The sequence below is a fragment of the Chromohalobacter sp. 48-RD10 genome (assembly GCF_029889785.1).
Classification (GTDB): Bacteria; Pseudomonadota; Gammaproteobacteria; order Pseudomonadales; family Halomonadaceae; genus Chromohalobacter.
Genome location: NZ_JARANX010000007.1, coordinates 1 through 176412, shown reverse-complemented (window position 1 = coordinate 176412; position 176412 = coordinate 1). Strand labels below are relative to the sequence as shown.

The 176412-nt window shown below is 60.1% G+C and carries 156 protein-coding genes, 1 tRNA gene and 5 pseudogenes; 98 read left to right on the top strand and 64 right to left on the bottom strand.

The features are described 5' to 3' along the window. Positions 1–396: 396 nt before the first annotated feature. Genes bcsC through bcsR form a run of 6 tightly spaced genes read right to left on the bottom strand, consistent with a single transcriptional unit; the run spans position 397 to position 10788 of the window. Positions 397–3921, bottom strand: coding sequence for a cellulose synthase complex outer membrane protein BcsC (gene bcsC, locus OP496_RS10290; protein ID WP_280563535.1), 3525 nt, complete (start codon positions 3919–3921; stop codon positions 397–399). Beyond that, complete coding sequence (gene bcsZ, locus OP496_RS10285) at positions 3918–5018, bottom strand: cellulose synthase complex periplasmic endoglucanase BcsZ (RefSeq protein ID WP_280563534.1); 1101 nt, start codon at positions 5016–5018, stop codon at positions 3918–3920. The genes bcsC and bcsZ overlap by 4 nt, the downstream gene beginning before the upstream one ends. 2 nt (positions 5019–5020) lie before the next feature. Beyond that, a complete protein-coding gene (gene bcsB / locus OP496_RS10280; protein ID WP_280563533.1) occupies positions 5021–7261 on the bottom strand; it encodes a cellulose biosynthesis cyclic di-GMP-binding regulatory protein BcsB in 2241 nt (746 codons plus the stop codon). A gap of 31 nt (positions 7262–7292) precedes the next feature. Further along, a complete protein-coding gene (gene bcsA / locus OP496_RS10275) occupies positions 7293–9863 on the bottom strand; it encodes a UDP-forming cellulose synthase catalytic subunit (protein WP_280563532.1) in 2571 nt (856 codons plus the stop codon). Next, positions 9860–10588: a cellulose biosynthesis protein BcsQ gene (gene bcsQ, locus OP496_RS10270; protein WP_280563531.1), complete on the bottom strand. Its 729-nt coding sequence runs from the start codon at positions 10586–10588 to the stop codon at positions 9860–9862. Before bcsQ ends, bcsA begins: the two co-directional genes overlap by 4 nt. After that, the gene (gene bcsR, locus OP496_RS10265; RefSeq protein ID WP_280563530.1) at positions 10585–10788 is read right to left on the bottom strand and encodes a cellulose biosynthesis protein BcsR; all 204 of its coding nucleotides are present in this window, start codon (positions 10786–10788) and stop codon (positions 10585–10587) included. The genes bcsQ and bcsR overlap by 4 nt, the downstream gene beginning before the upstream one ends. Before the next feature lie 172 nt (positions 10789–10960). Here bcsR and bcsE point away from each other — a divergent pair, with 172 nt between their 5' ends. From bcsE to OP496_RS10240, 5 genes and pseudogenes are all read left to right on the top strand, one after another. Beyond that, the gene (gene bcsE / locus OP496_RS10260) at positions 10961–12553 is read left to right on the top strand and encodes a cellulose biosynthesis protein BcsE (protein WP_280563529.1); all 1593 of its coding nucleotides are present in this window, start codon (positions 10961–10963) and stop codon (positions 12551–12553) included. 8 nt (positions 12554–12561) lie between these two features. Beyond that, a complete protein-coding gene (locus tag OP496_RS10255) occupies positions 12562–12729 on the top strand; it encodes a hypothetical protein (RefSeq protein ID WP_280563528.1) in 168 nt (55 codons plus the stop codon). Next, positions 12729–14381: a cellulose biosynthesis protein BcsG gene (bcsG, locus tag OP496_RS10250; protein ID WP_280563527.1), complete on the top strand. Its 1653-nt coding sequence runs from the start codon at positions 12729–12731 to the stop codon at positions 14379–14381. Before OP496_RS10255 ends, bcsG begins: the two co-directional genes overlap by 1 nt. Before the next feature lie 251 nt (positions 14382–14632). Next, the gene (locus OP496_RS10245; RefSeq protein WP_280563526.1) at positions 14633–16621 is read left to right on the top strand and encodes a diguanylate cyclase; all 1989 of its coding nucleotides are present in this window, start codon (positions 14633–14635) and stop codon (positions 16619–16621) included. A gap of 81 nt (positions 16622–16702) precedes the next feature. Beyond that, positions 16703–17356, top strand: a pseudogene (locus tag OP496_RS10240) (IS30 family transposase); the annotation flags it as partial. A gap of 292 nt (positions 17357–17648) precedes the next feature. Here the strand turns inward: OP496_RS10240 and OP496_RS10235 are convergent. Then, positions 17649–18209, bottom strand: a pseudogene (locus tag OP496_RS10235) (transposase); the annotation flags it as partial. 247 nt (positions 18210–18456) lie between these two features. Here OP496_RS10235 and OP496_RS10230 point away from each other — a divergent pair. Beyond that, the gene (locus OP496_RS10230; protein WP_280563525.1) at positions 18457–19713 is read left to right on the top strand and encodes an ISL3 family transposase; all 1257 of its coding nucleotides are present in this window, start codon (positions 18457–18459) and stop codon (positions 19711–19713) included. 257 nt (positions 19714–19970) lie between these two features. Here the strand turns inward: OP496_RS10230 and OP496_RS10225 are convergent. Further along, a pseudogene (locus tag OP496_RS10225) lies at positions 19971–20140 on the bottom strand (JAB domain-containing protein); the annotation flags it as partial. 1832 nt (positions 20141–21972) lie between these two features. Between OP496_RS10225 and OP496_RS10220 the strand changes: the two are divergent. Together OP496_RS10220 and OP496_RS10215 are read left to right on the top strand one after the other, a co-directional pair. Then, positions 21973–23073, top strand: coding sequence for a hypothetical protein (locus tag OP496_RS10220; RefSeq protein WP_280563524.1), 1101 nt, complete (start codon positions 21973–21975; stop codon positions 23071–23073). 61 nt (positions 23074–23134) lie between these two features. Further along, positions 23135–24763, top strand: coding sequence for a hypothetical protein (locus OP496_RS10215; RefSeq protein WP_280563523.1), 1629 nt, complete (start codon positions 23135–23137; stop codon positions 24761–24763). 421 nt (positions 24764–25184) lie between these two features. On the opposite strand, the gene radC is transcribed toward OP496_RS10215, so the two are convergent. The 7 genes from radC to OP496_RS10180 all read right to left on the bottom strand — a co-directional run bounded on the left by radC (position 25185) and on the right by OP496_RS10180 (position 30545). Next, on the bottom strand, positions 25185–25682 hold the full coding sequence (gene radC / locus OP496_RS10210; protein WP_280563522.1) for a DNA repair protein RadC: 498 nt from the start codon (positions 25680–25682) through the stop codon (positions 25185–25187). An 11-nt stretch (positions 25683–25693) separates the two neighbouring features. Next, positions 25694–26305, bottom strand: coding sequence for a lambda exonuclease family protein (locus OP496_RS10205; RefSeq protein WP_280563521.1), 612 nt, complete (start codon positions 26303–26305; stop codon positions 25694–25696). Between the two features lie 58 nt (positions 26306–26363). Then, positions 26364–27101 (bottom strand): ERF family protein, encoded by a 738-nt coding sequence (locus tag OP496_RS10200; protein WP_280563520.1) that lies wholly within the window; start codon positions 27099–27101, stop codon positions 26364–26366. 11 nt (positions 27102–27112) lie between these two features. Then, a complete protein-coding gene (locus OP496_RS10195) occupies positions 27113–27298 on the bottom strand; it encodes a hypothetical protein (RefSeq protein WP_280563519.1) in 186 nt (61 codons plus the stop codon). Between the two features lie 112 nt (positions 27299–27410). Then, positions 27411–28379, bottom strand: a complete 969-nt coding sequence (locus OP496_RS10190) for a DUF932 domain-containing protein (protein WP_280563518.1) — start codon at positions 28377–28379, stop codon at positions 27411–27413. A 64-nt stretch (positions 28380–28443) separates the two neighbouring features. Next, on the bottom strand, positions 28444–28761 hold the full coding sequence (locus tag OP496_RS10185; RefSeq protein ID WP_280563517.1) for a hypothetical protein: 318 nt from the start codon (positions 28759–28761) through the stop codon (positions 28444–28446). A gap of 149 nt (positions 28762–28910) precedes the next feature. After that, the gene (locus OP496_RS10180) at positions 28911–30545 is read right to left on the bottom strand and encodes a YfjI family protein (protein ID WP_280563516.1); all 1635 of its coding nucleotides are present in this window, start codon (positions 30543–30545) and stop codon (positions 28911–28913) included. Between the two features lie 429 nt (positions 30546–30974). Here OP496_RS10180 and OP496_RS10175 point away from each other — a divergent pair, with 429 nt between their 5' ends. The 6 genes and pseudogenes from OP496_RS10175 to OP496_RS10150 form a co-directional block, all read left to right on the top strand. Then, complete coding sequence (locus OP496_RS10175; RefSeq protein ID WP_348521325.1) at positions 30975–31184, top strand: AlpA family transcriptional regulator; 210 nt, start codon at positions 30975–30977, stop codon at positions 31182–31184. A gap of 342 nt (positions 31185–31526) precedes the next feature. Continuing rightward, positions 31527–32609, top strand: a complete 1083-nt coding sequence (locus OP496_RS10170) for an inovirus-type Gp2 protein (protein WP_280563515.1) — start codon at positions 31527–31529, stop codon at positions 32607–32609. A 257-nt stretch (positions 32610–32866) separates the two neighbouring features. Next, positions 32867–33076 (top strand): hypothetical protein, encoded by a 210-nt coding sequence (locus tag OP496_RS10165; RefSeq protein ID WP_280563514.1) that lies wholly within the window; start codon positions 32867–32869, stop codon positions 33074–33076. Next, positions 33073–33429 (top strand): IS66 family insertion sequence element accessory protein TnpB, encoded by a 357-nt coding sequence (gene tnpB / locus OP496_RS10160; RefSeq protein ID WP_280563513.1) that lies wholly within the window; start codon positions 33073–33075, stop codon positions 33427–33429. The genes OP496_RS10165 and tnpB overlap by 4 nt, the downstream gene beginning before the upstream one ends. A gap of 44 nt (positions 33430–33473) precedes the next feature. Further along, on the top strand, positions 33474–35084 hold the full coding sequence (locus tag OP496_RS10155; RefSeq protein ID WP_280563512.1) for an IS66 family transposase: 1611 nt from the start codon (positions 33474–33476) through the stop codon (positions 35082–35084). Between the two features lie 26 nt (positions 35085–35110). Beyond that, positions 35111–35998, top strand: a pseudogene (locus OP496_RS10150) (IS3 family transposase); the annotation flags it as partial. Positions 35999–36012: 14 nt separating this feature from the next. Here OP496_RS10150 and OP496_RS10145 read toward each other — a convergent pair. From OP496_RS10145 to OP496_RS10130, 4 genes are all read right to left on the bottom strand, one after another. Continuing rightward, positions 36013–36783, bottom strand: a complete 771-nt coding sequence (locus tag OP496_RS10145; RefSeq protein WP_280563511.1) for a site-specific integrase — start codon at positions 36781–36783, stop codon at positions 36013–36015. Between the two features lie 156 nt (positions 36784–36939). Then, positions 36940–37016 (bottom strand) — tRNA-Arg (locus OP496_RS10140). Between the two features lie 33 nt (positions 37017–37049). Beyond that, a complete protein-coding gene (locus tag OP496_RS10135; RefSeq protein ID WP_280563510.1) occupies positions 37050–37373 on the bottom strand; it encodes an EAL domain-containing protein in 324 nt (107 codons plus the stop codon). Then, positions 37351–37683 (bottom strand): hypothetical protein, encoded by a 333-nt coding sequence (locus tag OP496_RS10130; protein ID WP_280563509.1) that lies wholly within the window; start codon positions 37681–37683, stop codon positions 37351–37353. Before OP496_RS10130 ends, OP496_RS10135 begins: the two co-directional genes overlap by 23 nt. 258 nt (positions 37684–37941) lie before the next feature. Between OP496_RS10130 and OP496_RS10125 the strand changes: the two genes are divergently transcribed. Together OP496_RS10125 and OP496_RS10120 are read left to right on the top strand one after the other, a co-directional pair. Further along, positions 37942–38718, top strand: coding sequence for a methyltransferase domain-containing protein (locus OP496_RS10125; RefSeq protein ID WP_280563508.1), 777 nt, complete (start codon positions 37942–37944; stop codon positions 38716–38718). After that, positions 38715–39710: a class I SAM-dependent methyltransferase gene (locus tag OP496_RS10120; protein WP_280563507.1), complete on the top strand. Its 996-nt coding sequence runs from the start codon at positions 38715–38717 to the stop codon at positions 39708–39710. The genes OP496_RS10125 and OP496_RS10120 overlap by 4 nt, the downstream gene beginning before the upstream one ends. Before the next feature lie 19 nt (positions 39711–39729). On the opposite strand, the gene greB is transcribed toward OP496_RS10120, so the two are convergent. Continuing rightward, positions 39730–40269, bottom strand: a complete 540-nt coding sequence (gene greB, locus OP496_RS10115) for a transcription elongation factor GreB (protein WP_280563506.1) — start codon at positions 40267–40269, stop codon at positions 39730–39732. Positions 40270–40607: 338 nt separating this feature from the next. Here greB and OP496_RS10110 point away from each other — a divergent pair, with 338 nt between their 5' ends. The 7 genes from OP496_RS10110 (at position 40608) to OP496_RS10080 (ending at position 48515) form a co-directional block, all read left to right on the top strand. Further along, positions 40608–41237, top strand: a complete 630-nt coding sequence (locus OP496_RS10110; RefSeq protein WP_280563505.1) for an NUDIX domain-containing protein — start codon at positions 40608–40610, stop codon at positions 41235–41237. 3 nt (positions 41238–41240) lie between these two features. Beyond that, positions 41241–41687, top strand: a complete 447-nt coding sequence (locus OP496_RS10105) for a DUF1249 domain-containing protein (RefSeq protein WP_280563504.1) — start codon at positions 41241–41243, stop codon at positions 41685–41687. Then, positions 41687–42415: a metallophosphoesterase gene (locus OP496_RS10100; protein ID WP_280563538.1), complete on the top strand. Its 729-nt coding sequence runs from the start codon at positions 41687–41689 to the stop codon at positions 42413–42415. The genes OP496_RS10105 and OP496_RS10100 overlap by 1 nt, the downstream gene beginning before the upstream one ends. A 396-nt stretch (positions 42416–42811) precedes the next feature. Then, complete coding sequence (gene cysD / locus OP496_RS10095) at positions 42812–43729, top strand: sulfate adenylyltransferase subunit CysD (RefSeq protein WP_280563503.1); 918 nt, start codon at positions 42812–42814, stop codon at positions 43727–43729. Continuing rightward, positions 43729–45171 (top strand): sulfate adenylyltransferase subunit CysN, encoded by a 1443-nt coding sequence (cysN, locus tag OP496_RS10090; RefSeq protein WP_280563502.1) that lies wholly within the window; start codon positions 43729–43731, stop codon positions 45169–45171. Before cysD ends, cysN begins: the two co-directional genes overlap by 1 nt. A 181-nt stretch (positions 45172–45352) precedes the next feature. Next, the gene (gene epsC, locus OP496_RS10085; RefSeq protein ID WP_280563501.1) at positions 45353–46264 is read left to right on the top strand and encodes a serine O-acetyltransferase EpsC; all 912 of its coding nucleotides are present in this window, start codon (positions 45353–45355) and stop codon (positions 46262–46264) included. 154 nt (positions 46265–46418) lie between these two features. Beyond that, the gene (locus tag OP496_RS10080; RefSeq protein WP_280563500.1) at positions 46419–48515 is read left to right on the top strand and encodes an LTA synthase family protein; all 2097 of its coding nucleotides are present in this window, start codon (positions 46419–46421) and stop codon (positions 48513–48515) included. A 2-nt stretch (positions 48516–48517) separates the two neighbouring features. Here OP496_RS10080 and OP496_RS10075 read toward each other — a convergent pair whose 3' ends face one another. The 3 genes from OP496_RS10075 to cmoA form a co-directional block, all read right to left on the bottom strand. Beyond that, the gene (locus tag OP496_RS10075) at positions 48518–49306 is read right to left on the bottom strand and encodes an ATP-binding cassette domain-containing protein (RefSeq protein WP_280563499.1); all 789 of its coding nucleotides are present in this window, start codon (positions 49304–49306) and stop codon (positions 48518–48520) included. 63 nt (positions 49307–49369) lie between these two features. Continuing rightward, positions 49370–50374: a tRNA 5-methoxyuridine(34)/uridine 5-oxyacetic acid(34) synthase CmoB gene (gene cmoB, locus OP496_RS10070; RefSeq protein WP_280563498.1), complete on the bottom strand. Its 1005-nt coding sequence runs from the start codon at positions 50372–50374 to the stop codon at positions 49370–49372. Then, complete coding sequence (cmoA, locus tag OP496_RS10065; protein ID WP_280563497.1) at positions 50367–51110, bottom strand: carboxy-S-adenosyl-L-methionine synthase CmoA; 744 nt, start codon at positions 51108–51110, stop codon at positions 50367–50369. The genes cmoB and cmoA overlap by 8 nt, the downstream gene beginning before the upstream one ends. A gap of 117 nt (positions 51111–51227) precedes the next feature. Here cmoA and pgi point away from each other — a divergent pair, with 117 nt between their 5' ends. From pgi to OP496_RS10010, 11 genes are all read left to right on the top strand, one after another. Then, complete coding sequence (gene pgi / locus OP496_RS10060; RefSeq protein ID WP_280563496.1) at positions 51228–52907, top strand: glucose-6-phosphate isomerase; 1680 nt, start codon at positions 51228–51230, stop codon at positions 52905–52907. Between the two features lie 28 nt (positions 52908–52935). Next, positions 52936–53613, top strand: a complete 678-nt coding sequence (locus tag OP496_RS10055) for a YqiA/YcfP family alpha/beta fold hydrolase (protein WP_280563495.1) — start codon at positions 52936–52938, stop codon at positions 53611–53613. A 10-nt stretch (positions 53614–53623) separates the two neighbouring features. Continuing rightward, positions 53624–55504: a DNA topoisomerase IV subunit B gene (gene parE, locus OP496_RS10050; RefSeq protein WP_280563494.1), complete on the top strand. Its 1881-nt coding sequence runs from the start codon at positions 53624–53626 to the stop codon at positions 55502–55504. A 189-nt stretch (positions 55505–55693) separates the two neighbouring features. Continuing rightward, the gene (parC, locus tag OP496_RS10045) at positions 55694–57952 is read left to right on the top strand and encodes a DNA topoisomerase IV subunit A (RefSeq protein WP_280563493.1); all 2259 of its coding nucleotides are present in this window, start codon (positions 55694–55696) and stop codon (positions 57950–57952) included. A 15-nt stretch (positions 57953–57967) separates the two neighbouring features. Further along, a complete protein-coding gene (serB, locus tag OP496_RS10040) occupies positions 57968–59191 on the top strand; it encodes a phosphoserine phosphatase SerB (protein WP_280563492.1) in 1224 nt (407 codons plus the stop codon). Positions 59192–59309: 118 nt separating this feature from the next. Continuing rightward, on the top strand, positions 59310–61022 hold the full coding sequence (locus OP496_RS10035) for an HD domain-containing phosphohydrolase (protein WP_280563491.1): 1713 nt from the start codon (positions 59310–59312) through the stop codon (positions 61020–61022). Between the two features lie 79 nt (positions 61023–61101). Next, positions 61102–62145: a M4 family metallopeptidase gene (locus tag OP496_RS10030; protein WP_280563490.1), complete on the top strand. Its 1044-nt coding sequence runs from the start codon at positions 61102–61104 to the stop codon at positions 62143–62145. Then, a complete protein-coding gene (locus OP496_RS10025) occupies positions 62142–62492 on the top strand; it encodes a protealysin inhibitor emfourin (RefSeq protein ID WP_280563489.1) in 351 nt (116 codons plus the stop codon). The genes OP496_RS10030 and OP496_RS10025 overlap by 4 nt, the downstream gene beginning before the upstream one ends. Positions 62493–62866: 374 nt before the next feature. Then, on the top strand, positions 62867–64582 hold the full coding sequence (gene leuA / locus OP496_RS10020) for a 2-isopropylmalate synthase (protein WP_280563488.1): 1716 nt from the start codon (positions 62867–62869) through the stop codon (positions 64580–64582). 7 nt (positions 64583–64589) lie between these two features. Further along, positions 64590–65051, top strand: a complete 462-nt coding sequence (locus OP496_RS10015) for a DUF3465 domain-containing protein (protein WP_280563487.1) — start codon at positions 64590–64592, stop codon at positions 65049–65051. Positions 65052–65127: 76 nt separating this feature from the next. Next, positions 65128–65718, top strand: coding sequence for a DUF4202 domain-containing protein (locus OP496_RS10010; RefSeq protein WP_280563486.1), 591 nt, complete (start codon positions 65128–65130; stop codon positions 65716–65718). Between the two features lie 65 nt (positions 65719–65783). Here the strand turns inward: OP496_RS10010 and epmB are convergent, their stop codons facing one another. After that, positions 65784–66854, bottom strand: a complete 1071-nt coding sequence (epmB, locus tag OP496_RS10005; RefSeq protein ID WP_280563485.1) for an EF-P beta-lysylation protein EpmB — start codon at positions 66852–66854, stop codon at positions 65784–65786. 110 nt (positions 66855–66964) lie between these two features. On the opposite strand from epmB, the gene efp reads away from it, so the two are divergent. After that, positions 66965–67531 (top strand): elongation factor P, encoded by a 567-nt coding sequence (gene efp / locus OP496_RS10000; RefSeq protein WP_280563484.1) that lies wholly within the window; start codon positions 66965–66967, stop codon positions 67529–67531. A 186-nt stretch (positions 67532–67717) separates the two neighbouring features. After that, positions 67718–68686 (top strand): EF-P lysine aminoacylase EpmA, encoded by a 969-nt coding sequence (epmA, locus tag OP496_RS09995; RefSeq protein ID WP_280563483.1) that lies wholly within the window; start codon positions 67718–67720, stop codon positions 68684–68686. Positions 68687–68767: 81 nt separating this feature from the next. On the opposite strand, the gene asd (OP496_RS09990) is transcribed toward epmA, so the two are convergent. Both asd (OP496_RS09990) and OP496_RS09985 read right to left on the bottom strand, forming a co-directional pair. Further along, positions 68768–69604 carry an archaetidylserine decarboxylase gene (asd, locus tag OP496_RS09990; protein ID WP_280563537.1) on the bottom strand — a complete coding sequence of 279 codons (837 nt, stop codon included), beginning with the start codon at positions 69602–69604 and terminating at the stop codon, positions 68768–68770. 180 nt (positions 69605–69784) lie between these two features. Then, positions 69785–70615, bottom strand: coding sequence for a sulfurtransferase (locus OP496_RS09985; RefSeq protein ID WP_280563482.1), 831 nt, complete (start codon positions 70613–70615; stop codon positions 69785–69787). A 181-nt stretch (positions 70616–70796) separates the two neighbouring features. Between OP496_RS09985 and OP496_RS09980 the strand changes: the two genes are divergently transcribed. The 4 genes from OP496_RS09980 to pepN all read left to right on the top strand — a co-directional run bounded on the left by OP496_RS09980 (position 70797) and on the right by pepN (position 76266). After that, the gene (locus OP496_RS09980; RefSeq protein WP_280563481.1) at positions 70797–72131 is read left to right on the top strand and encodes an NCS2 family permease; all 1335 of its coding nucleotides are present in this window, start codon (positions 70797–70799) and stop codon (positions 72129–72131) included. 175 nt (positions 72132–72306) lie between these two features. Next, on the top strand, positions 72307–72792 hold the full coding sequence (locus tag OP496_RS09975) for a YajQ family cyclic di-GMP-binding protein (RefSeq protein ID WP_280563480.1): 486 nt from the start codon (positions 72307–72309) through the stop codon (positions 72790–72792). Between the two features lie 256 nt (positions 72793–73048). After that, positions 73049–73483: a YbaN family protein gene (locus OP496_RS09970; RefSeq protein ID WP_280563479.1), complete on the top strand. Its 435-nt coding sequence runs from the start codon at positions 73049–73051 to the stop codon at positions 73481–73483. 143 nt (positions 73484–73626) lie between these two features. Then, complete coding sequence (pepN, locus tag OP496_RS09965) at positions 73627–76266, top strand: aminopeptidase N (protein WP_280563478.1); 2640 nt, start codon at positions 73627–73629, stop codon at positions 76264–76266. A gap of 100 nt (positions 76267–76366) precedes the next feature. Here pepN and OP496_RS09960 read toward each other — a convergent pair whose 3' ends face one another. Beyond that, the gene (locus OP496_RS09960; protein ID WP_280563477.1) at positions 76367–76660 is read right to left on the bottom strand and encodes a hypothetical protein; all 294 of its coding nucleotides are present in this window, start codon (positions 76658–76660) and stop codon (positions 76367–76369) included. Between the two features lie 261 nt (positions 76661–76921). Between OP496_RS09960 and OP496_RS09955 the strand changes: the two genes are divergently transcribed. Next, positions 76922–77125, top strand: a complete 204-nt coding sequence (locus OP496_RS09955; protein WP_280563476.1) for a putative motility protein — start codon at positions 76922–76924, stop codon at positions 77123–77125. A 53-nt stretch (positions 77126–77178) separates the two neighbouring features. Here the strand turns inward: OP496_RS09955 and OP496_RS09950 are convergent, their stop codons facing one another. The 3 genes from OP496_RS09950 to OP496_RS09940 form a co-directional block, all read right to left on the bottom strand. Continuing rightward, entirely contained in the window at positions 77179–77790 is a 612-nt protein-coding gene (locus tag OP496_RS09950; RefSeq protein ID WP_280563475.1) for a hypothetical protein, read from the bottom strand. 45 nt (positions 77791–77835) lie between these two features. After that, positions 77836–78606, bottom strand: a complete 771-nt coding sequence (locus OP496_RS09945) for an HpcH/HpaI aldolase/citrate lyase family protein (RefSeq protein WP_280563474.1) — start codon at positions 78604–78606, stop codon at positions 77836–77838. A 94-nt stretch (positions 78607–78700) separates the two neighbouring features. Further along, positions 78701–79210, bottom strand: coding sequence for an Lrp/AsnC family transcriptional regulator (locus tag OP496_RS09940; RefSeq protein ID WP_280563473.1), 510 nt, complete (start codon positions 79208–79210; stop codon positions 78701–78703). Positions 79211–79353: 143 nt separating this feature from the next. Here OP496_RS09940 and OP496_RS09935 point away from each other — a divergent pair, with 143 nt between their 5' ends. After that, on the top strand, positions 79354–81045 hold the full coding sequence (locus OP496_RS09935; RefSeq protein WP_280563472.1) for a 2-isopropylmalate synthase: 1692 nt from the start codon (positions 79354–79356) through the stop codon (positions 81043–81045). Between the two features lie 67 nt (positions 81046–81112). On the opposite strand, the gene OP496_RS09930 is transcribed toward OP496_RS09935, so the two are convergent. Next, on the bottom strand, positions 81113–82093 hold the full coding sequence (locus tag OP496_RS09930) for a tripartite tricarboxylate transporter substrate binding protein (protein WP_280563471.1): 981 nt from the start codon (positions 82091–82093) through the stop codon (positions 81113–81115). Between the two features lie 247 nt (positions 82094–82340). Further along, complete coding sequence (locus OP496_RS09925; protein WP_280563470.1) at positions 82341–83177, bottom strand: formate/nitrite transporter family protein; 837 nt, start codon at positions 83175–83177, stop codon at positions 82341–82343. A gap of 109 nt (positions 83178–83286) precedes the next feature. Between OP496_RS09925 and OP496_RS09920 the strand changes: the two genes are divergently transcribed. Beyond that, positions 83287–83982 carry an MgtC/SapB family protein gene (locus OP496_RS09920; protein WP_280563469.1) on the top strand — a complete coding sequence of 232 codons (696 nt, stop codon included), beginning with the start codon at positions 83287–83289 and terminating at the stop codon, positions 83980–83982. Positions 83983–84037: 55 nt separating this feature from the next. On the opposite strand, the gene OP496_RS09915 is transcribed toward OP496_RS09920, so the two are convergent. Together OP496_RS09915 and OP496_RS09910 are read right to left on the bottom strand one after the other, a co-directional pair. After that, positions 84038–84604, bottom strand: coding sequence for a FlgO family outer membrane protein (locus OP496_RS09915; RefSeq protein WP_280563468.1), 567 nt, complete (start codon positions 84602–84604; stop codon positions 84038–84040). Between the two features lie 14 nt (positions 84605–84618). After that, positions 84619–85290 carry a hypothetical protein gene (locus OP496_RS09910; RefSeq protein WP_280563467.1) on the bottom strand — a complete coding sequence of 224 codons (672 nt, stop codon included), beginning with the start codon at positions 85288–85290 and terminating at the stop codon, positions 84619–84621. A 229-nt stretch (positions 85291–85519) separates the two neighbouring features. Between OP496_RS09910 and OP496_RS09905 the strand changes: the two genes are divergently transcribed. From OP496_RS09905 to OP496_RS09885, 5 genes are all read left to right on the top strand, one after another. Continuing rightward, positions 85520–86689, top strand: a complete 1170-nt coding sequence (locus tag OP496_RS09905) for a multidrug effflux MFS transporter (RefSeq protein ID WP_280563466.1) — start codon at positions 85520–85522, stop codon at positions 86687–86689. A 59-nt stretch (positions 86690–86748) separates the two neighbouring features. Beyond that, positions 86749–87039: a YciI family protein gene (locus OP496_RS09900; RefSeq protein WP_280563465.1), complete on the top strand. Its 291-nt coding sequence runs from the start codon at positions 86749–86751 to the stop codon at positions 87037–87039. A 72-nt stretch (positions 87040–87111) separates the two neighbouring features. After that, complete coding sequence (gene yegS / locus OP496_RS09895) at positions 87112–88059, top strand: lipid kinase YegS (protein ID WP_280563464.1); 948 nt, start codon at positions 87112–87114, stop codon at positions 88057–88059. A gap of 135 nt (positions 88060–88194) precedes the next feature. Next, positions 88195–88641 carry a nucleoside deaminase gene (locus OP496_RS09890; RefSeq protein WP_280563463.1) on the top strand — a complete coding sequence of 149 codons (447 nt, stop codon included), beginning with the start codon at positions 88195–88197 and terminating at the stop codon, positions 88639–88641. Positions 88642–88671: 30 nt separating this feature from the next. Next, entirely contained in the window at positions 88672–89172 is a 501-nt protein-coding gene (locus OP496_RS09885) for a hypothetical protein (RefSeq protein ID WP_280563462.1), read from the top strand. Positions 89173–89311: 139 nt separating this feature from the next. Here OP496_RS09885 and OP496_RS09880 read toward each other — a convergent pair whose 3' ends face one another. Then, the gene (locus OP496_RS09880; RefSeq protein ID WP_040242353.1) at positions 89312–89518 is read right to left on the bottom strand and encodes a cold-shock protein; all 207 of its coding nucleotides are present in this window, start codon (positions 89516–89518) and stop codon (positions 89312–89314) included. A 465-nt stretch (positions 89519–89983) separates the two neighbouring features. Here OP496_RS09880 and OP496_RS09875 point away from each other — a divergent pair, with 465 nt between their 5' ends. From OP496_RS09875 to OP496_RS09865, 3 genes are all read left to right on the top strand, one after another. Continuing rightward, positions 89984–90406 (top strand): TM2 domain-containing protein, encoded by a 423-nt coding sequence (locus OP496_RS09875; protein ID WP_280563461.1) that lies wholly within the window; start codon positions 89984–89986, stop codon positions 90404–90406. 63 nt (positions 90407–90469) lie between these two features. Beyond that, positions 90470–91045, top strand: coding sequence for an exopolysaccharide biosynthesis protein (locus OP496_RS09870; protein ID WP_280563460.1), 576 nt, complete (start codon positions 90470–90472; stop codon positions 91043–91045). Positions 91046–91112: 67 nt separating this feature from the next. After that, positions 91113–91754, top strand: a complete 642-nt coding sequence (locus OP496_RS09865) for a LysE family translocator (protein WP_280563459.1) — start codon at positions 91113–91115, stop codon at positions 91752–91754. Between the two features lie 57 nt (positions 91755–91811). Here OP496_RS09865 and OP496_RS09860 read toward each other — a convergent pair whose 3' ends face one another. Beyond that, entirely contained in the window at positions 91812–93797 is a 1986-nt protein-coding gene (locus OP496_RS09860) for a transglycosylase SLT domain-containing protein (RefSeq protein WP_280563458.1), read from the bottom strand. A 138-nt stretch (positions 93798–93935) separates the two neighbouring features. On the opposite strand from OP496_RS09860, the gene OP496_RS09855 reads away from it, so the two are divergent. The 25 genes from OP496_RS09855 (at position 93936) to OP496_RS09735 (ending at position 123473) form a co-directional block, all read left to right on the top strand. Continuing rightward, entirely contained in the window at positions 93936–94268 is a 333-nt protein-coding gene (locus tag OP496_RS09855; protein ID WP_280563457.1) for a YkvA family protein, read from the top strand. Positions 94269–94420: 152 nt separating this feature from the next. Continuing rightward, entirely contained in the window at positions 94421–96319 is a 1899-nt protein-coding gene (gene htpG, locus OP496_RS09850) for a molecular chaperone HtpG (RefSeq protein ID WP_280563456.1), read from the top strand. 130 nt (positions 96320–96449) lie between these two features. Then, positions 96450–97289 carry a protein bax gene (locus OP496_RS09845; protein WP_280563455.1) on the top strand — a complete coding sequence of 280 codons (840 nt, stop codon included), beginning with the start codon at positions 96450–96452 and terminating at the stop codon, positions 97287–97289. Between the two features lie 100 nt (positions 97290–97389). Beyond that, on the top strand, positions 97390–98874 hold the full coding sequence (locus OP496_RS09840) for a protein adenylyltransferase SelO family protein (RefSeq protein ID WP_280563454.1): 1485 nt from the start codon (positions 97390–97392) through the stop codon (positions 98872–98874). Positions 98875–99462: 588 nt separating this feature from the next. Next, positions 99463–101034, top strand: coding sequence for a Re/Si-specific NAD(P)(+) transhydrogenase subunit alpha (locus OP496_RS09835; protein ID WP_280563453.1), 1572 nt, complete (start codon positions 99463–99465; stop codon positions 101032–101034). A gap of 18 nt (positions 101035–101052) precedes the next feature. Then, entirely contained in the window at positions 101053–102495 is a 1443-nt protein-coding gene (locus OP496_RS09830) for an NAD(P)(+) transhydrogenase (Re/Si-specific) subunit beta (RefSeq protein ID WP_280563452.1), read from the top strand. 150 nt (positions 102496–102645) lie between these two features. After that, the gene (locus OP496_RS09825; protein ID WP_280563451.1) at positions 102646–103716 is read left to right on the top strand and encodes an NAD(P)H-dependent glycerol-3-phosphate dehydrogenase; all 1071 of its coding nucleotides are present in this window, start codon (positions 102646–102648) and stop codon (positions 103714–103716) included. Positions 103717–103718: 2 nt separating this feature from the next. Then, positions 103719–104204: a phosphohistidine phosphatase SixA gene (gene sixA / locus OP496_RS09820; RefSeq protein ID WP_280563450.1), complete on the top strand. Its 486-nt coding sequence runs from the start codon at positions 103719–103721 to the stop codon at positions 104202–104204. Positions 104205–104217: 13 nt separating this feature from the next. After that, positions 104218–104526 carry an antibiotic biosynthesis monooxygenase gene (locus tag OP496_RS09815; protein ID WP_280563449.1) on the top strand — a complete coding sequence of 103 codons (309 nt, stop codon included), beginning with the start codon at positions 104218–104220 and terminating at the stop codon, positions 104524–104526. Positions 104527–104744: 218 nt separating this feature from the next. Then, positions 104745–105662, top strand: coding sequence for a 5-dehydro-4-deoxyglucarate dehydratase (gene kdgD, locus OP496_RS09810; protein WP_280563448.1), 918 nt, complete (start codon positions 104745–104747; stop codon positions 105660–105662). Between the two features lie 54 nt (positions 105663–105716). Then, positions 105717–106763, top strand: coding sequence for an ABC transporter substrate-binding protein (locus tag OP496_RS09805; protein ID WP_280563447.1), 1047 nt, complete (start codon positions 105717–105719; stop codon positions 106761–106763). Between the two features lie 104 nt (positions 106764–106867). Beyond that, the gene (locus tag OP496_RS09800) at positions 106868–107311 is read left to right on the top strand and encodes a tripartite tricarboxylate transporter TctB family protein (RefSeq protein ID WP_280563446.1); all 444 of its coding nucleotides are present in this window, start codon (positions 106868–106870) and stop codon (positions 107309–107311) included. 12 nt (positions 107312–107323) lie between these two features. Continuing rightward, positions 107324–108835 carry a tripartite tricarboxylate transporter permease gene (locus tag OP496_RS09795; RefSeq protein ID WP_280563445.1) on the top strand — a complete coding sequence of 504 codons (1512 nt, stop codon included), beginning with the start codon at positions 107324–107326 and terminating at the stop codon, positions 108833–108835. A 34-nt stretch (positions 108836–108869) separates the two neighbouring features. Beyond that, positions 108870–110438 carry a galactarate dehydratase gene (garD, locus tag OP496_RS09790; protein ID WP_280563444.1) on the top strand — a complete coding sequence of 523 codons (1569 nt, stop codon included), beginning with the start codon at positions 108870–108872 and terminating at the stop codon, positions 110436–110438. Between the two features lie 32 nt (positions 110439–110470). Continuing rightward, complete coding sequence (locus tag OP496_RS09785; protein WP_280563443.1) at positions 110471–111796, top strand: enolase C-terminal domain-like protein; 1326 nt, start codon at positions 110471–110473, stop codon at positions 111794–111796. Between the two features lie 63 nt (positions 111797–111859). After that, positions 111860–113437, top strand: coding sequence for an aldehyde dehydrogenase (NADP(+)) (locus tag OP496_RS09780; protein WP_280563442.1), 1578 nt, complete (start codon positions 111860–111862; stop codon positions 113435–113437). 211 nt (positions 113438–113648) lie between these two features. After that, the gene (locus OP496_RS09775) at positions 113649–115238 is read left to right on the top strand and encodes an ABC-F family ATPase (protein WP_280563441.1); all 1590 of its coding nucleotides are present in this window, start codon (positions 113649–113651) and stop codon (positions 115236–115238) included. 403 nt (positions 115239–115641) lie between these two features. Continuing rightward, positions 115642–116652 (top strand): TRAP transporter substrate-binding protein, encoded by a 1011-nt coding sequence (locus OP496_RS09770; protein ID WP_280563440.1) that lies wholly within the window; start codon positions 115642–115644, stop codon positions 116650–116652. Positions 116653–116771: 119 nt separating this feature from the next. Further along, on the top strand, positions 116772–117251 hold the full coding sequence (locus OP496_RS09765; protein WP_280563439.1) for a TRAP transporter small permease: 480 nt from the start codon (positions 116772–116774) through the stop codon (positions 117249–117251). A gap of 4 nt (positions 117252–117255) precedes the next feature. Further along, a complete protein-coding gene (locus tag OP496_RS09760; RefSeq protein WP_280563438.1) occupies positions 117256–118536 on the top strand; it encodes a TRAP transporter large permease in 1281 nt (426 codons plus the stop codon). Positions 118537–118587: 51 nt separating this feature from the next. Continuing rightward, complete coding sequence (locus tag OP496_RS09755) at positions 118588–119724, top strand: mandelate racemase/muconate lactonizing enzyme family protein (RefSeq protein ID WP_280563437.1); 1137 nt, start codon at positions 118588–118590, stop codon at positions 119722–119724. 2 nt (positions 119725–119726) lie between these two features. After that, positions 119727–120590 carry an amidohydrolase family protein gene (locus OP496_RS09750; protein WP_280563436.1) on the top strand — a complete coding sequence of 288 codons (864 nt, stop codon included), beginning with the start codon at positions 119727–119729 and terminating at the stop codon, positions 120588–120590. Between the two features lie 91 nt (positions 120591–120681). Further along, positions 120682–121482, top strand: coding sequence for an NAD(P)-dependent oxidoreductase (locus tag OP496_RS09745; protein ID WP_280563435.1), 801 nt, complete (start codon positions 120682–120684; stop codon positions 121480–121482). A 39-nt stretch (positions 121483–121521) separates the two neighbouring features. Then, positions 121522–122550: an Ldh family oxidoreductase gene (locus OP496_RS09740; RefSeq protein WP_280563434.1), complete on the top strand. Its 1029-nt coding sequence runs from the start codon at positions 121522–121524 to the stop codon at positions 122548–122550. Between the two features lie 200 nt (positions 122551–122750). Then, complete coding sequence (locus OP496_RS09735) at positions 122751–123473, top strand: FadR/GntR family transcriptional regulator (protein WP_280563433.1); 723 nt, start codon at positions 122751–122753, stop codon at positions 123471–123473. Positions 123474–123545: 72 nt separating this feature from the next. On the opposite strand, the gene OP496_RS09730 is transcribed toward OP496_RS09735, so the two are convergent. Together OP496_RS09730 and OP496_RS09725 are read right to left on the bottom strand one after the other, a co-directional pair. After that, positions 123546–124073 carry a YgjV family protein gene (locus tag OP496_RS09730; RefSeq protein WP_280563432.1) on the bottom strand — a complete coding sequence of 176 codons (528 nt, stop codon included), beginning with the start codon at positions 124071–124073 and terminating at the stop codon, positions 123546–123548. Between the two features lie 103 nt (positions 124074–124176). Next, the gene (locus OP496_RS09725) at positions 124177–125124 is read right to left on the bottom strand and encodes an AEC family transporter (protein WP_280563431.1); all 948 of its coding nucleotides are present in this window, start codon (positions 125122–125124) and stop codon (positions 124177–124179) included. Positions 125125–125399: 275 nt separating this feature from the next. Here OP496_RS09725 and OP496_RS09720 point away from each other — a divergent pair, with 275 nt between their 5' ends. Together OP496_RS09720 and OP496_RS09715 are read left to right on the top strand one after the other, a co-directional pair. Then, positions 125400–126284 (top strand): alpha/beta hydrolase, encoded by an 885-nt coding sequence (locus OP496_RS09720; RefSeq protein ID WP_280563430.1) that lies wholly within the window; start codon positions 125400–125402, stop codon positions 126282–126284. A gap of 14 nt (positions 126285–126298) precedes the next feature. Continuing rightward, positions 126299–126418, top strand: a pseudogene (locus tag OP496_RS09715) (patatin); the annotation flags it as partial. Positions 126419–126435: 17 nt separating this feature from the next. Here the strand turns inward: OP496_RS09715 and OP496_RS09710 are convergent. Continuing rightward, positions 126436–127026, bottom strand: coding sequence for a Smr/MutS family protein (locus tag OP496_RS09710; RefSeq protein WP_280563429.1), 591 nt, complete (start codon positions 127024–127026; stop codon positions 126436–126438). A 128-nt stretch (positions 127027–127154) separates the two neighbouring features. On the opposite strand from OP496_RS09710, the gene prmB reads away from it, so the two are divergent. Together prmB and aroC are read left to right on the top strand one after the other, a co-directional pair. Continuing rightward, entirely contained in the window at positions 127155–128108 is a 954-nt protein-coding gene (prmB, locus tag OP496_RS09705; protein ID WP_280563428.1) for a 50S ribosomal protein L3 N(5)-glutamine methyltransferase, read from the top strand. A gap of 17 nt (positions 128109–128125) precedes the next feature. Further along, positions 128126–129211: a chorismate synthase gene (gene aroC / locus OP496_RS09700; protein WP_280563427.1), complete on the top strand. Its 1086-nt coding sequence runs from the start codon at positions 128126–128128 to the stop codon at positions 129209–129211. Positions 129212–129311: 100 nt separating this feature from the next. Here aroC and OP496_RS09695 read toward each other — a convergent pair whose 3' ends face one another. The 9 genes from OP496_RS09695 to OP496_RS09655 all read right to left on the bottom strand — a co-directional run bounded on the left by OP496_RS09695 (position 129312) and on the right by OP496_RS09655 (position 139357). Next, entirely contained in the window at positions 129312–130325 is a 1014-nt protein-coding gene (locus OP496_RS09695; RefSeq protein ID WP_280563426.1) for a GlxA family transcriptional regulator, read from the bottom strand. Continuing rightward, entirely contained in the window at positions 130318–131052 is a 735-nt protein-coding gene (locus OP496_RS09690; protein WP_280563425.1) for a class II aldolase and adducin N-terminal domain-containing protein, read from the bottom strand. The genes OP496_RS09695 and OP496_RS09690 overlap by 8 nt, the downstream gene beginning before the upstream one ends. 35 nt (positions 131053–131087) lie before the next feature. Continuing rightward, positions 131088–132587: an aldehyde dehydrogenase gene (locus tag OP496_RS09685; protein ID WP_280563424.1), complete on the bottom strand. Its 1500-nt coding sequence runs from the start codon at positions 132585–132587 to the stop codon at positions 131088–131090. 51 nt (positions 132588–132638) lie between these two features. Further along, entirely contained in the window at positions 132639–133592 is a 954-nt protein-coding gene (locus tag OP496_RS09680) for a PDR/VanB family oxidoreductase (RefSeq protein WP_280563423.1), read from the bottom strand. A gap of 12 nt (positions 133593–133604) precedes the next feature. Further along, on the bottom strand, positions 133605–135269 hold the full coding sequence (locus tag OP496_RS09675) for a choline dehydrogenase (protein WP_280563422.1): 1665 nt from the start codon (positions 135267–135269) through the stop codon (positions 133605–133607). Between the two features lie 29 nt (positions 135270–135298). After that, complete coding sequence (locus OP496_RS09670) at positions 135299–136258, bottom strand: ABC transporter substrate-binding protein (RefSeq protein ID WP_280563421.1); 960 nt, start codon at positions 136256–136258, stop codon at positions 135299–135301. Between the two features lie 61 nt (positions 136259–136319). Beyond that, entirely contained in the window at positions 136320–137087 is a 768-nt protein-coding gene (locus OP496_RS09665; protein WP_280563420.1) for an SDR family NAD(P)-dependent oxidoreductase, read from the bottom strand. After that, positions 137084–138250, bottom strand: coding sequence for an aromatic ring-hydroxylating dioxygenase subunit alpha (locus OP496_RS09660; protein WP_280563419.1), 1167 nt, complete (start codon positions 138248–138250; stop codon positions 137084–137086). Before OP496_RS09660 ends, OP496_RS09665 begins: the two co-directional genes overlap by 4 nt. Before the next feature lie 210 nt (positions 138251–138460). After that, positions 138461–139357, bottom strand: coding sequence for a LysR family transcriptional regulator (locus tag OP496_RS09655; RefSeq protein WP_280563418.1), 897 nt, complete (start codon positions 139355–139357; stop codon positions 138461–138463). Positions 139358–139579: 222 nt separating this feature from the next. Here OP496_RS09655 and leuC point away from each other — a divergent pair, with 222 nt between their 5' ends. From leuC to asd (OP496_RS09635), 4 genes are all read left to right on the top strand, one after another. Continuing rightward, positions 139580–141043 (top strand): 3-isopropylmalate dehydratase large subunit, encoded by a 1464-nt coding sequence (gene leuC, locus OP496_RS09650; RefSeq protein WP_280563417.1) that lies wholly within the window; start codon positions 139580–139582, stop codon positions 141041–141043. A 2-nt stretch (positions 141044–141045) separates the two neighbouring features. Further along, positions 141046–141693, top strand: a complete 648-nt coding sequence (gene leuD, locus OP496_RS09645) for a 3-isopropylmalate dehydratase small subunit (protein ID WP_280563416.1) — start codon at positions 141046–141048, stop codon at positions 141691–141693. A 177-nt stretch (positions 141694–141870) separates the two neighbouring features. Further along, positions 141871–142950, top strand: a complete 1080-nt coding sequence (leuB, locus tag OP496_RS09640) for a 3-isopropylmalate dehydrogenase (protein WP_280563414.1) — start codon at positions 141871–141873, stop codon at positions 142948–142950. Between the two features lie 56 nt (positions 142951–143006). Beyond that, positions 143007–144122 (top strand): aspartate-semialdehyde dehydrogenase, encoded by a 1116-nt coding sequence (gene asd, locus OP496_RS09635; RefSeq protein WP_280563412.1) that lies wholly within the window; start codon positions 143007–143009, stop codon positions 144120–144122. Between the two features lie 136 nt (positions 144123–144258). Here the strand turns inward: asd (OP496_RS09635) and OP496_RS09630 are convergent, their stop codons facing one another. The 7 genes from OP496_RS09630 to OP496_RS09600 form a co-directional block, all read right to left on the bottom strand. Continuing rightward, on the bottom strand, positions 144259–144684 hold the full coding sequence (locus tag OP496_RS09630) for a GNAT family N-acetyltransferase (RefSeq protein ID WP_280563410.1): 426 nt from the start codon (positions 144682–144684) through the stop codon (positions 144259–144261). After that, positions 144677–145870: a cupin domain-containing protein gene (locus OP496_RS09625; RefSeq protein ID WP_280563408.1), complete on the bottom strand. Its 1194-nt coding sequence runs from the start codon at positions 145868–145870 to the stop codon at positions 144677–144679. The genes OP496_RS09630 and OP496_RS09625 overlap by 8 nt, the downstream gene beginning before the upstream one ends. 182 nt (positions 145871–146052) lie before the next feature. Then, positions 146053–147417: an adenylosuccinate lyase gene (gene purB, locus OP496_RS09620; protein ID WP_280563407.1), complete on the bottom strand. Its 1365-nt coding sequence runs from the start codon at positions 147415–147417 to the stop codon at positions 146053–146055. A 46-nt stretch (positions 147418–147463) separates the two neighbouring features. Then, positions 147464–148108 (bottom strand): high frequency lysogenization protein HflD, encoded by a 645-nt coding sequence (gene hflD, locus OP496_RS09615; RefSeq protein WP_280563405.1) that lies wholly within the window; start codon positions 148106–148108, stop codon positions 147464–147466. Then, a complete protein-coding gene (mnmA, locus tag OP496_RS09610) occupies positions 148105–149259 on the bottom strand; it encodes a tRNA 2-thiouridine(34) synthase MnmA (RefSeq protein ID WP_280563404.1) in 1155 nt (384 codons plus the stop codon). The genes hflD and mnmA overlap by 4 nt, the downstream gene beginning before the upstream one ends. A gap of 85 nt (positions 149260–149344) precedes the next feature. Beyond that, positions 149345–149794 carry an NUDIX hydrolase gene (locus OP496_RS09605; protein ID WP_280563403.1) on the bottom strand — a complete coding sequence of 150 codons (450 nt, stop codon included), beginning with the start codon at positions 149792–149794 and terminating at the stop codon, positions 149345–149347. Next, positions 149791–150384 carry a pseudouridine synthase gene (locus OP496_RS09600; RefSeq protein ID WP_280563402.1) on the bottom strand — a complete coding sequence of 198 codons (594 nt, stop codon included), beginning with the start codon at positions 150382–150384 and terminating at the stop codon, positions 149791–149793. The genes OP496_RS09605 and OP496_RS09600 overlap by 4 nt, the downstream gene beginning before the upstream one ends. A 285-nt stretch (positions 150385–150669) precedes the next feature. Between OP496_RS09600 and clpS the strand changes: the two genes are divergently transcribed. Both clpS and clpA read left to right on the top strand, forming a co-directional pair. Continuing rightward, complete coding sequence (gene clpS, locus OP496_RS09595; RefSeq protein ID WP_280563401.1) at positions 150670–151005, top strand: ATP-dependent Clp protease adapter ClpS; 336 nt, start codon at positions 150670–150672, stop codon at positions 151003–151005. Between the two features lie 111 nt (positions 151006–151116). After that, positions 151117–153378 carry an ATP-dependent Clp protease ATP-binding subunit ClpA gene (gene clpA, locus OP496_RS09590; RefSeq protein WP_280563400.1) on the top strand — a complete coding sequence of 754 codons (2262 nt, stop codon included), beginning with the start codon at positions 151117–151119 and terminating at the stop codon, positions 153376–153378. Positions 153379–153497: 119 nt separating this feature from the next. Here clpA and infA read toward each other — a convergent pair whose 3' ends face one another. The 3 genes from infA to aat all read right to left on the bottom strand — a co-directional run bounded on the left by infA (position 153498) and on the right by aat (position 155369). Continuing rightward, positions 153498–153716 (bottom strand): translation initiation factor IF-1, encoded by a 219-nt coding sequence (gene infA / locus OP496_RS09585; protein ID WP_011507732.1) that lies wholly within the window; start codon positions 153714–153716, stop codon positions 153498–153500. A 175-nt stretch (positions 153717–153891) separates the two neighbouring features. After that, positions 153892–154647, bottom strand: coding sequence for an arginyltransferase (locus OP496_RS09580; RefSeq protein ID WP_280563399.1), 756 nt, complete (start codon positions 154645–154647; stop codon positions 153892–153894). Further along, positions 154644–155369: a leucyl/phenylalanyl-tRNA--protein transferase gene (aat, locus tag OP496_RS09575; protein ID WP_280563397.1), complete on the bottom strand. Its 726-nt coding sequence runs from the start codon at positions 155367–155369 to the stop codon at positions 154644–154646. The genes OP496_RS09580 and aat overlap by 4 nt, the downstream gene beginning before the upstream one ends. Before the next feature lie 367 nt (positions 155370–155736). Here aat and OP496_RS09570 point away from each other — a divergent pair, with 367 nt between their 5' ends. From OP496_RS09570 to OP496_RS09560, 3 genes are all read left to right on the top strand, one after another. Next, positions 155737–158901 carry a DNA translocase FtsK gene (locus OP496_RS09570; RefSeq protein ID WP_280563536.1) on the top strand — a complete coding sequence of 1055 codons (3165 nt, stop codon included), beginning with the start codon at positions 155737–155739 and terminating at the stop codon, positions 158899–158901. Positions 158902–159027: 126 nt separating this feature from the next. After that, entirely contained in the window at positions 159028–159660 is a 633-nt protein-coding gene (gene lolA / locus OP496_RS09565) for an outer membrane lipoprotein chaperone LolA (RefSeq protein WP_280563396.1), read from the top strand. A 111-nt stretch (positions 159661–159771) separates the two neighbouring features. Then, positions 159772–160077, top strand: coding sequence for an MTH1187 family thiamine-binding protein (locus OP496_RS09560; protein WP_280563395.1), 306 nt, complete (start codon positions 159772–159774; stop codon positions 160075–160077). 20 nt (positions 160078–160097) lie between these two features. On the opposite strand, the gene OP496_RS09555 is transcribed toward OP496_RS09560, so the two are convergent. Beyond that, positions 160098–161006: a LysR family transcriptional regulator ArgP gene (locus OP496_RS09555; protein WP_280563394.1), complete on the bottom strand. Its 909-nt coding sequence runs from the start codon at positions 161004–161006 to the stop codon at positions 160098–160100. A 107-nt stretch (positions 161007–161113) separates the two neighbouring features. Between OP496_RS09555 and OP496_RS09550 the strand changes: the two genes are divergently transcribed. The 3 genes from OP496_RS09550 to OP496_RS09540 all read left to right on the top strand — a co-directional run bounded on the left by OP496_RS09550 (position 161114) and on the right by OP496_RS09540 (position 164902). After that, on the top strand, positions 161114–161725 hold the full coding sequence (locus OP496_RS09550; protein ID WP_280563393.1) for a LysE/ArgO family amino acid transporter: 612 nt from the start codon (positions 161114–161116) through the stop codon (positions 161723–161725). 125 nt (positions 161726–161850) lie between these two features. Further along, positions 161851–163662, top strand: coding sequence for an acyl-CoA dehydrogenase C-terminal domain-containing protein (locus OP496_RS09545; protein WP_280563392.1), 1812 nt, complete (start codon positions 161851–161853; stop codon positions 163660–163662). A gap of 148 nt (positions 163663–163810) precedes the next feature. After that, the gene (locus OP496_RS09540; protein WP_280563391.1) at positions 163811–164902 is read left to right on the top strand and encodes an AI-2E family transporter; all 1092 of its coding nucleotides are present in this window, start codon (positions 163811–163813) and stop codon (positions 164900–164902) included. Positions 164903–164989: 87 nt separating this feature from the next. Here OP496_RS09540 and trxA read toward each other — a convergent pair whose 3' ends face one another. Beyond that, positions 164990–165313 carry a thioredoxin gene (gene trxA, locus OP496_RS09535; RefSeq protein ID WP_280563390.1) on the bottom strand — a complete coding sequence of 108 codons (324 nt, stop codon included), beginning with the start codon at positions 165311–165313 and terminating at the stop codon, positions 164990–164992. A 259-nt stretch (positions 165314–165572) separates the two neighbouring features. On the opposite strand from trxA, the gene cysB reads away from it, so the two are divergent. Next, positions 165573–166544: an HTH-type transcriptional regulator CysB gene (cysB, locus tag OP496_RS09530; RefSeq protein ID WP_178999988.1), complete on the top strand. Its 972-nt coding sequence runs from the start codon at positions 165573–165575 to the stop codon at positions 166542–166544. Positions 166545–166641: 97 nt separating this feature from the next. On the opposite strand, the gene OP496_RS09525 is transcribed toward cysB, so the two are convergent. The 4 genes from OP496_RS09525 to pabB all read right to left on the bottom strand — a co-directional run bounded on the left by OP496_RS09525 (position 166642) and on the right by pabB (position 170657). Continuing rightward, positions 166642–167262, bottom strand: coding sequence for a phosphoadenosine phosphosulfate reductase family protein (locus OP496_RS09525; protein WP_280563389.1), 621 nt, complete (start codon positions 167260–167262; stop codon positions 166642–166644). A 166-nt stretch (positions 167263–167428) separates the two neighbouring features. After that, complete coding sequence (locus OP496_RS09520) at positions 167429–168211, bottom strand: ABC transporter ATP-binding protein (RefSeq protein WP_280563388.1); 783 nt, start codon at positions 168209–168211, stop codon at positions 167429–167431. Continuing rightward, positions 168208–169266, bottom strand: coding sequence for an iron ABC transporter permease (locus tag OP496_RS09515; protein ID WP_280563387.1), 1059 nt, complete (start codon positions 169264–169266; stop codon positions 168208–168210). The genes OP496_RS09520 and OP496_RS09515 overlap by 4 nt, the downstream gene beginning before the upstream one ends. An 8-nt stretch (positions 169267–169274) precedes the next feature. Further along, on the bottom strand, positions 169275–170657 hold the full coding sequence (gene pabB, locus OP496_RS09510) for an aminodeoxychorismate synthase component I (RefSeq protein WP_280563386.1): 1383 nt from the start codon (positions 170655–170657) through the stop codon (positions 169275–169277). Positions 170658–170784: 127 nt separating this feature from the next. Between pabB and OP496_RS09505 the strand changes: the two genes are divergently transcribed. The 5 genes from OP496_RS09505 to prpD all read left to right on the top strand — a co-directional run bounded on the left by OP496_RS09505 (position 170785) and on the right by prpD (position 176168). Next, positions 170785–171627: an alpha/beta hydrolase gene (locus OP496_RS09505; protein WP_280563385.1), complete on the top strand. Its 843-nt coding sequence runs from the start codon at positions 170785–170787 to the stop codon at positions 171625–171627. Positions 171628–171790: 163 nt separating this feature from the next. Beyond that, positions 171791–172567, top strand: coding sequence for a GntR family transcriptional regulator (locus tag OP496_RS09500; protein WP_280563384.1), 777 nt, complete (start codon positions 171791–171793; stop codon positions 172565–172567). Continuing rightward, positions 172564–173445 carry a methylisocitrate lyase gene (prpB, locus tag OP496_RS09495; RefSeq protein WP_280563383.1) on the top strand — a complete coding sequence of 294 codons (882 nt, stop codon included), beginning with the start codon at positions 172564–172566 and terminating at the stop codon, positions 173443–173445. The genes OP496_RS09500 and prpB overlap by 4 nt, the downstream gene beginning before the upstream one ends. A gap of 70 nt (positions 173446–173515) precedes the next feature. Next, positions 173516–174643: a 2-methylcitrate synthase gene (prpC, locus tag OP496_RS09490; RefSeq protein WP_280563382.1), complete on the top strand. Its 1128-nt coding sequence runs from the start codon at positions 173516–173518 to the stop codon at positions 174641–174643. 40 nt (positions 174644–174683) lie between these two features. Then, positions 174684–176168 carry a 2-methylcitrate dehydratase gene (gene prpD, locus OP496_RS09485; RefSeq protein ID WP_280563381.1) on the top strand — a complete coding sequence of 495 codons (1485 nt, stop codon included), beginning with the start codon at positions 174684–174686 and terminating at the stop codon, positions 176166–176168. Positions 176169–176412: the final 244 nt, after the last annotated feature.

Below are 176412 nucleotides of genomic sequence, written 5' to 3'. Positions count from 1 at the left end.
TGGCGGCGGCGGTATCCAGGTGAGGGGCTGAGGTTTGTGGTGAACATCAGCTTATCCGGATTTACCGCCGTCTCTCTATCCTGTCTGTTTCACGCTAATCTGCGAAGAACCCGAAAATTTGGCGCAACAGCTATGCCCGAATTGCGCGGTGAGCCGTCATGAGGTCGACATCCCTTTCGATATACGCGAGCGGCTTGAGCGTGTCGGCATGCTTGAGCACGCGCGATTCCGGAAGCCCGATGGATGCTCGCGATGTGATTACCAGGGACCCGACATGAGATCATCTCGTGCGATTCAAGGCGGCAACGTTCTGTTGCTGCCCTCTATGCTTGTACTTCGGGGTGGAACTCTGGAATTCAAATAGCATCCGAATACGATCCTGCGACACAGGTGGGACTAGTCGAAGCTGGCATAGGGCTTGAGCACGTCGGGCGGCATCGCCAGATCGCCTTGCCAGGCACCGAAACTGTAGCGCAGCGACAGGTTGAAGCTATTGGGCGCGTAGTCCTCGGCCTGTTGCAAACCGACGGCGAGCCCGGCGATCCAGTGATCGGCGAGACGACGCTCGAGACGTCCACTCAGCGAGAAACCGAAACCGCCGCCGCTGCCGCCGCCAAGGGTGGCGCTGGCATCGGGCAATCCGGCCACCTCGGCGCCGCCCAGCGGGTAGCGTGCACTGTCGTCGCTGTCGGTACACGACTGCGAGACCGCCGCGTCGAGCTGCCATGACCAGTCGCCGGTGCGTTGGGTATAGCTCACCGGCAGCGACAGCGAGAAGTAGCGCTGCGGGCTGTAGTAGCCTCCTTGACCCAGCGAATAACCGCCGAGTTCGCGGCGGTAGTGCATTGCCAGGCTGCTGATGCCGACGCTGAGGCGGCGGTGCTCATTGTTGACCAATTTGTGGTAAACCCCGCCCATCAGTTGTACCCGGGTATTGTCGGGGACGTTCTTGCCGTCGAGATGGTGCACTCCGAGGTTAGACCACACGCCGTTGGGTCCGCCCTGGTCATAGCCCAGCCCCAGCGATGCGCCGGTGGCCCGGATGCCGCCCCAGGTCGTTCCGCTGCGCGGGTCCCTGGCACCGGCGAAGGCCAGCAGCGAATCGTCGAGCGCGCGCCGTGACATCGTGACGGTCAGCCACAGTGGCCCGGCATCCCCTGAATACTGCACACCGCCGGTCCAGTCCTCGACCGCGAAACCCAGCGGTGTCGTGCCGATGTCCATCCGCCAGGTCTCGTCGTACCAACCCAGGCCAATGCTGACGCCGTTGTCTTGCTGGTGTAAGTCACCAGTGCAGCCGACTACCGCACAGGTGCCGAAAGTCTCACGGGTCAGGCCATCGGCATCGCGCGTGAGGCGTCCGGCGTCGAGACTGACACGGTCGAGCCTCAGGAAGCCGCGTCCGCCGTTGATCGGCGTATTGACCTCGAACATGTCGGTCGTGGTCGTCAGCGACGAGACGCCGTCGGTGCCGCTGTCGTTGTCGACCTGTCGTGCTGCCCGGACTCGGGTGTCGAGCGACTGGTAAAGCGTTGCCGATTCACTGCGCAGGCTACCGGTCAACCAGTCGTCATCGGTTCGGCTGCGGGTGGCGCGGGTGAATTCAGCGTCGTCGGTGAGCGCTGCGGAGTCGGCGATGCCGGCGGCGACCATGCCGTGGCGATAGCGGCCCAGAGCCTTTTGAGGATGATCATCGGCACGTGCGATGCGCGCCGCGTCGCGCCAGGTCTGAGCATCTTCGGTGGCAGCCGGTTGCGCAAGTGTCGCGGCGACCAAGGCCTCGGCACGAGTCGTGTCTCCCATCTGCAGCCAAGTATTGGCGGCACGACGGCGGGCGGCTATGGCATCGGTCGGCAGTTCGAGGCGGCTGAGAAGCAGGCGAGCCCGGGTCTTATCACCACTGGCTAGAGTGGCCTCAGCGAGCCCCAGATGTGCCTGAAGGTTATCTGGCTCCAGCTTCAGAGCACGCTGATAGTGCCGTTCGGCGGCATCCGACTGGCCATCGGCCAATGCCCAGTCGCCGAGTTGTAGGCTGATCTCGGCGTTTGCCGGCTGGGCCTCGAGCAGGGCGCGCGCCGTTGCAGGGTCGCCATCGGCACGCAGTGACGAAGCCCGTGCCAGCAGTTGGCGGCGCTCGAGACGTGTGGCAAGTGCACGCATGTCAGCGTCGCGCTGGGCGGCGGGGATTTGCCCCAGGCTTTTGAGGGCAGCTTGGTCGCGGTCATCACTGGCAAGATACAGTGCCTGAGCATAGTGGCCCTGGGCGCGTGCTGCGGGATCGTCGAGGTCGCCGAGGCGTCTCAGCAGATCGGCGAGAGCGGCATCGGCCTGCGACGGGTGACCGGCCTGGAGCAGGGCCTGGGCCAGCGAGTAGGTCAGCCAGACGTCGGTGGGGGTCAACGCTCGGGCGGCAGTATAGCGTTCGGCGGCCTGGGGCCATTGCCCGGCATCGGCGAAGCGCTGGCCATCGGCGCTGAGCTGGGCGACGCGCAGTTGTCGGCGGGTGTCGGCGAGCGCGTGTTGCTGAGCAGAGGATAGCGTGGCGATGAAGTCGAGCGCGCGCTGCGGAGATCGCTCGGTATACAGCGCGGTCAGGCGTTCCAGTGCCCGGTTGTCGTCGCCGGAAATACGCCGTGCATGTTGGTAGGCCTGTTCAGCGGAGAGCGTGTCGCCACGGCGCCGAGCGACGTCGCCAAGCCCCAGCCAGGCATCGGGCGAGTCGGGCTGCAGACGTGCGGCCTGGCGGTAGTTCTGTTCGGCGTGTCGGAGGTGGCCGTCAGTCAGCGCTGAATCGCCGCGACGCACCTGCGTCCAGTACCGGGCGGTGTCGATCAGAGTCTGCCACTTGTCGCCGCTGAAGCCACTCTTGTCGTTGGCCCGGGCGCGCTGGAAAAGCGCCAGTGCCTGTTCGTGGCGGCCTTGGCGCAGGCGAATGATGCCCAGCGCACTAAGCAGTTCGGCGTCATCGGGATAGGCCTTCAGGGCGTGTTCTATATCGGCTTCACCGCTGACGCCTTGCGCCTCGGAGAAGTGCGCCAGGCCGCGTTGGCGGGCCTGATAGGCGGGGTTGGCGAGTAACTGGCGCTGATGTGACAGGGCTTGTCGCGCTTCGTCGGCATAGTCGGTGTCCCCGAAGACGTCAAGGAAGTGTCGCCAAGCGGTGACGCTGGCCTGAGTTGCCGGCCGGCCTCGCAGCGCATCCAGCCAGATGCGCGCACTCGTCTGGCGGGTGCCCGGCAGCCTGGCGAGTTGAGCCAACCGATCGAAGGCGGCCTCGTCGCGTCCTGCGTCGAGCTGCAACTGGGCCAGGGCAAACCCTAGCTCGGGACTTTGGGGGTAGCGCTTGTCGAGCGCATCGAGCTGATGAATCGCGCGTGACTGGCCATCGGGTAGTCGGGCGACGAGCTGCCAGTATTCCAGCGCCAGGGGCAGCGTCGGCAGGCCATCGGCGAACAGCTTGTCGTAGCTCTTCTTGGCCTTTTCGAGATGCCCGGTGGTGGCCAGCAGCCGGGCTTGGCTCAGGGTCTGGCGCTTTTCTGGTTGGGTCAGCGATAAATTGAGCCGCGCCAAGCGGTACGCACGACTGTCGGGCGCCAGTTCGGCGAGTCGCTGAACGAGTTGAGTGGCGCGCTGGTGGTCACCGTCGCGCAGTGCGCGGCGTACCCGGGCTTCGAGCACCTTGGGGCTGTCGGGGGCGATGGCCTCTAACTTGTCGAGCGCCTCGTCGACCAGCGACTCGTCCTGGCGAGCCTCGCCGAGGCGTACTCGCTGCAGCAACCCGTCGCGCGGCGAGACGGCCTGGCGGACGTCAGGTCGCGACGTTGTTGTCTGCTCGGGCGCCGAGGCGGCGAATGATGGTGGTGCCACGCTGGCCAGCAACACGCAGACGGACAGCAAGCCGAAGTGACGTGTCAGGTTCATGGCGACTCCCATGCCGGCTCCAAACGGCCATCTGCGGCAAACCGATAACGCCCCTCGTCCCAGCCGCGACCGAACAGCATCAGAGTTTGCGAGTAATAGGCGTTGGTTGCCGGCGGGTCGGCAGCCAGGCGCTGACGCTGTGCCTCGGCCAGTGGCGCCTCAGCGTTCGACGAGGCCACCAGGAACGGGAGCAGAGCGGCCGAGAAGCCCACGTTGCCGTGTCCCGCTGCCTCGCCGCTCAGGGCATCGACCCGCTCGGGAACACCGTGGCGGCGGACGATTTCACGCATCGGCGCGAAATGCTTCAGCAAAGCTTGGCGCCGATCGGCGCCGTCGGCGAGCATGCCCAACCACAGGTAGACGCGGATCGCGTCGTAGTCGCCCTGGCTGCCGTGCTTGGGGTCGGGATTCCAGGCGCTGCCGGGGGACCACTGTGTCCAGTCGGGGGCCAGACCCAGGGGGGAACTGTTGATCAACAGTCGTGGCGCATTAGCCGCCACCTCGGGCCAGGGGGCGCCCAGCTCGCTCAGGCGTGTCAGCAGCTGTGGCGGCAGGTAGCTGGGATTGATGCGCCATGCATCGTCGGCGACGAAGCCCTCTCGACCGGGTAGTAGCAGTTTGCCGAAACCGGGCAATGTGGTTACCTCGGCGTCGGCGATGCGTGCAGCCAGGCGGATACCGAGTACGCGATAGTCGCGACGCTGCCACAACCTACCGGCCTCGAGCAGCGTATAGGCAAGCCACAGATCGGCATCTGCGGCGCTGTTGGCGTCGAGCACGTTCCAGTCGCCATTTTCCCGGCGCCCCCACAGCCAGCTCGGCAGGATGACTCCGAGATCGCCCTTAGCCAGGTTGTTCTGGGTCCAGTCAAGCAGCTGCTGGAAGGTGTCTCGGTCGTCGGCGACCAAGGAGAAGAACAGTGCGTAGCTTTGGCCCTCGGAGGTGGTGATGTGGCGTGGGTCGGAGCGGTCGATGACGCGCCCATTGTCGCTGATCAGGGTGTCACGAAAACGTTCCCAGGCCGGCCATTGGACGTCGTCCGCGACGGCGACATCCGTGAACAGAACCAGTCCTAGAAGAAGTCCGGAAAACAGCATGCTCACTCCTCGTCGTCGCGTAGCCGCCGTGCGCTGAGTCGACGCAGGATCCGCCACAGCAGGAAAGCGACGATTAGTACCGCGAGTCCGGCGGTGGCGGCTATTAGCCAAGGGTGCCGCGAGAGCTGGTAGCGCAGCCAGGTGGTCCATGGCAAGTGGCCGACATAATAGCGCTCGCCGACAGCGTTGCTGGTAATGCCACTGTCGCGAATTACTGCCACCGAACCACTGATCTGGTCGAGCGCCGACGGCTTGGTCAAGGTGCGGTTGAGTAGCCGCTGCCCGGCGGGCTTGGCAGCGAGAAGGGCGACCACGCTGCGCTGGTCGTAGAACGGTGACTGCATCTCGAGCAAGGCGGCAAGCGGCCCATGGGCACTGACCGCCACCTGGCGATCAGCGGGAACGGCGCTGTCATCGAGTTTATCGTGTTGCGCCTTGATCTCGGCGTCGCGACTGGCCAAGCGCAGGCGACTGTTGGCTTCCGGCCCCAGCGCCATCACCGGCTGGCGCTTTTTCAGCGACTCGGGTAGCGAACCGAAGGCGAGGATATCGGCATCGACCTCACTAGCCTGCTGCCAGTCGTCGGTCAGCCGCATGGCGACACCGGGGTAGCCGGTCTGTGCGCCGATGCGGCCGAGCGTGTCGAATAGAGAGGAGAACTGTTCGGCGGACGGTGAAGGCGGCATCACCACCAATGTCTGGGACAGGTCGGCGAGCCGGCTGAAGGGGAAGCTTGCCGTGGCGAAGGTGCTTAGCGCAGGCATCTTCAGATAGTGCGAGTAACCCGAGAAATCGAGGGTCGAGGACTTATCGATGGTGGCACGATTGGGCACCCGGTTGATGGTGATGCACTTGTTGGATTCGCCGTCACCGACGCGGTTGGTGTAGTTGAAGGCGAAGCTCAGGCGATTGATGGCGCCCAGTCGCAGTGCCGGAATGGCGACCTTGCTGTCGCTGCCAAGCCAGTTCTGAAGGATCGGCACCTCGAGGCCGTCCGGGTTGCCGCTGCCCTCCTGGCTGAGCGGGAACGAGCGTAGGAACCCGCCGTTGATAGAAACGTCGAGCCGTGACCCCTTCTCGGTGGCTGGTGGCGTGTAGCGGTAGCCGAGTTCGAGATCGACCAGGTCGCCCTCCCAGACGAACAGATCGGGCGGTATGCGCAGAGTGGTCTCTATCGGATCCAGTTTCTCGCCTTCGACCTGTAGTTGATCGGGATATTCGACCAGTTCATCGAAGCTCACTGGACGGTTGGTGGGCACCCATTTCGGGGCGTCGTAGGGCTGGCGCGGCTTGAGCGGGTCGATCTCGTCGATCTGGGCGCTCTGGCCGCGCAGCAGCACGTCTCCCAGCGCCAGAGCGCGGGCCGCCTTGACCAGATCGTCGTCGTTGCGGCCGAGGATCAGTAGCAGCTTGGCGTAGGGGGTCTCGGGGTGACTGATGACCTCGATGGTCGGGCCGTCGACCGGCGGATAGTCGGCGAGAAAATTCGGCCGAGCATCATTGGTAGCCAGCACCACGGCATGCTGACGCGGCGGCAGCTCGAAGGTCACCGGGAAATGCTGGCCGCGCCAGTCGGCAAGGCTGCCGAACCACGAGGCAACGATGCCGCCGGCGCGCTGCATGGCGAGGTCGGGAGACTCGGGCAGCACGAACGGCAGATCCAGGGCATTGTCGTCGCGCGCATCGAAAAACGGCTTGGGCAGGCGCTCCAGCGAGTTGGCCAACGGCAGCGCCTGTTCGGTGAGTTCGAGGTGGCTGGTATCGCCAATGTCCAGCCAGATGCTGGTGTGCACCGGGTTCTCGCAGATGTTCTTGTAATGGCCGACCAGCGACAGGCGCAGGCGGTTATAGTCTCGAATCAGTCGCGAGTCGAGCGATACTCGGGCATGCTGCGGCTTGCCATTGTCGGGCTCGATGCTGACTACACCGACCACGTCGTCGTTGAGGTAGACCTTGAGCTGGGAAACGTCGTCGAGCAAGGCCGGCGACGGCGTATAGTGCAGGTCAAGTACGGCACGAGTGACCAATCGATCGCTGCGTACACCGAAGTCGATGCGCTGCGTTGCCTCCAGGCCGGTCAACTCGATCGGGCCTTGGGTCAACTGGGACAGTGGTAGGTTGCGGTGCGTGATCGGCGGCTCAACGTCGTCGGACGTCGTCGTGGCAGTCGCCGCAACGCTTGCCTGAATCCAGCCGGTCAGCATGATCAATAGTGGTAACGATACAAGCCAACGTATGCTCATCTAAACGCGATCCTTTATCAGTTGATAATGCTCAGGCCTGCCGTATCTCGCGGCGCGGCACGAACGAGCCCAGCCAGGTAAGTGGCGCGCGCAGCCTCAGTGGGGCGTGCAGCAACAGACGCCGGTAGCCTTCCATGCCGAGCGAGAGGATGTCGGTGAAGCTCTGCATGGGGCGATCCTCGGGAACACTGTCCCGCCACAGCGTCCAAGTATCGGCCCGGGCGAAGGTGGACTGGATATAGTCGAGGTGTTCGGGGAACGACATTGTTTCCAGTTCAAGGCCGGTGCGAGCACCATTGACGTTGATCACGCGAGCCTCGAATGCCTGTTCGCGAGTCCCGCGAGACAGCAGCAATGACACTTTTTGGCCGATGGTCAGCAGCCCGGCGCAGGGCAGGCTCAGGCCGACCCCGCCCTCGGCGTAGTCGTGCAGGGTGCAAGGATAGGTGTGGCCATCGGCGAGCTCGAGAGCTGCGGGTAGGGCCACCTCGACGCGATGGCGGCGACGTACCTGCCGCGCCTCGGCGGCCACGGCCACGGCGCCGCCGAGAATGATCAGGTTGTAGAGCGTCCAGGCCAGACTGACCAGCACGGTGGGTAACTCGTCGAATGGGCCCGTGTAGAGACGCCAGGCGGCGGCCACCACCCCGGTCACATTGAGGGTGATGAGCAGCAGATAAGGGCGCGATATGGTCCAATCGAAGTAGTTCTCGCCGATCAGCCCGCCCTTGGCCGTAACGTTGAACTTGCCCTTGCGTGGATTGAGCAGTGCCGCTGTTGTTGGACGGGCAATGTACCAGGCGAGTACCGCCTCGTAGACTTCATTCCAAAAGCTGTGTCGATAGCGGCCCTGGATGCGTGAGTTGGTGATGCCGGAGTGCAGCATGTGCGGGACCACGTAGAGCAGGATGGCCACCGCCGGCGCGTAGATGATGTAGGCGTGTAGCAGTAGAAAGGCCAGCGGTGCCGTGAGGAAGATCAATCGAGGCACGCCGGCCAGGAAGTGCAGCATGGCATTGAGATAGCAAAACCGCTGGGCCAGGTTCAGACCGGGTCCTGTGAGCGGGTTGTCGAGACGGAAAATCTGGGCCATGCCGCGCGCCCAGCGAATGCGCTGACCGATGTGTGCCGATAGGCTCTCGGTGGCCAGGCCCGCCGCCTGGGGCAGGCGCAGATAGGCTGAGGTAAAACCATGCCGGTGCAGACGCAGCGATGTGTGAGCGTCCTCGGTAACAGTATCCACGGCGAAGCCGCCGATCGCCTCGAGCGCCGTGCGGCGCAGCACGGCGCACGAACCGCAGAAGAAGCTGGCGTTCCACAGATCGTTGCCGTCCTGTATCAGGCCATAGAACAGCGTGTTCTCGTTGGGCATGCGCCGAAAGCGGTCCAGGTTGCGTTCGAAGGGGTCGGGCGAAAAGAAGTGGTGTGGGGTCTGGATCAGGCCCAGCCGAGGGTCCTTGAGCAACCAGCCCACGGTCATCTGTAGGAACGAGCGCTGAGGGACGTGGTCGCAGTCGAAGATCGCCACGCACTCGGCGTCGGTGACGGTCAGCGCATGGTTCAGGTTGCCTGCCTTGGCGTGACGATTGTCGTCGCGGGTAATGTAGCCGATGCCCACCGACTCGGCGAATTGCCGGAATGCCGGGCGGCGACCGTCGTCGAGCAGGTGGACGCGTAGCTTGTCGTGCGGCCAGTCGATACCCAGCGCGGCCAGCACCGTGGGTCGCACCACGCCCAGCGATTCGTCGTAAGTGGGAATCATCAGATCGACGGTCGGCCATCGTGACAGGTCGTCGGGCAGCGGGGCTGGTGATCGATTGAGCGGCCAGATCGTCTGCACATAGCCGAGCAGCAAGGTCAGCCAGGTATAAGTCTCGGCGCAGAGCAGCAACAGGCCACAGGTGACGTCGAGTGGATCGTTCCAATTGAGTGTCGAAGTATAGCGCCACCACAGGTAACGGCACGATACCGTCACCGAGAGCACAATCAGGGTCAGCGTCGTCAGGCGTCCCGGAACGCGCTGTATCAGCAGGGCGATACCTGCCAGCAACGCCGCAAAAATCGCTTGGGCGCCCAGCGTAAAGGGTTGGGTAATGACCAGTGCCATCATCAGACCGGCCAGCGAGCCCATGGTCCATAATGGCCAAGTGGCGTGAATGGTGGCCGGAATAGGGTCGCGTGATCTGATATCGACGCGCTGCGTCAGGCTGGCGAGGCGTCGTCGCCAGGCGGACAGGGCTGGTAGCGCATGTCGGCGGCGCGTCTCGGCGTATTGCGGCGTGGCGTCATGCTTTTGGGGGGTTGGGCGTCTGTTTGAGCTTTGACGTCGCGGATGCAGCAGTATCAGCCACAGGGTCTGGATCAGATAGCGCAGTGGGTCAGCGATACCCGGACGACGCCGCTGAAGATGACGCAAGGTCGGTGCCAGGCGCAGCAGTAGCCGTTGCCAGGCCGGCCCTTCAAAACGCAACAGCGCCCAGCCCAGCAACCACAGCGTACAGTAGAGCAGGGCGGTAACCGGCCCGGCGCGCCGGCGTTGACGCAAGTCGTGATAATGGTGACGCAGTCCGTCGAGAGCTAGCGGCTTGAGCAGCAGACTCATCCCATCGCTCCGCGTGCCAGCAGCCAGGCGGCCAGGCGCTGTACGTCACGCGCCGCCAGACTGTCGCTGCGGTGACCGACCACGCTGCGCTTGTGGGCCAGCGCTTCGAACATCGCTTCATCCTGGTGGATCGTGCAGGGTACTAGCCAGTCGGCATATTGATGCTGCCAAGCCGCCAGCAAGTCGTTCTGCAACAAGCTGCGCGGCGTGAAACGGTTGACCAGCAAGTACTCATTGTCGTCCGGCTCACGACTGGCGAGCAGGGCATGGCAAGCGGCGTCGCAGTGGGTCACGGTCAGCCAGGTTGGAGCCAGACGGCGCATCTCTTGCTGATGCACCGAACAGGCGGACGGTACATCGACCAGTACCCAGTCGTAACGATGCGGGTCCAGCTCGGCCAACCGATGGCCCCAGAGCGAGAATGTTCCCAGCCGGTCACGTTCCCGGGCTTCGATGACTTCCGCGCCTTGCCCATAGGGCAAAAACGTCAGACGTTCACCGAGGGCAAAGGCCATCTCGTGCCAGACAGCTCCCGCCGCCTCGGCGGTCGCCCAGCCGTTGTTGTTTCGCCATGGGTGGTTGAAGTGCAGGCGCAACTGATTGCGTGGATCGAGATCGATGCACAATACGTTAAGCCCCGCCTGGGTGAGCGCTTCGGCCAGCGCGGCGAGCAGGGAAGTGGACCCCGTGCCGCCGCGCAGCCCCTGCAGGGCAAGCACGTTCACGCGTCGATCTCCGAGCCGGCGTTGGCCAGCTCGCTCAACAGCGGCCAACGCTCGAGGTTAGTGGCGAGACGTTCCTGCTGATGAATGTTGCGATAGGGAAAGTCGCCGAGTCCGGCATTGTCGATCAGGGTGCGGACATCATCGTCGTGTGCGGGAGCAGTAACGAGATGACGAGTGGAAGTGTGATCTGGAATCGACATTTGACTGCAGCTATTCCTGTGGCCAAGAGGTATGTGTTGGGCACATCGACCTGTTTTTGAAGTACGTTATTGGCAGTATAGTGACTGTTAGATACTGTCTTTTTACATAAATTCATCATATTGTCACCATTTTGCCAAGGAATGTTGCGCTGATGAAGTGCGAGGGGATGCAATGACGCCGCCGACTGACCGGCGACGCCACTTCTCATTGGATGTCGCGGGGCTGTGCTCGGAACTTTCGGTACTTCGCTGTCCGGGGCAGTACGTGCTGCTCGCCGATCGCGAAACCCATCTACAGCGTTTGGCCGCAGGACTATTGGCCGGCCTCGAGGCCGACGACCGGGCCGACTGGATCGTTATGGGAGACGATGGACGGCAGCCCCCAGGCCTGGAAGATCCGGCACGCGGTCCGGGCCGGCTGACGCTGTGGTCGCTCTCCGACAGCGCGCCGCGCGTTGCTCTGACTAGCCTGTCTGACGAGTTGGATCGCCGCTGGCGGCGTCGTCATGGCCCGCGGCTGGTTATGGTCAAGTTGCCGGCGAGCGCTCTCGCGTCGCTACAGGAGGCGCCGCTGGCAGCGTGGCTGCAGCGTTGGCAGAGCTGGTGCCGCAAACGCGAGGTCTGCCTGGTGCTGCTCGTGCATGGGTTGCGTAGCCTGGCCCTGCGTGGCCGCCTGCAGCCGCATAACGACGTACTCGATGGCTTGGCGCATCTCCAGCCTGTGGGCGAGACGGCGCGTTACCTGGTGGTGCACTGGCGCAGCGACCTGCGTGCCTGCGGTGGCCAAGATATGAGTCTGGCGGCGCAGGGTATTGGTTGGCGGCTGCTACAGGTGGCCAGGCATGAGACCGTCGGTGGCGGCGATGAACATATCTACTTCGTGCAGCGAGCGGCGCTTGAGGAGGCCACATTGCCTAGCGAGCACTGGCAGGCCTTCGACGATCCGCACGAGGTGGTCGCGCGGGCGGTCGACGCCCAGGCGGCGACGGTGATCCTGGCACTGGAGCGTGCCGGGCAGGTCGAAATGGTGGCGAGCCAGATGCATCGCCTACGCCTGCAACGCGGCGGCACCATCAAGTTGGTGGTTCGCGAGATGGTCCCTTGCCTGCGCTATCGCGACGAGCGTCTATTGGCCCTCAGCGGCGTCAATCTGGTGGTCGGCCACAACATATCGTTCGCACGTTTCCTGAGCCGTATCGACGGTATCCAGGGGCAGCGCTTCGTGCGGGCTATCGATCACGATTTTACTGCGGTGCTCGCCGCGCTTCGGCCGTTGCCGACTGGCGGCGTGGTTTCGCCGGCTGTGTTCGTCGAGCAGATCGAGGATTGGCTGGCGGGGGACTCGGCCGAGTCGGTGTCGAGTCTGTTGGTAGTATTACGGCCGGCCGGTGGCTTGTCCGCGACTCAGGCACTGGCCCAGTGCCGACTCACGCGACAGGGTGACATGGTCACGCTCATCGAGTCTCGCTTATATCTGTTCCTGTTCGGCTGCCGTCTGACTGATCTCGACATTGCCCTGACGCGGCTGTTCGGAGTCGCCGACAGTGCATTGTTCTCCAGTCGTCAGGTCTTCGACCAGCGAGAGACCATAGCTCTGGAACAACGTCAGATGGTCGACCAGGGCTGGGACTCGCAGACTCAGGCGCCTGCCGAACTGAATGACAAAGCACACCCGGTTTCCGACCAGACTCTGTCGGGAGCAGCGCCGTTGGCACCACGTGCAGTGTCGCTGGCATTGATATCACAGGCTGAGGGCGCGACATGAACCAGGACATGGCATTACTGCTCGGATTGGTGGGCCTACTCGCGGGGCTGCTTGCGGGACTGGGAGGGCGATCGATATGGCATTGGGGGCGGCGCATCCTCAATCGGCGGCCGCGTTATCTGGTTCGTCTCGGCGTGCGTCGGCGCCGGACGGTGGACAAGGATGTATCTGACTAATGAGTCGCATCGAAACCTCGTTGCTCGAGGCTCCGGGACGTGTTAGTGCATGGCGCGGCTTGGGGGCGTGGAATCTGTATTTCATCATCAAGCTGGTGCTCTACTGGCGCGGAGCGATCGGATTCGACGTGCTGGCGAACCTGGTGTTTGCCGCTTTTCTGTTGATGCCACTGCCGCCGCTGTGGCTGCATCGATTGCGTCATGTCGTCGCTATTCCCATCAGCGTGGCGCTGTTCTATTACGATACCTGGCTGCCGCCCTTCGAGCGGCTGCTGGCGCAGTCCTCGCAGGTGGCGGCGCTAAGTACCGATTACCTACTGGACCTGGCCGAGCGAGTGATCGACTGGCAGTGGATTGGCGTGTTCTTCGTTCTCGCCGTGGGCTATGGCTTCATTGCCCCTTGGGTACGAGTCACGGTGCCGGTGGTGATCGCGCTGATCTGGTTGGCCGTGGCACCTTTGTTACCGTCCGTCGTCATCTCTTCGCCGCGGCCGGCGACGACCACGACGCCAAGCGTCGCCGAGAGCGGCGCGGCCAAGGTTGCCAGTAAGCCGGTAGCAACGCCGGCACCCATCGAGGAGAACAGCGACGAGGCGCTCGATAGCAAGCTCACTGCCTTCTATGACAGTGAGCGCAAGCGCCAGACTACCTTTTCGCCGCGCCCCGCAGGCGCAGCCCCCTTCGACCTGCTGGTCATCAATATCTGTTCGCTGTCCTGGGACGACATGACCGAAGTGGGGCTGACGGATCATCCCCTTTTCGACTACCTCGACGCGATCTTCGACAACTTCAACTCGGCAACCTCATATAGCGGCCCCGCAGGTATTCGGTTTCTCCAAGCCAGTTGTGGGCAACGCCCTCACAAGGCGATCTATGGCGAAGTGCCGGCCCAGTGTCACCTGTTCGAGAATCTCGCCAGACTTGGGTTCGGCGAAAAGCTGATGCTCAACCACGACGGCAGTTTCGACAATTACCTCGACGAGCTGCAGCAGGAAGGCAATCTCGACGTGCCCAAGATGTCTCAGGCCGGTTTACAGCCGGTGCTGAAGGCCTTCGACGATTCGCCAATCTATTCCGACAGCGACGTGCTCGCGCGATGGGCGGAGCGGGACGCCGCCGATACGCCGAGTGCGACCTTCTACAACACCATTACGCTGCATGACGGTAATCGCTACACCGGCCAGCGCAGTGCTGCCGATTACAAGCCGCGTTTAGAAGCGCTTTTCGACCAGGTGCTGACCTTCCTCAAGCAACTCGACCGGCAGGGCCGTCACGTTGCGGTGCTGGTTCAGGCGGCACATGGTGCGGCGTTGCGGGGCGACAAGATGCAGTTCTCCGGTATGCGTGAGATTCCCAGCCCATCCATCACCCATGTTCCGGTAGGGTTGAAACTGACCGGCATGGCTCAGTCCCACGAAGGTTCACCGCTGCATGTCAGCGAGCCGACCAGCTATCTTGCGGTCTCCGAACTGGTCTCACGATTGGTGGCAGACGATATTTTCAACGCCCGCGAGGTCGATTGGCAGGGGCTGTTCGACGACCTACCGACCACCCAGCCGATCTCCGAAAACGAGGGGGTGGTAGTGATGCCTTATCAGGACGTGCCCTATGTGCGTCTCAAGGGTGATGGTTGGATGCCCTACCCGCAATGAGTGGGGTGTGGGCCAGCCGACAATCTGGGTAAGCGGGCTCGAGCGCGCGTGCGCGAGCTGGTCGAACAGAATCACTCGGGACCTGACACGTATGCGAGGAAAACAACGTCGCGCAAAGGGGAGCGAGGGGCGCGGGGTTTGCTCGCTGGAGCCGCTGGGATACGCTTGTCGCCCACCACTAAATAATGACATGGACCTGGCGATACGTGATGCGAAGATGGCCAAATCGCACGAGACGATTATGCAAGGCATTGCTACCCAAAACACTGTTGGGGCGTTTGGTCCTCGGTATCGGCGTGGGCTGGAGTGTGTTGGTCATCGCCATCCTGTGGGTGTCGCTGCGTGGCGGTAGCGGTCTCGCCGAGGAGATCAATCGGGCGCACCTGAATTACGAAGCCTCGCTGATCGCGCGCGATATTCAGCAATCCATTTCGTTGCGACTCGATACGCTTAAAACCATTGCTTCCTCGCAAGCGGGGGCTTTGCAGGGCGATGTACCGCTGACCGAAGATAGCGACGACGACGTGCAGGCGCGCTTGAGCGACCACACGGCGCTGCTGGAGCTGTTCGATTCGGCATTCGTCGTCGATGCCGAGGGAGATGTCATGGGCTTCACGCCGTCGCTGCCGGGCGCCGTGGGCCTGAATGTGGCTGACCGTGAGTATTTTCGCTTCGTTCGCGAAGAAGGGCGCCCCTTCTTGGGTCGCCCGATCATCAGTAAACTTTATGATAGTCGACCGCTGGTGGTGATGGGGGTGCCGCTGACGGATGCGCAGGGCCGTTTCGAAGGCATGCTGGGCGGCGTGGTCAATCTGCGTGACGGGCGCTTCTTCCTCGATCTGCGCAGCCTGCGCATCGGAAAGCAGGGCTATGCGGTGTTGATGACCAGTGATGGCACGGTGCTCAGCCATCCCGATAGTTCCCTGATCATGCAGCATGTCCCTGCCACGCTGGAGAGTCCCGTACTCGATCAGGCACTGGATGGCTGGCAGGGCACCGGTACCGGTCGTCTCAATGACGGCGAACCGGCGTTGATGAGTTATCACCAGGTCTGGGAACCGGACTGGGTGGTGGGTGTCTTTCTGCCGCGAAGTCAAACACGCCAACCGATCATCGATTATGTGCGTCGCCAGTGGTGGGTGGCGGTGATCGTGGTGCTGTCGATGCTGCCCATGTTGTGGTGGCTGTTGCGCCTGGAGCTTTCACCGCTACGGCACCTGGCGCGTCAGATCGCGCAGGTGGGGCAAGGGGATATCCCGCGTATTTCCCTGGATACTTCGTTGGAAGAGTTGCAGCGCATCGCGCAGACCTTCAATAGCGTGGAGTATGAGCGCAATCGCGAGCGCGCGGAGCGACGCAGCCGCCAGGCCTATCTCGATGCAGTGTTGAGTTCGTCGCCATTGTCGATGTTTCTGGCCGATCTCGAGGGCCGAATCAGCTACGTCAACCCGGCCCTTGAAACCTTGACGGGATTGTCGGCGGTGTCGTTCAAGCATCGCGCCTGGTTGCGTCGTTTGCATCCCGAGGATCGTCCGGTGCTGTTTGCGCTGTGGCGCGATGTGGTAAACGGCGGCGATGGACTGTATCGTCAGTTGCGCTTTGAGTGTGGCAATGCGGGCATGATGTGGCTGGAGCTGTATACCAGTCAGGTGATGAACGGCGAGCAACCGCAAGGTGTGGTGGGATTCGTCAAGGACATTACGCATCTGCGCGCACAGCAGAAGCGCCAGCTCTGGGAAGCCGAGCACGATCCGCTGACCAGGCTTCTCAATCGGCGCGGTTTCGAGCGACGCCTAGAGGAGACCTATGGGCGTTTCCGCGAACATGGCGAAATGGCATCGTTGATTCTCTTCGATCTGGACAGTTTCAAGCCGATCAACGACGAGGGTGGTCACGCCTTAGGGGATGACATGCTGCGTGCGATTGCCCGCTGTCTGGAAGGGTGCGTGCGTCGCGACGACCACCTGGCGCGCCTGGGCGGCGATGAATTTGCCATCCTGTTACCCGGCTGCGGCAACCCACAAGCCATGCGCATCGCCGAGGAGGTCCGCCAAGCAGTAAGCGAGTTGTCGATACTGCGCAAGGGTGAGCACTACTGTGTCACCGCGAGCCTGGGGGTTTCATGCCTGGGCGTCGATGACGTTGATGCACAGGCGATGGTGAAACGCGCCGATGCCGCGAGTTATGACGCCAAGGCTCAGGGCAAGAACCGCATGATGAACGACGCGCGTTGCGAATGACGCCGCGCCCCGTACGCAACACGGAAGAGGAACGATGATGAAGCACGATACCTTGATGTTGGGCGTGGGCATGGCCGTCTAGCCGATCGGCGATGGGGAACAAGCTGGTGCCCAGAGCAAATCACCCGTCGACTGCGGATCGAATTTTCGGACGATGAGAATCTCTCACGAGGCGATCTATCAAGCACTCTACATTCAAGGCCGTGGCGCTCTGCGTCGCGAGTTTTCCGCGTGTCTGCGGCACCGGCCGAGCGTTACGAGTTCCACGCACCAGGAGACAGCAACGGGGCAAACTCTTTATCTCTCCTGAGGTCATGATCAGCCAGCGCCCGGCGGAAGTTGCAGATCGTGCTATCCCCGGTCACTGAGAGGAGGACCTGATCATCGGCCTGAACAGCTCTGCGATTGGCACCTTGGCTGAATGCACGAGCCGGTTCACGCTAATGCTGCACTTGCCGCCTATGCTTGATCATGGCTGTGGTACCGAGTCAAAAACGGACCAGCATTAGCCGGTCATGGGGCCGAAGCCGTTCGCGATGCCATCGCCGCGAAGGTTGCAACGCTCCCCGAGCAACTGCGCAAAACGCTGACTTGGATCAGGTGGCGGAACTGACCCAACACGCACAGCTACGGATTGCTACAGGCCTGGCGATCTACTTTTGTGACCCGCGAAGCCTTTGGCAGCGGGGAACGAACGAGACTACCAATGGACTGATCCGTCAGTACTTGCCCAAACAGGCCGTGTCAAAACGGAAAACTGCCTAGCTGGGTTGTCGGAGAACGGACCCGCTTCATTCGGTTGGGTTTCTTTGGGGTATTGCGGCGGTCAATCAACAGCCGATAGACTGCCCAGCCCTCAGGCCGGCATCGCTTTCAACCGAGCTTTTAGCGCTTCGGTGCCGATGTGGTTCATCAACCGTTTCAGGTTGTAGGCCAGCACGGCTAAACTGATTACTCTTCGCCCTTTTCTGAAGCCTCTGACCAGCAAACGGCGGCGTTGGTCATGATGAGGCTTATCACGATGAGCCTCATCATGGTCAGCTTCATCGAGCTCATTTAGCCAGGCATCAATGCGCTCGTTTAGCCGCTGTTCATCACGTTTTAAGTCCTCAGACTTGACGACTCGTTTCTTGCTGGCGACTGCACCAAATTTGCTGCCATCGATGGCAACCTCACGGCTTCCTAGCCAGCCAGCATCACGACAGAAGCGGATGAAGTGCCGGCAGAGTTGACGAAAGGCTTGAGGATGCTTGCGTCGAAACTCAGCAATCGTCTTGAAGTCTGGGGTCAGCCGGTTGAGCAACCACATCAGCTCGATGTTGCGCTGGCACTCGCGTTCCAGACGACGCGACGAGCGGATCTGTTGAAGGTATCCATAAAGGTAGAGACGCAGCATGTCAGCAGGATGGTAACCCGGACGTCCGGTTGCCGCCGGCTGAGCACGTTCGAAGCCCAGGGCGTCGAGGTCGAGAGAATCGACGTACAGATCGATGACGCGGATGAGATGATCGTCGGGAATCAGTTCATCGAGAGATGGTGGTAGCAGATCAATCTGCTCGCGCGAATCGCCCGTGATGTAGCGTGCCATGATAGAAACTGCCGATCAGGAATGCCTGAAGGCAGTGTGCCAGCCTGAACAGTGTTTTGACACGGCCTGGATATAGCGACAACTTGTGTCGTACAGCAGGCCTATTTGACTCCCAAGTCGCATTACTGCATTGAGAAAAGGTCGCCATACACAAACGAAGGAAAAATAAGGCTCTTCGTCGTTGGGTGTGGAATTCGCCCCCTGAACTGGGCCAGGATATGACCTCCACGACGACAGGAGGCATGGCATGGACGGCACCCAGATTCTGACCCTCGGCCTGGGCCTTGAAGCGCCTTGGGTTCTCAAGGACCAGCACCTGGATACCGCCGTGTCGCCCCACCGCCTGGACCTCTATGTCGAGGCCGAGCGGGGCAGCCTCTACCCCTGCCCGGAGTGCGGCGAGGCCTGCCCGGCCCACGACTTCGCCGATAGAACCTGGCGGCATTTGAATTTCTTCCAGCACCACTGTTACCTGCATGCGCGGGTGCCTCGCGCCAAGTGCCCCGAGCATGGCGTCAAGCGCATCGAGGTGCCCTGGGCTCGGCCCGGTAGCGACTTCACGCTGCTGTTCGAGCAGGCGGCCATGTCGCTGGTCAAGGAGATGCCGGTGCTGGCCGTCTCCCGGCAGTGGGCGATCGCTGACAAGCGCCTGTGGCGCATCGTGCACCACTATGTGGGACGCATGTTGGGGGAGTTGGATCTATCCAGCGTGGCGACTGTCGGCGTGGACGAGACCGCGTCCCGGCGGGGTCAGCGTTACGTCACCGTGTTCCTCGACATGCAACGCAAGCAGGAGCCGGTGCTTTTCGCCGTGCCGGGCCATGGCAAGGACACCCTCAAGGCCTTCAGCGACTTCCTGGCAGCGCATGGCGGCGATGCGGGCAATGTGGTTGAGGTCGTCTGCGACATGTCCCAAGCCTTCCTGAGCGGCGTGTCTAAGCACCTTCCCAATGCCGAGGTGACGGTCGACTGGTTCCACATCGTGCAGACCTTCACCAAGGCGTTGGACGAGGTCCGCAAGAAGGAGCGCCGTGAGAAGAGGCATCCCAAGGCGCTGCGCTGGGCAGTGCTGAAAAGCCTGGATAGCGGCAACCTGACGGCCAAGCAGCTCACCGCGCTTCAGGAGCTGGTGAGTGATCGAAGTGCGACCGCTGATGCCTGGATCATCAAGGAGAAGCTACGCTGGATCCGACAGGCGTCGACGCCGCGTGCCGCCCGGTGGCGCGTTACAAACTACCTCAAGGTCATGCGAGAAGCGGTCGTCGGTCAGCCCCTGCTCAAGCCAATGGCGAAGGCCCTGACGACCCTGGAGCGGCATGCGGAGCAGGTGGTGAGGCGCTGGCTCTCGGGGCTGACCAACGCGCGCCTGGAAGGCATGAACGGTCTGTTCCAGGCTGCCCGGTCACGCGCACGCGGCTACCGTAACGAGACCAACTTCATCGCCATGATCTACCTGATCGGCAGCCCGGTAGGCCACTTGCTTGATCAGGCCAAATCCACATGAAGTGACGAAGAACCAATTGAGTCACCCTACTGACGATAGCTGCACTATCGCTGTCGTGATCCAGACTCTCGGAAAGGTGTCCACACAAAAATAAGCAAGGATTAAATGATCGCTCTGCCCGCTGAGCAGACCTCAAGTATGTAGCAGCGAACGCCCGCTTCTGGCCGTCAACAGCCAGTTCTTCAAAAAATAAATGATGCCGCGAATACCCGGTGCTGCCCCATTGGGGCAGCACCGGCTTATGTCGCGCATCGCGGTCACAGATACCCCAGCTCCGCAAAGGACGCACATCCTTCGCTCCCGACCACGACATGATCGATCACCCGGATCTCCACCAGTCCCAGCGCTTCCTTCAGTCGTTGGGTAATGCGCCGGTCGGCATCGCTGGGTGCACGTCGCCCGAGGGGTGGTTGTGGACCAGAATGACGCCCAGGCTAGGGCTTGCTTGACCACTACAGCTCGACGCGTCGACTGCAGTTCGTGTTCGAAACGCTGCCCACACTCGAGGGAATGACGATCCCGGCGTCCTACTGCCTTGGCAGTGGAAGGACACGCTGCTCGTCTCACTCTCGCCGGAACTGGTGGGCTTGAGCCGCTTACAATAGCCTCACGTCTTCGGGGCTTTGCCGATAGCCGAAGGCGCCGCCGCGGATGTGGTTGTTGAGAGCGAAGTCGTGTACTTCCCGCTAGGTGGTCTCGCTGAGGGTAGCCTCCTTGATACGGCGCAGGGCGAACAAGCGAATGTCGGTGTAGTCGTTCACCGTGGCCACCAAGTAGGTCATGTTGTGGCGACTTACCAAGTCCCTGCGGGTGCAGAATGAAACGTGTGTCCACCTCTGCGCTGCGAAATAGATAAGGCACATCGAGGGCGCGATGCTCCAGCAGCGCCTGCGCCACCGTCTGCCAAGTGGCTGCCTCCAGCGGAGCGGGGCAGCAGCGACTTGCCGTTGGGGATGGCCCGTATACGCCGGGCCCACTGGCTCAGGCCATTTGCCTCCAAGCCGTTGAGCAGATGTCGGGCATCGCGGAACTGGGTTATCCAGAGCTGGTTGGGTGCAGTTGAAGTCACGATCGAAGTACCAGTGATAAGGCTTCTGGCTGTCGTCGCACCCTAGCGGAAAGTGCAGCGTCCCTTTGCATCGAGCGGGTATCGAGATGGAATCCGTGCTCATGCAGTTTTTCCAGTAGTACTGGTGTGTTTATCCGGCTTGGGCTGCGCGGGATCAGCTGTAGTAGGGCACGGTAGTGGAACATGGTCTTGCGTATCTCGGACATAAACGCTTCTTGTCGCCAAGTCGGGGCTGAGGCACCAACCTAAGGAAAAGCTCGCAAAAGAATCATCTACGCATCAGTACTAGGCAGCCACCGGGTCGGGCAACCAGGGAGGCCGAGATAGTCTCGTACCACGTAGTGAATGCGTTGACACCAAGCTCGATCAAGATACTGCACCTCCTTGGCGCTCGGAGACACTTCGCGTCATGCATGCTGGAAACAATACCGAACCGCCGGCCAGCGGGAAGCCGGATCAGCAGCAATTGAGCGTTCACGGCATGGTCGCAGGTTCAGGTGCCAACGATGCTCGTCACGGTGCTGCATGGGGTGATAGTTCCCGGCGCTGGCGTGCCAAACCAGATGAACCTGAACGAAGCGATGCGTTGTGTCATCTAGGTCGGCACTCCAGTCCGGGGCCACCAGCAGGCGAACGCCATCGGTGGTCGCTGTCATCACTTCGCCGGGCGCAGCCTCAAAATGGAAGCCCTCGACGAGGTCGGCAGTGCCAGGGTACTGGGTTCACCAAGTCCCGGTGGTCGTCTTCCCTTTGCCCCAATACTTTGGTCCGACAGGGGCTAGCCGTCTTACTGCTGGTCATGGGCTCGAGTGCTTCTGTCGTCCTTATCATGATCAGATCTTTGGCTCGTCTTATGGTGGCAACCAGGCTCGTGTCGTTGATCGACAATAGGCGTTGCATGTCATGCAAAGGATTTGGGCAGGGAAACATGCCAAGCTGCGACACGGTTTGTCGTACCAGTAATTCACTCTCATTATGACGATAAAGCAGGATTGAGAGCCTGTCTTGAGGAAACATGACTCAAGGATCATCGCTCCCGGACGATATACATAGCGATGCATTTCGATCACGACGGGTAGCTGGAATATCTAGTGTGATTCATGTTCTTTATCGATATACTCTAATATAGATTGAGGTCCGTGCTGCAAAGGAGGCGAGAGCTTCCACAGCTAATCAATAAGGAGATTTTTATGCCACTTCCCTTTGTCCTTGCCGGAGCAGCCTTGGCTAGTGCCGCCTACGGCGCGAAAAAAGGTTACGACGGCTATCAGAGCCACTCGGAAGCCGACGCGATCGTTGCGAGTGCCCAGCAGCGTTATGACGAAAAACGAGAAGTGTTTGATGCGCAGGAGAGCACGGCCACGGGGGCGCTCGAAGCTTTGGGGAAAAAAGAGCTCAAGATCGGCCAGAGGCTCGGTGAGTTCAAGGTTTTGGCAGACAAACTTCAGCAGCAGTTAAATGAGGGCCGCAAGAACAAGCTGGAAGTCAATATTCCCAAGCATAAGCTCCAAGAAATTGAGGAGTATAGCTACACGGCCGTTGGTGTACTGGGAACAGTTGCAGGGGCCGGCACCGCTGGCGCTGCTGCCGGGTTTGCAGTCTATGGTGGCGTCATGGCTCTGGGCGCTGCTTCAACGGGCACTGCGATATCATCTCTGGCAGGGGCTGCCGCCACCAACGCTACCCTGGCTGCCATTGGTGGTGGCTCTCTAGCAACGGGCGGCATGGGCATGGCCGGTGGAACGGCAATCCTCGGGGCCGCAGTAGCCGGTCCTGTATTGGCCATTGCAGGCAGGGCTTACAATAGCCATGGCGAAGAAGCGCTCAGAAACGCTCGCAAGGCCGACGAAGAAGTCAATGAAGCCATCGAGAAGCTGGAGCGTGCCATTGAGCATCTTGGTCAGACAACAGTCTATGTGTGTAGGATCCAAAGAACACTTGTGTCCCTCGATGACCAATTTACTTTGTATTTTGACCATCTTAAGGAAATCGACGGTCACCTGCAGTATATAAAAAGCCATAATCTCGATGTGGCGCAGGAATTGGGCAAGCTCAATGATGAGATTATGCGGATCATTGAAAATGGCTATGCGTTGGCAACCATTCTGGTTGATCTGATCTCTACTCCGATCTTCAAAGTTAAAGTTGTCGATGGCGAAGTAGCCATGGATGAAAATGGTGTGCCTGTGATGGAGACTGACACAGAAGGCTCCATGATACTCAACGATAGAGCACTGGATCATCAGCTTGAAAAAGCGACGTCCAGTGCGGAACACGTCAAGACAGCTTGATGTGACCGGGGGAGCGAAAGCTCCCCACTGTTCACTTTCCTTGTTTTCCATGAGTCTCCTTATGCACGCTTCAGCGCAAGATTTCAACTGGGCCAAAGAGCTCGAAAAAACCGTCGTCAACAGTTTGGTGACGAGTTTTGGTATGGACTTCCTCTTGTTTGAGGACAAACAAGGCGGTGACGTTGATACCATTCATAACGTGCGCAATGGAGTTTGGGCCACTGACAGAGAAAAGCAGCGCTATCAAAATCGAGAAAAGTATAACAGCGGCCTGTACCATAAGGACGCTAGGTTTAAAGAGACTGGGAGGGCTGACAAGCTACGGCATCAGGCAGGGGGGCTTTACGACACTTACCGAAATACCACTATGGAGCCGGGAGAAAAGCGTAATCTCGACCATGTAATCAGTGCCCAAGAAGTTCATAATGATCCGGGGCGCATCTTGGCTGAGGTGGATGGGGTTAAACTGGCCAATCAGGATAGCAACCTCCAATCCACGCAGGAAACGGTCAACAAGTCGAAAAACGCGACCCCTATCAATGCATATCTTGGGAAGCTACCGAAGATCATAGAGCGGAAGGAAGAAAAGCGGGACAGGGATATCCGCCGGCTGAAAAGTATGCCAAAAAATACCCCCGAGGAGCGACACAAAGCTCAAAAACTTGAAGACGGGATTCGCAAGAACGAAAATGCGATCAAGGAGCTAAAGTCCATTGACTCCGAGGAGATGCGGAAAAGGGATGCGGAAGCAAGGAAGCCTTACGAGGAGCAGGTAAGTTACAGCTATTACACCAGCAGCAAGTTTTTGAAGCAGAACGCTAAGACATCAAGTGTGGCAGGGTTGAAGATGGGCACCCGCCAAATGTTGGGGCTGATCATGGCTGAGGTCTGGTTCGAGCTGCGCGAGCAGGTCCCGGCCCTGCTGGAGAAGAGCAGAGAACAGTTCGATTTTTCATCATTTATTGACAGTATCAACAAGACACTGAAAGGTATCTGGAAAAGGGTAAAGGCGCGCTTCAAGGACTTTCTTACGACCTTCAAGGATGGCGTCTTCGGAGGCGTATTGGCCAGCTTCACAACCACGCTCTTCAATATTTTTGCTACAACGCAGCGCATGGCGGTAAAAATCATCCGAGAGGTCTGGGGGCAGTTGGTTAAGGCCATTAAGTTACTTATTTTTAACCCCGACCAGTTGGGGTTTGTCGATTTGTGTAAGGCTGTCGTCTCTGTGCTTTCCATTGGGACTGCTACGGCGGTAGGGTCGGTGGCCTATACTCAACTATTGCCGATATGCAATTTTCCGCTGGGTGCTGAGCTGGCGGCTTTCGGAAGCGCGCTTGTAACCGGCGTCGTCACTTTAGGGCTGAGCTACTTCATGCTCCATAGTGGTATAGCGAAAAAAGTATGGGCGTTCATTGAGTCAATTATGCCGCATGCCGACGCGGTCGCGAAGTTCCAGGCCATTAATGCCGATCTGGATCAGTACCTTATGGAACTTGGCCAGATGGAATTTAATCTTGATACAGATGAGCTGGAAGAGTTATCGCAGCAGTTAGTAGCTTGTAACGATGAAATTCAGCGGGGCACGCTTCTACAAGTCGAAGTGGATAAAAGGGGGGTAGAGTTGCCTTACGAGATGGGAAGCTCCGAGAGTACGCGAAAATGGTTGGCGTCATGCATCACGGGGTAAACAAGTTCCCATGCACCCAGTGTGGACTGTGTTGCCAGCATGTCTACTTGTCGGATGAGACCCAGCCCCTTGATCGGGGCGATGGTACTTGCAAGCATTACAATGATGTCGATAAAAGCTGTACTATTTACGCTGATCGACCAGATATTTGTCGGGTCGATCGGCAGTATGAGTTAAACTATGCTGACCAATACAGTTGGCATGAGTTTGTCGATTTGAATTTTCAGGTATGCAATCTTTTGTGGGAAGCATCTGAAGATTAGATTTTCTAGCGAAATAAAAAAAATTTGGGCCGATGACGATGTTACCAGAGATTGCTCTGTCAACATCTAGATGTCGGTAGAAAATTGTAAAAGCTGCTTGCTCGTCAAGCCGGTGCCACCCCAGCGGGGTGGCACCGGCGTTATGTCGTGACGCGCTGTCACAGATAGCCCAGCTCCGCAAAGGATTCACATCCCTCGCTTCCGACGACCACATGATCAATCACCCGTATTTCCACTAGCCCCAGCGCTTCCTTGAGCCGCTGGGTGATGCGCCGGTCGGCGTCGCTGGGTGCAGCATCGCCCGAAGGATGATTGTGGACCAGAATGACGGCGGCGGCGTTGCAGGTCAGGGCTTGCTTGACTACTTCGCGGGGATAGACGCTGGCCGAATCGATCGTACCGCGAAAGAGCTCCTCGAAGCGGATGACGCGATGCTGGCTGTCCAGCAGCAGGGCGCTGAACACCTCGTGCTCATAGTCTTGCATCAGTACCTGGAGATACTCGAAGGCCGAGGCTGGCTGGTTGATCTTGCGCCCTTTGGCCAGTCGGCGCCGGGCGAGTCGTTTGGCGATCTGCAGCAGCTCGCCTTCGGTCACCGCCTCGGTGACGTGATAGGTGCCGGCGACTTCGCCGGCAATCAATTTACGGTGGGTCATGGTGTCTCTCCTCAGGCCGCCATCACCAGCGCCATGCGGCGCTCCAGTTCTTCGTGGAAGGCGTCGACCCGCTCGGCGATGGTGCGGATCATCGCCTCGTCCCGATAGGCGCGTTTCACGAACAGCGGCATCCCCGGCCAATAGCTGACGAAATCGATCCACTCCCGTTCACTGACCCACAGGCCGCCCTGGCATTGGGCGACATGTTCCGGGGGCAGCTCACCGGCCAGCAGCAACTCGATCTGGTACTTGGGCAGCTTGGTCTTGATTTCGGCGAGACCGTTGCGGTCCACCAGGCAGTCGGGCGAGTAGCCGACGCCGTGATTGAGGATGATGCCGACCTGCTTCAGGTGCGGCAGCCCCGTCGCCTCGTGGTAGAGCTCGCGGGCCACCGGCTCCAGTGCGTGGCCGCGTTGGGTGTGGGCATTGCCCTGGAAGGCATCGGAGGGCTCGCCGGTGATGCGCTCACCGATCAACTGATGCATGTAGCTCAGTGCCCCGCTGCCAAGGCCTCCCGGCCCCTTGCCCTTGACCAGCAATGTCTTCAGCTCGGACATGGTGACGATGCCGAGACGTGCGGCATGCCATTCGGGCGTGCCCTGGTCCAATGTCAGGATCTGCATGACGATCTCCTTGTTCGATGACGCGGCATAGACCGCGAGGGGCGTCCCTCGCGGCCGGTCAGTGAGGTTGTGAGTAGGGCTGGGCTCGCTTCTGCAGGGATGCGCGCAACTTGTCGAAATCACTGCGCGGCACCTGCTCGGCATCGCCATACTTGCCGACGAACCACTCCTGGGTAGCCGTCGGGCAGGCGCCCATCAGTTGCCTGATCTGGCCCGCCTGCAACGCGGTCACGCGCGTCACCGAGACGGCGGCATGTCCATTGTCGTCCTGGCCCCGGGTCGTGATGTTGAGCAAGGCACAGAGCACATAGCGTTTGCCATAGCTGGTCGACGAACCGAAGGCCTGGACGGCGTTCTTGTTGCCGCTGACGTCCGCCGGTAGCAGCATGCTGGTCTCTTCCCGGTGGCCGTCCTGGTGCATCAGCACGCCGGTGACCTGAATCGCACGCTCCTGGGTCTGGATACGGAAGCTCACCGCGAAGCCGTGCTTCTGCATGATCGGGCGCACGGTATCGACGATGTCCTCCAGCGTGGCGTAGTGGCCGTTGTTTCCCTGGCCACGTTCGGCGATGCTCGGCAGTTCGGTCTGCATGGCCGCCATGGCGGCGCTGTAGGCCATGAGCGCCTGGCGATCCAGCACGCGTTCCTGCATCTGCAGCAGACGCTCCATCTTGTCGATATCGACGTCGGGATTGAGGGCAGCCCGCTCGATCACCTGAATGATCGCGGTGCTGTCCTGATCGGACTGAGCCACCGGCGTCTGACCGTTGGCATTGGGCTTGATGGGGGTTGCCATGACAGCCTCCGTTAGCGATAGCGATTGATGACATCATCGAGCTGGTCGGCAGGGACCGGTTCCAGGGACACGGCCACGCGGTAGAGACGGCCCTCGGCCAGCACGTGGGTGTCCGTCGTGTGTTCCCTGGCCTTCAACAGTTGACGCGTCAACCGAGTCAGGACGCGGTAGGTCTCGGACGTCATGCGGGGTTGCATTGATACCTCCAGAAACAGCGACGCCCGGCCTGAAAAGGGCCGGGCGCACTGTCGTGATGGAAATGAATGGGGCTGTGTGACGTGCCGCCGGTGTCGTAGCGCTCGCGGCCGATCAGGCCACCAGCGCAAGCGCGGACTCCAGCGCCTTGTCCTTGAGGTGGGCTCCCTGGCCGAACCACGCAGAGTCCATGCGGTAGTCGTTGCTGCGGGCGCGCTTCTCGTGATCGACGTACTCGGTGACCGCGTTGAGCAGGCCCCAGGCGGTGCCTTGCGTCGTGCACAGTTGCGAGCCACGCCCTTCGCCCTGGTAAAGCTTCTGGACACGATTGAGGGCGCGGACATTGGGCAGCTTAGAAGGGTCGTCCAGTGGGCCGTCGGTATTGCAGATGACCGACTGGAAATACGTCTGGGCTTCCGCCTGGCTAACCTTGCGCTCGGCCAGGGTCTTCATGCGAACCATGAAGTCGTCCCACTGCGAGACCGAGAGGCCCAGCTGTTGCTTGACCAACTGAGGACGGAACTCGGTGCTGTGGGGCACCTTCACGCCTTGCGACATGCCATCCACAGCAATGGACAGAGTGTTGTTGCAGACCACCCGTACCGAGGTCGGCATAGCGACGGTGGCCAGGGAGCCGTCACACGACGTAGCCAGCAGCAGGTAGTCGTTGATCTGATCCTGCCCCTTTAAGGCACCGCCCAGCCCGCTGCGGGCCAGGGCCCAGAACTTGCGACCGCCCTTGAGCACGCCGGCGGTCTCGAGCTCATAGCCCGCGTATTCCGTGAGGTCGCGGTAGAACGCCAGGACCTCCTCCGGCTGCACCACCTTGTAGCGCTGAGACACCACCGACAGCGGGGCCTGAGTGTCGGAACGGTAGAGCACCTTCTGCTCGGGGAAGGAATGGATGCTGCCTAGATGTGATGCCGAGTCGGCAATGAAACGCACCGGCGATGCCTCGATGTGCCAGTCCATGCCGGCCTGCTGCCGCCAGACGTCCAGCGGTTGATGGCGGGACAGCTGCTGCCCCAGACCATGCCAGGGGGTATCGCCGACGTAAGCCATGTGCTCGATTTGATGGGCCATGAGAAAGCTCCTGAACGAAAAAAAGCCGGCAGAGCGCCGGCGGGTGAAGGGGGAAAGAACAGTGTCAGTCCAGCACGCGGAAGGTGTGGCCACAGCCCAGACAGAGCCAGGGGGACCCTTCGCCGGGGGGCAATAGATGACGAACCATCTGGTTGCCGGCCGCAGCACCGGCGATACCACCGGAGGCGCCGGCAATGACCGCACTCGCCACGCGACTGAGCGGCAGGTGCGGCGACGGCACCGTCGGCACTCTGACGGCGTAAAGCGATCCATAGACGCTCTTGAGACTGCCGGCCAGCGCACCGGCAGCGATGCCGAGCTTGCGGGCCGTCTCGAGATTGATGAGGTGCTGTGAATGACAGCGCATGCAAGGTGGGGCCATATCACGACTCCTGTGGCGGTGAAGAAAGCCCGGGGAGGGCTTGGCTCACAGGAGTGATATGGATCTGAAATTTATTTATTTCAGGCGGCTGTTTTTAACTATGCGACACGCCTAATTTTAATTATTTTTCCGTCATGTTTTATTATTTATTAATGATTTTTTGCATACTTTTCAGGGACGGTAAGTGTAGGAATGTATCTTCCGCTACCTACCGGTGATTTTAGTTCATGTTGCTCCCATAGAGGGAGCTCGCTGATTGTATATTCCTCACCATTCCTGATCTCAGGCTCGAACGTTGTCCAGACTTTCATTTTGAACTCATACTCGCCTCCATGATGACTTGGACACCTAAGGTGTCCAAGCTGTTCCAGCATATCAAAAGCCATTTGCCTTGAATCGGTATCTCTTAACATTCCTGCTCCTCGTTGTTGAATCAACGATTTTTTGAACATAAATCCGTCGTAATTTAATGTCGCTAGTTTTTGTATGTCTTGCACCAATAAATTGGTTAGCTTAACCACTTCGGGTTCTGGAGATACGTTGTCAAGATATTGTTGAGAATATTTACGGCCAAGTCTGTAGGCGTACTCAATTGTTTCAGAGGTGACGTCTCCTTCATAACCTTCGAAGGTGTGAATAACTCCCGCAATTCTGCTTATGTTATCCATAAGCTTAGATGCATGCTCTTGTTCATGATAATAAATGCCTCCTTTTGACATTTGTTTTTCGATCAAATCAAACTTTTTCTTCCATGTGTTTTTTGCTTTTGAGCTGAGTTTTAACGTGTATCGCTTTTCTTGTTTTTCAAAGAGATCCACCGAACGAGATATAAGCTCATTAGCTCTCGCGTAAAATTTCGATTTTATTTCGTCAGGAACAGGGGGCATGTCACCTGTACGTTTCCCTGCCATTTCTTTTGGCTTTACGACGAGAAATCGTGATAGAAAGCCATTACCATGTGCTTCATAACCCTTTTTCTTTAAAAATTTCTCTATAGCAACCGGTTGTAACATCAATAAAACGGTTAACCTTGGTTGGTGTAGAGTGAAGCTGGGCGTGCTGGATCGGTCTACTGAAAATGAAGATCCAGTCCAGAGAGAGTTGAAAAGAGACTGGTCCCTAAATGTAGGTCCGTTTAGTAAATCTCCAGCGTCACTGGAAGCCAAGCATGCAATTGGTAATTTCTTGTACAGGCTTTGAGCTAATGCACCTGGTGTTGCATCTTCGTAATATACTTTTATGTCGCGTGGTGGGCATGGTTCTTGCGATTTTAATAAGAGCAGCTGATTTTCAATATTTTTAATCTCTAGGTCATCCGATTTTCCACGGAATGCCTTGTCCAAAGAATTTTCAAGTGCCCTTTCCTTTATCCTCCAATTTTTATATAAACGGGTATTGGCGCTTTCCTGAGATTCTGCGTCTCTCTCCTTCTGGATTTGAAAATCTAGTAATGGTTGGGAAAACCATGAGTCAACAGCACTTTTACGCTCTCCGCCTTTAGCGATGGTTAAAGTCATCAAAGAAGTAGGTACTTGTTTTCCATTAGGAAACTCTATGTCGACTAGGCCTTGGCAGGCAGTGGCCATTACACTTAGCGCCGATGTTCGAGCCATTTCATCAGCGACCTCAATTGATTTAGATACTTCAATTACAGTTGATTCGAATATAGAGCCTTCTTTATAGCGCGGCCAGGCGGAAGCATTGTTCACATCCAGGATTGATAGTCTGTCACTTGGAGGAAGGGGCGTTGTGTCAGTGCTGTCATCTACAAAGTCGCTCATCATCTAATCTCCCCGGTTGCTAACGATGCTAAATTTAGCAGGTTTAGCAGCGATGTGTAGTGAATTGTTTTTATCATAACAACAAGTATGAGGATTAAATTATTAGATGTTATAGGAAATCAATGAACTCGTTTGGACCTTGTGGGACTATATGTATCCATTATTTTTTTTAATAATACGGTGTGTTGGCCCTTTGGTTGCTTTGTGGGATGGATCCATTACCGTTATGGCGATGCCCTGACAGTGGTACGTAGAGTCTGATTCCTGCTGTTAGGTACCGGTATGGCATTTTTCTGATAAGGGCAGAAGACCGACTAACGTCAAAACAGCCGCAGTGTGTCTTGAGATCCACATGTAGCCTAACATCTGTTAACAGGTGCAAGCTTTGGATGCCTTTGCCATCCTTGCCTCGTCGAATTCACGAGGAGCCTGATGATGAGCAACCAAGTCCTTATCAAATTGAAAAGCGTAATGCAGAAGACTGGGCTTTCTAGGTCAAGCGTCTACAATAAGCTAGATCCTAAATCGCCGTACTATGATCCAGAATTTCCTCGCCAAGTTAAGCTAGGTCGTGTGTCGGTTGCTTGGGTGGAATCAGAGGTAGATACGTGGATTGATTCTATAATAGAAAATCGCAAGTGATGAAAAATAAGCTTGTTATTAATCGGTGCTGGGGTTGGCATTCTGAGTGCTATGCATGTCTGATATCTCGCTTTGAGAATCTAGGATAGTGTTTTATGATACTAACTTTTTATGCCTTTCTGTATTTTGTAGGTTGCTTATGTTGCTGTCTGCAAGGTTTTGACTTCCATGAGCTCTATTTAATTATGGAGTATATGTTATTAGAATATTAGAATTAGAAGGTTAGAAGTGTTAGGGGTACTTAGGGGTACTTAGGGGTACTTAGGGATGGTAAGTTATGAAGATATGGTTTGATAGAGTCTTCATCCTAAAAGAGTTGCAGCCTGGCTGCAAGAGGTGCCTATGAGAGTTTCTAAAGAAGAAGAGAGAGTGTCTCAAGAATGGCCAGAATGCGAGCTTCTCATTGACGATGTTTCTGATGAAAGTAGGAGTGTCTTTAATGAAGAAGTTGTTGCTTACTTCAAGGAGGTGAAAGCGGTAGTGGCACGTTTGCTTGAGGTAGATGAGGTGCCATTTGAGGTTCATAGAGGAAAGGGTGGCACATTGTACGTTAGGTCATCCAGTTTGTCTGGAAAAAAGTTGATTGAAATTATAATTAAAAAGAATAGTTACGGATTCAAGGAGGAGATGTTTTTCAATAGCCACCCCTATGTTGAGGCATTCAATACTGCTTGGAGGGAGTTGAGGTTAGAGGCCTTTGGAGATTACGATCCTGATGATCAAAAGGATAAGCTTGACTCTGCTGTGGCCAAGATCCGTGGAGTAATGCAAGGTGAGCAGATGAAGCGGTATTTACACAAGATGGGTAATGCAAAAAGAGGGCGCAAGAGAGGTGCTAAGAGACTTATTCATTCTCTGATGGATAAATATGCTCGGTTAGAGGTTGTTCGGCTGGATCTAAGCTACCGTAAGGGGAAATATGTAGATATTGTTGATTTTATAGGTGCACTATCAGATGTTAAAAAAGATTGGGGTATGTTTCGCCAAGATATGAATGATGGGGTTATCGCTCCCGGTGTTGTAGGGTATCTGGCTAAGTTAGAGTATGGTTTATTAAGTGGATTTCATTTTCATGTTGTGGTACTCTTCGATGGGTCAAGGCATCGTGAGGATATTATCCTGGCTAAGATGCTAGGTGAATACTGGAAAAATCAAGTAGTGTTGAATAGTGAAGGTAGGTATTATAATTGCAATCGACATAAACATGAATATCGATATTTGGGTATCGGTACGCTGAACTATTATGACAATACGAAAAAAGAGTATTTGGTGAATATGGTAATTGGGTACATGACCAAGACGGACTATGTGATGGCTTCAGAAGCTCCCGGCGAGAGGAGCTGGTTTCGCTCGGCTCATAAAGTTCCCGAGGTGGTTGAACGTAGAGGCAGGCCAAGGAAGTTTAATACTACTCGGAAAGATTGATTGTCTCATAATCTGGCTTTATTTTATTGCTGATTCTTCTGGCAGTATTTTCAGGGATGATCCCTTCACTGTCGAGGTCGGCTAGAATGCTGCTAGCATTATGTGGGTTGCTTTTTTTATGGGAAATGTAGTCGTCATGATATTCTTTGCATTTCTCGTTTAGATATATTAACTTTGGTAAGCGGTCCACAAAACCCATCTTCTTGAGCTGAGCCGGATTCTGCAAACTGGTGCCCTCTGATGAAGAGGAGAACACCATGAACGAGCTGACGACCACGCAGGCCTACTGGCTGGGCCATCTGTTTCATGCTTCGTCCCGGCAATTGGCCTTGAGCGCCTATGCCGAGGAGCAAGGCCTCGATCTGGCCGCACTGCTGGCTTGGGAGCAGCGCCTGGCGGTGCAGAATATACCCGTGCCGCCACGTCATCGGCCGATGCGTTTCGTCGCTGTTGAGGTGGCTTCATGATCCGGCCGGATACCGGACTGCGCGTCTACCTCTGCCGCGAGCCGGTCGATATGCGTAAGCAAATCGATGGTCTGGCACTGCTGGTTCAGGAGGCCATGGAACTCAACCCGTTCGAAGCGGCGGTGTTCGTGTTCGGCAACCGCCAACGCGACAAGGTGAAGTTGCTGTTCTGGGAGCGCAACGGCTTCGTGGTCTGGTACAAGCGCCTGGAACGCGAACGCTTCAAGTGGCCCGACCGGGTAGCAGGCGATACGGTCACGCTCTCAGGCCAGGAGTTGAACTGGCTGCTCGATGGTTATGATCTGAATGTCATGCAGCCTCATCAGGTGCTGGATTTTCAGTCGGTGGGGTAGCCTTTTGACTCCCCTTATGCCGCCGAATTCGGTAAAATAGTGGTATGACTTCTTCGGCCTCCCCCGCTTCTGCCACCGTCTCTCAGCTGCAGAAACAAGTGCGTTCTCAGCAGGAAGAGATTGCGCGTCTTCATCAAGTGATGGAGAAGAAAGAGGCCCAGTGGGAAGCCACCAAGCAATCGCTATTCGAGCAATTTCGGCTGGCCATCGAGCGTCAATTCGGCCCCTCCACCGAGAAGTATCGCATCGAGCAAGGGGATCTTCTCATCAACGAAGCCGAAGCGGCGGTCGATGAGGAAGATGCCTCGACCGATGAGGCGTTCTCGGCCGATGCATCCTCCGCTGAAGACGCCGAGACGGCCTCTCGTCAACCGGCCCAGCGCCGCACCCGCGGCGGTCGCATTGCCTTACCGCCGGAACTTCCGCGCGTCGAGGTCGTCCACGAGCTTCCCGAGGAGGCCCGCCATTGCGCCGAAGACGACACCGCGCTCAAGGTCATCGGCGCGGAGGTCAGCGAGGAGCTCCACGTCGTGCCAGCGCGCATCGAAGTGATTCGTCATGTGCGACACAAATATGCCTGCCCAAGCTGCGAAGACGGCGTACAGATCGCCCCGGCGCCGGCCAAGTTACTGCCCAAAAGCAATGCCAGCGCCACGCTGCTGGCGTACGTAGCCACCGCCAAATATCAGGATGCGCTACCGCTCTACCGGCAGAACCAGATCTTCGCTCGCCATGGCGTCGAGATCCCGCGCAACACCCTGGCGCGCTGGATGGTCCAGGCCGGTGAACGACTCACACCGCTGATCGAAGCGCTACGCCAGCACCTGCTTCAAGCGCCGTTGATTCACATGGATGAAACGACGCTACAGGTCAATCAAGAAGCCGACCGAGCAGCGAATTCAACGTCCTACATGTGGCTACAGCGCGGGGGGCCGCCAGGTCAACAGATCGTGCTGTTCGACTATGATGCCAGCCGCGCCGGGCGGGTACCCGTGCGCCTGCTGGGGGACTATGCCGGTCGTTTGATCACCGATGGCTACGAAGGCTATGCCGAGGTGGTGCGCCGTAACGGCATCCCTCATGCCGGCTGCTGGGCGCACGCGCGACGTAAATTCGTCGAAGCGCAAAAGGCCCAGCCCAAGGGCAAGACCGGCAAGGCTGACTGGGCGATCAACCAGATCCGCAAGCTCTACGCCGTGGAGAAGCAAGCCCAAGGCATGACGCCCGAGGCTCGGCAAGCGCTGCGGGACCATAAGAGCCGCCCCTTGATTCAGCAGTTGCGGACGTGGCTCGACAAGTCAGTCAACCAGGTACTCCCCAAGAGCGCCCTGGGCAAAGCGCTGCACTACCTGGACGGTCAGTGGGGCCGTCTGACGCGTTTCCTCGACGACGGTCTGATCCCGCTGGACAACAACCCGGCCGAAAACGCCATCCGGCCCTTCGTGGTGGGGCGCAAGAACTGGCTCTTCAGCCACACGCCGCGCGGCGCCCACGCCAGTGCAGCCATCTACAGTCTGATCGAAACGGCCAAGGTCAACGGCCTCTCACCCTACGAGTACCTGCAGTTCGTGTTCGACACCCTGCCGACGCTCGCTGAAGATGACGACCTCGATGCGCTGATGCCCTGGCATTGGAAAGAGACGCTGCCGCTCTGAGTTAGTGGGGTTCGTGGATCGCTTACCTTCGCCAAGAACCAAAAGTGAAGCGCTACAACTTTATACATGAGCACAGTGGCCGGTTTTCCGTAACCCGGATGGCGTCTGTGCTCGGGGTGTCGCGAAGTGGGTATTACACATGGCAGAAGACGCGCTTGCAGTCCAGCCAATTGGAGCAGGCTCGGAAAAGGCTTGATCGCCGCGTGAAAGAAGCGTTTTGCCAGGGTAAGCAGCGCGACGGGGCTCGTCGTATCCAAGCCACGCTGGCCGCTGACGGATATCGGTATGATGTCAAAACGGTTGGGGCCAGCATGCGACGCCAGGCGCTGGTGCTCAAGGCCGCCCGCAAGTTTGTCGCCACCACAGACAGCGATCATCACTTGCCTGTGGCGCCCAACTTGCTGGAGCAGGACTTTGAAGCGACCGCCCCAAACCAGAAGTGGGCTGGCGACATCACGCACCTGATGAGCTCCGAAGGCTGGCTGTATCTGGCCGTCATCATTGACCTGTATTCGCGCTCTGTCATCGGCTGGTCCATGAACACCAGAATGACGGCAGATCTGGTCTGTGACGCGCTGGAGATGGCACTGTGGCGACGCAATTTCCCCGCCGGAGTGATCTGCCACAGCGACCGGGGAAGCCAATACTGTTCCCATGCCTATCAGGATCGGTTGCGAACCCACCAGCTGCGTCAAAGTATGAGCCGTAAAGGCAATTGCTGGGATAATGCCTACGTGGAAAGCTTCTTCCATTCAATGAAAATCGAAGCGATTCACTACGAGCCAATAATGAACCGGGATCAGCTTCGCCAACAGGTGTTCGAATATATTGAAGTTGATTACAACCGCCGTCGACGTCACAGTGCTTTGGGCTATGTGAGTCCCATGGACTACGAGCTCAAAACCAGTGCTTAACCGAGTGTCCGTTTTCAGCGGGGCAGATCACCACGACGGTAGGCCGCTTCTACCTTGTTCTCGATAGTATGGACAAGCGCCCTTTCCGCGACGTCACGCGGATAGCTGGTAACCTCGCCCGTCCAGTCACGAAAGCTAGAGCGAAAGCCATGAGGGACGTAGTTGCCTGGCTTTCCTTCTGGACCATAGCCCATTCCTCGCATCAATTGCAGCATGGCCATGTTCGAGAGAGGGCGGGCATAGCGAGTCCCGGGAAAGACGTACGGATTGCCTTTGACCTGTGGAAGCAGTAACACCAGCTTCATCGCTTGCTTGGATAACGGTACGCGGTGCTGACGACGCATTTTCATGCGGTCAGCTGGAATAGTCCAGGTCTCGTTCTCGAGGTCGAACTCTGACCACTCCGCGCGCAGTACTTCCGAAGTGCGTGTCGCCGTGAGGATTAGGAACTGCAGTGCCTTAGAGGAAATGCTGGTATATCCCTGGAGGGTAGCCATAAAGACTGCCACCTCATCATAAGGCATAGCTGGGTGGTGACTGACGTTTTTAACGCGCGATGGTTTGGCCAGCAGCATATCGAGGTGACCGCGCCAGCGGGCAGGATTTACTGGATCTCGGTAACTGTGCGCAGCAGCATAGTCGAGGACGTTCTCGATACGCCCCTGTACCCGCTTGGCCGTCTCGGTTTTGCTGGTCCAGATCGGCGATAGGATCTTCAGGACGTCCTGAGTGGTGACCTGGTCCACCGGCATGGAGCCGAGCACCGGTCGAGCGTAGGTCTTCAAGGTGCTGAACCTGCTGGTCACTTGCGGTGCACCAGAGAGGTAACGCTCATCGTGAAGTAGGTCTACTCAGCAATCTTGTTGGGGTCGCTGTTGGGGTCGGAAGCGATTTTGAAGGGGTCTTGAAGCTCGGGGTGGGTGATAAATTGTTGATTTTAATGGTGCCCCCATCAGGATTCGAACCTGAGGCCTTCCCCTTAGGAGGGGGACGCTCTATCCAGCTGAGCTATAGGGGCTAAGCGGGGCGGGTAGTATAAGCGTCCCGGGGCTCAGGATAAACCCATGTCGCAGCCCATATGGCGCAGTACATCGAGCTGATCGGGCGTTTCGACGCCCTCGGCGAGCACGATGCGTTGCATGGCATGTGCCATGTCGATGATACCGCTGACGAAACGACGCTGTTGCGGACGCTTGACGAGATGGCGAATGGCTTCCGGGTCGATCTTGACGATATCGATGGGAAGCTGGCTTGCGTATGTCAGCGATGAGACGCCGGAGCCGAAGTCGTCGAAGGCGATCTGGGCGCCGAGTCGTCGTGCGTGCTGGAGTTGGTTGTAGGCCAGGTCGATGTCATGGAATTGGGCTGTTTCCATGACCTCCACATTGAGGAACGGCGAGGGCATGGCGCTTGCGTGCCTGCACCATGTCCTCTGCGAGCTGACCGGATTCCACCTGATCGCGCGTGACGTTGATGCTTACGGTGACCGCCATGTGGCAGGCTTGAAAGCGTTGAGCGGTGCGCGCGGCCTGGTGGACGAGCCAGGTGCTATAGGCACGCTCCAGCGAGGAATGATTGACGAATATCAAGGGATAGCCGGGCTGCTCACCATCGGCAATCGTGAGTGCGATGCCTGATACTTCCAGCAACTCGGTCAGCGACGGAGGCAAGGTATGTGGGGCCAAGGTCTCGTGTCCTCTACGACGTCCACGCGAAGGCGTGGAAATGGCGCTATTTCACCGGCCACCGGCCGAAGCGCGATCAAGTGGCGTCATGCATATCGGGCCGACGCTATGCTTTATGCGTGAATGCCCCACGTGGTCTGGGCTGGAGGCATACGGACAGTAGCGCTAGACTACTCCTTTTTTACATTCCAGTGCCAGGCTTTGGACGGAAAAGTGTCTTCATTCGCCGACATTTTAAGCGGACTGGATGCGTAGGGGATGTCATTGGTCAACAGCGACCGGATTTTCGACGGCTTGGCCGACAAGTTTGAACGTAGCCTCTACGGGACGCCGCGAGGTGCAATTCGTCTAGCGGTGCTGGGGCATGTGTTACCGAGCGAATTGCCCACCGATGGCCGGCCCGCATTGGATGTGGGCGCCGGCCTGGGCCAAATGAGCATATGGCTGGCGCAGTGTGGCCATACGGTCACCATGGTCGAACCCTCGCGGGACATGCGCGAACGTGCCATCGCGGGCATGGGCGATCTGGCTGTCACGTCCGTCGATGCCACCTGGCAGACGCTGCCCGAACGTGCGCCGGGGCCGTGGGGGCTGATCGTGTGCCACGCGGTTCTGGAATGGTTGGCGGCGCCACAGGCCGCTTTCGCACAACTCGCCACACTGCTGGCGCCGGGGGGCTATCTGTCGCTGATGGTCTTCAACCGCGATGCATTGCGGTTCTCCAACGTGATCAAGGGCAACCTGGACAAGGCGCTCGATGATCGGCTGGAAGGGCTCGGGAAACGCCAGCGTCTGACGCCGATCTCGCCGCTCACTGATGCCCAGATACGCGCATGGAGTATGGCGGAAGGCTTGTCGATCGAGGCGGTGACGGGCGTGCGTATCTTTCACGACTACCTTCTGGAACGCCACCCTGCGCCGGAGCAGCTCGAGAAGGTAATCGAACTCGAACGTCGTTACTGCCAGCAGGAGCCGCACTGGCGTCTGGGACGTTATCTGCATTACACCCTGTACAAACCGGAGATCGTGTCATGAGTGCGGAGACGCCTCCTTGCCAGTTGCTTGCCCGTCAGTCTCACGACTATCGCGATTGGCTGTGGGTCGCGCCGCCTCGCGATGCCTGGTTGGAAACGACCGGTGGTAGCGTGTGGAGTGCGGATGCGGCGGTTTGTCAGGCTTGGCGAGTTCGAGGATACCGGGTTTACGATGGTCTCGCGCCGGTGCTGGAAGCGCCGGTCACGGGTGCCGTATTGTTCTGGCCCAAGACGCATGCGTTAGGCGAGTGGTGGTTGCTGGCGCTGTGCGCGGTGTTGCCCGAAGGCACGTCGCTGCAGGTTGTCGGCGAACATCAAGGTGGCGTCAAGCGTGTGCTCAAATCGCTGGCCGCGCTGGGGCTTGGTTGCCGCAAGGTGGATAGCGCGCGGCGTTGCACATTGTATGCTACGCGCACCGCACCGCTGTCGTTGTCGCCGGAGGCAGCCTGGACCACGTTCGAAGCTGCGGGACTCAGCGTGACGAGCCATCCCGGTGTGTTTGGCCACGGCAAACTCGACGACGGCACGCGCTTGTTGCTCGAGACACTGCCCGGTGCCCTCGGCGACACGGCGGGGCGTCACCTGCTCGATATGGGGTCTGGTGACGGCATTCTCGCTGCCTGGCTCAGCGTACGCGGCGCAAGCGTCTCGGCGGTGGATCTCAACGCCTTCGCGGTGGCCGCGACGCGTCGCACGCTAGAGGCCAATCGCGTGGCGGGGGAGGCCTGGCAGAGCGATGTCTACAGCGAAGTGACGGGAAAATTCGACGCCATCGTCAGTAACCCGCCTTTTCATCAGGAGCGTGCCATCGATTATGGCCCGGCGGCACGTTTGATACGCGAGGCGCCTGACAAGTTGGTACGAGGTGGCAGCCTGATCCTGGTGGCCAACACCTTCCTGCCATATCCCCGCTTGCTGGAAGAAGCCTTCGGTGACTTCACGGTCCTCGCCGATGATCGGCGGTTCAGGGTATACCGTGCCATCAAGCGCTAGGTGACTTTCAGAAAATGACCTAGCTCTCAGGATCGGCGTAGGCGATATCCGTGATCACGTAGGTGGTGTCGCCGGCGGGGGCGTTGACGGTGACGTCTTCGTCTAGCCCTTTGCCGAGCAAGGCCCGGGCGAGTGGAGCGTCGATACTGACCCAATGCTTGTCGGTGTCGGTTTCGTCGTGGCCAACGATGCGGATCGCCAGTTCCTCGCCGTGTTCATCCTCGAGCGTGACATAGGCACCGAAGTATACCCGCGAGGTATCGGCGGGCAGGCGGTCGACGACCTGCACCTCATCCAGGCGTTTGCCGAGATAGCGGATACGCGCGATGACGCGATTGAGCTCTTTCTTATTATAGGTGTAGTCGGCATTTTCGCTGCGGTCCCCCTGGGCGGCGGCTTCGCCGACCTTGGTGGAAAGCGCGGGGCGTTTGACGCGGGACAGATGCTCATGGATGCCCTTGAGCCGGGCATAGCCCTGTGCCGTGATCAGCGGGCTCTTCTTTTCCTGGCGCGGGTCCTTGGCGGGATCGCGCCAGCGGGTCATGTTGCGGCCTTTCATGCCTACCTCCAGAGCGTGGAATGCTTACCCTACGCAAGCCTTGCCGGTACGCCAACCCCGCTGCCCGGCGCGAGGTTCGTCGACACCACAACTCGAACTACGACGAATCGACTTAGCGATTAATTCAAACGTTCGTTACATGCCCGCAAGGGGCGCGGTTCTGATGAGGCGTTGTGAGAGAAAGCGCGGTGGCTATTGGACGAATTGTCATAGAAGAGCGCCGGCGCGGTTGGCATCACCATGCCGCGTCGGGATAATGAGGCGCATTGTGCCCGTGTTCGGGACGATGCGCCTTGCACCGTGTCGCCTCGTTCATGGCTTTACTGTCAGGAGGCGTCATGGCTGAACAGTCTCATCCCTACACGCCGCGTTACGCGCATGAGTCGGTCGAGGAGCGCTTCGATGAAACGCTGCAGTCGGGATTCTTCAGTCTCGAGCGGCGTCATTATCGGCATCGCCGTTTTGACGGCCAGTGGAGCGAGCGGGTCATCCGCGAAGTCCATGTGCGCCACGACGCGGTCGGCGTGCTGCTTTACGATCCGCAGCGTGATTGCGTGGTGCACGTCGAACAGATACGTGCCGGTGCGCTGGACGATCCGCTAAGTCCCTGGAAGCTGGAGCCCGTGGCAGGGTTGGTCGACGCGGGCGAAACCGGCGCCGAGGTTGCCCGCCGTGAATCCATGGAAGAAGCGGGCTGTAAGATCGACGAGTTGATCGAGTTGTATACGTACTATCCGAGCCCCGGCGCCTGCACCGAGCGGGTTACCTTGTTCTGCGGGCTGGTGGATAGCGATGGTGTAGGGGGCGTGCACGGTCTCGAGAGCGAAAACGAAGACATTCAGGTCCACGTACTGAGCTTTGCCCAGACCTGGGCACTTCTCGAGCAAGGTATCATCGATAATGCGATGTCCCTGATCGCGTTGAATTGGCTGGTACGCGAGCGCGCCTCGCTACGGGCAAGGAGGTAGAGGATGGCGAAAGCGGCATATGTTAACGACCTCAAGTTCCTGCAAGGCGAATGCACGGCCAACTACCTGCGATTGAGCCGACTGCTCGGTGATATGGGCGCTGGAGAAACACGCGAGATCGCCCTGGCCGGTGAGTATCGCAGCTTCGGCTCGTTGTGGCTGGAAGTGCTCGAATGTGCGCCTTACACCACCATTTGCCGTGTCTCTCAGAGTGGTGTGCTGGATGGCATCATCGAGTCGCCCCGCATGCGCGTGCACCTGTATCACGATGCACGCATGGCGGAAGTCACCGACTTTCAGCGCCAACGACATTTTCATGGCCGGTATCGCTACCCCAATGCGCGCATGCATCAGCCCGACGAAAAACTCCAGCTCAATCGTTTCTTGGGTGAGTGGTTGGAACATGGGCTGGCCCACGGGCTGACCGTGGACATGCCGGAGCTGCCGTGATGCGCCTGATTCAGATCAGCGATTGTCATATTTGCGCAAATCCCGAGGCACGCTCGCGTATTGGCTACCCGTTGCGCCAGTTGCGTGCTGTCGTCGCTCAGGCACGCCGATTGCGTCCTGACATCGTGCTGGTCAGCGGCGACATCGGGCATGATGAATCCCCGGCCGCATATCGCCATGCCTTCGAGGTTTTCGCTGAATTCGAATGTCCATGGTTCTGGATGACCGGTAATCATGACCACCCCGAATTCATGGAAGAGCTGCATCCTTTCCATGATGAACTCGACCTCGGCGAGTGGCGGTTATTGCTGCTGGATTCCCGCGTACCCGGGCAGGCGAGCGGAGAGCTGGGCCAAGCCGCCTTGCAGGACCTTGCCGTGCGTCTAGAGGAAGATGACCGTCCCATGTTGCTGGCCATGCACCACCCGCCGCTGGAAATCGGCTCGGCGTGGATGGATGCGCTGGGCCTGGCGGACCGCGAGGCGCTATGGCAGACGCTGGCCGCCTACGCTCAGGTTCGAGCGGTGCTGTGTGGGCATATTCACCAGGCCTTTGCGGCACGACATGGCGACATTGCCGTCTACGGCTGTCCCGCCACTGCCGATCAGTTTCTTCCTCGGCAAGACGATTTCACGCTCGACGAAGCGTCCCGCCCCGGCTTTCGGATCGTCGACCTGGATGGGCAGAGGCTGTCGACCTGGGTTGAGCGCGTCGATCCCTCTGGCTGAGTTCGATGGCGTCGCGTTCGAGTCTTTTTTATTCTTATTTGTGCTTAAAAGATAGTCCTTAATTCTTTGACGTTATCATATGTCTCTAGATACCGTGACCGCTATGATGCGTAGAGTAGCGGGCCAAAAGGAAATCTAAAGCCGGAAGAGCGCCGCTTCGCGGCTGGAAGCTAGAAGAGGGAAGACCCCGGCTTCGCCGGGAGATGGAAAAGCGCCGCTTCGCGGCTGGAAGTTAGAAGAGGGAAGAATACAGAAGACGGGGGCGTGGCCGTTGGTTTCCCTTCCTTCTTATGTCTTACGCCTTCCTTCTTCCGTCTTCCCTCTTACGTCTTACTTCTTCGATCTCTGGCTTTCAAATGGCCTCAACGCCCGTTCCTAACAACCAAGGTTTTTCAGATGTCTGAAATCTCACCCGAACGCCAGACCCACTTGAAGCAGCTCGAGGCGGAGTCGATCCGTATCATCCGCGAGGTGGCCGCTGAATTCGCCAATCCGGTGATGCTGTACTCCATCGGCAAGGATTCGTCGGTGATGCTGCATCTGGCGCGCAAGGCGTTTTATCCCGGCACGCCGCCGTTCCCGTTGATGCATGTCAACACCACCTGGAAGTTCCGCGAGATGATCGAGTTTCGCGACCGCATGGCGGACGAAGTGGGCATGGAGTTGATCGAGCACATCAATCCGGAAGGCGTCGAGGCGGGCATCAACCCGTTCGATCACGGCAGTGCCAAGCATACCGACATCATGAAGACCCAGGCGCTCAAGCAGGCCCTGGACAAGCACGGCTTCGATGCGGCCTTCGGCGGCGCGCGCCGCGACGAAGAAGCCTCGCGTGCCAAGGAGCGCGTCTACTCCTTCCGCGACAAGCACCACCGCTGGGACCCCAAGAACCAGCGCCCGGAGCTTTGGAACATCTACAACGGCAAGATCAACAAGGGCGAGTCGATCCGCGTCTTCCCGCTCTCCAACTGGACCGAGCTGGATATCTGGCAGTACATCTACCTCGAATCGATCCCCATCGTCCCGTTGTATTACGCCGCCCCGCGCCCGGTGGTCGAGCGTGACGGCATCGACATCATGGTCGACGACGACCGCATGCCGCTGGAAGAAGGCGAAGTCCCCGAAGAGAAATGGGTGCGTTTCCGTACGCTGGGCTGCTACCCGCTCACCGGCGCCGTGGAATCGCACGCCACCACGCTGCCCGAAATCATCCAGGAAATGCTGCTGACCAAGACCAGCGAACGCTCCGGCCGCGCCATCGACAAAGACCAGGCGGGGTCCATGGAGCGTAAAAAACGCGAAGGGTACTTTTAATGTCACACCAGTCATCGCTGATCGCCGACGATATCGAGTCCTACCTGCACGAGCATGAAAACAAGGATCTCTTGCGCTTCATCACCTGCGGGAGCGTCGATGACGGCAAGTCGACCCTGATCGGGCGTTTGCTGCACGATTCCCAGATGATCTACGAGGATCAGCTCGCGGCGATCACCCAGGCCTCCAAGACCAGTGGCACCACCGGCGATCAAGTCGACCTGGCGCTGCTGGTGGATGGCTTGCAGTCCGAGCGTGAGCAGGGCATCACCATCGATGTCGCCTATCGGTATTTCTCCACCGATAAGCGCAAGTTCATCATCGCCGACACGCCGGGCCACGAGCAGTACACCCGTAACATGGCCACTGGCGCTTCCACGGCCAGCCTCGCGGTGATCCTCATCGACGCGCGTCACGGCGTGCAGACCCAGACCCGGCGGCACAGCTTCATCGCCGACCTGCTGGGCATCCAGCACCTGGTAATCGCGGTCAACAAGATGGACCTGGTCGACTACTCCCAGGCGCGCTTCGACGAGATCGTCGCCGAATACCGTGAGTTTGCCGCCAAGCTCAACGCGCCGGACATCCACTTCGTGCCGCTCTCCGCGCTGGAAGGCGACAACGTCGTCAATCGCAGCGAGAACATGCCCTGGTACCGCGTCGATGGGCAACCGGGGACGCCGTTGCTCGAACTGCTCGAGACCGTCGAGATCACCCACGATCAGAATCTGACGGATCTGCGCCTGCCGGTGCAGTACGTCAATCGCCCGCACCTCGACTTCCGCGGCTACTGCGGCACGCTCGAGGCCGGCATCCTGCGGCCCGGCCAGGCCGTCAAGGTGCTGCCTTCGGGCAAGCACGCCACGGTCGAACGCATCGTCACCTTCGACGGTGATCTCGAGATGGCCTATCCGGGGCAGGCGATCACCGTCACCCTGAGTGATGAGATCGACATCTCGCGGGGCGACTGGCTGGTCGCCGCCGACGCCGAGGTGCCGTTGGCCGACGCCTTCGAGGCCGATATCGTGTGGATGCACGACACCGCTCTCGAGACCGGCCGGCTTTATGACCTCAAGCTCGCGACGCAGGATCTCGCCGGCAAGGTAAGCCAGATCGACTACCAGATCGACGTCAATACGCTCGAGCATCACCGCGCCGAGACCCTGGGACTCAACGCCATCGGTCGCTGCCGCATCGAAGTGGCCGGCACGCTGCCGGTGGACGATTACCGCGTGAGCCCTGGCACCGGCAGCTTCATCGTCATCGATCGGCTGACCAACGTCACCGTGGGCGCGGGGATGGTACGCGGCGCGGCCGAAGGTGTCGGCACGGGCACCGGCGAGGTGGATTGGCAGGCCTTCGAGGTCGAACTCAATGCCTTGGTTAGAAAATATTTCCCGCATTGGGAGGCGAAAGACGTCCGCTCACTATTGGGGCGCTGAGAGACTGGTCTCGGCGTATTGCATGCCCTTTCTCGCCTACGAGGAAGGGCATTTTTCATGGTCCCCTCAAGGAGTTGCGTGTGTGGTGGGCATGGTCTACTCGTATGCGACATTGAGGTCGCACTCGACCATGAGGCGGCTTATCATGAGACACTCGCATTCATTGAGGACACGGTGAGGTATGCATAACGTCGATTGGCAGCTTGAGGAAATCGTGACGCAGTTGAGAGCTACTCGCGAAACCTGGCGCGAGCGTCATGGGCGCTCGCGCGAGCGTGGCTGTCGTGAACTGCCGTCGCGGAGTGCCATTCGTGTCATTACCGATGACTTGATCGGGGCGTTGTTTCCGATGCGTCTCGGCCCTAGTGATCTGCGTCGCGAGAGCGAGGACTTCTACGTCGGCCACACGCTGGATGCTACCCTCAATGCGTTATGCCACGAAGTGTGCCTGGAGCTGAAATACATCGCCCGGCAATTGGGGCACGATGCCAGTGACACCCAGGCGCGTGCGGTGGAAATCGTGCAGGAGTTTGCGGCCGACTTGCCCGAGCTTCGCCGCCGCCTCGATGCCGATGTGATGGCGGCCTACCATGGCGATCCGGCGGCGCGTAGCGTCGATGAGGTGTTGCTGTGCTATCCGGGGGTGCATGCGGTCATCCATCACCGTATCGCCAGCTACTTCTACCAGGCGGATCTTTCGTTGCTGGCGCGGATGATCGCGGAAATCGCGCATTCGGATACGGGCATCGACATCCACCCGGGGGCCACTATCGGCGAGGGTTTCTTCATCGACCATGGCACTGGCGTGGTCATCGGCGAAACCGCGGTCATTGGTAATAACGTGCGCCTCTATCAGGCCGTGACACTGGGGGCCAAGCGCTTTCCGTCGGATGAGCGCGGCCATCTGGAAAAAGGCCTGCCACGCCACCCCATCGTCGAGAACGATGTGGTCGTCTATGCCGGGGCGACCATTTTGGGACGTATCACTATCGGCAAGGGCTCGATCATCGGGGGCAATGTGTGGCTCACGCGTAGCGTGGAGCCGGGCAGCAACGTGACTCAGGCCAATCTGCAAAGTGGACCCTGTCCGTGATGTGGTGAGCGCCAGTAGCAGATATCGCGACGCGCGGCTTTGGCCGCGCGTTGTTGTTTCTGAAGGCTTCTATTTATCCCATTAGCAAGCTAACGCATCGTCAGAATCGCTCAAGGCCGGTATAGTGTCCGCGCTTATCAGGCCGAGATGACATATGCATAACGATTCTGTGACCGTTTCGCGTTGGCAGTACTGGCGTGAAATGAACCGCCAATTGTGGCGATTGGGACTCATCGGGGTAGCGACCCTGACCTTGATGCGTGTACTGCTGTGGCAATTGAACGCGCCACCTTCCCTGGAGGTGCCGGGCTTCGAGGTGTTGCAAGCCTTCTGGATGGGGCTACGTTTCGACGCCAAGATCATGGCGGTGCTCCTGGGGCCATGGTTGGTGGTGGCGACGGCACTGCTACCCTTGCCGCGCGTCTTCCTGGCAGGCTGGCGTCGCCTGTGGCTAATCTGGGCCATCGCGATCATGGCCTTGGTCAATCTCTTGGCGTTGATCAATCATTTCTTTTTCACCTTTTATCAGGGACCGATCAATTCGCTGATCTTCGGATTATTCGAAGACGATACTCAGGCGGTGCTGCAGACGATCTGGAGTGACTATCCCTTTCTCCCTTTGCTGATCGTCTTGATTGGCATGACAGGGACGCAGATCGCCATGATGCGGCGTGGCCATCGGCGTGCACGACGCCGGCTGGGATGGCGGTGGGCCACCCTTTTGGTCGCTGTGTCCTGGGTGGCGCTGATTGGGCTGGGGCGTGGCACCCTGGGCACCTTTCCCTTGCGCGAGATGCATATGGCAGTTTCGTCGAGTGCCTTCGTCAACGACCTGGTACCCAGTGGACCGCAGGCACTTTATCTGGCCTGGAAAGAGCGTCAGGTCAATCAGGTTGGCGATGACCCGCAGTCGGGCCTGGCGCGTTATGGGTTCAGCTCTCCCATGGCGGCGGCCGAAGTGCTTGGCTGGTCGCAGGCCGATACGCCACAGGCAGTGCTCGACCACATGGTAGAGACGACCCCCGAGCGACCCGCTGTAAAAGATAAACCGCCGCATGTCGTGTTGAGCTTGATGGAAAGCTGGGGGCGTCACCCGCTGGATTTCGACGACCCCGAGGACAATGATCTTCTGGGTCACTTACGTCCCTGGCTGCAAGAAAAGGCGGATTATTTTCCGCATGCGCTATCAGCTGAAAACGGTACGCATCCCTCTCTGGAGGGGCTGCTGCTCGATACGCCGATCAGTCCGTTGACGCAAAGCCGTTATGGCTATCGTCAGTATTCCACATCGGCTGTGTTGCCTTATGAGCGTGCGGGATACCATACCGTGTTACTGAAGTCAGGCTCTGCGCAGTGGCGCAATATCGACGATGCATTCAAGCGGCAAGGCTTCGACGAGGTGCTGGGTGAGAGCGCGATTCGCGAGCGTTTCCCTGAGGCCAAGGGTGGTACCTGGGGGCCCTATGATGAGTGGATGTTCCGCTACGGTGAGGAGCTGCTGAAAGAGGCCGAGGCCAACGACGAGAAGCTGCTGTTGGTAATGTTATCGGTCACCAATCACCCGCCATACAAGATTCCGGATGACTACGATCCTGCGCCACTGGATGTCTCGCGACTGGGCGATGATCTGGCCATCTCGCCCGAGTTCGGCACCTCGATTCTCGAGACCTATCAATACGCCAATGACAACCTGGGGCGTTTTCTCGACCGTCTTGAGGCCGATGGGTTGATGGACCACACGCTGTTCGCGGCGACCGGCGATCACAACACACGCTCCCTCATGCAGTATCCCGACGCGCATGATTTGTTCGATCAATTCGGTGTGCCGATCCTGATGTGGATGCCACCGGCCTATCGGAATGGTGGCGAGGCGCAGGTCGATGACTGGACCAGCCACCGGGATATCTTCCCGACGTTATGGGCGCATTCGCTTTCCGGCGCGCAGGTGCCGTGGATGGGGCGAGATCTGTATACGCCGCAAGCATCGCCCATGGCGCTGACATTCAATCACCAGGATGGCGGACAGGGCGTCATGGTCAGCGAGGCAGGGGCGGCTACTAGTCTCACCGATCCTACCTACTATCGTTGGTCGAACGATGAGCGTGAATTGAAGGACAACACGCTGGCGGCCACTGCATCGCCGTCACGCGCCTTGGAAGACCAGGCACAGCGTGCCCAGGCGCGCATGGCACTGGAAGACTGGCGCATTCGACGCGAGGCCTTGCAGGTCGACACGCCTGAGACCGATTGACGTCAAGGCGTGGCGTCCGGCGCCTTCGTGAGAGGTGTCTCCGCCTTCGGCGGGGTCACCTGCACCCTGAGCACATGACGCACCGCCGGCGTGAGGTTCGTGCAGCGTGCACCGGCGTCCATCCACCACACGCGATTACAGCATGCGAGACTCGCGTCGCACTGGCTGACGACTGGCACGATACACAAGCGGTAGCGCCGTGAGGCGGCGCCTAGATCGGCTAGTAGGCGCTGCTCTTCCGTGGGCGCCAGGGGATCGAGGTCAAGAAGCAGGATGCCGTTGTCACGCCGCTGCCGGAATGGGCAATGAGGCGCCGCCGCGACTTGGCACAGCGAGCGCGCGATCATCGCGCGTTGAGCATTCGCGGGATCGAGTTCTCCCAGACGTTGGTCACCCATGGCCTGTAGGTCGAGCGCATTGAGCGCCGTCTCAACCGCAAGCGGAAGGCAGGGCGGTGAAGTGGCACCGTGTTGCGTGACGCGTGAGCAACTCTCCAGTAGACCCAGCCCGACCAGGTCGCGCACGCGCCAATCGGCCAGGCTTTGCGGGGGTGCGACGACGTGCGCGATGCGCTGGGCACAATAGGTGCCGGGCCAGCAGTGCAGGGGTTGTCCGTCGAGGCAGATGCTACCGCGCGTGGGCCGGTAGAGACCGGCGAGCAAGCCGATCAGGGTACTCTTGCCGGCGCCATGCGGTCCGCAAATGCCGAGTAGCTCGCCCGGCATCAGACGATCGTTGAAGGGCATCAGCCGCGGCATTCCTTCCAGGGCTGCATTGAAGAGCGACAGCATGGTAAGCCTCCTCCGATTTCGATAATGATAAGCATTATCGTTCTCATGTCGAAGAAGAGCAAGTCACTCAGGTTTGCGCGCCACTAGTACGGCACGGCGTGGTGCCGGATAGCCTTCGAGGGTCAACGTCGGATCCTCGGGATCGAGAAAGTCGGCCAGCGATTGGAACGTCATCCACGCGGTGCTGCGCTGTTCTGCCAACGATGTCGGAGCCTCGTCGACGACGCGTACATCTTCGAAACCGCAGCGCTCGAGCCAATGCGATAGCGCCTTTGATGAGGGCAAGAAGTAGACGTTGGGCATGGCAGCGTAGCGCTCACCAGGCATGAAGACGGTGGTGACATCGCCTTTCACGACTAGGGTCTCGAGGACCAGCTCGCCGCCGGGGCGCAGGGTGTCGCGCAGTTGCGCCAGATGTTCGAGCGGCGAGGCGCGGTGGTAAAGAACGCCCATCGAAAAGGTGGTGTCGAACGCTTCGAGTTGCGGGGGGACCTCCTCGATACCGACCGGCAGGAAATGCGTGCGCCATGCGTCGGCATCGCCCACGAAATGGCGTATTGCTTGAAACTGGTAATAGAAGCGTGGCGACGGGTCGATAACCAGCACGAACGCCGCGCCCGCGCCGGCCATGCGCCAGGCGTGGTAGCCGTTGCCGCCGCCGACATCCAGTATGCGGCGTCCCTCGAGCGGCGCCAGATGCGGAGCGACGCGCTGCCATTTCCAATCCGAACGCCATTCGGTGTCGATCTCGATCCCGCCAAGCATGTAGGGTCCCTTGCGCCAGGGCATCAACTTGCGCAACAGGTTTTCGCATTGGCGTCGGCGGCTATCGTCGAGCGCGACATCGACCCGCACGTTGTCCTGGTCGAGCGCGACATGGCGTGACTCGGGCAATGCAGGGAGCTTGGCGACGGCCTTTTCCCAGGCAGGCAGGTCGCCGAATCGACGACGGTCCAGGCCGTTGGCAAGTTGCTTCGGCAAGCGCGCGACCCATTCGGTCAGGCCATGGTCGAGGAAGGCATCGAACAGCGCACGTTGGGTGCGGTCGATCGGGAAGCGATCAGGCATCCTTGAAGGCCACCATCGAGGCGAAATTGAGATACTGAAACCAGGTGCTGACGCGCGTAAATCCAGCGCTACGCAGACGATCGTGATGCGCCTCGAGGGTGTCTGGCACCAGCACGTTTTCCAGCGCGGTGCGTTTCTGGCTGATTTCCATGTCGCTGTAGCCATTGGCGCGCTTGAAATCGTGGTAGCGTTCCACTAGCCAGGCGTTTTCCTGCTCGTCGGGTAGCACGATCTTCTCCGAGAGCACCAGCACACCGCCGGGCTCCAGGGCGGCGTACAGGTCTTCGATGACCGCGCGGCGGTCCTCGGGCGGCAAGAATTGTAACGTGAAGTTGAGCACGATCATGCCGGCGGGTCGATAATCGATGTGCCGGATATCGCCTTCGATGATGTCGATGCGATGATCGGGGCATTCCTCACCGAGCGTGTCGCGCGCCCGGGCGACCATCGTCGGCGACAGGTCGACACCGGTCAGCGTGAAGGCTTCCGGCGGTAAGCGCCCGGCGAGCGCTAGGCTCACCGCGCCCAGCGAGCAGCCCAGATCGTAGACATGCGCGCCGAAGCGCAGGTGGCGTTCGGCGATCAAGCCCAGCATGCCCAATATCTGGCCATAGCCGGGTACCGAGCGACGAATCATGTCGGGAAAGCAGGCGACGACCTGTTCGTCGAAGGAAAAGTTGGCCACCCGGTCGAGGGGTGTCGAAAAGATCGCGTCACGGTAAGATGCGTCACTCATGAGGCACTCATCGAGTCGAGGCGTGGCCAGGCCACAGGGAATGGCGCATTGTACGCGCCGCGCCGTGGCTGTGCATCCGCAGGGCCATTAGCGAGCTTGTCAAGGAGAGTACGAGTCATGACCCAGTCAACCATGATCCATCATTCGCCGGCCTGGCAAAGGCTTGCCGCGCATGCCACTGAGATGCGTGATGTGCATCTCAAGAGTTTGTTCGCCGAGCATCCCGGTCGTCATGCGCGCTTCACGCGGCGCGGCGCGGGGCTGACGCTGGATCTTTCCAAGCATCGCTGGCGCGACGAGACGTTATCGATGCTGCTCGAGCTAGCCCGCGAGGCGAATCTCGAGCGCGCCATCGCGCGTTTGCAAAACGGCGAGCGGGTCAACCGCTCCGAGGATCGCCCGGCCCTGCATACCGCCTTGCGCTTGCCGCCGGAGGCTAGCCTGGTGGTCGAGGGCGAGGATGTCGTCCCCGATGTCCACGAGACGTTGGCCCACATGCAGGCCATGGTCGAAAAATGTCACGCCGGGCAGTGGCGCGGCGCCACGGGGCGGCCGATCACCGACGTGGTGAACCTGGGCGTCGGCGGCTCCGACCTGGGCCCTTTGATGGTGACCCACGCCCTGGCCGATTACCGGCCACGCGACGTGCATCAGGTCGACATTCATTTCGCCTCGACCATGGACGGCTCGCAACTCGCCGACTATCTAACCCGCTTCAACCCTGCCACTACGCTGTTCGTGCTGTCGTCGAAGTCGTTCACCACCATCGATACGCTATCCAACGCCTCGACCGCACGCGACTGGTTGATGACGCGCTTGGCCGATGGCGGTCAAGATACCGAGATGAGCGAGTTGGTGATGCGTCAGCATTTCATCGGTGTTTCGGCCAAGCCCGAAAGAATGAGCGAGTGGGGCATCGATCCGCGCCACCAGTTGCGATTCTGGGAGTGGGTCGGCGGACGTTATTCGCTATGGGGTGCCATTGGCTTGCCTATTGCGATGGCGGTAGGCATGGACAACTTCCGCGAGCTGCTGGCGGGCGCTCACGACATGGATTGCCATTTCCGCGAGACACCGCTCGAGGACAACCTGCCGGTACTGCTGGCGTTGGCGGGCATCTGGAACGTCAACTTCCTGGATGTGCGCGCGCACTCGATTCTGCCTTATGATGGCCGCCTCGAATACTTCGCCAGTTATCTTGAGCAGCTCGAGATGGAGTCCAACGGCAAGTCGGTCACCAATAGTGGCGAGATCACGCCGTATTCAACCTGTCCGGTACTGTGGGGGCAGCTTGGTCCCAACGCGCAACATGCCTTCTATCAATTGCTGCATCAGGGCACGCAGGCGGTGGAGTGCGACTTCATCGCTCCGGTGCGACGTTATGATCGGGTCGAGGATCCGGCCACTCGGGCGCACCTCAAGGCCCAGCACCGTCTGACGTTGGCCAACTGCGTCGCTCAGTCGCGGGTCTTGATGCTGGGGGACGAAGCTCTGCCCAGTGATGTGCCGCGTCCGAGCCATAAACGTTACCGTGGCAACCAGCCCTCGACCACGTTGCTGCTCGATCGCCTGACGCCGCGCACCCTGGGCGCGTTGATTGCACTCTACGAGCACAAGGTGTTCGTGCAGGCCACTCTCTGGGACATCAACCCCTTCGATCAGTGGGGCGTGGAACTGGGCAAGCAGATCGCCTCCGAAACCGAGCAGATACTGGCTTCGCGGCGCGGTGCCGAGACGCTGGACGACTCCAGCCGGGGCCTGCTCGATGTTGTATGGCAAGCACAGGACGGCACATGATACTGGCTGTTTGTACAGGTTTTAAGGTATGCTGACGTCTTCCGAGGCCAATATGACGCCTGTGGCTAATATGACGCCCGTGGCTAATATCCTGTATCTGCATGGTTTCAATAGCGGCGCGGCGTCGCCTAAGGCACGGCTGATCGCGGCGACCTGCGAGCACCTGGCGAGCGACGATGTGGCGCCACCTCGGTGTGTCACGCCGCAATTGCCGCATCGCCCCGATGAAGCCTTGGCATGCGCTGAACGCGAGTTGCATGCCCTGGGCGATGACACTTTGCTGATCGGCAGTTCGATGGGAGGCTTTCTAGCTACCTGCCTGGCCGAACGCTTCGGCGTGCGCGCGGTGTTGATCAACCCCGCAGTACGTCCGGCACGCTTGGTGACGCAGTGGATGGGCGCGCCGTTGGAAAATCCTTATACCCATGAGCGCTTTACCATCGATGCGCGCCATGGCGAGGCTCTCGAGGCCATGATGCCTGCTGCCGTCATCGACCCGAGCCGTTATCGAGTGCTGCTGGGCAGCGCTGATGAAACGCTGGATTGTCGCGATGCACTGGATTTCTATGCCGGTGCCTCGATGATCGTGCATCCCGGCGGCGATCATGGCTTCAGTGCCTTGTCCGATTATTTGCCGGCCATCTTCGCGCATGGTGGTTGGACGCTGCCCGCACGACCGTACGCGCGCTCTGACGAATTCACTTAATGGACAACGCATGACGCAATACAGTGCCAGTTCCATCGAGGTCCTGTCGGGACTCGACCCGGTGCGCAAGCGCCCCGGAATGTACACCGATACCAGTCGCCCCAACCATCTCGTGCAGGAGGTCATCGACAACAGCGTCGACGAGGCGCTGGCCGGTCATGCGCGGCATATTCGTGTGCAGCTGCATGACGACGGCGGCATCGAGGTCTCTGATGACGGGCGTGGCATGCCCATCGACGTACATCCCGAGCATGGGGTGTCCGGCGTCGAGCTCATCCTGACGCGGTTGCATGCGGGCGGGAAGTTCTCTCAATCGAGCTATCGTTTCTCGGGTGGCCTGCATGGTGTCGGGGTATCGGTGGTCAATGCGCTGTCGCGGCGTCTTGAAGTCGAGGTCTGCCGCGACGGGGATCGCCACGGCATCGCCTTCGCCCATGGCGACAAAGTAGAGGAACTCGCCGTCATCGGGGCGTGTGCCAAGAAGGCCACGGGCACGGTGCTGCGCTTCTGGCCGGACGACAGCTATTTCGATAGTCCCAAGCTGTCGCTACCGCGCCTTCAGCACCTGCTGCGCGCCAAGGCGGTGCTCTGCCCGGGGCTCAAGGTCACGCTGATCGAGGCGGATGGTACCGAGAGCGTCTGGCAGTATGCGGATGGGTTGCGCGACTACCTGGCCCAGGCCACCGACGATGCCGAAGCGCTGCCCAGCTCGCCGTTTCTCGGTCACTTCGAGGACGACGATCAGGGCGTCGATTGGGCGATCCAGTGGCTGCCGGAAGGCGGTGAGTTGCTGCAGGAATCCTACGTCAACCTGATTCCCACCCCGCTTGGTGGGACGCATGTCAACGGCTTGCGCTCGGGATTGCTCGAGGCGCTGCGTGAATTCTGCGAATACCGCAGCCTGCTGCCGCGCGGGGTCAAGTTGACCGGCGACGACCTGTGGGAGCGCGTCGCCTTCGTGCTCTCGGTGAAACTGCTCGACCCCCAGTTCGCCGGCCAGACCAAGGAGCGACTTTCCTCGCGCGTGGTGGCGGGCTTCGTCTCCGGCGTCGTCAAGGACGCCTTCTCGCTGTGGCTCAACCATCACGTCGACCAGGCCGAGGCCTTGGCCGAACTGGTGATCAATGCTGCCCAACGGCGCCAAAAGAGCGCCAAGAAGGTGGCCCGCAAGAAGGTGACCTCCGGCCCCGCTTTGCCGGGCAAGCTCGCCGACTGCGCAGGGCAGGACCCGGCGGCCTCCGAGCTGTTTCTGGTCGAGGGCGATAGCGCTGGCGGTAGCGCCAAGCAGGCCCGCGATCGTGAGACGCAGGCGATCCTCCCGCTGCGCGGCAAAATCCTCAACACCTGGGAAGTCGAAGCACACGAGATCTACGGCTCTCAAGAGGTCCACGACATTGCCGTCGCCATCGGCATGGATCCTGGCAGCGATAATCTTTCCAAGCTGCGTTACCACAAGATATGCATTCTCGCCGATGCCGACTCCGACGGCCTGCATATCGCCACCCTGCTGTGCGCGCTGTTCGTGCGCCACTTCCCGTCGCTGGTCGATGCCGGTCATGTGTTCGTGGCCATGCCGCCGCTATACCGCATCGACCTGGGCAAGGAAGTGCACTATGCCCTCGACGAAAGCGAGAAAACCGCTATCTTGAAGCGCCTGGAAGGCAAGCGCGGTACCCCGAACGTCCAGCGCTTCAAGGGGCTCGGTGAGATGAGCCCACTGCAATTGCGTGAAACCACCATGGCGGCCGACACCCGGCGCCTCGTGCAACTGACCCTCACCACGGACGACGGCACCCGCGAAATGATGGATATGCTATTGGCCAAGAAACGTGCCAGCGACCGCAAGAACTGGCTCGAGGACTACGGCAACCTCGCCGATATAGAAGTGTGAGACGGAAGACGGAAGAGATAAGGACGAAGAAATAAGAAAGAAGATGGAAGGTATAAGAGAGATGAGGCAGGTTGTCTTGGGGTTTCTTCCTTCTTCCAGGCGCGAAGCGCTGTTCTTCTCTCTTCAAGCTATGTTTCGTGCGGGCACGGTCCGCGAAGTTTCCATGATGGTAGATAGGGCCCCAAACCCATGACCATGGACATCCATGTGGAAGAGGGTGACGTCGAACGTTTGTCCCTCAAGGAATATACCGAGAAGGCGTATCTCGATTACTCGATGTACGTGATTCTCGACCGGGCGTTGCCGCATATCGGCGACGGGATGAAACCGGTCCAGAGGCGTATCGTCTACGCCATGCGCGAGCTATCGCTGAATGCCAACGCCAAGTACAAGAAGTCGGCACGTACCGTCGGCGACGTGCTGGGTAAATTCCACCCGCACGGCGACAGCGCCTGTTACGAGGCCATGGTGCTGATGGCGCAGTCGTTCAGCTATCGCTATCCACTGGTCGATGGCCAAGGCAACTGGGGGAGTCCCGACGATCCCAAGTCGTTCGCGGCGATGCGCTATACCGAGGCGCGGTTGTCGAAGTTCTCGGAGGTACTGCTCTCCGAACTCGGGCAGGGCACCGTCGATTGGACTCCTAACTTCGACGGCACCCTCGACGAGCCGGCCGTGCTGCCGTCGCGTTTGCCGCATGTGTTGCTCAATGGTGCCACCGGTATCGCGGTAGGTATGGCCACCGACATTCCGCCGCATAACGTACGCGAAGTCGTGGACGCTACCTGCCACCTGCTGCGCCATCCCGAGGCCAGCGTTAGTGATCTGATGACCTACGTACCGGCGCCGGATTTTCCCACCGAGGCGGAAATCATCAGCTCCCCGAGCGATCTCGCCAAGCTTTACGAGAGCGGACGTGGCTCGGTGAAGCTGCGCGGCCGCTATATGCTGGAAGATGGCAACGTGGTGGTCACTGCGCTGCCTTATCAGGTCAGTGGCGCCAAGGTGCTCGAGCAGATCGCCGCGCAGATGCAGGCCAAGAAGCTACCCATGGTGGCGGATCTGCGCGATGAGTCGACCCACGAGACGCCCACGCGCCTGGTGCTGGTGCCGCGCTCGGGCAAGGTCGATGTCGAAGCCCTGATGGCGCATCTTTTCGCCACCACCGATCTTGAGAAGAACGTGCGCGTCAACCTGAACGTGATTGGGCTGGACGGTCGGCCTCGGGTCATGGCGCTCGATGCCATCTTGGAAGAATGGCTGCGTTTCCGCAGAGCGACGGTACGCCGGCGACTCGAGCATCGCTTGAACAAGGTCGAGGATCGCCTGCATATCCTCGAAGGCCTGCTGGCGGCTTATCTCGATCTCGACGAGGTGATCCGCATCATCCGCGAGGAAGATGCGCCCAAGCCGGCGTTGATGAATGCCTTTGGGCTCAGCGAGCGCCAGGCGGAAGCGATTCTCGAATTGCGCCTGCGGCATCTGGCCAAGCTCGAGGAGATGAAGATTCGTGGCGAGCAGGACGAACTGAGCGCTGAACGTGAACGCCTCAAGGAACTGCTGGGCAACGACGAGGCGCTGACTGACCTGATCGAGCGCGAATTGCGCCAGGACGCCGACGACTATGGCGATGCACGCCGCGCGCCGCTGGTCGAACGCGGCGAGGCCAAGGCGCTCTCCGAGGTCGAGCTGGTGGGCGCCGATCCGATTACGGTGGTGCTCTCCGAAAAAGGTTGGATCCGTAGTGCCAAGGGCCACGAGATCGATCCTGCAGGGCTTTCCTACAAAGCAGGTGACAGCTTTCATCTGGCCGCACGTGGCAAGTCCAACCAGCCGCTGGTATTGCTCGATGACGCCGGGCGCAGCTATACGCTGCCCGCGCATAACCTGCCTTCGGCCCGCAGTCAGGGTGAGCCCATTACGGGGCGCATCAACCCCGGTGCCGGCGCGCGCATGGTAGGGGTAATGCTCGATGTACCCGAGGCACGGTATCTGCTGGCGTCCGATGGCGGCTACGGCTTCATCGCTCGGCTCGATGACTTGATCGGCAAGAGCAAGGCGGGCAAGGCCGCGCTCAGCGTGCCCAAGGGCTGCAATGTCATGCCGCCCGTCGCGGTGCCGGAAAGTGAAGGCACGCGCATCGCTGTGGTCTCCAACGAGGGGCGTTTGTTGGTCTTCCCGCTCGAGCAGCTGCCGGTCATGGCCAAGGGCAAGGGCAACAAGATGATCGATATACCCGGCGCGCGCGCCACCAACCGGGAAGAGTTTGTACGTGATTTGGCCATGCTTCCCGCCAGGGCCTCGCTGGTGGTACATGCCGGCAAGCGCAAGCAGACGCTCTCGAGTCGCGATCTCGACTATTACGTCGGTGAGCGTGGCCGCCGGGGAAGCAAGTTGTCGCGAGGCTTCCAGAAAGTCGACCGGCTAGAGGTCGAAGAAAAAAGATAGAAGAGAAGAGGCCATATGACACAGCGGTTATTGATTCGTGCCGGCGGGCCCGACCACCCGGGCCAGTTGGCAGTGCTAGGCGCGGCCTTGATGGAATGCCAGGCGCGGCTTGTGGACATTCACCAGCACAGTGCGTTGGGCCATGTCGCCCTCGAGATGCTGGTGAACACCGAGATCGGCGCCGACGCCTTCAAATCGCAACTGAACGGGCATCTCGCCGCGCAAGATCCCGTTCAACAGGGGCTTACCATCGAGGTTGAGGCGGTGGCGGCAGACACATGGAAAACCCTAGAGGCTCAGGCCGATATGCCGCGCCTGATCCTGACCCTGCTGGCGCCTCGACTGCCTTCGGGGATTCTCGCCGATGTCGGTGAGCTGGCGGCGGCGCATGGGTTGAGCGTCGAGCGTGTTGCGCGTTTGTCGGGCGGCGATTCCCTCGATGAACAGCCCCCCCATGGCGCCTGCGTGGAGTTCATTCTGCGCGGGGCGGCGGTCGAGCTTCCTCGCCTACGCGAACAGGCGCTGGCGCTTGGTGCGCGCCAGGGAGTGGATGTTGCCATTCAGGAAGACTCCCTGTGGCGCCGACATTCGAGGCTAATTTGCTTCGATATGGACTCGACCCTGATTCAGGCCGAGGTGATCGATGAGCTGGCACGTCGGCACGGTGTCTTTGAGGAGGTGGCCGCCGTCACCGAGCGTTCCATGCGTGGCGAGCTGGATTTCAAGCAGAGCTTCCGTGAGCGTATGGCCAAGCTGGAAGGGCTCGACGAGTCGGTACTGCGGGAGATCGCGGAGAATCTGCCGCTAATGGATGGCGTCGAACGCTTGATGATGCACCTCAAGCGTCTGGGCTACCGGACTGCCATCATTTCCGGAGGTTTTACCTATTTCGCGCGTTACCTGGAGGAGCGCCTGGGGTTCGACGAGATTCACGCCAACGAGCTGGTGATCCGCGATGGCAAGATCACCGGCGAGGTGCGCGAGCCAATCATCGATGCCGAGCGCAAGGCCTGGTGGCTGGGCGAGCTCGTGCGGCGCGAAGGATGGGATATGGCGCAGACCATTGCCGTGGGTGACGGCGCAAACGACCTCAAGATGCTGGAAAGCGCGGGGCTGGGCATTGCCTTCCGCGCCAAGCCGCTGGTGCGCCAACAGGCGCGGCAGTCGATCAGCACGCTGGGGCTGGACGCTGTATTGTACTTGCTGGGCTATCATGAGGATGAGCTGGCTCGCTTGTAGTCACAGCCAGATGCTATTCAAGTCTTGCATGATGTAGTCGATAAAAGGTTACATAGTCTTACACGAGCATGCGCGTGATGGCGGTGCTCGTTTTCGTTTCGTCAGCGTCGAGACCTAAATGTCACCACCCGATTCCGCACCCACCCAAGACATCACGCACCCCGGCGAACTTTACGGCTTTCTCGAGGCCTTTACCCTGCCCGGGGGCGTGAGTCTGTGCTTCGAGAGCGGTGACGGAGCGCCGTGGCCCGTGGTGGTCATGAACATCGTTCAGGAAGATTCGCTGTGCCTGGATATCTCGGCGGTTCGCGAGATCGTTCCTCGGCTGCGGCGCGGCGAGACATTCCAGTTGATGGGACAGGTCGAGGGGGCAATGCTGACCACCCAGTCGCTCGTGGTGCGTGAATGGCACGAACAGGGTGAGCGCCTTCTGGCCATATGCGATTATCCGCAATCGGTGTCCGTGGTGCATCGACGCCAGAACTTTCGAGCCAGTCTGCGTGCCGACATGGAGGTCGGCGTCACATTGCGTGTGGCGGGCGAGGACACGCCGTATAAAGGGCGGCTTTGCAATCTCTCGCTGGGCGGTTGCCTGGTTGAGCTGCCGCTGGCTGCGGCCGCCGCGCTCAAGCCCGAGCAGACCATCGATAGCATTCGCCTGACGTTTCCCAACCAGCGTCATTTCGAATTGCCGGCCAGTGTTCGCCACGTGAGCACCGACGAGGCATGGACGCAGGCACAGGCGGGCTGCGAGTTCATCGATTTATCGTCCGCGATGGAGCGCCTGGTGTGGTACTGCGTCAAGGAAGTCGAGCGCGAAAGCGCACGTACCGTCATGCATACCGGACGCCCTCTGGAGCCTTCGACACTTTTTCAATCGTCCGATGCTGCCCAGCATGACACGTCGCACTCGCGCCAGGCGAAGTCGCAACCGCAACCGGGAGGCGCGATGGCGTCCCGGCTGCAAAAGGTCACCGATTATCTCAACGCGCAATTGGTGCAGTTGAAAAGCGGTAAGCCGGTGGCCTCGACACAGCTCTCGCGCAGTACCGATACGCTGCTGGCACTGTGGCAGCAGGATCGTCAGGCGCTGCTGTATGCGAGTGCGTGTTTTACCCAGGAATCTCACCTGGTGCAGCATAGCCTGATGGTGGCCGTGCGCATGCTGGACCTTGCCCAGTCACGGCTTATGGCGCCGGAGCGCCTCAAGGCGGTGGTGGCTTGTACCCTGCTTCACGATCTGGGCAAGGGCATGCTGCCCGATGTCTTGTTGCGTGATGAAGTGTTGAGCCCGGAAAAGCAGGATCAGCTTCACACTCACGTCGGTGTGATACGCGAGCGCCTGGACGACTGCCGTTGGCTGGAGGGTGATGTCGTCGAGCAAGTCATCGGCATGGCCAACGAGCGACTCGATGGCAGCGGCTACCCAGCGGGCAAGCGGGGGGATGCATTGCCCGAGCTGGCGCGCATGATGGCAGTGGTCGATGTCGCCGACGTCATGACGCGCCCTGGGCGTGCCGCCTGGACGCAGCGCGAGGTCTATCGACATCTACTGACACAGGCCGAGGGCTTCGACAATGCTTGGGTACAACGCTATATCCGCCGCTTCGGCATGGCGCCGATCGGCTCCCTGGCACTCTACGCCAACGGCGCGCTCGCCTGGGTTCAGCGTCACGATACGCATGGCACGCCTAGCCAGGTGCATGTCGTGCTCAATACTCGTAATCCCAAACGGCGTCTCGACCAGCCGCTTTCCGGTCATGACATCGAGCAACTGGGTGCGTTGAAGGAAATCGTCAATGCCGCGCACTATCGGCTGACGCCGGTTTAGCACGTCTCGTTGTGCTTGATAGAGCATCCTGAGCCACACTGTCTGGGCATACCCGATAGCCGATCGAGGGCCCAAGTTCATGCCGGATACGAAGACTTCAGCGTGCGGTATCATGCCGCCCCACGTACTCGAGCGCGTCGCGGCGCAGGGCTCGGTACGCCTACGTCGTTGTGCCCAGCAGACGCTCGAGGCCGATCACTGGTTTCGCAAGCGTGGCGTGCCGGCACCGCAGCGGGATGCGGCGCGGGCCGTTGCCGGGCGCCCCGATCGTCGAATTCACAGCGCCGAGCACGAGCAAACGCTGCCCGGGCGCCTGGTGCGAGAAGAAGGCCAGCCCGAGAGCGGCGATGTGGCCGTGGACGAAGCCTATGAATGGTTGGGCGCGACCTATCGGTTCTACTGGGAGGTCTGCGAGCGCGATTCCATCGATGATCGTGGCATGCCGTTGATTGGCACCGTGCATTACGCTCGCGACTACGACAATGCGTTCTGGGACGGCTCGCAGATGGTCTTCGGCGACGGTGATGGCGAATTGTTTCGGCGCTTCACGGCGGCGCCGGAAGTCATCGCGCACGAATTGACTCATGGTGTGATCGAGCGCGATGTCGGCCTGATCTATGCCGATCAGGCGGGGGCGCTCAACGAGTCGCTGGCCGATGTGTTCGGGGTTCTGGTCAAGCAGTACCACGCCGGTGAGTCGCCTCAGGCTGCTGACTGGCTGATCGGCGCGGCGTTGCTGACCGATCGGGTGCAAGGTCAGGCGCTGCGCTCCATGAAAGCACCGGGTACGGCGTATGACGACCCCGTGCTGGGCAGCGATCCGCAGCCGGGGCACATGCGCGATTTCGTCGACACGCAAGCCGACAACGGCGGTGTGCACATCAATTCAGGCATTCCCAATCGTGCATTTTACCTTGCTGCAGTGGCCCTCGATGCACCTGCCTGGGAAAGCGTGGGGCCGGTATGGTATGCCGCGATACGCGACGCGACATTGAGTCGCGAAGCGGACTTCGCGGCCTTCGCCGCCCTGACGCTCGATCACGCCGAGCGTCTTTACGGGCTCGAGAGTCGCGAGCGTCGCGCGGTGGGTGAGGCATGGCGCGAGGTGGGCGTCATCTCATGAGCCACGCCGAGCTGCCGGTGCTGTCGGGCGATACGCGACTGGAGGTCGTGCGCGAGGGCGGTTTCGCCTATCTACCGGGATTGGCCGCGCCGCGCGAGATCGATTGCGACCGGCTGACGCCCTTGCAGTGGGTGCGTCTCGATGCGGGGTTGCAAGCCCTGGCGGGGCTGCCCGAGGCAGCGCGCACGCCGCCCGATGGCCGTTTTTTTCGCCTCACGCTTTCCTCGCGCCGTACCGGGCAGCCGCATTGGCAGCGCTGTTTTGACGAGCCGCATGCCCCGGCGTGGCTGATACGCCTGTGGCAAGACGGTCATGCGGCGCTCGATGAGGAGGCACCATTATCGTGAGTGGCAGTTGACAGCCATGCGCGCAGCTGTTTAGTTAGCTATATGACGATCTTCGACATGCGACTACTACGTTTAGACCTACGACTTACCAGCGGCCTATGAGCCGACGGATGCCTCGCGCATCGTCACCCTCCCGGTCTAACGAAGCCCAGTCCAACGAAGAAAACGTCAGCCATGTCGAACACCGCCACTCTCTCCCCGACCTCTCCGAATGCTTTTCGCACCGTTGTCGAGTGCTCTTCGGTCCGCGATGAGGATCGCGAGCCGATGTGTCATGTCATTGCCGATGCCCCGTGGTGCTTATTCGCCGCGAGGCGTCGTCGTGTTCGAGTAGGGAAGTTTTACCATCGCATATCGCTGAAGGAGATAACGCCATGATGCTCAAGGATCCCTCCACCAAATACCGTCCCTTCGAGGCCGTCGATCTTCCCGATCGCCAGTGGCCGGCGCAGCGTATCACGCACCCGCCCGTGTGGTGCAGCGTGGACATGCGCGACGGCAATCAGGCGCTGATCGATCCCATGGATCTCGAGCGCAAGCGGCGTTTCTTCGACTTGCTGGTCAAGACCGGCTTTAAGCAGATCGAGGTCGGCTTTCCCTCGGCCTCGCAGATCGATTTCGATTACGTGCGTGAGTTGATCGAAGACGACGCGATCCCCGACGACGTCACCATTCAGGTACTGACCCAGGCGCGGCCGCACCTCATCGAGCGTACCTTCGAGGCGCTGGAAGGCGTCAAGCGCGCCATCGTCCACGTCTACAATGCTACCGATCCGGTCTTCCGCCGGGTGGTATTCGGCGTCGACAAGTCGCAATGCATCCAGATCGCCCAGGATGCCACTGCGCAGATCAAGGAGATGATGGCGGCCCGCCCGCAAACCGACTGGACCTTCCAGTATTCGCCGGAGCTCTTTACCTCGACCGAGCTGGACTTCGCGGTGGATATCGTCGATGCGGTCAGTGAGGTCTACCAGCCGACGCCGGCCAAGCCGATGATCGTCAACCTGCCGGCCACCGTGGAAATTGCCACGCCCAATCACTATGCCGACCAGATCGAGTGGTTCTGCCGTCACGTCGTGCGGCGCGATAGCTTGGTGGTGAGCGTGCATCCGCACAATGATCGTGGCACCGGCGTGGCGGCGGCGGAACTGGCGCTGATGGCCGGCGCCGACCGCGTGGAAGGCACGCTGTTTGGTAACGGCGAACGCACCGGCAATGTGGATATCGTCACCCTGGCGATGAACATGTACACCCAGGGAGTGCATCCACAGCTCGATTTTTCCAACATCACGCCGCTGATGCGCGAGGTGGAACACTGCAACCAGTTGCCGGTGCATCCGCGCCACCCGTATGTCGGAGACCTGGTATTCACGGCCTTTGCCGGCTCGCACCAGGATGCCATCAAGAAGGGCATGGCCGAGCGCCGCGAGCATCCCGAGAGCCCCTGGGGCGTACCGTATCTGCCCATCGACCCACTCGACGTGGGGCGCTCCTACGAGGCGGTGATCCGCGTCAACAGTCAGTCAGGCAAGGGCGGCGTCTCCTATCTGCTGGAACAGGAACACGGCATCGAGCTGCCGCGCCGCCTGTCCATCGAGTTCAGCCAGGTGGTGCAGACGGTGGCCGAGCGCACCGGGCGCGAGATCACCTCGCAAATGATCTATCGCACCTTCGAAGATGAATACCTCACCAGCCGCGATCCCTACGCGCTGATCAATCATCGCTTGAGTTCGGATGACGATAGCCCTCGCGTGCGCCTCGACGCCCAGATCGATGAACAGGGCGAGCGTCGCCACGTCGCCGGCGAGGGCAACGGCCCTCTGGCGTCCTTCATCAAGGCGTTGGCGGCCCACGGGTTGGATGTCGAGATCATCGACTATCACGAGCATTCGCGCGGCCAGGGCGCCGATGCCGAAGCGGTGGCCTATGTCGAGGTGCGTGTCGAGCAGATGCCGGTATTCGGTGTCGGCATTGACGAGAGCATCACCAGCGCTTCCATGAAGGCGGTGCTCGGGGCGTTGAACCGCCATTGGCGTACTCAGCAGGCGCCTGCGCCCAACGTCACCGCCGAGACGCTTGGCGAGGTCTGAGGTCGGCATGGGCATGCGCCGCCGTGCGATCATCCTCGGTCTGACGTTCGCGGCGGCGGTACTCGTACTCGCCGGAGCGCTGGCGGTCCTGGCGCCATCGGTGTCGGCACCGTCGGCTGGTGAAGGGGCGCGTTCGGGCGTCGTGACCCTGCGCGAGGCATATCGGCAGCACCATAGCGGGCTTCAGGTCCAAGCACGCGGCGAGGTGGTACGCGTGCTGCCGGATGACAACGAAGGCGGCCGCCATCAGCGCTTCATTCTGCGCTTGTCGAGTGGGCAGACCGTGCTCATCGCGCACAACATCGATTTGGCGCCCCGGCTCGAGGGATTGCAAGCCGGGGACACGGTGGGTTTCTTCGGTGAGTATGAGTGGAATAGCGAGGGTGGCGTCGTGCACTGGACGCATCGCGATCCCGGCGGCGATCATCCCGACGGTTGGCTGGAATATCGCGGGCAGCGCTATCGATGAGCCTCATTTAGAGATAAAAGTTCAGATATAAACGTCCAGACATCAACGTTTAGGCACGAATCCTAAGGAGATCAGCATGCCCGGGACTACGCCCTTTCAGTTCGCTCAGGAGGCGTTGGATACGGCCCATGCCGAGGATCCCAAGCACGAAATGACGGAAGAGGGCGAACAGCCTGCCGAGCTGCTCTATGCCCAGCGCATGAGTGACTGGCTGGCGCGGGTCGCCCCGGAGGCTTCGGAGCCGTTGCAACTGGCGGTGCGCGCCCAGCATCTGCGGCGCTGGGAAGTGCCGCGTGACGACTACCCGCGCGATCGCCCCGGCTATCTGGCTTGGCGACGCGATCTCGGGCGTCGACAAGCGGCGCTGGCGGAGACGATCGTCCGCGAGGCAGGCTATGACGAGGCGGCGGTGGAGCATGTCGGTGCCTTGATTCGTAAGGAAAACCTCAAGCGCGACGCGGACACCCAAGCGTTGGAAGACGCCGCTTGCCTGGTCTTCATGGCGCACTATTTCAGCGATTTCGCCCGTGAACACGATGACGACAAGCTGGTGCGCATCGTCGCCAAGACCTGGCGCAAGATGTCCCCGCGTGGGCACGAGCTGGCGTCAGCGCTGACGCTGCCCGAGCGGGAACGCGAGATCGTGGCGCGCGCCCTGTCGGCGTGAGGCCATCGGAGTCGTCCAAGTTCTGTACGAAAAGTCGGCGAGCGATGGCAATTGTCGTACAGAATCTAGGCCAGCGGCGTCTTGCTGGCCTCCCCCGGAATCTCGCGCACCAGGCGCGGCATCAGAAAGCCGGCGAGGTGGGTGCGTAGCGTCTCGACCAGCGACACCGCCTCGGCATCGGAGACATCGAAATGCGCAGCCCCTTCGACGGGATCGAGCACATGTAGGTAATAGGGCAGGATCCCCGCCTCGAAAAGCCGCTCGGATAACTGGGCGAGCGTTTCGACGTCATCGTTGACCCCGCGCAGCAGCACGCTCTGATTGAGCAGCGTGACGCCGGCGCCGCGCAAGCGCGCCATGGCCTCGGCGACGTGCGTGTCGATCTCGTTGGGGTGGTTGATATGCACCACCACCACGGTCTGTAGCCGCGTGGCCGCCAGCCAGTCGAGCAGCGCGCCATCGACGCGGTCGGGAATCACCACCGGCAGGCGTGTATGCAAGCGCAGGCGCTTGAGATGCGGAATGTCCGCCAGGCGCTCGGCCAGCCAGGCCAGGCGACGGTCGGGCGAGGCCAGGGGGTCGCCGCCGGAGAAGATGGCCTCGTTGATTGAGGTGTCCTGGCGCAGATAGTCGAGTGTGGACTCCCACTGCGCGCGCGAGGGTGAATTCTCGGCGTAGGGGAAATGTCGACGAAAGCAGTAGCGACAATTGATGGCGCAGGCCGGGCTGGCGATCAGCAGCACGCGGTTGCGATACTTGTGGATCAATCCTGGGCGCGGGCGGTGTTCGGCTTCCTCGAGTGGGTCGCTGACGAAACCGGCGACGCTGTCGCTTTCCCGCTCCAGGGGCAGCACCTGGCGCAGCAAGGGGTCGTCCGCATCGCCATGGCGAATGCGCGATAGATAGGCGTGCGGCACGCGTACTGGAAACAGGGCGTGCCCTTCCTCGGCGCCCGGCAGCCAGGCGGGATCGAGCCCCAGATGCCGACACAGTGCGTGCGGGTCGCGTACCGCATCGCGCAACTGGGCTTGCCAGTCCTGCGAGTGCTGACGCGGGGTCAACGTGGCGCCTTCGGGACCGTCTTCGCCGGACTCGGCATTCGCGCTCTGCAAAGCAATGGATGTTCGGGTTATCATGTGTGGCTATTTCCTATGGGCCTCGTGATGGCGGTGGTGTCATCCCATGACGAGGCGCATCGAGCAATCTGCGTAGCGCACGCTACGACGCATGCAACTAGCGAGGCATCATGGCGACGTATTCTACCAATGAATTCAAGGGCGGTCTGAAAGTCATGCTTGACGGGGATCCGTGCAGCATCCTCGAGAACGAGTTCGTCAAGCCGGGCAAGGGCCAGGCATTCAGCCGCGTCAAACTGCGTAACTTGATCACCGGGCGTGTCTGGGACCGGACCTTCAAGTCCGGCGAGTCGCTGGAAGGTGCCGATGTTCTGGAACTGGACATGGAGTACCTCTACAGCGACGGTGACATGTGGCACTTCATGCGCACCGACGGCTCCTTCGAGCAGTACGCGGTCGACAAGAAGGCCATCGGCGATGTCGAGAAGTGGCTCAAGGAGCAGGTCGTCTACACCGTGACATTGTGGAACGACAATGCGATTGCCGTCTCGCCGCCCAACTTCATCGAACTGGAAGTGGTCGAGACCGATCCTGGCCTCAAGGGCGACACCGCGCAAGGCGGTTCCAAGCCGGCCACGCTGTCGTCGGGCGCGGTGGCGCGTGTACCGCTGTTCATCAACGAAGGCGAAGTGCTCAAGGTCGATACGCGGACGGGGGAATACGTCTCGCGGGCCTAAACTGAGCTACGAGCTACGAGCTACGAGCTACGAGCTTCGAGCTTCGAGCTTCGAGCTTCGAGCTTCGAGCTTCGAGCTTCGAGCTTCGAGCTTCGAGCGAAAAATGCCAGCGTCGCTGGCATTTTTCGCTTAAGGGCAACACGCTGATTTTCGCGGCTCGCGGCCCGAGACTTAAGGGGAACCCCCATGCCTGACGACTGGCAGCCCACGGCGAGTATCGCGACGCTGCGCGAGCGGGCGCGGTTGCTTGCGCGAGTGCGGGCATTCTTTGCCGAGCGCGATGTGCTGGAGGTGGAAACCCCGGTGCTGGGCCATGGCGGCAGTACCGACCCGCACCTGGCGAGCTTGTCGCTGGAGGCCTCGACGCCGGGTGGACGCGAAAGGTTATGGCTGCAGACCTCGCCGGAATTCCACATGAAGCGCTTGCTGGCGGCGGGCAGTGGCCCGATCTTTCAGTTGGCACGTAGCTTCCGCGACGGCGAGGTGGGGCGTCGTCACAATCTCGAGTTCACCATGCTCGAATGGTATCGCCCGGGCTTTTCGCTTTCCGCGCTGATTGACGAGAGTGTGGCGCTGGTGCGCGAGCTGCTGCCCGAGGCCGGGCCTCGGCGGCTGCGTCGTTATCGCGAACTGTTCCGCGAGCAGTTGCAGGTCGATCCGTTTACCACGCCGCTCGAATCGCTGCGCCGGCTGGCCGGTGAGCGTGGCGGGTTGGACATGCAAGACGCTGACCGCGACGGCTGCCTGGATCTGCTGATGGGCCTGGTCATCGAGCCGACGCTGGGCCGCGAGGGGATCGACGTGGTGATCGATTATCCGGCCAGTCAGGCGGCGTTGGCGCGGCATCATCGCGACAGTGAAGGCGAACGCGTCGCGGCGCGCTTCGAGCTCTACGTGTCCGGCCTCGAACTGGCGAACGGTTACGACGAGCTCACCGATGCCGAGGAGCAGACCTCACGCTTTGTTGAGGATAACCGAGAACGCCAGCGGCTAGGGCACGGCGAGGTGGGTGCCGATGTCCGCCTGCTGGCGGCGCTCGAAGCGGGCATGCCGGCGGGAAGTGGCGTGGCACTGGGGCTCGACAGGTTGATACAGCTCGCGCTGGGCAAGGCGAGCGTGGCGGAGGTGATGGCGTTTGCCACGCCGCGCTGTTAGTGCCACGTTATTTCAGCGCCGTGCTACTGGGGAACACGGCCTTGCCCCGCTCGGCATGGTGACTCTGTCTCGGCACACGACCTAGGAAGCTAGGGACTGCCCCATGCTGACCACCAGGCCGTCGGTGCAGATATCGCGAAACGCGACGTCGTGGCCGAAGCACATCACTACGGTGGAGCCCAGCTTGAAGCGACCCATTTCCTGACCCTTCTCGATCACGATGGGTTCGTCGAAACGCGTCGTCTGGACACGCCCGCTGAGTGGGGTGACCTGACCCGCCCAGACTGTTTCGATGGCGGCGACGATCATCGCGCCCACCAATACCATCGCCAACGGGCCGTGTTCGGTGTCGAACAGGCAAACCAGGCGCTCGTTGCGGGCGAAGAGCCCCGGCACGTGATTGGCAGTGGCCTGATTGACTGAGAATAGCCGCCCCGGCACATAGATCATTTCACGCAGGGTACCTGTCACCGGCATGTGCACGCGGTGATAGTCGCGCGGCGAGAGATAGACCGTGGCGAAGTGGCCGTCCCGAAAGGGCGCGGCGTGATGCGTATCGCCCCCCAGCAGGGCGGTCAGTGAATAAGTATGCCCCTTGGCCTGGACGAGGGTGCCATTATCAATGGCGCCGAACTGCGACAGCGTGCCATCGGCAGGGGAGACGATGCCCTCGCCGATGGGCCGCGCCTCGGGAGTCAGCGCGCGAGTGAAGAAGTCATTGAAACAGGCGTAAGCCCCGGGGTCGCTTTCGAGCGCCTGGCTCATGTCGACATCGAAGGTACGAATGAAACGCCGAATCGCCCAGTCCTTGAGCCATGGCGTGCGGCTCTCGGCAAGCTTGCCCACCCCACGCGAGATCAAGTGGTGGGGAAGGGGGTACTGCATTCTGGCGAAGAGTTCGTCGCGATCCACGGGCATATCCACGGCAATGGAAGAGAACTCGCCACATTAGTCGTAGCGGCGGGGCATCGCAATATTTTGGTGACGGGCTACGGGCTACGGGCTACGGGAACCGCTTGCCCTTTTGGCAAGCGGCGCTCATCGTTTTCGCGGCTCGCGGCTCGCGGCTCGCGGCTCGCGGCTCGCGGCTCGCGGTTATCATTTCTCTATCGGTGTATCGTCGCGGTTGCCCCATTCCTGCCAGGAGCCGGGGTAGGCGCGCATCTTCTCGAAGCCTAAAGCCTTGCCCACCAGCCAGGTGAAGCCGCTTCGATGGTGGCTCTGGCAGTGGGTGACGATCTCTTTATCCGGTGTCAGGCCTTTCGCTTCGAGCTCGGCGATGAGTTCGGCGTAATCGCGCAGGCGCAGGTGGCGTTCGGGATCCATGGCGTCGGTCCATTCGAAATTGACGGCGCCGGGAATATGTCCCATTTGGGCGTTCTTGCCTTTTTCGCCGCGATATTCGTCCGGTGAGCGGGCGTCCCAGACCGCGAGTTCACGTTCATCCAGGCGGTCGATGAGCTCTTCGCGGCGGATCTGAGCCTGGGGTTGATGGATCGTCGCCTTGTAATCGCTGGGCGTGGGCGTGCTGGGTTCGCGCTCGACGCGTTGCCCGTCGGCGCGCCAGGCATGGATGCCGCCGTTGAGATAGGAATACCGGGTGTGGCCGATGAGCTCCAGCGTCCATAGCAGGCGCCCGGCCCAGCCGCCGCCTTCATCGTCGTAGGCGATGACGTGCGTGTCGCGGGTCAGGCCGAGTTCGGAAAACAGCGCGGAAAGCGTCTCTTCGTCGGGAATGTCGTTGGGCACCGTGCCGCTGCCGACGAGCAGGCGGCGATGATCGAGGAACACCGCGCCGGGTACGTGGCCTTCGCTGTAGCTTTCGGCCTTGAGCGGTATATCGACGATCAATAGTTCGGGGGCGCCGAGATGCTCGGCGAGCTGCTCGGGCTCGACGATCAGCGGCAGCAGGTTGTCTTCTGAACTCATGGTCTTCTCCCGCGTGAGGGTGCGCGTGAATGCTTGTCAGATCATGGCACAGGCAAGCGGCCTTGTGCAGTCATGACGTGACGGGCATTTTTCAGACAAGTTGGGGGGATGAGCATGGGGGGCGGGATTGGCTATACTGCGCGACGTCTCATCCCAATCCAACCTGTGTGGAGAACGCGACGTGTTCGAACGACTTTTCGGCATCCGGGCCCAGGGGAGCACCCCGCGCACCGAGATCCTGGCGGGGATCGCGACCTTCCTGGCTTCGATGTACATCATCGTCGTCAATCCGACGGTGCTTAGCGATGCCGGCGTCCCCTTTTCCAGTGCCCTGACCGCCACCGTGCTGGTCAGTTTCTTCGGCAGTGTGATGATGGGGTTTTACGCCAAGAATCCGGTTCTGGTGGCGCCCGGCATGGGTATCAACGCGCTGTTCGCCTACACCATGGTGTTGGGGGCGGGCATGGAATGGCAGACTGCACTGGGTTGCGTGTTCTGGGCCGGGGTCATCTTCGCGTTGCTGGCGGCGTTCAATGCACGTCAGTTGGTGATCGATGCTATCCCGGCGCAATTGCGTTACGCCATTGCCTGCGGCATCGGGCTATTCATTACCACCATCGGCTTGGTCAATGCGCAGTTCATCGTGCCCAACCCGGCCACCGTGGTGGGCATGGCCTCGCTCGATCCGGTGCTTGTGACGTTTCTCATCGGCTTTGCGGTCACTGCCTGGCTGGTGGTGCGCAATGTGCCCGGCGCGCTGATTCTGGGGATCGTCTTCACCACGCTGGCCAGCGTGCCGATCGGCCGCTGGTGGGGCGACGGGAGCCGTTACTTTCCCGAGGATATGGCGTCGTCGACACTGGTCAACTTCAGCGGGGTCTTCGCCATGCCGGATTTAAGCGGTTTGATGGCGCTCGATCTATGGGGCTCGCTATCAGTGGCCTACTGGCCGTTCATTTTCGTGCTGCTGTTCACGACCTTCTTCGATGCGCTTTCAACCTTCATGGGAGTCTCCGAGGCGGGTGACTTGAAGGATGCCGATGGCAATCCGCGCAACATTCGTCGCTCGATGATCGTCGATGCCAGTGCCGCGTTGATCTCCGGGCCGCTGGGAACCAGCCCGGCCAATGCCTATGTAGAATCCGCCGCGGGGATCAGCCAGGGTGGCCGCACCGGGCTCGTCGCGGTGGTCGTGGCGGTGTTGTTCTTGCCGTTTCTGTTCCTCTCGCCGCTGCTGTCGTTGGTGCCGGCGATTGCCACGGCGCCGGCTCTGATTCTGGTCGGCGTGTTCATGATGGATCCCATTCGCAAGATCCATTGGCACCAGTTCGACGATGCGATTCCGGCCTTTGTCGCCATGGTATTGATTCCCTTCACCTATTCGATCACGCACGGGATCGCCTTCGGTTTTCTAACGTTCGTCATCGTCAAGTTGGCGGTGGGCAAGACCCAAGAGATCAAGCCCACCATGTGGGTATTGGCCGCGCTCTCGTTGCTGCTGCTGTTCGAAGGCTGAACGGGGCGTTCAGGCGTCCGTGCCGGCACTCGGGGATGTCGTCAGCGCGTTGCCAAGGCCGTGTGACGCTCTAGATGCGCCAGGAAGACATCCATGTCGTGTGGTCGTGGAGAAGCGTGCACGTGTTTCATACTGCTAGAATCACGCCCGATTTTACCTGAGTGAGGAAAGCGCCATGCCATCTTTCGATATCGTCTCCGAGTTCGACAAGCACGAGGCCAGCAACGCCGTCGATCAAGCCAATCGCGAGATCCAGACCCGATTCGACTTTCGGGGCGTGACCGCGAGTTTCACTCTGGAGGGCGAGACGGTGACCCTCGAAGCCGAGGTGAATTTTCAACTCAAGCAGATGCTCGATGTGCTGCGCAACAAGCTCATTACCCGTGGCATTGATGCACGCTGCATGGACATCAAGGAATCTGTTGCCAGCGGCGTGCGTGCCCACCAGGACGTAGTGTTAAAGCAGGGGCTCGAACAGCCGGAATGCAAGGACATCGTCAAGCGTCTGAAGGAAGCCAAACTCAAGGTGCAGGCACAGATCCAGGGCGACAAGGTGCGTGTCACCAGCAAGAAGCGTGACGAACTGCAGCAGGCAATCGCCTTGTTGAAGAGCGATGCTGGCCCCGAGCTGGCCCTGCAGTACACGAATTTTCGCGATTGAAAGGGACTCGCCCCAGTCCCTTCTTGTCATGGCCGGGCGCTGATGAGTTCTCTGCCTTGGTCTTGGCCCCTTGCTTTGCGCTAGAATGAACGCACGTGTCCAGTCCTTGGCGATAATTGTCTCGATAGTAAGGGACGATTTCTCTGGATACGCTATTCGGGCTTCAATGAATGAGGTAGCGTCGGGCTTCGCCATGCCTGCCAGCGATCTAGCATGAAGTCCGGCGTTCCCCTCTATCATGGCAAGGTGGCGCGGCATGTACGATATACGCAAACTATTGTTCATCTGCTTGGCTGGCGTCAGCTTCTCTCTGGGCGTGGTCGGTTTGTTCCTGCCGATCATGCCCACGACGTGTTTCATGCTGGTAGCGGTCTGGGCGGCCTCGAAAAGCTCGCCGCGTTTCGCCAACTGGATTCGTCGTCATCCGCGCTTTGGCCCCTCCATTCTCGCCTGGGAGCGTGAACGCGCCATTCCCCGCCACGCCAAGTGGATGGCATGCGCCATGCTGATTGTTTCGATGGGCGTGATCGCCTTCACGGTCGGCTCCCTCGTGCTGCGTGTGGCGTTGATCATTGGCCTGATGGGCATCGCGGTGTGGATTTTGACCCGCCCGACGCCGTCGCTGGGACGTTGCCCGGTGTTGTCGTCCTTCGAGGAATCTGCCTCCAGCCAGCGCCAGGAGTCTCGCTGAGCGCGCGATAGAGGCGCGGCGTTGCCGCACTTTTGAGCCGACTCCACCGGACGCCGTACAATGCTCGGCATGTGCCTCGTGCTTCAAGCGCGAGGCGATGTCTTGGGGCGAAGGCATGCCCCGATCTCAAGGAGCGTCGATCGATGTCCAAACCGCAAGCGACCCATCTCAAGGATTACCTGCCGCCCGCCTATCGGGTGACGCACACCGAGCTGAAATTCGACCTGGCCCCCTCGGCGACGACCGTAACGGCGCGCCTGCATGTCGAGCGCCACCCCGAGCGCGAGGCGGGGCTCCCGCTACGTTTCGCCGGTGACAAGCTGTCGTTGGTGCGTATCGCCGTGGATGGACAGGAGCTGGAAGCCGATGAGTACGAGGTCGATGATGAGGGGCTGACCATCACCAGCGTGCCTGAGCGCTTCCTGCTGGATACCGAGGTGTCGATCGACCCGGCCGCCAACACAGCACTTGAGGGTCTCTATGTGTCCAGCGGCATGTTCTGCACTCAGTGCGAACCACAAGGCTTTCGTCGCATTACCTTCTATCCCGACCGCCCGGATGTGATGGCGACGTTCTCCACCACGGTGGTGGGTGACAAGACCGATACGCCGGTGCTGCTCTCCAACGGCAATCCGGTGGAAAGCGGCGAGCTGCCGGAGGGACGGCATTTCGTGACCTGGGAAGACCCGCACCCCAAGCCGAGCTACCTGTTCGCACTGGTGGCCGGGAAACTGGAAAAGGTCGAGGACCGCTTCACGACCATGAGCGGTCGCGATGTCACGCTGCAGATTTGGGTCGAGCCGGAGAATCTCGACAAGACCGCGCATGCCATGGCCTCGCTCAAGCGCGCCATGCAGTGGGATGAAGAGACCTACGGTCGTGAATACGATCTCGACCGCTTCATGATCGTGGCCGTCAACGACTTCAACATGGGTGCCATGGAGAACAAGGGGCTCAACATCTTCAACTCGGCGGCGGTGCTGACGCATCCACAAACCGCTACCGATGCGGCCTTCCAGAGCGTGGAGGGTATCGTCGCCCATGAGTATTTCCATAACTGGTCGGGCAACCGCGTGACCTGCCGCGACTGGTTCCAGCTCTCGCTGAAGGAAGGCTTCACCGTCTTCCGCGACCAGAGCTTTTCTGCCGACATCAATTCGGCGCCGGTCAAACGTATCGAGGACGTCTCCTTCTTCCGCACCGCGCAGTTCGCCGAAGATGCTGGCCCGACGGCACACCCCGTGCGTCCCGACCATTACATCGAGATCTCCAACTTCTATACCCTGACAGTTTACGAGAAGGGTGCCGAGATCGTGCGGATGCTGCGTCATCTCCTCGGTTGGGAGACGTTCCGTCAGGGTTCGGACCTGTACTTCGCGCGTTTCGACGGTCAGGCGGTGACCATCGAGGATTTCGTCGACTGCATGGCAGAAGTTTCGGGGTTCGATCTAAACCAGTTCATGCGCTGGTATTCCCAGGCGGGCACGCCGGAGATCGACGCTCATGGTGAATACGATTACGCCAAGTGCGAGTATCATCTGCGGCTCTCCCAGCGCACGCCGCCCACCCCCGGCCAGGCGGAGAAACAGCCGCTGCACATTCCGGTACGCATGGGGCTGGTAGGTACCAAGTCCGGGAACGACATGGCGTTGACCCTGGACGGTGAGTCGTTGGGTCATGAGACGGTGCTGCACCTGCGCGACACTGAACAGACGTATGTCTTCACCGGGATCGACGAGGCGCCGACGCCGTCACTGTTGCGTGGTTTCTCGGCGCCGGTCTATCTGCGCTATCCGTATTCGCGTGAGGAGCTGTCGTTCCTGCTCACCCATGACGCGGACGATTTCAACCGCTGGGATGCGGGGCAGCGGCTGACCATGCTGGCCCTCGACGACCTCATCGCGGCGCATCGCAACGGGGTTGAAAAGGTCATGGATACGCGCGTCATTGACGCGTATCGGCGCCTTTTGACCACTGAGACCGACGACAAGGCCGTGCTCGCCGAGATGCTGACGCTGCCTTCGGAGGCCTATATCGCCGAGCAGCAGCCGATGGTTGATGTGGATGCCATCCACGCCGCGCGCGTCTTCGTCAAGGAGTCGCTCGCCACGGCCTTGCGCGACGAATTCTTGGCCATTCATGAAGCTCATCGGAGCGATGAGCCCTACGCGCCGGAGCCGACTCAGATCGCGCGGCGTCGGGTGAAGAATGTGGCGCTCGAATACCTGATGAGTATCGAAGACGAAGAGGGCGTGGCGCTGGCCGAGGCGCAGGTCGACGCCGAGGACAACATGACCGATGTACGCGCCGCCTTGACGATGCTGGTGCACAGCTCGCGCAGCGATATCGCGGAACCGGCGCTCAAGGCGTTCGGTGAGAAGTGGGCGCACGATCCGCTGGTGATGAACCAGTGGTTCACCATTCAGGTCACGCGTCCGCAGGAGGATGTGCTGGAACGCGTCAAATACCTGATGGCGCATCCGCTGTTCTCGCTCAAGAATCCCAACAAGGTGCGCGCGCTGATTGGTGCCTTCGCGGCGCAGAACCGCATCAACTTCCACCGCCTCGACGGCGAGGGCTATCGCCTGCTGGCGGATGTGGTGATCGAGCTCAACAGCCTCAATCCCGAGATCGCCGCGCGCATCATTACGCCGCTGACGCGCTGGCAGCGTTTCGACGAGCAGCGCCAGGCGTTGATGAAGGCCGAACTCGAACGCATTCGTGCCGAGGAACTGTCGCCCAATGTTTACGAAATGATCGAGCGGGCGCTGGCCGAAGCCTGATAGCCGACTTTGCAGGAAAAAGTGACGGCAAAACGCCGCTGCTTTGGCAGCGGCGTTTTTGCGTGGGTGGGTGTCGTGTGGGACTTTACAGCAAAGCGCCTCAGCGGATGAGCCAGCCGAGCACCAGCAAGCCGAGGAATAGCCATACGAGACCGCCGACGAAGCCACGCCGAAGAAGTGCGCGAATCCCCCTGTAAAGCATCCAAACGCCGATGATCAGCACTACCAGGTTGATGAGTGAGGGATCGACGCCCAATGAACGGGCGAGGCCGTCGAAAAAGCGGTCGATGGCTACCCACAACCCCGCGAATAGCGTAGAGAGAGCATCGATGATGGCGCGCAAGGCGTCACCGAGGAACTCGCCGAGCCAGTGGAAGAATCTATCGATCTGCATGTCACATCCTTTTTGTGAGCGTGCTTAGATGAGCGTAGCGCCCCATGTACTGTCGGCGCATGGCCGTGGACCGTCATTCTATGCGGCGAGGCGCCAGGATGGCAGGGGGCGCCTTAGGATGGGGTGGCCTTTATGCTTTTCTTCTTGCATGCTGAAGGTGTAGTGCGTGCGCTGTCGGTCGTGGGCGATGAAAGTTTGTTGCGCCCTAGCCGATAACTAGAGGGCGTAAAGCGCATTCATTCACTTGAAGGGAGGAGCTTCATGGATTCATCCGTGAACGCAGCCGTGGGAAATGCGATGGCGTTGCAACAGCATAACGCCGATCAACAGGCGCAGGCGAGCCTGCTCAAGGAGTCGCTCAACAATCAGGGGGCACACGTGTCGCAACTGATGGAAGCGGTTTCCCCCCAGCAGTCTCTGGCGACGACCGGTACCGTGGGTACGCAGATCAATACCCACGCCTAAGCTCAGGAGTGACTGGTCAAGAATGCCGTGGCGCCAAGCGTCACGGCATTTTTTCATTGCAGCGAGAGCCCGTCGTTGATCTCACGCAGGCGCTGCATGGCGTGTTCTGTAGAGAACGGTGGCTCGCGAGGGGGATCGTAGACTTCGCCGCGAGTGCCGTTGACGATCAGGTCGATGGCATAGCAGGTGTCGTCGATCACGGCCCGGTAACCCCTGACCCGCTGAAAGTGGCTCATGCCGGCGTCGCCGAGCGTGAAGACCTGGAAGTCATGATCAGCGATACGTGCCGTGGACTGCGAATGGGCGTTGGGCGGCGGTGTCAGGCAGTTGGAGATCGCGTCAGCGTCGCGGCTCGCGCCCATTCGCCAGTGTGCGGCCGTAACCTCGTTGGACCCCGGCAGTGCCAGCGTGATCAGGCGCTCGCCAGATGCTTCATCCGCAATCTGCCAACTGCCGGTATCGAAGTAACCCGATTGTGGCGCGGTGATACGCTCGAGCGAGGCATCGGCGCGCAGTGTGACCGGGTAGGGTGCCAGCGTATAGTTCGTGGTGTCTTCGTTGGCCGGGGTAGACGGCGTTTCACGGGCCCCGGTCGTGCAAGCCGCAAGCGATATGGCGGCTCCGAGCGTGGCCATTATCGTGGTGGCGATGAATATCCGTTTCATGCGCGAATTTCCTTGTGTAATAGCTAAAACTTATACCGTATCAGTCTATTGGTCGACCTTGTAGCGTGACACGGTCTCCTTGGCGGCCTGTCGCAATAGGCTGATATCGATGCCCACGGCGATGAAATCGAACCCCCAGTCGGCATAGCGTCTGGCGTCCGCCTCGACGGGGGCCAGGATGCCGGCAGCTTTTCCGGCGGCGTGGGTGGCGTCCAGTGTGTGTCGAATCATCGCCTGGACCTCGGGATGATTGGGGCTGCCGATATGCCCGATGTCGGTGGATAGATCGAAGGGGCCGACGAACACGGCGTCGACGCCGGGGGTGGAGGCGATGGCGTCGGCATTGTCGACTCCGCTGCGAGACTCTACCTGCACGATCAGGCACAACTCTTCATGGGCCGTTGTCATGTAGTCTTCCACCTCGCCCCAGCGTGTGGCGCGCGTCAGGCCACCGCCCACGCCACGAAATCCCTGCGGCGGGTAGCGTGTGGCGGCGACCAACTGGGCTGCCTGCTCGGCGGTTTCGACCATGGGAATCATCAATGTCTGGGTGCCGATATCGAGCAGTTGCTTGATCAAGGCCGGATCATGGTTGACGGCGCGCACGACCGGGGCACAAGGATAGCCGGCAACGGCCTGCAATTGGGCGAGGATGGTGGGCACGGTGTTGGGTGCATGTTCGCCGTCGATCAACAGCCAATCGAACCCTGTGGTGGCCAGAATCTCCGTGGCGTAGCCCGTGGCGAAACCGGCCCAGCATCCATAGCGGATATCGCCTGTCAGTGACGCCTTGAAAGGGTTGCGCGGCAGTTGCATGGCATATGTCCTTTTCGATAGATGACTATTGCATGCAAAAAACGTAACAGTCTTTCGGCGAGTCCACCATTGCACCAGTGTCTAATGCTCGGTGTCAGTGTGACGCGTCCGTATGCGACGGGACTGGGCGGTGCTCGAGGACTCGGCGCAGGACGAAACTGGAGTGCGCGCCGGTGACGCCTTCGATACGCGTGATCTGATTGAGCAGCAGGTTTTGGTAGTCATCCATGTCGTGGACGACGACCTTGAGCTGATAGTCGGCCTCCTGGCCGGTGATCAGCAAGCATTCTTGCACTTGAGGCAGCGCCGCGACCTTGGCCTCGAAATTGGCGAAGCGCTCCGGTGTGTGGCGATCCATGGAGATGTGCAATAGCGCTGTGAGGCTATGGCCCAGCCGTTTGGCGTCCACCAGGGCACGATAGCCAGTGATCAGGCCACTGTCTTCCAGCGCTCGCACGCGCCGCAGGCAAGGTGAAGGCGACAGGCCGATACGCTCGGCCAGTTCCTGATTGTTGATACGTCCATGGCGCTGGAGGATATCGAGTATCTGGCGATCGTAGCGGTCAAGCGTTACCTCGCCGACTGTTGCGCTCTCTTTTGGCATTACCGTTCTCTTTTTGGTTTGATGTTGGAATTATATGCTAAAAATTATCTTCTTTGAGGCTGATTTTGCAATCGCCTGCGGGGCGTGGCGGCGTAGACTGTGATTATTGCTACAAGCTCATTCATCTTCACAGGACTGTTGTCATGAGTTGTTTCGACCATCGCAAATATCGCCCGGCGCCGCGTGTGCCGGCCTTCGATCGTCAGTGGCCGGAGCGCGACCTAGTGGCGGCACCGACCTGGGTCAGCGAGGATCTGCGCGACGGCAACCAGGCGTTACTCGAGCCGATGAGCGTCGAACAGAAGCAGCGTCTGTGGCACCAGATCATCAAGGTCGGCATCAAGGAAGTCGTGGTCGGTTTTCCGTCGGCCAGTCAACCCGATTATGATTTCGTGCGCTGGCTGATCGAAGAAGATCAGATTCCCGACGATGTGACCATCGCGGTGTTGGTGCAGTGCCGCGAGCATTTGATCGAGCGAACCTTCGCATCGCTGGTCGGTGCCAAGCGCGCCATCGTGCATCTCTACAATTCCACCTCGACCGTGCAGCGTGAACGCGTGTTCGAGATGGGCCGCCAGGGCATCATCGACATCGCCGTACAAGGGGCGAGTTGGGTCAAGGCGCACGCCGCGCGCTATCCCGACGTCGATTGGCGCTTCGAATACACGCCCGAGAGCTTTTCCAGTACCGAGATCGATTTCTCGCTGGCGATCTGCGAAGCGGTGATGGACGTCTGGCAGCCGACGCCGGAGAAAAAGTGCATTCTCAACCTACCCACCACGGTCGAGGTGGGCGGACCGCATCATCACGCCGACCAGATCGAGTATTTCTGCCAGCATATCAGCCGCCGCGACAGCGTGATCATCTCGGTGCATACGCACAACGATCGCGGTGGCGCGGTGGCATCCGCCGAACTTGCCTTGCTGGCCGGCGCCGAGCGTGTCGAAGGCACGTTGCTGGGCAATGGCGAACGCACCGGCAACATGGATATCGTCACTTTGGGGATGAATCTGTACAGCCAGGGCATTGATCCCGAGCTCGATCTGTCGCGTCCCGACGAAATCATCGAGGTGGTGCAGGAATGCACGGGGATTCCCATGCACCCGCGTCATCCTTGGGTGGGGGAAATGGTCTATACCGCGTTTTCGGGCAGTCATCAGGATGCGATCCGCAAGTCGCTCAGAAAGCAGCAAGCGGACGAGCCGTGGCAGGTGGCGTACCTGCCGATCGATCCGCGCGACATCGGGCGTGATTATCAGGCGGTCATTCGTGTCAACAGCCAGTCCGGCAAGGGCGGCATGACGTTCCTGCTCGAACGCGATTACGGTATCAGCCTGCCGCGCTGGATGGCGCTGGAGCTTGCCCCGGCGGTGCAGGCAGTGAGCGAGACGGTAAGTGGCGAGTTATCCAGCCAGCGCATTCGCGAGGTGCTGACCGAGACCTTCTCCCGGCATGAACCGCTCTCGTTGACCGGATACCGGCTGGATCGTGACGCTGACGAATGCTTGACGGTGTCACTCAACGATGCCGGTCGTGCGGTGCGTTTGAGTGGCCAGGGCAACGGTGTCATTTCGTCGTTCATGACTGCCTGGCAAGCCCATACAGGGCAATCGGTGAGCGTCGTCGATTACAGCGAACACGCGCTGGGCGAGGGCAGCGACGCCGTGGCGATCGCCTTCGTGCAACTCAATGTGGCGGGGCAGCGCATCAGCGGCATGGCTGAGGACGGCGACACCGTCAGTGCCTCGCTCAAGGCGGTGTTGAGCGCGCTCAATCGCGCGGGGCATCAAGGCACGATGTCGGAGTTAGCGGCCGAGGCGCAGGCCCCGGCCTAGCAGGGTAAGGAGTCGATGTGCTACGACCGTATGAATAGCAATGCGGTCGTGGCGTATCGCTTGATGCTTATTCTTTGGCGAGCCCGATGGCCTTCATGATCTTACCGAATTCGGCGTCGCTTTTCTGCATATAGTCGCCGAAGGCTTGCGCGTCCTTCCATTGCATCCCATAGCCTTGCTTGGCCATGAAGGTTTGATAGGTGTCACTTTCGTAGGCGGCGTGCAAGGCGGTTTCCAGCGTCTCGACGATGTCGGCGTCCATGCCTTGTGGCCCGATGACGCCGCGCCATGCGCCCGTGGTGAAATCGCTGTCTACCTGCGAGGCCACGGTGGGCACATCAGGGAAGCTTTCCAGAGGTTCCTCGGCCATCACGCCCAGGCTACGCACGCGGCCGGATTCGATCATCGAACGCGCTTCGGGGAGCGAGGTGGCGGCCATGTCGACGCCCCCGGAGGAGAGCTCCGTCATGGCTGGCGCGGCGCCTTGGCTGGGGATCCAGTTGACCTTGTCGGCGGGCATGTCGAGATCCATCAACAGTCCACCCAGCGCGACATGCCAGATACCCCCGAGTCCGGTACCGGAGGCATTGAAGTGGCCGTCGGGTTGCTCGCGGATCGCATCCATCAGTTCGCCCAGATCTTGGTAGTCGGCGTCTGCGGCGACGCTAATGCTGGCGGCGTCGAAGTTGATCTGCCCGATGGGAGTGAAATCTTCATAAGTGAGATCGGTCAGGCCTTGCCAATGCATCATGTTGATCTCGACTGTGCCTAGCCCGAGGGTGTAGCCATCGGGTTTAGCTCGTGCGATGGCGGTATGCCCCACGACGCCACTGCCGCCCGTGCGGTTGACCACATTGATGGTCTCGCCGAGCTCTTCCTCCAGAGCCTTGGCGATGATGCGCGCCGTGGCATCGGTCCCGCCGCCGGCGGCCCAGGGGACGATCAGCGTGATGGGTTTCTCAGGATAGTCGGCGAGCGCGGGGGTAGCGAGTCCCATGATCAGCGCTGCGGCAAGCCAATAGGGGGTGCGTGATGTGGCGTGTCCCATTGTTATTGTCCCTCGTCATGGATCCGGTACAAGCCGGGTGGATGGTATGAGCCACTTAAGCTTTAACAGGCATTGGGGCCCTTCGCTAATTCCGAAACTAGGCATGCCGATAAAAATTGGTTATCAAGAGAGCGTGTTGGGCTTTATTCGGTGTCTCGTCCGTGAGAGCGCATAAAACGGCATAGACGAATGGACAAGATCGGCACGCGTGAGGGCGTACCGAATCAGGTATTTGCAAGATATTCCTTCAGGTGTCGCTGCGCACCTGTGCATGGCTAATGAGGGCAAAGATGAAAGTGCCACCAATCAGGTTGCCGGCTAGCGTCGGCAGGGCGAAGTGGAGGAGGTACTCAACCAGGCTGGCCTGGCCGGCGAACATCAAGTACATCACTTCCGTCGAGCCCACGATGATGTGCGTGAAACCGCCTAGTGCGACGAGATAAGTGACGATCAGAATTACCCAGATCTTGGCGCTGCCAGCGGCGGGGAGCAACCAGACCATGGTGGCGATCATCCAGCCGGCGATGATGCCCTTGGCGAACATCTGGCTACCAGTGTTCTCCATGATGTGATGCCCCAGGCTGAGAAAGGCCTGATGTGTCTCGGCATCGAACACGGGCATGTAGAGGAGCGCGTACGCGGAAACCGCCACCCCTACGAGGTTACCGATGAGTACCACGCCCCATAGCCTCAATAGCTTGAGAAATTGCATGATGCGTGGCGTGCTCATGACTGGTAGCACTGCGGTGACGGTATTCTCGGTGAAGAGTTGCTGGCGTGCGAGGATGACGACCAGAAAGCCGATAGTGTAGCCGAACGACTCGACGAGATAGCCGATGTCGCTGTCCGGTAGGCGCGCGTGCAGCAGCCCCTTGGCAAGCATCGAGAAACTCATCGACAGGCCAGCGGCGATCGCCGACCAGAACAAGGCCGATGCGGCGCGTTTGAGCTCTGTCTCCCCTTCTTCCCGGATCGACTCATGGACGGCTGCCGCACGCGATGGCCTGGGACCGCCATTGAGGTGCAGGTCATATTCGTCGTCTTCCACCCGACTGGGTGGCGTGAGGTTGGACGGGTGGCTCACGCAGCGATCCTTCTATCGAAAAGTGGGAAATCGTCGTGGATCCTGTGGAATACAGTGGCAGACGCTATGCTGACACGATAGACGATAACGCTGGAGAAGGAAGAGGCGAATGTCGACGATCTCATGGACGATAGTGGTGCACCTGGGCATGGCCTGGCTGGCGGGGAGCCTGATCGGGTTGGAACGTACTTTCCATGGGCGCCCTGCGGGGTTTCGGACACATGCGCTGGTCTGCGTTGCGTCGGCATTGTTGATGATGGTGACGGTCTACCAGTGGCAGTGGCTAGGCAGCGATGTGCCCGAGGAAACGATCAGAACCGATCCCACGCGCATGGCGCAGGGCATCATGACTGGCATCGGCTTTCTGGGCGCCGGGGTGATCTTCAAGGAAGGACTGACAGTACGCGGACTGACGACGGCGGCCTCGATATGGATCACCTCTGCGCTGGGTATACTCTATGGCATTGGCTTCTGGCTGCCGGGGTTGCTGGCGACGGGAGTGACCTTGCTGACGCTATCGTTGTTTCGTTTGGTCGAGGCGCGTATGCCGAGCCGTACCTTCGCGCGTTGCATTCTACGCTTCGATAGCCAGCGGATACTCGATGAGGCAGAGATCAATGCGCTAATGAAAGCGCACCGATGCCATATCGAAAGCCTCAGCTATCGCACGCGTGACGAAGGGCGCCAATTCGAATACCGCATGATGCTGCGGACGCACGACCGCCATTACCTGCCGTTATTGGCCACCGACTTGCGCAACCATGAGACGCTGTTGGAATTTCAGCTGTCGCCGACCGGTGATTGATGCAGCCCGCGACGGGGCCAGTCACAAGGGGCGATACGTTTACCAGGAAAGGCGTTTACCAGTTGGAAGGCAGCAATGCCCTGATGTCGTTGTCCATTGGTACTTCGAAGCTCGCGGCACCCAAGATCTGGCGGCCCGCGATGCGTACCAGACGGGCGTTGACGAACAGCTTGTTTTCGCCCTGCGCATAGGTGCCCAGCAATACGGCCTGGGCATCGTGGTTATCGCTCAAGCGCTGTACGTTGCGGGACAGAATCAGTTCCCCGGTATTCTGCTCGATGTACAGGCTGTCGCGCATCTTGACTTCGATGACATTCATGCCGCCCTGGACGAGACGCGAGGTAAAGGTCTCGGATAGCGTGCGCCCGAGAGTCGACGATTGATCGAGTTGGTCGATGTCGACGAACGTGGTGGCGATGATCGGTGCCTGGTTGCCGAGCTGCTCGCTGCTGGTGGCGAGTAATTTAGCAGCGGCGTCATCTACGCGCGTCAGCATGCTGGGCTCGGGGGCCGTTGCTTGACGGTTCTGAAGAAGGCTGCAACCGGAGAGAACCAGCAACAGTATGGCCATTGTCAGCAGGCGTAATGTGACGTACCTGGTGTGGCGTTGGTTGAATGACATGTCGAGCGCTCTCCTCACCAGTCGGATGATAGCGGTAATCCGGCGGAATCGCCGGTGTCGGACGCACCGTAATGATCGCTATCGCCCGCGTTGATGTAATACATGTTCGAGGACGAATAGCGCAGTGTGTCGTGCTGACTGACCTGGGTCGTGATGATGACTTCCTGCTGGCCGGTAGTGCTCCAGCTACCGCTGAACGTATCGGCCAAGGCAGCTGCAGGAATCAAGCCTAGAGCGGGTTCGGTCCAGTGATTGAAAGGAATGGTCGCCACGGCGATGCCAGCGGCCAATGTAGTCAAAGCACCCTGGGGAGGCCGCATGAAACCGCGGTCCTCGTGAGTGATCACCTGAACGTCGAAGCTGACATGGGCGGCGCCATCCGACTGGGTGCGAACGATGGCACCTTGCTCGACCAGTTCACTGGTCAGCAATGAACGAAACCCGCGGCTGAAGGCGGTCTCCTGTTCATGCTCCTCGACATAGAGCGGCTTGCCCCACAAATCACGCTTGGCGAGGATCTCGTCTGCCTCGTGTTCGGCAAGCACTTCCCAATGGTGTGCGGCCTGCATGCGTTGCTGCTCACTGATCGGATAGGTCGTGGCGATGGGGGCCTGCGAGGTATTGACCCCGAAGCAGCCGCCCAATAGGACGGCGCTTAGCACGACCCCCCAGGTGCGGAATGGCATGGCGTTTCCTGTGCGATGGATGATCGGCGGACACGAGGCATTGCATGGAGTTTTGCCCTGAAAGGAAATATCGGCGGGGTGGGCATGAGCTTTAGGCCTTTTTCTGAAGGTATCCATGCGTGTTGACTTTTCAGGCGACGTCCCAGCAGGAAAACACTCGCGTCATTGGCCAGTTGCATCTTTGCGTGTTCGGGGTAAGGTGGCGTTTTTTTGTCGCCGTGGAGGTATCATGTCGGGTGCCCGTTTGCTTCCCTTGCTGGTGGGCTGTGTGATGTTGTCGCCACTGGCGATCGATATTTACCTGCCGTCACTGACGGTCATGGCGCATGAGTTCGACGTTCCGTTCAGTCGACTCCAGTTCACCGTGACATTACTCTTGCTAAGCGTTGGTCTGGGGCAGGTGTTAGTCGGCCCGCTGACTGATCGTTTCGGACGTCGCCCGGTGCTGCTTTGCGGCACTGTGGTGTATATGGTGGGGGCACTGCTGGGCATGATGGCGACCAGTCTCGGGCCGCTTTACGTATCGCGTGTGCTGCAAGGCCTGGGGGCTTGCGCGAGCATGACGGTGGCCTTTGCCGCAGTGCGTGATTGCTTCACGGCCGAGCAAGGCGCGAAACTCTACAGTTATCTCAATGGAACGCTGTGCATCATTCCTGCATTGGCACCAGTCATCGGCGGGAGCTTAGCGGTGACCTTCGGTTGGCGCAGCAATTTTGCGTTCATGTTCGTCTTCGCGGCGGTGCTGGGAGTGGTCGCCTTATGGCGTTTCACCGAGACACGGCCTCAGGACACGGTTCCCGAACGGCGACTTTATCATTGGGCCCGCTACCGACCGGTGCTGACGAGTGTTCGCTTTGTCTATTTCGCGGGGCTGGCCGGGGTGATCATGTCGGCAATCCTGGTGTATGTGTCGACCGCACCGGTCATACTGGTAGACCGGCTGGGACTTTCGGAACTGGCATTCAGCGGTTGGTTCGGCGCCAACGCTGTAGTCAATATTCTGGCGTTTTTCTTCGCACCCCGCCTCATTCACCGCCTCGGGCGCGTCGGGACCGTGCGTCTAGGGCTGGGGTTGATCATCGTCTCGGGCGTCTTGCAGGCGCTTATCGTTACGGCATTGCCGCTGTCGTCAGTCGGCTTCATGGGACCGGTAGGGGTGCTCTCCGTGGGCTTTTCACTGGCGTTGGGGGCAACCTCGAGCCTAGCGCTGGAGCCGTTTCGTGAGCGTGCCGGGACGGCGGCTGCTTTGCTGGGCGCCTTGCAGTTGGGCGGCGGTGCGTTGTTGGCTACGCTATTGCTGGCGATGCCGTTATCGCCGCAATGGGCCCTGGCATTGGTCGGCGTTGTGTTGGTGTCGCCCTTGCTGTGGCTTTCCTGGCGAGTGGCGCCGACGGCATGAGTTTGTAAATATACGCAAGGCAACGTGACGTGCCAGGCGGCAGACATCAAGGAGCAGCCATGTTCATCGTATCACTGGAGTATGTGGTCGATCCGGACACGGTCGAGCCATATCGAATGGCTCATATGGCATGGGTGCGGGAAGGCATCGAGCGTGGCGTGTTCATCGCGTCGGGGCGTAAATCGCCACCGAGTGGTGGCATCATTTTGGCCAGAGCGACGTCGCGGGAGCGTTTGACGGCCTGGCTTGATGAAGACCCATTTATCGTCGCCGGCGTGGCGCAATATCATGTCGAGGAATTTCTGCCGACGACGGTAGGCAATGGTTTCGAGGTGCTCAAGGGAATATGAGGCCTGTTGGTGCCATGTGTATAGAGCGAGACGAGAGGCCGGCGTGTCTCAGGGAACGAGGATGATAAAGCGATGAGTGAAACACTCCAGCCTGCCGCAAGCGATGGTGATGCATGGCTAATTCTCAATGGTAAATCCGCCCAGCTTCCGGAGATCCGAGAGGCAGTGGAGCGTGTGCGTGAAGAGGGTCACCCCCTGGCGGTGCGGGTGACCTGGGAAGTCGGTGATGGCGTGCGCTTGGCACGGGAAGCCAGCGAAGCGGGTATTAAGCGTATCATCGCCGGCGGCGGCGATGGAACGGTCAACGAGGTCGTTGGCGGCTTGATGCAACTGACCCAAGCTGCAAGGCCGACCCTCGGCATCCTTCCGCTGGGCAGTGCCAACGATTTCGCACGTGGCCTGGAATTGCCATTGGCCCCTCTCGAGGCGTTGCGCGTGGCGTTGGAGGCCCGCCCCCACGATATAGACGTGGGCAGTCTGGGGGGGGGTTATTTTATCAACCTTGCCTCGGGCGGCTTCGGCGCCCAGATCACCAATTCGACGCCGGCCCCCCTCAAGCGCCTTTTAGGGGGGGGCGCCTATTCGTTGATGGGCATGCTCAAGGCCTGGAATTACCAACCATACCAAGGCCGTTTGCGGCTCCCCGATGGAGAGCGCAACGTTCCCTTGTTCCTGCTCGCTCTGGGCAATGGCTCTCACGCGGGAGGCGGCCAGCAGTTGACTCCCCTGGCAAAGGTAGATGATGGCCTACTGGAACTGCTTATCGTGCGTCATTTCACCTCGCTCAGGGAGATGAAGCAGCTTATCGACGAGCTGGAAAACCTCCCCGAAAGCGGCGAGTTCGTCGAGTACTTGCAGGTGCCTTGGGTCGAATTCGAAAGTGAAGCGGCCCTGCCGCTGAATCTTGATGGCGAGCCTTGTTGCCACGCGCGCTTTCGCGCTGAGTTGATACCCGGAGCGCTTTCCTTGGCGGCGCCTTCGTCGTCTGCACTGTACTCATGTCAAAACGATGAGGGGTGAGGCACGATGATCTGTCTTGCGTGCTCGTTTGCCCAGGGCCCTTCGAGATGCTTACGCTTGAAATTAATTAATGCGTAAGTGCCAAAAGCCAACGAGCTTAACGTGGTGCATAAGGTGAATGACAAGAGGATCGACATGGACCCATTTATGCAGGCAGCCATCGACGAGGCGCGCAAAGGATACGACGCGGGCGGGGTCCCCATCGGTTCTGTGCTTGTGCATCAGGGCGTTATCATCGGGCGTGGCCATAACCAACGCCAGCAGCGTGGCAGTGCCACTCTGCACGGTGAAATGGACGCCTTGGAAGATGCTGGCCGTTTGGCGGCGCATGTGTATCGTGAAGCGGTGCTTTATACCACACTGTCACCTTGTGTCATGTGCAGTGGCGCCATTTTGCTCCATGGCATCCCCGAGATCGTGATTGGCGAAAACTCGACTTTTCAAGGGGAGGAAACATTATTACGCCAACGTGGTGTCACGCTCACGGTATACGACAATCCGCAGTGCAAGGCGCTGATGGAACGGTTCATCGCCGAACGTCCCGAGATTTGGTACGAAGATATTGGCGAGCCCGGCACGTAGGGCTTGCCAACCCTGTACCATGAGGCCTGGATGGCCTCATGGGCTTTTAGGAAAGTGCCGGCCCCCGGCAAAATAAGCGACTCAAGGAGCGAAATGATGACGTATAAGCAATGGACGATGAGTGCGTTGGCATTGGTGATGTCACTTGGCCTGACGGCCTGCGATAGCGGTGACGATCCCGCTCAGGAGACTTCAGACAATAGCGAACAGGCAGCTGAAGAAACCCAGCAAGCCGCTGATGAGTCCGGCGATGAAATGGCCGAGATGAGCGACGAAGCCAGCAACGACATGGAAGAAATGGGAGACGAAGCCGCCGAAGGAACTTCCAACGCCATGGACGAAGCGGGCGAACAGGTCGACGAAGCGCAAGACGCCACCTCAGACGCTGCCGATGAGGCTGGCGATACAATGGATAATGCCGCCGACGAAACACAAGAGGCAGCCGACGAAGCAACCGACGAAGCGGCGGATGAAATGGATCAAGCCGCCGACGAAATGGATCAAGCGGCTGATGGTGACAATCAGTCCTGATATCGGCTCTGAGGGCGTTGGTAGGCGCCCACTATAGGGGCTAGCTGTAACGTCTATGGAAATAAAAGAGCCCACCTAACGGTGGGCTCTCATGCGTTCGGAGCCTGCTATCGATCTCACGATCGCTGGGGTATCGGAATCAACCGACCACCTTAATGTTGGACGCCTGCAGGCCTTTCTTGCCCTGGGTGACCTCAAAGCTCACTTTTTGGCCATCTTGCAGCGTTTTGAAGCCTTCAGCCTGGATCTCGGAGAAGTGTGCGAACAGGTCATCGCCACCATCTTCTGGAGAGATGAAGCCATAGCCTTTGGTGTCGTTAAACCACTTGACAGTGCCAGTTGCCATTTCAAATTCCTTAACTGGCGAAGTAATGATGCGGGCCGACCCATGGGTGGCCATGGTACGTGGGTAAGACAAGGAGGGAATGCGCAAGGGACATCGAGAATTCGATTAACAGCTGACGACATTCGACTTGCCAACCTACGCAGCGGAAAATGCATTAGCCTAGGGTAGGCGTCAAGTTATTGCCGAGGGGCCTTTCCCGGTACCATGCACCGTCTATGCACAATAGATCGAAAATTCGGGGGGGGCGTCCAGAGCGTCGGTATGTACGCCGTGGGTAAAGCATGGCGCCTTGATCGAAGGCATCATATTGCTGCCTGGAGTCTGTCTGACGAGCGTCGTCGCCTGGCATGCAAAATCGTCAACGACGCGGCGGGAACATTGGCGCAGCCTGGGCGTCTGTCATGGTGATATCGCATCCTGGAGTTGGGGCGGATCACGCCAGTTCAATTTTGGAGGAGTTGTCACGTGTCCCATACCGCCGTCGCTGCGAACGATACGCATAGCAAGGTCGTGGGCTACCTGTTGTGGATATTTGGCTTTACCGGCTCGCACCGTTTTTACTACGGCAAGCCCATCACCGGCACGATTTGGTTTTTCACGTTAGGCCTGCTGGGCATCGGCTGGTTGGTCGACTTCTTCCTGATCCCGTTGATGGATCGTCAGGCGGACCTGCGTTTTCAGGCGGGACCCACCAGCTACACCCTTGCCTGGATATTGCTGACCTTCTTGGGCATCTTCGGTCTGCATCGCATGTACATGGGGAAATGGCTGACCGGGTTGTTGTATCTCGTCACCGGTGGATTGTTCATGTTGGGTGTCCTGTACGATTTCTGGACGCTCAATGACCAGATTTCGATGAAACATGCCAGGCGTGATCTGTTTGGCTGATAGTATGCGGTCTTCCACCGTGCAAGGGCATCATCGACAATCGCTCCCAAGGAGAAATCGCGCATGGAGTCGCGCATCAGTTTGACCCAGTTGCTGGAAACGCTTGACGAGACCAACGATGGCAAGACTATCCGCCTGCAGGATATCGTTGAGACGTTTCGTTCGCGGGGCTTCGGCCCCCTGATTACCTTGCCTGCATTGCTGGCATTCTTGCCCACTGGCGGTGTGCCCGGCGTGCCCACGCTATGTGCCGTGTTCATCGTCTTGATGGCGATGCAACAGTTGCTGGGGCGACAATCGCCTTGGTTGCCGAGGAAATTGCGTGAGCGGGGCATCAGCCATGACAAGCTGCACCGCACCGTCAAACGCGTTCGTCCCTGGACGCAACGTATCGATAAGCTGCTGGCACAGCGCCTGGACATATTGTTGCAACCGGCCGCGCGCCGCCTCGTCGCGGTGTTGGTCATCGTGCTTGCGATAGGCATGATTCCTCTGGAATTGCTCCCCTTTGCGGCGGCGATGCCGGCGCTGGCGATCACCGTCATCGGGCTGGGAATGACTGCGGACGATGGGCTGCTGCTGTTGATCGGTCTGTTATTGACCGTGGGCACGGCCGTATTTGCCTTCTGGGTCTGGTAGGCAGCGCGCCGCCTGGCGCGTCCGGTTCTATACTGCGTCTTTTCACGCTTCTACTCAGGAAACAGGTATGTTCTTCGACGCCCAGTTTTGGCCGTTTCTAGTGGCGATTACACTGCTGACGCTGACGCCGGGCGTGGACACGCTTCTGGTCATTCGTAACACCTCGCGCGGGGGCGTGCGCGATGGCATCTTGACCAGCGTTGCGATCTGCTCTGGCCTGTTCGTGCATGCCACCGTCTCGGCGCTCGGGATCTCGCTGATCCTGCTGCAATCGGCATGGGCCTTCAACGCGCTCAAGCTGCTCGGCGCGGGATATTTGATCTGGTTGGGGCTCAGGAGTCTGGTTAGCGCCCGCAGAGGTAGCGGTTTACCAGTAGCCGAAATGGGCGTATGCAAGGAGCGGGTCAGCACTTGGGTGTCATTGCGTGAAGGCTTTCTCTCCAATGTGCTCAATCCCAAGACTGTCGTGTTCTATATGGCGTTTCTGCCGCAGTTCATTGCGCCGGGTGATCCGGCGTTGGCCAAGTCATTGTGGCTTGCAAGCGTGCATTTCGTACTTGCCAATATATGGCAGATGGGCGTGGTACTGATGGTGGGAAGTGCCGCCAGATGGCTAGCCAAACGCTGGGTATCGCGCATGATGGAAGGGGCCACCGGCACTGTGCTGGTACTTTTCGGTGTCAAGCTGGCGCTGGCTCAGCGCCCCTGAGAAAGTCCGCAGGCCTTAGTGATGCGCCGACGCCCTGAGGAGCGTCGGCGCTTGCGTTTACGGGTTCCGGGCCAGCAACGTGGTGTCGTAAATGCCTTCACGTTCGGCCTGGGTCAGCAGTGCGACGCCTTGCGAATCGCCTTGTTTGGCGAGGCTCTCGAAGATGACGCGATACGTCAGCACGGCTTGCACGTAAGCGCGGGTTTCGTGGTATGGGATGCGCTCCACGAAGAGATCGAAATTACCGGAAGCCTCGCGCAGCCAACGGTCGACACTTCCGGGACCTGCGTTGTAAGCCGCAGCGGCGGCGAGGCGATTGCCTCGATAGCGCTCCATCATGTCGCGAATATAAGCGCTCCCCAGGCGAATATTGGTAGTCGGCTCGAAGAGCTCGCCGCGGCTTGGTGCATCGATGTCCAGGTTGCGACTGACATGCGATGCGGTGTCCGGCATGAGCTGCATGAGCCCGCGTGCGCCGACCGGCGAGACCGCTTGGCGATTGAATGCGCTCTCCCGCCGAGAAATCGCCATCAGCAGGTAGGGGTCGACGCCGTTGCGTTGGCCCCACTGATCGAAGTTCGCTTTGTACGCTGAAGGAAAACGCCACGCCAGGGCATCCCATTGCTGGGCCATGATTGCTCCATGCACGGCCAGGTCGTACCAGCTCCGCTCCAGCGCGTAGGCGTTGAGTGCGGCGGTATCGGATGCACTGGCCTGGTCGATGGCGTGGAACCATTCGCTACGTGCGAGCCCTGGCTCATCGATGCGCCGCAGAGCCTCGCTGCGCTGGACGCTGGGTCGCATGGCGGCCAGCTCGCTTTGCAGTGGCGTGACGTCGGGCATATTCATATTCAAGGCATAGGGCTGGCCGAGCTTGTCAGCGGCTGCGAAGGCAAAGAATCCGCGCTCCTGGGCGGCAAGTTGCCAAGCGGCTTGCGCGGACTCGGTGTCGCCACGCTGATTGAGTGCGCGGCCCAGCCAGTATTGCCAATGCGCCTTCTGGCGGGTGGCTTTCGGCATCGCATCGATCCAGTCGATGACCTCGCCCCAGTCCTGATCGGCCAGGGCATTGCGTACCCGCAATTCGAATAGGTCGCCATCCGCGAGACGGGGCAAGGCGTCGTCGGCCCAGCCAAGATTGTTATCGACGTCGCGTACCATCGAATAAAACGCCAGATCGTGCTCGATGGTATGGCGTTGCGTGTCGCTCAACGAGAGGTGGGGGGCGATCTTGCGCCAGGCCTCGAGCGCGGCCTCTGTGTCGGCGCGCGTGAAATTGTGCATGGCGGCCGTGAAGAGTGCGCCGCTGCCTTGCCCCTGGGGGCCGATATCGGTGGGGATTTCGGTAATTGCCGCATAGTTACTGCGCAGGCGCTCGAGTGCGTCGATACCCGTGTCCCAGTCGCCGTCGAGCTGGTCTGCCAGGTAGCCGACGAGGCGACTCTCGCCGCCTTGCCAGGCCAGCGTCAGCCGTGTCCAGATATCGCCCTCGTCAATATCGCCGCGTTCGCGCAAGGTGTCGAACAACCGGTCGCAGGCGCTAGGTTGCGAATGGCCAACCCGCCATAGTTCGCGTCCGCCTTGCGCGGCTTCTTGTGGTTGGCGATCAAGCAGGGCGGTGTAGTAATAGCATTGCCGGATGGTGCCCGAGGGCTTGCCATCGCTGATGGCCAGCAGATCGTCGAAGCGGCCGTCGCGGCCAAATGCGATCTGTGCCTGGCCGCGCATCCAGTCCGATAGGGGCGAGTCGGTATGGCGTGCGATGTAGCTTTCTACCTCCACCGCAGGGGCGCTCGACAGATGCGCCTTGAGGCGGTGATATTCTACGTAGCCGGCCAGCACATGATCGTCGATGGCGGCGTTATCGATGCGTGACCAGCGGTGATCGCGGGCGGCATCGAGTGCGTCTTTCATGGCGCGATCTGCGGCGTCTAGCGCCTGAGTGTCGGAGTGTGCCTGGGCGGCGGTGACTTGTAACGCAAGTCCTAGCGAAGCCACCGATAATAGCGTCAGCCAGCGTTGGCGAAGCCGCGATGCGAGCATCTTCCATGTCTCCTTGCTTGCCTGGCGGGATAATGATGTGATCATCCTCGCTCAGGGGACACGCCTTGGGTAGTGTTGTCGAATGGCGACACTCTGCATGATGACGCCAGCAGGCACGCAACGCCAAGGAGGCATGCCATGAAGTTCATGCGAGGATTGGCCCTATGGTCGCGGCTCAAACAGCGCAGCGGGGCATTGATGCGCATCGCCCGCGCGCTGCGTGTGTTCGTGCCCATGCTGGGCGACGTGACTGCCGGTCGTTATCGCCCGGTGCCCTGGGCGGCGTGCGGCTGGATGACGGCGGCGGTGGCCTACTTGATCCTGCCATTCGATATCATTCCCGATTTCCTGATGCTCATCGGAGTGATCGATGACGTCTTCATCGTCGGCTGGTTGCTGACCCGCGTCGACCATTCGCTTGCGCCTTACCGCCGCTGGAAAGGCATCGATCCGCCCGATACCACGTCCTGAGATTGTAGCCCTTGACCATGGAAAACTATGGCTGGGCCGCAAACGCTTGAAAAGTCTCGCGCGGCCCCCATATCGATGCGCATGACGACATCTGTCGTCGCATTTTTCACCGTTTAACATGCATCCGTTATGGCCACAGGGGAATTTCGACCATGACTACCGCCGCTCAAGCCGAAACAATGGGCTTCCAGACCGAAGTCAAACAGCTCTTGCAGTTGATGATTCACTCCCTGTATTCCAACCGGGAGATCTTCCTGCGCGAGTTGATTTCCAACGCTGCGGATGCCTGCGACAAGTTGCGCTACGAGGCGTTGGATGACGATACGCTGTACGGCAATGACAGCGAGTTGCGCGTCGAGATCGAGCACGATGCTGAAGCGGGCACCGTCACCGTGCGTGACAATGGCATCGGCATGAGCCGCGACGAGGTCATCCAGAACCTGGGGACTATCGCACGCAGCGGCACGGCGGAATTCCTCCAGCAGCTTTCCGGCGAAAAACAGAAAGATGCCAAGCTGATCGGTCAGTTCGGTGTGGGCTTCTATTCCGGTTTCATCGTCTCCGACGAAATCACCGTGCGCACGCGCCGAGTCGATCAGGAACAGGGCGTAGAATGGCATTCCCGTGGTGAAGGCGAGTTCGATATCGCGGATATCGACAAGCCCGCACGTGGCACCGAAATCGTGATGCACTTGAAGGAAGACGCCAAGGAATTCGCCGACGCCGAGCGTCTCAAGCATCTCGTACGCACTTACTCCGATCATATCGAAGTCCCGGTGCGCATGCCCAAGGTCGAGAAGGCCCACGATGAAGAAGGCAACGAGATCGAGGGGAGCGAAACCGTCACCTGGGAAACCGTCAACGAGGCGACGGCGCTGTGGGTGCGGCCCAAGGAAGAAATCAGCGATGACGAATACAAAGCTTTCTACAAGCACGTGGCACACGATTTCAGCGATCCGCTGATCTGGAGCCACAACAAGGTCGAAGGCACGCTCGAATACACCAGCTTGCTTTACGTGCCGGGTCGCGCGCCATTCGATCTCAATCAGCGCGAAGGCGTGCGTGGGCTCAAGCTGTATGCGCAGCGCGTGTTCATCATGGACGACGCCGAGCAGTTCCTGCCGCTTTATCTGCGTTTCATCAAGGGCGTGGTCGACTCCAAGGATCTGTCGCTCAACATCTCGCGTGAATTGCTGCAAAAAGATCCCCAGGTCGACAAGCTCAAGTCCGCGCTGACTAAACGCTCGCTGGACATGCTCAAGAAGCTGGCCAAAGATGATGACGTCTACCAGACGTTCTGGAATGCCTTTGGTAACGTGCTCAAGGAGGGGTTGGCGGAAGATACTGCCAACCGTGACAAGATCGCCGAGCTGTTGCGTTTCTCTTCCACGCATACCGACAGTGCGACTCAGGATCGGTCGCTGGCCGGTTACGTGGAACGCATGAAGGAAGGCCAGCAGAAGGTTTATTATCTGGTGGCCGATGGCTTCAATGCGGCAAGTCACAGCCCGCATTTGGAAATCTTCCGCAAGAAGGGCATCGAGGTACTCTTGCTGCATGACCGTATCGATGAGTGGCTGATGAGCCATCTCACCGAATACGACGGCAAGGCCCTGGTCGATGTCGCCAAGGGCGATCTCGATCTCGACGAGATGGCTGACGAGGAAGAGAAGAAAGCACAGGAAGAAACGGCCAAGGCCAAGGCGTCGCTGCTCGAGCGCGTCAAGACTGCGTTGGGCGACGAGGTGCAGGAAGTGCGCATCACCCATCGTCTGACCGACTCGCCGGCGTGTGTCGTACTTTCCGAACACGATATGGGCTATCAGATGCGCCGCCTCATGGAAGCGGCCGGACAGCCGTTGCCGGAAGTCAAGCCTATCCTCGAACTCAACCCCGAGCATGGGTTGGTGACACGCCTGGAAAGCGCCGACGACGCCAGGTTCGATGATCTCGCGCGGATCCTGCTCGATCAGGCGATCATCGCCGAGGGCGGACATCTCGAGGACCCCGCTACCTATGTCCAGCGTCTCAACAAGCTCCTGAGCAACTGAGTCGCGTTGACGTTCGCTTACCGGGCCGGCCGCATGGGCTGGCCCGTTTCATTTTGATGCCAGCAATATTGACTCAACATGGACGTTCGTTGTTGCTAGGCTGGCGCCGTCATGTTCAAGGAGTCGTCTCATGCCGATTCGGCACGACGTGTTCTTTTCTCGGCGGTGGCGTGGCGTTATCGCGGTGGTATTGCTGGGGGGGCTTGGCGTGACGGCGCCGCCACCCCTGGATGCCCACGCCGCGTCTCCCACGCGGGACGTGCGCACGCTCGAAAGCAACGTCGATACGCCGGCTCTCGATCCCGTCGAGGAGATGCCGGACCTGCGCGAATATGCGGCCGGTCCCGAGCGCAAGACAGCATTTCTCGAGCTGCTGGTGCCGCTGGTCGAAGCCGAAAACGCCAACATCCAGGCCCAGCGTGATTGGTTGCTCGACGCGCGTGAGCGCCGGGATTCGCTGAGTGATGCCGAGCGGTCGCATCTGCAACGATTGTGCGATAGCTACCAGATCGAATGCGGCACATCCAACACGTTCGAGTACCTTCTCTCGCGTGTCGATACTTTGCCGTTGGAAATGGTGGTCATCCAGGCCGTCGAAGAGTCGGGATGGGGAACGTCGCGCTTCGCTCGCCAGGGCAACAACCTGTTCGGTTTGCGCTGCTTCGGTGATGGCTGTGGTCTGGCTCAAGAAGGAAGCCAGCGTCGCTATCAACACTTCGATAGCGTCCAGGCGAGTATCGACGCGTACCTGCATAATTTGAACACGCACCGTGCTTATCTCGCGATGCGTCAAACGCGGGCTGCGCAGAAAGAACAAGGCGAGTCCGCCAGTGCCGAGTCCTTGATTCGCACACTGGACAGCTACTCGGTGCGTGATAATTACTTCGACGTGCTGTTGGCGCTGCTGCGCACCAATGCTGAATTGATTCGCGAACACAGCAGCGGCGACGCCGAAGATAGCCCGGCCTGAGGCGTTGCCTCCGCCGCGTTTCGACGCCGCCTTCGGGCGGCGTTTTTGGTCGCTCGGCACGCTTTTATCGGTCGTTGCCGGGCGTGTAAAGTAGCCCCATATGCCCCTTCGCGAGGTCGCCATGACACTCGATGCGCTGCGCTTCGACAATGCTTGGGCGCGTTTGCCCAATGACTTCTTTACCCGGGTCAGCCCCGCCGCCTGGAAAAACACGCGACTGGTGGATATCAGTCCGCGAGGTGCCCGTGCGCTAGGCTTCGACCCTGCGCTTTTCAACGACGACTCTCCATCACGAGAGACATTGCGCCAAGTCATGGGGGGTGAAACCGTCTTATCGGGAATGGACCCTCTGGCACAGAAATATACCGGCCATCAGTTCGGGGTCTATAACCCCGCCTTGGGCGATGGACGCGGACTGCTGCTGGGAGAGGTGGAGGCCGATGACGGCTTCTGGGACCTACATCTCAAGGGAGCCGGACAAACGCCGTATTCGCGCTTCGGTGATGGCCGCGCGGTGCTGCGTTCGACGATTCGTGAATATCTCGCCGGTGAGGCCATGGCGGGATTGGGTATTCCCACGACGTTGGCGCTGGCTCTGTCGATTAACGACGAGAAGGTCCAGCGTGAGCGGGTCGAGCCCGGCGCGACCCTGTTGCGCCTGGCGCCCAGTCATGTGCGCTTCGGGCACTTCGAATGGCTGTATCAGGCGCGTCGCACCGAGGACCTTCAGCGTCTCGTCGAGCATGTCATTACGCGTCACCGTCCAGCCTTGGCGGAATGTGAGGCACCGGCAGAAGCGCTGTTCGGCGATACGGTCGTGCGCACGGCACGCCTGATCGCTGCCTGGCAAGCGTATGGCTTCGTGCATGCAGTGATGAATACCGACAACATGTCGATTCTGGGATTGACGCTGGACTACGGGCCCTATGCCTTCATGGACCGTTATGATCCGACCTTGGTACCCAACCATACTGATACTTCTGGCCGTTACGGCTTCGATCAACAACCCGGGGTAGGGTTGTGGAATCTCTCGGTGCTGGGCCAGTCGCTGACGCCGTTGGCCGATCCAGAAGCGCTACGTACGCAGTTAGCGGAGTACGAACCGGCGCTACAACAGGAGTATGCGCGCTTGATGCGGGCACGCTTGGGGCTTGAGCACGTGCAAGATGGCGACGCCCAACTGGTTCAGGACTGGCTGACGCTGCTGGCCGACGCCGGTGCCGACTATCATCGCGCCTTTCGTGCCTTGGGTGAATGGGCCCTCGATGAGGGCGCGTGGCTGCATGAAGAGGTACCGGCGGATGGTCTGGCGGCCTGGCTGTCGCGTTATCAAAAGCGTCTCGAGGACGAATCACGCGATGCCGCGTCGCGCCGTGATGCCATGCAGGCGGTCAACCCTCTCTATGTGCCGCGCACGCACCTCATTCAGCAGGTCATCGAGGCGGCGGAAGCTGGCGATACAGCGCCGTTGTCCGAATTCCGTGCCTTGCTCGAAGATCCCTTTACGCCGCAGCCGGGCATGGAGCACTGGGCGGCCGCTCCGGCGCCGGAGGCCTCGGTCATCTGTCTTTCCTGCTCATCGTGACATCGTCAGACGCCGTATGACGGCGTCTCGCGATAGCCGTTGCTCGACCAACGCATGGGCTACGTGCGCTTCTCGAACGCCAGGGCGTCGAGGTGCTGAGCGTGGAGGAGCTGTGTCGTGATTGTTGAATGTCGTTATCGGAAAAGCAACGTTCGTGCTTTCGATATGCGCGAGTCTTAACTGAAGAAAAGTGCAAATAATGTATCGTTTATGATGTCTATAAGAGAATGAATAGGTCGTGTTTATAAAATAATTTCAAGCTAAAACAAGGAGTTGTGAGTAATCATGAAGCATAAGAGCTGTGTTATGCTTGTTATAACTCAATGATTATGATGGAAAATTTTGTTTTTCCTATTGATTTTCAAGATGTTTTTCTTTAAATAAATAAGATCTTTTATTCGAGATACATCGATGTTCCCGGTGTATGACGACGTTATTTGCATGGCCACGTTCCAATGTATCGACATGAACAAGATTCCATGAGGGAGAGTTCTATGCGACGAGCAAGGGGTCAAGGATGAACATTACCGAATATATGACAAGCGGTGCCTGGCAAGGTGCCATCCGACACGAAACAGGAGGTGCGGCATGAGAATTGGGGCTCCCAGGGAGCGTGCCCAGGGCGAGGCGCGCGTGGCGCTGACGCCGGAAAGTGCTCAGCACATCCAGAAACTCGGCCATGAATGCGTCGTCGAGTCGGGCGCCGGGCGGTCGGCCGGTTTTGACGACGATGCATACCGCGATGCGGGTGTCGAGGTCGTCGACGGCGGCACGGCGTTGTGGTCGACGGCCGATGTTGTCATCAAGGTACGCGAACCCGAAGAAGAAGAGGTCGGCTATCTACGCGAAGGGCAGACGCTGATCGCGTTTTTCTGGCCGGCTCAGAACGAGGACTTGCTCGAGCGTTGCAAGGCGACCGGCGCCACGGTTCTGGCCATGGACATGGTGCCGCGTATCTCGCGGGCGCAGAAGATGGATGCGCTTTCCAGCACCGCGAACATCGCCGGCTACCGTGCCGTGATCGAGGCCGGCAATCAGTTCGGGCGCTTCTTCGCCGGCCAGGTCACGGCGGCGGGCAAGGTGCCGCCGGCCAAGGTGTTGGTCGTAGGCGCGGGCGTCGCCGGGCTCTCGGCCATCGGCACCGCGACCAGTCTGGGCGCCGTGGTACGTGCCTTCGACGTACGCCCCGAAGTGGCCGAGCAGATCGAGTCGATGGGCGCCGAATTCCTGTTCCTCGACTTCGGGGACAGCCAGGATGGCTCGGGCTCTGGCGGTTATGCCGCCCCCTCCAGCCCCGAGTTTCGCGAGAAGCAGCTGGCGCTGTTCCGCGAGCAGGCGCCCGAGGTGGATATCGTTATCACCACTGCGCTGATCCCGGGCAAGCCGGCGCCCAAGCTGTGGCTCGAGGACATGGTCCAGGCCATGAAACCGGGCTCGGTGATCGTTGACCTGGCGGCCGAGAAGGGCGGTAACTGCGATCTCACCGTACCCGACGAACGTACCGTCACCGACAACGGCGTGGTCGTCGTCGGCTACACCGATTTCCCCTCGCGCATGGCGACGCAGGCGTCGTTGCTCTACGCCACCAATATTCGTCACATGCTCACCGATCTGACGCCGGAAAAGGATGGCGTGATCGTTCACGACATGGAAGACGACGTGATTCGTGGCGTCACCGTGGCGCATCATGGCGAGATTACCTTTCCGCCCCCGCCGCCCAAGGTCAATGCCATCGGGCAGTCGGCGCCCAAGGAGAAACCCAAGGAGCCTACCGCAGAAGAGAAGAAGGCTGCTGAGCATGCGAGCTTCCTCGCTCAGACCAAGCGTCAGGTAGGCATGCTCGTGGCGGGTGGCGTCGTGATGGGCCTGCTGGGGCTGGTAGCACCGGCATCGTTCATGCAGCACTTCATTGTTTTCGTGCTGGCCTGCTTCGTGGGTTTCCAGGTGATCTGGAGTGTCAGTCACTCGTTGCATACGCCGCTGATGGCGGTGACCAACGCCATCTCGGGCATCATCGTTCTCGGCGCGGTTCTGCAGATCGGGTCGGGCAGTTGGCTGGTAGGCTTGTTGGCCAGCATTTCGGTGCTGATTGCCACCATTAATATCGTGGGTGGCTTCCTGGTGACGCGCCGGATGCTCGCCATGTTCCAGAAATCCTAACGCGGCGGAGAAAAGACGATGTTGAGTCAAGGATTGGTGTCCGCCGCAGCGGTGGCGGCAAGTGTGTTGTTCATCCTCTCCCTGGGGGGATTGAGTAATCAGGAAAAGGCCAAGCGTGCCGTCTGGTATGGCATTGCCGGGATGGGACTGGCGGTGGTCTTCACCATGTTCGGCCCTAATGTCGGCGGCTACTGGTGGATGATCCCGATGATGGTGATCGGCGCCGGGATCGGGGGCTACTTGGCCAAAAAGGTCGACATGACCGAGATGCCCCAGCTCGTGGCGGCATTGCATAGCTTCGTCGGTTTGGCGGCGGTGTTCATCGGCTTCAACGCTGACCTGGAACGTCGACGTGTCATGGCGGCGCAACTCGCTGGAGACGCCAGCGAGCGGTTTTCGGCCTTCGCGGCGCTGGTGGCTGAGAAGACACCGGCCGAGCTGACCTTTCTGCAGGTCGAGGTGGTGCTGGGGGTATTCATCGGTGCGGTGACGTTTACCGGCTCGGTGATCGCCTTCGGCAAGCTGGCAGGCAAGGTGGACGGCAAGCCGCGTCAATTGCCGGGCGGCCATCTGCTCAATGCCGGGGCGGCGATCGCCTCGCTACTGTTGGCAATCGCCTACCTCAATGGTGCTGGCTTCTGGACGCTGCTGTTGTTGGCGCTGCTGGCATTCTTCATCGGCTATCACCTGATCATGGGCATCGGCGGCGCCGACATGCCGGTGGTAGTGTCGATGCTCAACAGCTATTCCGGCTGGGCAGCGGCGGCCATCGGCTTTACGCTCTCCAACGATCTGCTGATCGTCACTGGGGCGTTGGTGGGCTCCTCCGGTGCTATTCTCTCCTACATTATGTGCAAGGCGATGAATCGTAACTTCGTCAACGTGATTCTGGGCGGCTTCGGTGGCAGCAAGGGGCCGGCCGCAGAGATCGAAGGCGAGCAGGTGGCCATCGACACCGGTGGCGTGGCCAGTACGCTCAACGAGGCCGACAGCGTGATCATCGTACCCGGCTATGGTATGGCGGTGGCGCAGGCGCAGAACGCGGTCAGCGAACTGACGCGCAAGTTGCGCGCCGCCGGCAAGACCGTGCGTTTCGGTATTCATCCGGTTGCCGGACGTTTGCCGGGGCACATGAACGTGCTGCTGGCCGAGGCCAAGGTGCCGTACGATATCGTAATGGAGATGGACGAGATCAACGACGACTTCGCCGAGACCGACGCGGTGATCGTCATTGGTTCCAATGACATCGTCAACCCTGCCGCTGAGGAGGACCCCAACAGTCCCATCGCCGGCATGCCGGTGCTCAAGGTCTGGGAAGCCAAGAACGTCTTCGTCTGCAAGCGTGGCCAGGGGACGGGCTACTCGGGTATCGAGAACCCGCTGTTCGTCAAGGAAAACACGCGCATGCTGTATGGCGATGCCAAATCGAGCATCGATGCCTTGTTGCCGATGATCGATTGATCGGCCTGCTGTATGACAGGAGCAGAGCGAGTAGCGCGACGACACCGCCCACGGGCGGTGTCGTCGTTTGCAGGCAGACGACGATCGGGCGTGCGTGACACGTCAGGTTCGCTACAATGGCGTCATTTCGCAGGCCACCAGGAAACGTCCATGACCGACGAACGTCTTCAAGTCGCCGTGCTTGGCGGCGGCAGCTTTGGCACCGCTATCGCAAGCATTGCCGCCGACAATGGAGCCCGTGTGCGCCAGTGGTTGCGCGACCCGGCCTTGATCGAGCAGATCAACCGTGAGCATCGCAATCCACGCTACTTGCCAAATTACGCCATCAATCCTTCGGTGGTCGCTTCCGACGATATGCGTGCGGTACTACAGGATGCCGAGGTGATCTTCATCGCCATTCCCTCGAGCGCCTTTTCCGCCGTCGTTCGTCAGGCTCGGGCATGGCTCGAGCCTTCGCAAATTCTGGTCAGTACCACCAAGGGAATCCATGAGGAAGGCTTCAAACTGATGAGCCAGATCCTCGAGGAGGAGACCGGGTTCCCCCATATCGGCGTGCTTTCAGGGCCCAATCTCGCCTCCGAGATTGCCGACAAGCACCTCACGGCGACGGTCATCGCCAGCGACGATCCCTATACCCGGGCGCGGGTACAATCGGCACTCGGCTGCGATTATTTCCGCGTCTATGCCAGCAACGACCGCTATGGCGTCGAATTGGGCGGTGCGCTGAAAAACATCTATGCCATCGCCGCGGGGATGGCGGCGGCGCTTGGCATGGGAGAAAACACGCGCAGCATGCTGATGACCCGGGCGCTGGCGGAAATGAGCCGTTTCGCAGTGGCGTTGGGCGCCAATCCGATGACCTTCATCGGGCTGGCGGGCGTGGGAGATCTCATCGTGACCTGCTCGTCGAAGCTCTCGCGCAATTACCGCGTCGGGTTCGCGCTGGGCGAGAATAAAACGCTCGAGGAAGCCATAGAGTCGCTGGGTCAAGTGGCGGAAGGCGTCAATACAGTCAGTCTGGTACGTGCGAAAGCGCGCCGTGAAGATATTTACATGCCCCTGGCAGAAGGGCTTTACCAAGTGCTGTTCAACGGCGTGCCGGCGCGGCAGATGGCGCAAATGCTCATGCAGCAAGAGCAGAGCAGCGACGTTGAGTTCGTGCTGCCGCGACAGGATGTATCCGAGGCACGTCGGATGGAACCCGGCGCTGAGGAGACTTGATCGTGTCGAACCTGTATATCATGCGTCATGGCGAAGCCGTGCCAGGCATGCCGGATAGTGAACGTTCACTTACAAGCCAGGGCGAAGCGGAAGCGCGTGCCATGGGAACATGGCTGAACAAGGCGCTTGCCGGTGACATGCGTACGACACTGCGTATCGTCGCCAGTCCCTACCGACGTGCTCAACAGACTGCGCAGTGGATGGCGGATCCCTTGGGGCGCCCCGTCGAAACGCTGCCGATCATCACCCCGGATGATCCGCTGGAGCCGCTCATCGACTGGTTGCAGCGTGAAGTCGCGCACACGCCGTGCCTGCTGGTCAGCCACATGCCGTTGGTCGGCGCGCTGGTCGGGCGTCTGGTCGAAGGCGATATGCGTGCGTCTCAGCCCATGCCGACGGCCACCATCGCCATGCTGGAAGCCGACATCTGGGCGGCGGGGTGCGCAACGCTCAAACACTGGCAGTCGCCTCGTGAACTACTTGGCTAAAGGAGAAAATCGGATGAGCTATATCGTCATCAACCGTGTTTTCGTCAATTCGGGGTATGAAGCCGAATTCGAGCGTCGGTTTCAGCAACGTGCCAGCGAGGTCGACAAACAGCCGGGCTTCAAAGCCATGCGGGTATTGCGGCCTCAGGGCAACCAGGCCCCCTATCTCGTCGAGACGGAGTGGGAAGACCAGGATGCCTTCCGTGCCTGGGTGGGAAGTGATGACTTCAAACAAGCTCACGCCAATCCCATGCCCGCCGAGGCCTTTTCCGAGGGGGGTGGGCTCGAGCAATTCGAGATTGTAGAAGGCACTCAGGCCTAACCCCGTAATTGACCGCTGCTACCTCCGTTCCCGGTAGCAGCGGTTGCATGCGCTGAGCCTCGCTCGAACTACTTTCCTCTTGCTATTTATACCTTAGTTTATCGACCATAGTCGATGTTGTGTGACGGCAGACATGCACTTATATTTTTACTTGTATGATGTATGACATAAAAGCTTTATGTCATCACGCTCAACAAGATAGATGCGAGGAGATGACGGTGCATTTTTCCAAAGAAAAAACGGTAGAAGCAGTTGGCGATGGCCTGCTTTCATTTCCGGTCACGGATTTTGATACAGCAGGGCGCTTCGATGAAAAGAGCTATCGTAAACGGCTTGAATGGTTCGTCAGTCATGATGTCTCTGCCGTCTTCGTGGCGGGTGGAACTGGCGAATTCTTCAATCTCTCTTTGGATGAGTTTCGTCACATTGTGCGCGTCGCAGTCGATGAAATTGGCGGCAAGGTACCGATCATCGCGAGTGCCGGGTTGAGTGTAGAAAGTGGCAAAGCCTTTGCCAGCGCTGCGGAAGAGGTTGGTGCTGACGGCATCTTGCTGATGCCACCCTATCTGACTGAATGCCCACAAGAAGGGTTGGTCGAATACGCTCGCCAGATCTGCGACAGCACGTCGATCAATGTCATTTACTATAATCGTGGTAATGGTGTACTCGAAGCGCCGGCGGTCCAGCAGCTTGCCGATCAATGCTCTAACCTGATCGGGTTGAAAGATGGCAAGGGCGACATGCAACTTCTCAACAAGATCGTCAAGACAGTAGGCGACCGCTTGATCTATGTTGGTGGTGTTCCCACGGCTGAAATCTTCGCCGAAGCGTATCTATCCATCGGCGTCAACACCTACTCATCCGCTGTATTCAACTTCGTGCCTGAGTTGGCGTTGAAGTTCTACCGAGCCTTGCGTGCAGGCGATAGCGCCACGGTGAAAAAGATTACTCAAGAGTTTTTTATCCCTTTCGTCGATCTGCGTGATCGCAAGAAAGGTTATGCAGTCAGCCTTGTGAAGGCAGGGGCTGACATCATTGGTATGCCGGCGGGAGATGTGCGTAAACCGCTGACAATGCCGATGCCAGATGAAACAAAGCAATTAGAAAATTTGGTTGAGACTGCTAAAGGCCTCTAAGGGCCTGACATTCGCCCACTCTCAATAATGACAGCCAATAGGTGAAAAATGAGTATGTCCAGCATTTCCAAGACACTCGGAACCTCCATTCTGGTGGCCGGAATGGCCTTCGGTAGTGTCGCCGCCATGGCTGCTGACGGTCCGCTGCGTGGCAATGTGCGCGTGGTGATTGGCTCGACTTCAACAGGAGGCGATACTTATCAGAACTCCAATATTGTCGTCGATGCCCTGGCTAAGAAACTCGATCTTAATATGAAAGTGGATGCCGTAGGCGCTAGTGCTGCTTTTCGTGCATTAGACCGGGATTCGCGCGGAAATACACTAATGATTTTCCATGATCAGTCCTATCTCGGTCATCTTTATGGGGTCGAGGGATATGACGATATCTTTGAGAAGTACACCATCGGGCCAACTATAGCCATAAACCCTGGCAATGCATACCTGGTGCCTAAAGACTCTCCTTATAAAACTCTCAATGATGTAATTGAGGCTGCAGGAAATGGTGAAGAAGTACGTGTGGCCATCCAGCCAGGTGGCGTTTCGGAGATTGGTTTCAGTGCCTTGAAGAATGCTATCCGCATCGAGCATCCGGGTATGGAAGACAATCTGGTGGCCGTCAATACCGGTTCTCAGGCTGATAAGAACCAGCAGCTTTTCGATGGTCAGGCGGACATGATCAACGGTAGTGTTCAAGCCAACGAGCAGTATACGCGCCTTCCAGAAGACGATCAGAAATCAATGCGTTTTCTATGGCTCACTGCACGTCACGATACGATCAAGCAAGCGCCAGAAGAAGGGTTGGGTAAAACGTCTCGCGAAGAGCTACTGAAGTACGTTGAGCCGAACGTTAACGTGACCATGGGAGACGACGAGAACTTTACCTTCGATAAAGAATTTTTCTTCCTCTACAACAAGGATATGGATCCAGCTATCGTCGACCAGATCGATGAAGCATTGACTGAAATATATGACGAAGGAGAGGTCCAAAAGGCTCAGAAGAAGTCGTTCTTCATTCCCAATTTCAAGCCTTCCGGTGAGTCTGAGGAATATCTAAAGGAAAAGATGTCTACTTATAAAGATATTATTGAAAATATTAAGTAATGCGTCGGGCCGCCGGCAGGATTATCTCCCCGGCGGCGCTTCCCGTTCACCCTTTACAGTCATTGTGAAAAGCTTTCTTGGTGAAAGCCTTTGTCGGAGCCGCTATGGAATCAGGTCTGACATCTTTGTTAAATGTTTCAATTGATTTTGAGACCTCTCACCTGTTTTTTCCCCATATTATAAATTGGCTGATGGGAGGGCTTTTCGCCCTGGTTCTCGTTTTTAAAGTAATGCCTTTCCTCGCAGCAGTAAGACGAGGAGAAGAAACGTTGCCAATTCTTGGCGAATCTATGGATAAGTTTCGTTTCTTTGGTTCTATTGCCTTAATTGCTGCATATTTCTATCTGATGGCGGTGGTCGGAAACTTATTTCCTTATACGGGATACGGCTTTCTGTTCGTCTCTATGGCTTTCGTGTTCTTGATGTCGATGATGTACATGCATAACAAGACCAAGCGAAAGGTCATCACGGCTGTCATCAATGCCATCGTGGCGCCGAGCCTGGCGTGGTTCATCCTCGCTAAGCTATTCCAGATCACCCTGCCGTAGCGGAGTCTTTCCATGTTGGATATCCTGTCGTTACTCGATATCACCTTTTTCCTGCTGGCGGCCATGGGTGCTCTGATCGGCGTCATCTTCGGAGCGATCCCCGGCATGACTGCGACCATGGCCGTGGCGGTGTGCCTGCCACTTACCTATGCCTTAGGACTTCATCATGGTCTGGCGCTGCTATTGGGCCTTTACGTAGGGGGGATTTCCGGTGGCATGGTGCCGGCCGTGCTGCTCAATATACCCGGCACGCCGTCCTCGATTACTACCACCTTCGATGGCTATCCCATGGCCCAGAAGGGAGAAGGGGAACGCGCCCTAAGAGTTGGTGTGGTGGCCTCCTTGATCGGTGGTCTGATCAGTGCCGTTATCCTGTTCTTATTTGCGCCGCTGCTTGCTGAGTTCTCGATCAAGTTCTCCTATGTCGAGAAGTTTTTGATCATCTTGCTGGCGCTTACCGTCATTGCTTCCATGTCGCGCAATATGCTGGTGGGTATTTTCAGCGGCGTGCTGGGTATCTGGCTGAGCCTGATCGGGACCTACAGCGTCTCCGATGGTGGCAATGGCCATACGAGGCTGATGTTCGATTTCCTCGAACCATATTTGTTCGAGGGTTTTTCCCTACTGCCGGTGCTTATCGGTATCTTCGGTATCGCGACCATCCTTCTGGAAGCCGAGAAGGGCGTGAAGAGTGGACTGGCCGGTACAGAGATCAAAATCGGCAAGGGAGGCGGTTTCTCCCTCAACCTGTTCAAGGGCCGGCTAACCAATCTGGTGCGCTCTTCCTTTATTGGTACCTTCGTCGGCATGTTGCCGGGCGTCGGTGGTAGTGCCGCCTCGGTACTGGCCTATACCCAAGAGAAGAATCTATCCCGGGATTCAAGCGAGATGGGTAAGGGGGCGCCTCAAGGGCTAATTGCGTCTGAATCGGCCAACAATGCGCTAACTGGTGGGGCGCTTATCCCGCTGTTGTCATTGGGTATTCCTGGCGATTCCACCACTGCAGTGCTGATTGGCGCCTTTACTTTGCAGGGGATCCAGGTTGGACCGTTGTTCATTCCTGAAAATGCCGATACCTGGTACATCATGATGACGGCGTTGGTGTTTGCCAACATCGTGATGTTTTTCCTGATGTTTTATGCCATCAAGCACATTGCCAAAGTCGTGATGGTTCCTAAGTATATCTTATATCCCATCATCGTGATGATGTGCGTGGTCGGTGCTTATGCTATCAATTACGGCATCATGTTCGATGTCTGGACCCTGCTGATCTTCGGTGTTTTGGGCTATCTGATCCAGAAAGTCGGTCTCGAAGTGGCGCCGTTGATCATTGGCTTCATCCTTGGTGGGCAGGCGGAGGTCTACTTCGTCAAGAGCTTGGAATCCTTCGGCACTTACTCGATCTTCTTCACCAAGAGCCCTATTGCGGTGGTGCTTTGGCTGCTGATCGCTGCCTCGGTCATTTTCTCCGTGGTCATGGGGCTGAAAAGTCGCGCCAAAAGCCGCCTGGAAACGACCCAATGACTTTCTTCAAGCTACATAACTACGAGGTCTTACTATGACGCAGGTGCAGCAGTCTCCTCGGGTAATTCGCATTCACCCCAGTGATAATGTTGCTGTCGCCGTCGCTCAGGGTGGGCTGGCCGCTGGTGAGCATCTTGATGACGGAATCGAAATCACGGCTAATGTCCCACAGGGGCACAAGGTCGCCTTGATGTCCCTGTCTGAGGGCGACGCAGTGATTCGCTACGGTGAGGTGATAGGATCGGCGGCCGTGGATATCCCTTGTGGCGGTCATGTCAACGAGACCAACCTGCACATGCCTACTCCGCCGGCACTGGAAGATCTCCCGCTGGCGACTCGCCCGGCGCCGATTTCGGAACCGCTGGAAGGATACACTTTCGAGGGGTTCCGTAATGCTGATGGCACTGTCGGGACCAAGAACGTACTTGGTATCACCACCAGCGTGCAGTGCGTGGCCGGTATCGTGGATCATGTAGTGCAGCGCATTAAAAGTGAGCTGCTGCCCCAGTTTCCCAATGTCGATGACGTCGTGGGGCTCAATCATAGTTATGGCTGTGGCGTGGCAATCAATGCGCCGGCCGCTGTGGTGCCCATTCGTACGCTCAAGAATCTGGCCCAGAACCCCAACTTCGGCGACGAGGTGATGGTGATCGGGCTTGGCTGCGAGAAACTACAGCCGTCCACCCTGGTCGATGATCGGCCGGTTAAAATCTACGAAAACACCGAGGCCGCCGATCCCCAGGCCAACGTGCTGAGCCTGCAGGATGAGTCTTTTGAGAGCTTTGCCGATATGGTCGAGGGAATCATGGCCATGGCGGAGCGACACCTCGAGCGTCTCGACAAGCGTCAGCGTGAAACCTGTCCAATTTCCGAGCTGGTAGTGGGCATGCAATGTGGCGGTAGCGATGCCTTCTCCGGGCTGACTGCCAATCCAGCCGTTGGCTTCGCTACTGACTTGATCGTGCGCGCGGGGGGCAGCGTGATGTTCTCAGAGGTGACTGAGGTGCGCGATGCCATTCATCTGCTGACGCCGCGAGCGGTGGATGCGTCAGTCGGCCAAGCCCTCATCGACCAGATGGCCTGGTACGACGATTACCTCTCTCAAGGTCAGGCGGATCGCAGCGCCAATACGTCCCCCGGCAACAAGAAGGGCGGGCTTTCCAATATCGTCGAGAAGGCCTTGGGTTCGGTCATCAAGTCCGGCAACTCGCCGCTTGTCGATGTCATCGGCCCCGGCGAGCGGTTACGTAAACGTGGCCTGACCTTCGCCGCTACCCCGGCCAGCGACTTCATTTGCGGCACTCTTCAGGCCGCTGCGGGGATGAATCTGCAGGTCTTCACCACTGGGCGTGGTACGCCCTATAACCTGCCGATGACGCCGGTAATAAAGATGTCCACTAACTCTACCCTGGGAAAGCGGTGGCACGATCTGATCGATCTCGATGCCGGGCGTATAGCGACCGGAGAGGTTTCTATCGAGGAGATGGGCTGGGAGTTGTTCCACCTGATTCTCGATGTGGCCAGTGGCCGCCGCCGGGTCGCTGCCGATCAACTGGGTCTTTACAACGACCTAGTGCTTTTCAACCCCGCACCAGTGACCTGACTACTCTGTGGTCATTACAGGAGGAAATGCCAATGTTTCCCAAAGTCCAAAGCACGCACATCGTCCCCGTGGCCGGCTACGATGGCTTCCTGCTCAACTTGAGCGGTGGCCACGCGCCTTGGTTCATCCGCTGTGTGGTGATTCTCGAAGACGATGCAGGCAATAAGGGTGTGGGAGAAATCCCCTCGAGCGCGGGTATTCTCAATGGGTTGGAGCAGTGCCGGGAGCTGGTCGAGGGATCGCGTGTCACTGATATCAAGAAGACACTCAGCCAAGCGAAACAGCTTTTGGCAAAGAACGGACGAGAAGAACGCGGTCGTCAGACGTTTGATCTGCGCGTGGCAGTGCATGTGCTCACGGGTATCGAATCCGCGCTATTCGACCTGTTGGGCCAGGCGTTGGGCATGCCGGTGGCGGATCTATTGGGGCAATACGGTCGTCAGCGCGACGAAGTCGAGGCATTGGGGTACCTGTTCCTGCTCGGCGATCCGGATAAGACCGACTTGCCTTATCCCAAGGCCGATAATCCGCAGGATGCTTGGGATGACGTGCGCCGCAAGGAGGCGCTGACACCTGAGGCCGTTGCCAATCTGGCCAAGGCCGCCTATGAGCGTTATGGCTTCAAGGACTTCAAGCTCAAGGGCGGCGTGCTGAGCGGTGAGCAAGAGGCTGATTGCATTCGCTCGTTACATGAGGCATTTCCCGAGGCACGGCTGACCCTCGATCCCAATGGCGCCTGGTCGCTCGACGAAGCGGTACGGGTGCTGGAGCCGGTCAAACATTTGTTGAGCTACGCTGAAGATCCCTGCGGTCAGGAGGGCGGTTTCTCCGGTCGCGAGACCATGGCGGAGTTCAAGAAGCGCACCGGCTTGCCTACCGCGACGAATATGATCGCCACTGATTTCAAACAGTTGCAGTATGCCGTGCAGCTCAATTCAGTTGATATCCCCCTTGCGGATTGCCATTTCTGGACCATGCAGGGCGCGGTGATGGTCGGCGAGCTGTGTAATGAGTGGGGCATGACCTGGGGCTCGCACAGCAACAATCATTTCGATATCTCGCTGGCGATGATGACGCATGTAGCGGCGGCCTGCCCGGGTGAGATCACGGCCATCGATACCCACTGGATCTGGCAGGACGGACAGCGTATTACCCAGAAACCGTTCCAGATTCGCGATGGCAAGCTCAAGGTGCCGTCTACTCCAGGACTCGGCATCGAACTGGACGAGGAGAAGTTGATGGAAGCTCATCAGCTTTACAAGAGCCTCGACGTGACACAGCGCAACGATGCCATGGCGATGCAGTATCTGATTCCGGGGTGGGAGTTCGATCCCAAGCGTCCGGCTCTAGTGCGCTGATACTTTCCGTGAAGCTTGATTTGAATGGTGCCTCTTTCGGCACTCTACGATAGGAGTAACTGTATGAATCTAGAAGGAAAGCAGGTAATCGGCCAGCAGCTCGTCCAAGGCAGCCGTGATCCGATCCAAGCGGTCAATCCGGCCACCAACGAGCGCCTCGACCCGGCCTATCCGGGCGGTACGCAAGTGGAAGTCGAACGTGCCTGCGAACTTGCCTGGAGCGCCTTCGATACCTATCGCGAGACCTCGCTCGAGGATCGCGCCAAGTTCCTCGAAACCGTCGCCGATGAGATCGAAGCGATCGGTGACGATCTGATCGAGCGCGCCGTGGCCGAGTCAGGGCTGCCCCAGGCGCGCATACAGGGTGAACGCGGCCGTACCTGCGGTCAGCTACGCATGTTCGCGCGCGTCGTGCGTGCCGGTGAATGGCTCGACGTCCGTGTCGACCCGGCACTGCCGGATCGTCAGCCGATGCCGCGTGTCGACCTGCGCCAACGCCACATCGCGCTCGGCCCAGTCGTCGTCTTCGGCGCCAGTAACTTCCCGCTGGCGTTTTCCGTCGCCGGTGGCGACACTGCTTCCGCTCTGGCAGCAGGCTGTCCGGTCATCGTCAAGGCGCATGCCGCACACCCGGGCACCAGCGAGATGGTTGGCCGCGCAATCCAGTCTGCAGTCAAGAAGTGCAGCCTGCCGGAAGGCGTATTCTCACTGATATTCGGTTCTGGCCGCGAGGTAGGTACTGCCTTGGTCACTGACTCGCGCGTCAAGGCAGCTGGCTTCACTGGTTCGCGCAGCGGTGGTCTGGCCTTGTGGAAAGCGGCTCAATCGCGCGATGAGCCGATTCCGTTCTATGCCGAGATGAGCTCGATCAATCCGGTCTTCCCTCTGCCGGCAGCGCTCAAGGCACGCGGCGAAGAGATGGGCAAGGCATTCGCAGGGTCGCTCAACATGGGCGCGGGCCAGTTTTGCACTAATCCGGGCCTGGTCATCGCGATCAAGGGGCCGGAACTCGATGCGTTCCTTTCTGCCGCGGGTGAGGCGGTCAAGGGCAGTGCGCCGCAAACCATGCTGACGCCGGGCATTCATGAAGCCTATGAGAACAGTGTCCGCGCGCTGGTAAGTAATGGCAAAGCAAGGGAAGTGGCACGCGGCGAGCAGGGCGAAGGTCCGAACCAGTGCCAAACTGGCTTGTTCGTGACCGCAGCGCAGGACTTCTTGAGCGACGAAGCGCTACAGGGTGAAGTGTTTGGTTCCACCTCGTTGGTCGTTGAATGTGCCGATGAGGCTGAACTTGCGAAAGTAGCCGAGCACCTGGAAGGCCAATTGACCGTGACGTTGCAAATGGATGACGCTGATCTCGATGCGGCGCGGCAGTTGTTGCCGGCGCTCGAGCGCAAGGCGGGTCGTATTCTGGTCAACGGTTGGCCGACCGGCGTTGAAGTGTGTGATGCGATGGTTCATGGCGGTCCGTTCCCGGCAACGTCGGATTCACGCACTACGTCCGTGGGGACGGCGGCGATCTATCGCTTCCTGCGTCCGGTCTCCTATCAGAACCTACCTGACGGCCTTCTGCCAGACGCGATGAAGCAGAGCAATCCGTTCAAGCTGAATCGCCTGGTCGACGGTAAACGCGAGAGTTGATGCCCGGCGTCGCTATCGACGCCCTTCGGGTACTCAAGGCCACTCTTCGGAGTGGCCTTTTTGCTTGCGTTCCACATGACCGTGTCCTTGGAGGATGGCGCTGACGCCGATCGTTGCTAGCGCGTACAATGCCGCTTCGACATAGGTTGGGGCTCGTTTCACCGGCTCCGCCGTCGCTTCATTCACGCCGTTTCCCGCGAGAACCCCGATTTTGCTCTCTACCGCCAACATAACCATGCAGTTCGGCGCCAAGCCGTTATTCGAAAATGTCTCCGTCAAGTTTGGAGAGGGCAACCGCTATGGTCTGATCGGTGCCAATGGTTGCGGCAAGTCTACCTTCATGAAAATTCTGGGTGGCGACCTGGAGCCTACCAACGGCAAGGTCATGAAGGACGCCACCACACGGCTCGGTAAGCTGAGTCAGGACCAGTTCGCGTTCGAGAACGAGCGTGTCATCGACACCGTGATCATGGGGAACACGGAACTTTGGGAGGTGACTGCCGAGCGCGAGCGTATCTATTCGCTGACTGAGATGTCCGAGGAAGATGGCATGAAAGTCGCCGATCTCGAGGTGCGCTACGCCGAACTCGAGGGATATACGGCAGAGGCGCGCGCGGGGGAGTTGCTGCTCGGCCTCGGTATCCCCCTTGCGCAGCATACCCAGCCGATGAGTGTGGTGGCGCCGGGCTGGAAATTGCGCGTACTGCTGGCACAGGCACTGTTCAGTGACCCCGACGTGCTGCTCCTCGATGAGCCGACCAACCACTTGGATATCAACACCATCCGGTGGCTGGAAGAGATTCTACGTTCACGTAGCTCGACCATGATCATCATTTCTCATGACCGCCACTTCTTGAATAGCGTCTGCACTCATATGGCGGACCTCGACTACGGCGAGCTGACGCTGTTTCCGGGGAACTATGATGAGTATATGACCGCGGCTACCCAAGCACGGGAGCGCTTGCATGCCGAGAACGCCAAGAAGAAGGCAGAGATCGCCGAGCTGCAGCAATTCATCAGCCGCTTCTCGGCCAATGCCTCCAAGGCCAAGCAGGCCACGTCGCGCCAACGCAAGATCGACAAGATTCAGTTTGATGAGGTCAAGCCGTCGTCACGCGTCAGCCCGTTCATTCGCTTCGAGCAGACCAGAAAGATACATCGAAATGCGTTGAACGCGGAGAAGCTCTCCAAGGCGTGGGGTGACAACGTGCTATTCGAACGCTTCGATTTGCAGGTCGAAGCCGGCGAGAGAGTCGCCATCATCGGACCCAACGGGATTGGTAAGACGACCCTGCTGAACTGTCTGGTGGGCACTATGACACCGGATTCGGGTGAGGTGAAATGGACCGATGCGGCAGAAGTTGGCTACTTCGCCCAGGATCACGCCGATGATTTCGAAGGCGGTGAGACGCTTTTCGAATGGATGCGGCAGTGGACCACGGAAGGTGAGCAGACCGTACGCGGAGCGCTGGGCCGGATGCTGTTCTCCAGCGATGACATCGGTAAGTCGGTCAAGGTGATCTCCGGGGGCGAACAGGGGCGGATGCTGTTCGGTAAGCTGGCGTTGCAGAAACCCAACGTGCTGGTGATGGATGAACCTACCAACCACCTTGACATGGAGTCGATAGAAGCGCTCAACCTGGCGCTGGAGAACTATCCCGGCACCTTGATCTTCGTCAGTCATGACCGCGAGTTTGTCGGTTCCTTGGCGACTCGCATCATTGAGATGAAGGACGACGGTATCGCCGACTTCAGCGGCAGTTATGATGACTATCTGCGCAGTCAGGATATCTACGCTTAACCGCAAAGGCTGTCCTTCTCTCCCCACCCCTCCCCCGCGACCAGCGGATACGACGGGCCTTAAAGGGTAGCTTTCGACCAACGCATGCCGCTTGCAGCATGCGTTGGTGCATCGTAACTGCCGATAGGGTATATCAACCCAGGTTTCCACGCTGCATTTCGTTATCTTAGCCTAATGTCTATACGCCATTCCAGTATGATGTATGACAACATGCGTTAAAGAACCTAGACTTATGGGGAGATGAAACATCTCAATGCCTAGCTTATCAGGGGAGGTAATTATTTAAATCGGGATGGCATTGATTTTTAATCGTTGATGGTTTTAAGCAATAAAGGAGTGCGCTAATTAATCAGTATGGTCAGTTGAAAATAACGCAACAATATGAACCATAAGGAGCAACGTCATGCAGACCAACAAAAGACTCAAGATGACAAGCCATGTAAAAGCAGCAGCGATGATCGGTATGCTGTTGAGTGTTTCTATTTCGGCGGCTGTACAAGCGGACAGCTGGCGTGGATGGAATGTCCACCCACCTAGCTACCCGAATGGTAAAGCCCTGGAAAGCTTTGCCAAGGAAGTCGCCGAGAAGACCGACGGTCGTGTCGAGCCCAAGGTCTATCATAACGCGGTGCTGGGCGATCAGCCGGACGCTATCGAGCAGGTTCGTAGCGGTGCGCTGGACTTTGCCAACTTTAATATGGGGCCGATGGGGCCAATCGTGCCCGCCACTAACGTTCTTTCACTGCCGTTCATTTTCAAAAGCCCCGAGGACATGTACCGCATCATGGATGGTGAGATCGGTGACCGCTTCGCCGATGCACTGGCCAAGAAAAACCTGATCGCGCTGTCTTGGTTTGGCTCTGGGGCGCGTAGCCTCTACAACACCGATCATCCGGTGAAGACGCCCGACGACGTCGAGGGCCTCAAGTTCCGCGTCATGAATAATGACCTCTATGTACAGATGATCGATGAGATGGGCGGTAACGCGACGCCGATGGCTTATAGTGAAGTCTATCAGTCGCTCAAGACCGGGGTCATCGACGGTGCTGAGAACAATTACCCATCCTATGAGTCCAGCGGTCACTACGAGGTGGCAAAGTACTACTCACTGACCGAGCACCTGATCCTGCCGGAGTGTTTGTGTGTCGCCAAGGCCAGCTGGGAAGAGCTCAGCGATGAAGACCAGCAGGCTGTACGACAAGCGGCTGAAGATGCCGCCAAAAAGCAGCGGCAACTCTGGGAAGAAAGTGTCCAGAAGAGTAGGCAGAAGGTCCTAGATGCCGACGTGAAGATCAATGAGGTAGATGATAAATCGGCATTCCAGACCAAGATGCAGCCGATTTACGATGAATTCATCCAGGAGCATCCGGATCTGGAGTCGCTGGTGACGGATATCCAAGCCGCCCAGAAGTGATCCGTTAGTTCTACGAAATGCTCCGGGGGTATTTCCTCCGGGGCGTCTTGAAAGGATTGAATATCGTGAGCTCATATCCCGACCAATTGAGTGACCAGGGGGAGGAACCGCCACTTCCTATGGCAGTAGATCGCCTCCTGGATAGCATTGCGAAGCTGTGCATCATTATCTCGGGCATCCTGCTAGTTTTTTTGATAGTAACATTTGGTTATCTGGTATTCGGTCGTTACGTTCTCAACGACACACCAACATGGGTGGAGCAGTCCTCACTGCTGATTGTCGTCTACGTCACGTGTTTAGGAGCGGCTGCTGGCGTACGCAATAATACTCACCTGAGCATCGATTTCGTCCGCGAAGGGTTACCGGTTTTGCCGCGCGAAGTCATGCGCTATATCGCCGACTTCTTCGTGGCTATTTTCGGGGGGTTCATGGCTTGGCAGGGTTGGGTTCTTGTCATGGATAACCTCGATCGTGCAATCCCAATGATCGGTCTTTCCGAAAGCTGGCGTGCGGTACCGCTGACGATATGTGGCCTACTGATGGTTCTCTTTTCGGTTGTCAATATCGCCCAACGTCTCATGAAGTACAGGAGGAAGTGACACCATGGGACTGATTATTCTGTTTGGTATTTTCTTTCTGGGGCTGATCGTCGGTGCACCAGTGGCCTTTGCCGTGGGACTGGCGTCAGTCGTTACGTTCCTTTACGAGGGACTACCACTTTTCGTCGGTTTTCAGCGGATTCTTTCGGGTATTTCTGTCTTCTCGTTACTGGCCATACCGTTCTTCATTTTTGCCGGGGAGCTGATGCTGCATGGCGGCATATCCACTCGTCTGGTTCGGCTGGCCTCGGCAGCGGTGGGGCGCGTGCGTGGCGGGTTAGGTATGGTCAATGTCAGCTCGTCAATGTTGTTTGGCGGTATTTCGGGCTCGGCGGTTGCCGACACCTCGGCGCTTGGTTCGATTCTCATTCCGGTCATGAAGGAAAAGGGTTATGACGCCGACTACGCCGTCAACGTGACCGTTACTTCGTCGGTTGCTGGCGTAGTGATTCCGCCCAGCCACAACATGATCCTCTACGCTGTCGCGGCGGGTGGTGGCATCTCGATCACTCAGCTGTTTATCGCTGGCATCGTCCCGGGCGTACTGATGTGTCTGGCATTGGCGGTGGCTGCCTACCTCGTGGCGGTTAAACGGGGCTATAAGGGGGAACCGTTCCCTGGCTGGATATCATTGCTCGTCAGTTTCGTGGCAGCGTTGCCTGGACTTCTGACAGCAGTGATCATCGTCGGTGGTGTACTCTCTGGGATTCTGACGGTGACCGAGTCCGGTGCTTTTGGTGCGATCTATGCCATTGTCGTGACAGGGCTGGTCTATCGCGAGCTGCGTTGGGAGCCCTTCAAGCAGGCCGTTTATCAGGCCGTTCGTACGACCTCACTTGTCATGATTCTGGTGGGATGTGCCTCAGCCTTTTCCTACTTACTGGCGCTGTACAGTGTGCCGCAACTGCTGACTGATGCGCTGCTTGAGATTTCCGACAACCCTTACGTCATCTTGCTGATGCTCAATCTGCTTTTGCTTGGGCTCGGAATGATCATGGACATGGCGGCGCTGATCTTGATCTGCACCCCCATTTTCCTGCCCGTTGCTCAGCAGTTCGGGATGGATCCTATTCAGTTCGGCATCATGATGATGATGAACCTAGGGTTGGGGCTTTGTACGCCTCCCGTTGGGGCATGCCTCTTTGTTGGAAGCGTGATTGGCAAGATCAAGATCGAACACGCGGTACGCACCATTTGGCCGTTCTATCTGGCGCTCTTCCTTGTACTGATGCTAGTAACCTATGTGCCGTCAATATCGCTGACATTGCCTAGTTTCTTTCAGTAGTAAGTGTCTTCCAGTGATGAGTTTCTTCTATCCGCTTATGAGTTATTCGATATGAAGATCGAAAAAGTATATACACATATTCTCGATTATAAGCTCGAACAGGCCTTTGAAAGCGCGTCCATGCGTTTTGACAGACGCCAACATTGCCTGGTCGAAATCGTCTGTGATGATGGCACCATCGGTTGGGGTGAATGCTTGGGACCTGCCAAGCCCAATGCCGCTGTGGTGAGTGCGTATTCGGCGGCACTCATCGGATGCAATCCGCTGGAAACGGAAAAGCTGTGGCTCGAACTCTACAATCGCCTGCGCGATCAGGGACAACGTGGTCTGACTGTGACGGCGCTAAGCGGTATCGATATCGCACTCTGGGATATCAAGGGTAAGCGCTATGACGCGCCGGTATCTGAATTGCTGGGCGGACGTTTTCGTGAATCCGTACGTGCATATGCCACTGGCTCGTTCAAACGTGACGGTGTCGATCGTGTCCAGGACACGGCCGAGGAAGTCGCTGGTTATGTTCGCGACGGCTTTCACGGCGTGAAGATCAAGATCGGCTTCGATGTCGAGGAAGATTTGAAGGTCATCGCTGCCGCGCGCGAGTCGCTGGGTCCCGAGGGGCGCCTGATGATCGATGCCAACCATGGGTACGACCTGCTTGAGGCGATAGATGTGGGCAAGCGTGCCTCGGCCTTGGGCGTGGATTGGTTCGAAGAGCCGGTGTTGCCGGAGCAGATTTCCACCTATCACGCGGTGCGTGATGGGCAGCCGATTCCCGTGGCGAGTGGTGAAAATTGGCATGGTCGTTATGCCATGTTGGAGCCGCTGCAAACCCGTGCGGTGGATATCGTGCAGCCGGATGTCTGCAGCGTGGGAGGGGTTTCGGAAATGCGCCGTATCGTCGATATGGCGGCGATGTTCGGCGTTCGCCTGGTGCCACATGTGTGGGGAACGGCAGTGAGTCTGGCTGCGAGTCTGCAGAGCATGGCAGCGTTGCCACCTAATCCGCCTCGTCGTCGCCCTCGGGAGCCGATCATGGAGTTTGATCGAACGCATAATCCATTTCGTCAGGCGGTCGTCACAACGCCGCTTGAGCATGCTGGCGGTGTCATGCAGATCCCCGATGGGCCTGGTCTGGGCATTGAGATCGACCGTGATGCATTGCGCCAATTCGCTTTGAAGGAGGCATGAGCGTGTCAGAGATTCCTGCCAACACCCGACCGCTCGAAGGTCCGGCGCCCAAGCTCACGGCGCCGGCCGGAGCGACCGACTGTCATATTCACCTGTATCTGCCGGGCTTCGATGCCCAGCCCGGTGGTCCAAAGATTCCCGAGCTGGCAACGGTCGAGGATTACCGAAAGCTCCAGCGATGGCTGTCGCTCGAGCGTGTCGTCGTCACCCAGCCCAATGCGTATCAGCGTGACAATAGCGCTCTACTAGCGGCGCTCGATCAGTTGGGCACGCAAGCGGCCCGCGGCGTTGCTGCGGTAACGCCCGATACACCGGACAGCGACCTTGAGGCCTGGCATGAAAAGGGCGTGCGCGGCGCGCGGATCATGAATCTACCAGGTGGTGCGGTCACCAACGCTGAGATGCTCGCCGTCGAGAAGCGCATCCGGCCATTGGGCTGGCATCTGATGGTGCAGTTCAACGGCTGCGAGCTGGACGATTATCTCGACGACCTGCGGCGTATCGAAGGCGAGTACATCATCGATCATATCGGTAAGTTCATGCCACCCGTAGCGCCGGACGATCCTCGGGTCGACGAAATCCTGCGGCTGCTGGACCGTGGCAATGCCTGGTTCAAGATCTGCGCCGGCTACGAAGCCAGCCAGACCGGCGGTCCCGACTATGCGGATATCGGGGCAATTGCCAAGCGGGTCATCGCACATGCCCCCGAGCGCATCATCTGGGGTTCCAATTGGCCGCATGTCGGCGTGCCCCGCGAGCAGTACCCCGACGATGCCGAGCAACTCGATGTGTTGCTCGAGTGGGCATCGGCCGAGCAGCGCCAACGGATTCTCGTTGACAATCCGGCGCGTCTTTACGGTTTCTAGAGATCGCTATCACCGTTGAATGAGCGCGCATGCATGCGGTCACGCTCATGTGTATTGATCGCGCGGACTGAATATTGAAGGAGGATATGACATGTTGAATCGAATCTTGGTGACAGGTGCGGCCGGTGGCGTGGGTAAAGCGATCCGCCCGTACTTGGATCAACTGGCACACAAAGTGCGCCTGTCGGATATTGCCGACCTTGGCGAGGCCGCCGGGCATGAAGAGTTGGTGCCCTGCGACCTCGCCGATGCTCAGGCCGTGAATGAGCTGGTCAGGGACTGCGATGGGATCATTCACCTTGGCGGCGTCTCGGTGGAAAAACCCTGGAGCGATATTCTCCAGGCCAACATCATCGGGGCTTACAATCTTTACGAAGCGGCTCGAAACCTCGGAAAGCCGCGCATCGTGTTTGCCAGCTCCAACCACACCATCGGCTTCTACCCACGTACGATACGCATCGATACCGAGGTGCCGCGTCGTCCCGACTCATTGTATGGTCTGTCCAAGTGCTTCGGCGAGGACCTGGCGAGCCTGTATTACCACAAATTCGATATCGAGACCCTCAGCGTGCGTATCGGTTCTTGTTTCCCCAAGCCGAAAGATACGCGAATGATGGCCACCTGGTTGAGCGTCGAGGATTTCATGCGCTTGATGAAACGCGCCTTCGTGGCCCCCAAGCTGGGTTGTACCGTCGTTTATGGCGCGTCGGCGAACACTGAGTCGTGGTGGGATAACAGCAAATCAGCATTTCTCGGCTGGGCCCCGCAGGATAGTTCGGAACCTTGGCGGATCGAGGTCGAGGAAGAGGCCGGCGAGATCGATCCAAATGACCCGACGGTGCTGTATCAGGGTGGCAAGTTCGTTGCGGCCGGACATCCGGATGACACTTGAAATGCTGCATGGTGATCTATCTACCGACGGGAGGCGTCCATGAATGACTCAACAAGACTGTCGCTCGATGAGGCATGGGCGCTGAGCGTCGATGTTCTTGAGCAAAATGGCTTCTCCAAGGACCAAGCGGCCGCCATTGCGCGTAGTGTAGTGGCGGCGCAGCGCGACGAGTGCCATTCACACGGTTTATACCGACTCCTTGACTGCGTACGTACCGTTCGCTTTGGTGGTGTCGATCCGCGTGCCGTCCCCGAGGTGGCTGACCAGGCGCCGGGCGTGGTGAATGTCGATGCGCGCGGCGGCTGTTCGCTACTGGCCTTCGAGACCGCTCGGCAACCTCTGATCGAGAAGGCGCGTGCCACTGGCGTGGCGGCGCTTGCTGTCAACAATGCCTTCCACTTTTCGGCGTTGTGGCCCGAGGTGGAGTCCTTGGCCGAACAGGGCTTGGTCGCGTTGGCGATGACGCCGAGCCATGCCTACGTCGCGCCAGCGGGTGGCCACTCGCCATTATTGGGGACTAACCCCATCGCATTTGCCTGGCCGCGGCCGGAGGGCGTGCCCTTCGTCTTCGACTTTGCTACCAGTGTGGTCGCACGCGGCGAGGTTGAACTGCATCGACGGGCCGGTGAGTCGATTCCGGAAAATTGGGCGATCGATGCAGCGGGGCAGCCGACGACTGATCCAGAGGCGGCGTTGGCCGGAGCGCTGCTCCCTTTCGGTGGCCACAAGGGGGCAGCATTGTCGATCATGATCGAGCTCCTGGCGGGGCCCCTCATCGGTGACAGACTGGGGCATCAAACTCATCCGGCCGATGGTAGCGGAGAGGGGACACCGCAGCATGGTGAATTCATCCTGGTCATGGACCCTCAGGCTTTCCTCGGTACGGATGCTGAAACGCGTTTACAGCAGGCCGAAGCCTTGTTCGAGGGTATCACCGCCCAAGGCGCTCGCTTACCATCGCAGCGACGGCATGCGGCCAGGGAACGTAATCAAAGCGAGGGCGTGACAATTCCCGCTGGGCTGTATGCGGAACTGGTTCAGTTGAGGGATGGTGACGTTCAAGCGTGAGCAAGGGCGCGCGTCCCTCGTCACGCAGATGAAAAAAACGGATGCTGGCTCCATCGTCTACGCGAGTCTCACTGTCACGCAGTGCAGTGTTGTCACAGCGATGTAGTATTTGATTCCGGGGCGGGGAGTCGATCTCACGCGCTTGGTGTTGATCAGCCGAATGCATCAAGAGTAAATGACCATTATGCGAAATATGCACTATGAATTCACTTGACGTTAAACGTGTCTCCCAGCAGGGGAGCTTGTCTCAGCAGGTTTCTCAGCAACTTGAGGCGATCATTTCAAAGGGCAATATCCCGGTGGGGGACAAGCTGCCTCCAGAGAATGGCTTGTGCGAGATGTTTGGTGTCAGTCGCACGGTCGTTCGGGAGGCGATTACCCATCTCAAGTCGCTGGGGTTGGTCGAAACGCGTCGCGGGATCGGCACGCGGGTGCTGCGTGCGGCACCGGAGGAAGCGTATCCCGCTAAACAAATCAGCCTGACCACGGTCGAGGATATTCTAGGAATTCTCGAATTACGTTTGACCCTGGAGCCGGAAGCCGCCGCCCTGGCGGCATTGCGGCGCGACGAGACGGATATTGAACGGCTTCGTCAGGCGCATGGGCGCTTCATCGAGGCGTTCCAGCACCAGTCCCAGGCGCGGGAAGAAGACTTTGCGTTCCACTTCGCGGTGGCCCAGGCCACGCATAATCCGGCATTCACCACGGTGTACGAGCAGTTGAACCTGGGCGCGATTCCACGCGCCAAGCTGCTTTCCGTCGAGCTCGACACGGCAGCGACGCATCGTTATCTGGAGCGTGTCGCCGAGGAGCATGCCGATATTCTCGAGGCGATTGGCGCCGGCGACTCGGACGCGGCCCGCGACGCAATGCGTCATCATCTGAGCCGTGCGAGTAATACCTATGCTTCCTATCGGGCGTGACACCGTGCGTTGGCACATGGCGACCCTAAACCGGTGACCTTGGCGTCTCGGATGACGCCCGGACCGATATGTTCATTCGAACGCTTGTGGGTAGCGACGCCTGGCACGCTCCAGTCGATAAATAGTGATGGCGTTGGTAACGAATACCAGCGCCTCGGCGAGCATTCCGCCCACTGAGCCTACCAGAGCATGGCTAAGAAACCACGACAATGCTGCGAGCCCCAGGCAGATGCGCATGGATATGCCGTGAAATAGAAACATACCCACCGTTCCCACCGTCATCGCCACGATGGCAGGCAAATCCGCCCATCCTTGCCAGGTCAACAGCGCCGCCACACCGCTGGTGACAAGCACGCCAGTCATTACTTGCTTACTACCCGGGTAACGTCGTGCCAGCGCGATGCGCACGATCACCAGCACCGTCAGCGCCGCTGCCGTCCAGCTCTCGAAAAGGACGAACTGCAGTGCGAAAGCCACGTTCGCGGAGAGCAATAAGCCCATCAGCCGCTCATCTCGCTTGCTGGCGAAGGCCAGCAGGCAGAGTATCAGCGAGATCACACCGAAGAATTGCCCGGCGAGTGCGCTATAACTGTCAAGCATGCAGCGGCTGACTCCTTGTCATTGCCATATCCGCTCAACTCATTTGCGACAAGGACCGCAAACGCTTGGCCAATATGGTGAAGCCTCATGGTGAGAGCCGGTTTTAGATCCAGCCCACTAGTTTCAGTATGAATACCCCGGCGCTGAGGGTGAACAGCGAGGCGACGGTGGTGATGACGATGATATTGGCGGCGAGCTTGGCATTGGCATGCGCGGCCTTGGCCATGACGAAACTCGCCGCAGCACCGGGGCTGCCGAAGAAGAGAAAGAGAATGCCCAACTCGCGTCCACGATAGCCCAGCGCGAAGGCGCCCAGCACGCCGAGAAGGGGGATCCACACGACTTTCCAGAGGCTGGCATCCAGTGCCAGGCCGCTACTGCGCTTGACGGATGTGAACGACAGCGTGCCGCCGATGCAGACCAAGGCCAGGGGTAGCGACATGGCGCCGAAGTAATCGCCTGAAGTGAGCAGCCATGCGGGCAGATCGATATGGAAATACGCAAAGGGGATCGCCAGCAAGACGCCCAGAATGAGTGGATTCTTGGCGATATGCTTGAGAATTGTGCCGAGGCCTGATCGCGCACCCGCACTGTAATAGGCCAGAATGATCGCCGCCAGTACGTTGTAAACGATGATGATACCGCCGACCAGGATGCTGCCCAGCGAGAGGCCGTAGTCACCGTATTGGTTGGCGGCAAGCGCCAAGCCGACGATCCCGCAATTGCCGCGAAAGGCCCCTTGCGTGAAGACGCCGCGCTCCTCATGGGGGCAGCGCCGGATGGACCAGCCCCAGGCGAGGAAGAAGCTCAGTACCGAAAAGCCCAGAAAATAAACGATCAGCCCTGGTTGCAGGGCGACGTCCAGATCGGCGCGAACGATGCTCAGAAAAATCAGTGTCGGCATGGTGGCGCGGAACACCAATGCCGAGGCCATGGAAATGAAGTGCGCGTCGATCCAGCCGATGCGTTTGAAGACGATCCCCAGAAACACCATGGCGAAGACGGGCAGCGTGACTTGCAGCGTATGCGAGAAAACGGCCAGCAGGTCCATGCGCTATCAGCTTCCTTGTCTTGCGAGGACGAAGCCCACGATGATGGCGGCGGCCACGACGAGCCAAAATAGGGTGTTGCGTAGACGAGTGGGACGGGGTGATCGAGATCTTGGCACGCAGGGTTCCTTGTTCCTTGGTCGGCTTGGGAAACGAAAAGGTTTATGGTAAACCCGTTAGCCTGCTAGGCCCAGTGCCGCGCTTCAAACCGTCCCATGACCGATGAAGAGGGCGGCGTGGCGAGCGGGCCCTCGATCGATCAACTGTGGGAGTCTCCATGCGCGAAGTAGAATCTCTTAATCTGGCCCATGGGCGCCTCGCGGGCCTGGCCTGGGGCGATGCCGACGCGCCCGTGTGGTTGGCGCTGCATGGCTGGCTGGATAACGCCGAGAGCTTTTCGCGCTTGGCGCCGTTGCTGGTCGAGCGTCTGGGGATTCGCATCGTCGCGATCGACTTCCCTGGCCACGGGCGCTCGCAGCCGCGTGCTGAAGGCGGGGACTATCCGATCTGGGAATATACGCTGGACGTGTTGGACGCACTCGATGCATTGGGACTCGATGACGCGCCGCTGCTGGCGCATTCGATGGGGGCGGCTGTCTCGTGTCTGGTGGCGGCTGCGATGCCGGAGCGTGTCGCTCGGTTGGTGCTGATCGATGGCTTGGGCACCTTGACCACCGAGGTCGACGACACCGCCAAGCAACTGCGCATGGGCTTGCTCCAGCGCCGTCGCTCGCGCTCCATGGTGCCGCGCTATCCTGATGAGGCCACCGCCATCGCGGCGCGCGTGGCGGGCGGCGTGACGCCTATCGATACTGACACGGCGGCTCCCCTGGTGCGCCGCAATCTGGATGTGGAAGACGATGGACACGTGCGCTTGCGCTCCGACGGTCGCTTGCTGCGTCCATCGTTGGTGCGCTTTACCACCGAACAGATGCTGTCGCTACTCAACACCATCGAAGCCCCGGTACTGTTGATCGAGGGCGAGCAGGGCATTCTCTCCGAGCGTGCCTACGCCCAGCGGGCCCGTGACGCCATCGCTCGGCTAACGCGCGTGATGCTGCCCGGGGGACATCATCTGCATCTCGAGGCGCACGCTGTCGATGCCGTGGCCGACGCTATCGTTGCCGACTCGGATGAGACGACGAGGCGTCATGAGTCGTGAAGGAGAACGCCGATATGGGCAAGCGAGTTGCGTTGGTGCTGGGAAGTGGTGGCGCGCGTGGCTATACGCATATCGGCGTGATCGACGAGCTAGTGGCTCGCGGGTACGAGATCGCCGCCATTTCGGGCTGCTCGTGGCCGGTGGCGGTCGATCATACGGCATCGCCGCGTCGACGGAGCAAGATATAGACCGCCCCGGTGCCGCCATCCGCATCACGTGCCGAGCAGAAGGCGAGCACCGCAGGCCATTCGCGTAGCCAGGCATTGACGTGGCTCTTGATGACTGGGTAATCGTCGTCCTTGCCCAGTAGCGATGAGCGGGCCTTGCCGTGTACCACGAGTACGCAACGCCAGCGTTGCCCGTGGGCGTCGTGAAGGAAGGTCTCGAGTTGCTCGCGTGCCTCGCTGACGGTGTAGCCATGAAGGTCCAGGCCGGCTTCCCACTCGATATTGCCGCGCTTGAGCTGTGTCCGCGTCCGGTAGGGAAGATCGGGGACCGCGAAGTCCAGTGCCTCGCTGGGGCGCACAGGCTCGACACGCCCATCACTGGTGCGGCTGGTGGGCGCTTGGATGTCGGCGCTGGTGGCGGCCGCACGGCGCTCCGCTACGGCATCGTCGTCGTGGCGGCGCGGGCGTCCGGTATCGGCGCGGTTGGTATGCAGGTGATGCACACCGGTGTCTTCCAGCGCTTGACGAAACACGTTGATATCGGCGTCGTCGGGCTGACCACGGCGTCGGCTCATGACGATACTCCCCAGGCGGCACGGTCGGTTGAAAGGTCACCCAGTATAGCGACTTGCCCACGGCTGTGAACCGGCGCGCGCTCCGGGTACAATCGCCGATTCCATGGAACCGCTTAACAGGATGCTTCGTGCCTGCTTCCCGACCGACCGCCGTTTCCACGCTGACCCTCGATGACCCATCACTTGCCGAAGGGCTGGTGTCGCTGCGTGATTGCCTGCGCTGGGCGACCAGTGAATTCAATGCGCACCGCCTGCATTTCGGGCATGGCACGGCCAGTGCTTGGGACGAGGCGGTGGGGCTGGTGCTGGGCGCGCTGCATCTGCCCTGGGATGTCGATCCGGCGGTGCTCGACGCTCGCCTGTTGCCGCTCGAGCGCCATCGGATCGTGAGCCTGGTGCGCCAGCGTATCGAACAGCGCACGCCGTTGCCTTATTTGCTGGGCGAGGCCTTTTTCGCCGGCCATCCCTTCGAGGTCGACGAGCGGGTACTGATCCCGCGCTCGCCGATTGCCGAGTTGGTCGAGGACGGTTTCGCGGCCTGGTTTCCTCAGTGGTCGCCGACGCGGGTGCTGGACTTGTGCGCCGGTTCCGGTTGCATCGGCATCGCCACGGCGCTATACCTGCCTACGGCCGAGGTTGATCTGGTCGATATCAGCCCCGAGGCGGTGGAGGTGGCCAAGGCCAATATCGTGCATCACGATGTTGGCAAGCGTGTGCGTGCGGTGACCTCGGATCTGTTTGCCGGCGTAGTCGGTCAGCGCTATGACATCATCGTCTCCAACCCTCCCTATGTGGACGCGCGTGACCTGGCGGGCATGCCCACTGAGTTCCGCCACGAGCCGAGCCTGGCCCTGGCGGCGGGCGACGATGGTCTGGATATCGTGCGCCGCATGCTGTGCGAGGCGCGTGAACATTTGACCGACGATGGCGTGTTGATCGTCGAAGTGGGCAATTCCGCCCGGCATCTCGACGCGGCGTTTCCCGAAGTCCCATTCTTGTGGCTCGAGTTCGAGCGCGGCGGCGAGGGCGTATTTGCACTGACCGCTGCTGAGCTCGACCAATATGCGGCATCGTTCGCCTGATCGTTGAGGAGCGCGGAATGTCCGGCAATACCTTTGGCAAGTTGTTCACCGTCACGACCTTTGGCGAAAGCCACGGCGAAGCGCTAGGCGCCATCATCGACGGATGCCCACCGGGGGTCGAGCTCGATGCCTCGGATTTGCAGCATGATCTGGATCGGCGGCGGCCGGGCACCTCGCGGCATACCACGCAGCGCCGCGAACCCGATCAGGTGCGCATCCTCTCGGGCGTTTTCGAGGGTGTGACCACCGGCACGTCGATTGGCCTGTTGATCGAGAATACCGACCAGCGCTCCAAGGACTATTCGAAGATCAAGGATCAGTTCCGACCCGCGCATGCCGACTACACCTATCATCACAAGTACGGGATTCGTGATTATCGCGGCGGTGGGCGTTCGAGCGCCCGCGAAACGGCCATGCGTGTCGCCGCCGGGGCTATCGCGCGCAAGTACTTGGCGTCGCAGGGTATCCGTGTACGTGGCTATATGAGCCAATTGGGCCCCATCGGCATCGACTTCAAACAGTGGGACGCCGTCGATAGCAACCCGTTCTTTTGTCCCGACCCGGATAAGGTGCCCGAACTCGAGGCCTTCATGGACCAGTTGCGCCGCGATCAGGACAGTGTCGGTGCGCGGATTACCGTCGTTGCCGAGGGCGTGCCGGTGGGGCTTGGCGAGCCGGTCTTCGACCGCCTGGATGCCGAACTGGCTCATGGTTTGATGAGCATCAACGCTGTCAAGGGCGTGGAAATCGGCGATGGCTTCGCCGCGGTGGCAAGCCGCGGCAGCGAGAATCGCGATGAGATGACGCCCGAGGGTTTTCTCTCCAATCATGCCGGGGGTGTGTTGGGCGGCATCAGTTCCGGTCAGGCGCTGATCGCGCACCTGGCGCTTAAACCGACTTCCAGCATCACCCAACCAGGGCGCTCCATCGATATCCACGGCGAGCCGGCTGAGGTCGTCACCAAGGGACGCCATGACCCATGCGTAGGTATCCGAGCCACGCCCATCGCCGAGGCGATGATGGCGCTCACATTGATGGATCACTTCTTGCGCCAGCGCGGCCAGAACGCCGATGTCGAGGTGGACACGCCACGCTTGAGATAGGCGTGGCGTTGAGGCTCTCTTGTTAGGCAGGCTGCTTCGAATCGATGCGCAAACGGCCCCCGGAAGATAGCGATTTGTCGTGACGACGGCGGGGTGCCGCTCAGCGCTTGACGGGAAAGAGGCGCACCGGGACCACTGGTGCGTCTCGCGATTGCAGGCGATCGTCACTGGGGGCGCAGTCGAAGAAGCGCCGGTAGACCCGTGAAAAGTGCTCTAGTGAACCGAATCCCGCGCAATTGGCGACTTCTGCCACGCTCAGGTCGGTTTGCTGCAGTAGTCGATGCGCGCGATTGATGCGCAGCCACAGATAGTAACGAATCGGCGAGACACCGAGTTCGGCCTTGAAGCGCCGCTCCAATTGGCGCGGAGAGAGCCCGACGAGAGCGGCCATCGCCGGCGCCGAAAGCGGGGCTTCAAGGGTGCGGCGCATAGTACGTATCACCTTGCGCAACTGCGCCGAGGTCTCGACGTGATGCTCGGGCGCTGCCGACAATTGTTCGCTGTCGTCGCGACGCTGGCGGCGTTCCAGCAAGTGGTTGCGCAACTCTTCCATGTAGGGGGATTCCACGCGCGGGGTGAGCCAGGCGAACATCATGTCGAGCACGGCGGTACCACCGGCGCAGCTCAACCGCTGGCCCGCGATGCGATAAAGATCGCGGGTGGCCTGGATACGCGGGTAAAGCTCGCGAAAGCCTTCCAGGTTATCCCAGTGCACGGCTACCTGATGGTCGTCGAACACGCCCGCTGCGGCTAGCACTTCGCTGCCCATCTCGATGCCTCCCAGTGCCACGCCGGCCGCCGCGCACTGGCGCAGCCACATGGCGATGCGTTTATCGCCGGTATATGTCTTGGTTTCGAAACTGGCAAGGACGAAGACGCTATCCAGCTCGGCCGGCGTGGGCCACTCGGTAGCCACGCTTAGAGGTACGCCGTTGGAGGCGGCGACCGTGGCATCGCTGCCCAATAATTGCCACTTGAAGCGCGGCTCCTGAGCCAGCCAGTTGATAATGAACAACGGATCCAGCATCGCGCCCAGGCCGGCAAAGGAAAACTGCGGCATCAACAGGATCGCGATGCGTTCTGGGGCTGGCGTTGTGCGCTGCGTATTAATCACGATAGTCGGGCGCATCGCGGTCGAGCAGGCGCATCAAGGCGGCAAGGTGCATGTGCGCCGAGCCTTGTGTCAGATAGTCTTCCCATTGCTGTGCAGTCTTGCGAGCGATCTCGGGGGCAACCGGGCGCACGGGAAGGCCGCTGGCACGAGCCACCAGATAGGAGCGGCAGGCACGCTCGAAGTAGTAGAGGTGGTCGAAGGCTTCGGCGACGTCCCGGCCGGTGGCGACCACGCCATGATTGCCGAGCAGGAGAATAGGTGCCGTGTCGGCCAACTCACCGAGACGCTCCGCCTCCTCGTCGAGGCCCATGCCGTCGAACCCGGCGTCGATATGCACGCGTTCGAAGAAGCGCATGGCATTCTGTTCCACCGGAGGCAGTTCCGGTGTCTCCAAGCAAGCCAGGGCGGTGGCATAAAGGGAGTGGGCATGCATGACGCATCCCACACCACGGCCCTGACGATGCATGGCGCCATGAATGGCCCAGGCGGTGGGATCGATGGACTCGGGGCGTTGCGCGGCGCTGGCATCCACCTCGACGAGGTCGCTGGCACGCATTTCCGCGAAATGACGCCCCTCGGGGTTGACCAGAAAGCGCTTGCCGTCTGCCTGGGTGGCCAGGCTGCAATGATTGGCGACCCCTTCGTGCATGTCGAGGCGGGCCAGCCAGCGGAAAGCACACGCCAGTTGTTCGCGGGGTGTACCGGGAAGCTCGGTAGCAGTCGTCATGTAACGCTCCTGTGTCGATGGCGAAACCGAGGCCATCAATAGTGGATCCAGCGCGTCTTGAGCGCCATGTATTTGTGCATGCCGGCCAGCGCGTAGTCGCGGCCGATGCCTGATTGCTTCATGCCGCCGAAGGGCGTCTGCGGGCTGACGGCATCGACGCCATTGACCGTCACGGTGCCGGCCTGTAGAGCATCGCAAAGGCGATGGGCGCGTCCCAGGTCGGCGGTCCACAGGGACGCCGCCAAACCATACTGGCTGGCATTGGCCAATGTCACGCCCTGGCGTTCATTGCTGAAGCGCGTCACGCTGAGCACCGGGCCGAAAATCTCCTCCTGGAAGAGCCGATGGTGCGACTCGACATCGATGAACACCGTGGGGGCGACGAACAAAGCGCCGCCTGCCGCCTGCTGCGTCTCGCCGCCGCACAACAGCGTGGCTTCACGCTTGCCGACCGCCAGGTAGTCGCGGACCTTGTCGAACTGCGCTTGGCTGACGAGCGGGCCGAGCGTCGTCGCCGGATCGAGCGGGTCCCCCGGCACGAGCGCCGCGATGCGGTCCTGCAAGGCCTCGAGGAAACGCTCGGCGATACCGTCTTGTAACAACAGGCGCGAATGCGCCGAGCAGACCTGGCCAGCGTTGGTGAAGATACCGGCCACGGCGTTGTCCACGGCGGCATCCAGGTCGGGGCAATCGTCGAACACCAGATGCGGGCTCTTGCCGCCGCATTCCAGCCACACGGGTTTCATGTTGGATTCGCCCGAGTAGACCAGAAAGCGTTTGCCGATCTCGGTGGAGCCGGTGAAGCCGAGCGCGTCGACATCCGCATGCCGGCCCAGCGCTTCGCCGGCAATATGCCCGTATCCCGGCACGACATTGAGTACACCGGGCGGCAGGCCGGCCTGGGTCGCGAGTTCCGCCAGGCGCAGTGCGGAGAGCGACGATTCCTCGGCGGGCTTGAGCACCACGCTATTGCCGGCGGCCAGCGCGGGAGCCAGTTTCACCGACGCGTTATGCAGGGGAAAGTTCCAGGGCACCACGGCGGCGACGACGCCAAGCGGCTCGTGAGCGACCGTAGCCTGCACGTGATTCGGGCTAGGGGCAAGCTGGTCATAGCATTTGTCCTGAAGCTCGCCGAACCAGTCGAATAGCAAGGCCGCTTCCTCGACGTCGTCCAGGGCTTCGTGGATACACTTGCCGACTTCCAGGCTGTCGAGCAGGGCCAGTTCCTCGGCATGATCGCGCACGTGGGCGGCAAGCGTCTGCAAGCACCGGCGGCGTGTCGTCGGTTCGGCACGTGACCAGTCACCGGTATCGAACGCTCGGCGTGCCGCGTCGACCGCGACATCGATATCCTCCGGGCTGCAGGCCGCGATCGCTGTCAGCGACTTGCCCGTCATGGGATTGATCGACGCGAGCGATTCATTCTGGCGCGTCACATAGCGGTGACCGTCGATGTAGGCGGCACCATCCAGCGAAAGGGCGGCGGCACGACGTTGCCAGTCGGCGTGGGTGATGGACATGGGAGAGGAAGACATAAACATACCTTGGCGATTGTCGAATGGGCGTGGAAAGCGCTCGCGCCGGCCTCACAGGTCGAGCACCAGTCGCTCCCCCCTGGGGCGCGAAACGCAGACGTAAATGATGTCGTTGGCGGCTTTTTCGGCATCGGACTGAAGGACGTCGCGATGCTCGACCTCGCCTTCGAGTACGGGGATCCCGCAGGTACCGCAGGCGCCTTCGCAGCACAGGCTGTCCGGCGCTGCGCCGGCACGCGCCAGGCCGTCGAGCAGGGTTTCGTCCTCGGCGAGCGTGAAGTGCTTGTCGCTGCGTGCGAGTTCGATCCGGCAAGGCGTGGTACGCGCTACCGGCGCCTGCGATGCGCCCCGGAAGCGTTCCATTTGCAGTGCGCCCGGAGGCCACGCCTGTGCCGCGTCGGTCAAGGCGTCCAGCAGGCTCTCGGGGCCGCAAGCATAAACGCCGGTGTCCGGCGCGTAGTCGCCCAGCAGCACACGCGGGGCGAGCCTTCCCTGCATGGCGGAGGCGTGCAGATGCAGCCGCGACGCGGGCAGGAACGCGCTGAGTTCATCGAGGAACGCCGCCTCGTCCCGGTGGCGTACCAGATAATGCACCTCGACCGTATCGCCCCGCTCGACGAGTCGGCGCGCCATGGCGACGAGTGGCGTGATGCCGATCCCGCCCCCGATCAGCCGGTAGTGCTGCCGGTCGTCGGCGAGGGGGAAGCGATCCTGGGGCGGGGAGACGCGCAGTTGCGTGCCGATGCCTGCCTGCTCGGCCAGAAAGGCGGATCCCCCGCGCGATGCCGGATCATGCAGCACGCCGATGCGATAGCGGCCGTGACGCGCGTCGTCCAGCAGCGAATAGTGACGTATCAGCCCATTGGGGAGGTGCACCTCGAGATGGGCACCTGCCGGGGCCGGCGGCAGGTCGACACCATCGGCGGCGACCAGCTCGATCTGGTAGATAGCGCTCGATAGCCGCTGATGGCTCTCGATCACGACGTCGAATGGCGTCGCGGTCATGGCATGGCCTCCTCAACGTTGCTGATGTTGCCAGTCGTCATGCAGCCAGAACGGGGCGTCAGAGGGCGCCGGCGGCACATGGCCGAGGACCATGTCGCTGGCCTTTTCGGCGATCATGACGGTCGGTGCATTGGTATTGCCGCTGACCACGCGTGGCATGATCGAGGCATCGACCACACGCAAGCCGGCGATGCCATGCACGCGAAGCGCGTGATCGACCACGGCATCCGGGTCCTCGGCCGGGCCCATCTTGCAGGTGCCGGCGGCGTGATAGCCGGTTTCCGTCGTGGCGCGCGCCCAGGCATCCAGCGCCTCATCGCTCTGGCATTCGGCGCCGGGGGAAATTTCTTCGCCCCGTAAATCCGCGAATGCCGGCTGTTCGACCAGCTCCCTGACGCGACGCACGGCCGCGCGCATGTCGGCGCGGTCGCGCTCGCTGGCGAGATAGTTGAAGACGATTTCCGGCGCTTGAGCGGGGTCCGTACCCGTGAGGTGCAAGCGGCCCATGCTCGTGGGGCGCATCAAATCGATATGTATCTGGAACGCATGCTCGCGCAGGCTTTCGGTGGTGCCGGGCGCGATGGCCAGTGACATGAACGTCAACTGGATGTCGGGATGCTCGACCCCTGCCCGCGAGCGGATGAAGGCGCCGGCATCGAACTGGTTGCTCGCCGCCAGGCCGCGCCGGTCGAGAAACCAGCGCATGCCCAGCCACCACTTGCGGGGTGCGTAGGTCCAGGGCGCATGCGATACCGGTTGTTGGCAGCGATATGCCACGACGGTATCCGGATGGTCGCTGAGCCGGCGGCCCACGCCCTCGAGCGTGTGGACGCGAGGGATGCCCCAGCGGGTCAGTTCGTCGTCGGGGCCGATGCCGGAGAGCATCAGCAACTGGGGACTGTTGATGGCGCCGCCCGCCAGAATGACCTCGCGAGTGGCGCGTGCCCGGTGCAGCGTGTCGGCGTGGCGATATTCGATGCCCTCGGCCCCGGTCTCGCCGACGAGTACGCGCTGCGCCAACGCTTGGGTGATGACCGTCAGGTTGGTGCGCTTTTCGGCGCGCGCCAGGTAGCCACGCGCCGTGCTCCAGCGCCTGCCCGCGCGCGTCGTGCGGTCGACGCGCCCGAAGCCTTCCTGACGATAGCCGTTGAGGTCGTCGCTGGCGGCATAACCGGCCTCTTCACCGGCGGCCAGGAAGGCCTTCGCCAGAGGATCCTCGGGGCGACCGGCACTGACATGCAGAGGCCCTGTCTCGCCATGGTAGGCATCGGCGCCCAGCTCGTGGGTTTCGGCACGGCGAAAGTAGGGCAGGACGTGCCGGTAGCCCCAGCCGTGGCAGCCGGCTTCTTCCCAGGCATCGTAATCGCGGGCGTGGCCACGGATGTACACCATGCCGTTGATCGACGATGAGCCGCCCAGCGTGCGCCCACGCGGCGTGGCGATGCGCCGCCCGTCGAGATAGGGTTCGGGGCCCGACCAGTAATGCCAGTTGAAGTGCGGGCCGTCGATAGCCGCTCCCATGGCGGCGGGCATGTCGATGGTCCACGAGCGATCGCGAGGCCCGGCTTCGAGCAACAATACGCGGGATTCGCCATCGGCGGTGAGTCGATCGGCCAGTACGCAGCCGGCCGAGCCTGCCCCGACGATGATGTAATCGTAATCTTGGTTAGTCGTCATGCAAGCATCCTGAGGCGAAGGTCGAAAGATCAACGCGAGGCCTGGTAGGCGTCTTGAGCGCGCGTGTCGCCATCCGCCGTGGTGACGCCTTCGAGCCAGGCGTTGACCCGCTCGGGATGCGACTGGATCCAGTCGGCGGCGACCGTTTCCAGCGGTTGCTCCTCACGGCTGTAGGCGTAGACCCATTGGTTCTGGACGGCGATGGGCACGACCATGTTCTTGAGAAAGGCGATGACGTTGGGATGGTGTTCGGCGAAGTCGCTGGCGACGACCGAGGACACCGAGCTGGCGTCGCCCCAGAGGTTCTCGGGATCCTCCAGATAGCGAATGTCGAAGTCGACATTCATCCAATGCGGCTCCCAGCCCAGGAAAGCGATCCATTGATCATTGCTAATGTCGCTTGCGACCTGAGACATCATGCCGGTCACGCTGGAAGCCGCGACGCGCCAGCCTTCCAAGTCGTAAGTGTCGTTGGTGATGGCCTTGTGCATCAATTCGTTGCCGACGTTGCCCGGCTCGATACCATAGAAGGTGCGATCGAAGCGTTCCGCGTGCTCGGCGAGGTCGGCCATCGAGTGCACGCCGGCGTCCCACACGTACTCGGGCACCGCGAGCTGGAAGCGTGCACCGTCGATGTTCTTGACGACCTCGATCAATTCGCCAGCCTCTAGGCGAGGATCGAGCATGTCGCTCTGCGACGGCCGCCAGAGCGCCATGTTGATATCGAGATCACCACTGACCATGCTTTCCAAGAGAATAGATGGGCTGGCTTCTTGCAGGGTGGCGCGATAACCGAGCGTGTCCAGGAGTTGCCGTGCCACTTCTGATTTGACGGTGGCGCCGGGCCATTGGGGTGTGCCGAAGCGAACCACATCGGTCTCGGCTTGGGCGAGGCTGAAAGGCGTGAGCAGCAACGCGCCCAAGGCCCCGCCAATGAGAGCGCTCATCAGGCGGCCATTCCTGGGACGGTGTGGGAACGTATCGGTCATGGGAATATCCTCGTTAAGTCTGGTGTTGTCGTTGTGCGTGCGAGAGCACGGTGAGAAGTGCTCAAAAGCCGCATACGCCACCACCGTCCACGGATAGGATGGCGCCATGTGTGAAGCCGGCCTGGGGGGAGGCGAGATAAAGCACGGCATCGGCGATCTCTTGCGGTTGCCCCATGCGCTTCAAGGGCGCACGTCGATGGGCCGCGTCTCGGTAGGCGCGTGGGTCGTCGCTGGTCTCGGTGGCGTGTTGGATCATGTCGGTCTCGACATTGCCCGGGCATACGCAGTTAAGACGTATGCGACCGGCCAGCTCCAGGGCCAGGGCGCGGGTCAGGTTGACCACGGCGGCCTTGGCACCGGAATAGACGCTGCTCGGTGGAAAGCCGATCAGTCCGGCATCCGAGCCCAGGTTGACGACGTTGCCGTCACTGGACTCGAGGTGCGGTAGCGCCGCCTGGATGCAGAAGAACGTGCCGCCGACGTTGACGCGGAAGGTGGAATCCCAATGCGCCTGAGTGACCGCTTCGAAGGGCACTTCTTCGAAGACGCCGGCGCAATTGACCAGGATGTCGAGCCCGCCGAGGCGCTCGACGGCAGCCTCCACGACCGCCTGGCACTCGCTCTGGGTGCCAATCTCGCCGACGGCGGCTTCCACCGTGGCCGAGGCAAGGTCGGTATCCATCAGCGAGTCGCGAAATGCGTCGATGGACGATTGGTGACGGGCGCCGATGGCGACGTTCGCGCCCTGTTCCAGGAAGCGTCGTGCGGTGGCGGCGCCGATGCCACGGGCGCCGCCGGTCACCAGCACGCGTTGACCAGTGAATGTCATGCTGGCCTCTCCTGAAGTGTGGAGGCGTCGCCGTGCAAGGCCTGGAATACCAGGCGATGAAAGTGAAGCACCAGATGCTCGCTTTCATTGCTGCGCGCGGCGTCGATCATATAGCGCCCCTGGTCGTAGCCCAGCGAGTGGAGGCCTTTCTGCACGCTGATGTTGAGCTCGATGTCTTCGGGGCCGAGCTCTTCGTTCATCCAGCGCATGCTGGCCTTTGTCACTTCCGGCAGCGTGTCGTGGGGGGTGTAATATCCGAAGCGCAGAATCGAACGCTCGGCATCCAGCGGGATGATCATGAACGTGCCCATGCACTGTGAGAACGGAAACTGGTAGAAGGTGTTATGCGGCCAGATGCCGATGTTGAAAAAGCCGTCGCCGTTGCCGGCCGGACGATCCAATGGCACGCCGTAGGCTTCCTTGGCGCTGGCATTGGGCGGTGCGCCATAGGTCCACCAGTTGTCATGATGGGTCAGGCGGTAGCCATCGAAGTCGATCAAGGCGGCCAGGTCGACGTGATGGGGCCCGGAAAGCTGGAAGTGATAGCCCTCGATGGAGTTATCCATGATCACTTTCCAGTTGGCGGGGATGATGACGTCGTCTTCCTGGATCAGTTGCATGTCATCCAGGTCCGGAATGGCCTCATGAATGGCGGTCTCGGCGCCAGGGAAGAGCGTCTGCATGTCGGTCGCGTCGGGATCGAAGTTGAAGTAGACGCACCCGGCGAAGACTTCCAGACGTACCGGCGGGATGTGGTAATCATCGACGTTGAAGGCCGCAATCCGGTCACTGCGCGGTGCGGCGCGCAGGCTGCCATCCAGCCCGTAGCACCAGGAGTGGTAGGCACAACGAATGACACCTTTCTGAACGCCGCGCGTCTCGTCGAGCAGACGGGTGCCACGGTGCTGGCAGACATTATGAAACGCATGCAAGTCGCCTTGGCGGTCACGTATCACGATCACGCTCTGATCGAAGATCTCGCGCACCACGAAAGCACCGGGTTCGGCTACCTCATTGACATGACAGGCGAAGTGCCAGGCGCCCATGAAAATGCGGTCGCGTTCGGCGGCGAAGAGTTGCGGATCGAAGAAGTAGCGTGAAGGAAGCGTCAGCGCCTTTTCCGTAGACTGCTCCGCCCACGCGTGGGGAGTGGTATTGGTCATGTCCTGCCTCATGCAAGCGGTTTGTGTCGTTGGTCTGGCACAAGGCTAAGGCGGTACCGAGAGGGCTACATGATGTTTTCTGACATGACGTATCCGTCGATTTGATAGTAAGCGACGTTTTTGTGTCGCTATCGATCAAATTAAGGTGACGAAAAAAGGCGAAGACCCTGGCTGTCTACTGATTAGTGTTGACCTTTAACGACATCCGGATCACGACGGCCAGTCCATGGCACGGTGATCCCGGGCATCATCCAGCATCTCTAGCATGGCCCTGGCGGCATTGGAGAGGGTGCGGCTCTTGTGGAACAGGTAACCCAGCGGGCGCTGAATGGGACGATGATCGATGGGTAGTACCTCGATCTCGTCGTCGATCATGGTGTCGGGCAATACGCTCCAGCCGAGCCCGATGGCCACCATCATCTTGAGCGTCTCGAGGTAGTTGGTGGACAGCGAGACGTTTACCTTGAGTCCGTCGCGGGCGAAGGTATCCACCACGATGCCGCGCGTGAAGGTCAAATGCCCCGGCAGCACGGCGTCGTAATCGGACAGCGCCGACAAGGCGAGTTCCTCGCGACCGGCGAGGGCATGCTCACGCCCGCACACGAAACGCAACTGGTCGATCCACACCGGCACCACCGTCAGTGCCGGGTCGGGCACCGGCGCCAGCGTGACCACGGCGAGTTCCAGTTCGCCATCCAGAACCCCCTGATAGGCCTGCTCGGAATCCAGAAAGCGCATGTCCATGCGCACCTCGGGATGCGCTTGAGTGTAAGCCTTGAGCAGCGGTGGCAGACGATGTAGGCCGACATGGTGACTGGTCGCCATGGTCAGGCTGCCGCTGACGTCGCCAGCGAGGTTGGAAAGCGCGCGACGGCTGTCGTCGAACATCACCAGGATCTCGCGGGCGCGGGGCAGTAGCGTGCGACCAGCTTCGGTGAGCGTCACGCGACGATTGAGTCGGTCGAATAACGGCGCGTCGACTTGATTTTCGAGCCCTGCGATACGTTTGCTGACCGCAGGTTGGGTCAAGTGAAGCTGCTCTGCGGCGAGCGAGAACGAGCCATTGTCAGCCACGGCGAGGAAGGCTTGCAGGCTTTGTGTGTCCATGAATGCGCTCTAGTGGCTCTGTATTCTATTACGGAATGCAAAGCATAAATAACATGAATTGCTTTTATCCATAAGCCCCCTTAGTCTCGGGAATATCAGAGGTTGCGCCGGTTATCGCGGTGCTTAGCAAGGCGACATTTAGCAAGGCGACGTGTTTCAAGACGACATAGAGCGTCATCGCCCAACCTTCCCTGTCGGGGAGGCACGAGTGGAGGAGATTCCATGGCAGGCCAGACTCTTTACGACAAGCTTTGGTCGCGGCACCTGGTAAAGGAACGCGACGATGGCACGGCGTTGATCTATATCGACCGTCACCTGCTGCACGAGGTGACCTCGCCGCAGGCCTTCGAGGGGCTGCGTCTTGCCGGGCGCAAACCATGGCGATTGGATACCAACCTCGCCACGCCGGACCATAACGTGCCGACCACGCTCAAGGAGCGTGCCGAGGGCAATGCGGGTATCGTCGATCCGGTCTCGCGCATTCAGGTCGAGACGCTGGACGACAATTGCACCAGCTTCGGCATCGAGGAATTCCGCATCAACGACGCGCGCCAGGGCATCGTGCATGTGGTGGGACCGGAACAAGGTGCCACTCAGCCCGGCATGACGGTCGTCTGCGGCGATTCTCATACCGCCACGCACGGCGCCTTCGGGGCCTTGGCGCACGGCATCGGTACATCCGAGGTCGAGCATGTGCTGGCGACTCAATGTCTGATCCAGCATAAGATGAAGAACCTGCAGGTGCGCGTCGAGGGTGAACTGGGTCTTGGCGTGACGGCGAAGGATATCGTGCTGGCGGTGATCGGCAAGATCGGCACCGCCGGCGGCACCGGTTATGCCATCGAGTTTGCCGGCAGCGCGATTCGCGAGCTGTCCATGGAAGGCCGCATGACCATCTGCAACATGGCTATCGAGGCCGGCGCGCGTGTGGGGTTGGTGGCGGTCGATGACACCACCATCGAATACCTGCGTCAGCGGCCCTTCGCCCCCAGTGAAGAATACTGGGACGCGGCGGTCGCCGACTGGCGCGAGCTGGTCTCTGACGCCGATGCGGCTTTCGACAAGGTCGTCGAGCTCGACGCCGCCGCGATAGAACCGCAGGTCACCTGGGGCACTAGCCCGGAAATGGTCGCGGGCGTCGGTGCACAGGTACCGGATCCGGCCGCTGCCGGCGATGAGACCGTGCAGCAGGGCGTTTCGCGCGCGCTCGAGTACATGGGGCTCCAGGCGGGGCAGCAGATCACCGATATCCAGCTCGACAAGGTCTTCATCGGCTCGTGCACCAACTCGCGCATCGAGGATCTGCGCGAGGCGTCCAGGGTCGCCAAGGGCCGCAAGGTGGCGGATACCATCCAACTGGCGATGGTCGTGCCTGGCTCCGGGTTGGTCAAGCGCCAGGCCGAAGAGGAAGGACTGGACAAGATCTTCCTCGAGGCGGGCTTCGAATGGCGCGAGCCGGGCTGCTCCATGTGCCTGGCGATGAACGCCGACAAGCTGGGGACCGGTGAGCATTGCGCTTCGACCTCGAATCGCAACTTCGAGGGGCGCCAGGGCTATGGTGGCCGCACGCACCTGGTGAGCCCCGCCATGGCGGCGGCGGCGGCCATCGCCGGTCACTTCGTCGATGTACGCGACTTCGGTGCCGGGCGCGCCGCCAACGACGATAGCCAAGTACAGGAGGCGTGAGCATGCGACAGTTCGACCGTCATCAGGGCCTCGTGGCGCCCATGGATCGCGCCAACGTGGACACGGACCTGATCATTCCCAAGCAGTTTCTGAAGTCGATCAAGCGTACCGGCTTCGGCCCCAATCTGTTCGACGAGCTGCGCTATCTGGATGAAGGCTATCCGGGGCAGGATGTCGCGAACCGGCCGCTCAATCCGAATTTCGTGCTCAACCAGTCGCGCTATCAGGGCGCCAGCGTGTTGCTGGCGCGCCGTAACTTCGGCTGCGGTAGTTCGCGCGAGCATGCGCCCTGGGCACTCGAGGATTTCGGCTTTCGCGTGATCATTGCGCCGAGCTTTGCCGATATCTTCTATAACAACGCCTTCAAGAATGGCTTGTTGCTGATCACCTTCGATGAAGCCACGGTGGATCGCCTGTTCCAGGAAGCCGAGGCCGAGGAGGGCTATCGCTTGGATGTCGATCTGGAGAGCCAGCAGGTCATCACGCCGCATGGCGAGACGCTTACCTTCGAGGTCGATTCGTTTCGCAAGCAATGCCTGCTCGAAGGGCTGGACGATATCGGCCTGACGCTCAAGGATGGCGATGCCATTGCGGATTTCGAGCAGCGCCATCGTCAGGCGCGGCCATGGCTGTTCCGCCAGGCCGGATGACGCCGGCACCCTTTGAATAACAACAACGCTGGACACAACCAATAGGGAAGCCCGGCTCAATGAGTCGGGATGGCAGGGAATGCCCACCTTCTCGTGGTCGGCGTCGTGGCGCCGACCACCCACGAACCATCACTCACGTCATCCACGATGATGTGTCGAGTAGTGAGAGAGTACGCCATGAGTCGCAAGATTCTCGTTCTACCGGGCGACGGTATCGGCCCGGAAATTACCCGCGAGGCGGTCAAGATCCTCAACGCGTGCCGCGAGGCGGGCCTGGAGACCAGCATCGAGGAAGGTCTGGTCGGTGGGGCGGGGATCGACGCCCATGGCGTGCCGCTGCCCGATGAGACACTGGCGAGCGCCAAGGCGGCCGATGCCGTGTTGCTGGGCGCCGTGGGTGGCCCGAACTGGGACAAGATCGAGGATCTGGCCAAGCGGCCCGAGAAAGGCTTGCTGGGTTTGCGCAAGAATTTCAACCTGTTCGGTAACCTGCGTCCGGCCCTGCTCTATCCGCAACTGGCCTCGGCCTCGAGCCTCAAGCCCGAGATCGTCGCCGGGCTGGATATCATGATCGTGCGCGAATTGACCGGCGGTATCTACTTCGGCCAGCCGCGTGGCATCGAAGAGCGCGATGGCGAAAAGGTCGGCTTTAATACCTATGTCTATGCCGAGCACGAGATCGAACGCATCGGGCGGGTGGCCTTCGAGATGGCGCGTGCGCGGGGCGGTAAACTCTGTTCGGTGGACAAGGCCAACGTGCTCGAGGTCACCATTTTGTGGCGCGAAGTCATGGAGCGGCTGGCGCCGGAGTATCCCGACGTCGAGCTGTCGCATATGTACGTCGACAACGCCGCCATGCAACTGGTGCGCGCGCCCAAGCAGTTCGACGTTATCGTTACCGGCAACATGTTCGGTGATATCCTCTCCGATGCGGCGGCGATGCTGACGGGCTCGATCGGGATGTTGCCCTCGGCATCGCTCAACGAACAACGGCAGGGCATGTACGAACCCTGCCATGGCAGTGCGCCGGATATTGCCGGGCAAGGCATCGCCAATCCGTTGGCGACGATCTTGTCCGTGGCCATGATGCTGCGTTATTCCCTCGAGGCACCGGCGCTGGCCGAGCGCATCGAACGCGCCGTGGGCTCGGTGCTCGATCAGGGACTGCGTACCGCCGATATCGCCTTTGAGGACACGACGCCCGTGTCGACCCAGGCGATGGGCGATGCCGTGTTGGCGGCATTTCAGGCGCAGTGAGCGCGGCTCACGTATCATGGCCATACGCCCATTCGTAGATTGCAGGAGGACGACACATGCTTAGAGTCGGTTTTGTCGGTTGGCGGGGAATGGTGGGGTCCGTCCTCATGCAACGCATGCGCGAGGATGGCGATTTCGCCGGCCTCGAACCGGTGTTCTTCACCACTTCCCAGGTAGGTCAGCCGGGCCCCGATATCGGGGGCGAGGTACCGCCCCTGAAGGATGCGCATGATCTGGAAACGCTCAAGACGCTCGATGTGATCGTGACCACACAGGGTGGCGATTACACCGAGAAGGTCTACCAGCCCCTGCGTGAAGCGGGCTGGCAGGGCTACTGGATCGACGCCGCCAGCGCGCTGCGTATGGCGGACGAGGCGACGATCGTGCTCGATCCGGTCAACCGTCACGTCATCGAACGCAGTCTCGCCAATGGCGGCAAGACGTTCGTGGGCGGCAATTGCACCGTCAGCCTGATGCTACTGGGCTTGGGTGGCTTGTTCGAGGCCAATATGGTGGAGTGGATGACCTCCATGACCTACCAGGCCGCGTCAGGCTCGGGCGCCAAGCACATGCGTGAACTGCTTTCTCAGATGGGTGCCCTGCATGGTGCTGCGGCGTCGTCGCTGGCGGATCCGGGCAGTGCGATCCTGGATATCGACCGTCAGGTGACGCAGGCCATGCGCGGCGGTGATTTCCCCACCGATCAGTTCGGCGAGCCGCTGGCCGGAAGCCTGTTGCCGTGGATCGACAAGGCGATGGACAACGGTCAGAGCAAGGAAGAATGGAAAGGCGGTGCCGAGAGCAACAAGATTCTCGCCACCGGCGATTCACCGATTCCCATCGATGGCTTGTGCGTACGGATCGGTGCGATGCGCTCGCATAGCCAGGCGTTCACCATCAAGCTCAAGCAGGACGTACCGCTCGACGAGATCGAAGACCGTCTGGCCAAGCACAACCAGTGGGCGAAGGTGATTCCCAACGATAAGGATGCCACCCTGCAAAGCCTGACACCGGCGGCCGCGACCGGCACGCTGGATGTACCGGTTGGGCGCTTGCGCAAGCTGGCCATGGGCGGCGAATACCTCTCCGCCTTTTCGGTGGGCGATCAGCTGTTGTGGGGAGCGGCGGAGCCGCTCAAGCGGATGCTGGGCATCCTGCGCGAACAGCGTTGAACCGCACGCCTTGTAACTGTAGGTATTGAAACTGTAGGTCTTTCAATTACACGCATCTAAAAGCAAGACGAAGGGCGCCGCATGGGCGCCCTTCGTATTTGTGGACGTCGGGTCATGAGTCCGGCAATAGACTCTTTTATTGAAAATGCAGGCTCATATGGTAGTGAGGGATATTGGCATCGAGGAACTCGTCGCCATGCGCGGTAAAGCCCAGGCGTTCGTAGAAGGGGATCGCGTAGGTCTGTGCATCCAGATGCACAGCGTGGTGGCCGGCTTCGTGGGCCGCCACCAGCGTCGCTTCCATCAGATGCAGGCCTAGTCCCTGGCCGCGGGCTTCCTCGAGAATCGCCACACGCCCGATATGGCCGTCCGGCAATAGACGCGCCGTGCCCATGGCGCGGTCATCTACATGCAGCAAAAAATGCAGACCTTGTGGGTCGCGGCCATCCCATTCTTCCGCCTGGGGGACTTTCTGCTCCTCGATGAAGACGGCCTTGCGAATCGCGCTGCACGCTGCGCCCAGCGTCACCCAGTCACCGCTGGTGACATGCCGTTCACGCATCGTCGTCTTCCTGCGTCTCGTCTTGCCATTGGAGGCTGCCATGACTGACCAGCTCGGCAAGCAGCATCAGAGCCTGATCGTCCAGGTGGGAGGCCAGCGTGGCGGCATGCAGTGGCGTGGTATCGGCTAGCAGGCGCGCGAGCCCTGGCGGACAGGCATGGCCGTCGCCATCCGTAAACAGCGTGGCGTGGCCGTTCTCCTCGTGAAATGCGAAGCGCGAGCCCAGCGCGCGTTCCAGGTAGTGTCCCTGCGATAATGCCGCGGCGATGGCATCGCTATCGGTTGGCGCCTCGAGGGGCGCGAGCTGATCGGCATACTTGGGCTGGGTCATGACGCGTCCGAACCATTGCGTCATCTGCGCCGGATCGTCGATCACCGACAGCATCAACGTGCGCACGCGCTTGATGGCATCGTCATCGAGACGGCCGGCGTGTTCGATGGGGCCCAGATCAGGGTCGGTGTAACGTGAGGTCTCGGACTGCATTTCACCGAGATAGTCGGCGAACGAGGTGATGATCTCGTCAGTGGACGGTGCGCGAAAGCCGATCGAATAGGTCATGCAGTCGGTGCTCTGGCTGACGCCGTGATGGGCGATGCGCGGTGGCAGATACAGCATGTCGCCGGGCTCGAGCACCCAGTCCTCACCGGGGGTGACCTCGAAGCGTTCGAGCATGCGCAGGTCGAGGCCCGAGACGATGGGGGCATCGTCGGGCTGCTCGCCGCCGAGTTGCCAGCGGCGCTGGCCGCTTCCCTGAAGCAGGAAGACATCGTAGCTGTCGACGTGGGGGCCGACACTGCCCTCGGGCGGCGCGTAGCTGACCATGACGTCGTCGAGGCGCCAGCGCGGCAGGAAATCGAAGGCCTCGAGCAAGGCGGCGACGTCGGGCACGTAATGATCGACGGCCTGAACCAGCAGAGACCATTCTCGGTCGGGCAGGCGCGCGAAGGTGGCGTCATCGAAGGGGCCCTGGCTGACCTGCCATGGCTTGTCGGGGCCGTGCACCTCGACCAGGCGCGCTTCGATGCCGTCTTCACAGGCCAGGCCGGCGAGTTCCTCCGGCGTAAGCGGCGATTCGAAGTCGGCGAAGGCGCCACGAATCAGTAGCGGTTTTTTTTGCCAGTAGTCACGCAGGAACTCAGCGGCGGTTAAACCGCCGAGTATCGATAAAGGAGTATGGGAAGACATGGGCACTATCTCTTGGAATACTAAAGCCGTGGTGGCTTCGAGTCGCGGTTGTTCTGGCGACAGGCCTGCGAGGGGGCGCTGTCAATACATCCCTGTACGCTACTTTTGCCATCCATGGCAAAAAAACCCCTCTACGGCCTGTCCCCAGCGCTGCTCACCTTGATGGTGCGAACTCTTCCAGCTTACAGCGCGCGCGCTTGTTCGGCGGCATTGCCGATGTAGGCAGCCGGCGTCAGCGTCTTGAGTTCGGTCTTGACGTCGTCGGGCAGTTCCAGAGAATCAATGAAGGCTGCGAATCCTGCTTGGTCGACCCGCTTGCCGCGCGTCAGAGTCTTGAGCTTTTCATAGGGCTTTTCGATCCCGTAGCGGCGCATCACTGTCTGGATCGGCTCGGCGAGGACTTCCCAGTTCTGGTCGAGGTCCTCGTCGAGGCGGGCCGGATTGGCTTCCAGCTTGCCGACGCCCTTGAGCGTGGCCTGATAGGCGATCAGCGCGTACGCTAGCCCCACGCCGAGATTGCGCAGTACCGTGGAATCGGTCAGGTCGCGCTGCCAGCGTGAAATCGGTAGCTTCTCGGCGAGATGGCTGAGCAGGGCGTTGGAGAGCCCGAGATTACCCTCGGAGTTCTCGAAATCGATAGGGTTGACCTTGTGCGGCATGGTCGAGGATCCGATCTCGCCTTCGACGGTCTTCTGCTTGAAGTAACCCAGCGAGATATAGCCCCAGACGTCGCGGTCGAAGTCGATCAAGATGGTGTTGAAACGTGCGATGGCGTCGAACAGCTCGGCGATGTAGTCGTGCGGTTCGATCTGCGTGGTGTAGGGGTTGAAACTCAGCCCCAGCCCTTCGACGAAGGTGCGGGCGTTGGCTGCCCAGTCGATTTCTGGATAGGTGGTGAAGTGAGCATTGTAGTTGCCTACCGCACCGTTGATCTTGCCAAGGATCTCGGTGGTTTCGATCTGCTTGAGCTGGCGACGCAGACGATATGCCACGTTAGCCATTTCTTTGCCCAGGGTGGTGGGGCTGGCGGTCTGGCCATGGGTGCGCGAGAGCATGGGCTGCTCAGCGTGCTCATGAGCCAGACGTTCGACGGCGGTAACGATCTCGCGCAGCGTGGGCAACAAGGTGTCGAGGCCACCGCGAAGCATCACGCCGTGGGACAGGTTGTTGATGTCCTCGCTGGTGCAGGCGAAATGGATGAACTCGGTGATCGCATGCAGTTCCGGGAAGTCGGCGACCTGTTCCTTCAGGAAGTACTCCACCGCCTTGACGTCATGATTGGTGGTGCGCTCGACCTCCTTGATGCGCTCGGCGTCGGCGACCGAGAACTCACTTACCAGTTGGCCGAGAAAGGCCGTGGCCTGTGCCGATAGCGGGGGCACCTCGGCAATCTGTGGGTGCGCGGCGAGGCGCTCCAACCAGCGGACTTCGACGGTCACGCGGGCACGAATCAAGCCGTACTCGCTGAAATGCTCGCGCAGGGCTGCAGCCTTGGCACCATAGCGACCATCGACGGGGGATAGGGCAGTGAGAGCGGAAAGTTCCATGGATGTCGTCTTCCGGGTCGTGGATCGAATCGCGCGGCGAGGACCGTCAGCGGTCGTCGAGGGCATTGAGTGATTTCTTGATGGACTGACGCTGAAGCAGCAGCTTCCAGCGGCGGCCGCCTTGCTGGTGCCAAAGCAGGGCGAAGCGTACGCCCGTCAGCAAGGCGGTGCGCACGCGCTCGGGCATCATCCGGCTTTGCAGCAAGCTGGGGTCGCCTTGCACGACGATGCGGTAACGAAATGTGGAAATCGTGTCCTGGTAGAGCTGACCTAGGCTGGCAATCACGTTTTCGTGCGTCTCGCCGAAATGCTTGGCTTGGCCCTGAACGCGCCCCAGGCGCTCTCCCAGCGAGGCCAGCATGGCATCGTTCTTGCGCAGCTTCTGCATCAGTAGCACCAGCGAGAAGCCGTAGCGCATCACGGCGGGATCGTTGCGCTGGCGGTCCATCACCGCGCTGAGGGTATCAATGCCCAGACGCAGATTGTTGTGGTGGCCGCCGTAGATGGCCGCGAAGTTTTCCGGGTTGGTCTCCAGCGTGGCATGAATCAGTGTGTTCCAGGCGCGTTCGTCGCACTGTCCGGTACGGGCCATCTCGTCGACCACCGCGGCGGCCTGGAAGACGCCTGCCAGGGCCAGCGCCTGGCGGGCGACGGCGCTTTGTGGTGCGCTTTGGATCGGGGTGGGCGTCATGCGGCGTTGTCTCCTTGGCGCGCGTGTCGGTTCCATGTCTCGCGAATGACGCCGCCGCCCAGGCAGATATCATCCTCGTAGAGCACCAGCGACTGGCCCGGCGTGACCGCGCGCTGGGGATCGTCGAAGAATGCTTCGACACCGCCGTCCTCGAGCACGCGAACCTGACAGGCGACGTCCTGCTGGCGATAGCGGGTCTTGGCCTGGAGGCGTGCTTCCGGTGCCGGCGGTTGACCGGCGACCCACTCCATGGGCTCGGTGCCCAGGCTGTCGGTGTACAAAAGCGAATGGTGTTTGCCCTGCACGGCGACCAGGACATTGCGTTCTAGCTCCTTGGCAGCCACGTACCAGGGCGCGTCGGGATGGTTGGGCAGGCCACCGATGCCCAGGCCCTGGCGCTGGCCGAGAGTGTAATACATCAGTCCCATGTGCTCGCCGATGACCTCGCCCTCGGGCGTTTCGATCGTGCCGGGCTGTGCGGGCAGGTACTGCTTCAGGAAGTCGCTGAAGCGCCGCTCGCCGATGAAGCAGATGCCGGTGGAATCCTTCTTGCGTGCGGTGGCCAGGCCATGACGCTCAGCGATGGCGCGGACCTCGCTTTTCTCCATTTCTCCGACCGGGAAGAGCGTACGCGCGATGGCGTCTTCCGGCACGGCGTGCAGGAAGTAGCTCTGGTCCTTGTTGGCATCCAGGCCCTTGAGCAGGCGCACGCGACCGTCACGCTCGCCGTTGCGCACGTAATGTCCGGTAGCGATGCGTTCGGCACCGAGCATTTCGGCGTATTCGAGGAAAACCTTGAACTTGATCTCGCGGTTGCAAAGGATATCCGGATTGGGCGTCCGGCCGGCCTTGTACTCAGCGAGGAAATGTTCGAAGACGTTATCCCAGTACTCGGCGGCGAAGTTCGCGGTATGCAGCCGCATGCCGAGCTTGTCGCACACGGCCTGGGCATCGGCAAGATCGTCCTTGGCGGTGCAGTACTCGGTGCCATCGTCCTCGTCCCAGTTCTTCATGAACAGGCCTTCGACCTCGTAGCCCTGCTCCAGCAGGACGAGGGCGGTCACGGACGAATCGACACCGCCCGACATGCCGACGATGACTTTGCACGCGGTAGCGGCCCCCGCGGTGGAGGATTCCGTGGCGTGAGACATGGTCACTCTCGAATGGGTTGAGGATGGATTGATGTTCGGGACGATATTATACCTGAAACCGGCTTCGTGCTTCGAGCTTGAGCCATCAGCGCTCGTGAATCACATCGAGCGAAAACTGGCGTCCGGCGATGGCGTCACGTATGCGCTTGAGCACCAGTGGGCTGCGCAGGCGATGCGCGTGCTCCAGCGCCTCGATTTCGTCGAGTGTGAGCCAATGCGCGGCGATGATGCTACTGTCCAGCTCATTGCCCAGATGCGCCAGGGGAATGCCCACGAAGGCGTGACTGTGAAACGTCAATTCATCAGGGGCGGTATACACATAAAGCCCCAGGTAGCCGGTCAACGTGATGTGCCAGGCGGCTTCCTCGCGAGTTTCGCGTTCGGCGGCCTGGGTCAGGCGCTCGCCGGGTTCGAGATGGCCGGCGGGCTGGTTGAAGAGGCTGAACGGGCCGCCCTTGTCCTCCTCGACGAGTAGATAACGGCCGGCGCGTTCGACGACGCTGGCAACAGTGACGTGGGGCGTCCAGCGGCTCATCGACGGCTCCGGTGGCGCTTGGCTGGTGTAGAGGCCTTGCTGCGCGGAGCATGCAGTGTCTCCTTGCGCCAGGCGCCAGGCGCCATATCGTCGAGGCGCCAGGGGCCGATGGCGACGCGGATCAGGCGCAGCGTGGGGTGGCCGACATGTGCCGTCATGCGGCGTACCTGCCGGTTTCGGCCTTCGCCGAGGACGATCTCAAGCCAGGCGGTGGGAATGGCCTCGCGTTGGCGTATCGGCGGCTGGCGTGGCGCGATATCGGGCGCCTCGAGGCGCCGCACCTGGGCGGGTCGCGTCGGGCCATCTTTCAGTGTGACGCCGCTGCGCAGCGCATTTAGGGCCGTTTCCCCGGGAGCACCTTCGACCTGCACCCAGTAGGTTTTGGGCTGCTTGTGGCGCGGATGACTGATGCGGTGGGCCAGGGCACCGTCGTCGGTCAGCAGAAGCAGGCCCTCCGAGTCGTAATCGAGACGTCCGGCAGGGTATACCTCGGGGACGTCGATGACGTTGGCGAGCGTTGCCCTGCCTTGCGTATCGGTAAACTGCGAGAGCATTTGATAGGGTTTATGCAGCAGGTAAAGCGAACTCATGGGCGGTCTCGGACCTTTCGACAAGCAACGGCTAGGGTAAAGCCTACTCCGCACTCGGGGCGCGATGCCATACTTGCTTTTGTCAGGAGCAGGCTTTTTCATGGCGCCTACCTTGCATCCATGCCCAGCCGGCCGCACATTGAAGAAACCGGAGATAGGCGGCGGTGTTGGCCTTGGCGCGCTTCGTCTTGCCTGTCCGGCGCGCACTCACGGACATTTCCATCTATGTTTGAATCAGAAAGCCCATTCGTATCTCGAGCGCCTGACGCGGCGGTCATCCTTGGCATGACGCGACCGCCTGGCGAGGATCCCCAAGAAGACCCGGAGGGCGATGTATCGGTCCAGTCGGCGGACCCGGAGCTGGCCAAGCCGCCGATGTACAAGGTCGTGCTGCACAACGATGACTTCACTCCCATGGAGTTCGTCGTCGAGGTGTTGCAAACCTTCTTTGCGTTGGAGCGGGAGAAAGCCGTGCAGATCATGCTTGTCGTGCATACCCATGGCAAGGCGACCTGTGGCATCTTCACCCGTGATATCGCGGAAACCAAATGTCACCAAGTCAACGAGTACGCACGCGAATGCCAGCATCCGTTACTGTGCGATATCGACGAGGCGGACTGAGACGGCACTACTGCGTTAAATCGTGGTCCAAGGTAGCACTTGCATAACCTCTGTTTGTGCCCGATTGTGAAAGTGCCGACAGACGCCATAGGCGGCCAAGAGGGGATTGCCATGTTGAGCAAAGAACTTGAACTCACCCTGAACACGGCCTTCACCGTGGCGCGCTCCAAGCGCCATGAGTTCATGACCGTGGAACATCTGCTGCTGGCGTTGTTGGACAATGCCTCCGCAGCCGATGTGTTGCGAGCCTGCGGCGCCAACCTTGAAAAGCTGCGCGCCGATCTACAGGATTTCATCAATTCAACCACCCCCTTGATCCCCAACGATCAGGAAGATCGTGAGACGCAGCCTACGCTGGGCTTCCAGCGTGTGTTACAGCGCGCCGTCTTCCATGTGCAATCCTCGGGGAAATCGGAAGTCACGGGGGCCAACGTCCTGGTCGCGATTTTCTCAGAGCAGGAAAGCCAGGCTGTCTACTTCCTCAAGCAACAGAATGTTGCGCGCGTCGATGCAGTGAATTATATCGCGCATGGCATTTCCAAGGTTGCCGGACATGGTCAGTCTCCCTCCTCGCATGAAAGTGAAGATGCCGAAGAGGGTGTGTCGGAGGGTAGCACTCATCCGTTGACGGGCTATGCCACCAACCTCAACGAACAAGCGCGCCTGGGCAAGATCGATCCGTTGATCGGTCGCGACCGTGAGCTGGAGCGCGTGATTCAGATCCTCGCGCGGCGGCGCAAGAACAATCCGTTGCTGGTGGGCGAGGCAGGTGTCGGCAAGACCGCCATCGCTGAAGGTCTGGCCAAGCGAATCGTCGAGGAAGATGTTCCCGATGTGATCAGCGATGGTGTCGTCTACTCGCTGGACATGGGTACCTTGCTGGCCGGTACCAAGTATCGGGGTGACTTCGAGAAGCGGCTCAAGGGGCTGTTGGCTGAGTTGCGCAAACAGCCTAACTCGATCTTGTTCATTGACGAGATCCATACCGTGATCGGTGCCGGCGCAGCATCGGGCGGCGTCATGGATGCTTCCAACCTGCTCAAGCCGCTGCTGTCCTCGGGTGAGCTGCGCTGTATCGGCTCGACAACCTTTCAGGAATATCGTGGCATCTTCGAAAAGGATCGTGCCCTGGCGCGGCGTTTCCAGAAAGTCGACGTGCCCGAGCCGACGGTTGACGACACCATCCGCATCCTCCAAGGGCTGCGTGGGCGCTTTGAGGAGCATCACGCGCTCAAGTACACCGATGGCGCGCTGGACAGCGCGGTACGTCTGGCGGATCGTTATATCAACGAGCGTTTCCTGCCGGATAAAGCCATTGATGTGATCGACGAGGCGGGGGCGCATCAGCGGTTGTTGCCGCCGGAAATGCGCGTCTCGACCATTGATGTCGATCAGGTCGAGGCAGTGGTCGCGTCCATTGCGCGGATTCCGCCGAAGAGCGTTTCCAGCTCGGACCGCACGCTGCTGTCGAACCTAGAGCGCGATCTCAAGATGCTGGTATTTGGCCAGGATGAAGCCATTACCAGCCTCTCGGCAGCGATCAAGCTATCGCGTGCGGGCCTGAAATCGCCCGACAAGCCAGTCGGCAGCTTCCTGTTCTCGGGGCCGACCGGGGTCGGCAAGACTGAGGTGGCGCGCCAGCTGTCGCAATTGATGGGTATCGAGCTGGTGCGCTTCGACATGTCCGAGTACATGGAGCGCCACACGGTGTCGCGTCTGATCGGCGCACCGCCTGGCTATGTGGGATACGACCAAGGCGGCTTGCTGACCGAGGCGATCACCAAACAGCCACATTGCGTGCTGTTGCTCGACGAGATCGAAAAGGCGCATCCCGAGGTCTTCAACCTGCTGCTGCAGGTCATGGATCATGGCCGTCTGACGGACAACAACGGTCGTGAGGCCGATTTCCGCCATGTGATCGTGATCATGACCTCGAATGCCGGGGCCGAGCAGATTGCGCGTCGCTCCATCGGCTTCCAGACTCAGGATCACTCTTCGGATGCCATGGAGGTGCTGCGCAATACCTTCTCGCCTGAATTCCGCAATCGCCTGGATGGCATCATCCAATTCCAAGGCCTGGCACCCTCGGTGGTGCGCAACGTGGTCGACAAGTTCCTGGTCGAACTACAGGCGCAACTCGACGAGAAACGCGTTCAGTTGGATGTCGACGAATCGGCGCGAGCCTGGCTTGCCGAGGAGGGCTACGATCCGGAAATGGGGGCGCGTCCGATGGCGCGTGTCATCCAGGAGAAGCTCAAGAAGCCGCTTGCCGAGATGATTCTGTTCGGTGACCTTGCCGAGCATGGTGGCGTCGTATACGTCACCCTCGAGGAAGGCGAGCTACACCTGGAGACGGAGGCGGCCGTGGTCTGAGCGGCTGCTCAACTCACGCCCATAACGCCGCACGCTTCACGCCCTGTCGTCATGACGGGGCGTTTTCGTGGGCGCAGTAGCAAGCCAATAGCGCAGCGCGAGTGCGCCGTGGTGGTCGCTCAGCGGGCGCGGTAGACGATGCGACCCTTGGAAAGATCGTACGGAGTCAGCTCGACCTTGACCTTGTCGCCGGTCAGAATGCGGATGTAGTTCTTGCGCATCTTGCCGGAGATGTGGGCCGTCACGACGTGTCCGTTTTCCAGTTCGACTCTGAACATGGTGTTGGGAAGGGTATCGACCACGACACCTTCCATTTCAATATGGTCTTCACGTGCCATATTAGGCATTTCCTCGTATTGCGTTGAAAGCTTCTTCGAAAGTGCGCCACGGTTTGCGTTGCCGTTGCCAGCGCTAATTACCGACCGTGGCAAGCATCGGTTTTGAAGATAGCCCGATATTCTGCCGCATGCCGAGGGTTAAGGCAAAAATCATGTGCATGATGTTGCGTTATCGTCATGACAAGGGGGTAGCGGCTAGAGGGATTCGACGCCTCCAATATCGGCCATCGAGGTATTCTAGAGGCTGAAAATCCTGTTTGTAGCGCATCTTGCGACACTGACGAATCCAGTAGCCGAGGTAGACGTGGGGCAGCCCGAGTCCGCGAGCCAGCTCGATCTGATGGAGAATCGAATAGGTGCCGAGAGAGCGGCGCTCGAATTCCAAGCCCGGGTCGAAGAAGGTGTAAATGGCCGACACGCCATGGCTCAGCAGGTCCGTCGCCGCGACGGCAAGCAGTTGGCCTTCCAGACGAAATTCGATCAAGCGTGCGTAGGGGTGATCCAGAGTCAGGAAGGTACGGTATTGTTCGTGGCTGGGCGGGAACATGTCGCCGTCGGCGTGGCGGGTGCGAATGTAACGTGCGTAAAGCGCATAATGTTCTTCGTGAAAAGCCGCTGGTCGTATGTGTGTTTCGAGATCGGCATTGCGCGACATCAGCTTGCGCTGCGTGCGAGAAGCCGCGAAGTCTTGCACCGGGATACGCACCGAAATGCAAGCCCGGCACCCCTCGCAGTGCGGGCGATAGAGATGTCGGCCACTGCGCCGAAAGCCTAGCAACGACAGCGCGTCGTAGACGCCTTGACCGGGCTGTTCCTGAGGGTCCAGAAATAGCGTGGTCGCCTCGCGGTCCGGTAGATAGCTGCATCCATGCGGAACCGTAAGGAAGAAACGCAGATCTCGCGTGAGTTGGGACGGCGTGTTGCTGCTCACGTTGGTTTTGGCTCTTCGACGGGGAAATGGTCGAGCGTCGAGGAAGACCACAGCATCGGTGATCCGTGACCCTCCGCATACTGGTCAAGATAGTCGATGAACGTTGAACGGGCGATGCGGCGTGCGCCAAGACTGGCCAGATGAGGCGTATGCACCTGGCAATCGATCAGCCGACCGCCGTGTGCCGCCAGATGCCGGGCAAGATGCACCAGCGCCACTTTCGACGCATCGGCGACGCGACTGAACATCGATTCGCCGAAGAACACGCCGCCCAGACCGATGCCGTAGAGCCCACCGACCAGCTTGCCATCGCGCCATACCTCCACTGAATGGGCAACGCCTTCGGCATGTAAGCGGCAGTAGGCATGACGCATCTCCGGGGTGATCCAGGTGCCTGCGTAGTCTTCACGGGGGGTTGCGCAGGCGTCGATGACAGCGCTGAAAGCGTGATCGAAGGTTACCGTAAAGCCGGCGTTGCGTAGGCGCTTGGCGAGGCTGCGGCGCACGTGGATCTCGTCGGGGAACAACACCAAGCGCGGATCGGGACTCCACCACAGGATGGGTTCACCTGGTGCGAACCATGGAAATATGCCGCGCCGATAGGCGCAGCACAGCCAGTCCGGCGAAAGCTCGCCACCTGCGGCAAGCAGCCCGTCGGGCTCGCGTAACGCTTGTTCGACGGGCGGGAATCCGACCCGGTTGGGAGGTAGCCAAGGCAACATGGGCACGCGTCTCTGCTGATATCGTTCAAGAGGGAGTTTCAGCGTACGCCAGGTGCGGCATCGATAACTACCCGCTTCGCCTCCCGGCCGCGTGGCGTCGCCCTTCCGCGACAACGAGAGGTATGGCTTTTCCCCTGTGACGCAGCGCATGGGGTGGGTATGATGGCAAACCAGAAAAGCCCATTGGATGAGATGCGAGCCGTTCTCTCGCACGTGGACGACAGGGACGGCACGCGTCGGGCAGTGTCGGCAATATTAGTATCGCCATACGTGGCGCAAGGGGGATGGCCACTTGAGTGTCAATGGAAAACGCAATGAGCGCGGACAAACGGCGTCTCAGGCCAAGGAGCAGGCACGTCGAGTCGTGATGCATTTGCAGGGGGTGACGCGCGAGGGCGCGGCCATCGTGCTGCTGGCTATCTGTGTCTTTCTCCTGTTGTCGCTTTTCAGTTATGTGCCTGGTGACCCGGGCTGGTCACACAGTGGCCCCGATCAAACGATCAATAACTGGATGGGCCCCGTCGGGGCGTGGTTGTCGGATGTGCTGTATTCGCTATTCGGTGCCAGCGCCCTGTGGTGGCCGGGCATGTTCGGTTTTGCAGCCTGGCGGATGCTGCGCGCGCGGGAAGTGAACATTGCCTGGGACCCGACGGCGCTTTCGGTACGTACTAGTGGCCTGGTGCTGCTTCTGCTGAGCACGACCACTCTGGGGACGCTGCATTTCTATCATCCCGACAGCGAGCTGCCTTACGCGGCGGGTGGTATTCTCGGCGAAGGGCTGGTCGGTGCGTTACAGCCGCTGCTTAATGTGCAAGGCACTACACTGGTATCGCTGGTCGCCTTCATGTGCGGCTTTACCCTGTTTACCGGCATGACCTGGCTGGCGGTCATGGATGAACTGGGGCGTGGCATGTATCGCCTGCTGGCGTGGAGCATTGCCAAGTGGCGCGGCAGTCGGCAGCGTCTAGCCCAGCGGCGCGATACCTACGGCGATGACGACATGGACACCGCCGAGGCTGAGGCGGCACCGGAGGAGGATGAGGCGCCGGCGGATGAGGTGAAACGCCCCTCATGGTGGCAACGCTGGCGGGCATCAAGGCGTACTTCTCAACTGGCGAGTGCGACCGCGGAGCCATCGTATGCGACGGGCAGTGAACGCCGTGTGGAGCCGTCCTTAGAAACTACCGAGCCCACGCTCGAAACCTCGGCATGGCGCAATGACGGCAAGACCGATATCCCTTGGGATGTCCCCGAGCACACGCCCTCTGCCAAGCGCCCGGAAGCCGCCTATACGGCTCGCCAACGTGCCGATGACGAGCGCGGCGGCTCCGCCATCGCCGACGCGCCAGAGCCCCATGCGACCACTTCTTCAGCGCCGCATGACCAGGCTCGCAACGAGCGTGACGAGAGCGAGGAGCCTCGCTCCACGCAGCATGCGTCCGAGGAGCCCGATGTGTCGTCTCAAGCGGATGCGGATCCCGAAGCCCCGATGCGGGCTGACGTCACTCGTCGTCGCATCCCCGAGTCCATTCCGGAGCCGCTGACGGCCGACGATGACGACGACGTATCGCTCGGTGAGTGGGGTATCCAGGCACGCCGCGACGATGACGGCGTTGAGGCGGCAACGCCTCACTCATCTCCCGAGCGCGAGACGAATGTCACTTCATCGCCGTCTGCTGAAGACTCCAGATCGTCGCAGGCGTCCCCCTCTCAAGAAGAGTCGGCGCAAACGCGTTCCCGCATCAGTTGGGACGACGCCTCGGAGGACAGCTCATCCGTCGCGTCGCCAGCCTCTTCTCCAGCGGCTTCCGACGCCGAATCCGATGCCCTTGAAGACGAGTCATCGGCCACGCCGCAGGCATCCGTGCGTGGTGAGGTGGAAAAGGCGCCAGGGGAAACGGCTGACGTGGGCGCTTCCGAACCATCGAGGCGCGAGCCGAAAGGCGATGACGAGGCCCCAGCGTTGTGGACGGTGGAGCATCTGCAGAACCAGCGTCCCGAGGCCGTTCCATCGACCGAACCTGAAGGGGCATTGCCCACGTTGCGGCTGTTGACGCCCACCGGTGAGCAAAAGCCCAACTATACCGATGAGCAATTGGCTGACATGGCCGAGCTTCTGGAGACTCGGTTACGTGAATACGGTGTCAAGGCCGAAGTCGTCGATACCTGGCCGGGTCCGGTCATTACCCGCTTCGAGATTAAGCCCGCCGCCGGGGTCAAGGTCTCCAAGATCAGCAATCTGTCGAAGGATCTGGCGCGTTCGCTGATGGTCAAGAGCGTGCGTGTGGTGGAGATCATCCCTGGGCGGCCTACGGTGGGGATCGAAATCCCCAACCCCCACCGTGCCATGATCCGGCTGCGCGAAGTGCTCGATTCGGATGTCTATCAGCAGGCCGAATCGCCGCTCACCATGGGGCTGGGGCAGGATATCGGCGGCAATCCGGTGGTCGCTAACCTCGACAAGATGCCACATCTGTTGGTGGCCGGCACCACGGGGTCGGGCAAGTCGGTGGGCGTCAATACCATGCTCATCTCGATGTTGCTCAAGACGACGCCAGATGAAGTGCGCATGATCATGGTCGACCCCAAGATGCTGGAGCTGTCGGTTTATGACGGCATCCCGCACTTGCTGGCCCCGGTGGTCACCGACATGAAGGAGGCCGCCAATGCGTTGCGCTGGTGCGTGGCGGAAATGGAGCGACGCTACAAGCTGATGGCAGCGATGGGAGTGCGCAATCTGGAGGGCTTCAACGCCAAGCTCGACGAGGCCGAGCGCCATGGAGCGCAGGTTGCCGATCCGCTATGGGAGCCGCAGCCGTGGGAAATGCATCAGCAGCCTCCGGTACTCGAGAAGTTGCCATACATTGTGGTCGTGATCGACGAATTTGCTGATATGTTCATGATCGTCGGCAAGAAGGTCGAAGAGCTGATTGCGCGCCTGGCGCAAAAGGCCCGCGCGGCGGGGATCCATTTGATCCTTGCCACTCAGCGACCCTCGGTCGACGTGGTCACTGGTCTGATCAAGGCGAATATCCCTACGCGTATGGCGTTTCAGGTGTCCTCCAAGGTCGATTCGCGCACCATCCTCGACCAGGGCGGAGCGGAGAACCTGCTTGGCCATGGTGACATGCTTTACCTGCCAGCTGGTGCTGGCATGCCGACGCGTGTGCACGGCGCCTTCGTCGACGACGATGAAGTCCATCGTATCGTCGAGGACTGGAAACGGCGCGGCGAGCCTGAATACGTCGATGAAATTCTCTCGGGAGGTGTTTCGGCCGATGCCTTGGCGGGGCTTGAGTCGGAAGGTGCTGAAAGCAACGACCCCGAGCGGGACGCGCTCTACGATGAAGCCGTGCAATTCGTCACTGAGTCACGTCGTGCCTCGATCTCGGCGGTACAGCGTCGTTTCAAGATCGGCTACAACCGGGCTGCGCGCCTGGTCGAGTCCATGGAATCGGCGGGTGTCGTGTCGCCGATGGGCACCAACGGCGCCCGCGAAGTACTGGCATCGCCGCCCGCCCCCGATCATTGAGCGCGCAAGCGCTCCTCGAGGCCGGTAAAAAGTGCAAAGACGGTGGACGTCGCCTGGTGCAGCGCAACTTTTCGCCCGAGATGGCGTCACACCGTGTAATGCAGGATGAGTAAACAAGGAGTGGTAATGAGAATATTCAAGCTGGCCTTGGTTCTGGGCGCGGTCCTCGCGTTGCCGAGTATGGCGCAAGCGCAAGCGGATGGTGTGGAGCGTTTGACGAATCTGTTGGAGCCGCTGGAAAGCTACTCGGCGGATTTCGAGCAGCAGATCCTCGATGGTAGCGGCCAGCGCCTGCAGAAGGTAGAAGGCCATATGTGGTTATCCCGCCCCGGCAAATTTCACTGGGAAGTCGACGCGCCGTACCAGCAGGTTGTGGTCTCTGATGGCGACAAGGTGTATCTCTACGACCCCGACCTGCAACAGGTCAGCATTCGCCCGCTCGACACGCGGGTGACGCACACGCCAGCGTTGTTGCTCTCGGGAAGCGCCGAGGCCCTGACCGAAAACTATGAAGTAACAAGCCGCCAAGAATCCGGTCTCGAAACCTTCACGCTCATACCCAACTCGCCCGACACGTTGTTCGAGAGTCTCGAACTTACCTTCGAGGATGACCGCCTGGAGGGATTGGAGATGGAAGACAGCACCGGACAGCGTACCGCGATCAACTTCGATGATATCGACGTCAACGACGACATTTCGGCATCGCGTTTCGAATTCGAGATTCCCGACGGGGCGGACGTCATCCGCGAAGGCGGTTGATCGGCGCCGTCTACTGACACGCCAGGTCCCCGTGGCCTGGCGTTTTGCGTTTCATAGCGTGCTTGCCGATATGATTGAGGCAAGCGAGCGTCAAGACGAGGAGGGAGTGTTATGCATGTCATCGTCGATCTATGCGTTGTGCCGCTGGGGGTGGGCGTTTCGGTGGGGGAACACGTCGCGGCCTGTCAGCGCGTCCTCGAGGCCTCGGGTCTCGAGTACCGCATGCATGCCTATGGCACCAATATCGAGGGCCCGTGGGACGACGTCATGGCGGTGGTCAAGGCGTGTCATCAACGCGTGCACGAAATGGGTGCGCCACGCATTACCACGACGTTGAAGGTGGGCACGCGCACCGATCGCGAGCAACACATGGATGACAAGGTGGCCAGCGTCGAGCAGCACCTGCAGTCGCCTTGATTTGGGGCTATGAGACGCGTCTAGAATAGAGATTGAGACTGTGGTGAGGGTGGCATGAGCCAAGCGCTGCTCATATCGAGCAGGTGGGTGGTCAAGGCATCCAGCGTGTCGCCGCCGTGACGCCAGTGATGCCAGTACAACGGCACATCGATGTAGCTGTCCGCGTCGAGATCGACCAGACGCCCCTCGCGTAGTTCGCGCTCCACCTGCCGCTCGGGAATCAATCCGTAGCCCATGCCGGCCAGGGCCAGATGCACGAAGCCCTCCGAGGACGGGCATAGATGGTGAGGAAATGATTCCTTATAGCCCCGCATCTCCAGATAACGATGTTGAAGGCGGTCATCGGGACCAAACACGATGGCCGGCGCTTTACGCAGGGCATCGTGCGTCAGCCCTTCGCTAAAATGGCGTGACACGTAGCCGGGGCTGGCAATGGCACGGTAGCGCATGCTGCCCAGAGCGTGCGCGCGGGCACCCTGAATGGGGCGCGGTGTGGCGCAAATGCAGCCGGCGACCTCGCCATCGCGCATGCGCTTGAGCGCGACGTCCTGATCCTCGACGATCAAGTCCAGTAAAACGCCTTGGCGTCGACAAAAGTCGCCGGTGGTCGGCGACCACCAGGTGGCCAGGCTGTCGGCATTGATGGCCAGGCGCAGGCGTTGCTCGCGTTCCCCCAATGCTGGGATCTGGTCGAGCAGGTCATGCTCGAGAAGCCGAACCTGTTGCACATGATTGAGTAGCCGTCGACCCAGTGGTGTAGGGGCGAGCTTGGGCGCGCGTACCAGCACTGGTTGGCCGAGGCGCGCTTCGAGCAACTTGATGCGTTGCGAGACGGCCGACTGGGTAAGTCCTAGATGATGCGCACCGCGTTCGAATCCTCCTTGGTCGACCACGACGGCCAGTGCTTCGAGAAGTTTGTAATCGAGCATTAGTAAAAGTTATCACTCATTTTTCGAATTAATTTAACTTATTCACGTAGTCAAGCGTATTCTGCGTCACTTATCAATGTATCCCGGGTGAAAAGGAGGGAACGGATATGTGGGGCTCCTGGCTCAATGGTCTGTTCGTGGGGGCGGGTTTGATCATAGCCATCGGCGCGCAGAATGCCTTCGTACTTCAACGTGGGCTGATGAATGAATATCCCTGGTGGGTGGCGACCGTCTGTGCATTGTGCGACCTGATGCTGATCGGTGCAGGCGTACTGGGGCTGGGGGCCTTGCTGGCGTCGCATGCTGAGCTCATGCAAGTAGCGCGTTGGGGCGGAGTAGCATTCTTGTGCTGGCAGGCGTGGCAAGCCTGGCACCGTGTGCGTCGTCCTTCCTCGCTCAAGGCCGGTGGTGAGACGCGGCCTCGCCTGTGGAGTGTGTTGATGGCAACGCTGGCCGTGACCTTGCTCAATCCGCATGTGTATCTGGATACGGTGATCATGCTCGGCGCCATCGGTGCCCAACAGGCCGTGCCCGAAGCCTTCGTGGTCGGTGCGGCCATGGCGTCGTTGGGGTGGTTCTTCGGGCTCGTGGGTGGCGCGGGCTGGTTGGCCCCGCGTCTGGCCAACCCGCGTGTCTGGCAGGTCATCGAAGGCGGGATCTGCGCCATACTCTTGTTAGTGGCATGGCAACTGGCCATGGCGCCATTGGGAACTGCCTGAGCGTGCTGCCAAGGTCATCTCATGAAATTAAAACGAGCGCTTGACTTGATGTTGGGCGGCGCTTAATTTCAAACGAATGTTTGATGCCTTCGGGATACCTGCCCGTACCGTTCAGGAGCTTAAAGATGCCCAGCTATCAGGCGCCGCTACGCGATTTTCGTTTCGTGATGGACGAGGTTCTCGATTATCCCCGTCATTATGCCCAGTTGCCCCAGGCCGAAGAGATCACCCCAGATGTGGTGAGCGCGATTCTGGAAGAGGGTGCACGCTTTACACGCGAGGTGTTACTGCCGCTCAATCAGACTGGCGACGAGCAGGGCTGTCGACTCGAAGGTGGCGAGGTGTTGACGCCTTCCGGTTTCAAGGAGGCCTATGCCCAGTACGTGGAAGGTGGCTGGCCGAGTCTATCCGGCGATACGGCGTATCACGGTCAAGGGTTGCCGACGTCGCTCGGCATGATGCTCTCGGAGATGGTGTGTTCAACCAATCTGGCATGGGGCATGTATCCGGGGCTCTCCCAGGGCGCCGCTGATGCGCTTCGCCATCATGGTAGCGATGAGCAGAAAGCGCAGTATCTGACCAAGCTCAACGACGGCACCTGGACGGGCTCCATGTGTCTGACCGAACCGCAATGCGGCACCGACCTGGGTTTGATCAAGACCCGGGCACGTCCCGACGAGGCGGGTGGGTGTCTCATCACCGGGACCAAGATCTTCATCTCCGCGGGTGAGCATGACCTGGCCGAGAACATCGTGCACCTGGTCCTGGCCAAACTGCCCGATGCACCGGAGGGTACCAAGGGGATTTCCCTCTTCGTGGTACCCAAGTATCTGCCCGATGCCGAGGGCGAGATCGGTGAGCGCAATGCAGTGAGTTGCGGCGCCCTGGAACACAAGATGGGCATTCACGGCAACGCCACTTGCGTGATGAACTTCGATGGCGCGCGCGGCTATCTCGTCGGCGAACCTCACAAGGGGCTGACCTGCATGTTCACCATGATGAACGTGGCGCGTATCGGTGTCGGCATCCAGGGACTGGGGCTGATGGAGGTGAGCTTCCAGAATGCCTTGGCCTACGCCCGCGATCGCTTGCAGATGCGTGCACTGTCCGGCACTCGAGAAGCGGACAAGCCAGCCGATTCGATTATCTCGCATCCCGATGTACGCCGCATGTTGCTGACTCAAAAGGCGTTTACCGAGGGTGGCCGCATGCTGGTGCTGCATGCTGCGCAACTCGCGGATCGCATCGAATACGCGACCGACGCTACCGAGTGCGAAGCGGCTGAAACCGAGCTGGGATTGTTGACGCCCATCGTCAAGGCGTTCTTGACCGAGGTGGGGTTCGAGGCCACCAATGAGGGCGTGCAAGTTTTCGGGGGGCACGGCTACATCCGCGAATGGGGCATGGAACAGTACGTGCGCGACGCCCGCATAACGCGGCTTTACGAAGGCACCACGGGGATCCAGGCGCTGGATCTATTGGGGCGTAAGGTGTTGATGAGCCAAGGTGAGGCACTCAAATCCTTCACCAGGCAGATTCACAAGTTCTGCCAGGCTCACGAGGGCAATGACGCCATGGCGGAATTCGTCACGCCTCTGGCGAAGCTCAACGCCGAGTGGGGCGATCTGACCATGGCGGTAGGCATGAAGGCCATGCAGGATCGCGAAGAAGTGGGGGCCGCGAGTTTCGATTACCTGATGTATGCCGGCTACGTCACTCTGGCATTCTTCTGGGCCCGCGCGGCGCAGGCGGCGCATCAAGCCTTGTCCGGTAACCCCGACGATGCGGCGTTCTACCGTGCCAAGCTCGATACCGCTCGCTTCTATTATCAGCGTCTGTTGCCGCGTACCCGCGCGCATGCCGAGATGATACGTGCCGGTGGCGAGACGTTGATGTCCATGCAGGCTGAGGACTTCGAGCACGGTTTCGCCATTTGATCGTGGCCTCGGGCTCACATATCTGAATGATGCTTGGCGGACCGTTCGGGTTCGCCTTTTATTCTCGTGTGGCGTGATGTGGCGTTTGTGCAAGTAACCCCTGCCAGGCAGAATAGGGTCTTGGTTTCGTCAAGGATGCGAACGCCCCATGTCCCCCGGACACGACCCCGGTTCACAGAACCTCCCTCTCAACCTGATGCTGACGCTGGCGTCTTTGGTGGTCATCGTTGGCGGCATGCAAGCCGGCTCCGACTTGCTGATCCCCATATTGCTGTCGCTTTTCATCGCCGTCATCTGTACATCGCCGGTACATTGGCTGCATGAGCATGGCTTGGGCATGCGGTTGTCGGTGTTGGTTACGTTGCTGATACTCGGCGTGTTGATGACCCTGTTGGGTGCACTGCTCGGCAATAGTTTCACGACCTTCATGAACGCCTTGCCCAAGCTTCAGGAGCAACTGCAAGAGCACTATCTGACCGTGCTGCGGTGGCTGGCGGAGCAGGGAATCTCTATCAACCCCCAGGGTGTCTCGCGGCTTCTCGATGCTTCCCAGGCGACCGATTGGGTCCCCGTCTTTCTGGGCAGCGTGGGTAACCTGCTCTCGCAGAGTGTTGTGATCATGCTGTTGGTGATCTTCATGTTGTTCGAGACCCTGGAGTTCCGCAACAAGATCTCGCAGGCCTTGCTCAATCCGGCGCCGAGTCTCCAGCGTTTCACCGAGTTCAGTCGCAATCTCAAGCGCTATCTAGCCATCAAGACGGTGATCAGTCTGGTGACCGGCGTGCTGGTGTGGGGCACGTGCGTGGTGATCGGTGTCGACTTCGCGCTGTTATGGGGGACCCTGGCGTTCTGTCTCAACTACATTCCCAATATCGGTTCGGCCTTGGCGGCCGTTCCTGCCGTGCTCTTGACCTTGGCGATGCCGGAAGGAGGCCCCTTCAAGGCGATGCTGCTGGCAGGTGCCTATCTGGCGATCAATTTCCTCATGGGCAATATCATCGAGCCACGGATCATGGGGCGTACAATGGGGCTCTCCACGCTGGTGGCCTTCTTGTCGCTGGTGGTATGGGGATGGATCTTCGGGCCGGTGGGGATGTTGCTGTCGGTGCCGTTGACCATGACGCTCAAGATTGCCCTGGATAGTCATCCCGAGACGCGTTGGCTGGCGAGATTGCTGAGTCCTTCCGAGCGCGTGCAACGTCGTCGTGCTGAGATGAACCCGGAGCCACCTCCCGACTAGCCTATGCTTCGATGATCCCGTAACGACAATCGCCCCGCATGAGCGGGGCGATTGTCAGCATGCTTCGATAGCTTAACGCCGTTGATCTCAGGCGTTCTGATCGATGAACTGTGTCAGCTGTGACTTGGACTGTGCACCGACCAGGGAAGCGACCTTGGCGCCGGATTTGAACATCATCACGGTCGGAACACCGCGCACGCCTTGTTCGGCGGCGATTTCCGGTGCGTCGTCGACGTTGATGCTGACGACTTTGACGCCACCGGCCTTCTCATCGGCGACTTCATCGACGACGGGGGCCATCATCTTGCAAGGGCCGCACCACGGTGCCCAGAACTTGAGCAGTACGGGCTGTTCGGCATTGACGACTTCCTGCTCGAAGTTAGCGGAGGTGACATCGACATTATTAGCCATTACGAATCTCTCCAGTATTCCGTTGCGCTTTCGCGAGCGTAGATGAGGCGATGGTAGCCGTTGACCATGGCCCTGGCAAATGCCCCATCGGTATGGTGACAATAGCATCAGCCTATCATGTCGGCGCTTTTTCACGCACCACCATGGTGCGGTATTGCCAGGGTGTCGACGCTCTTCTACTCTCGCACCATATGCTTTAAAGTAATCACAAATTTAAATTTTATGCCATAAAAGATTGCTAGGTCGGGAGGCATCGCTCATGAAACTCCAGCAACTGCGCTATATCTGGGAAGTTGCCCGGCACAACCTGAATGTCTCCGCCACCGCGCAAAGTCTGTTTACTTCTCAGCCGGGCATTTCCAAGCAGATACGCTTGCTGGAGGATGAGCTGGGGGTGGAAATCTTTGCGCGTAGCGGCAAGCACCTGACTCGTGTGACACCGGCCGGCGAGGCAATAATCGAGTTGGCCGGCAAGGTGCTGCGCACCGTCGACAACATAAAGCACGTTTCGCAGGAGCACAGCGACGAGCGGCGCGGTAGCCTATCGATCGCCACTACTCATACCCAGGCGCGTTATGCCCTGCCGCCGGTCATTCATGAGTTCCGGCAGAAGTATCCCGATGTCGCCCTGCACATGCAGCAGGGTACGCCCAAGCAGATCGCTCAGATGGTCAGTGAAGGGCAGGCTGATTTCGCGATCTGTACCGAGTCGCTGGAGCTTTTTACCGATCTGGTGCTGTTGCCATGCTATCGCTGGAACCGCTGCGTGCTGGTTCCACAGGACCACCCCTTGGCGTCGGTGGAAACGCTGACGCTCGAAGCCCTGGCCGAGTATCCGCTGGTGACCTACTTGTTCGGCTTTACCGGTCGTTCGCAGCTCGACGATGCCTTCAAGGCGCATGATTTGACACCCAACGTGGTACTCACCGCTGCCGATGCCGATGTCATCAAGACCTACGTTCGCCTGGGGCTCGGGGTGGGTATCGTCGCGCACATGGCGGTCGACCCTGTCGTCGATCGCGACTTGGTAGCGCTCGATGCCAGCCACCTGTTCGAAAGCTCGACGACCAAGATCGGTATTCGCCGTGGCACCTTCATGCGCGGCTTCATGTTCGACTTCGTCAATCGCTTCGCCCCCCACCTCGATCGAGACAGTATCGAAGCTGCGCTGGCGGCAGGGCCACGTCACGAACAGGTTCTGTTCGAGGGCATCGAGCTGCCGGTGCGCTGAGAGCGGCCCGGAAAGACGAGAATGCCGATGCTCCGTGGAGGTGGGCATCGGCATGGCGCGCGTTCGTGTCATTCGTTCGATGGTTGGGGTTTAACGCCTAGTGCTGAAGATGCAGCCCGCACTCGCGCTTGTCTTCCACCTTGGTCGGGTCGAAGTAATCGAAGTTGTTGGGTAGATCGTGCTTCTGCAGGTACTGATACATGTCCTTGGCGCTCCAGTGCAGCACGGGCGCGACCTTGATCAAGCCATCCTGATTGACCGAGACCGGCTGCATCTGGGCACGTTCAGCGGTGTCCTCGGCGCGCAGCGCGGTGAGCCAGACACGCGGCGCGGCCTCGCGCAGCGCCCGCTGGAATGGCTCTAACTTGACTTCCTCAGTGAACGCCGCGTGGCGCGGATCGTCGATGGTTGGAAACTCACCCTCGACGGCATCGCGATGCGCGCGTGAGCGGCGCGGATGATAGATCGTCAAGTTGAGGTCCAGCTGACGGCTGATCTCTTCTGCGAAGCGATAAGTGGCCTCGGTGTTATAGCCTGAGTCCATCCAGACCACGGGAATGTTCGGCTGCACCTGCGTGATCATATGCAGGATCACTGCCTCGAAAGGCCGGAAGTTGGTCGTGCAGATCGCCTTGCCATCGAGCGAGAGTGCCCAGCGAACCAGGGCCTCCGGGTCGTGGCCAAGATCGCGATTGATGGCATCGATATCGAGGGACATGATGAGCTCCTGTGGAAGGTGGCGTGAAGTCTGTCGACTTCGACGAATGGATATACCCTAGCAAACCGCCGAAACGATCCCCCAATATCGATTGGTTCGAAGCTTATATACCTTTAACGAAGGTTTCGGGTTACTTGTTAGAACTTATCTGCATTAAATCCTGTGTTCATCGCCCCAATGAGTGAATCGCTGTGAGGGGCGTGATACGCGGCGGTTCGTCGTCCGGCCATTCAATGTGCGCCTCGATGGCATAGACATCGCGTAGACGCGCATGGGTCAGGACGCCGCCGGGAGTACCACTGGCGGCGACGCGGCCTGCCTTGAGCATCCATACATGCTGGGCGAAGCGCGCCGCCAGGCTTAGGTCGTGAATGGCGATGACGACGATGATATGGCGCTGTGCTGCGAGTCGAGTCAGCCAGTCGAGCACTTGCAATTGATGATGCAGATCCAGCGCGCTGGTCGGTTCGTCGAGCAGCATCAGCGACGGCTCGCGCGTCACGGCTTGCGCGATGGCGACCCGTTGACGCTGCCCGCCCGAGAGCTGGCTCAATTCATGCTCGGCCAGCGGTTCCAGTTCCAGAGCCTGAAGTGTCTCCTGCACCTTGAATAGCGCGCGTTCATGTGGCTCGTGAATGCAGGTGCGACGTGCCAGCAGCACGGCCTCGAATACGTTGAGGACGGCGCGGGAGCCGAGTTCTTGCGGTAAGTAATAAAGATGTCGGGCACGCTGTTCGAGCGATAGTGCCGCCAATCCCTGGCCATGCAACATGAACGAACCGTTGGCGCGTTGGAGGCCGGCGACGGCCTTGAGCAGTGTGGATTTCCCGGCACCGTTGGGGCCGACCAAGGCAGTGATCTCGCCCGGTCGGGCCTCGAGGCCGGCGATACCCTCGAGGATGGGTGTGTCACCCAAGCGGCAATCGAGGCGTTCGAGTGTTAGCGTCATCTCCATATCTCCTTGCGGCTGCGCAGGATCAGCGAGACGAAAAACGGCAGCCCGATGAGTGCAGTGAGCAAACCGATCGGCAGCAGAATGCCGGGCACCAGCGTTTTCGAGAGGATCGAGGTGACGGACATGATCAGTGCCCCGCTGAGGGCGGACATGGGCAGAAAGACACGCTGATCCTCACCGACTAGCAAGCGAGCGATATGCGGGCCCACCAAGCCGACGAAGCCGATCGTCCCCACGAAGGCCACGGCGGTGGCCGCCAACAGCGAGCAGCACAGAAGAATACGCAGCCGCAAGCGCGCGACATCGATGCCCATGGCCTGGGCGTGAAGATCGCCCAGGCGCAGCGCGGTGAGTCGCCAGCCGGCATGAAGAAATACCGGCAGCGTCACGCAAAGCGCCAGTGTCGCCAGGCCGACCTTGCCCCAACTGGCCTTGCCGAGGCTGCCCAGTGACCAGAACACCAGTTGCTGCAAGGCCTCGGGGGAAGCGACGTACTGCATCAGGCCGAGCATGGCGTTGAAGAAGAACATGATGGCGATGCCCATCAGCACCAGGGTCTGCACGCTGACACCACGCAGGCGACTCACGCCCCAGATGATAAGCGATGCGGCCAGGGCCAGCAGGAAAGCGTTGCCGGTGACCAGTAACGTATCGGCGAAGGGCACGATGCCGACGCCAAGAGTGATAGCGAGCGCTGCGCCGACACTCGCCGCCGAGGAAATGCCCAGCGTGAACGGGTCGGCCAGGGGGTTGTTGAGGATAGTCTGCATCTCGGCGCCAGCGAGTGCCAGGCTCACACCGACAACGATTGCCATCAAGGCCACCGGCAGACGAATGTTCCACACGATGACGCGCAGCGCATCCGACGATTGATTCGGCGCGACGAGGGTCATGAGCACATCGCGCAACGGATAGTGACCTGGGCCGGTGGCGATATCGGCGATGACCATGGCGAGCGTTAGTACGCTGACGCCGACGATGAGACGCCGCTGACGGCGCCGACGCATGCGATACCGGCTGACGCTGTCGGTAGACGCGGATTCAGGCATAGCGGTTGTCATTCGTTCAGGATACGCGATTCGTTGCGCTCATGCGGCTCTTCGGTGCCGAGCGCCTCCATCAGGCGCGAAATCTTGGCGAGTGTCTCTTGGTATTCGGCTTCCTCGTCGGAGTCCGCGACCAGGCCACCACCGCCCCAGAGATGCAGTTGCCCGGCATCCGCCACGGCGGTGCGGATGGCGATGGAGGTATCCATTCGTCCGCGCACATCGACGTAGCCGATGCTGCCGCAATACACGCTACGGCGACTGGGTTCGAGACTGTCGATGAGCTGCATGGCGCGGATCTTGGGCGCGCCCGTGATCGAGCCGCCGGGAAACGCCGCTCCCAGAAGGTCCAGCGCATGGCGTGTCGCGTCGAGTTTACCGGTCACCACGCTGACCAGGTGGTGAACATTGGCGTAGCTCTCCAGGCGGCATAATTGGGGGACGCGGACGCTCCCCGGCTGACAGACACGCCCCAGATCGTTGCGCAGCAAGTCGACGATCATCACGTTTTCGGCGGTATCCTTGAGGCTGTCGCGCAGCTCGCGGGCGTAGCGCCGATCCTCGATGGTAGTGTTGCCGCGCGGCCGGGTGCCCTTGATGGGGCGCGTTTCTACGCGTCCCTCGACGACTTCGAGGAAGCGCTCCGGCGACAGCGACAGAATGCCCTTGTCGTCCCAGGCGAGGTAGGCGCCATAAGGTGTTGGCGTGGCTTGGCGCAGTCGCCGATAGGCGTGCCATAAATCGCCTTGGTAGGGGGCGCTGAAACGCTGGGCCAGGTTGATCTGGTAACAGTCGCCACTGCGGATGTAATGCTGTACGGCACGGAAGCGCTCGCCGTAGGCGACGCGGTCGAGTTCGCCTCGAAAGGGGGAGAGCAACTTGAATGTCGAGTCCAACGCTGGCGCGACTTTTAGCCATTCCCACACCTGGGCGCGCCGCGCCGGTGTAGCCACGAGCCAGGCTTGGCGAGCGTGATGATCGTGGATGAGGGCCCAGTCGTAGAGTCCGACACGGCTGTGGGGCAGCGTGACTGCCTCGCAGGCATGATCCGCAAAAGTCTCCAGGTGACGCCCGAAATCGTAGCTCCAGTAGCCGATCAAACCACCCAGAAACGGCAGCTCGCTCGTCACGCCAGGGTCGGGAAGGTGCTCGAGCAAGGCACGCTGAGCGGCGAGTGGGTCATCAGGAAGGTCCGCGATGTCACTAGTCACCCGGCCGTCTCGGTTGACCTCCAGCCAGGCGATGGGGTCGCAGCTAAGGATGTCGTAACGTCCACCGGGAGCCGCCGGGAAGCCGCTGTCCAGCAGTACGGCGCCGGGGCGACGGCGCATGCGCTCGAAGCGTGCCAGCGGGTCGCCATGATAGGGCAGGGGCGTCAGTTCGAGTCTCGGCATCGGTGCAGCGTCCTGTCACGGGCGGCTCATTGTAGGGAAACTAGCCGGATTTGTCCGCTCGTGAGCGTGTGCGGATAATAACGGCCATTCAACGCCCCAGAGGCGCGGCACATAGAGGATGACGAATATGACAATGTCGCCGGATGAGGGCGAGGTGCGGCAAGGCATATTGGTGCGCCCGGATCAGCAGTGCCATTGGCGTCGCCTCGAGCGTCGCGAGGGCGCGGGCAATGTGGTCATGCTGCACGGTGCCGGGGTAGCGGCCGAGCTGACCTGGGGGCCGATGGTGACGTATCTCGATACCTGGCGAACGTTCCTGATGCCCGACTTGCGGGGCATGGGGGCGACGCGTGCGATAGATGATCGTGAGCGGCCTTTCTCGCTGGATGACGTCGTCGACGATATCGAAGCCGTGCTCGACGCCCAGAGTATCGATCAATGCGATGTCATGGGCTATTCGTTTGGCGGGCTGGTAGCGATGCGTCTCAAGCAACGCTTAGGCGCCCGTATTGAACGTACGATGCTGCTCGAGCCCGCACTTCTGGAGCGCGAGGATCACGCGACCATGGTACGGGTGCGCGATGGCTATGCCGAGGCGGCGTGTGCCATTCGCGAGGCACCGACACCGGAAGCGGGTATCGTCGCCTTTCTGGATTTGATTGCGCCGCATCGATCGCGCAACCCACGAGCCGAGCGCATGATGATACGCCGTCTCGCGTACCGTCCCCAAGGGTTCGCCAATGCGCTGGATTGCGTGACCGATGCCGTTCGGCATCTCGACCGCGATGCCCTGCTCGAAGCGCAATGCGACGTCACGAGCGTCGTGGGGGGCAAGAGCCTCGCGGCCATGCAAGCCTACCACTCAACCTTGGCGCAGCGACGGTCCGACTGGCGCTACATTGAACTGCCGGGCACTGACCATTCCCTGCCGTTTCAAAAACCCCGGCGACTCGCCGGCCTGTTGCAATAAGCAGCTTCGCTTAATAAGGATGAAGATGAGTAATTGTCGACAACGTGGTCACCGGTGAGTGCTGGCCATGCGGCGAAAGGTGTAGGAGCGCCGGGCTTCAGGCAGTTGACCCTTTTGGAGTAGATTACTAAGGTAATGCTTATTCTTTATTGTCGACAATTACATGACGCTTCCTCCTTTACCTCATAACGCCGATTCCCATGATGCTTGGCAGTCGGCGACTGGTCATGACGACGCTCCCGAAGTGCGCACACTCGCCGAGCGCGTCTTTCACCAACTTCAAAGCGCCATCGTGCGAGGTGAATTGGCATCCGGTGCCAAGATCACCGAGCCGGGCCTTGCCAAGACGTATGGCATTTCGCGCGGCCCGCTGCGCGAGGCCATGCGACGCCTGGAAGCCCACCGCTTGATCGAGCGTGTCCCGCATGTCGGTGCGCGCGTAGTCAAACTCTCCATGCGTGAACTGCTGGAGTTGTTCGATCTGCGCGAAGCCCTCGAGAGCATGGCGGCGCGCCTGGCGGCGCGATACATGACGGCGCCTGAAATCGCCGGACTGCGCGATGTGCTGGCGATCCACGAGCGTCAGGAGGACCTGCAGCGCGACGAGGCCTATTTCCAGCGCGAGGGTGACCTGGATTTCCACTACTGCATCGTGCAGGGCAGCCACAATCGCATGCTGATGACCATGCTTTGTGACGACCTTTATTACCTGGTGCGTCTTTACCGCACGCAATTCAGTGCCAGCGGCGCGCGCCCGCAGCGTGCCTTCGTCGAACACCATCGTATCGTCGATGCCATCGAGGCAGGCGACGAGGAACTGGCCGAACTCTTGATGCGTCGCCACGTCAGTGCGTCTCGCGAGAATGTCGCCAAGCATTATGCCGAGACACTCGACGAGCAGGCGTCCCAAACCCGTTTCGAGGAGAATACGACGTCATGAGCCATCCTACTCCCGGTGCACGTTTTCGTGCGGCACTCGAGGCGCATCGCCCCTTGCCGATCGTCGGCACCATCAATGCCTATACGGCGCTCATGGCCGAGAAAGTCGGCCATCCGGCGATTTATCTCTCCGGAGGTGGCGTGGCCAATGCGTCCTTCGGCCTGCCCGATCTGGGCATGACCACCATGAACGATGTGGCCGAGGACGCCCGGCGTATTACGGCAGCCTCAGAGACTCCGCTACTGGTCGATATCGATACTGGCTGGGGCGGAGCGTTCAATATCGCGCGCACCATCAAGGAAATGCAGCGCGCTGGCGTGGCGGCGGTGCACCTGGAAGACCAGGTGGCCCAGAAGCGCTGCGGACATCGGCCCAACAAGGCCATCGTGTCGCAGCAAGAGATGGTGGATCGCATCAAGGCGGCAGCCGATGCGCGTCTGGATGACGATTTTTATCTGATTGCGCGCACCGATGCCTTCCAGAAGGAAGGGCTGGAAGCGGCCATCGAGCGCGCCAATGCGTGTCTCGAGGCCGGTGCCGATGCCATCTTCGCCGAGGCCGTGCATACCCTCGAGGACTATCGCGCGTTTTGCACGCGCGTCAATGCGCCGATCCTGGCCAATATCACCGAGTTCGGCGCCACGCCATTGTTCACTCAACAGGAACTGCATGATGTGGGTTGCCGCATGGTGCTGTATCCGTTGTCGGCGTTCCGGGCCATGAATGCCGCGGCACTTGAGGTGTACCGCAGCATTCACGACAACGGACATCAGCGCGATGTCCTCGACAAAATGCAGACGCGCGATGAGCTTTACGAGTTTCTCGATTACCACGCCTTCGAGCGCAAGCTGGATGCCCTGTTCGACGAAGACAAATGAACGGGCGGCATGGCTATGCACTATCGGTATGAGGCAACAACGATAACGATCTGGCACAAGGAGGCTCGCCATGGCGGATAAAACGCCTACCAGTACCGGCCTGCGCGGCATGAGCGCCGGCAGCACCGCGTTATGTACCGTGGGCCAGTCCGGCTCGGGGCTGACGTACCGTGGCTATGACATTCACGACCTTGCCGAGCAGGCGCGCTTCGAGGAAGTCGCCTATCTATTGTTCAAGGGGAAATTGCCCAATCAGGCGGAGCTCGAGGCCTACGTGGCCAGACTCAAATCGCTACGTGGCCTGCCCGCTTCGCTGCAGGCCGTGCTTGAACAGATTCCCGCCGATGCTCACCCGATGGATGTGATGCGTACCGGGGCGTCCATGCTGGGCAATCTCGAGACGGAGGAGGACTTCGCCGCGCAGCAGGATAAGAGCGACCGGATGCTGGCGGCGTTTCCCTCGATCATCAACTACTGGTATCGCTTCAGTCATGACGGCGTGCGGATCGATACCGAGACAGACGATGACTCGGTGGGCGGCCATTTCCTGCATTTGCTGCATGGCAAGCCGGCCTCCGAGCTGCATGCACGAGTGATGAACGTTTCGTTGATCCTGTACGCCGAGCATGAGTTCAATGCCTCGACCTTCACTGCACGCGTGTGCGCCTCGACGCTGTCGGACATTCATTCCTGCGTGACCGGCGCCATCGGCTCGTTGCGCGGTCCGCTGCATGGTGGAGCCAACGAAGCCGCGATGGCCATGATCGAGAACTGGCAAACGCCGGAGGAGGCCGAACGCGAGCTGATGGGCATGCTCGAACGCAAGGAAAAGATCATGGGCTTCGGGCATGCGATCTATCGCGAATCCGACCCGCGTAACGCCATCATCAAGCAGTGCTCGAAACGTCTCGCGGACGACGTGGGCGATACGGAGCTCTATCCCGTCTCCGAGCGTGTCGAGGCGGTGATGTGGCGGGAGAAGAAACTGTTCTGCAATGCCGACTTCTTCCACGCCAGCGCCTACCACTTCATGGGTATTCCCACCAAGCTATTCACCCCGATCTTCGTGTGCTCGCGCCTCACCGGCTGGTGTGCCCATGTGTTCGAGCAGCGCGAGAACAACCGCATCATTCGCCCCAGCGCGGATTATGTAGGGCCGGAGAAGCGCGACTGGGTGCCCATCGAGCAGCGTCAATAATACTGGCTTCGAGCTTCGAGTCTGACTTCAAGGAATCAACATGAGTGCCAACGTCGAACAGAACCAACGTCCTGACTACGATCCCGAGCTGCAGGCCATCGCCGATTATGTGCTGGACTATCGCGTCACCGGGCAGGAGGCACTGAAAACCGCCCGTTACTGCTTGATGGATACACTGGGGTGCGGCTTGTTGGCACTGCGCTTTCCCGAGTGCACCAAACATCTAGGGCCGTTGGTCGAGGGGACGGTCGTACCGCACGGTGCGCGTGTGCCGGGTACCCAGTTGCGTCTCGATCCGGTCAAGGCAGCCTGGGATATCGGCGCCATCATTCGTTGGCTGGATTACAACGACACCTGGCTGGCAGCGGAGTGGGGGCATCCTTCAGACAATCTGGGGGGGATCCTGGCGATTGCCGATCATCTATCGCAAAAGCGCGTAGCCGAAGGCGAAGCACCGTTGATCGTGCGTGATGTACTCGAGGCGATGGTCATGGCCCATGAGATTCAGGGCGTACTGGCACTCGAGAACTCGTTCAATCGGGTAGGGCTAGATCATGTCGCCCTGGTCAAGGTGGCGTCTACCGCAGTGGTCGCCAAACTGATGGGAGCAGACCGTGAACAACTGCTTGCCGCGCTGTCGCATGCCTTCGTCGACGGCCAGAGCCTGCGCACTTATCGGCATGCGCCGAACGCCGGGTCACGTAAGTCCTGGGCGGCGGGCGATGCAACCTCGCGCGGCGTACGCTTGGCGGATATCGTCATGCGTGGCGAAATGGGGATTCCCGGTGTGCTGACTGCGCCACAATGGGGCTTCTATGATGTGCTGTTCTCCAAGACCAACAAGGATCAGAAGCTCAAGCCGGAAGAAGATCGCCACTTTCGTGTCAGTCAGGACTATGGCTCCTATGTCATGGAAAATGTGCTGTTCAAGATCAGCTTTCCGGCGGAGTTCCATGCCCAGACCGCCTGCGAAGCAGCCGTGACGCTGCATCCTCAGATCAAGGACCGCCTGGAGGACATCGATAAGGTCGTGATTACCACCCATGAATCGGCGATTCGCATCATCTCCAAGGAAGGGCATCTGGCCAACCCCGCCGACCGCGACCATTGCCTTCAGTACATGACGGCTGTCCCCTTGATCTTCGGACATCTGGTCGCCGAGCATTACGAAGATGCTTTCCATGCGGCGAATCCGGTCATCGATCAATTGCGTGACAAGATGGAAGTGGTTGAAGACGCACGTTACAGCCGCGAGTATCTCGAGGCCGACAAACGCTCCATCGCCAATGCGATTCAGGTGTTCTTCAAGGATGGCAGTAAGACCGAGCAAGTGGCTGTCGAATATCCCATCGGCCATCGTCGGCGCCGGGAGGAAGGTATGCCCCTCCTGGAAGCGAAGTTTAGCGCTAATCTCGCGACACGATTCCCGACGCGTCACTGCGATGACATTCTGGCGCTGTGCGCGGATCAGGCGCGCCTGGAAAGCACCCCTGTACACCGTTTCGTCGATAGCTTTGTAATCTGAGCAAAAACCCCTTGCGTTCGCGTCGGCGGATCCGTAAAGTACGCATCCGCTGCCGGCGACGGGGTTCGTGGCCGGCGGTGAAGGGGTGGCGCAAGTGGCTGACTTGCTTGAGAAATTCAAGCCTTCGGGTGGCTTCTCGCTTGACAGTAACGCCGATTTCGGTAGAATGCGCCGCATCTCGAAAGGCCTCGGGCAACGCCGCGATTGAAAGCGTTGCCAAGCATTGTCTCGCCGGCTTCGGCCT

Bases quoted from the DNA above. Each gene is read 5' to 3' on its own strand.
- radC (WP_280563522.1), bottom strand. From the start codon at position 25,682: ATGACCCACCGTAAATTGATTGCCGGCGAAGTCGCCGGCACCTATCAC.
- OP496_RS09740 (WP_280563434.1), top strand. From the start codon at position 121,522: ATGAATGACTCAACAAGACTGTCGCTCGATGAGGCATGGGCGCTGAGC.
- OP496_RS10035 (WP_280563491.1), top strand. From the start codon at position 59,310: ATGTCACCACCCGATTCCGCACCCACCCAAGACATCACGCACCCCGGC.
- OP496_RS10230 (WP_280563525.1), top strand. From the start codon at position 18,457: ATGGACGGCACCCAGATTCTGACCCTCGGCCTGGGCCTTGAAGCGCCT.
- bcsZ (WP_280563534.1), bottom strand. From the start codon at position 5,018: ATGCTGTTTTCCGGACTTCTTCTAGGACTGGTTCTGTTCACGGATGTC.
- OP496_RS09780 (WP_280563442.1), top strand. From the start codon at position 111,860: ATGAATCTAGAAGGAAAGCAGGTAATCGGCCAGCAGCTCGTCCAAGGC.
- parC (WP_280563493.1), top strand. From the start codon at position 55,694: ATGACCATGGACATCCATGTGGAAGAGGGTGACGTCGAACGTTTGTCC.
- mnmA (WP_280563404.1), bottom strand. From the start codon at position 149,259: ATGTCTCACGCCACGGAATCCTCCACCGCGGGGGCCGCTACCGCGTGC.
- prpD (WP_280563381.1), top strand. From the start codon at position 174,684: ATGAGTGCCAACGTCGAACAGAACCAACGTCCTGACTACGATCCCGAG.
- asd (WP_280563412.1), top strand. From the start codon at position 143,007: ATGCTTAGAGTCGGTTTTGTCGGTTGGCGGGGAATGGTGGGGTCCGTC.
- epmA (WP_280563483.1), top strand. From the start codon at position 67,718: ATGCCTGACGACTGGCAGCCCACGGCGAGTATCGCGACGCTGCGCGAG.
- aat (WP_280563397.1), bottom strand. From the start codon at position 155,369: ATGTTGCCTTGGCTACCTCCCAACCGGGTCGGATTCCCGCCCGTCGAA.
- OP496_RS09815 (WP_280563449.1), top strand. From the start codon at position 104,218: ATGAGCTATATCGTCATCAACCGTGTTTTCGTCAATTCGGGGTATGAA.
- OP496_RS10255 (WP_280563528.1), top strand. From the start codon at position 12,562: ATGGCATTACTGCTCGGATTGGTGGGCCTACTCGCGGGGCTGCTTGCG.
- OP496_RS09830 (WP_280563452.1), top strand. From the start codon at position 101,053: ATGTTGAGTCAAGGATTGGTGTCCGCCGCAGCGGTGGCGGCAAGTGTG.
- OP496_RS09985 (WP_280563482.1), bottom strand. From the start codon at position 70,615: ATGAGTTCAGAAGACAACCTGCTGCCGCTGATCGTCGAGCCCGAGCAG.
- OP496_RS09905 (WP_280563466.1), top strand. From the start codon at position 85,520: ATGTCGGGTGCCCGTTTGCTTCCCTTGCTGGTGGGCTGTGTGATGTTG.
- OP496_RS09680 (WP_280563423.1), bottom strand. From the start codon at position 133,592: ATGACCGCGACGCCATTCGACGTCGTGATCGAGAGCCATCAGCGGCTA.
- OP496_RS09625 (WP_280563408.1), bottom strand. From the start codon at position 145,870: ATGTCTTCCCATACTCCTTTATCGATACTCGGCGGTTTAACCGCCGCT.
- bcsC (WP_280563535.1), bottom strand. From the start codon at position 3,921: ATGAACCTGACACGTCACTTCGGCTTGCTGTCCGTCTGCGTGTTGCTG.
- OP496_RS09570 (WP_280563536.1), top strand. From the start codon at position 155,737: ATGCATTTGCAGGGGGTGACGCGCGAGGGCGCGGCCATCGTGCTGCTG.
- OP496_RS09845 (WP_280563455.1), top strand. From the start codon at position 96,450: ATGCCGATTCGGCACGACGTGTTCTTTTCTCGGCGGTGGCGTGGCGTT.
- OP496_RS09550 (WP_280563393.1), top strand. From the start codon at position 161,114: ATGTGGGGCTCCTGGCTCAATGGTCTGTTCGTGGGGGCGGGTTTGATC.
- OP496_RS09855 (WP_280563457.1), top strand. From the start codon at position 93,936: ATGAAGTTCATGCGAGGATTGGCCCTATGGTCGCGGCTCAAACAGCGC.
- prpB (WP_280563383.1), top strand. From the start codon at position 172,564: ATGAGCCATCCTACTCCCGGTGCACGTTTTCGTGCGGCACTCGAGGCG.
- epmB (WP_280563485.1), bottom strand. From the start codon at position 66,854: ATGATAACCCGAACATCCATTGCTTTGCAGAGCGCGAATGCCGAGTCC.
- leuB (WP_280563414.1), top strand. From the start codon at position 141,871: ATGAGTCGCAAGATTCTCGTTCTACCGGGCGACGGTATCGGCCCGGAA.
- serB (WP_280563492.1), top strand. From the start codon at position 57,968: ATGACACAGCGGTTATTGATTCGTGCCGGCGGGCCCGACCACCCGGGC.
- parE (WP_280563494.1), top strand. From the start codon at position 53,624: ATGACGCAATACAGTGCCAGTTCCATCGAGGTCCTGTCGGGACTCGAC.
- purB (WP_280563407.1), bottom strand. From the start codon at position 147,417: ATGGAACTTTCCGCTCTCACTGCCCTATCCCCCGTCGATGGTCGCTAT.
- OP496_RS10080 (WP_280563500.1), top strand. From the start codon at position 46,419: ATGCATAACGATTCTGTGACCGTTTCGCGTTGGCAGTACTGGCGTGAA.
- tnpB (WP_280563513.1), top strand. From the start codon at position 33,073: ATGATCCGGCCGGATACCGGACTGCGCGTCTACCTCTGCCGCGAGCCG.
- OP496_RS09755 (WP_280563437.1), top strand. From the start codon at position 118,588: ATGAAGATCGAAAAAGTATATACACATATTCTCGATTATAAGCTCGAA.
- OP496_RS09730 (WP_280563432.1), bottom strand. From the start codon at position 124,073: ATGCTTGACAGTTATAGCGCACTCGCCGGGCAATTCTTCGGTGTGATC.
- yegS (WP_280563464.1), top strand. From the start codon at position 87,112: ATGAGTGAAACACTCCAGCCTGCCGCAAGCGATGGTGATGCATGGCTA.
- OP496_RS09605 (WP_280563403.1), bottom strand. From the start codon at position 149,794: ATGAGCCGCTGGACGCCCCACGTCACTGTTGCCAGCGTCGTCGAACGC.
- OP496_RS09690 (WP_280563425.1), bottom strand. From the start codon at position 131,052: ATGACGACTGCTACCGAGCTTCCCGGTACACCCCGCGAACAACTGGCG.
- OP496_RS10100 (WP_280563538.1), top strand. From the start codon at position 41,687: ATGCGCCTGATTCAGATCAGCGATTGTCATATTTGCGCAAATCCCGAG.
- OP496_RS10030 (WP_280563490.1), top strand. From the start codon at position 61,102: ATGCCGGATACGAAGACTTCAGCGTGCGGTATCATGCCGCCCCACGTA.
- OP496_RS09900 (WP_280563465.1), top strand. From the start codon at position 86,749: ATGTTCATCGTATCACTGGAGTATGTGGTCGATCCGGACACGGTCGAG.
- OP496_RS10015 (WP_280563487.1), top strand. From the start codon at position 64,590: ATGGGCATGCGCCGCCGTGCGATCATCCTCGGTCTGACGTTCGCGGCG.
- OP496_RS09955 (WP_280563476.1), top strand. From the start codon at position 76,922: ATGGATTCATCCGTGAACGCAGCCGTGGGAAATGCGATGGCGTTGCAA.
- bcsR (WP_280563530.1), bottom strand. From the start codon at position 10,788: ATGTCGATTCCAGATCACACTTCCACTCGTCATCTCGTTACTGCTCCC.
- OP496_RS09555 (WP_280563394.1), bottom strand. From the start codon at position 161,006: ATGCTCGATTACAAACTTCTCGAAGCACTGGCCGTCGTGGTCGACCAA.
- OP496_RS09710 (WP_280563429.1), bottom strand. From the start codon at position 127,026: ATGAGCCGACGCCGTGGTCAGCCCGACGACGCCGATATCAACGTGTTT.
- bcsG (WP_280563527.1), top strand. From the start codon at position 12,729: ATGAGTCGCATCGAAACCTCGTTGCTCGAGGCTCCGGGACGTGTTAGT.
- pabB (WP_280563386.1), bottom strand. From the start codon at position 170,657: ATGCCGAGACTCGAACTGACGCCCCTGCCCTATCATGGCGACCCGCTG.
- aroC (WP_280563427.1), top strand. From the start codon at position 128,126: ATGTCCGGCAATACCTTTGGCAAGTTGTTCACCGTCACGACCTTTGGC.
- greB (WP_280563506.1), bottom strand. From the start codon at position 40,269: ATGAAAGGCCGCAACATGACCCGCTGGCGCGATCCCGCCAAGGACCCG.
- OP496_RS10055 (WP_280563495.1), top strand. From the start codon at position 52,936: ATGCTGACGTCTTCCGAGGCCAATATGACGCCTGTGGCTAATATGACG.
- OP496_RS09540 (WP_280563391.1), top strand. From the start codon at position 163,811: ATGTCCCCCGGACACGACCCCGGTTCACAGAACCTCCCTCTCAACCTG.
- OP496_RS09935 (WP_280563472.1), top strand. From the start codon at position 79,354: ATGAGTTGTTTCGACCATCGCAAATATCGCCCGGCGCCGCGTGTGCCG.
- OP496_RS10170 (WP_280563515.1), top strand. From the start codon at position 31,527: ATGAGAGTTTCTAAAGAAGAAGAGAGAGTGTCTCAAGAATGGCCAGAA.
- OP496_RS10215 (WP_280563523.1), top strand. From the start codon at position 23,135: ATGCACGCTTCAGCGCAAGATTTCAACTGGGCCAAAGAGCTCGAAAAA.
- pepN (WP_280563478.1), top strand. From the start codon at position 73,627: ATGTCCAAACCGCAAGCGACCCATCTCAAGGATTACCTGCCGCCCGCC.
- OP496_RS10165 (WP_280563514.1), top strand. From the start codon at position 32,867: ATGAACGAGCTGACGACCACGCAGGCCTACTGGCTGGGCCATCTGTTT.
- cysD (WP_280563503.1), top strand. From the start codon at position 42,812: ATGTCTGAAATCTCACCCGAACGCCAGACCCACTTGAAGCAGCTCGAG.
- OP496_RS09745 (WP_280563435.1), top strand. From the start codon at position 120,682: ATGTTGAATCGAATCTTGGTGACAGGTGCGGCCGGTGGCGTGGGTAAA.
- OP496_RS09970 (WP_280563479.1), top strand. From the start codon at position 73,049: ATGTACGATATACGCAAACTATTGTTCATCTGCTTGGCTGGCGTCAGC.
- cysN (WP_280563502.1), top strand. From the start codon at position 43,729: ATGTCACACCAGTCATCGCTGATCGCCGACGATATCGAGTCCTACCTG.
- OP496_RS09915 (WP_280563468.1), bottom strand. From the start codon at position 84,604: ATGTCATTCAACCAACGCCACACCAGGTACGTCACATTACGCCTGCTG.
- OP496_RS09785 (WP_280563443.1), top strand. From the start codon at position 110,471: ATGTTTCCCAAAGTCCAAAGCACGCACATCGTCCCCGTGGCCGGCTAC.
- OP496_RS10185 (WP_280563517.1), bottom strand. From the start codon at position 28,761: ATGGCCCCACCTTGCATGCGCTGTCATTCACAGCACCTCATCAATCTC.
- OP496_RS09515 (WP_280563387.1), bottom strand. From the start codon at position 169,266: ATGCCTGAATCCGCGTCTACCGACAGCGTCAGCCGGTATCGCATGCGT.
- OP496_RS09795 (WP_280563445.1), top strand. From the start codon at position 107,324: ATGTTGGATATCCTGTCGTTACTCGATATCACCTTTTTCCTGCTGGCG.
- OP496_RS09865 (WP_280563459.1), top strand. From the start codon at position 91,113: ATGTTCTTCGACGCCCAGTTTTGGCCGTTTCTAGTGGCGATTACACTG.
- OP496_RS10195 (WP_280563519.1), bottom strand. From the start codon at position 27,298: ATGCAACCCCGCATGACGTCCGAGACCTACCGCGTCCTGACTCGGTTG.
- OP496_RS10105 (WP_280563504.1), top strand. From the start codon at position 41,241: ATGGCGAAAGCGGCATATGTTAACGACCTCAAGTTCCTGCAAGGCGAA.
- OP496_RS09505 (WP_280563385.1), top strand. From the start codon at position 170,785: ATGACAATGTCGCCGGATGAGGGCGAGGTGCGGCAAGGCATATTGGTG.
- OP496_RS09975 (WP_280563480.1), top strand. From the start codon at position 72,307: ATGCCATCTTTCGATATCGTCTCCGAGTTCGACAAGCACGAGGCCAGC.
- OP496_RS10135 (WP_280563510.1), bottom strand. From the start codon at position 37,373: ATGGAAACAGCCCAATTCCATGACATCGACCTGGCCTACAACCAACTC.
- htpG (WP_280563456.1), top strand. From the start codon at position 94,421: ATGACTACCGCCGCTCAAGCCGAAACAATGGGCTTCCAGACCGAAGTC.
- clpS (WP_280563401.1), top strand. From the start codon at position 150,670: ATGACGCGACCGCCTGGCGAGGATCCCCAAGAAGACCCGGAGGGCGAT.
- OP496_RS09860 (WP_280563458.1), bottom strand. From the start codon at position 93,797: ATGCTCGCATCGCGGCTTCGCCAACGCTGGCTGACGCTATTATCGGTG.
- OP496_RS09720 (WP_280563430.1), top strand. From the start codon at position 125,400: ATGCGCGAAGTAGAATCTCTTAATCTGGCCCATGGGCGCCTCGCGGGC.
- OP496_RS09945 (WP_280563474.1), bottom strand. From the start codon at position 78,606: ATGCAACTGCCGCGCAACCCTTTCAAGGCGTCACTGACAGGCGATATC.
- OP496_RS09560 (WP_280563395.1), top strand. From the start codon at position 159,772: ATGCATGTCATCGTCGATCTATGCGTTGTGCCGCTGGGGGTGGGCGTT.
- OP496_RS09805 (WP_280563447.1), top strand. From the start codon at position 105,717: ATGTCCAGCATTTCCAAGACACTCGGAACCTCCATTCTGGTGGCCGGA.
- OP496_RS09880 (WP_040242353.1), bottom strand. From the start codon at position 89,518: ATGGCAACTGGCACTGTCAAGTGGTTTAACGACACCAAAGGCTATGGC.
- OP496_RS09520 (WP_280563388.1), bottom strand. From the start codon at position 168,211: ATGACGCTAACACTCGAACGCCTCGATTGCCGCTTGGGTGACACACCC.
- OP496_RS10220 (WP_280563524.1), top strand. From the start codon at position 21,973: ATGCCACTTCCCTTTGTCCTTGCCGGAGCAGCCTTGGCTAGTGCCGCC.
- prpC (WP_280563382.1), top strand. From the start codon at position 173,516: ATGGCGGATAAAACGCCTACCAGTACCGGCCTGCGCGGCATGAGCGCC.
- clpA (WP_280563400.1), top strand. From the start codon at position 151,117: ATGTTGAGCAAAGAACTTGAACTCACCCTGAACACGGCCTTCACCGTG.
- OP496_RS09870 (WP_280563460.1), top strand. From the start codon at position 90,470: ATGGAGTCGCGCATCAGTTTGACCCAGTTGCTGGAAACGCTTGACGAG.
- OP496_RS09670 (WP_280563421.1), bottom strand. From the start codon at position 136,258: ATGACCGATACGTTCCCACACCGTCCCAGGAATGGCCGCCTGATGAGC.
- leuC (WP_280563417.1), top strand. From the start codon at position 139,580: ATGGCAGGCCAGACTCTTTACGACAAGCTTTGGTCGCGGCACCTGGTA.
- asd (WP_280563537.1), bottom strand. From the start codon at position 69,604: ATGCCCGTGGATCGCGACGAACTCTTCGCCAGAATGCAGTACCCCCTT.
- OP496_RS09545 (WP_280563392.1), top strand. From the start codon at position 161,851: ATGCCCAGCTATCAGGCGCCGCTACGCGATTTTCGTTTCGTGATGGAC.
- bcsE (WP_280563529.1), top strand. From the start codon at position 10,961: ATGACGCCGCCGACTGACCGGCGACGCCACTTCTCATTGGATGTCGCG.
- OP496_RS10205 (WP_280563521.1), bottom strand. From the start codon at position 26,305: ATGCAGATCCTGACATTGGACCAGGGCACGCCCGAATGGCATGCCGCA.
- pgi (WP_280563496.1), top strand. From the start codon at position 51,228: ATGACCCAGTCAACCATGATCCATCATTCGCCGGCCTGGCAAAGGCTT.
- bcsA (WP_280563532.1), bottom strand. From the start codon at position 9,863: ATGAGTCTGCTGCTCAAGCCGCTAGCTCTCGACGGACTGCGTCACCAT.
- OP496_RS09800 (WP_280563446.1), top strand. From the start codon at position 106,868: ATGGAATCAGGTCTGACATCTTTGTTAAATGTTTCAATTGATTTTGAG.
- trxA (WP_280563390.1), bottom strand. From the start codon at position 165,313: ATGGCTAATAATGTCGATGTCACCTCCGCTAACTTCGAGCAGGAAGTC.
- bcsB (WP_280563533.1), bottom strand. From the start codon at position 7,261: ATGAGCATACGTTGGCTTGTATCGTTACCACTATTGATCATGCTGACC.
- OP496_RS09500 (WP_280563384.1), top strand. From the start codon at position 171,791: ATGACGCTTCCTCCTTTACCTCATAACGCCGATTCCCATGATGCTTGG.
- lolA (WP_280563396.1), top strand. From the start codon at position 159,028: ATGAGAATATTCAAGCTGGCCTTGGTTCTGGGCGCGGTCCTCGCGTTG.
- leuA (WP_280563488.1), top strand. From the start codon at position 62,867: ATGATGCTCAAGGATCCCTCCACCAAATACCGTCCCTTCGAGGCCGTC.
- OP496_RS10190 (WP_280563518.1), bottom strand. From the start codon at position 28,379: ATGGCCCATCAAATCGAGCACATGGCTTACGTCGGCGATACCCCCTGG.
- OP496_RS09960 (WP_280563477.1), bottom strand. From the start codon at position 76,660: ATGCAGATCGATAGATTCTTCCACTGGCTCGGCGAGTTCCTCGGTGAC.
- cysB (WP_178999988.1), top strand. From the start codon at position 165,573: ATGAAACTCCAGCAACTGCGCTATATCTGGGAAGTTGCCCGGCACAAC.
- OP496_RS09890 (WP_280563463.1), top strand. From the start codon at position 88,195: ATGGACCCATTTATGCAGGCAGCCATCGACGAGGCGCGCAAAGGATAC.
- OP496_RS09665 (WP_280563420.1), bottom strand. From the start codon at position 137,087: ATGACATTCACTGGTCAACGCGTGCTGGTGACCGGCGGCGCCCGTGGC.
- OP496_RS10010 (WP_280563486.1), top strand. From the start codon at position 65,128: ATGCCCGGGACTACGCCCTTTCAGTTCGCTCAGGAGGCGTTGGATACG.
- OP496_RS09920 (WP_280563469.1), top strand. From the start codon at position 83,287: ATGTCGACGATCTCATGGACGATAGTGGTGCACCTGGGCATGGCCTGG.
- hflD (WP_280563405.1), bottom strand. From the start codon at position 148,108: ATGACGCCCACCCCGATCCAAAGCGCACCACAAAGCGCCGTCGCCCGC.
- OP496_RS09930 (WP_280563471.1), bottom strand. From the start codon at position 82,093: ATGGGACACGCCACATCACGCACCCCCTATTGGCTTGCCGCAGCGCTG.
- cmoB (WP_280563498.1), bottom strand. From the start codon at position 50,374: ATGCCTGATCGCTTCCCGATCGACCGCACCCAACGTGCGCTGTTCGAT.
- OP496_RS09725 (WP_280563431.1), bottom strand. From the start codon at position 125,124: ATGGACCTGCTGGCCGTTTTCTCGCATACGCTGCAAGTCACGCTGCCC.
- OP496_RS10175 (WP_348521325.1), top strand. From the start codon at position 30,975: ATGATGAGCAACCAAGTCCTTATCAAATTGAAAAGCGTAATGCAGAAG.
- infA (WP_011507732.1), bottom strand. From the start codon at position 153,716: ATGGCACGTGAAGACCATATTGAAATGGAAGGTGTCGTGGTCGATACC.
- OP496_RS09630 (WP_280563410.1), bottom strand. From the start codon at position 144,684: ATGCGTGAACGGCATGTCACCAGCGGTGACTGGGTGACGCTGGGCGCA.
- OP496_RS09940 (WP_280563473.1), bottom strand. From the start codon at position 79,210: ATGCCAAAAGAGAGCGCAACAGTCGGCGAGGTAACGCTTGACCGCTAC.
- OP496_RS09760 (WP_280563438.1), top strand. From the start codon at position 117,256: ATGGGACTGATTATTCTGTTTGGTATTTTCTTTCTGGGGCTGATCGTC.
- OP496_RS09885 (WP_280563462.1), top strand. From the start codon at position 88,672: ATGGCCTCATGGGCTTTTAGGAAAGTGCCGGCCCCCGGCAAAATAAGC.
- OP496_RS10155 (WP_280563512.1), top strand. From the start codon at position 33,474: ATGACTTCTTCGGCCTCCCCCGCTTCTGCCACCGTCTCTCAGCTGCAG.
- OP496_RS09825 (WP_280563451.1), top strand. From the start codon at position 102,646: ATGACCGACGAACGTCTTCAAGTCGCCGTGCTTGGCGGCGGCAGCTTT.
- OP496_RS09655 (WP_280563418.1), bottom strand. From the start codon at position 139,357: ATGGACACACAAAGCCTGCAAGCCTTCCTCGCCGTGGCTGACAATGGC.
- OP496_RS09600 (WP_280563402.1), bottom strand. From the start codon at position 150,384: ATGAGTTCGCTTTACCTGCTGCATAAACCCTATCAAATGCTCTCGCAG.
- OP496_RS10125 (WP_280563508.1), top strand. From the start codon at position 37,942: ATGTCATTGGTCAACAGCGACCGGATTTTCGACGGCTTGGCCGACAAG.
- OP496_RS09735 (WP_280563433.1), top strand. From the start codon at position 122,751: ATGAATTCACTTGACGTTAAACGTGTCTCCCAGCAGGGGAGCTTGTCT.
- OP496_RS09685 (WP_280563424.1), bottom strand. From the start codon at position 132,587: ATGTCTTCCTCTCCCATGTCCATCACCCACGCCGACTGGCAACGTCGT.
- OP496_RS09835 (WP_280563453.1), top strand. From the start codon at position 99,463: ATGAGAATTGGGGCTCCCAGGGAGCGTGCCCAGGGCGAGGCGCGCGTG.
- leuD (WP_280563416.1), top strand. From the start codon at position 141,046: ATGCGACAGTTCGACCGTCATCAGGGCCTCGTGGCGCCCATGGATCGC.
- OP496_RS10025 (WP_280563489.1), top strand. From the start codon at position 62,142: ATGAGCCACGCCGAGCTGCCGGTGCTGTCGGGCGATACGCGACTGGAG.
- OP496_RS09675 (WP_280563422.1), bottom strand. From the start codon at position 135,269: ATGACGACTAACCAAGATTACGATTACATCATCGTCGGGGCAGGCTCG.
- OP496_RS10075 (WP_280563499.1), bottom strand. From the start codon at position 49,306: ATGCTGTCGCTCTTCAATGCAGCCCTGGAAGGAATGCCGCGGCTGATG.
- efp (WP_280563484.1), top strand. From the start codon at position 66,965: ATGGCGACGTATTCTACCAATGAATTCAAGGGCGGTCTGAAAGTCATG.
- OP496_RS09840 (WP_280563454.1), top strand. From the start codon at position 97,390: ATGCCCCTTCGCGAGGTCGCCATGACACTCGATGCGCTGCGCTTCGAC.
- OP496_RS09660 (WP_280563419.1), bottom strand. From the start codon at position 138,250: ATGACCAATACCACTCCCCACGCGTGGGCGGAGCAGTCTACGGAAAAG.
- OP496_RS10200 (WP_280563520.1), bottom strand. From the start codon at position 27,101: ATGGCAACCCCCATCAAGCCCAATGCCAACGGTCAGACGCCGGTGGCT.
- OP496_RS09950 (WP_280563475.1), bottom strand. From the start codon at position 77,790: ATGAAACGGATATTCATCGCCACCACGATAATGGCCACGCTCGGAGCC.
- epsC (WP_280563501.1), top strand. From the start codon at position 45,353: ATGCATAACGTCGATTGGCAGCTTGAGGAAATCGTGACGCAGTTGAGA.
- OP496_RS09765 (WP_280563439.1), top strand. From the start codon at position 116,772: ATGGCAGTAGATCGCCTCCTGGATAGCATTGCGAAGCTGTGCATCATT.
- OP496_RS10180 (WP_280563516.1), bottom strand. From the start codon at position 30,545: ATGATGAGCGACTTTGTAGATGACAGCACTGACACAACGCCCCTTCCT.
- cmoA (WP_280563497.1), bottom strand. From the start codon at position 51,110: ATGAGTGACGCATCTTACCGTGACGCGATCTTTTCGACACCCCTCGAC.
- OP496_RS10110 (WP_280563505.1), top strand. From the start codon at position 40,608: ATGGCTGAACAGTCTCATCCCTACACGCCGCGTTACGCGCATGAGTCG.
- OP496_RS09910 (WP_280563467.1), bottom strand. From the start codon at position 85,290: ATGCCATTCCGCACCTGGGGGGTCGTGCTAAGCGCCGTCCTATTGGGC.
- garD (WP_280563444.1), top strand. From the start codon at position 108,870: ATGACGCAGGTGCAGCAGTCTCCTCGGGTAATTCGCATTCACCCCAGT.
- OP496_RS09525 (WP_280563389.1), bottom strand. From the start codon at position 167,262: ATGTCCCTCGATATCGATGCCATCAATCGCGATCTTGGCCACGACCCG.
- OP496_RS09770 (WP_280563440.1), top strand. From the start codon at position 115,642: ATGCAGACCAACAAAAGACTCAAGATGACAAGCCATGTAAAAGCAGCA.
- OP496_RS10120 (WP_280563507.1), top strand. From the start codon at position 38,715: ATGAGTGCGGAGACGCCTCCTTGCCAGTTGCTTGCCCGTCAGTCTCAC.